Genomic DNA, 215,528 nt, shown 5'->3' on the forward strand with positions numbered 1-215,528 from the left:
GCTCGACGGGTAGCCGACGGCGGCCGCGGACGGATCCAAGAGGAGGCTACAGCTCGACGCCGCTGGGGATCAGGCTGTGCTGCCGGAGGAGGCTCCCCTCGTCGTCGTAGACGAGGAGGGTGCGTTTCTCGTACGCGGCGACTTCCTCGCCGTCGCGGCTGACGACGACCCGGTAACAGCCCTCGGCGTCGTCGGGGCCGTCGTGGCGCCGCGCCGCGTCGACGAGGTCCCGGACCGACTCGGCGTCGGCGTTGACCTCGACGACGAACTCCCCGGTCATCCGGTTCGCGAGGCTGAAGACGCCGGTGGCGTCGTCGTCGGCCGTCTGGAAGCGGAAGGCGACATCGACCCGCTCGCGGTCGAGCGGGTCGCCCGACGCGTCCGTGAGGCGCTCCTCGAGGAGGTCCGTCGGCCCGTCGTATCGCAGTACGGCCGTCGGCAGGCGGTCGCCGTCCCGGTCGACGTGGCTGAGTTCCAGCGTGACGTAATCGCGCCTCATTCGACACCTCCCACTAGGGAACGGGCGTGCATGAACGTAACGCCGGTCCGGTCGTCGCTCCGCCCCGTTGTCCCGGCTGTCACTCCATCCCGTCGTCCCAGCCGTCGCTCCGCCTCGCCGTGCCGGCCGTCGCTTCGCCTCGCCGTCCCGGTCCTCCCGACCGCGCTGCGCACCGGCCCGCCGGCACCGCTCCGACGGAGAGCCGGTAGCTTTTACACGTCCGGGGACCGCGGGTTTCTCAGATCATGTGGGTCCGCTCGGAGTACGCCGGCGAACTGGCAGTCCTCGCGACGTGGCTGACCGCCCTCTTGCCGTGGTCGGTGTCGGTGCTGCGGGAGTCGCCGTCGTGGCTCGACGGCACCTTCACCGTCGTCAACATCCGCTTTCTCTTCTTCCAGTTTCACTACGTGTTCGGGGTCGCGCTGGGCCGGCAGTCGCTGGACGGGCTCGTCCAGCCGGTCTGGGAGATCCCCGGGTTCGTCCCGCTGAACCAGGTGCCCGAGGGGCGGCTCTGGTTCGCGACCGCCGGCTTCTTCGGACTCGTGCTCCTGACGAGTCTCGTCTACTACGCGCGCGACGAGTGGCTCGAAGCCGCGGCCGAGCGGGCCGAGGAGCGGATCGGCGCCGCCGCCCCCGACGGACTCACCGATGCGCTCCCCGCGGCCGTCGCGGGCCGGTTGACGCTCGATCCCGTCCGCGTGTTCGGCGCCTGCTTCGCGGTCCTCGCGGTCGCCTTCTCGGTCGCCACGGCGATGTTCTTCCGGCACCAGCCGACCGTCCCCGTCGGCGCGGTCTTCATGTGGGTCTTCGCCGTCGTGCTCCTGCGGGTCGAACGCGCCTGACCGCCGGTCCGCCCGACCGTCGGTCCGCCCGACTGACGCACCCGGCCAGCCGGCGAATCCGGCCGACCACCGACGGGTCGAACCCGCGACGCCGGCCCTGTTCGCGGCCCGCCGCGAAACCGCCGGAACTAGCCGGCACGAGAGCGCTATACCGACATTTGGGAACAGTTGTCACGCTCAGGAGATCGAAAACTTTAAGAGTGTTTCGGACTTACGTAGTGTTAGGAAGCGCGGCATCGGATTCTTATGGCTTTCGCCACCGGTGAGCCGCTCCGGAGACCCACCATGAGCGACACGACAATTCGAACCGGCGCCGAGGAACAGACGAGCGAACGGCTGCGAGAGACGGAGGAGTCGGCGAGCGAGCGCGAACAGGAACACGAGTGTCCCGAGTGCGGTGGTCGGCTCGATGCCGACACCGAGCACGGCGAGACCGTGTGTTCGGAGTGCGGCCTGGTCGTCGAGGAAGACGAGATCGACCACGGCCCCGAGTGGCGGGCGTTCAACCCCTCCGAGAAGGACGAGAAGTCCCGGGTCGGCGCGCCGACGACGAACATGATGCACGACAAGGGCCTCTCGACGAACATCGGCTGGCAGAACAAGGACGCCTACGGCAACTCGCTGTCGTCGAACCAGCGACAGAAGATGCAGCGCCTGCGCACCTGGAACGAGCGATTCCGGACGCGCGACTCCAAGGAGCGCAACCTCAAGCAGGCGCTGGGCGAGATCGACCGCATGGCGAGCGCGCTCGGCCTCCCGAAGACCGTCCGCGAGACGGCCAGCGTCATCTACCGCCGCGCGCTGGAGGAGAACCTCCTGCCCGGCCGCTCCATCGAGGGCGTCGCCACGTCGGCGCTGTACGCCGCTGCCCGGCAGGCCAACACGCCGCGCAGCCTCGACGAGATGACCGCCGTCTCGCGAGTGGACAAGATGGAACTCACCCGGACGTACCGCTACGTCGTCCGCGAGCTGAACCTGGAGATCAGGCCGGCGGACCCCGAGAGCTACCTCCCGCGGTTCGTCTCGGACCTGGGCCTCTCGGACGACACCGAGCGCCGGTCGCGCGAGCTCATCGAGAGCGCGCGCGAGGAGGGCCTCCTCAGCGGGAAGAGCCCGGTCGGTCTCGCGGCCGCCGCGGTCTACGCCGCCGCACTGTTGACCAACGAGAAGGTCACCCAGTCGGAGGTCAGCGAGGTCGCCAACATCTCCGAGGTCACCATCCGGAATCGCTACAAGGAGCTGCTGGAGTCCGTCGACGCGCCGGCCTGAACCGACTCGTCGCCGGTCGACCCGGTCGCCGCTCCGACGCCGCGGTCGGGCCGGCGAGCCCGACCGCCCCTGTCGCTCACGGCACACGCCGCAGTAGCCTTTTTGTGCGATCCCTGTGTGTGGATCTCACGCATGGACGAAGCGTACGTCCGACTGCTCTGTCCCGAGTGTACCAAAGACTGGGCGTCGACGCCGACTGACCTGCCCGAACACACCGACCTCTTTCACTGCCCCAACTGCCACGCGAGCCGGCGGCTCGCGGAGTTCACGCGGACCGACCGCGACCTGGGGACGCTGAAACGGCTCGGCTAGCCGCTCGTCGCCGACCGCGCGCCGCAGGCCTCACAGCGCAGCAGTAGCACGCCGCCCTCGCGCTCGAAGTGGGTGTCCGGGAGGCCACACTCCGGGCAGAGGACGAACTCGTCGGCGTACTCGTCGACGGCGTTGCTGACCCGGCGCTCGCTGAACTCGCCGGTCAGCCGCGCGCGGCCGCTCTCGTCGATGTGGCCGCTGGTCCCCAGTTCGTTCTGGAGGAACTGCATGACGTGGTCGTCTTCGCGGCCGAGGCGGTCGCAGGTGTCCTGGAAGTTCTCGTAGACGGTGACGTTCCCCTCCTGGCGGACGTTCGGGTCCGGCACCTCGAACCGGTCGGAGCTCCCCTCGATCTCCGGGGTCTCCTCCATCGCCCGGTCGAGCATATCGTCGTAGTCCATACCCGTGAGAAGCCCGTCCCCGCCTAAAAGTCTTTCAACCCGTGACACCGCCGCCGGGTCGCCCCGCCGACACCCGTGGTAGACTCCCCCGTCTCCCCTCGCCCCACCCCGGCCGTCCGGACCATCGAAACCGATATCGAGAGGCTTTTGTACACGGTTTTTAAGCAGGTGTGTGTTAACGCGACTCAGGATACTACTATTACCCTCCAGTGGTTAGGACCGGGTGACTATGAAAAAGCAGGAGCTCATTCACCTTCACGGCCTGCTTGCTCAGGTGGAGAATCACTACGAGATGGAGACAGGGGACGAGGTGGAACACGACGAGTACACCGACCTCGGCGTACGGCCGACCTCGATCCACAAATCGAAGACCGACCACAAAAACGCCGTTTTCGCCCTGGCGAAGGGCATCACTTCCGAGATGGAGACGGAGACGCGCGAGCGCGTCCCGGCCTCCGCCGACTGAACGAACCGTCCCGTTCTGTCGTACCAGTATCCTGCCAGCGACTGCTCTCTCCCGGGACTGCCTCCCGGTCCCCCGCGTTCGTACGGACGGTAAGGGGCATCGTCGCAGCCGCGGCTTCCCGGCGTCGGCCTCGCCCGTCGAAAATCGTGAACTGCAGACCGTCCTCGCGGGATGACCCGGCCGAGCGCTACGACTCGTCGATGAGCTCCTCGAACTCGGGGAGCACGTCGTCGCCCGCCTCCCCCGCCGACCCCTCGTCGGTCGCCTCGGCGTCCGACGAGCCGCCGTCGCCGCGCCCGTCGGCGGAGTCCTCCTCTGACGACGCGGCAGACTCGTCGTCCCCGCCGTCCTCGTCGTCTCCGTCGTCGCCCTCGTCGACCTGTTCGATCTCGAGGACTTCGAGCGGGATGTTCTCGAGGCGCTGGCCGATCTCCTTGCGGGCGATCCGCGCGGCGTGTTCCTCCCGCTCGACGTTGAAGACGGTGATCTCCAGTTCGAGCGCGACGAGGCTCTCGTCGGCGGCGATGAACGCCGGTTCGAGCTCCTCGCCGCAGTGGGGACAGGAGCGCTCGCCCATGTTGATCTCGACGTAGTTGAGGTCCGGGTTGAGCATCTCGCCGGTCTTCGAGATGGCGATCCGGACCGCCTCGTCGGCCGTCTCGACGTCGTAGACGGGGACGGCGGCCTCGACGACAACTCTGCAGTTCATGTGCCCGCCTTCGCCTCGCAGTGACATGAAGGTTCGCCTCGATAGCACGACACACACCCGGCCGGTCGGCGGCGGCTACCGGCGGGCCGAGTCCCCTCCGTCGGGACGCTCTCGAAAGGTCGAAGGTGACCCGACGCCTGGCCCGGGTATGACAGTCGAACGCGGCGCCCTCGCCCTCTCGGAGTTCCCCGGCCCCTTCGACCTGCAGTCGACCGTCGAGAGCGGCCAGTCGTACCTCTGGGACCGCGCCGACGGCCGGATGTACGACGAGAGCGGCGCCTACGGCGGCGACGCCTGGTACGAGACCGTCGTCCGCGTCGACGGCGGTCCCGCGACCGGAACGAGCGGTCCCTCGTCGGACCGCTGGTCGGACGGCGAACCCGCTGTCGTCCGCGTCCGCCAGGTCGACGACCGTCTGGAGTGGGAGTCGTCGGTCGACGCCGCCCCGGTACTCCGGGAGCGACTGCGCCTCGACGACGATCTCCCGGCGATCCGGGCGGCGACGCCCGACGACGACGTGATCGAGTCGGCCTTCGACGCCTACTGGGGGATGCGCCTCGTCGACGACCCCGCCTTTCCGTGCCTCGTGTCGTTCATCTGCTCGGCCCAGATGCGCGTCGGCCGCATCCACGGCATGCAGCGGGAGCTCGAACGCGCGTTCGGCTCGACCGTCGAGTTCGACGGCCGGACCTACCACGCGTTCCCGACGCCCGAGCAACTCGCGGCGGCCACCGAGGCCGAACTCCGCGATCTCGGCCTGGGCTACCGGGCGCCGTACGTCCGCGACACCGCGCGGATGGTCGCCGACAGCGGGGCCCACCCGGAGGAGGCTGTCGGGCTGGACTACGAGGACGCCCGCGAGTCGCTCACCCGCTTCGTCGGCGTCGGCGACAAGGTGGCCGACTGCGTCGCCCTGTTCGCGCTCGACTACCTGGAGGCCGTCCCGCTTGACACCTGGATCCGGACGACCATCGAGGAGTACTACCCCGACTGCGACCGCGGCAACTACGCCGACACCTCCCGCGCCATCCGCGCGGCCTTCGGCGGCGAGTACGCCGGCTACGCCCAGACGTACGTCTTCCACTACCTGCGGTAGCGTAGAAACAGCCGCGCGACCGTACCTGGTCTACCGCTCGTCGACGGGCGTCCACGAGCGGTCGTGATCGCCGACGTAGGCGGAGAGGGGGCGGATGAGGCGGTTGTCGTCGAGCTGTTCGAGCGCGTGGGCGGTCCAGCCGCCGACCCGCGAGACGGCGAAGCAGGTCGTGAACAGCTCCTTGGGGACGCCGACGCCGTCGAGCAGGGCGGCGGTGTAGAACTCGACGTTCGTCTCCAGGTCCCGACCCGGCTTGTGCTCGGCGAGCAGGTCGACGGCGGTGTCCTCGAACTCCTTGATCGTCTCGAAGAACTCGGAGTCGCCGGCCTCCTCGTAGAACTCCGCGGCGGCGGCCTCCAGCACTGCGGCCCGCGGGTCGCGGACGCGGTAGACCCGGTGGCCGAAGCCCATCAGCCGCTCGCCCGCCTCCAGTGTCTCCCGGACGTACCCCTCGGGGTCGCCCGACTCGTGGATGTCTTCGAGCATGTCGAGGACCGGACCCGGTGCCCCGCCGTGGAGCGGGCCCTTGAGGGTGCCGACCGCCGCGGTCGCCGCCGAGACCACGTCGGACTCCGTCGAGACGACCGTGCGGGCGGTGAACGTCGATGCGTTCAACCCGTGGTCGACGACCGTGTTGAGGTACGTCTCCAGCCCGCGGACCGCGGCCTCGTCGGGTTCCTCCCCGTTCAGCATGTAGAGGTAGTTCGCCGCGTGGCGCAGGTCCTCGCGGGGTTCGACGGGGTCGGCGCCCTCTCGGTAGCGCCAGTAGGCCGCGACGATGGTCGGGAAGACGGCGACGACCCGCCGGGCGTCGGCCTCGGGGTCCTCCTCGCCGGTTCCGAGGTTCGCCGCCGCGGCGCCCATCCGGAGGGCGTCCATCGCCGGTTTCCCCTCCTCGGCGGCCCGTTGCAGGACCGCCTTCACTTCGTCGCCGATCCCGCGACGGGCCGCCAGGTCGGCCCGGAAGGCGTCGAGTTCGTCGGCGGTCGGCAATCGGTCCTCGAACAGCAGGAAGACGCTCTCCTCGTAGGTGGCGTTGCGCGCGAGTTCGTCGACGGGGAACCCGCCGATGGTGAGCACGCCCGCCTCGCCGTCGATGTCGCTCAGTCGCGTCTCCGCGACCCTGATGCCCTCCAGCCCGCGGTTCAGCTCCTCGTCACTCATGCTCACGCATCGGAGGGTGACCACCAAAGTACTGTTGGAACTCGCCGGAGTTTTCCGCGATTTCCCTCGAACTTCCGGCATCGACCCGGCGAATCGATCCGCTATCGTCCAGCTGTCGACGGCTGTATCGACAGGTGTACAAACCGACTGTGCGAGCGGCGGCGCCGGTCGTCGAACTCCCCGCCGGGTATGGCCGGGTCGAGCCAAGACCCGAGACGGTTTTTTCAGCGCGGGCGTGCAACCGTCGCGTATGACCGACCGCACGCGAGCGCACGTGTACGTCACGGGACGGGTACAGGGCGTCTTCTACCGCGCGACGACTCGCGACGAGGCCCGCGAGCGCGGCGTCGACGGCTGGGTGAAGAACCTCGACGACGGCCGGGTCGAGGCGGTCTTCGAGGGGCCCGAGCCGGCGGTCGAGGCGATGGTCGAGTGGTGCCACGAGGGGAGCGACCGGGCGCGCGTCGAGGACGTGGAGGCGGAGTACGGCGAGCCGGAGGGACTCGACGGGTTCGAGATCCGGCGGTGACCGGCGTCCGGCCGCCGTCCGGTGAAACAGCCGGAACCGACGGCCGGTTGCCCCCACCCTTTTCCGGGGGGCGGGCGAACGCCCGTCCATGATTACGGGCACGGAGATGGCCGTGGTCGACGAGAACGCCGCGGCCATGGGGGTGCCGCGCAAGCAGTTGATGGAGTCCAGCGGCCACGCCGTCGCGCGCGCGGTCCGCGAGGCCGCCGACCCGGGCGCGAGCGTCCGCGTCGTCGCCGGCCGGGGGAACAACGGCGGCGACGCCTTCGTCGCGGTCCGCTTTCTCGACGACTACGAGGTGACGACGAGCCTGCTCGGTCGGCCGGAGACGATCGCGACCGACATCGCCCGCGAGAACTGGGCGGCCCTCGCGGCCGGCGAGTACGACACCGAGACCGTCCGCGACTCCGCCGGCTTCGACCTGGGCGACCCGGACGTGGTCGTCGACGCGATGCTCGGGACCGGCATCGCGGGCGACCTGCGCGAACCCGAGGCCACCGCCGCGGCGGCGATCAACGACAGCGACGCGACCGTGGTCGCGGTGGACGTGCCCTCCGGCTTGAACGCCGAGACGGGCGACCTCGCGGACACCGCGGTCGAGGCCGACCGCGTGGTCACGTTCCACGACACCAAGCCCGGGCTCGCCGACCTGGACGCCGACGTGACCGTCGCGGACATCGGCATCCCCGCGGCCGCCGAGCGGTTCGTCGAGCGAGGCGACCTCATGCGACTGGACGACCGCGACCCGTCGAGTCACAAGGGACAGAACGGCGAGGTGCTCGTCGTCGGCGGCGGACCCTACGCCGGCGCGCCCGCCCTGTCAGCGAAGGCGGCGCTCCGCGCCGGGGCGGACCTGGTCCGCGTGGCCTGTCCGATGGTCGTCGGGCGCGAACTCCAGGGGTTCGGGGAGGACCTGATCGTCCGGCCCTACCAGGGCAAACAGCTCGAACCCAAGCAGGTCGGCTTCCTCCTCCAGATGGCTCGCCACCACGACACCGTGGTCATCGGCCCCGGCCTCGGCGACGAGGAGGAGACGCTCGAAGCGGTCGAGGGGATCCTCTCGGGGTACTCCGGGACCGCGGTCGTCGACGCCGACGCGCTCTCGCGGGTCCCACAGGTCGACACCGACGCGGACCTGATCTGCACGCCCCACCAGGGCGAGTTCGCCGAGATGGGCGGGCGCGTCACCGACGACTGGGAGGAGCGCGAGCGCATCGTGGAGCACTTCGCCGCGGACCTCGGGCAGACGGTCCTCGTCAAAGGGAAGTACGACGTGATCTCCGACGGCGAGACCACGCGGGTCAACCGCACCGGCAACGCCGGCATGACCGTCGGCGGCACGGGCGACGTGCTCGCCGGGATCACCGGCGCGCTCGCGGCGACGCAGGAGCCGGTTCACGCCGCCGCGATGGCCGCCTACGCCAACGGCGCGGCGGGCGATCGGGTCTACGAGCGCCGCAACAACGGCCTCACCGCGACTGACCTGCACGACGAGATCCCCCGCGTTCTCTGGACCGACCGGGGTGGCGAGGCGTGAGCGGCGACGACGGAACCGGCGGGGACGCCGACGAGACCGACCCGGAACCGACGGCCGCCCTCACCCACACCGACGAGTCGGGCGAGGCCCAGATGGTCGACGTGGGCGACAAGCGCGACACCGCCCGGCGGGCCGTCGCCCGCGGGGTCATCCGACTGCGTCCCGAAACCGTCGACGCCGTCCGCGAGAACGCGGTCGACAAAGGTGACGTGCTCGCCACGGCGCGGATCGGCGCGATCCAGGCGGTCAAGCACACCTGGGAGACGATCCCGATGTGCCACCAGATCCCGGTCACGAACGTCGACGCCGACTTCTCCCTCGGCGACGACGCGATCGAGCTCACCGTCGCGGTCGAGACGACCGGCAAGACCGGCTGCGAGATGGAGGCGCTCGAAGGGACGACGACGGGACTCAACGTCGTCTGGGACATGGTGAAGTCGGCCGAGAAGGACGCCGACGGCGAGTACCCCGAGACCGGGATCGAGTCCGTCGAAGTCGTCGAGAAGACCAAGCGGCCGCTGGAGTGACCGCCGCCCCACCTGCGAAGGGATCGGGGCCGGCGAACGTTCAAGTACCGGAACGCGACCAGAGCCGTCCATGCGCTGAGATTCGCCGCGCGGCGGCCCGCGGTCGCGCGACGCGACCGCCGCGCGGACTCATCGACGCGTCGCCTGTTCGCCACACGACCCCCTCGCGTTCGCCGGGGTCGGCCGATTTTTGGTGGTCGTAGCCGTGGGTTCGCGCATGCGAGCAGCGATCTACCACGGCGAGCGCGACGTGCGCGTCGAGGACGTGGACCGGCCGGAGATCGAGCACCCCGGCGACGCGCTGGTCCGCGTGACCCACACGGCCATCTGCGGGTCGGACCTGTGGCCCTACCGGGGACAGAGCGACCGGGACACGCCCTCGCGGATCGGCCACGAGCCCATGGGGATCGTCGAGGAGGTCGGCGACGACGTGCGGAGCGTCCAGCCCGGGGACCGCGTGTTCGCGCCGTTCGTCGTCAGTTGCGGCGAGTGCGAGTTCTGCCGGCGGGGACTGCACACCTCCTGCGTGAACGGCGACGGCTGGGGCGGCGACAACGGCGGCGCTCAAGGCGAGTACGTCCGCGCGCCCCACGCCGACGGGACCCTGGTCCGGATCCCCGACCGCTACGCCGACGACGAGGACGCGCTGCAGGCCGCCCTGCCGCTGACCGACGTGATGGGCACCGGCCACCACGCCGCGGTCAGCGCCGGCGTCGAAGCCGGTGACACCTGCGTCGTCGTCGGTGACGGCGCCGTCGGCCTCTGCGGCGTCCTCGCTGCTCGCCGGCTGGGCGCCTCGCGGATCGTCGCCGTCGGCCACCACGCCGACCGCCTCGACCTCGCCGAGGAGTTCGGCGCGACCGACACCGTCCTCGGCGGCGAGGGCGGCGTCGACGACGAGGCCGAGCGCGTCCGGGAGTTGACCCACGGCGGCGCCGAGCACGTCCTGGAATGCGTCGGCGCGGCCGGCGCGATGGAGACGGCCGTCGGCGCCGCTCGCCCGGGCGGCACAGTCGGGTACGTCGGCGTCCCCCACGGCATGGGCGACGGGCTCGACCTGTTCCCCTTCTTCGGCGACAACGTGACCCTCTCGGGCGGCGTCGCGCCGGTCCGCGCCTACGCCGACGAGCTGCTCGCGGACGTGCTCGGCGGCACGCTCGACCCGTCGCCCATCTTCACGAAGACCGTGTCGCTGGCGGACATCGCCGAGGGGTACCGCGCGATGGACGAGCGCGAGGCCATCAAGGTGCTGGTCGAGCCCTGACCCGCCGAGCGAGCGCGACTTCCGAGGCGGGGGACGGCTCCGGACTGAAAGAGCACGCGGGATACTAGGGCGTAGTGACATTACGGGCCGGTTCGTACTGCCCGTATGGACAGCGTGAGTCGGCCGCCGACACCCGACGGGGCACCGCTGCTGGGTCACGGGCTGGCGTTCGCCCGCGATCCGTGGACCGCGATGCGCGAGTGGGCCGAGGAGGGCGACGTGGTCTATCTCCGGTTCCCGGGGCGGTCACAGCACATGGTGACCGCCCCCGAGTTGATCCAGCGAGTGCTGGTGGAGCGCGACGACGAGTTCACCGTCAGCCGCGTGCAGCAGCGGACGTTCGAGGGCGTCGAGGAGAACGGCGTGGCCGCCACGACGGGCGACCGCTGGAAGCGCCTCCGGCGGGCGCTCCAGCCGGCGTTCGCCCGGGACGGCGTCCGGAGCTACGGCGATCGGATGGCCGAGCGCACGGCCGACCACGTCGACCGCTGGGACGACGGCGACCGGATCGACCTCCTGGCGGAGATGCGCTCGCTGACGCTCCGGGTGCTCTGTGACACGCTGCTCGGCGTCGACGTGGCGGGCGACGAGCACGTCGTCCACGACGCCGCGGACGCGCTCGTCGCGAAGACCGACTTCCGGCGGGTCGGCCAGCTGTTCCCCGACTGGGTGCCGACGCCGACCGACCGCCGCTTCGACCGGGCCGTCGGCGAGATGGACGACTTCGTCGCGAGTGTCCTCGCCGACGCCTCGCCGGGCGAGGAGTCCGTCGCGGGCGTCCTCCTCGCCGCCCGCGAGCGCGGAGACGTCTCCACCGCCGAGGTCGAGGACAACCTGGCCGGCCTCCTGCTCGCCGGTCACGACTCGACCGCCGTGACGCTCACCTACGCCTGGTACGAACTGAGCCGTCACCCCGAGGCGCGCCGGCGCCTCGTCGAGGAGGTCGAGTCCGTCCTCGACGGCGACCTCCCCGGTACCGAGGAGTTCGACGCGCTCTCCCGGACGCACGACGCGGTCAGGGAGACGCTCCGGCTGTATCCGCCCGCGTTCGCGGTGAACCGGCAGGCGACCGAGCCCACGACCCTCGGCGGGTACGACCTGCCCGCCGGCGCGCAACTGATGCTGCCCCAGTGGGTCGTCCACCGCGACGGACGGTTCTGGGACGACCCCGACGCGTTCGACCCGACACGCTGGGGGCGCGACGACGACCGACCCGAGTACGCGTACTTCCCGTTCAGCGGCGGCCCCCGCCACTGCATCGGGATGCGCTTCGCGCGCCTCGAACTGGTGGTGGCGCTCGCGACGATGGCCGATCGCGTCGACCTCGACGTGTCGGTCGACGGGGACCTGACGTTCACCCCGTCGCTCTCGCTCCGTCCCGACAACGACGTGTACGCGACGGTCCGGCGGGACTGAGAACTGGGAGGCCCGGCCGCGAGGTGGAAACATCCGCGACACCGCCGGTAGACCGACAAGCCTCCCGACCCTCGGTCGAAATATGCCGAGAGTCAGCGACACCTATCTGGAGAACCGATGGCGCGTCCAGCCCAACCACGCGAACAACTACGGCACCGTCCACGGCGGCAACGTCATGAAGTGGATGGACGAGCTCGGCGCGATGTCGGCGATGCGGTTCGCCGGCGAACCCTGCGTCACCGCCTCGATCGACCGGATGGACTTCCACCGCCCGATCCCGACCGGGGAGGTCGTCGTCATCGAGTCGTTCGTCTTCGACGAGGGCCGCTCCAGCGTCAACGTTCACCTCCGCGCGACGCGCGAGAACCCCCGGACCGGCGAGCAGGAGATGACCACCGAGTCGCAGTTCGTCTTCGTCGCCATCGACGCGGACGGCTCGCCCGTCCCCGTCCCGGACCTGACCGTCGAGGGCGAGCGCTGCCGCGAACTGCGCGAACGGGCCCTCGACTGGCGGGAGGAACATTCGGGGAACGGGCAAAACGGGGAGTGACCGGCGCCCGAGGGGGGCCTGGCTGCGCCCGGGTCGGTAGGCGGGCTCCCGGCAGTCTCATACGGATTGTTGCAAGACATTCCGGGATCGACCGCACGACTGCGTGCGGTCGACCCGGGAAACGCTTGCAGTAATCCGTATCAGGCCGACGCCTCGACGAGGTCGCCCGCCTTCGAGCGCGAGCGCTCGACGACCGCGGGGCGGGCCTCGAACTCGATGACGACCTGGTCGCCGTAGTCGACCGAGTCGACCTGAGCGTTGTCGTGGATCCACGAGACGAGCGACATCGTGTCGTCGGTCATCGGCAGGACGAGCCGCTCGCGCTCGTACTCCGGCAGTTCGGCGTGGATCCGCTCCCGGAGGCCGTCGACGCCCTCACCCGTCCGCGCCGACACCGCGACCGGGTTCGGCGCCAGCGCCGACAGCGCCTCCCGCTTGCGCTGGACCTCCTCCGTGTCGACTTTGTCGACCTTGTTCAGCACCGTCACGATGGGTGCCTCGTTGCGCTCGGCGAGGGTGTCGTGACACGTGACGAGCTTCTCGCGGATCTCCTCGGTCGACTCGCTCACGTCGACGACCAGCAGGACCAGATCCGCCCGGTAGACCGAGTCCAGCGTCGACTTGAACGACTCGACCAGCCAGTGGGGGAGGTCCGAGATGAACCCGACGGTGTCGGTCACGAGCACGTCGCGCTGGTCCATGTCGGCCCGCCGGGTCGTCGTCCCGAGCGTCGTGAACAGGCGGTCCTCGGACTCTGCGGTCGTGTCCAGGTCGGGGTGCAGGTCCTCGTTCTCGTCGACCTCGACGTCCTCGGCGAGGCGCCGCAGTAGCGTCGATTTCCCCGCGTTCGTGTAGCCGGCCAGCGCCACCAGGTCGAACCCCGACTCCCGGCGCTGGGCGCGGCGGTGTTCTTCGGTCTCCTCGATCTGCTCCAGTTCGTCGCGGATGCGGGAGATCTGGGCCTTGATGTCCTGCTCGCGGCTCTCGTCGTACTCGCCCAGCCCCATGAACCCCGGCCGCTCGTCGCGGCGGGCGAGGCTGGCCTTCGCCTCGGCGCGGGGCAGTTCGTAGCGCAGCTCCGCGAGTTCGACCTGGAGTTGCGCCTTGCGCGTCTGGGCGCGCTGGCCGAAGATCTCGAGGATGAGCCGGAAGCGGTCGACGAGCTTGACGCCCTCGGGGAGTTCGTTGCCGATGTTGTACGTCTGATAGGGGCCGAGCTGGTTGTCGAAGACGACGGCCGTCGCATCCGTCTCGACGACCCGGCGCGCCAGCGTGGCGACCTTCCCCTCGCCGATGTGGGTGGCGGGGTCCTCCTTCCTGGTCTGGGTCACCTCGCCGACCACGTCGTAGCCGGCCGCGCGCGCGAGGTCGCGGATCTCCGTCGTGTCGGCCCGTCCGCTGTCGACGCGCTTGGCGACGACAGCCCGCCGTTCGGATCCTGTCTCCGTCACTCGCGCGTGGCTACGGCGCCCGCGTATTTAAACTCTGGTCGGAGGCGGCCGGCAACCCCGGCAGTCGGTCGCGTCAGTCGCTCAGGCGGCGGTCCGTCCGGTCGATGGGGCGGCGACGAACTGTGGTAGGCCGGGGTTACTCGCGCCGGCCGGCGGGCACAAGAGCCTTATTCCGCGCCCGTCACCGGGACGGATATGGTAGACATCGGCTTACAGCAGATCGGGCTGGAGCTGGGTTCGGGCGCGGTGATCGGGGGGCTCATCGGGTTCACGGCGAAGAAGGTCGCGAAGATCATCGCCGTCCTCGTCGGCCTCGAACTGGCGCTGTTCAAGTTCCTCGAATCGCAGGGCATCCTGATCGTGGACTGGGACCGCCTCTCGGCGGGACTCATCAACGCGAGCAGCGCCGCCACCGACGCCGCGACGGGGAACCAGCCGCCGGGGATCCTCGTGAGTCTCCTGTCGGTCATCCCGGTCAGCGCCGGCTTCGCCGGCGGATTCCTCGTCGGTTTCAAGAAGGGATAACGGCCGCGCCGCTCTTTCTCGGTCTCCGGTCGGGCGAAAGAAGTGTCGGACCGCGCGGGTTAGGGAGTCGGCGTGGTACCGCCACCGTCTCCGCCGAAGCCGCCGTCACCGCCGTTGCCGTCGCTCCCCTGTGGCACGTCCTCGTCCTTGTCGCCGGAGACGAGGAACTCCAGGAGGTTGCCGGTGAACCGCTCGTTGTCGAGGTCGTACAGCTCGGAGGACTTGAGGAACGAGGTGTCGGCGACCAGCACGAAGTTACCGTTCTGGGCCGCGACGGGGTACTGCCCGGCCTGTCGCCGTTCGAGCGTCCGCGTGCCGGAGAGGGCGCGCATCCGGATCTGGGCGCCGTCGCCGGTCCGGACGACGTAGCCCGCCGAGTCGAACGTGACGTTCGAGACGCCCTCGGTCAGCGCGCTCGACCCGTCGGGGCTGGCGACGATGCTCTCGTAGTTGTTGTCGTTGCCGCCGTCCTCGATGTTGTAGAGGCCCTCGGTGCCCATCCGGAGCCCGAACGCCTGGGTCAGCTCCTGCGCGCCGAACCTGACCTCGGAGATCTGGGCGCTCAGCCCGCCACCGACGGACAGCTGGGGCGGCTCCGCGAGCACGGCGATCCGGCCGCCGCCGTCGGCGTAGGCCTCCAGCCCCGCGATCTCGCCGTCGGAGAACGAGGCGGTCGGCTGGATGATCAGCACGGCGTCGTACGCCCGCAGCGTCGCGTTGTAGCTGGTCTCGCCGAACCCGCCGTCGTCACCCGGTACGTCCGGCGTGAAGTCGACCTCGTGGCCCGCCTGCGCGAGCGCCTCGACCAGCGGCGCCAGGTCCGACTGGGAGTAGCGGTTGCTGTGGCCGCTGTCGACGAGGATCCGCTTGCTCTCGCCGGAGTCGTCGAGGGAGATCTCGCCGTCCTCGGGCGCGCTCGTCGCGAGGACGTTCCCGGGCTGGAACTGCCCGGGCGACTGTCCCTCGATCTCCTCGCCGTCGGCCGGTCCCGCACCGCCGGACCCGCCGAGGATGCCGACCAGCGCCGTGCCCGCGAGGATGACCGCGATCACCACGACGAAGACGCCGAGCGGCTTGAGAATCTCACTCGCTCTCATCGTTCACCTCCCGGGCGTCCTCGGTGACCGGGACGCCCCAGACCGCGTAGAACTCGTAGGGCTCCTGGAACTCCGTGTCGTCGCCGCCGCTGTCCACGTAGACGACGTTCCCGTCGACGCTCTCGACGTCCTTCGCGAGCACGATGCCACCGCCGGAGGGACTGACGGGTTCGTTGTAGTCGATCTCGTACTGGTCGCCGTCGATGCCGTCGGCCTTCGTCGCAGCGAACTCGATGGCCGAGCCGAGGTCGCCCGTCTCGTCGGCGAACCCGTTCCGGACCGCGGTCGGTCCGATGTACGCCTCGCCGTGGGCGACGCCGCTACGGTCCATCGTGAGGTTCTCGCCGCGGTGTTTCATGATCGTGTCGACGAAGGCGTTGTGCAGCGTCTCCATCTGCTCGCGGAGCTGGTCTTTCTCCGTCGTGGCCTTGTCGGGCCCGGTCCGGAGATAGGTCTTGCTCTGTGCCTCGGCCTGTTCGACCGTGCTCAGCGGCGCGCTGACGATGACGCCGATCGAGCCGACGGTCGAACTCGGCTTGACGAAGATCCGGTCCGCCGGCGCGATCCCGAAGTAGCCCCCCGAGGCGGCCGTGCCCTCGACGTAGGCGACGACCGGCATCTGCGCGGCGGTCCGGTTGACCGCCAGGTAGAACTCCTCGCTGGACGCGACGGCGCCGCCGGGGCTGTCGATCCGCAACACGACAGCCTCGACGGACTCGTTGGTTCTCGCTTGCCGGAGATCCTCCTTGATGTCGTTCACCGGACCGGCGTCTGTCCCGGCCCGCAGCGTGATGACCGACACGGTCGGCTCCCCCGAATCGCCCGAGGACTGGGTGGCACCCCAGACTATCGGCGCGAGGACGGTGCCAATCAGGACGGCGACGACCACGACTATCACGTACAACACCGTGGTCGTCCTGGTCGAATCGGTGCTATCCACCATACACATCGGGGAACGGCCGACCCCCTCATGAAGGTTTGTCAATCTAAAACTCCGTTTGACGTATCCGACGCTCGCGTCGTCCCGCGAGTCACTCCCGGCTTCGGCCCCGCCCGCCGCCGGCGACCCGCGACCGCCACACCCGACCCGGCTCAGAAGACCGACTTGAGGTCTTCGAGCCGCGAGACCAGGTCGTCGATGCCGTCGTTCATCTCGGCGACGCGGTCGCCGAGTCCGTCGGCCGGGACGGCGCCGTTGGGCGTCGGCTCGATCAGCCCGTCGTCCTCCAGCATCCGCAGCGAGTAGCGCACCTTGTGTTCGGGCACGTCCGTCTCCTCGGCCAGCCGGACGATCCCGATCGGCCCCGACTCGATCACCGCCTCCAGGATCCGCAGGTCCCGTTCCTCCTTCTCGACCTGTTTCGTCAGTCGTTCCACCATGAAAGCCACCCGGGTCTTTCCCCCCGTCGGTAATAAATGTCGCAGGTACCGAACCCGGCCGCAAGGGGACCTACTCGTCGCCGACCGGCGTCCGCCGCAGCTCGTCGATCTGGTCGCGCAGCCGGCCGAGTTCGCTCTCCAGCTCCTCCTGGCGGTCGATGAGCGCGCCGAGTTCCTCGGTGTTGACCGAGTAGTCGTGGTCCAGCGCGCTGTCCAGCGAGTCGGTCGTCGCCTGGACGAGATACGAGGCGAACTGCAGCACCTCCTCGGGCGAGCCCTGTCCGTCGAACAGGTCGACCGCCCCCGACCTGGGCGTGTAGCTCACCACGGGGACCTCCGCCTCCGAGTGGTAGGTCGTCGTCGCCTCCAGTTCCGTCACCGGGTTGCGTCGCTCGCGGGTCTGTTCGGTGCGGACCACGCCGAACGGCTCCGCGAGGGCGGGGTAGGTGTCGCCCAGATCCCGGAGCACGTCGGCGGCCTCGACGCCCAGCTGGGACTCCACGTCGCCGTAGAACTGCTTCGAGCCCGACAGCGACAGCGCCACCGCGTAGAAGACGTGCTGGTTGTTCTCCGCCAGGTCGCGGATCCGCTCGCGGACGACCTCGTGGTTGCCCTCCAGCGTCTCCCGCTCCAGGTCGTCGAGCAAGGCGCGGGTTCCCTCCTCGCGTTCGAGGAACTCCTCGACGAGTACCCGCGGCATCGCCTGACTGTCGATCTCGTCCATATCCCCCCATTCACAGCCAGCCATATCGCTCTGACGGACCCGCTCACCGCCCACCGTCGCCGGGTCCCCCCGTTACCAGCCCTCGACGGCCCGCCGCAAGAGGACGTGCGCCGCGACGAAGACCGCCGACGCCAGGAACACCCCGCTCGCCACCCCCGACAGGATCGGCTGAGGGACACCCACCACGTCGCGGAGGACCCAGGCGACCGCGACGAACGTCGCGATCAGTGCGACCCCGACCAGCGTCCCGCCGTCCCGGAACCGCTCGCCCACGCGCGCCGCGACCGACGACTGTGCGACCGGCCCGAGGACCACCGCGGTTGCGACGAACCCACCGGCCACCCACGGCCAGTCGGGCCGCGCCAGCGTCGTCAGGTTGCTCAGAAACAGTACCGCTCCGAGGATTCCCACGAGCACGTCCGTCCACGTCGGCGTCCGGTCGGGCAGCCAGCGGCCGGGGACCGTGTCGGACTCCATACCTCGACGGAGACGGGCCCGCCACATAGTTCGTTCGGCCGACAGGAATCGGGGCCGCGACCGGCCGGTTCTCACCGATGACCCGTGAAACCTCCGAGCCGGCGCGCGCTGGAGCGCGCTTTCATGCGCGCGACGGAACCGCGCGAGGTCTTCTCGAACTCCTGAGAGAAGGCTCGTCAGAGCTTGCCTCTGACGGTGGATGAGGAGCGCAGGAGCTTACGACGAGCACCGCAATCGGCTGGGGAGGCTTGTGGCCGTCTGCGGTGCTGTGCGGGGCGGTGCGGTCGCGGTGCCGTCCTGGCGGACTGAAAGGGCGAGGCACGCTCGCGTTCATGCAGTCGTCTGAGCGACCCCTATCCGCGCGGGCGGTGCGGAGAGCGCGGATATGTCGCTTGGTTCGAGAGAGCGAAGCTCTCTCGTCATCCTGAAAATCTCCGATTTTCAGAGACAGCGACCGCGAGCGCGTCGAGGGCTTTCATCGCTCGCTGTCGAGTGCGGTCGAGTTGACTGCGAGCGAGCGCGCAGAGGGCTTTCATTGCCTGCTGTCTCTGTCGGCCGAGTACGATCGAGTTGCAAAACGAACGCGACGATACCCTCCGGCTCTCTTCGACAGTGCGACCGCTGGCAAGTCGGCATCAACAGAAGACGCCCGAGGCGGGATTTGAACCGAAATCAGACGTGCTCGCTCGCTGTGCTCGTTGCGCGCGACTGACAGGGTTCAAATCCCGGACGGCGACACTGAATCCAGAACGCGGCGCGATGAAACGCGCCGCTTGCCAGTTGGATTCAGAGAAGCGCCCGAGGCGGGATTTGAACCCGCGTCACGACCGTGACAGGGTCGTATGATGGGCCACTACACCACCCGGGCTACACTCACACCTGCGGGGAACACACGGAAAAGGCTTTCCAGTTAGGACGGCGCCCTCGCCCGATCCCGGCGCCTCGGCCGTGCCAATACCTCCCGTACCCCAACACCTATCAGGGACTTCCGCGTATCACCGGGCACGAACCGACAACGTCGCGGTCCCACGGCGGTCGCTCGCGGCCCGAGTAGCCGCGCTCGGCCGACTTGGTAAGCGTTTTATAGCTCGCGGTTATAGGCGCCTGTAGTATCTCGTGACAGCAACTTCTCTCAGACAGGCCAACACATGGTAGACGTAAGCCAACACGAACTCGTTCCCGACCACACGGTCCTCGACGGCGAGGAGATCGAGGACGTGCTCGAGGAGTACAACGTGAAGAAAACCGACCTGCCGAAGATCAAGCGCACCGACCCCGCGCTGCGGGACCTGGAGGCCGACGTCGAGGCCGGCGACGTGGTCCAGGTGACGCGGGACTCGCGAACCACCGACCGGGCAGTCGTATACCGACTCGTGGTGGAATAACATGGACATTCAGGACAGACGCGAAATCTCGCGCGAGTATTTCTCGAGGGAACGGCTCGCAGAACACCACTTCCGCTCGTTCAACGCGTTCCTCAACCGGGGGATGCAGGAGGTCGTCGACGAGAAGGCGACCATCGAGACGGACATCGGCGACAAGGAGGGCGAGGAGCCCGTCTACGTCGAACTCGGGGACGTTCGGGTGGTCACGCCCCGCGTCCGGGAGGCCGACGGCTCCGAGGAGCTGCTCTATCCCCAGGAGGCCCGACTCCGCAATATCACCTACGCCGCGCCCGTCTTCATGGAGATGGCGATCATCAAGGGCGGCGAGGAGGAGGAAGAGCGGGTCGTCGACCAGACCGAGACCAAGATCGGCCGGATGCCGGTCATGGTCGGCTCGGACAAGTGTAACATCGCCGGGTTCACCGAGGAGGAACTCATCGACATCGGCGAGGACCCCGCCGACCCCGGCGGCTACTTCATCGTCAACGGCTCCGAGCGCGTGCTGATGACCAGCGAGGACCTCGCGCCGAACAAGATCCTCGCCGAGACCGACACCAAGTACGGCGACACCATCGAAGTCGCCAAGACGTTCTCCCAGCGGCGGGGCTACCGCGCGCTGGTGCTCGTCGAGCGCACTCGCGACGGACTGCTCGAAGTCTCCTTCCCGTCGGTCTCGGGGAGCATCAACTTCGTGACGCTCGTCCGAGCGCTCGGCCTGGAGAGCGACGAGGAGATCGTCCACCGCGTCTCCGAGGACCCGGAGATCGTGAAGTTCATGCTGGAGAACCTGGAGGCCGCCGAGGTCCAGACGACCGAGGGGGCCATCGAGGAACTCGGCAAGCGCGTCGCCTCCGGCCAGGGCAAGAACTACCAGCTCAAGCGGGCCAACTACGTCATCGACCGCTATCTCCTCCCGCACCTCCACGAGGACGGCGTCGAGGAGGAGGACGTGCGCATCAACAAGGCGTACTACCTCTGCCGGATGGCCGAGGCGTGTTTCGAACTCGCCCTGGACCGCCGCGAGGCCGACGACAAGGACCACTACGCCAACAAGCGCCTGAAGGTCAGCGGCGACCTGATGAAGGACCTGTTCCGGACGGCACTGAACAAGCTGGCCCGCGACGTGAAATACCAGCTCGAACGCGCGAACATGCGCAACCGTCAGCTGTCCGTCTCGACCGTCGTTCGGTCGGACGTGCTGACCGAGCGGCTCGAACACCCCATCGCGACGGGCAACTGGGTCGGCGGCCGCTCGGGCGTGAGCCAGCTGGTCGACCGGACCGACTACATGGGCGTTCTCTCCCACCTGCGGCGGCTGCGCTCGCCGCTCAGCCGATCGCAGCCCCATTTCGAGGCGCGGGACCTGCACGCGACCCAGTGGGGTCGCATCTGTCCCTCGGAGACGCCCGAGGGGCCGAACTGCGGCCTGGTGAAGAACTTCGCGCAGGCGATGGAGCTGTCACAGAACGTCGAGGACGAACAGGGACTGAAACAGGAACTGGCGGCGATGGGCGTCTCGGGCATCCCGGGCATCGAGTCCATCGACCAGCAGCCAGCGGACGACTAACATGAGCCAGCAAACACGAGAAGCCAAAGTCTACGTCAACGGGAGCCTGGTCGGGACACACCCCGACCCGCATCAGCTCGCAGACCAGATCCGACAGGCCCGCCGCAGGGGCGACGTGAGCGAGATGGTCAACGTCTCGGTCAAGGACCGCACGCGCGAGGTCATCGTCAACGCCGACGCCGGCCGCGCGCGCCGGCCCCTGCTCGTCGTCGAGGACGGCGAACCGCTCGTCTCCGACGAGGAGATCGAGGCCGTCACGGACGGCGACATGGAGTTCGAGGAGCTCGTCGAGCGGGGCTACATCGAGTTCATCGACGCCGAGGAGGAGGAGGACATCTACGTCGCCGTCGACGAGGACGACCTCACCGAGGACCACACGCACCTCGAGGTCGACCCGCAGCTGATGTTCGGAATCGGCGCGGGGATGATCCCCTACCCCGAGCACAACGCCAGCCCGCGCATCACGATGGGGTCGGGGATGATCAAGCAGTCGCTGGGCCTGCCGAGCGCCAACTACCGGATCCGTCCGGACACGCGCCAGCACCTCCTGCACTACCCCCAGCTGTCGCTGGTCAAGACCCAGACCACCGAGCAGATCGGCTACGACGACCGCCCGGCCGCCCAGAACTTCGTCGTCGCCGTGATGAGCTACGAGGGGTTCAACATCGAGGACGCCCTCGTCATGAACGAGGGGTCCGTCGAGCGGGCGCTCGCTCGCTCCCACTTCTTCCGCACCTACGAGGGCGAGGAACGCCGCTATCCCGGCGGCCAGGAGGACCACTTCGAGATCCCCGACGAGGAGGTGCGGGGCGCCCGCGGCGAGGAGGCCTACACCCACCTCGACGAAGACGGCCTCGTCAACCCCGAGACCCACGTCGGCGAGAACGACGTGCTGCTCGGGAAGACGAGCCCGCCGCGGTTCCTTGAGGAACCGGACGACATGGGCGGACTCTCCCCCCAGAAGCGACGCGAAACGTCCGTGACGATGCGCTCCGGCGAGTCCGGGGTCGTCGACACCGTGACGCTGATGGAGGGCGAGGACGGCTCCAAGCTCTCGAAGGTCTCCGTGCGCGACGAGCGCATCCCGGAACTGGGCGACAAGTTCGCCTCCCGCCACGGGCAGAAGGGCGTCGTCGGCCACATCGCGCCCCAGGAGGACATGCCCTTCACCGAGCAGGGCGTCGTGCCGGACCTCATCCTCAACCCCCACGCGCTGCCCTCGCGGATGACCGTCGGACACATCCTCGAGATGATCGGCGGCAAGGTCGGCTCGCTGGAAGGGCGGCGCGTCGACGGGACCGCCTTCACCGGCGAGGACGAGGACGAACTCCGCGGGTCGCTGGAGGAGCGCGGCTTCAAGTCCAGCGGCAAGGAGATCATGTACTCGGGCATCACCGGCGAGAAGATCGAGGCGGAGATCTTCGTCGGGACCATCTTCTACCAGAAGCTCTACCACATGGTCTCGAACAAGATCCACGCCCGCTCGCGCGGTCCGGTGCAGGTGCTGACCCGCCAGCCGACCGAGGGGCGCGCCCGCGAGGGGGGCCTGCGCGTCGGCGAGATGGAACGGGACGTGCTCATCGGCCACGGGGCCGCCATGGCACTGAAAGAGCGCCTGCTCGACGAGTCCGACCGCGAGTTCATCAACGTCTGCGGCGAGTGCGGGATGACGGCGGTCGAGAACGTCGAGCAACGGCGCGTCTACTGCCCCAACTGCGACGAGGAGACGGAGATCCACGAGGTCGAGATGAGCTACGCGTTCAAGCTCCTGCTCGACGAGATGAAGGCGCTCGGTATCGCGCCGCGTATCGAACTGGAGGACGCAGTCTAATATGTCCGCGCAAGGAACACCCCAGGAGATCGGTCAGATCAGCTTCGGGCTGATGGACCCCGAGGAGTACCGAGAGATGTCGGCCACGAAGGTCATCACGGCCGACACCTACGACGACGACGGCTTCCCCATCGACATGGGCCTGATGGACCCCCGCCTGGGCGTCATCGACCCCGGGCTGGAGTGCAAGACCTGCGGCAAACACTCCGGGTCCTGCAACGGCCACTTCGGCCACATCGAGCTGGCGGCGCCGGTCATCCACGTCGGCTTCGCGAAGCTCATCCGTCGCCTGCTGCGGGGCACCTGCCGCGAGTGCTCGCGGCTGACGCCCGTCGACGGCCGCCGCGTCGCCGACGCCGAGGAGAAGGCGGAGGAGCGCAAGCGGGAGTACCGCGAGAAGCTCGAACGCACGTCCGAGCTCAACGAGGACCTGTCTGACGTGCTCAAGTCGGCCATCCGCGAGTGTCGCAAGGTCGACTACTGTCCGTACTGCGGCGCCAAGCAGTTCGACATCAAACACGAGAAGCCGACGACCTACTACGAGATCATCGAGGTGCCCCACGGCGAACTCTCCAAGCGCCTGGAGCGGGCGATGGACCCGCCGGAGGGCGAGGCCGTCCGGCCCTCCGACATCGCCGAGGAGCTCGACGACGGCGACTTCGACGCCGAGCGGATCCGCGAGCTGCTCTCGGGCACCTACCGCCCGGACCGCAACGACATCGAGCGGCTGAAGAACCTCGGCCGCGCGCTGGGTCGGCTCAACGACCTCGACGAACTCGACGAGGACGTGTCCTCGTCGGCGGAGTACCTCGTCGAAGAGGACATGGACAAGCTGATGCCCTCGGACATCCGCGACTGGTTCGAGGAGATCCCCGACGAGGACATCGAGGCGCTCGGCATCAACCCCGAGCGCTCGCGGCCGGAGTGGATGATCCTCACCGTCCTCCCGGTCCCGCCCGTGACGGCGCGACCGTCCATCACGCTGGACAACGGCCAGCGCTCCGAGGACGACCTGACCCACAAGCTGGTGGACATCATCCGCATCAACCAGCGGTTCATGGAGAACCGCGAGGCGGGCGCCCCCCAGCTCATCATCGAGGACCTCTGGGAGCTGTTGCAGTACCACGTCACCACGTTCATGGACAACGAGATATCGGGGACGCCGCCGGCGCGACACCGCTCCGGCCGCCCGCTGAAGACGCTCTCCCAGCGCCTGAAGGGCAAGGAGGGCCGCTTCCGCGGGAGCCTCTCGGGGAAGCGCGTCAACTTCTCCGCGCGGACCGTGATCTCGCCGGACCCGACGCTGTCGCTGAACGAAGTCGGCGTCCCGGACCGCGTGGCGACGGAGATGACCCAGACGATGAACGTCAACGAGCGCAACCTCGACGAAGCTCGTCGGTACGTCGCGAACGGGCCCGAGGAACACCCGGGCGCCAACTACGTCCGCCGCCACGACGGTCGCCGGCTCAAGGTGACCGAGAAGAACTGCGAGGAGCTCGCCGAGAAGGTCGAGCCCGGCTGGGAGGTCTCGCGGCACCTCATCGACGGCGACGTCGTGATCTTCAACCGGCAGCCGTCGCTGCACCGGATGTCCATCATGGCCCACGAGGTCGTGGTGATGCCGTACAAGACGTTCCGGCTGAACACGACGGTCTGCCCGCCGTACAACGCCGACTTCGACGGCGACGAGATGAACATGCACGCGCTGCAGAACGAGGAGGCCCGCGCGGAGGCCCGGGTCCTCATGCGCGTCCAGGAGCAGATGCTCAGCCCGAAGATGGGCGAGAACATCATCGGCGCCATCCAGGACCACATCACCGGGACCTACCTGCTGACCCACACGAATCCGGAGTTCAACGAGACCCAGGCGCTGGATCTCCTGCGTGCGACCCGCATCGACGAACTGCCCGAGTCCGACGGCGTCGACGACGCCGGCGAGGCCTACTGGACGGGCCGGACGCTGTTCTCGGAGCTACTGCCGGACGACCTTGACCTTGAGTTCACCTCCTCGGCGGGCGACACCGTCGTCGTCGAGGACGGGCAGATGGTCGACGGTACCATCGACGAGGACGCGGTCGGCGCCTTCGGCGGCGAGGTCGTCGACACCATCGCGAAGGTCTACTCGAAGACCCGCGCGCGGATCTTCATCAACGAGGTCTCCGCGCTCGCGATGCGGTCGATCATGCACTTCGGGTTCTCGATCAGCATCGACGACGAGTCCATCCCGGAGGCGGCCGAGGCGCAGATCGACGAGGCCATCTCGGACGCCTACGACCGCGTCGAGAAGCTCATCGATACCTACGAGGCGGGCGAGCTGGAGTCGCTGCCGGGTCGGTCGGTCGACGAGACCCTGGAGATGAAGATCATGTCCACGCTCTCGAAGGCCCGCGACACCGCCGGCGACATCGCCGAGGACCACTTCGACGAGAGCAACCCGGCGGTCGTGATGGCCGACTCCGGGGCGCGCGGCTCGATGCTGAACCTCACGCAGATGGCCGGCTGCGTCGGCCAGCAGGCGGTCCGCGGCGAGCGGATCAACCGCGGCTACGAGGACCGCACGCTCAGCCACTACAAGCCCGACGACCTCTCCGCGGAGGCCCACGGCTTCGTCGAACACTCCTACCGGAGCGGCCTCGAACCGCGGGAGTTCTTCTTCCACGCGATGGGCGGCCGCGAGGGGCTGGTCGACACGGCGGTCCGCACCTCCAAGTCCGGCTACCTCCAGCGCCGGCTGATCAACGCGCTGTCCGAGCTGGAGACCCAGTACGACGGCACCGTCCGGGACACCAGCGACACCATCGTCCAGTTCGAGTTCGGCGAGGACGGCACCTCCCCCGTGGAGGTCTCCTCGAACCAGGACGGCGACATCGTCGACGTCGACGAGATCGCCGACCGGGTCGTCGAGGCGGAGTTCGACTCCGAGACCGAGAAAGAGCAGTTCCTCGGGCGCGAGCCCGAGCCGACGAACCTCTCGGAGCACGCCGACGACTGGTGGATGGAAGCGGCCGGGGGTGACTGACCATGGAGGTCACCGAGGACGTGCGGGCCCTGGTCGAGGACACCGAGCTCCCGCGCCGGCTGAAAGACGAGGTGTACGACACCATCGAACAGCGCGGCGAGCTGACGCTCGAACAGGTCGACGACATCGCGACGGCCGTCGAGAGCAAGTACGTCGACACCCGCGTCGACCCGCTCGACCCCGTCGGCACCGTCAGCGCCCAGTCCATCGGGGAGCCCGGCACCCAGATGACGATGAACACCTTCCACTACGCGGGGGTCGCGGAGATCGACGTGACCCAGGGGCTGCCCCGGCTCATCGAGCTGGTCGACGCCCGGAAGGAGCCGGACACGCCGATGATGACTATCCACCTCGAGGACGAGTACGCCGCCGAGCGCGAGCGCGCCCACGAGGTGGTCTGGGCCATCGAGTCGACGAAGATCCTCCAGCTGGGGGACGTGTCGACGAACGTCGCCGACATGCTCGTGCAGGTCGACCTCAACGAGGACACCCTGGAGGAGCGGTGGCCGACCGCCGACAACCTCGAGTCGGTCGTCTCGGACATCGCCTCGACCATCGAGTCGAAGCTCGGCGTCGAGGTCCAGACCCCGGCGCCGACCGTCGTCCAGTTCGGCCCCGACGAGCCCAGCTACCGCGACCTGCTCCAGCTGGTCGAGGAGCTCCGGGACATCGTCTTCAAGGGGATCGAGGAGATCTCCCGGGTCGTCATCCGCAAGGAGGAGACCGACGAGGGCGAGGAGTTCGTCCTCTACACCGAGGGGTCGGCCCTGGGCGACGTGCTCGGGCTCGACGGCGTCGACGCCTCGCGGACGACGTGTAACAACATCCACGAGATCCACCGCCAGCTCGGCATCGAGGCCGCGCGCGAGGCCATCATCAACGAGACGATGGACACGCTCGCCGAGCAGGGCCTCGACGAGGTGAACATCCGGCACCTGATGCTCGTCGCGGACATCATGACCAACCGCGGGAGCATCGAGTCGATCGGTCGCCACGGCATCTCCGGCAACAAGGAGTCCGTGCTCGCCCGCGCGGCGTTCGAGGTGACGGTCAACCACCTGCTCGACGCCGCCATCCACGGCGAGGTCGACGACCTCAACGGCGTCACCGAGAACGTCATCGTCGGCAAGCCGATCAAGCTGGGCACCGGCGACGTGGACCTACGGATGGCGCCCGGCCGCGGCGACGGCGCCGAAGAGGCCGACTGAATGGCGGGGCGAGACGGATGACGGTCACCCTCTCGGACGAGGCGATGCAGTTCATCGCACTGTTCGAGGACGAGACCGGCGCGACCGCCCGGGACTGCGTCGTCGACGAGGAGTACGACCGGCTGGTCTTCCTCGTCGCCGCCGGCGAGATGGGCGAGGCCATCGGCCCGGGCGGCCAGCACGTCCAGTCGGTCGAACAGCAGCTCGACCGGGAGATCAAGCTCGTCGAGGACGCGCCCACGGCCGAGGACTTCGTCGCCAGCGCCCTCTCGCCCGCGGCGGTGTACAACGTCACGATCAGCGAGAACGACGACCGGGTCGCCTACGCCGAGGTGGCCGACGAGGACCGCGGCGCCGCCATCGGCAAGGGCGGCCGCAACATCGACGCCGCCCGCGAACTCGCCGCCCGCCACCACGACATCGACGAGATCGAGCTGACGTAGGGCGGCGCGTCCCGGCTTTCGACCTCGCCGGCCCTTTTCCGACTTCTTCAGCCAGTCTCCCGACGGCAGCGCCGTCACCCGCCTCGCAGGGTCGCGTCCGGCCGGACGGCATCGGCCGGTCGGCGGCTCTCGGCGTTCGCCCCGTCGTCGGTGGCGTTGCCGACCCGGAGGGTCCAGACTGCGAAGTATTCGAGCTGGCCGTCGGCCCGGAGGTCCCGTCTACCGAGCTGGTCGCCGATGACGCGGCGCTGATCGACGTTGGTCCGCCACTGCGAGATCAGCAACCAGACCTGTTCGCCCCGCGCGCGCCGCTCCGCAATGACTTCCCCGAGCGTGTCCGCCTCGCTCGCCTGAACGGCGGTGGCCGACTCCTCGCCGGCGACGTGGACGGCGGGATAGAACCGCTCGGGCACGTCGCCGCCGACGACGACGATGTGCGGGTCGTCGCCGTGTCGCTCGACGCCCTCGACGGCCCCCTCCCACTGTGGGTTCTGGGGCGACCCGTGGAGCACGGTGACCGGGACGACCATCGCCAGCAGGAGCAGTCCGGCGACGGCGAAGCGCCCGGCGCCGATGTTGGTCCATCGAAGCTCGGAGATCCCGCGGGCGACGAGGAGGAACAGTCCGATCGACGCCGCGGCGGTGTACTTCGCCCGGTAGATCGGTTCGACCGTCAGCGAGACGGCGAACGGCACGACGACCGGCACGACGAGGACGAAAAGCAGGAACGTCGCCCGCCGCGACGGGAGCAGTCGGTCGAGCCGTCCCGCGGGGTCCTCGGGGTCGGCGTCGCTGACCAGCGCCCAGCCGGCGAGCGCGACCGAGGCGGCGATGAACCCCATCGACCACGAGTCCCACAGCCAGCCGTACCCGAAGTAGCGGGCGATAGTGTCGACGAGCAGGCCCGGCTCGGGGACGGGATCCAGGTCGGCGAGGCGCTGTCGAACGGCGGATAGCCGAGCAGTCGCATCCCGAGGACCGCCAGGAACGGGCCGAGCAGCAGGGCCGTCACGGCCTGGAGGCCGACCCAGCGCCGGAGCAGGTCGACCGCCGCCGACCATTCTATCCGGAGGACGTGGACCAGCAGGTAGCAGTTCTGGGCGAGGACCAGGAACAGCCCGAAGACGTGCGTGTAGCCGAGCAGCACCGTCGTCGCGACGTAGCCGGCGAGCGTCCGGCGCGAGCGGTCGCCGTCGAACACGACCCGGACGTACCAGTACAGCGAGGCGACCGACAGCGCGGTGTACAGCGAGTACATCCGCGTGTCCTGCGAGAAGTAGAGGTGCATCCCCGACAGCGCCAGCATCGCGGCCCCAATGGTAGCGGTCTCGCGGTCGTAGAGGCGCCGTCCGAGCGCGAACAGCAGGGCGACGGCCGCGACGCCGAAGACGAGCGACATCGAGCGGGTCGCGACCTTGCTCGCGCCGAAGACCGCGGTCCACCCGCGAAGCAGGAGGTAGTACAGCGGGGGGTGGGGGTCCTCCAGCGGCAGTTCCGTCAGGATCTCCAGGGTCGACCGCTCGGTCGCGTAGGTGATCGAGTACACTTCGTCCATCCAGAGGCTCTCGGACGTCAGCGCGCGGACGCGGACCACCAGCGCGACGACGAGGACCGCGCCCACGAGCCCGACCGACTCCAGGTCGTCGACCCGCTCGGCCACCCCGTCCGGGAGCGCCGACCGTACCGGATCCGTCACACCCATGACGCCACCATCCTGTCGGAGGGTAATAAATTGTCGTTGAAACATCTTCCAACCTGGCGACGTGGAACCGTCGGAAACCGGGGCGGCCGGGCCACGTGGGAGCGTCACAGGCCACGCGCCGAAAGAGGATGCTTAAGTACCTCCGTCGGGTATCCACGGCCACTATGGCGAACGGCAAATACGCCGCCCGCAAGCTGAAGAAGGACCGCCAGCAGCGACGGTGGTCCGACTCCGACTACGCACGTCGGAAGGAAGGGCCCGGCGAGGACCCCTTCGAGGGCGCGCCGCAGGCGCGAGGCATCGTACTGGAGAAGATCGGTCGCGAGGCCAAACAGCCCAACTCGGCGATCCGGAAGTGCGTCCGGGTCCAGCTGATCAAGAACGGCAAGGCCGTGACGGCGTTCCTGCCGGGCGACGGCGCCATCTCCTTCATCGACGAGCACGACGAGGTCACCATCGCCGGCATCGGGGGCGCCCAGGGGCGCTCGAAGGGCGACCTGCCCGGCGTCAACTACAAGGTCGAGAAGGTCAACGGCGTCTCGCTGATCGAACTCGTGCGCGGTAACGCGGAGAAGCCGGTCCGATAACATGTCTGCAGACGACGCACCCGAGCCGGACGCCCCGGCCGGGACCGACGACGAGGACGCGCCCGCCAAGCTGTTCGGCGAGTGGGAGGTCACCGACATCGAGTACTCCGACCCCTCGACCGAGCGCTACATCACGGTCACGCCCATCGCCCACACGATGGGTCGCCACGCCGGCAAGCAGTTCCAGAAGTCCGAGATCAGCATCGTCGAGCGGCTGATCAACCGGCTCATGCAGACCGAGGAGAACACCGGCGACAAGCAGAAGGTCATGCGCATCACGCGCGACGCCTTCGACATCATCCACGAGCGCACCGACGAGAACCCCGTCCAGGTGCTCGTCTCCGCCGTGGAGAACGCCGCGCCCCGCGAGGAGACCGTCCGCCTGAAGTACGGTGGCATCTCGGTCCCGAAGGCCGTCGACGTGGCACCCCAGCGCCGCGTCGACCAGGCCCTGAAGTTCATCGCCGAGGGCGTCTACAGCGACTCGTTCAAGACGCCGACCGACGCCGAGGAGGCGCTGGCCAACCAGCTCACCTCCGCAGCCAACGACGACGTCTCCGCCTACGCCGTCAACCAGAAGGAAGAGAAGGAACGCGTCGCCGCCGCCGCCCGGTAATCTCTCTCTCTCCGCTTCTCCGTCTTCTCCGGGGCGACAGCCGTGGCTCGGCCGGTCCGGGCGCGGCCGTCGCCGGTCGCCGCACGCCACGCGGCGTCCAACCCATGACGACCGAGTCCACACTGCGCGAGGCGCTCGCATCGGAGTCCGACCACTACACCGTCCGCCGCCGGGTCCGCGTCGGCGAACGCAACACCGTCTTCGAAGCGACGGTCGACGGGAGGCGGGCGGCCTGCAAGCTGACCGACTGCCAGCCCGCGACGCTGGCTCACGAGGGCGCGGTCCAGCGGGCGATCGCCGAGCGGACCGACCGCCGGGTTCCCGCGGTGCTCGCCGACGGAGACGGGTATCTCCTGCTGGAGTGGGTCGACGGGGAGACCTGTGCCGACCGCGACCCGGGCGAACGCCGCCGGGACCGACTCCGCTCGGTCGGTCGGTGGCTGGCCCGCCTGCACGGCGCGACCGAGGGGTGGTTCGACGGCCACGGGACGCTGGAACGGAGTGGGCGGCCGCTCGCCGTCGCGGAGCCGGCCGCGTGGGCGACGCGACTGGGCGAGTTCGTCGAGCGGTGGGCCGGGGAGTTGGCCGGAACGGCCTCGGCCGACACCGGGACCGCGGTCGCTTCGGCGGTCGACGCTCACCGGGAGTCGCTCGCGAACTGTCGGCCGGTCCTCGTCCACGGCGAGGCCAGCGGCGACCACGTCCTCTTCGACGGCGGCGAGGTCGCGACGCTGCTCGACTGGGAGCTCGCCCAGGCCGCGCCCGGCGGCTTCGACCTCGTCTGGGCAGAGCGCGACCTCCTCGGGCGGTCAGTGTCGGCCGGCCGTCACGGGTCGCTCCGTCGCGCGCTCTACGACGGATACGCGAGCGAGCGGCACCTTGGCCCCGGGTTCCCCGTCCGGCGCGAGCTGTACCGGGCCGCCTTCGCGATGCGGGAGCTGACGCTGGTCCACGATCCCGAGATGCCCGCCCAGAGCGGTCGGGAGGACTACGGGGCGGCTCTGCGTGGGTTCGTGTCGGGTCGGCTCGCCGCCGCCGACTCGCTTTCGGGCAGGGTGGCCTGACCGGGCGCGTTCGCGTCCGCAAACTCCAAGCGGCCGACGGTCACACCGTCGGTCGTGGTCCCCCTCCAGTCCGGCGGCTCCGCGGAACTGCTGACCGTCCTGCTGTTCGCGACCGCGGTGTCGGTTCCGGTGGCGCTTCTCGTCGGCGTCTTCCTGAAGCGCGCGCTTCGTCGGAGTCGGGGGAATCGACGAACTGCGGGAGCGCGTCGAGGAGTTGGAGTCCGAACGGGAGTGAGTCCGATCGCTACCACGCTCGTCGATGAGAGATGAACCGACCCGACCGCACTCGACGGTGAGCGCTGAAAGCTCTCGGCCCGCTCGCTACGAGTTGGTGCGACGGCAGGGAACAACAACCGATGAAAGCCCTCGGCGCGCTCGCGGTCGCTGAGCGACATACCCTCGCTACGCTCGGGTAGGGGTCGCTCAGACGACCACGTGAACGCGAGCGCGTCTCGCCCTTTCAGTCCACCAGGGACCGCGACCGCTCCGACAGCACCGCACCCGCCCCGCACAGCAACCGCAGACAGCCTCGAACCTCCCCAGCCTCTTGCGCTTCTCGCAAGCTGCGATGCTCATCCCTCGCGCAGTTCCGTCGCGCGCATGAAAGCGCGCTCCAGCGCGCGCCGACCGCAGTGGACCCCGGTCTATCGCCCTCAGAAACCCATCTCGTTGCGGAGAAAGAGCCCGGCGGACTTCAGGTAGGAGGGGCGGGTGATCCGGTCGCGCTCGTCGTCGGAGAGGTCGAAGTCGAAGACCTCGATGTTCTGACGGAGATGTTCGCGGGAGGTGGTCTTGGGGATGGCGGCGACGTGCTCGAAGCCGGTGGCCCAGCGGAGCGCGACCTGGACGGGCGTCTTGTCGTAGCGCTCGCCGATCTCGGCGAGGACGGGGTCGTCGAGGAGGCCGCCGTGGGCGAGCGGGCTGTAGGCCGTCAGCATCGTGTCGGCCTTCGCGCAGTACTCCCGGAGCGCGCCGTGGGTGTAGAAGGGGTGAAAGCGGACCTGGTCGGCGAGGATGGGGATGGTCGACTTCTCGCGGGCGCGGCGCAGGCGCCAGCGCCGGAAGTTGCTGACGCCGGCGTGGCGGATCAGACCGTCGTCGCGCAGTTCGGCCATGCCGCGGGCGGTGTCGCGGAAGGAGACGAGCGGGTTCGGCCAGTGGAGCAGGAGGAGGTCGACGTAGTCGGTGCCGAGGCGGTCGAGACTCCCCTTCGTGCTCTCGACCACGTCCGACCGGCGGGCGTTGCCCGGCGTGACTTTCGTCGTGATCCACACGTCGTCGCGGTCCACGTCGGCGTCGGCCAGGGCGCGACCGACCTGCTCCTCGTTGTCGTACATCTGGGCGGTGTCGACGTGCCGGTACCCCAGTTCGAGCGCGGCCGAGACGGTCTCGTAACACTCCTCGCCGGTGAGCTGCCACGTCCCGAGGCCGACGGCGGGGACCTCGGCGCCCTGCACGGTGACGTGTTCCATGGGCCGACCGCGGCCGGACGGGAGGTAAATCCCCCGCTCGCGGCGGCCGGAACCGGTTCCGGTTCGGTCCCGGGCCGGGACCGAACGGGTCCGAAGTATCGTAAACCAGTGTCTATTTACCGGTTGACGGGACACGGAGAGGTATGGCACAGGAGTACGAGTCCGTCGAACTGGTGGACGACGACACGGTGCGGAACCTGGCGGGGGCGGCGGTGCTGGCGGCGCTGACGGCGGCGCTCGCCCAGCTGTCGATCCCGATCCCGAGCGTCGGGGTGCCGTTCTCGCTGCAGCCCTTTGGACCCTTCTTCGCGGGGCTGTTGCTCGGGCCGCTGTGGGGCGGGTTCGCGATGGCGCTGTACCTGGTCGCGGGCGCGGCCGGCGCGCCGGTGTTCTCCAACGGCGCGGCGGGCATCGGCTACTTCGGCGGCCGGACCGGCGGATTCCTCGTCGGCTTCGCGCTGTCGGCGGTCGTCGTCGGCGCGGTCGCCCACCGCGGGATCGAGCCGCGGCCCGTCTCCGAGCTGTCGGTGCCGGTCGAACTCGCCGCAGTGTTCGCCGGGCTGGTCGTCGTCTACGCGGTCGGCCTCCCGTGGATGGCCGAGGTACTGGGCGTCTCGATCGGCGCAGCGGCCGGGATCATGGCGCCGTTCGCCGTGCCGGACGTGGTGAAGGTGTTCGTCGCCGTCGCCGTCGTCGAGGGCGGCCACCTCGCCCTCCGGGAATGATCGAGACCGAGGGGCTGGTCCACCGCTACGGCGAGGTCGCGGCCGTCGACGGCGTCTCGCTGTCGGTCGACGACGGCGAGGCCGTCGCGGTCGTCGGCGCCAACGGCAGCGGGAAGACCACGCTGGTCAGACACTTCGACGCGCTGCTGGAGCCCGACGAGGGGACCGTCCGCGTCGACGGCCGGGACGTGACCGAGGAGCCCGTCTACGCCCGGACGCGCGTGGGGATGGTGTTCCAGAACCCCCGCGACCAGTTCGTCGCGGGGACCGTCGGCGCCGACGTGGCGTTCGGCCCGGAGAACCTCGGGCTCGACCGGGCGGAGATCGACCGCCGGGTCGAGGAAGGGCTCGACGCGGTCGACATGAGTGGCCGCGGCGACGAGCGGATCGACCGCCTCTCCGGGGGCGAACAGGCGAGAGTCGCCATCGCGGGCGCGCTGGCGATGGAGCCCGACCACCTCGTGCTGGACGAGCCGCTGGTCGGGCTCGACCGGGCGGCCCGCGAGTCGGTGCTGACCCGCCTCGACGCGCTGTCGGCCGACGGGACCGGGCTCGTGGTTGTCACCCACGACCTGCGCGACGTGGTCGGGCTGGTCGGCCGCGTGGTCGGGATGGCCGACGGGCGGGTCGTGCTGGACGAACCGACGCCGGCGGCGCTGGACCGGCTGGACGAGGTCGGGGTTCGCGACCCGCGATGCTGACCTACGAGCCGGGCGACTCGCTCGCCCACGGGCTCGACCCGCGGGCGAAGCTCGCCGTCCAGTTCGGCCTCGCGGTCGCGGTGTTCGGCGACCCGACCGTGCGTGGGTTCGCGGTCGGCGGCGCGGTCGCCCTCGGCGCGCTCGCAGCCGGGCGGCTCTCCCCGTTGCGGGTAGTTCGGGCCTACTGGCCGGTCTTCCTGTTCCTCTCGGTCGGGCCGCTCGTCGGCGGCGCGGCCCTGGGCGAGCCGTGGTTCCGTGTCGGACCGGCCGTCGAGTCGCTGCGGTCGGTCGCCCGGGTCGTCCCGGTGGTGTTCGCCAGCGCCGTCTACGTGCGGACGACGCCCGTCCGGGAGACGCGGGCGGCCATCCAGCTGACGGTCCCGGGGAGGGTCGGCCGGCTGTTCGGCGTCGGCGTCGGGCTGGTCTTCCGCTTTTTCCCGGTGGTCCTGCGCGACGTGCGGGCGACCCGACGGGCGGTCCACGCGCGGGCGGGCGAGCGCCGGCCGCTCCGCGACCGCGTCGAGCGGATCCTGACCCGGAGCCTCCAGCGGTCCGTTCTGCGTGCCGACCGGCTGACGCTCGCCCTGCGGGCGCGCTGTTTCGCCTGGAACCCGACGCTCCCGGTGCTGGCGCTCCGGCGCCGGGACTACCTCGCGGCCGCCGTCGGCGTCGCGCTGGCGGCCTGGCCGCTGGTCGCCCGCGTTCCCGGAAGATTCATTCCGGTCGGGTAATAGGACTCGGACATGCACCCCGACTCGACCGAGCGGACGGCGACGGCCCCTCCGCGCTCGCGGCGCCGCTTTCTCGCCCTGACCGCAGCCGGCGTCGCCGGCCTGGCGGGCTGTTCGACCGAGATCGCGACGCCGACCGACGGCGGAAGCGGCGGCGATGGCAGCGACGGCGGTGGCGGCGACGACGGCGATAGCGGTGCGGACGGCAGCGACGGGTCCGACGGCGACGCGGGCGACGGCTCGACCGGCGACACGGCCACGCCGGAGTCGGTCGTCGGCCGCCCGATCGAGGAGTGGTCGGGCTACGACCCCGAGTGGGAGGCGCCGACGAGTTCGCCGCTGGATGCGACCCTCGGTACTGAGATCCTCGTCGAGAACCTGGAAGTCCCGTGGGACATCGCGTTCGCGCCCGACGGGGATATGTTCGTCACCGAACGCGTCGGTCGCGTCCTGCGGTTCGACGGCGAAGACGTGCGCACCGTCGCGGAGCCGGCCGGGGCCATCGACGCCGGCTCCATCGAACCGGGGTCGGACAAGCGACCCTGGTGGGTCAAGGGCGGCGAAGGGGGGACCCTCGGTATCGCCGTCCACCCGACGTTTCCGAACCCCTCGCACATCTTCGTCTACTACACGTACACGAACGACGAGGGGACGAAGTACAACAAGGTGGCCGCCTTCGACGTCGAGTCGGAGACCCCGGGCGAGCCGGTCAGGACGGTCGTCGACGAGATCCCCGCGAACAACTACCACAACGGCGGGCGGATCACCTTCGGCCCGCGCAACTACCTCTGGATCACCTGCGGCGACGGCGGCCAGCCCGATGCCGCCCAGGACCCCGGCAGCCTCGCCGGGAAGATCCTCCGCGTGACTCCCTCGGGCGACCCCGCGCCGGACAACCCCGACCTGGGCGACGACGCCGACCCCAGGGTGTTCACGTACGGCCATCGCAACCCCCAGGGGATCGTCTGGTTGCCCGACGGCACGCCGGTCGCCTCCGAGCACGGCCCCTCGGGCCGCGACGAGATCAACCGGCTGGTCGCGGGCGACAACTACAGCTGGCCCGAGGTGTACGAGCCCGACAACTACCCCGGCAGCGGCTTCCACCCGCCGCTGTTCAACACCCGCGCCACGAGCTTCGCACCCACGGGCTCGCTGTTCTACACCGGCGAGAAGGTGCCAGCCCTGCGGAACCGGATGGTCACCGGCGGGCTCATCAGCCAGCAGCTGATCGTCACGACGCTGACCCCCGAGGGCGGCGAACTCCCCCCGGCCGAGAACGCCTACGACCAGGTGACTGGCGACTGGGCGGACCAGGCCTACACCGCGACGGTCCACACGACGATGAAGAACGAACTCGGCCGGATCCGCCACGTCGAGCAGTCGCCCGACGGCGATGTCTACGTCATCACGTCCAACCGCGACGGCCGCGCGAAGGGGGAGTTCCCCCGCGAGCGCGACGACGTGCTCGTCCGGCTGACCCAGGAGTAGATATCACGGTCGAGTCGTCCCGGCCTCCGGTCAGTCCGCGGCCCGCTCGCCGCCGGTCGCGTAGGCGCGGGTCACGTCGACCAGCGCCTTCCGGTACTCGCTGTCGTCGGGGTCGCGGGCGAGCGTCCGGAACTGGCGGGTGAACGACGCCACGTCGATCTCCGGGGCGTCCTGGGCCGCCGCGTGCGCCAGGTCGTAGATCCGGTGGTCGTCGTCGACCAGGTCGTGCCGTTCGACCAGCCCGAGCGCGAACGCGGCGTTGACCGCGGTGATGTCCGGATCGGCCGCGGGAGTAAGCCGGTCCCAGGCGGGGGGATCCCGTGGTCGGTCGGCGACGGCGGCGGCGAGGCTGGATTCGAGGAAGGCCACGAGCTTGTCGGCCGGCGCGACCTCCAGCCACACGTCGTCGGCGTAGATGTCCTTCATGTGGTTGGCGATCTGGTAGCAGTGGGTGAGCTTCCGGCGCTCGACCGACCGGCCGGCCAGCGCGAGGAAGATGACTTCCTCCATCGACTGCGTGTGAGAGGGGTGGTCGCGCTCGTAGTGGTGCATATGCGCGAACTCGTGGAGCGCGAGTTCCCGCGCCATCGCCGACGTGGCCGCCTGCCGGGAGATGACGAACAGGTGGCTCTCCTCGTCGTGGCTCACGCGCGTCCGCTCGTCGGGGTCCTCGCGTATCTCGACGGTGACAGGCCGCTCCAGCGTCCGTTCGGTCTCGAACAGGTCGCGCGCCCCGAGAATCGGACCCTCCGGGCCGGGGCCGCGCACTCGCACGTCCATACGCTCTCTCCCAGGGTTTCCCCGAGTATTACTCTTGCGGGCGTTTGGCACGGTCCGGCCTCCGCCGCTGCGGGCGGAGAACTCGGGGGGCCGTGGGGAACTCGGGGATCCGAACGGTGTCCGCGTGTCGGCGGTTGCCGCACGCGAATGGAAACAGCACCCTTTTGACGCCCCCATTGATAGAGTGCCGTATAATGGGCCGACGTAAAAAGATCGTACAGGAATGTGAGACACTGATGGACAAGCCGGAGAACATCCGGAACATCGCCATCGCTGCTCACGTCGACCACGGCAAGACCACGCTGACAGACAACCTGCTCGCCGGCGCGGGCATGATCTCCGACGACACCGCGGGCGAGCAGCTCGCGATGGACACCGAGGAGGACGAGCAGGAGCGCGGGATCACCATCGACGCCGCGAACGTCTCGATGACCCACGAGTACGAGGGCACCAACCACCTCATCAACCTCATCGACACGCCGGGCCACGTCGACTTCGGCGGCGACGTGACCCGCGCGATGCGCGCCGTCGACGGCGCCTTGGTGGTCGTCGACGCTGTCGAGGGCGCGATGCCCCAGACCGAGACCGTCCTGCGCCAGGCGCTACGCGAGGGCGTCAAGCCGACCCTGTTCATCAACAAGGTCGACCGCCTGATCTCCGAGCTCCAGGAGGGGCCCGAGGAGATGCAGGAGCGTCTCCTGGCCGTGATCCGCGACGTGAACGAGCTCATCCGCGGGATGACCGAGGAGATGGACGACATCGACGAGGACTGGACCGTCTCCGTCGAGGAGGGCACCGTCGGCTTCGGGTCCGCCCTGTACAAGTGGGGCGTCTCGATGCCCTCGATGCAGCGGACGGGTATGGACTTCGGCGAGATCATCGACCTCGAACGGGCCGACAAGCGACAGGAGCTCCACGACCGGACGCCCCTGTCGGACGTCGTCCTCGACATGGTCTGTGAGCACTTCCCGAACCCCATCGACGCCCAGCCCCGTCGTATCCCGCGCATCTGGCGCGGCGACGCCGACTCCGAGGTCGCCGAGTCGATGCAGCTGGTCGACGAGGACGGCGAGGTCGTCATGATGGTCACCGACATCGGGATCGACCCCCACGCCGGCGAGATCGCCGCCGGCCGCGTCTTCTCGGGCACCCTCGAGAAGGGCCAGGAGCTGTACGTCTCCGGGACCGCCGGGCAGAACCGCGTCCAGTCGGTCGGCATCTACATGGGCGGCGAGCGCGAGGAGGTCGAGCGCGTCCCCGCCGGGAACATCGCCGCCGTCACCGGCCTCCGCGACGCCATCGCCGGCTCCACGGTCTCGAGCGTCGAGATGACCCCCTTCGAGTCCATCGAACACATCTCGGAGCCGGTCATCACCAAGTCCGTCGAGGCCCAGAACATGGACGACCTCCCGAAGCTGATCGAGACGCTCCAGCAGCAGGCCAAGGAGGACCCGACCATCCAGATCGAGATCAACGAGGACACCGGCGAGCACCTCATCTCCGGGCAGGGTGAGCTCCATCTCGAGGTCATCGGCCAGCGCATCGAGCGCAACCAGGGCATCCCGATCAACACCGGCGAACCCATCGTCGTCTTCCGCGAGGCGCCCCAGGGCGACTCCCGCGAGGTCGAGGGGATCTCCCCGAACCGTCACAACCGCTTCTACATCACCGTGACGCCGCTCGACGACGACATCGTCGAGGCCATCCAGCTCGGCGAGGCCTCCATGGACATGCCCGAACTGGAGCGCCGCGAGGCGCTCCAGGAGGCCGGCATGGACAAGGACACCTCCCAGAACGTCGAGCACATCCACAACACCAACGTCATCATCGACGACACGAAGGGGATCCAGCACCTCAACGAGACGATGGAGCTGGTCCTCGAAGGGATGGAGGAGGCGCTCAACGACGGGCCGCTGGCCGCCGAGCCGGTCCAGGGCTCGCTCATCCGCCTCCACGACGCGCGGCTCCACGAGGACGCCATCCACCGCGGCCCGGCCCAGGTCATCCCGGCCACCCGCCAGGCCATCCACAACGCCCTCATCGACGCCGAGGTGCGCCTGCTGGAGCCGATCCAGGAGGTCCGCATCGACGTACCCAACGACCACATGGGCGCCGCTTCCGGCGAGATCCAGGGCCGTCGCGGCCGCGTCGACGACATGTACCAGGAGGGCGACCTCATGGTCGTCGAGGGCGTCGCGCCCGTCGAGGAGATGATCGGCTTCTCCAGCGACATCCGCTCGGCCACCGAGGGACGGGCCTCCTGGAACACCGAGAACGCCGGCTTCCAGGTCATGGCCGACAACCTCCAGCGCGAGAAGATCATGGAGATCCGCGAGCGCAAGGGCATGAAGCAGGAACTGCCCGAGACGGTCGATTACATCTAACGGCCGTCTAGTCCTCTCGCCCGTTCTCGACTTTTCGCGCCGCTCCGTCGCCAGTCCCGTCGTACTCTACGACTCGTGGCAGAAACGGACCGTCGGAGAACGGGTTATTCCGCTGTCTCCCGCGCCTTCGAGGCGGCGGCACCGCATCGTTTACCCCACCAGGTCGCGGTAGATCGCCCGGTAGTCGTCGGTCCCGTCGACGCGCTCGTCGAAGCGCACGTCGCCGTCGGCGAGGACGGTCAGCCGGTCGAGCGACGGGCCGAAGGCGTCGAGGTGGTGCGTCGAGACGACAACCGTCCGGCCGTCGCCGCAGTAGTCGGCGACGAACCCGACCACCCGGTCGCGGGCGGCGTCGTCGAGCTCGTCCAGCGGCTCGTCGAGCAGGACGAAGGTCGGCCGGCGGACGAACGCCAGCGCCACGTCGAGCAGGCGCTGGTAGCCGCCCGAGAGGTCGCCGGCGACGCGGTCGCGCACGTCGTCGAGACCAAGGTCCGCGCGGACGGTCGCAAGCCAGTCGTCGCCGGCCTCGCCCATGGCGGCGAACACCCGCAGGTTCTCGTCGACGGTCAGGTCGGGGTAGACGCTCGGCGTCTGGAAGCCGCAGCCGATCCGGCCCTCCGGACGGGTGATCGTCCCCGCGGTCGGCCGGTCGAGACCGAGCACGAGCGCTAGCAGCGTCGACTTGCCCGAGCCGTTCGGGCCGACCAGCGCGTGCAGGTCGCCGGCCTCGATCCGCAGGTCGACGCCGGCGAGCGCGGTGACGCCGTCGTAGCGCCTGACCACGCCGCCGAGCCGGATCTCGTCCGAGCGGTCGCGCTGGGACTCCCCACCCGCTGTGCCGTCACCCATCGCGACCCCTCCGCTCGTAGAGGACGACGGCGCCCGCGAGCCAGCAGAGAGCGACGAGGGCCACGCCGCCCAGCAGGAGCAGGCGGTCGGTGAACAGGCGAGGGGACAGCCCCTTCAGCGCGACCGCGCGGACGACGACCGTCGCGTGGTAGACGGGGCTCCAGCCCGCGATAGCCCGGCGGACGGCCGAGAAGAACCCGGTCGGGTAGACCGGGTTCGAGAAGGCGACGACCGCCCCCAGCAGCGCGACGTTGACGAACCGGCCGGCGACGGAGAAACGGGTGAGAAAGGAGACGCCGAGGCTCACCGCGACGAGTGCGGTACCGACCAGTCCGAGGACGCCGAGCGCTGCCGGGTCGAGGAGGGTCACCCGATAGCCCAGCGCGGCGCCGGCCAGTCCCATGCTGGCGACGGCGGCAGCGCCGAGCGCGGCGAACAGCGCGGCCTTGGCGGCGAGCAGTGCCCACAGCGACGACTCCACGCGCACGCGGTCGAACACGCGCCGCTCGCGGGCGAGGTGGTAGGGGACGTAGGTGAACGCGTAGACCGCCAGCAGATAGACCAGACCGGTCGCGAAGAGGAACTCCGGGAGCGTCCGCTCGGCGCCGACGACCCGCCGCTCGACGGTGACCGTCGACGGGAACACGCCCGCCCGCTCGCGGAGCGTCCCCGTCACCGCCCGCGAGGGCTCGACGTAGGTCACCATCCCGCCGTCGACGGCCAGCGAGAGCGTGACGTTCGCGCCCGACTCGTAGAGGCCGTGGCCGACGGTGAGGACGCCGTAGACACGCTCCCGGTGGAGCGCGGTCGTCGCGGCGGCCGGCGAGTCGAACTGTCGCGGGGCCGAGACCGTCCGCGCGAGCCCGGCGACGGCCTGCAGTTCGTCCTCCGTCACGGTGTCGTCGGCGGGCGCGACGGCCACCGGCACGTCCTGGGGGACCGTCCGGTCGAACCCCGCGGTGGCGACGCCGAACAGGGCCGGCGCCAGCAGGAAGACGACGGCGACGGCCCGCCAGTTGCGGCGGAGCCAGAACAGTTCCTTCTCGAGGAGCGGTGCGACCATTCGGGAAAAGCGAGACGGGGGGCCGTCTTAAACGCTCTGTGCTGCGGCCGCGGCCGCGGTCGTCCCCGACGCGACGCCGGTCGCCGCGCCGCTCTGACCGCCGGTCAGGATGTCCGCGTACCAGCGGATGAGCGTCTCGGCGGTCTCGATGTCCGTCTGCCGCGAGACGGTGACCGTCGTGTCGTCACGGGTCACCTCGGTCGCGCGGAGCTCGGATTCGAGCGTCTCGTTCTGGATGGCGCCCGCCTGGATGGAGATGAACCCCTGCGCGAGGTCCTTCACGTCCCGGGCGGTGTCCGTCGAGTTCGTCATGATGCGCGACTCGGTACCCAGGGTCTCGCCGTCGTCGGCGATGTAGTAGGTCCCCGAGGTGATGTGGAGGTCGTTGTACGCCTCGGCGTACGCGGTGACGTTCAGGCCGGTCGACTGGCCCATCGTCTGGTTGATCCGCGTGACGTTGACGTTCTGGGAGGTCTGGGCGTACCGGAGGTAGCCGTCGCGGGTGCTGTCGAACGCGCGGCGCAGGTCGCCGTCGACGGGGTCGGCGTCGCCGACCTCGACCTGGACCGTGTCGTTGACCGCCTGCTCGGTCCCGAAGGCGTACTCGCCGTCACCGAGGACGGCGACCCACTGGTCGGGCTCGGGCGGGCCGAAGGTCGTGACGTTCTCCTCCTCGCGCGGCTCGGGCTTGTAGACGGTCACGCCGTCGACCGTCGTGTTCCGGTAGGATCGGTTGGTGTTCTCCTCGACCGCGTCGACCACGTCGGACTTCGCCCAGTCGGCCTCGACGATGGCGCCCTGGTAGGGCGGCGACGTGAAGTTCTCCTGGCGCTGGCTGAACGTGATGACCTGCTCGGCCGCGCGCGGGTCGAGGCCGGTCTCGTTCTCGACCTCGTCGAACGCGCCCGTCAGGTTCGCCGGGACCATCTCGACCGGCGACGGGGCGGTCTCCATCCCGTCCATCGTCTCGTTGTCGGCGGGCGTCGACTGGTTCGTCGAGCCGACGGTGGCGTTGTAGCCGGTCGCGTAGAGGCGCTCGGCCGTGTCGGACTCGATGACGCTCGCGTCGAAGACGGCGACGCTGTCGACGCCGTCGGGGACCGACTCCAGCAGGGCGGAGTCCCGGGAGTCCGTGACGCCGTCGAGCGCGCCCATCTGTGCCGCGGCGACGCCGCCGACCGCGAGGAACGCGACGACGACGACCGCCTTGGCCGCTGTACTGCTCAGTGTGCCTGTCGGTATGGAGGGCATTCCGTCCGGCACTACACGGACGTGTCAGTAATAAGTATCGGTCGTCCACGGGCGCCGACACGTCGGGCCCCGCGGCGGCTGGTGGCGACCCGGAGGGCGACGACCACCGAGGGGGACGGACGACCGGAATGGCCGGATTGATATAGCCGCCCCCTGTGACGTTCCCCTAATGAGCGCACGCGAGCGCACCGGGGAGGTGATCGGGCGATGAGCGACTCGACCGACGAGGTGCGAGCCTACACAGTTCGGCTCGAACTCGTCGACGAGCCGGGCGAGCTCCTGCGGGCGCTGGGCCCGATCGCCGACAACGGCGGGAACCTCCTCTCTATCTTCCACGAGCGGGGGAACCTGACGCCGCGCGGGCACATCCCCGTCGAGGTCGACCTGGAGGCGACGCCCGAGCGGTTCGACGAGATCGTCGACGCGCTCCGCGACGCCGGAATCAACGTCATCCAGGCCGGCGCGCAACACTACAGCGAGTCGCTGACCATCGTCCTCTCGGGCCACATCGTCGACAGCGACCTCTCTCACACCCTCTCGCGCATCCGCGAGACGACCGAGGCGACGGTGACCGACCTCTCGCTGTCGGCACCCGAGGGGACCGAGGACGTGTCGAGCGCGCGCCTGCGGCTGGCCACCGAGGAGGGGGAGACGGAGTCGACCCTGGCGGCACTGCGCGAGATCGCCGCGGAGAAGGACCTGCGGCTGGTCGAGCCGCTCACGGCGGGTGATGCGGCGTGAGACTCGCCGTGCTGGGCGCCGGCGCCGTCGGCGCCTCGGTCGCGGAGCTGGCCGCCGACTACGGCCACACCGTCACCGCGCTGGCCGACTCCTCGTCGGCCGCCGTCGACCCCGAGGGGATCGACGTGGCGACCGCGCTGGAGTCCAAGCGGACCGACGGCGTCGTCGGGAGCGCCGACCCCGAGGACGCGCTCGACGGCGCGTACGACGTTCTCGTCGAGGCGACGCCGACGACGCTGGGCGACGCCCAGCCGGGCTTCGGCCACGTCCGGACGGCCCTGGAGCGGGACCGACACGTCGTCCTCGCCAACAAGGGCCCGGTCGCCGAGCGCTACGGGGAGGTGCGCGAACTCGAACGCGACAGCGAGGGACAGGTACTCTTCGAGGCGACTGTCGGCGGCGCGATGCCCGTGCTGTCGACCATCGACGACTTCGACCCCGACCACATCACGGCCGCCCGCGGCGTCCTCAACGGGACGGCGAACTTCATCCTCACGCGGATGGCCGCCGAGGGGCTGGACTACGAGCACGTCCTCGCGGAGGCCCAGGACCTCGGCGTGGCGGAGGCCGACCCGGCCTTCGACGTGGAGGGGACCGACGCCGCGCTGAAGTGCGTCATCGTCGCGAACGTCCTCGCGGGGAACGGCCGCGAGTACACCCTCGACGACGCCGAGGTGCAGGGCATCGAGGACATCCCCGGGAGCGCGCTCGACCTGGCGACCGAGGACGGCCGCACCGTCCGACTCATCGGTGAGGTCACCGCCCAGGGCGAGGTGCGCGTCGGCCCGCGGCTCGTTCCCGAGAACGGCACCCTCGCCGTGACGGGCACCGAGAACATCGTCCAGCTGGAGACCGAGCACGCCGGCCGGCTCAACATCTCCGGACGCGGTGCCGGCGGGCCCGAGACCGCGACCGCGGTGCTGGCCGACGTGGGACGACTGGACCGCGACTGACCGCCCCCGGTGACCCGTTCTCCGCGCTCTTGCCGACCGTCAACCGCCACTGGCTCGGTCCCGACCGCCGACCGGCGCCTGTTCGTCGTGATCCCCGGGGCGAGGGCGCGAGCCGCGGTCCGTGAGAGCGGTTGGCAAATCGCAAGACGGCGAGCGGATCGCGTGGAGTCGCTATCGAAATGGTTTTAACACTAACCGCCAAAGGATTCCCACATAGCGCCTCTGCGCGTGAGATACAATGAGTGAGGACAAACCGCACCAGAACCTGGCCATCATCGGCCACGTAGACCACGGGAAGAGCACACTGGTCGGGCGACTGCTGTACGAGACAGGCAGCGTCCCCGAGCACGTCATCGAACAGCACAAGGAGGAAGCCGAGGAGAAGGGCAAGGGCGGCTTCGAGTTCGCCTACGTCATGGACAACCTCGCCGAGGAGCGCGAGCGCGGGGTCACCATCGACATCGCCCACCAGGAGTTCGACACCGACGAGTACTTCTTCACCATCGTCGACTGTCCGGGCCACCGCGACTTCGTGAAGAACATGATCACGGGCGCGTCCCAGGCGGACAACGCCGTGCTCGTGGTCGCCGCGGACGACGGCGTCCAGCCCCAGACCCAGGAGCACGTCTTCCTGGCCCGCACGCTGGGCATCGGCGAGATGATCGTCGCCGTCAACAAGATGGACCTGGCCGACTACGAGGAGGGCCGCTACCACGAGGTCGTCGAGGAGGTCGAGGACCTGCTCAACCAGGTCCGCTTCGACACCGAGGACGCGAAGTTCATCCCGGTCTCGGCCTTCGAGGGCGACAACGTCGCCGAGCGCTCGGAGAACATGGACTGGTACGACGACGAGATCCTCCTGGAGGCGCTCAACGAGCTGCCGGAGCCGGAGCCGCCGACGGACGCGCCGCTCCGACTCCCCATCCAGGACGTCTACACCATCTCCGGCATCGGGACCGTCCCGGTCGGACGCGTCGAGACGGGCATGCTCAACACGGGCGACAACGTGAGCTTCCAGCCCTCCGACGTGGGCGGCGAGGTCAAGACCATCGAGATGCACCACGAGGAGGTCCCGCAGGCCGGCCCCGGCGACAACGTCGGGTTCAACGTCCGCGGCATCGGCCAGGACGACATCCGCCGCGGTGACGTCTGTGGCCCCGCTGACGACCCGCCGTCGGTCGCCGAGACCTTCCAGGCCCGCATCGTCGTGATGCAGCACCCGTCGGTCATCACCGCCGGCTACACCCCGGTCTTCCACGCTCACACGGCCCAGGTCGCGTGTACCATCGAGTCCATCGACCAGAAGATCGACCCCGCGACCGGCGAGGCCGAGGAGGAGAACCCGGACTTCATCCAGAACGGCGACGCCGCCGTCGTCACCATCCGCCCGCAGAAGCCGCTCAGCATCGAGTCGGCCAACGAGATCCCCGAGCTGGGGAGCTTCGCCATCCGCGACATGGGTCAGACCATCGCGGCCGGGCAGGTCATGCAGGTCAACGAGCGCGAGTAACTCATGCAGCAAGCACGCGTCAGGCTGGCCGGCACCAGCCCCGAAGACCTCGACTCGATCTGCGGCGAGGTCCGCGACATCGCCAACAAGACCGGCGTCGAGCTGTCGGGGCCGATCCCGCTGCCGACCAAGACGCTCGAGGTGCCCACCCGCAAGTCCCCCGACGGCGAGGGGACGGCGACGTGGGAGCACTGGGAGATGCGCGTCCACAAGCGGCTCATCGACATCGACGCCGACGAACGCGCGCTGCGCCAGCTGATGCGGATCCAGGTCCCGAACGACGTCTCCATCGAGATCGTCCTCGAGGACTAGAGGGGTCGGCGGCTCCCGCCGCCGCTGTCACCGGGCGCCCCGCGGCGCCGCCGTGTGACCGATTCCCGAAGCCGCTCTCACGCGCAGGACTTATCCCCTCTGCGCTGCGAGCGAACAACGCGGGCTCGTAGATCAGTGGCAGATCGCTTCCTTCGCAAGGAAGAGGCCCGGGGTTCAAATCCCCGCGAGTCCACTACCATCTTTTTGCGGACGGGGTTTCCTCGCGAGCCGGAGGCTCACCGGACGGTCCCGTCGCGGGACAGCGGAGTGACCCCGGAACTCCGATCCAGATTGCCGGTTCGCTTCCGAGTACGTCCCACCCGCTTGTCACACCCGTCGTTCGGCCCACGCGGCAACTTCCCTCGGCTGCCGACTGCGGGACCGCCGATCCCCCGAAAGACCAGTATCATTATATAAATTTTCGGCCCGTTCCCGAATCGCCGGACCGGAGTGCACTCCGCCACCGTCCACCCGATTGTATAAGAACAATTATACACATGGGTCCGAACTCGCAGTCGACGACGAGCGGGGAGGGGTAGCCCTGATCTCCAGCCGAAACCCCCGATCGCTTCCACTGCAGATCCGACCGCTATCGCCCGATTTCGGACGGGTCGGAACTACTTTCACTGCGGTCCACCTACGTTTAAGAGGGACTCGCCGTATGACACGGAACGCGCGACTACACACCCGAAGAGGCACGTAGCGACGCGACCACTCGGGTTTCGAACACGTGAAGCGAGCGACGAATACCCGCAAACCAAAGGGTTATTTGGGACCCAGACAAACAGAATTTCCGTCACAGATGATAGGTATGAGGCCACAGCGGACACGCTCTCGATCCGGCGCCGGTTTCGGTCGCGGGAGGGGTACGACACATGAGTAGCGGGGATCTCGGGGTCGACGACGTCGACCTGCCGATCAAGCGCACCGAGGGGGAGACGCTCGAGGAGCGGCTCACGGGCAACGCGTACCACAACATTCTGCCCGCGCGCTACCTCCGCAAGGACGCCGACGGGGAACCGATCGAGGAGCAGGAGGACCTGTTCGAGCGGGTCGCGAAGAACATCGCGCTCGCGGAGGCCGTCTACGAGGCCGAGAAACGGGACGTGGAGGTCACGGTCACGCCCGACCAGCTCAAGCCCGACCACCCGCGCCGCGACGAGCTGGCCGAGGAGGTCTTCGGCAAGGGGACGACGGCCGACGACGACGCCGAGACGACCCTCGACCAGTACAACGTCAACAAGTTCGCCTACGAGACGGTCGTCCCGGAGCTGCCCGACGAGGTACGGGACCACGTCGAGGCGACGGCCGACGAGTTCCAGACCCTGATGGAGGATCTCTCCTTCATGCCGAACTCGCCGACGCTGATGAACGCCGGCGACGAACTCCAGCAGCTGTCGGCCTGTTTCGTCGACTCGCCGGCGGACGACATCGACGACATCCACCAGACCGCCAAGGAGGCCGCGCAGGTCTTCCAGTCCGGCGGCGGCATGGGCTACGCCTTCTGGCGGCTGCGCCCGTACGGGGACGCGGTCGGCTCCACGGGGGGTATCGCGTCGGGGCCGATCACCTTCATGCGGACGTTCGACCAGATGTGCGAGACCATCGCGCAGGGCGGCGCCCGCCGGGGCGCACAGATGGGCGTCATGCGCGTCTCGCACCCGGACGTGATCCAGTTCATCCACGCCAAGAACAAGGACGTCTCGCTGGCGCACACGCTCCGGCTGAATGACCCGGACGACTTCACGCACAACTCCTTCGCCGACGCCCTGGAGGAGGCCCGGGAGCTCATCGACGAGGACGGCAAGGTGCCGAAACACCTCCGCAACGCCGTCGAGGGCCACCTCTCGAACTTCAACATCTCCGTCGGGATCACCGACGGCTTCATGGACGCGGTGAAGGCGGACGAGGAGTTCACGTTCACCAACCCGCGGACCGAGGAACCCCACGTCGCCACCGAGGAGACCAAGGAGCTCTACGAGATGTTCGACCTCGGCGAGCACGTCGAGGTCGGCGAGGTGCTGTCGGTCCCGGCCCGGAAGGTCTGGGACCGCATCGTCGACGGCGCCCACGAGAACGGCGAACCGGGCGTCATCTACCTCGAACGCGTCAACAAGGAACACTCCTTCGACGTGGAGGAACACCCCGACCACCGCATCCTCGCGACGAACCCCTGCGGCGAGCAGCCCCTCGAGGAGTACGAGGCCTGTAACCTCGGGCACATCAACCTCTCGACGCTCGCGGCTCAGGACGCGCCGGACTGGCGCGTCTGGTCGGCGGAGCACGCCGACGAGTACGACTCGCTGGAGGAGACCGTCGACGCGTTCCTGCAGGAGGCCATCGACTTCGAGGCGTTCGACCACCGCATCGAGATGGGGACCCGCTTCCTCGAGAACGTGGTCACGATGTCGGACTTCCCGGTCCCGAAGATCGAGGAGACCGTCCGGGAGATGCGCAAGATCGGCCTCGGCATCATGGGCCTGGCGCAGCTGTACATCCAGCTGGGCATGAAGTACGGCGACGACGCGTCCAACGAGGTCGCCCGCCAGCTGATGCGCCACATCAACCACGGCTCGAAGTGGGCCAGTCACGAACTCGCCCAGGAGCGGGGCACCTTCGAGGAGTGGGACAACTCGAAGTTCGCCGACCCCACCGAGTACCGCGAGTGGTTCGAGAAGCAGACCGGCCTCGACGCCGACGAGTGGGACGACGGGTTCGCGCTGCGCAACCACAACACGACGACCATCGCCCCCACCGGGACCACCTCGATGATCGGAAACACCACCGGCGGGTGCGAGCCCATCCCGAACGTCGCCTACTACAAGAACGTCTCCGACGACGTCCAGGGCGACGAGATGCTCGTCGAGTTCGACGACTACTTCCTCCGCGTCCTGAAGGCCAACGACATCGATGTCGACGCCGTCAAGAAGGAGGCCGAGCGTCAGATGGCGAACAACGAATACGGCGGCATCGAGGGACTCGCGACCGTCCCCAACGAGATCGGCGAACTGTTCGTCGTCACCTCGGACCTGAGCGGAAAGGACCACGCGGGCGTCCAGGTCGCTTGCCAGGAGGGCGTCGACTCCGCCATCTCGAAGACGGTGAACGCGCCCTACGACGCGACGCTGGAGGACACCAAGGACGTCTTCGAGTACATCTACGACCACGGCGGCAAGGGCGTCACCTACTACCGCGACGGCACCCGCTCGAAGCAGGTCATCACTACGCGCGCGAAGAACACCGACTTCTCCGACGAGGGCGACGTCTCGGTCGAGGAGATCCTCAGCCGGATCGAGGAGACGCTGGACGGGCTCGACGACTTCTTCGAACACGAGGCGGTCCGGGCCGAGATCGAAGAACACGTCTCCGAGATGGTCACGACCGAGCCAGCCGAACCGGTCACGCCGGAGACCGACGACGGCGTCTACGCTCAGAAGCGCTCGCGGCCGGACGTGCTCCACGGCGTCACCCAGCGCATCGACACCGGCTACGGGAAGCTCTACGTCAACATCAACGAGGACCCCGAGGCCGAGCGGCCGTTCGAGCTGTTCGCCAACATCGGCAACTCCGGTGGGTTCACCGCCTCCTTCACCGAGGCGCTGGCCAAGACCATCTCGACGGCGCTGCGCGCGGGCGTCGACCCCCGCGAGATCGCCGACGAGCTGCAGGGCATCCGCAGTCCGAAGGTCGCCTGGGACAAGGGCGAGCAGATCCAGTCCATCCCGGACGCCATCGGCACGGCCCTGCGGCGCTACCTCGACGACGAGATCGACAAGGGTTACCCCCAGCAACAGACGCTGGAGGAGACTGCCGAGGAACGCGACGCGCGTCGCGCCGCCGAGAGCGCGGGCGAAGACGACAGCAACCCCAACCAGGACGTGGGGACCGTCGAACCCGAGACTGACGGCGGTGCGTCCGTCTCGATGGACGCTAGACCCGGCAGCGACGCCGGCGAACCCGGTCCCGAGGCGGACCAGGTCGAGGGCGACCAGCAGCAACTGATCGACGCGGGCGAGAGTCCGGAGTGTCCGGAGTGTTCGTCGCTGTCGCTGTACTACTCCGAGGGCTGCAAGACCTGCGAGTCCTGCGGCTGGTCGGAGTGTTGAGTCGGTAGATAGACCCAACGGACGGGGCCGGTCCGGACACGCCGTCCGCCGGCCGGCGTCCGTTCCCGTGACGCTCCCGATCTGCGCGCTTTTACTCGCCGTCCACGCCGTCGAGTCGCCGGTGTGGGCGACGCTCGGGTTCACCCCCGTCAGACCGCTGTTCGTCGCGGCCGCCCACAAACCGCACGACGGGCGAGTGGACTGGCGAGACGGCGTGGCCGTGGACCGCATCGGGGCTGCGGTGCTCGCGCGTCGGCCGGTGCTGGGCCTTCCGGTCGCAGTTCCGGACGCGGATCGCTACGGCCACCTCCGGGGCGCGTTCGGCGTGGCCGCCGAGCCGCTCGGGTGGACCGCGGAGTGGGCGGCCGCGCCGCCCGGGCGCCGTCGCGGCCGAAGTATTGATCTGATCGGGGACCGAACGGGACTGACGTGAGCGATAGACGCTGCCCGCGCTGCGAGGAACGACTCTACGAGCGCCACTGCAAGTACGTCTGTCCGAACCACGGGCCGATCTACGACTGTTCGGACCCGTTTGTCTGATACGGATTATCGCAAGCGTTTACCGGGTCGACCGCACGGAGTCGTGCGGTCGATCCCGGAATGTCTTGCAACAATCCGTATGAGAGGGGCTATCGCGGACTGTGTCCGGGCAGCGGCGACCGCCTTGGGGCGTCCCGGTACATCGCGACGACGATCCCTACTCCGATTCCTCGACGACGACGACGCCCGCGCTCCCGTGGACGGGACAGCGGACGAGGTACGCGCCCGGCGACTCGAAGGCGTGTTCGAACGTGTGAGCCGTCCCCGCGAGGCGGTCGCTCTCGACGACGCCGTCGTCGCCGACGACCTGGTGGGGCTGTTCGTCGTCCCAGAACCAGACGACGTTCCCGCCGGCGGCGACGCGGACGGCGACGGGGTCGAAGTGCGGGTCGTCGCCGCCGACGCGGATCAGCGGGTTCCGTTCCCGCTCGAACTGCAGGATCTCGAGGGTGGCGTCCTCGGGTTCGGTAACGGTCTCTTCGGCCCCGTCGGCGAGTCGGACCGTTTCGAGCGTGACCTTCGCTGTGCCGTGCTTGCCGGCCGAAGACGAGCTGGTCTCGGAGACGAAATAGCGGTCGCCGTCGATGTGGGCGACCGCGCCCTCCTCGACGTCGCCGAACTCGCTCTCGATCGCGTCCATAGTCGGGGATCGGCCGGTCGAAATAAATACGTACTGTTGCGGAAACCCTTTTCCAGCGGTGGCGTCGACTGGGGGTATGGAGCCGGTAGTCTGTTCGTGGAGCGGGGGCAAGGAGAGCGCGCTCGCGCTGGACGAGATCCGGAACGGGGCGACGCTCGAAGTCGCGGAGTTGATGACGACGGTCGGCGCGTGGCACGACCGGTTGAGCATCCACGGGGTCCGACTGGCGCTGATCGAACGCCAGGCCGACGCCATCGGCGTCCCCCTCGACGTCGTCCGGATCCCCAAGGGGTGTGACGGCCGGGCGTACACCGAACTGATGACGGACACCTTCGCCCGGTACGACGACCGGGGGATCGAGCGGCTGATCCTCGGGGACGTCTTCCTCGACGACGAGGACGACTACCGGGGGGAGGCCCTCGACCGGACCGGCGTCTCGACGTACTGCCCGTTACACGACAGGGAGACGGACGCTCTGATCGAGCAGTTCCTCGACTCGGAGTACGAGGCAGTGACCGTCGCCGTCGACGGCGACCTCGGGCGTGAGTTCGTCGGCCGCCGCCTCGACGAATCGTTCGTGGCCGACCTCCCCGCGGCCGCCGACCCGGCCGGCGAGGACGGCGAATACCACACTTTCGTCTACGACGGCCCGACGTTCGACGAGCCGGTCGCCTTCGAGACCGGGCAGATCACCGAGCGCGAGGTCGGCGACGGGACGATCACCTACTGCGACCTGGTCCCGACCGAGGACGGGGCGCCCGGAGTCTGACCGGCCACCGGAACCGGCCGCTCAGGACCGCCAGTCGACGAACCGGGAGAGGTAGTCGTAGGCGGCGCCGCTCCTCCCGTCGGGCAGCTCCACGTACTCGACGCGACCGTCGCCGTCGACGAGGGTCTCGTACAGCTCTCGGGACTGTTCGGCCGGGACGCGGCCGTTCCCGGGCGTACAGAGGACTGCCAGGGGCACGTCCACGTCCGTCCAGCCGGGACGCGGGCTCCGTTCGCGCCGTACCGCTCTGGTATCGTTGTCGCCCAGCAGATCGCTGACACGGTGTTCGATCCGGTCGCTAACCTCGGCAGCCTCGTCATCGTCGTCGATCTCGGTATCCTCGCCATCGTCGTCGATCTCGGTATCCTCGCCATCGTCGTCGATCTCGGTATCCTCGCCATCGTCGTCGAACATCAGGTCGGATATCCCGTCCCACGCGACGCCGCCGGCGTACCGGTCGGGGTAGTTCCGCAGTTGCACGAACACGCTGTACCCGCCGTAGAACCGCCCGAAGACGACGACCTGATCGGCGTCGACGCCCTCGCGGTCGGCCAGCCACTCGGCGGCGGCCGCGATGTCGACCTGGTCGTCCCGACCGAAGCCGCCGTGCAGATCCGGCTGATCGGCACCCAGGTAACCGCTGGACCCCCGCTGGTTGACCCTGAAAACCGTCAGGCCCTGTCCGGCCAGGTACTGCGTTCCGGTGTCGAACTCCAGCCTAGTCCGATGGTCGGGGCTGTCGTCGATCCAGAGGACAGGGGGGGTCTCCGACTCGGCGCCGTCGGCTTCGCCGTCCGGATCGTAGAGGAGACCGCCGACGCGCGGCAGGTCCGTATCCCCCTCGACGTACGTCGGTTCGTCCCCGTCGGTCGACACCGCGAACGACTCGTGAGTCGGTTCGACGAGGCCGTCCGTGTCGGTCTCGCCGCGATCGAACAGCCGCGTGTACTCGCCGCTCGCGTGGTCGTACTCGTAGAGCCTGGTCTTCGTCGTGGGCGTGCGACGCTCGACGAGATATCGGTCCGCACCGAGGCTGGCACCGTACCCCTCCCCGGCGAAGTCGGCGACCCCACCGCCGCCGCCGACGGCCACGACCGACGGGTCGGCGTCGATGTCGTCGTAGACGACCGGTACCAACCCTGCGCCGTGGGTGACCCGCTCGCCCAGCACGCGGTCGGGGCCGTCGAACTGGAGGGCCCGCTCCTCGTGGTCGTCGCTCCCGATCCACGTCCGCTCCCCTGGGAGCGGTCCGTCACCGTTACGCCATCCGTCGGGCAGGTCGACGATCCCGACCCCTTCGCTGTCGACCACGGAGTCCGAGATCAACAGTCGATCGGTCCCGTCGACGGCGATCCAGTCCCGGACGCCGGCCGCGTCCTTGGCCGTCTCCAGTTCGCGTCGGCTTCCCGGTGCAGCGGTGGCGGTCAGGTAGACACTCGACTCCTCCTTCGGATGCGAGTCGGGCGGCGAGAGCGTGTACGCCACGAACTCGCCGTCGGGCGACGCCTTGGCACCCAGGAGCGGTCTCTCGGTCGAAACTAACCGCGTCGTCTCCCCCGTCGCTCCCTCGTACCAGTAGAGTTCGCTGCCGTCGTCGCTCTCGCAGGCGAACAACAGCCCTTCCCCGTTCACGTGCGTTATCCGACAGGACCCTCGCTGGACAACGACAGGACGGAGCGAATCGCCGTCGACGGCGTAGATATCGTCGGCGCGTTCGTCCGCCCGACTGTAGTGGACGAACAGTTCGCCCTCGCTCCAGGCGCCCCCCTCGACGCCGGTCGGGCCCCACGCGGGGAAGCGGGCCCGGTCGATATCGCGGTCCGTCTCGAACGGCGAGCGCGGCCCGACGTCGGGGTTGGCGCGGTTGCCGTCCCGTATCAGCGACAGGGTACGCAACCGAGTGTCGTCGGCGTGAGAGTGAAAGGCGACCGTGACTTCGCCGCTCTCGGGCTCGTGGGACGCGACGGAGTTGTTCGTGGCCGGGAGCGACCGGAGTTCCCGGAGGGACAGCCCGTGAGTCATGTCGGTGATAGTGACATATTCGATCCCAGATTATAAGCCTTCGTGAAGCGGTGGGGCCCCGGGTTCTCGGGCCGCGTCACTGCCTGGGGGCGTTCTCGCGGACGAAGTCGACCGTCTCTTCCAGGGGGGTCCCGGGCGTGAATATCTCCTCGACACCGAGGTCCCGCAGGTGGTCGTGGTCCGAGACGATCCCCCCCACGATGATGAGCGTGTCGTCGAAGGCGTCGTACTCCTTCAGGTGGTCGATGATCTTCGGGACGTGGGTGTGCTCGGCCCCGGAGTGGATGGAGATACCGACGACGTTCACGTCCTCCTGGACCGCCATCTGTGCGATCTCCTCCGGCGTCCGGTGGAGGCCCGAATAGATAACCTCGAAGCCGGCGTCCCGAAACGTTCGCGCCACGACATTCGCCCCCCGGTCGTGCCCGTCGAGGCCGACTTTTGCGACCAGCACACGAATGGGTGGGCTCTTTTGTTCGGGTACCATAGTGACCGAGTTAGAACGGAGATAGTCGCGGCCGCCGTTTATGCTCTTCGCCGGTCGTCGAAGTACTAAAATAGCTCTGTCTCTGCCAGTGTACCTGTGAGGGACCGAAGAACCGATATCATGGTTGCAGCGATCGCGAATTCGTGATCCCCACCGCGTCTCTCGAACGGGAGAGCGGCTTCCCCGGTCCAGAGGGGGCGCAGACCGCGGCGGGCCACCGGCAGGAACTGGTCGACGCCGACGAGCGTCCGGAGTGTCCCGACCGCGGCTCGCTGTCGCTGTACTACGCCGAGCGCCGTGAGACCCGCGAGTCCTGCGGCCGGTCGGAGTGGTGAGGGATGGACGAAGCCCCCGCGTTGTCGCGGGGCCGCCGCTGGCTGCGGACCGTTCCGACGACGCTCGCTCTCTGTGGTCTCTTCGTCTTCGTCTTCGCAGCCGAGTGGTACGTCTGGGAGCGGTTCGGATACGCGGCGTTCGTCGCGCTGTTCGTCGCGACGCCCGAGCCCTCGGTCGGGTGGCTGCTCGCGCCGCTGGCGCACCTGCCGACGGACCCGCGCCACCTCGTTTCGAGCGTCGTGCAACTGCTCCTGTTCGGCGGCGTCGTCGAGCGCCGCCTGGGGCGCCGGCGCTTCCTGGCGCTCGCCGCGGTGTCGGGGCTGGTGACGACGGGCGCGCAGGTCGCCTGGTACGTCGCGCTCGGTGCGTCGGGTCGCGTGGCGGGGACGCTCGGCGCCAGCGGGGTCGTCCTCGCGATGACGGCGCTGGTCGTCGTCGACAGCGTCCGCTACCGGGTCGCGATCGGCGACTGGCACGGCGAGTTCACCCCGCTGTGGGTCTTCTTCGGCGCCGTCATCGCCGGCCAGGCCGTCTTCGGCCTGCTGGCGCTCGCGGCCGGGAGCGCGCAGGTCGGCGTCGTCGGGCACCTGACCGGCGTGGTGATCGGCCTCGGCGTCGGCCTCGCTCGGCCGACTAGCGCCGTCCTGCTGTCGGGCGACTAGTCGGCCTGACGCCGGGGACGACCGGAGAACAGGACTCAAGCGCGCCTCATCCGATCGTCGGGTATGAGCGGCGGCGGCCGACCCCGTCCGGTCTGCGAGCGGCCGACGACCCACCGTCACTGCACGTACGTCCGCCCTGAACACGGCGTCGTCTACGACTGCGCGGACACCCTCTACTGAACGTCGACACCGAGGTCGTAGCGCTCGCGGACCAGCCGGTAGGTCGGGCCGGCGAGCAGGAGTCCGGAGACGGCCGTCGCGGCGGCGACCAGGGCGATCCCCTGGTCGAGCCCCTCGACCGAGAGCGTGCGCATCGACGCGCCGGCGACGACGGCGCCGACGATCCACGGCGTCTCGCCGACGAGCGTCCCGACCAGATACGTCCGCGGGGAGATCCCCGAGAGGCCGGCCGCCGAGGAGATCACGTCGGAGGGGATCGGCGCGAGCCGCGCGGCCACGAGCCCGCGGAAGCCGCCGGTCGCCGCGACCACGCGGTCGCCGACCCCGGCCGTCCGCCCGAGGATCCCCTCGTCGGTCCGGAACCGACGGGCGACCAGAAACGGCGTCGCCGTGGAGACGGCGAGCCCCGCAGCGGCGACGGGGATCCCGACCGCCACGCCGTAGACGTACCCGACCGTCAGCGAGAGCAGGCTGACCGGCCACAGGACCAGCGGCCGGGCGACGTAGAGGACGGCGAGCACGGCGAGAAACCGCCAGGGGTCCCCAGAGAGCGCGACGAGCGACTCCAGCACCGCGGCCGGCGAGAAGACCACGGCGCCGGCCGCGAGCGCGACGGCGAGGGCCGCGAACCCCCCCAGTTGCCGGCGCGTCGCTCGACTGACTGCCATCGTTCGCCGTCCAGCCCCCGCCGGCACAAGTCTTGTGGTCGACGCCACACTCCGGGCGCTCGCGGCCGGACCCGGAAACGCTTAGGTCCCCTGGAACCCCACCGGAGGGCGTGGACGACCGCGTCGAACTGGGCGTCGAACTGCTCGCCAACCTCGAACACGCGGAGCTGTCGCTGGCCGAGGCCGTCGACCGCATCGAGACGGTCACCAGCGACCCGGCCGTCACCCGGGAGATCCTCGAGACCGCCGAGCGCCGGGGCGTCATCGACCGCGAGGGCGACACCGTCGTCCCGACGACCGGCGACTACGTCAGCTTCGAGGGCGGCGACGTGGTCAGCAGGGAGGGGGAGTTCACCTGCCAGCGCTGCGGCGCCGGCATCACCACGGGCTATTTCATCGAGTTCGACGCCGGCGAGCACGGTCCGTTCGGCTCCTCGTGCATCAGGAAAGTGACCGGGCGCGAGGACTGACCGGCCGGGGGTCCGGGACCGCGCGCCACCCGGAGTGTTGCCGGCCTACTCGGAGTTCTGCTGGACCAGTTGCTTGAGCGCGCGGTGCTGGCGCTTGAGCAGTTCGTTCTGTCGGTCGACCGCCTCGGTCAGCTCGTCAAGCCGCTCGGCCATCGCCTCGAACTCCTCGCGCGTGACCGGCGCGGGCTCCGCCCCGTCGGTGTCACCCGCCGTCTCGGACGACGCCGACGACCTCGATGTCGACGTGTCGGCCGGGTCCGCGCCGGCGTCCCCGGCCGCGGCGGGGTCGGCGGAACCGTTCTCGGGCTGGGCCGATCCGGCCGCAGAGGGCGAGGTGTCCGCCGGTTCCGTCGCGTCGGCTTCCCGGGAGTTCGCCCGCTGGGGGGCCGTTTTCGGGGAATTCGGCTGCTGGGCGTCCGCTCCGGAAGCGTCGGCCGTGTCCGCTTCCCCGGCGTCGCTTCCGGTCCGTCGTTCGTCGACTGCGTCACCGCCCGAGTCGGCGGGCTCGGCTGACGCCGACGGGGACTCCGGTTCCGAGCCAGCCGACTCGGCGCCGGTCTCCGGCCGGTCGGGGGAGTCGCCCCCGGACCGCTCGCGGTTCGCGCCCGACGCGTTCCCCGCGTTCACGTTCGAATCCCGGTCGTTCCCCGCGTTCGAAGCCCGGTCGTTCCTCGCGTCCGAGGCCTGGTCGGCGTTCGAGCGTGCGGGCTCCGAGGCGCCCCCGGTCGCCGCCTCCGACCCGCGGGTCGCGGGCTCGGCGGCCGATCCGGTACTGGCGTCGGCCGACCGGTCCGCGGCCGGTTCGGCCGATCCTCCGCCCGGTTGTCGGTCAGTGTCCCGCGGTTGTCTGTCGGTCGCCTGCGCGTCGCCCTCCGCGAGGCGCTCGTCGGCGTCGACGGACTCGGCGAGGTCGGCCTCGTCGCTGACCAGCGGGTCGAAGTCGTCGCCGAACGAGAAGCCGTCCCCGCTCTCGTCGGCCGCGGCGTCGACGCCGCCGGCGTCCGCGTCTTCCCCGCCGACGACGCGGTTGAGTTCCTCGACGTTCGTCACGTCGTAGTAGTTGAACAGCGCCCCTTCGAGCGTCTGCCGGACGACGGGCGCCTTGTCGTTGGGCACCTTGATCCGCTGGGGACGGCCGTCGACCGAGAGGGCGATGCTGGTCGCGACGCTGGCGCGCTCGAACTCCAGGCCCGTCACGTCGTCGTAGGCGTAGACCTCGTAGTCCTCCGACCAGACCTGGCTGCCGATGTGTTTGATCAGCCGCCCCTCGGCGATGATGAGCGTGAGTTCGCTGAAGCGGTAGACGCCGGCCAGCGACTCGCGGGCCTCGATGACGCCGTCGAGCTTGAGGACGCCCTCGAGGAACAGTTCGAGCACCTTCTCGCCGCGGTTGGCCGGGACCGTGAACGACTCGGTGCCGTCGATGTACTGCATGGTGAACTTCGTCTTGCGGCGCCCCTCCGAGACCGCGAGCTGTTCGATATCGTGGGAGTACTCCTCGACCGCTTCGTCGCTGAGCAGGCCTTCGCCGCGGTAGACGAGCGTTCGCGTCGGTGTGAGACAGACCGCGTCCTCGTCGCCGAGCGAGACGCCGGCCTGGATCTCCTCGCCGTCGAGCGCCCCCTCGACGAGGTCCGGGATGTCCATGGCAGAGGTGTACCCGTCCGGGTGTATAAATCCGGGGGTGGGAACCCGCCTGCCCGCCTGCGCGCGGACCCTACCGTCGGCGGACCGATCACCGAAACGACGGGACGGCGGGCCGAACGCGGGGGATCGCCGGCGGAGATGAGAAGGTTAAAGGCCGCCACCACAGTATCGACGAGTGCGCCCGGGTGGCTTAGCTGGACATAGCGCCGCACTCATAGGGTTTCCTTGCGCGGCAGCCGGCATGCCCCCACGAGGCCCGTCAGCCTCGGACCTGGGACATGCGGAGATCGAGGGTTCGGAGCCCTCCCCGGGCATTCCTTCCGTCGACCCGTCCGGCGAGCGACTGCGCTATCGCTCGGTGTGGGAGCGGCCGCCGCTCGCCCGCCGAGACGCGTCGTACAGGGCCGGTACCCCGAGCGGGAGCGCGAGCACCCCGAAGAGGGCCTCCGCGGTGACCGCCCGGTGAGCGTCGCGGAACGCGGCTATCGTGGCGACGACGCCGAGACCGGCCACGGCGTAGGCGAGGTTGCTCCAGAGCGGGTCGTACGTCGAACAGTATAGCCAGCAGACGAACGTGTACGACGGCGCGTTCCAGGTCGCGGGATCGGGCTTGGGCCAGAAGAACCGGCAGTACGTCGTGAGCGCGAGCATCGCCACGGTCGGTAGGCCGAGCAGCCACGTCGCGGGGCTCAGCCGCCACCGGTCGCCCAGCGCGTCATACGCGCGGAGGAACACCGACGGGAGGCAGGCGATCCACAGCCAGATCCCGACCGTGTAGCTGACCGGCCAGTGCTCGATACGGGGCTGGGCGAGGGGAAGCCGGTACGCTTCGGGGAGCGAGAACCACGGGAACGACGGGTCGGGAACGGGGTTCGTGACGAGTGCGAGGAGACAGAGGGCCGTCCCGACGGCGAGGCCGTACGGGCCGTAGGTCGCGAATCGGTCGAGCGGACGTGGAAGCGCGTCGGCGGGACCGGGCCGAGCCGTCCGAGATGCCGCGTTGCTCGTCATCGGTCGGATTCGAGCCGGTCGCGGCGCTGCTCGTACTCCTCGTCGCTCAGGTCGCCGCGGGCGTACGCGAGGCGGAGCTCTTCGAGCGCCCGGTCAGTCCCGTCGCCGTCGCGCCCGACGACCGCACGGTAGACGAGATAGGCGCCGACGACGAGCGCGGCGAGGAACAGCAGTTGCGTCGCCAGACCGACGAGAAACAGCCAGCCCGGTCCCGTTCCGGGCGCTCCCCACATCCCGTGGTCGGTCATCATCGGTCCGTACCCCATCATCCCGAACCCCATCCCGAGGGCGGGAAGCGCGACGAGGGCGACGAGCGCGGCGAGTGCGATCCAGACGACGCGTCGGTCGGTGGTTTCGGTGGCCATGGTATCACCGGTCCGCGCTGGCGGACTCTGTGCTAGCCTACGACGGCACCCTTCAATGCGATTGTCGTTGGGAAAGGAAGACAGACGGGGGCTCGACTTTTCGTATCGAAAGCGGGATCCGCTCCCACGATTTGGACCCTCGTCCTGGACCGCCGTCCCGGATCCCGAGACAAGGGTGTGGGTCGTCGCCGTCCCGATCCGAAGCGCCCGGTGGAGGGAGCGACACGGTTCGACGCGACCGCGCACGACGGGTATCGATACCTCGGGGAGTTTCGGATTGAAATTCTACCCCGTCAGAAATTTCATTCTGGAAGTGGAAATCCGGTTCAATCATTGTTCCGTTGGTACACGTGTGATGACCACCGAGCGAACCGGCGGCGCGCGCGCCGCCACCGACGAGGGATCGACCGCGCCGGTCGTTCGCGCGACCGACGTCGAGAAGACGTACGACTCGCGGTTGCCGTTCATCCGGTCGGTCGAGGTGCTCGACGGTGCGACGCTCCGGGTCGAACGCGGCCAGATCGTCGGGATCATGGGCGAGAACGGAAGCGGCAAGTCGACACTCATGGGCATCCTCGCCGGGGTCCTCGACCACGACGCTGGCGAGATCGAACGGGCGGGCTCAGTCGGCTGGTGTCCACAGGAACCGCGGCTGTACGACCGCCTGACCGTCGATGAGACCTTCGAACTGTTCGGGACGGCCTACGGGATGACCGACGACGAGATCGCCGAGGCGCGGGCGTGGCTGACGGACGTGCTCGACTTCGAGCGGTTCCGCGACCGCCAGATCCGCCACCTCAGCGGGGGGAATCGCCAGAAGGTTAACCTCTCGGTCGCGCTGATGCACGAGCCCGACCTGCTGCTGTTGGACGAGCCGTACACGGGCTTCGACTGGGAGACGTTCCTCGCGTTCTGGGATCTGGCCGAGGAGTTGCGGGCCCGTGGCGTCGGCGTCGCCATCATCTCCCACATCATCAACGAGCGCGACCGCTTCGACGTGGTGTACGAACTCCACGACGGCCACCTCCACAGACAGGAGATCGGCGACGACGAGGGCCTGGACCCGGAGCCGACGGACGACGACGTCGCCTGCGAGCGGACCGCCTCGTTCGTCGACGATGCCGGGGCCGAAGGCGGCCAGCGAGCGACTGCCGGGCAGGGGGAAGGCGAATGAGCGGTGTCAACCGGACCGTCGCGGGGATCCGGGCGAGCGCCCGCTCGTTCGTCAGGGAACCGTTCACCGTCGCCCTGCTGGTCGTCCTGCCGGCGCTGTCGGTCCAGATCTACGGCGTCGGCATGGGGCAGTTCCCCGACGTGGGGATCTTCGCGGTGAGCGGGTCGGTCGCGACGGTCGGCCGGGTCACCGGCGCCGTGTTCGCGACCGCCGCGCTCGCGGGCGTCCTCGGCCTCTTCCAGATGATCAGCGCCCGCCACGCCGACCGCCGGCTCGCGATCTGTGGCTTCCGCGGCGTGGAACTCGTCGCTGCGCGGTTCGCGACCGTCGCCGTCGCCAGCGCCGTCGTCGGCGTCGTCTCCACGCTCGCGCTCGCGGCCCGCGTCGACGACCCGATCGGTGCCCCGGTCGCCGCGTTCGCCGGGCTCGCACTGGCCGGTGGCGTCTACGGCCTGCTCGGTATCGTCGTCGGCAGCGTACTCCCCAGGGAACTGGAGGGGTCGCTCCTGCTCGTCGTTCTGGCGGACGTGGACAACGTCTTCGCGAGCGGCCTGTTCGCCATCGAGGACAGTATCACGCAGTTCGCCCCGCTCGCGCACCCCCACGCCATCGTCACGCGGGCCGTCGTCGACGGATCGCTCGCGACCGACCATCTCCTCCCGGCCCTGGCCTACCTCACACTGTTCGCGGTCCCGAGCGTCGTCGCCTACACCTACCAGGTCGAGTCCGGGGGTGATACCCGATGAACCGCCGCGTCGCGACCGCCGTGACGATGGGCGTCCGGGAATTCCGCCGGACGCCCGTCCTGCTGGCGCTGCTCGCGTTCCTCCCGGCGTACATCATCGGCGCGTTCGTCCTGCTGGTCTCGGACGTCGACGTCCCGGCGACGATCGATGGGGCGACGGTCGCGGTTCCCATGACCGACTTCGCCGCGGCGTTCATGACACCCGTGACCGTCGCCATCCTCTCGGGAATCGTGGGGCTGTTCCTCGTCCAGATGTCGCAGGCGGCCGACGACAGGCTTCGACTCGCCGGCTACGGTGCGGCTGACCTCGTCGTCTCGCGGGTCGGCACGCTCGGGCTCGGGACCGGTGTCGTCACGGGGACGTCCGTGTTCGTCGCCGTGCTCGCGTTCACTCCCGAATCTCCCGTCCCGTTCGTCGCCGCGACGCTACTCGTCGGCCTCTCCTACGGCATCCTCGGCGTCGTCGTCGGCATCGTCCTCGGCCGGCTCGGCGGCGTCTACGTGATGCTGTTCGCCCCGATGGTCGACGTGCTCCTGTTCCAGAACCCGCTGGCGACCGACCCGCCCGCCTGGACGGCCCTGCTCCCGAGCCACTACGCGACGGACGCGCTCTTCGACGCGGCGTTCACCGGGAGCGCGGACGCGTGGGACTTCGCGGGCGCCGGGCTGTACGTGCTCGCGCTCCTCGCCGTCGGCGTCCTCGTCTTCTACCGAGCGACGGACGTCGAGTGACCGGCGGTCGGCCCGACGAACCGCCGACCCGACCGGGATTTCGGGACCGAACCCGGCACCCGTGTCGAGAGTTCGGATCCGAATCGGAAATCCGCTTAAACGATCGGACCGTAGTGAGACACGTATGTCCACGACACTCACCGTCGAAGGGATGACCTGCGAACACTGCGAGCAGTCGGTCGAGGAGGCGCTCGAATCGGTCGACGGCGTCGAGGTGATCAGTGTCGACCGCGACGCGGAACGGGCGACAGTCGAGGGCGACGCCGACCCGGACGCGCTCGTCGCCGCCGTCGAAGACGCCGGCTACGAAGCGTCGGCCTGATACTGATTACTGCGACTATTTTCACGGGGAGCGTCGAACGACCCCGGTCCAGCACTCTCATCGATACGGCTCGTCACGGCGGTAACCGATCGCAGTGTTCACCACGAGACGTGACGAGCGGGACCACCGGGTCGAGTCGACGTGACGCCGGCCACGGGACCGTTCCCGGTGCGCGGGAACCGCCGCGAGGTCAATTACCGTGGGCCGCCAATTCCGGTCGATGGCACCGACCACGCGACGCGAACTGCTCGGGGGCATCGCGACCGGGGCCGCCCTCGCCGCGGCGGGCTGTCTGTCGGGCGACGGAGACGAGGCGTCGTTCTCGGGGACGCTGTCGGTCGCGGACGCCCGCCAGTACAGCGCCCCCGGCTGCAGTTGCTGTTCCGATACGTCTCGTACCTCCGCGAGTACCTCGACGCGCCCCTCCCGGAGCGCGCGACCGAGGACGTCACGACGGTCAGGCGCCGCCACGGCGTCCCGCCGGAACTGGCGAGCTGTCACACCGTCGTGCTCGAGGGCACGGTCGTCGAAGGTCACGTCCCCGCGGCGGCGGTCGCGGAGCTGCTCCGCGACGAGTCGGACCTGGACGGGATCGCACTCCCGGGGATGCCCGCCGGCTCGCCCGGTATGGGCGGGACGAAGCGGGGACCGTTCACCGTCTACGCCGTCGGCGACGGACGGACCGGCGAGGTCTTCGGGGAGTGGTAGCCCCGGCGAGGGCTGCGGTCACCCGCCGGCCTGCGGGCGCGCGTCGGCCGACGCCGGGACTCCCGACAGGCCCGGCACCGACAGGTCGGTCCGGCGGAGCAACTGGGCGTTGATCGCGACGATGACGGTGCTGAGCGACATCAACAGCGCACCGATCGCGGGCGACAGGAGAACCCCGACCGGTGCGAGGACGCCCGCGGCCAGCGGGATGGCAAAGACGTTGTAGCCGGCGGCCCAGACGATGTTCTCCTGCATCTTCCGGTAGCTGGCCTTACTCAGTTTCACCAGTCTGACCACGTCCATCGGGTTGTTCTGGACGAGGATCACGTCCGCCGACTGGACGGCCACGTCGGTCCCGCTACCGATGGCGATGCCCACGTCGGCCCGCGCGAGCGCGGGCGCGTCGTTGACCCCGTCGCCGACCATCGCGACGAGTTTCCCTTGGTCCTGGAGTTCCTGCACTTTCTCGTCCTTGTCCTCGGGCAGCACCTCGGCGAAGACCGTGTCGATGCCCAGTTCGTCGGCGACGGACTCGGCCACCTCCTCGGAGTCGCCGGTCAGCATCGCGACCTCGATGTCGAGGTCGTGGAGCGCGTCGACGACGGCGTAGCTCTCCTCGCGGATCACGTCGGCCATCGCGAACGCCGCGACCGGGTTCCCCTCCCGGACGAGGAAGACCACCGTCCGGCCGTTCTCGCCGGCCTGGTCGGCGAAGGCGGCGAGTTCCCCGGGCACGTCGCTGTCGAGATGCGCCAGCAGGTTCGGACCGCCGACGTAGACCTCCCGACCGTCGACGACCGCGCGGACGCCTCGCCCCTTCATCGCCTCGAAGTCGTCGGCGTCGGGAGCGTCGATACCTCGTTCGTCGGCCGCCTCCCTGATGGCGCGGGCGATCATGTGTTCGGAGTCACCCTCGACGGCGGCGGCGAGTTCGAGCGCTTCGTCCTCGTCCACGCCGTCGACGGTGGCCGTCCCGACGACGCCGTGTTCCCCCTCGGTGAGCGTCCCGGTCTTGTCGAAGACGACCGTGTCGAGGCTCCGGGCCTGTTCCATGGCGATCCGGTCGCGGACGAGCATCCCGTTGCGGGCGGCGAGCGACGTGTTGATCGCGACCACGAGCGGGATCGCGAGGCCGAGCGCGTGCGGGCAGGCGATGACCAGGACCGTGACGACCCGTTCGACGACCGCCGCGTCGAAGGCCGTCGCCGCCGTCCAGGCGATCCCAGTGACGAGCGCTGCGCCGAGCGCGACGTAGAACAGCCAGCCTGCGGCGCGGTCGGCGAGCACCTGCGTCTTCGATCGGCTCCCCTGGGCCTCCTCGACGAGGCGCATGATCCCCGCCAGCGTCGTCTCCTCGCCCGTCGCGTCGATGCGCACGCGGAGGCTCCCGTCGCCGTTGACCGTGCCGCCGATCACCTCGTCGCCGGGTTCCTTCGCGACCGGTTTCGACTCGCCGGTGATCATCGCCTCGTTCACGTCGGAGTCGCCCGCCTCGACGACGCCGTCGGCGGGGACGCTCGCACCCGGCCGCACGAGGACGAGGTCGCCCTCGACGAGGTCGCTCGCCGGGACCTCCTCGGTCTCGCCGCCCTCGGTGATCCGTTCGGCAGTGTCGGGCATGAGCTTCGCCAGTTCGTCGAGGGCGCTGGAGGCCCGCCGCACCGACCGCATCTCGATCCAGTGGCCCAGTAGCATGATGTCGATCAGCGTGACGAGTTCCCAGAAGAAGGCCGACTGGGTGGGGAAGACGACGCTCGCGAGGCTGTAGACGAACGCCACCGAGATCGCCATCGAGATGAGCGTCATCATCCCCGGCGAGCGGTCGCGCAGTTCCGGCGCGGCCATCCGCAGGAACGGGAGACCGCCGACCGCGAAGACGACCACCGCGAACACGGGGTTGATCCACTCGCTCCCCGGGAACGTCGGTACCGAGAACCCCAGATTCGCCTGGAGGAACGGGCTGTAGAGCAACACGGGGACCGAGAGCACCAGCGAGACGAAAAAACGCCGCCGGAACATCGTCTCGTGGCCCGCGTGCATCCCTCCGTGGCCGTCGCCGTGGTCGGTGTGACCTTCTCCGTGACCGGTGTGTTCGTTCCCGCGGTCACCCTGGTCCGCCCCGTGAGTGCCGTGTCCGGACCGACTCTCGCCGATCCCGGCCTCGTCTTCGAGAACGTCCTGTTCGACGCGGTCGCCGCGGTCCCCGTCGCCGTCGTGTGAGTGGTCGTCCATCGTCGGTCCCGTCGTCTGTCGTACGTCTGCCACGGAGATGGGTCTTTGCACGAGCGGTCGGCGACGAGCCGGCCGAGACGGCGGATGCGGTCGGTTCCCCCGCCGCAAATGGAGGCAGAGCGCCTATTCCGCCGTGAGGCGTACCGTCGGGCGGATGCGTGACAGCGACCCTTCGACGGCCGGGAGCGACCGCGGCGAGTTCGCGAACTGGTTCCTGCTGGAGGGGAACCGGCTCTCCGTCGCCGCCTGCGTCGTCGCCACCGCGGCTGCCGCGCTCGCCGTCGTCGTCATCGCCTTCGGGCCCGCCACGCTGCGACGGGGGAGCCCGGTATACTTCCTCTTCAGTTCGCTGCTGACCGGCGACCTCACGCTCGTGACGGTCGTGCTCTCGATCAACCAGCTGGTGCTCTCCCGGGAGCTCGGGTCGCCGGGGTCGCTGCGGTCCACTCTGGACGAGACGGTCGAGTTCCGACGCGACGCCGCCGACGCGACGGGGACGCCCGCGGCCCCCTCGGAGCCGTCGGCGTTTCTCCGCTCGCTCCACGAGTCGCTCGCGGCGCGGAGCCGCGACCTCCGGACGGCGGCGGGCGACGCGGCCGAGGCCGACCTGCGTCGACGCCTCCGATCGCTCGCTGACTCGATGGTCGACGACGCCCGGACCGTCAACCGGACGCTCGACGAGCGGGGCGAGGAGGTGTTCGCCGTGGTCGCGGCGACGCTCTCGACCAACCACGCGGCGCAGCTCCGCGAGATCGCCGCCGTCCGCGCCGCGAACGACGACTTCCCCGACCGGGTCGGACCCGCGCTCGACGACACCGAGCGGTTGCTCCGACAGATCGACGTCGGTCGCAAGTACTTCAAGACGGTGTACGTCCAGAAGGAGCTTGCGTACCTCTCGCGGCTGCTCCTCTACGTCGGTGTCCCGGCGGTCCTCGCGTGTGGGGGCGCGCTCGTGCTCTACAACGCGTCGCGAACGGCGACCGTCCCGGTCGAGGTCGTGGGCGGCGTCGCGGCGGCCGGCTTCCTGCTGGGGGTCGCGCCGCTGGCAATCCTCTTCGCGTTCGTCCTGCGACTGGCCTGGGTCGCCCAGCGGACGGCCGCGATCGCGCCGTTCCGCACCGGATCCGAGTACGGCCCCTGATCGGGGGTCGGTGCGGGCTTGCGCGGTCGCGCGTCGACGAGAGACCCGAATCCGACGCCCTCAGGCGTCGCCGGGGAACTCCTGGAAGAGCGTCTCGAAGTCCTCGGTCTCGCCCAGGTCCGAGACCGTCCGGTCGGCCTCCTCGCGGAGGTCCTCGACCTCCGATTCGAGCCGCTGGTACTCCTCGCTGTCCTGGAGTTCGACGAAGTCCTTCTCGGCTTCGAGGGCGGCCTTCTTCGAGGCGAGCGAGAAGAACTCCCGCATCCGCTCGTCGTAGCTCTCGCGGTCGAGCATCCGCTCGGCCGCGCCGTGGAGGTCGTCCAGCATCACCGGCTTGGTCAGGTAGTCGTCGAACGGCATCTCGACGATGTCGAAGTCCGGGTCGACTGCCGTCACCATCACGACCCGACAGTCGAGTTGCCGCTCGCGCAGCGCTTCGAGCACCTCGTCGCCGTTCATCTCCGGCATCTGCCGGTCGAGGAAGACGATGTCGACCGCGTCGTCCGCCTCTTCGAGCGCCTCCCGCGGGCCGTACGCTGTCCGGACCTCGTACTCCTCCGACAGCCAGGTCGAGTAGAGGTCCGCGATGTCGCGCTCGTCGTCGACGACGAGTACGATTTCCTCCCCGGAGTTGCTCTTGGACGGTGTCATCGTGGAGTCACGCGGTTCGCGTTCGGACTATCGAGTATCGTGCAAACCACCGTATAAATCCACCCCATTGATTATCACGTGTGAGAACTTGACGGCGAGGGAGGCGGTGTCCGCCGGGCGTCGGGATGGCCGCGGTGGGGCGCGGTATCGACGGCGTTATGGTGCGAGTGTCCAGAGATCCGTCGATGGACCGAACGTCCGACGACCCCCGACGGATCCGGACGCTGGCGGTGTCCGCCGAGGACGTGGTCGCCGCCTTGGAGGCCCGGATCCAGCGGGACCGGCCGGTGGTGTTGCGGGCGACACCGCCGTTCAGCGGCCGGATGCGCGCTCGCCTCCACGTCGCCGCGGGCGAGTACGACGGGACGCCCCGGCCGCTCCACGTCGACCCGGCGGCGCTACTCGACGACGCGGCCCCCTCGTACCCTCGGCCGGCCGAGACCGAGGACGCCCTCCGCGCGGATCCCGACGCGGAGTACACCGTCGAGCGCCACCACGACCGCCACGAGACCGCCGTGGCGACCTGGCGCGAGACGGTCGTCGACCACGTCCGCGACACCGCGACCGTCGAAACGCCCCGGGGCCCCCACGAGGTCGACGTGACGGTCCTCGGCTGAACCGCCTCTCCGGAGCCGTACGTTCGCCAACGGATGGCACTGGACACGTCAACCGACCGACGAGACGGGCGGAGCGGTCTCGATAAAACGTCTCGCGGCTTCTCGTTCGTCGATGAAACGACACCGGGACGCGTAAAACGACCACTACGCGCGCCGCGAGCGCGTGAAACGTTGTGAAATCACCGGAAGGCTCGGACGGTTATAAGGTAATACCGCGATATCGTGGAAGTACGAGGTGCCCCGTATGTCAAGTCGCACGTCCGGTCTGACGCCCTCGATCGACACGGCCGACATCGCCGTCCCGGATGTCGGCAGGAGCGTCGTCGCACCGATCACGGCCACCGCCTTCTGGGCGGCCGTCGCACTCCCGTTCCTCCACCTGCCGCTGTTGCTGGCGACCGGGCTGTCCGCCGAGCCCTACACCGACGCGTTCCTCGCCCTGCTGGCGCTGAACGTCGTCGCGCTGCTCGTCGGCCACCCCCACTACCGGGACTGACCGGCGAGCGGTCGCCCGGTCCCCTCCAGCCGGACGGCCGCCCCGCCGGTCGGCCACTCCTCGGAACCGCCGACCGCGACCCATCACCGGCGTTCCTCGCGGCCGGACAGCGCCGTTCGCAGCCGTGGGATCTCCCGTCTGAGCGCCTGCCGCTTGATCAGGGCGAACCCGAGGAAGATACAGCAAAAGCCCGCCGCGGTCCAGGCGTCGACGACCTCCTCCAGGAACAGGAAGCCGGTGACCGCAGCGAACAGCGGCGCGACGTAGGAGACGAGGTTGATCTCGACCGGACCGAGCCGCTCCAGCAGGTCGAAGTAGACGAGGAAGCCGACCGCGCTCGACCCGACCGAGAGGTACGCCAGCGACCACAGCGCGGTCGGCGACCACGTGATCGCCGCGAACGACTCCCCCAGGCCGAGACTGACGAGGTGCATCAGGCCGGCGCCGCCGAGCATCGACCACGCCTCCATCGTCTCGATCTCGACGCCGGCGTCGACGTAGGTGGTGAGGACGCTCCCCAGCGCGAAGGATAGCGCCGCGGCGAACACGAGCAGTTGCGGCAGCGTCTCGCTGCTCAGCAGCGTCGCCGGATCCGGCTGGGCGACGGCTGCGACGCCGACCAACCCGAGCACGATACCGGCGACGCCGACGGCCGACAGCCGCTCGTCGGGGAGCAGGCCGCGGGCGAACACCGTCGTCAGCACGGGCGAGAGGCTGACGATGACCGCGGCGGCGGCGCTGGTCGTCCCCTGCTCGCCGACGAACAGGAAGGCGTGGTAGGCGGCGATCAGCAGCGCCGCGCCGACGGCGACGGTCGCCCACTCGTCGCGCCCCCGCGGGTACGGACTGTCGGCCCGCAGCGCCGCGTAGCCGAGCATCACGACGCCGGCCACGTCGTAGCGCAGCGCCGCGAACAGGACCGGCGGGAACGCCGACAGTCCGGCCTTGATCGCTGCGAACGCCGAGCCCCACAGCGCCGACAGCGCCAGGAACAGCCCCAGGTTCCGGTACGTGGACACGGTCCGAGGTTCGGACGGCCGACCCTGAACCTTTCGGGTCCGGTCCGTCCCGGTCTCTCGACGGCGGACCGGCCGAAACCGGACGACCGGGGTGGGACCGGCTCCCGAATCCCCCGTACGTTTAAATTACCGTACCACCAAGGGGTCGTATGGCCGCATACGGCCGGCCGACGCTTCGGGACCTGTTCGACGAGGCACCGACGCCCCACATCGCGCACCCGCCGCGGACACACCACCGGGACTTCTATCTCGCCACCGACGGCTCCTACCGGGCCGCCGGCGGCACCGCGCCGGGCGACGACGCCCGCGAGTTCACCGGCGGGCTCGGCGTCGTCATCGAGACCCGCGACGGCGAGCGCGTCGCGCGGCTGTCGGTGCCGAACCGCGCCCCCGACAACAACGTCGCCGAGTACCGGGCGCTACACCTCGGGCTCGACGTGCTCGCCGCCCGCTCGCCGGCGGACGCGAGCGTCGGCGTGCTCATCGACCACGACACGCTCGCCGAGAACGTCAACGCGACGGTCCTGACCGAACGGGACCCGGAGCTGGAGCCGACCCACTCGGTGACCCATCCGCCCGCCATCGGCCTCCACTGGCGCGGCATCAACTCGCGCCTGCGCGACTTCGCGGAGATCCGCGCCGCCCGCATCGACAGCGGGTACAACCCCGCCCACCCGCTCGCCAACGCCCCCGACGAGTACGCCCACGTCAACGGCGAACCCGACCGCTGTCTGCTCCCCGACGACCCCGCCACGGCCGGCGACGACCGCTACCCGCCGCCCTCGCGCGCCGACCGCGGCAGCGCGAGCGACTAGTCGCGGTCGTCCCCGTCGTCGTACAGCTTTCCGACCGACCGCTCCCAGCTGTGCCGAGCCAGTCCGCCCCCGCCCGCGAACCGGCCGAGGTACTGCTCGCGGGGGATCGGTCCCCACCAGTCGCCGTCCGCTGCGCGGAGGTGCCGGACCCACTTCACCGTCAGGGCCGCCCAGAGGACCGCGAAGACGACCGACCAGACCGCGCCGTTCGGGCGCGGGACGGTGACGCCGAGCGCGACGAGTCCCTTCCAGAGCGCGAACGCTCCGACGAACAGCACCGCGAACGCGAACGAACCGGACAGCAGATACTGGTACGCCAGCGTCGGCCACCCCGAGATATCGACCGTCTTCTCCATCGTCCCGATCGACTCGGAGACGGCACGTATGCCTTGTGTCGCGCGGGGCTGTTCGGCGGGAACCGCCCGTCACTCCGGGCGCTGAGCGATCAGCGACAGCAGCTTTTCGGCGTCCCTGATCTTCTTGCGCCGCAACTGCTCGCCGTAATCCGGCTCGTCCAGACCCTCCAGCGCGTTGATCGCGCGGTCGAGACCCCTGATCTCGTCGACGAGCGCCTCGCCCTCCTCGCGGGTGATGTCCCCGTCGGCGATCCGTTGTTTGCGCGACAGCCGCTCGCGCTGGAGTCGCCGCTTGGTCTCCTCGATGCGCTCCCGTTCGGACTCGGGAACGCCCTCCAGACGCTTGCACTCGAAGACGAACTCCCGGAGCGGCAGTTCCTCCCCCTCGACGGTGACCGTCTCGGGGATCCGTTCGCCGATGGTCCCGGACTGGCGCCGCGTCGCGTCGAGTAGCCGCTGGCGCTCGCGGTCGTTCACCGACCGCCACCTCCCGGCTGTTCCGACCGTTCGCGGACCGTCCCGTCGAGCCGACACTCGATGGATAGTTCGCCCGTCACGGGCGGATCTACCGGTGGACGGGACGTAAGCGATCGGAGCAGCGCGTTGCTCCAATTCCTCTGACAGGAGAGTAGCGTTTAGTCGCCGGAGTCCGAACGCCGCCCATGGGCGCGGAGTCGAGCCCGACGGAGACGTTCGAGTTGGTGAGCAACGACACGCGGCTGGCCATCCTCCGGGCGCTCGCCGAGGCGTTCCGCGAATCGCCGATCGAGCCGTTCGTCGCGTACAGTGACCTCCGCGATCGGGTCGGCGTCCGCGACAAGGGGAACTTCAACTACCACCTCGACCGCCTCGAAGACCTCGTGACCGAGGGGTCGGAGGGGTACGCCGTCACCAGCGTCGGCCTGGCGGTCGTCTCCGCCGTCGCCTCCGGGCGCCTCGACCCCGGATGGACCTGGGGGCCCCGGGAAGTCCCGGGTGCGTGTTCCTTCTGCGGCGACGCGCTCGTGCTGCGCTACGAGAACGGCCATCTCCTGCTCACCTGCGGCGTCGACGACCACGCCCTGCTGTTCCCGGTTTCGCCGAGCCTCCTCGACGGCCACGAGGGCGACGCGCTAGTCGAACGCGTCGCCGTCGCGCTCTCCCAGCAGGCCGAACGGATCCGCCGCGGCATCTGCCCCGAGTGCGAGGGCGACCTGACGCCCGGGGTCGTCCCCGAGCCCAAGCCCGAACAGGACGGCCACTTCTTCCACGGCGACTGCCGGCGCTGCGGCTTCCAGCACGGGTTCCCCGTCGGGGCGGCCGCCCTCTCCCAGCCCGCGGTTCTCGCCGCCTTCGACGCCCGGGACGTGGACCTCCGGGCGACGCCTTTCTGGACGCTGGCGTGGTGTCGCGTCGGCGCGGAGACGGTCGTCGGCGAGGATCCGCTCCGGGTCCGCGTGGACGCGCGACTGCCGGACGAGACGCTCGCAGTCACGCTGGACGGCGACGCGGCCGTCGTTTCGACGGAACGGCGGGACGGCCGAAAATAGAGACGGAATCGGCGCCCCGGCGCCGAAGACGGACGCTTACTCCTCTTCCTGTTGCTGGGCGTCGACGACGGCGGCTGCGCCCAGGTTGACGATGTCTTTCACTTCGTCGCCGCGCTGGAGGACGTGGACGGGCTTGTCCATGCCGACCAGCATCGGGCCGATGGCGTCGGCGCCGCCCAGCCGCTGGAGGAGCTTGTAGCCGATGTTGCCGGCTTCGAGGTTCGGGAACACGAGGACGTTCGCCGGGTCCTCCAGGTCGGCGAAGTCGTAGGTGCCGTTGAGGATGTCCTCGACGACGGCGGTGTCGGCCTGCATCTCCCCGTCGACCGGGAAGTCGACCTCGGGGTCGTCGTGGAGGTCGCCCACGGCGTCGCGGAGCTTCGCGGTGCCCTCGTTCTCGACGCTGCCGAAGTTCGAGTACGACAGCAGGGCGGCACGGGGCTCGACGTTGAAGTCGCGCGCGAGGTTGGCGGTGTGTTTGGTGACCTCCGAGAGGACGTTCGAGTCGGGGTCGAGGTTGACCGTCGTGTCCGCGCAGAAGACGACCTGGTTCTTGAACGCGAGCATGTAGACGCCGGCCGCGTAGTCGGCGTCGGGCGCCGTGCCGATGACCTCCAGCGGCGGGCGCAGTGCCGAGGGGTAGTGGTGCGTGAGCCCGGTCAGCATCGCGTCGGCGTCGTCCCGCTCGACCATCACGCTGGCGAGGTAGTTGGTGTCGTTCTCGACGAGCTCGGCGGCCTCGCTGCGGGTGATGCCCTTGCGGCGGCGCAGCTCGTAGAGCCGCTCGGCGTACTCCTCGTAGTCGCCGTTCTCGGGGTCGACGACCTCCGGTTCGAACTCCAGACCGAGGTCGGCCCGAGTACTTTCGATCTCCTCGCGTTCGCCGATGAGGACGGGCTCGGCGATGCCCTGCTCCTGGAGCTGGAAGGCGGCGCGGATCATCTTCTCGTTTGCGCCCTCCGCGAGTGCGAGTCGCTTGGGGTCGCTCTGTGCCTTGTTCAGCACCACGCGCATCATCTCGCGGGACTTGCCCAGCCGCGCTTCGAGCGTTTCGACGTACTCGTCGACGTCGAGTTCGGCCCTGGCAGCACCGGAGTCCATCGCTGCCTGCGCGACTGCGGGCGCGACCTCGAAGAGGACGCGCGGGTCGACGGGCTTGGGGATGATGTACTCCGGGCCGAACTGCAGCGGCTGGTCGCCGTAGGCCTTGACGACCTCGTCGGGCACGTCCTTGCGGGCGAGCTCGGCCAGGGCCTCAGCCGCGGCTCGCTTCATCTCCTCGTTGATGTCCGTGGCGCGAACGTCCAGCGCCCCGCGGAAGATGAAGGGGAACCCGAGCACGTTGTTGACCTGGTTCGGGTAGTCCGAGCGGCCCGTCCCCATGATGACCGTGTCCTCGCGGGCGTTCTTGGCGTCCTCGTAGGTGATCTCCGGGTCGGGGTTGGCCATCGCGAAGATGATCGGGTTCTCGTTCATCGACCGGACCATCTCCTGGTCGACGATGCCGCCGATCGACAGGCCGACGAACACGTCGGCGTCGTCCATCGCGTCCGCCAGGTCGCCCTCGGGCACGTCGCGGGCGAACTCCCGCTTGTACTCGTTGACGTCGCCGGCCTCGGCGCGCTCCTCGGTGATGATCCCCGAGGAGTCACACAGCAGGATGTTCTCCTTCTTCGCGCCCAGCGAGACGTAGAAGCGGGCGGTCGCGATGGCGCTGGCGCCGGCTCCGGAGAAGACGATCCGCATGTCTTCGAGGCTCTTCCCGGATATCTCGGCGGCGTTGAGCAGGGCAGCCCCGGAGATGATAGCGGTGCCGTGCTGGTCGTCGTGGAAGACGGGGATGTCCATCCGCTCACGGAGCTCCTTCTCCATCCGGAAACACTCCGGTGCGCTGATGTCCTCCAGGTTGATCCCGCCGAAGGTCGGCTCCATCGCGGCGACGGCGTCGATGAAGGCCTGGGTGTCCGTCTCGTCGAGCTCCACGTCGAAGACGTCGATGTCGGCGAAGCGCTTGAACAGGACGCCCTTGCCCTCCATCACGGGCTTTGAGGCCTGCGCGCCGATGTCGCCCAGCCCGAGGACGGCCGAGCCGTTCGAGATGACCCCGACCATGTTCCCCTTCGCCGTGTACTCGTAGGCGTCGGCCGGGTTCTCGTCGATCTCCAGGCAGGGCGCCGCCACGCCGGGCGAGTACGCCAGCTGCAGATCCCGCTGGGTGTTGGTCGGTTTCGTCGTCGCGATCTCCAGTTTGCCGGGCGGTTCCGTCCGGTGATACTCCAGTGCGTCCTCGTCGAGTCCCATACGTGATCCGCGGACGGCCCGGGCAAAAACTTTCGCGTTTGGCCAAATGACGGGAAGTTGTTCGCTGTTCGTCGAACTCCCGAAGCCGAGGATTTCACCGTCGAGAGGCCGCGAAGCTGGATCCGGATGCAGAGAACCGTTCGGTGACCGGGAACGCGACGGGGACTCCGTTCACCCGCGGCCGACTGCACGGGTTCGGCTCCCGGCCCGGCTCCGACCGAGTTCGCCCGGAACGGCGGTCGATCGCCGGGCGAGGCCGCGACGAAATGAGGGGAGTGAAGTCCGTGCGGGACGAACCGGCGCGCATGACCCGTCGCTTCCGCACCCTCGCGGGCGTCACGACGGCGCTGACGTTCGTCCTCATCCTGCTCGGTCTGCACACCGGCTCGACCGGCGGCGGCCTCTCCTGCGGGACCCGGTGGCCGCTGTGCAACGGCTGGATGGGACTGTTCCCGGCCAACTGGGCGAGCTTCTTCGAGTGGTTCCACCGCTTCGTCGCGATGGTCGTCGGCTTCCTGCTGCTGGGCTGGCTCTACGGCGCCTGGCGCTGGCAGGACGACCGCCGCGTCCGCTACGCCGTCACCGCCGCGATCGCCGTCCTCCCCGTCCAGATCCTCCTCGGCGGCGTCACCACGACCGCCGGCGGGCTGTTCCCCCGCGGGTTCAACCCCGCGATCATGACCGCCCACTTCACCACTGCGACGGTCATCTTCGCGCTCCTCGTCTACGCGACCGCCCGGATCTACGGCGCCCCCGGCGTCCAGTGGGTCCGCACGCTGGCCGGCCTCGCCGGCGGGCTCGTCGCCTTCCACGCGGTCTTCGAGTTCGTCCCCGTCTTCGGCCACCAGCCGACCAACCAGGTCGCCTACTACGCCGCCTCGTTCGCCCTGCTCGCCGCGTTCGTCGTCCTGCTCGTCTGGAGCGAGTCCGCCGTCGACCCCGCGAACCTCCTGCGGTTCCGCGCGGTCGCCGCTGCCGGGGCCGCCGTCCTCTACGTCGACATGGTGCTGAGTCGCCACCTCTGGGGCGTCCCCGACACCGTCGGAACCGCGACGACGTTCCTCCTCGCTGCCCTCGTCGTCGGTCTCGCCGTCGTCACGGACCGCACCGTCGCCGACTCCGGCGGCTTCGGCACCCAGCGCGTCGACTGACGACGGTACCGCTCCGCCGACCTCACGCCCAACAGACATTTGTCGTCGGCCGACCGACGCTCACTCGATGGTCCCCGACGTCGTCGACTACGCGCTGGTCGTCGCGTACCTCCTCCTGCTCGGACTGCTCGCGGTCCGGTACCGGCGGGGTGAGATAGCGGGCCGGCGGCTGACGCTCTCCACCGGAATGTGTCTCACGTGGCTCGCCTACGGGCTGATCCAGGTCTCCGGCGCCGCCCCGGTCGTCAACGGAACGGCCCTGCAGTACGGTCTCGGCGCGCTCGCGCTCCTCTGTCTCGTCGCCGGGGTCTACCTCTCGTACCGCGGCTGGCGCAGCGGGGACGGCGCGGACGCGGCCGCGGCGAGCGGGTGACCGGCCGGCCGCAACACACTTGCCGCCGGCGGGTCATCCGTTCGATATGTCGCTCCGCGCGATCGTCGTCCTGAACGTCGCGTTTCTCCTGGCCGCTCCGCCGCTGTTCGTCGCTCTCCGGCGTCGCCGCGGCGGGATGCCCGCGTGGAAACGGCCGTTCGCCGCGGGGATCTACCTGACCGTCCTCGCCGCCACGGTCGTCGAAGTGACCGACGCGACTCCGGTCGCGTCGTCCCCGCGACTCGCGCTCGCGCTCGACGCCCTGGCCGCCCTCGCGGCGGTGGTCGGGATCGCCCTCGTCGGCCGTTCCTGGCGGGTGCGGCGCCGGTCGGGCGACCCCGCGCCGGCCGAGTAGCCCTACATGAAGTCGGTGAGCCCCGACTGGGAGTCGTCGTCCGTATCGCCCTCGTCCGCGGCGTCGCCGCCCTCGTCGGCCGGCTCGCTCCCGTCGGCCCCGTCCAGCGCCGCCTGCGCGGGGTCGACGGCGGGCTCGTCGGCGCCGTCGCTCCCGTCGCCGTCGCCCTCGTCGCTCTCGCCGGTGCGGGCGTCGTCGAAGGCGCCGCCGGCGTTCTCGACCGCCGTCTCCTCGCGCAGCCGCTCGGCGTCCTCGACGATCGACTGGACCTTGTTGGTGCCCTCGCCGCTACCGGTGATAAAGGAGACGTGCTCGGCGTCCAGCTCGTACTTCGCGGCCATCGCGACGGTCAGCTCGCGGTTCTTGCAGTGGTGGGTCATCACCGAGAGGTGGGGCAGGATCTCCCGGCGGGCGGTCGACATACTGACGCCCCCGGCCTCGGCGATCCGCCGGGCGACGTAGTCGCGCTTGTTCCGGGTCCCCCGCGAGCGCCCGAGCTTCGACCAGTAACTCGGCGGGCCGTAGCGGGTCCACCCGCCCTTGGGCTCGCGGCGGGCGGCCGCCACGCCGGCGGTCATGTTGTCGGTCGCGTAGCGCCAGAACGTGTAGTTCTGCGTCGCGCGCACCCGGCCGAGCCAGCGGTCGGCGTTCGAGAGAAAGTCGTAGGCGACCGCCAGCTCCTCGCCCTCGTAGTCTTTGGGCATATTGTCCTCGATCCAGTTGATCAGGTCGTCCGGCGTCTCGTCCACGTCGTACGACGCTTTCAGCGCCTCCTCGGCACCCGCCTCCTTGATCACGGTGTCGAGGTAGTCGAACACGCCCTCCGTCTTGTCGCGTTCGCCGGTGACCACGTCGTCGGCGCCGATGCGGTCCCGCCCCTCGGCCATCGCCTGGAGGTCCTTGATCGCGCCCCGCAGGTCGCCGCTGTTCATCTCCGCGATCTGGTCGAGCGCTTCGTCGTCGTACTCGACGCCCTCCTTGCGACACAGATCCCGGAGGACGGGGACGATGGAGCGCTTGGACACGTCCCGGAACTCGATCTCCCGGCAGGCGTTGCGGAGGCCCGACGACATCTCGTAGAAGTCGTTGGCGATGAGGATCATCGGCTGGCTGGCCTCCTTGACCAGCGAGGTGATCGCCGCCGACCCGCCCCGGTCGACGTTGCCGTGGAGGTTGTCGGCCTCGTCTAAGATGACGACGCGGCGGCCGGCCTCGCCGGCGGTGAGCGTCCCCGACTTCGCGGCCTCGCCGGCGACCCGCTCGATCACGTCCTTCGTCCGCGAGTCCGAGGCGTTGAGTTCGATGGTCGCCCACCCCTTGTCGCTGGCGAGGGCGTGGGCCGCGGAGGTCTTGCCGATCCCCGGCGACCCGTGGAGCACGACCGCCTCGCGGTGGTCCTCCCAGGTGTCGGCCCACTCCTGCAGGGCGTCGCGGGCCTTGTCGTTGCCGCGGATCTCGTCGAGCGACGAGGGCCGGTACTTCTCCGTCCAGTCCATTGGAAGAAGACAGGCGTGTGAGGGGGTTAGTGGTTTCGAAGCTACCGCCACCGGTCCAGCCAGACGAGTTCGCCGCGTATCTCCTCGGGCGGATAGTGAGCGAAGACGCGTTCGAGCGTTCGCACGGCGCCTTCCGGGTCGTCCCGGAGATAGTTCGAGTCGGTGTAGACCACGAGTCCCGCGTGGTCGACCGCGTCGGTCAGTTCGCCCGAGAAGTCTTTCTTGTCGTGAGTGATCAGGACGTGACCGTTGTCGCCACAGTACCGGAGTAGCCGTCCGTCGTCGGTCGCTTCACCGAAGACATCGTTCGCTTCGACGACCTCGTGACCGTTCGACCGGAGCGTCGTGATAAACACGCTCGGGACGTGTTCGTCCGTCAGGACGGACATCGTCACTTCGCAGGTTCGGGCGGGGAGAGCGACCGCTCACGGAGCGTCGCGGCGGCCGATTCCTGTGCAGCCCGCACCTCGCGCATCTCCTCCGGGTGTTCGTGGTAGTACGCCAGCGCCGAATACACCTCACCGAGCGAGATATCGAGCTGGTCCGCCACGTCGACGGGCGGATGGTCCCCCTCCACGACCAGCTCGTAGACGTGCAGGACGCTGACCCGAGTGCCCTCGATTCGAGGGTCACCGCCGAGGACGCCTTCGGTTCGAACGATATCGGCCATCGGTACTGTCTACTCCCTGTTCAGGTATAAACTTCCGGCCGCGGATTGGCGTCTCTCGCGGTCGGCCTATCTACCGACCCCGTCCAGCCCTTCCTTGCGTGCTCGATCCCGGAGTTCGCCGGCCGGCTCGTCGACGTCCGCGAACTCCTCCTTGAGGGCGTCGAGCGGGTCGTCGGCAACCGGGACGAGTTTGATGCCGTCGTGTAGTTCGACGACCCAGTAGCGGTCGCCGTACCGCTCCCGGGTCTCCTCCGGCAGCGTCAACCTGCCCGTGTCGTCCAGCGTCGCCTCGGGCATATCCATACGTTGGCTGGGATCGTTGAATAATCTTCTCACGGGCCTGATTTCGACCCACTGGAGACGCAGTTCCCACCGGGGCGCTGGCCATCAGAGCGACCCGCCACGCGTCCGCCGGCGCGCCGGTTTTCCGGCCGTGGACCCAACGGGCGACATGGTCACGTTCGGCGGCGCGCGCGAGTTCGGAACCCGCGTGTATCGGGACTTCTCGGAGAAGAACGTGACGTTCATGGCCGCCGGGCTGGCGTACAACGCCTTCGTCTCGCTGGCGCCGCTGTTGCTCCTTTTGTTCGTCGTGCTCTCGGTCATCGGCGGCGGGCTGGAGGAGCGGGTCGTCGAAGCCTCGGAAGCCTGGCTCCCCGGTCCCATCGCCGATATCGTCGCGCAGTTGTTCGCGGGAGACGCCGCCACGGGCGGCGCGTCGGTCGTCGGCCTCGTCGTCCTCGTGTGGGGGGCGCTGAAGATCTTCCGCGGGCTCGACACCGCGTTCTCGGAGATCTACGAGACCGAGTCGGACAACGGCTTCACGGACAAGCTGCGCGACGGCGTCGCCGTTCTGGTCGCGCTCGTGGTGGCCGTCCTCGCGACCGTCGGCGTCAGCGCCGCGTTCGCCGCCTTCTCGGACACCGTCCCCTTCCTCGGACTGGCGACGCCGCTGGTGCTGGTCGCCGGACTGGTCCTCGCCTTTTTCCCGATGTACTACGTCTTCCCCGACACGGACCTCGGCTGGGAGGACGTGTTGCCGGGGACTGTGTTCGCCGCCGTCGGCTGGGCGGCCTTCCAGAGCCTCTTCCAGGTGTACCTCGCCTTCAGCGACCCCGGGTCGAGCAGCTTCTTCGGCGGCGTCATCGTCGTCGTCACCTACCTCTACTTCACCGCGCTGGTACTCCTGCTCGGCGCGGTGATAAACGCCGTGCGGGGCGGCCACGCATCGGGCCGGCCCGGCGGGGTCGGCCGGGGCGCGGGCGGCTTCGAGCGGAAGCGCCGGGAATCGCTAGACCGCGCGGAACTCGACGCGTACCTCCGCGGGCTGGACGAACAGCTCACCGCCCGGTACGAGGCCGCCGGGGCCGACCCCGACCGGGAGCGCCGACCGAAACCGAGCGGCGAAGTCGACCTCGTGGAGTACGCGGCGGGCGACGGCGACCAGCGCCGGTGGACGGTCGAACTGAGCTGGCCCGCGCCGAGCACCGGAGCCGACGGCGACCCGCCCGGAGGCGACCGGACCAGCGACGCCGACCCCCGCGGTCGCCCGGACCGGGCGGACGACTGAGCTCGGTCGGCGCGGCGACACTCAGCAGTCGTCGTCAACGGCGATCCGGCCGCGGAGTTCGTGTTCCGACGCCGGGCTGATCGTGATACCGGCCTCGTCGAACCGTCGTCTGACCCGGCGGGCGAACGCGGACCTGGCTTCGAACACCTCGGGCTGGCGGGCGTCTTCGAGCCAGAAGTGGGCGCGCAGGCGGACCACTCCGTCGCCGAGTTCGTCGACGAACGCGACCGGTTCCGGCCGGTCGGCGACGCCGTCGAGGCCGCGCGCGGCGGATTCGAGGATCGCGGTCGCCCGCTCGGGGTCGTCGCCGTAGTCGACGCCGACCCGCTCGACGACGCGGTAGCGGTCGCGGCCGAACGGGCGGGTGATCGCCCCGCTCGTCAGAACGGTGTTGGGGACGGTCACGAGCGCGCCGTCCGGGCTCTCGACGCGGGTAACCCGGAGCGTGATCCCCTCGACGGTGCCTTCGCCGCCCTCCCACTCGATGTAGTTGCCGACGCTGAACTCGGGGTCGAACACGAGGACGAGCCCGCTGACCAGCGAGCCGACGACGGTCTGGGCGGCGACGCCGACCGCGAGCGTCGCCGCCGCCACGACCAGCGCCGACCCCGTGAGGACGTTCGTGAGTCCGGCCATCCCGGCGCCGACGACGGCCGCGAGCACGAGGACGAACACGCGAACGTAGCGGGTGATGGCGTCCTGCATCGTGGGGTTGCCCCGGTTGCGACGCCGGACGGCGCGGCTGACCGCGGGCTCGACGAGGAACCACCCGACGACGACGACGACGGCCGCCCCGAGGAGGAACCACGCGGCGCGGACGACCGCCGGCGCGAGTTCGACGAGCTCCTCCGGGCCCACCCCGGGCGTCGGTGTCGGCGTTCCGGGCGTCGGCGTCTCGGCCTGTCGAGAAACGGGCGCGGCGGGCGCGACCATGACGGGCGGTCGGCCGCCACGTCCAAAGGTAGCCGCCGCGTACCGCGGTTCGCCGCCCGGGCCCCGCCGTGTGAGCGGCGCGCGGTCCGCCCGCGCCCCGCTCGGTCGGGCGCCGACCGCTCCAGAAAGCACTTTCCGCGGGCCCCGGACGATAGGGGTGTATGGTAGACACGGATGCGAAGCGAGCGGCCGGTCGCGGGCTGGCAGGGGGCCTCGCCGCCTGGACACTCGGGTACCTCGTCGTGTACCTGCTGCACGGGAGTTCGATCCAGAACTCCGTCGGGTCCGACCTGCTGGAGGTGTTCACCGGCGAGCCGGTCACCTGGAAGCTCGTCGGGTGGCTGTTCTACAACGCCCACAACGTCGCCGTGCAGGTGTCGCTGCTCGGCCAGCGGTCGGTGAACCTGGTCGCCGGCGCCGAGGAGGCGGCGCTGACCGTCCTGTTCCTGGTACCGCCGGTCCTGCTGGCCCTCGCCGGCGCGGTGGCCGCCTGGAACACCGCCGCGGAGCCGACGACGGCCGCGCGCAACGGGGCCGCCGTCGCGCTGGGCTACCTCCCGCTGTCGGCCGCCGGCGCCGTCCTGTTCGCGATCGGGAGCGGCGACGGCCCGTCGGCCGGTCCCGCGCTCGTGACCGCAGTCCTGCTCGCGGGCGCGGTGTACCCCCTCGTCTTCGGCGCGGTCGGCGGCCTCGCCGGCGGGCACTTCTCGGCCGAGTAAGCCGGTGTCGCCCCTGAACGGGGCGGCGACAGCGGCGGACTGCACGCTCCCGACGGTTCGATACGCTTTTGTCGACAGTCGTCGATGATGGGTCAAATGGGCCAGGGACAGCGTCGCGAACTGGCGGAGAAGATCGCGGGCGAGATCGCGCTGAGCGACGACCCCGGCGGCACCCTCCGGAAGTGGCGCACCGACTTCGAGGTCGCCCAGACGGAGCTGGCCGACGAACTCGGCGTCTCCCCGTCGGTCGTCTCCGACTACGAGAGCGGGCGCCGCGAGAGCCCGGGGATCGGCGTCGTCAAGCGGACCGTCGAGGCGCTGTTGGCCATCGACGAGCGCCGCGGCGGCAGCCACATCCGCCAGCACGCCCGCGTCCTCTCGGCGGGGTTCGACGCCGACATCGTCCACGACCTCCGGGAGTACGCCGCCGCCGTCCCCATCGGCGAGTTCTACGACGCCATCGGCGCCACCGAGATCGTCTCCGGCGCCCAGGAGACCGTCGCCGGCCACACCGTCATCGACAGCATCCAGGCCATCTCTCGCCTGTCCTCCGAGGAGTTCTACCGCCTCTACGGCCAGTCGACCAACCGCGCGCTGGTCTTCACCAACGTCACCAGCGGCGAGGGCGCCATGGTCGCCCTGCGCGTGTTGAACCCGACGCCCAACGCCGTCGTCCTCCAGGGCCTGGACGACGAGAGCGTCTGGGAACACGCCGGCGACCTCGCCCGCATGGACGGCTACTCGCTGGCCGCCTGTCCGACCGACCTCGACGAGATGCTCGCCCGCGTGCGCGAACTGCCGTAGCGTAGCGCGGGCGTTCGGACAGGTACACGGGAGTTCGGACCGACTGACGTGGCAGACGATCACACGCCGGAGGAACGCTGAAGGGACTCGCCGGCGTCCCGGCGGGCATGAGCGGACCGGCGTTCATGGCGGCCGAGCGGGTGACCTTCCACCCGGTCGAGGAGAGCGACCTGGAGTTCTTCCGCGACCTGATCAACCACCCCGAGGTGCGCGAGGGGTTGGCGGCGACCGAACCGGTCAACATGACCGACGAACGCGAGTGGTTCGAGTCGCTCGGCGAGGACGGGGTCCAGTTCTGCCTCCGCGCCGACGGCGAGCGCGTCGGTACGGTCAGTTTCCGGCAGTTCAGCGAGGAGTGGGGGACGACCGAACTCGCCTACTTCTTCCACCCCGACCACTGGGGAAACGGCTACGCGACCGAGGCCGTTCGACGGATGACGACCTACGGCTTCGAGGAGCGCCGCCTCGGGAAGGTCTGGGCGCGCGTCCTCGCGTTCAACGACGCCTCGACCCGCGTGCTGGAGAAGGCGGGGTTCGAGCACGAGGCGACGCTCCGGGGCCAGGCGTTCGCCCGCGGCGAGCGCGTCGACGTCGAGCGGTACGGCGCCCTCGCCGACGAGTGGGCCGACGGCGACGGGGCCGCCCCCGAGGGATGACGGCCCCTGCCTTCCTCCGCGGCGACGGCGTGACCCTCTACCCCACCGAGGACGAGGACGCCGAGTTCTGCGCCGACCTGGTCAACGACCCGCGCGTCCGCCGCAGCCTCTCGATCGCCCGCCCGAAGCGGGCCGACGCGGAACGCGAGTTCCGCGTCGACAGCGACGACGACGTGGTCCCGTTCGTCGTTCGCGTCGCGGACGACGCCGACGGCTCCGGCGACGAGGACAGCCACGGCGACGAACTCCGCTACGGCCTGCTCGAATCGGAGCGGTGAGCGGCCGACGACTCAGCGCCGCTCGACCGCCGGGTCGTAGCCGCCCGAGTCCGTCTCGGTCACGTTACCGGTCGCCGTCGCCGTCTCGGTCCCGCCGGTCGACCGGACGGCCGTCCCGTCGGGCCGCAGCACCCACCACACGTCGTTCGCCCCCTGGCCGTTCGCGTCCCCGGGTCCCTCGTCGCTGGCGAAGTAGTACAGCGGCCACCCGTTCGCGGCGACCTGCAGGGAGCCGTCCTCGCGCTCGAAGGTCGTCAGCTCCGCCGACACGTTCGGCCCCGCCGTCGCCGTGGACTCGTCCGCGACGGTCAGCGGCGGCCACGCCTCGGCGCACCCGCCGTCGCACGTGCTCGCTCGCTCCCCCCGGGTGTCCGAGTCGAAGTTGTACAGGGTCATCCCCTCGCTGTCGACCAGTATCTCGCCGAGGTCGGGGTGGGAGCCGATCCGAACGAGCGGAGAGTCGCCGTCCGCTTCCGTCCCCTGCCCGGGCGGTTCGGTCGGCGCGTCCGTCGGTGTCGCCGCGGTCGTCCCCCGGGCGCCACCTGCACCGCCGTCGCCCCCCTCCTCGCCGCCGGGCGAGTCCGTCGCGTCGCTCTCCCCGGTACAGCCGGCGATGGCGGCGGTCGATACCGTTGCGGCCAGCACCTCCCGTCTCGTGTGTCGCATGGTCCGACCGACACGGGTAGCACAGTTGATGTTTTTCCGGACTCGGTCCGGAATCTCTCCGGGGTACAACCGAGCTAGCTCCGGAGTCGCCGGCCGCCTACAGGCCCAGTTCCCGCCCGAGGACGAGCCGCTGGATCTCGCTGGTCCCCTCGCCGATCTCCATGAGCTTCGCGTCGCGGAAGAAGCGCTGGGGCGCGAAGTCCGTGGTGTAGCCGTAGCCGCCGAGCACCTGCACGGCGTCCTCGGCGACCTCGCGAGCGATCTCCGAGGCGTCGAGCTTCGCCATCGACGAGAGGCGCGTCACGTCCTCGCCCTCGTCGTAGGCCACGGCCGCCTTGTGGGTCAACAGCCGCGCCCGCTCGATCTTGCGGTCCATCGCGACGAGCATGTCCCGGACGGCGTCGAACTCGCCGATGGGCTGGCCGAACTGCTCGCGCTCCTTGGCGTACGACAGCGCCGCCTCGAAGGCCCCCTGCGCGAGCCCCACGGAGAGGGCGGCGATGGAGATGCGGCCGCCGTCCAGCGTCTTCTTCGTCTGGTCCCACCCCTCGCCGGGCGCGCCGAGCAGGCGGTCCTCGGGCACGCGGAGGTCCGAAAGCTGGAGTTCGCAGGTCGGGGAGGCGTTCAGCCCCATCTTGTCCCACACCGTCGTCACCTCGAAGCCGTCGTCGTCCGGGTCGACGACGAACGTCGAGATGCCGTCGTAGCCCGCGCCCGGCTCCGTCACGGCCTTGACGAGCACTGACCCCGCGACGTTGGCGTTCGTGATGAACTGCTTCGTCCCGTTCAGCACCCACTCGTCGCCGTCCCGCTCGGCGGTCGTCTCCATGTCCGAGGCGTCGGACCCAGAGCCCGGTTCGGTCAGCGCCCACGCGCCCAGCTGCTCGCCGGTCGCGAGCGGTTCGAGCCACCGCTCCTTCTGTGCCTCCGTTCCGAACAGCTCGATGGGTTTGCTCCCCAGCGAGACGTGGGCGGCGTAGGAGAGCCCGATCGACCCGGACACCCGCCCCAGTTCCTCCGTGACGAGCGCGTACATCAGCTGGTCGCCGCCGAGCCCGCCGTACTCCTCCGAGACGGGGACGCCCATCACGTCCAGTTTCGCCAGTTCGTCGAACACCTCCGCCGGGAAGCGGTGGTCGTCCTCGATCTCCTGGGCGATAGGCTCGATCTCCTCGTCGCAAAAGTCCCGCACCGTGTCGCGGATCATCCGGTGCTCCTCGGAGGGAGTGAAGTCCATACGCAAATATTGCCGGCGGCGAGAATAAAGGCTGTGTCGGGAGCGGGGTTCGCGTGGATCAGCAGTGGCCAGTGTCGTTCTCGCGGACGATCCGCACCGCGCCCGTCTCGCGGTCGAACGCGAACTCGTTGATCGAGCAGTTCTCCTGCGACTGCTCCAGGATCGCTTCGACGATATCGAGGCCTTTCACGTGTCCGAGAAGCAGGCGAATGGGGCCGCCGTGAGTCACGATAAGGACGGTCTCGCCCGGTTCACTCTCGGTCAGCGTCGTCTCCCACCGCTCGATGACGCGTTCGCGAACGTCCGCGAGACTCTCGCCGCTCTCCGGGCGCCTGTTCGCCGCTTCCGGGCCGACCGCTCCGAGGTCGTACTCGGGGAACCGCTCGGACATCTCGTCGACCGAGAGGCCCTGGTGGACGCCGAGGTCACGCTCACGCCACGCCGACTCGAACGCGACGGGCGCGTCGACGTGTTCGAGCAGGATCTCGGCCGTCTCCTCCGCCCGACACAGGTCCGACGACAGGACCCGATCGATCTCGTATCCCTCCGCGAGTACCGCGCCGAGCCGGTCGGCCTGCTCCCGACCGAGGTCGGTGAGCGGGGCGGGCGCCCAGCCTTGCAGTCGTTGCTGTCGGTTCCACGTGGTCTCACCGTGTCGGACCGCGACGATAGCCGTCATCCCTCTCGACGGGCCGACCGATGACGTGAGGGTTCTAATCCGTTCCCCTGTTCTCTCGAGTTGCGACGGGGATCGGTTCTCGGCGTCGGTCGTCGAGCACACCCGCGAACCGACCGCCGCGCGACTCGGGGACCGAACCACTAAACCCGTGGGACGCGACTCCGCGAACGGATGGCGTTCCGGCGATTTCTCCGGGGGACGGTTCCCTGGCCGACGCTCGAAGGGGCGGTCCGGGAGGTGATGGACCGCTACGACCTGGAGACGGCCAGGGTCGTCTTCCTCGACGCGGACAACTGGCTGTCGACGCCCTGCGTCGTCAACGACGACCTGTTCGTCAAGGTCGTCACCGAGCAGAACTCGCTGGTCCACGCCCTGCTGACCGCCGGGCGCAACCTCGGGGCCTTCTCCTCGGGGACCGAGGGCTTCTTCGAGCGGTTCGACGCGCCCATCGAGATGGCCGAACACGAACTGGAGGCCAACGAGCGGATGCGCGAGATCGGGGTCAACGCCCCCGAGCCCAAGGAGGCCTTCGAGTACGACGACGTGGCCGTGATGGTCCTCGAATACCTCCCCGACTTCCGGTCGCTCGACGAGTTGCCGCCCGACGAGGTCCGGGGCCACGCCGTCGAGCTGTTCGAGGCCCTGGAGCGGATGCACGACAACAACCTCGCCCACGGCGACCTCCAGCGGGAGAACGTCCTCGTCTCCGGCGGCGAGCTGTACTTCATCGACGCGACGAAGGTCCGCGACGACGCCATCGAGGACGCCCGCGCCTACGACACCGCCTGCGCGCTGGGCGCGCTCGAACCGCTGGTCGGCGCCCGCGACGCCGTCGCCGCCGCGCTGGAGGTCCACGACCCAGACGCGCTGATGGCCGCCCGCGAGTTCCTCGACTTCGTCAACATCCGCCCCGAACACGACTTCGACGGCGCCGCCGTCAAGGGCGAGATCGAGAAACACGCGGCCTGATCGGCCGTAAAACACCCTCTGCTTGCGAGCGCCGTATCGCTCGTTTTCGACCGGGCGACCGAACCCGGTCGCATGGAGATCCACACCGCCGTCGAGATCGACGCGCCGCCGGAAACCGCCTGGGCGGTCCTCACGGACTTCTCGGCGTACCCCGAGTGGAACCCGCGGACTCGTATCACCGGGCTCCCAGCAGAGGGCGAGCAACTCGTCGTCGAGCCCGGACCCGACGCCGAGGGGATGCCGACGTTCAGACCGCGCGTCCTCCGGGCGGACCCACCGCGGGAGCTACGGTGGCTGGGTCGCCTCTACGTCCGAGGGCTATTCGACGGCGAGCACGTCTTCGCGATCGAGGACCTGGGCGACGGGCGCTCCCGGTTCACGCAGTCGGAGACGTTCGGCGGCGTCCTCGTTCGCCCGCTGCTCCGGCTGTACGGCGACGACACCGAGGCGGGCTTCGAGGCCGTCAACGCCGCGCTCAAGGCGCGCGCCGAGGATATCGAACACGACAGCGACGCGACCGAACACGGTACTGACGCCGGAGGGGACGAGCGGCGCGCCGGAGGCGACGGTCATGCTCCCGACGCCGACATCTCGCCCCGCGGATGAGCGACGGCGCTACGGATCCGACTCCCGGGCGCTCGCGGTCAGGTAGATCCCGCCGAGGACGACCGCGCCGCCGGCCACCGTCCACCGGCCCGGCACCTCCGCGAGCAGGAGGAGCGCGAGCACCGTGCTCCCGACGGGTTCGCCCAGTAGCGAGACGCTCACAACCGACGACTCGACGTGTTCGAGTGCCCAGTTGATCACCGTGTGGCCGAAGATCCCCGGTCCCACGGCCATCGCGAGAAAGAGGAGCCACTCGCGGGCGAGATATCCGCGGAGCGGGTCGCCCTGCGCGACGACGATGCCCCCGAGGACCGCCGCGCAGACCGCGTAGACGACGGTGACGTACGGGACGAGCGCGACCCGCGCGCGCAGTGACCGCCCCGCCAGCACGTAGACGGCCATCATCACCGCGCCCGCGAGGGCGAGGGCGTTGCCCGCCAGCGGGTGCGGGCCGACCGCGGTCCCCGCGAGGAACTCGCCGACGGACATGACCGCCGCGCCGGCGACGGCCAGCACGATCCCCCCGATCTTCGGGAGCGTCAGCCGCTCGTCGAGGACGGCGGCGGCGCCGACGGCCACGAACAGCGGCTGGGCCTGCACGAGCGTCACCGAGGCGGCCACGCTCGTCCACTCGACCGACTGGAACCACGCCGCGAAGTGGACCGCCAGCGCCACGCCCGTCGCCCCCGCCGCCAGCGCGTCGCCCCGGCCCAGCGACCGGAGCGTCTCCCCGTGCCGCGAGGCGGCCAGCGGCGCGACCAGCCCGACCGTGAACAGCACCCGGTAGAACGCCGCCACCGTCGGCGGGGCCGAACTCCAGCGGATGAGAATCGCGCTGGTCGACACCGCGAGGATGGCGACGACCAGCGCCGCCGCCGGCGACACGCGCGCCGCCAGCCGCCGCGACAGCGTCTCGCCGGCCATTGGCGACTCTTTCGGCAGCGGCCCCTTTCGTCTTGCGGTGGGCGACACCCGGTACCGAACGCTATCGGATCCGGACGGCGGCGCGGCCGTCGACGGCGACGAGTTCGAGGACGAGCCGCGTCTCTTCCCCCACTCGGAGCCGTTCGGCCGGATGGGGTCGGATACTGATACCGTCGACGACCACCGCGTGCTCGGTCCCCCCGGCGACCCGCCAGGCGAACCGCGTCCCGTCCGGGTGATCGCTCGCGCCGTCACCGGGTCCGTCCGTCGACTCGCTCGTTCGTGACGGCCGGCCGACGGCGAACCGTTCGAGCGGCGCGCTGGCGAACCCCTCGGTCGGGAACGCCACCGCGACCGACCGACGCGCGGGACCGGCGTCCGGCGGGAGCGCGCCGTTGGCGGCCGCGAGCGCACGCGCCTCCGCGACGATGCGCTCGACCGCGTCGCGGACGGCGGCGTCACCCCGCTGGACGCCGGCGTACTCGACCGCGGGCACGGCGACGCCGGCCACGGCGACCAGCAGCGCGACGGTGAAGGCGACCCTGACCACGGGCTACAGCGCGTCGCGCACGCGCTCGATGAACTGCTCGGTCTGACTGCCCTCGTCGGAGCCCGTCCCCGGCGACTCGTCGCTCGGTGAGCGGTCGTCCCCGACGGCGGCCGCCCCGTCGCGCCGCCGGCGCTGGCCGCCGGTGGCCCGCTCGTCGGGGTGCCCGCGGCGTCGGTCGCCGCCGCGCGGTCTGTCGCGGTCGCGCCGTTCTTCGGGGTCGTGCTGTCGGTCGTGGTCGCTTTTCCCCTCGGGGTCAGACTGTCGCGCGTCGTCGTAGCCGGGGCCGCTCGACCCCTCCGCGGCGCCGATTCGGTCCGTGCCGTCGGTCCCTTCCACCCACCCGGACCGCCCCGCGTCTCCGGACCGGTCGCGCTGCCGGTCGTGCCGGCGACCGTCGCTCTCGACGGCCGCCTCGACGGTCTCGGCCTTCGCGAGCGCGGCGCTGGCGCGGCGTTCGACCTCGCGGTTGACGGCGCGGACGTTGCCCGCGTAGCCGCGGACGGCTTCCAGGCCGGCTTCGAGTTCGTCCAGCCTCGATTCGACGGCGTCGAGGCGGTCTTCGAGCGACTGGAGGTCGTCGGCGACGCCGCCGGCCTCGCGGAGGTCGGTCAGGTCGGTGTCGCCGTCGGTCAGCGCGCGTTCGACGGCGTCGACTCGCGCGTCGAGGTCTCGCTCGGACATGAACGGGGGTGGTCCCGCCACCGCACTTGAACCCTCGGGCGTACCCAACGTTGAATAACCACTACTCCGAGGGTAGGGATATGAAAGTCGTCCTGATTGGTGTCGGTCAGGCCGGGGGCAAGGTGACCCAGCGGCTGGCCGAGTACGACTACGACATGGGGTTCGGCGCCGTCCAGGGGGCGATGGCGGTCAACACCGCCGAGGCGGACCTGCAGAATCTCGACATCGATACGATGCTCATCGGCCGGGACCGCGTGAAAGGTCACGGGGTCGGCGGCGACAACGAACTCGGCGCGGAGATCATGCAAGACGAGGCGACGGAGGTGATGGACGGCCTCGACGCGAAGCTCTCCACCGACGCGGAGGCCGTCGTCATCGTCGCCGGACTCGGCGGCGGCACCGGCTCCGGCGGCGCGCCCGCCCTCGCCAGTGAGCTCAAGCGTATCCACGACATCCCCGTCTACGTCGTCGGCATCCTCCCCGGGCGCGACGAGGGCGCCATCTACCAGGCCAACGCCGGCCGCTCGCTCAAGACGGTCGCCCGCGAGGCCGATTCGCTGCTGCTCATCGACAACGACGCCTGGCGCAGCGCCGGCGAGAGCCTCGAAGAGGGCTTCGAGGAGATCAACGACAACATCGCCCAGCGGCTCGGCCTGCTGTTCGCCTCCGGCGAGATCGAGGCCGTCGACGAGGTCGCCGAGAGCGTCGTCGACTCCTCGGAGATCATCAACACGCTCCGTCCCGGCGGGATGGCCGTCCTCGGGTACGCCAGCGCCGCCGCCAGCGAGGACGCCGGCGAGAACGTCAACGCGATCACTTCGACGACGCGCAACGCCTTGCTGACCGGCACCAGCGTCCCCAACGTCGTCGAGGCGGAGACGGGCCTGCTCGTCGTCGCCGGCCAGCCCGAGCGCATCTCCCGGAAAGGCGTCGAGCGCGCCCGCTCGTGGATCGAGGAGGAGACCGGCAGCATGCAGGTCCGCGGCGGCGACTTCCCGCTCGACTCCGAACGCATCGCCGCCCTGGTCCTGCTGGGCGGCGTCGAGCGCTCCAGCCGCATCGACGAGTTCATGGAGCGCGCCAGGGAGGCCCACGAGGCCAAAGACGACGACCGCGGCGAGGCCAAGGAAGCGTTCGTCAACGAGGAGCTCGACGACCTCTTCTGAGCCACCGTCTCCCGGCGGTCGGCGCTCGCTCCCCCGCCCGGAAGCGAAAGCTCTAATCGCCGGGCCGGGGAACTCCCGGGTATGGCTGACGACGACTCCGAGGAGGAGGAGACGCTCGCGGTCGAGCTCGGGGAGGGCGAACCGGTCGAGGGCGCGCCGCTGGCGCGCGTCGCCTCGCGGCTGAACTGGGGCGCCGCCCACAGCGACATCGTCGAGCGCGAGGGCGACGCCACCGTCCGCACTCCCGACGGTCCCCGCGACCTGGCCGACGTGATGGACGAAGTCGACACGCCCTACTTCGAGACTCGGCAGGAGTTCATCGAGGCTGTCCGCGAGGTCGTCGGCACCGGTCCGATCCCGACCGCAGACGAGTGACCCGCTGACGCCGAGAGCCGAGTGCCTACCGGGCCGCACTCGACCATAGCCGGCGCATAATTACGTTGCAGTGAGGCGTTCTCCTCCCGGACGATGGTCCAGACCGTACTCGTCGCGGGAGTGGTCGCCTCGGTGTTCGTCGGGTTCAACATCGGCGGGTCTTCGACGGGGATCGCGTGGGGGCCGGCGGTGGGCGCCCGGATCCTCCGGAAGGTCACGGCGGCCGCGCTGATGACCGTGTTCGTCTTTCTCGGCGGCTGGACGGTAGGGCGGAACGTCATGGACACGCTCAGTGGTGGGATCATCACGACAGAGATCCCGCTCGGAGCGGGGGTCGCCGTCCTGTTTTTCATCGGGTTCGGGATCCTCGTCGCAAACGTGTTCGGGGTTCCGGTACCGACCTCGATGACGACGGTCGGTGCGATCACGGGACTCGGTCTCGCGACCGGGACGGCGAACTTCCAGACGATCGGGTGGATCGTCTCCTGGTGGATCGTGACGCCGGTCGTCGGGTTCTGGATCGGGGTGACCGTCGGCCGGTACGTCTACCCGGAACTCAACCGGCGCGTCCGGATCGAGGTCTCGGAGGGTCCCACGCTCGCGCTCGACCGGGGTGGTGCGGTCCCCCGACCCGCGCTCGGTCCGAACACGACGACGGGCGAACTCGCCGGCACCGTCGTCGTGCTCGTCATCGGCTGCTACATGGCGTTTTCCGCGGGCGCGAGCAACGTTCCCAACGCCGTCGCGCCGCTGGTCAGCAGCCGCGCGCTCGAACCGGACATCGCGATCGGGATCGCGACCGTCGCCATCGGGCTGGGCGGGTTCACGATCGCCCGCCGGACGATGGAGTCGGTCGGATCCGAACTCTCCGACATCCCGCTGCTCGCGGCGCTCGTCGTCATGATCACCGCCTCGACGGTCACGACCGCGCTGTCCTACATCGGCATCCCGATCAGTCTCGTCATGGCGTCGGTGATGACCATCGTCGGCCTCGGCTGGGGGCGGGCGACTCGTCCCATCGCCGCGCGCGACGCGCTCCGCGGGGAACTCGACGCCGAGATCGAACCGGCCGCGCTGACGGCCGAACCGGAGACGCCGGTGACGGAGATCGGCGAGGCCGAACCCCCCGAGGTGCTCGACGCGGGCGACCTGTTCAATCCCCGTGCCATCGCCAAGTACGTCTCGATGTGGATAATCGGGCCGACGATGTCGACGCTGCTGGCCTACGTCTTCTTCACGCTCGTCCCGGTCGCCTGAGCGAGCCGATCCGCGGCCCCGGCGACCGTTCGCTCCGGGACCGATCGGCCGAGCGACACCTCCCGTTTTTACCCGCGCTACTCGTAGGACGGGTATGGTTTCGCGCGTCCTCGTCCCGATGGACGGCTCGGAGATGAGCGAGCGAGCGCTCGAATACGCCGCCGAGGTGTACCCGGAGGCCGAGTTCACGGTCCTGCACGTCGTCGGCGAGCCCTCGCCGCTGTGGGGGAAGGCCGCCGGGGTCGCGATCGCCGACGACATCGACGCGGCCGCGCGCGAACACGCCGGGCCGATCTTCGAGCGCGCCGAGGCGATCGTCGACGACGCCGAGGGCGACATCGCGCTCTCCACGGAGGTCGCGCTCGGCCACCCCGTCCGCGCGATCATCAACCGCGCCGAAGACTACGACACGGTGGTCATCGGCAGCCACGGCGGTACCATCGCCGAGCGGCTGTTCGTCGGCAACGTCGCCGAGAAGGTGTTCCGCCGGTCGCCGGTCCCGGTGGTCGTCGTTCGGTGAACCGCGGGCGCTGGGGGAGCGGTCCCGCGCTCGACCGGCGCGACCGCTCTCCGACTCAGGCGCGCCCGTCGTCGGGCTTCGACCCATCGCTCCCGTCGCTGGCCTCGCCGGTCCGGGATTCGCCGTCGATGCGCTCGTCCAGCGACTCGACCCGCGTCTGAACCTCGTCGAGTTGGTCGCTCATCGTCCGTTCGACGGCCTCGACGGTCTCCTCCATCGACTCCTCGACCGTCTGTTCGACGGTGTCCTCGACCGTCGCTTCGACCCGCGCCTCGACGGTGTCTTCCATCGTCGCTTCGACGGTTTCCTCCATCGTCGACTCGATCTGCTCCTCGACCGCCTCCTCGACGGTGCGGGTCATCCAGTCGGGGTCGAACCGGACCATCTTCCAGACGACGTGGACGACGTACGCCGCGAAGACGCCGACGCCGAACGCGACTCCGACGCTGGTGTTCACGGTCGCGATCAGCACGATGGAGAGTGCGATCAGGCCGCCGTACGCGAGATCGACCAGCGCGTCGGCGCGGACGGGGCTCACCACGGTCTCCGGTCACCCCCGCGTTCGCTCCGTTCGGGTCCGGTCGGCTGACTCCCTCTACGGTCGGACCTCCCCTCGAAGCACATCGTTGTGACTGTTCATAGGAGAGCCGGACGGATTAGTCCGATCCACGGTCGACTGTGACCACCACAGCACTGAAGACCACGAGCGGCGATTCCCCGACGAATGGGCGACTCGGCGATTGGGGTCGTCGGCGGCGGCATCGTCGGGGCGAGCGTCGCGTACCATCTCTCCGAGCGGACGGACGATCCGGTCATCGTCTACGAACGGGGTGATCTCGTGTCGGCGACCACGTTCAGAGCGACGGCGATGATCGGCGTCGCCGGTCCCGATCCGTACCACCGGATGAAGGAGTACGGCTTCCGTCTCTACAACGACTTCTTCGCCGACCCCGAGGCCGAACCCCGGTACCGCCAGTCGGGCCGGCTACGGGTCTCGACGACCGAGCGCGGCGCCCGGGAACTCGAAACGCTCGCGTCCGTAGCGTCCGACCGGTCGGGAACGGAACCACCGAGGTCCGCGAGCGCGGCGAAGTACGCGAACAGCCCCGTCGACTACGTGCCGGGCGGGAAACTCCGAGACCGGTTCGTGCTCCCGCCGCTGCGGACGGAACTCGTCGAGGGCGCACTCTACCGACCGCAGTACGGCTACGTACAGGACGACAGCCGGACGCTGGGGCCGCGCGAACTTGCGATGGAGTTCGTCGAACGCGCCCGCGCGAACGGGGCCGACTTCGAGACGAACACCGCGGTGACGGACATCGCCGTCGAAGGCGATGCGGTCCGCCGGATTGAACTCGACGGTGGTGAGACGGTCCCGGTCGGATCGGTCGTCTGCGCCGCCGGGCCGTGGAACGCCGAGGTCGCGGCCCTCGCCGGACTCGACCTGCCCGTCGAACACGTCCCCTCGCCGGTGTTTGCGCTGAAACTGGCCGACCCGCTGCCGTACTCGTTGCCGATGATCAAGTCGCACGACTCCTCGGTGGGGATCCACCCCAAGCGCGACGACACGGTGCTCGTGACGTATACTCCGGGCGAAGACGAACGGGAGGGTCGTCTCGACCCGTCGGCGGTCGGCGACACAGCGCCCGACGAGTACCGTACGACGGCGATCCGGTGGGCGGAGAGGCTGCTGCCCGTTCTCGAAGACGCCGAACTCGTCGACGAGTGGGTCGGCGTGGGAACGAACACGCCGGACGGGAAGCCCATCGCGGGCTGGACCGGCGTCGACGGCCTCGTGCTGGCCGCGACGCGGGCGGGTATCCAGTACGCACCGGCGGTCGGCGATATCGTCGCGCGGCAACTCGTCGACGGCGACCCGACCGAGTACTACGACGCCGTCTCCGTCTCCCGGTTCGACGGGTACGAGGACGGGCGAACGACCGACAGTGCGGAGTGACCGCACTGAGCCGATCAGTCCAGCAACTGGTCGGCGATGGTGTTGCGCAGCACTTCGCTGGTACCCTCGTAGATCTCCGATAACTTCGCGTCGCGGTAGTACCGCTCGACGGCGAAGTCCCTCGTGTAGCCGTAGCCGCCGTGGATCTGGATGGCCTCGTTGCACACCTCCCGGGCCATCTCCGAGGCGTACAGCTTCGCCTGGGCGGCCTCCTTGACGTAGCGCTCGCCGCGCATCTTCCTGTCGGCGGCGGCGTGCATGAGATAGCGAGCCGCCCGGATCTTCGTGTCCATGTCGGCCAGCTTGTGCTGGATGGCCTGGAACTCGCTGATCGGCTGGTCGAACTGCTCGCGGTCCCGGGCGTACGCCAGCGCGTCGTCGAGCGCCGCCTGCGCGAGCCCGATGGAGCGGGCGGCGATGGTTATCCGCCCGCCGTTGAGCGTCTTGAGCGCCTGGACGAACCCCTCCCCCTCCTCGCCGAGTCGCCGGTCGGCGGGGACCTCCATCTCGTCGAAGCGTAACTCCGCCGTCGGACAGCCCCTGTCGCCGAGCTTGTGTTCGGTCCCTTCGACGTGGAACCCGTCGTCCTCGTCGGGGCGGACGACGAACGACGAGATGCCCTTGCCGCCGGCCTCGGGGTCGGTCTTGGCGAAGACGACCACCGTGTCGGCCACCGAGCCGTTGGAGATCCACAGCTTCCCGCCGTCGATGACGTAGCTGTCGGGTTCGCCGGTACCCTCGGCGTCGCCGCCGACGGGCTCCGCCGTGGTCTCCATCGCGGGCACGTCGCTCCCGGCGCCGGGTTCCGAGAGCGCGAACGCGCCGATCTCGTCGCCCTCGGCCATCGGGACGAGGTACTGCTCGCGCTGGGGTTCCGTCCCGAACTCGTAGACCATGTTGCAGGCCAGCGAGACGTGCGCGGCGACGATGGTGCCCAGGCCGCCCGACCCTCGGGAGATCTCGACCAGCGCCTCGGGGTAGGCGTGGTAGTCGAGACCGGCGCCGCCGTACTCCTCGGGGATCGGCATCCCCATCAGCCCCAGCTCCGCCATCTGGTCGACCAGATCGGCCGGGAACTCGTCGGTCTCGTCGATCTCGGCGGCCCGCGGGACGACCTCCTCGTCGACGAACTCCGCGACCATGTCGCGGATCTGGCGCTGCTCCTGCGTGAGGGCGAAGTCCATGTGACTACCTACCGCGGCTCGGCCCTTGATTGTTCGCCAGCGAGTGCGGGACGGTGGCGTTCAGTTCGATGTGCGAGTTGAGCAGTTGTTTCTGCTGATCAAGTTGTGAATGAAATAGTGACGACCGCGACCGCACTCGACGGTGAGCGATGAAAGCCCTCGGCCCGCTCGCGGTCGCTGAGCGACATATCCGCGCTCTCGGCACCGCCCGCGCGGATAGGGTCGCTCAGGCGACTACATGAACGCGAGCGCGCCTCGCCCTTTCAGTCCACCAGGACCGCAACCGCACCGCGACCGCACGGCACCGGGGACAGCCACGAGTCTCCCCAGCCGATTCGCTCTCTCGCTGCGCTCGCTCATCCCTCGCGCGGCTACGGTCGCACGCATGAACGCGCGCTCCAGCGCGCGCCAACGCACCGCAACCACTCACTGCAAGAGCTACCGCCTGTACTGAGCACCCACCGAGGAAGCGAGACGGGTCAGCGGTCCGGACCTTTATATCGGAGAGCGGGACCAGCCACTCGCGTGTCCGAGGTGACCAAGCTCGCGGTGGTCTGTCTGCTGGTCGCGGGAGCGGTCGGTCCGGCGGTCGGGGCGGCCGTCGATCCCGCGGACCCGTCGAGCGCGACAGACGCGCTTCGGCCGACAGAGCCGCGGATCGCGGCGGTCTACCCGAACCCCGTCGCCGACGGCGACCGGGGCGAGTTCGTCGTGCTCGACGTGCCGAACGGGACCGACCTCGGCGACTACCGCCTCTCCGACGGCGACGGCGAACTCGTCCTGCCGAACCGGACGGTCGGCGATCGGGTCGCGGTCACGACCGTGCCGGCACCCGTCCGGAACCTCACTCGAATCGCGGTCGTCGCGGCCAACGGAAGCGTCGCACTGGCCAACGGGGGCGAGCGGCTCCGGCTCCGGCGCGGGAACTCGACCGTCGCACGCGCCCGGTACCGCGAGGCCCCCGAGGGGGAGATCGGACGCTTCGACGACCGCGGTGCGGTCGCGTGGCGACCCCTCGGCCGGACAAACCGCTCGGTCGTCACCGCGACGGGCGGCGAGGTGCGAGCGTTCACGCTCCCCGACGCGCCCGGCGTCCCGCTCGACGTGATCCGCGGGGCCGACAGTCGCATCCTGCTCGCGGGCTACACGTTCACCTCCGAGCGCATCGCACAGGAACTCGAACGGGCGGCCCGGCGCGGCGTCGACGTACGCGTCCTCCTCGACGCCGAGCCCGTCGACGGGATCACCCGACGCCAGGCGCGACTGCTCGACTCGCTCGTCGACGCCGGCGCCACGGTGCGACTCCTCGGCGGCCCCCACGGCCGTTACGCGTTCCACCACCCGAAGTACGCCGTCGCGGACGACCGCGCGGTCGTACTGACCGAGAACTGGAAGCCCGCGGGGACCGGCGGCCACGCCAGCCGCGGCTGGGGCGCGGTCGTCTCACAGCCCCGGATCGTCGACGGACTCGCGAAAACCTTCCGCGCTGACGCCGAGTGGCGCGGCGCCCGCCCGTGGTCGCAGGTCCGGCGCGGCCGTTCCTTCGAGCGGGCGAGCGTCGCGAACGGCTCCTTCCCGAGCCACCGCTCGCCCGAGACGGTCCCGGTGAACCGCACCCGGTTGCTGGTCGCGCCGGACAACGCGGGCCGGGCGGTCACCGCCGCGCTCGACGGCGCCGACGAGTCCATCGACGTGATCCAGATGAGCGTCGACGGGCGGGACCAGCGCTTTCTCCGCGCGACGGTCCGTGCCGCCCGCCGCGGCGTCGACGTGCGGCTCCTGCTGAGCGGCGCGTGGTACGTCGAGGAGGAGAACCGCCGGCTGGTCGAACACCTCCGCGGGGTGGCCGAGCGGGAGGATCTGCCACTGACCGCGAAACTCGCAGAACCCGGGGGAGACTTCGAGAAGATCCACGCGAAGGGCGCGGTGATCGACGGCGACCAGGTGCTCGTGGGCAGTCTCAACTGGAACGGCGAGTCGATCCGGAGCAACCGGGAGGTCGTCCTCTCGCTCGAAGGCGAAGCGGTCGGCGGATACTACGAGGCGGCCTTCGAGGCTGACTGGAATGGCGAAGAGAGCGGGCCCTCGCTCCCGGTCGGGATCGCCGCGGGCATCGGCGGTTGCGCACTGCTCGCGGTACTCGTCGCACGCCGGATCGAGTTCGGCGAGAGCGCGGGTGTCGGTGGCTGACCCTGTCGAAGGGGAGAACTCAGTCCTCGGCGAACGCCGCCGAACTCCCGAGTTCTTCGTCGATCTCGGCGTCGGCCATCTTCTCGACCAGCGCGTCGATGACGGTCTCGCGCATCCCGCGGACGAACTTGATCGAGCCGACGACGAGGTGGCCGCCGCCGCTGACGCCGCCGCCGTCGACCTCCGCCTTCAGTTCCTCGACCATCGTCGGGATGTCCAGACGGACGCCGTCGGAACGGAGGACGGCGAAGTCCGGGCCGTAGCCGATGGTGATGACGGGGTCGCCGGTCTCGGCGACCTTCGAGTCGTGGATCTTCCCCGTCGTCTTCCCGGGAGCGGGGTAGGTGAACCGATGGGCGTGGTTCTCCACGTCGATGCGGTAGAGGTGGGCGTCGTTGTCGAGGCGCTCGTGGTCGACGTGGGGCATCGCGGCGTCGAGCTGGCGTTCCACGTCCCGCTCGGCGCGGGTCGCGAGGAACGAGACGAGCTCGCGGTGGCGCTCCTCGTCGTCGCAGTCGACGTTGAGCGCGTCCGTGATGAGCTGGCCGCCGTCGTCGTACTTCAGCCAGAAGGTGGCGTAGTCCAGCGCCTCGCCCACGTCGCGGAGTTCGGCCTCGTCGTACCCCTCCTCGCGGGCGAGTTCGAGGTAGTCGTCCATCGCCTCGGCCTCCGAGCGGTCCGAGAGGCCCGCGACCGCGGGGACGTGCCGGAGATCGTCCGTAATCGACGGGTCGATCATCCGCGCGAGTTCGACACACATCATCCCGGTGGTGATGCGGTAGTCCTCGTCGTGGAGGTAGGGGTTGACGTGCTCGTCGAGCAGGTCGCCGACCGCGTCGGGGTCGGGGTGGTGGTGGTCGACGACGACGATGGGCACGTCGTAGTGGGCGAGGTTGCGGTAGGCCGGGGTGTCCTCCTCGGTCGAGCCGTTGTCGAGCATCAGCAGGAGCGGGAGCCGCTGGCCGTGGCGTTTGCGGTCCTCCAGGGCGAAGTTCAGGTCGCGGGTCACGTCCTCCATCTCGTAGTACGGCGCCTTGCTCGGCAGGCGCTTGAGGAGGTGCTGGGCGGCGTCGGGATCCTCGTAGGTGTCCGCGATGAACCGCTCCAGGGCGACCTGCATCGGGACGCTGGCGCAGATGCCGTCGCCGTCGGCGTGGTGGCGCATCCGGATCGGACGGCCCTCCAGAATCTCCCGGCGGAGCCGCCGGGCGACGGCGCGCAGGTCCTCGCGGAGTTTCCCGAAGGCCTCCCACTCGACGAGCGGCTCGGGGTCGTGGGGCTCGGCCAGCTCGTCGAGGTCGGCGTCCTGCTCGGTGCGGACGCTCTCGGCGTCGTCGCCGTCGAGCACCTGCAGGTCGTCGATCTCGACCTGGACGGCCCCCTCGCGGGTCTCGACGTAGCCGTCGACGCGGACCACGTCGTCGAGTTGCACGTCCTCGTAGGCGCGGACGCCGGCCTCCTCGAAGGCCGTGCAGGGGGCGATCCCGGTCGCGTCGCGGACCTGGAAGACGGTCGGGCCGCCGGTCTGTTTGATCTGGACGACCACGCCCTCCAGCGTGACCGACTCGCCGACGACATCACCCAGGTCGGCGACGGCGTGGCTGTCGCGGGCGACCTCCTCGACGTCGTAGTCGGGCAGGTCGACCTCGTTGAAGGCGATGTCGCCGTTGTCCCGCACTTCTTCGAGCTCGACGACGAGCTCGTCGCCGACCTCGTAGGTGCCCAGCAGGTTCGAGCTGTGGACGAGGCCGGACACGTCGTCCGAGAGGTCGACGAAGACGCCGTACTCGACGACGCCGTTGACTTCGGCGAGGTACAGTTCGCCCTCGGAGACGTACTCGAAGTCGCAGTTCGCTGCGAGGTCGTAGACGGTCGTCCCACCGTCGGGGACGGCGACGCCGGAACCCCCGGCGTCAGGTACAGGAACCATTTGCAGTCGAGTCGTCCCCGACGCTAGTTTAACCTTCGGAAACCGTCTCGACCGGGTTGTCGCCCGTCTCCGAATTCCGGGCGGTTTCGGGTCGCGCTGGGGCGGTCCGGACCGACCCCGAAAAATAAGACACCCGGGACCGCTAGGTGCGGCCGTGCTGGACCGCGACATCCCGGACCATATCGTGCTGATCCTGATGGGGATACTTGTGATCCTCGCGCCGGCGGTGATCCTCGGGCTGACGCTCGAGTTCCTCGTGCTCACCGGCGACCTGGTCCTCGGTCGCGTGACGCTCGTCGAACTGCTCGAACTGTACCTCATCGACCTCGTCGCGGTCTCAGTGGTCGCGTACCTCGTCTACCGGCTCGGCCAGCGGCTCGTCCACCACGGGAGCGCGGTCACCGACCCGGCGAGGGACGAGGACGCCGACGGCGACGACGGCGAGGACAGCCGGGAGCGCTGAACGGTGCGGGCGGTCAGTCGTCGTGCTCCCGCGGGACGTACGAGCGGCCGCCGCGGCGCCCGAAGACCCACTCCCTCGGCGTCAGCTTCCGGTCCGCACCGTCCTTTCGGGCCACGTCCAGCCGCTCCTCGGTGGTCTGGAAGTAGTTGACGACGGTCACGAGCAGGACGCCGCCGACGGTGTTGCCGAGCAACACCGGGAAGACGAACCCGCCCAGCGCGGGGACGAGCGCGACCCCGCCGGCGAACGCGAGGTACATCGTCTCCGTGAACGAGACGACGACGTGGAAGAGGTTCCCGAAGGGGACCGCGAGGAAGGAGAGGTAGACCACGACCAGCCGGGCGGTCGCGTCGTTGACGGCGTAGACGAGCCAGACCACGCCGGCGACGATGAGCCCGGCGAACGCGGCCTTGAAAAAGAGCGTCCAGAAGGGGGTCTCGATGCCCTTGCGCGAGAGGTACGCGGCGGCCTCGGCGGCTTCCGGCGAGAGGACGCCCGTGCGTGCGAGCACGAGCGCGCCGAGCCCGCCGCCGACGAAGTTCCCGACGACGACGACGCTCCAGATCCAGAGCAGCCGGGGGAGACTCGCCAGCCGTTCGAGCACGAGCACGACCGGCGGGAGCGTGTTCTCGGTGTAGAGCTGGTAGCCGCCGACGATGATGAACACGAACCCGAGCGGGTACAGCAAGGCGCTGGTCACCGGGTCGCCGTCGGTCGCGGCCGTCATCGACGCGTACAGCAGGAACGTGACGGTGATCGCGAACCCGGCCGCGAGGGCGCTGAAGAACAGCTCTCGGGTCCCGGTGGTTGCCTCCTCGTCGGCGGCGGCGACGATACGCTGGAACACCTCGTGGGTCTCGAACTGGTCGCGGACGACGCCCCCGACGGCCGGCGCCCCCCGGCGGGACCGCTCGACCGCCTCGCGGACTGACTCGTCGTCCGGCGTCTCGTCGGTCATCGGCCCCACGTAGCGGGTCGCGCGTGAAAACACCCCGTGGTCGGCGCCGGCCCCGACCGGCGCGCGTCCCCCGGTCGCGGTCGCCTTCGCGGCTCGCAGGTCGCTTCGCTCCCCGCTCGCTCGGTCCGGGGCGCTCACTTCGTTCGCCGTTCGCTTTCGGAACCTCCCTCCGCTCGCGCCGCGCGCCGCGTCCGGAACGCTTGTTACGCGGGCTACCCGACGGGGAGACATGGGACTGTTCCGCTCGGGCGAGGTGGTCGGCATCGCCGAGGCCGCCCTGGAGTTCGCCCTGGAGGCCTCGGAGGACGCCCACCCCGACGAGTACATGGGGTTTCTGCGCGGCGAGGACGCCCGGAAGTTCGATCTGGACTACGAGGGCACCGTCCTGACGGACGTGCTCGTCATCCCGGGAACGGAGTCCAACCCCGTCAGCGCCACCGTCGACTCCAGCATGATCCCCAACAGCTCCCGGGCGGCGGGGTCGATCCACTCCCACCCCAACGGCGTGCTCCGCCCCAGCGACGCCGACCTCCAGACGTTCGGCAAGGGGAAGGTCCACATCATCGTCGGCGCGCCCTACCGGAAGTCCGACTGGCAGGCGTTCGACCGCGAGGGCGAGCCCGTCGACCTGCCGGTGCTGGAGGTCGACCTGCCCGAAGACGAGTTCTTCGACTTCTCCCAGGAGGACATCGACGCCGAGCTCATGGAGGAGTCCGACTACGGGACCGAGGGAACGGACTTCCGCTCGGAGCCCGGCGACGAGTGGGGCGAGCGATGACCGAGGGGCGAGACGGGACCGGACCGGGCAGTCGGCGACCGCCCGTCGACGAGGCCGTCGTCGTCGCCCAGGGGACCTTCGACATCCTCCACCCCGGCCACCTCCACTACCTCCGGGACGCGAAGGCGATGGGCGACCGGCTGGTCGTCATCGTCGCCCGCTCGACGAACGTGACCCACAAGGAACCGCCGGTGGTCCACGGCCCGCAGCGCCGGGAGATGGTCGCCGGCCTCGACCCCGTCGACGAGGCGCGGCTCGGCCACCCCGAGGACATCTTCGCGCCCATCGAGGAGCTCGACCCGGCCGTGATCGCCCTGGGCTACGACCAGCACCACGACGAGGAGGGCGTCCGCGCCGCGCTGGCCGAGCGCGGCATCGACTGCGAGGTCCGCCGCGCCAGCGCCTACGAACCGGGCTACGAGGGGCTACTCTCCTCGGGCCGGATCGTCGACCGGATCCTCGACGAACGGGGATAGCGCTCGGTCCACGGTGTCGGACTTTCGCGGGCGCTCCCGCGTCGCGCCCCGGTCGCCGGCCGGGTGTCGGCAGTTCGTGTAATCATCCGAAAATTTAATTCACAGCGGCGCGCCTCGGGCGGGTATGAAACGGGTCACGGTGGAGGACGTGCCGTCGCGGGCGTATCGGGGACTGGAGCTGTTCCTGCTGATCCCGCCGGTGTTGATGGCGCTGTTCGCGCTGGGGACCGTCCTGCTTTTCGTGATCGGGTTCGGCGGCGGGTCCACGGCGGGGTCGGCGGGTACGGCGGCGACCGGATCCGTGGGCGGGGTGGCGAGCCCCGGGGCGGCGATGGCTGGGGGAGTCGTCATCGCCTGGGTGCTCGCACTCGTGTTCGGGCTCGCGTCGGCGGTCGCGATCCCCCTCTTCCTCTACTTCGACGCCGGGCGGGTCGCGGTACAGGACCTCGAGTGGGAGCCGAGTCAGGGGCTGTACGCGGTCGCCGGGTTCTTCCTCAGCGGACTGGTCGTCTGGCACTACCTCTACAAGCGCCACCAGTACGTCGTCGACTGGGTCGGCACCCAGGCGTGGTGGTACCTCGCGCTCATGGGGGTCGGCGTCGGCATCCTCGGCGTCGCCGGGAGCGCCATCCAGCCGGGACTCGCGCTCGTCGGTCTGCTCGGCCTCCCGCTTTTCACCACCGGTATCTACAAGGACGCGACCTACGTCCGCCTCAACAGCGACTGGCGCCCGAACCCCGTGAACCACTTCCTCGGCGCCTTCTTCACCGGGGTGATCGCTGTCCTCGGCGTCTTCTACTTCGGCTACTACGCGTACAAGCGACACGAACACGTCGGGATCCTCTGAGCGCCCCCGTTCGGGAACGCCGTCCTCCGGCGCACCGGGTCCACGACGGCCGAGGGGTCGGCACGTCCGGGCGGAAAACGAAACCGGGCCGAATCGGACGGCTACAGCAGGTCGTGCTCGGCGAGCCGTTCGACGCCCTCGCGGAGTCGCTTCTCGTCGTTGGCGTAGGCCAGGCGGACCCAGCCGGGGGTACCGAACGCGCTGCCCGGCACGGTCGCAACGTGGGCCGTCTCGATGGCCTCCTCCGCCCAGGCGACGTCCTGCGCCCGGTCGTCGTCGCCGTCGATGCGGGTGTCGGCGACGGGGAGCATCAGGTAGAACGCACCGTCGGGCGCCGGGACCTCCTTGCCGTGCTCGGCGAAGAGATCGACGAGCATGTCCCGGCGGTCCTCGAAGGCCGAGCGCATCTCCTCGACGGCCTCGTCGGTGTTCTCCAGGGCCTCGACGCCGGCGTGCTGGACGAAGTTGACCGCGCAGGTCACCGAGTGGCCGTGGATCTTGCCGGACTGGCCGACCAGCTCCTCGGGGGCGGCGTAGTAGCCCAGCCGCCAGCCCGTCATCGCGTAGGCCTTCGAGAAGCCGTTGAGCGTGATGGTCCGGTCTTCCATTCCGTCCAGCGTGCCGATGCTGGTGGCCTCGACGCCGTCGTAGGTGATCTCCTTGTAGATCTCGTCGGAGATCACCGTCACGTCGTGCTCGACGGCGATGTCGCGGACTCCTTCGAGGGCCTCGTCGGAGTAGACGGCCCCGTGGGGGTTGCCCGGGGAGTTGACGACGAGGATCTCCGTGTCGTCGGAGACGGCCTCAGCGAGGTCGTCGATCGCGGGTTCGAGCTGGAAGTCGTACTGTGCGGTGTCGACGCGGGTGAGCGAGCCGTCCGAGAGCTTGACCATCGCCTCGTAGGAGACCCACGCGGGGTCGACCAGCGCGACCTCGTCGCCGTCGTCGATGAGCGTCTGGAAGACCTCGAACAGGCCCTGCTTGCCGCCCGGCGTGACGACGACGTTCTCGGTGCCGTACTGGGAGAGGCCGTCGCCGTGGAGCTTCTCGACGATGGCGTCTTTGAGCTCGGGGATGCCGTTCGAGGGGGTGTAGCCGGTGTGGCCGGCGTCCATCGCCGCCTTGCCGGCCTGCTTGACGTTCTCGGGGGTGTCGAAGTCGACGATGTCGCCGACCGAGAGGTCGACGACGTCGACGCCCTCGGCCTCCAGCTCGGAGGCCTTGTTGCTGATCGCGACGGTCGCGCTCGGTTCGATCCGTTCGACGCGTGCTGCGAAGTCCATGGTTGTGTATGTAGTCGTCCGCGGTGTGGTCACGGGAGCTGTTCGACGAGGTCGACGGCGCTGTCGACGACGGTCGCGCCGTAGTCGGTCCGCGCCTTCGCCTCGGCCGTGCTCATCCCGGGGCCGGTGACGCCGAACGCGACCGGGGTGTCCCGGTCGAGGCTCACGTCCGTGAGCCCCTGCGCGGCGGCGTCGGCGATGACCTCGTCGTGGTCGGTGTCGCCCTCGACGATGGCGCCGATGACGGCCACGGCGTCGATGTCGTCGCGGCGGGCCAGCCGGTCGGCGGCCAGCGGCGTGTCGTAGGAGCCGGGCACCTCGACGGTCGCGGCGACCTCCGCGTCGCGCTCGGCGGCGGCCTCGCGGGCCGCCGCCTCCATCGCGTCGACGACCGACCCCTCCTTGTCGAACTGGGCGACCACCAGACCGAGCTGTACCATATCCGGGGCGAAGCGAGCGCGCATAAAAGAACTACCGAACCCGCACCGTCGCGACCGCAGTTCGCCCCCGTCGACGGCCGCCCGCCGGAGAGGGACACGCTTATTCCCGCCGGTGGGCAACCCCGGCGCAATGACACTCACCTCGCCCGGACCGACGCTCGGCGTCGTCGGCGGCGGCCAGCTCGGCCGGATGCTCGCCGAGGCCGCGGCGCCGCTCGGCGTCGAGGTCGTCGTCAGCGACCCGACCCCCGACGCCCCGGCCGCGCCGGTCGCCCGCGACCAGGTCGTCGGCGACTTCGACGACCTCGAGGCCGTCCGCGAGCTCGCCGAGCGGTCCGACTTCCTCACCTTCGAGATCGAACTCACCGACCCCGACCTGCTGGAGCGGGTGAGCGAGGAGACCGACACGCCGGTCCACCCCGACCCCGAGACGCTGCGGATCATCGAGGACAAGCTCGTCCAGAAGCGCCGGCTGGCCGAGGCGGGCGTCCCGGTCCCCGAGTTCCGCGAGGTGAACTCCGCCGACGAACTGCGCGACGCGCTCGACGACCTGGGGTATCCCGCGATGCTCAAGGCCCGGAAGGGCGGCTACGACGGCCGCGGGAACGTCCCCGTCGACTCCCCCGACGACGTGGAGGCGGCGTTCGACGAGATCGTCGACGCCGCCCAGGACGGCAGTCAGGCGGACCCGTCGGGCGTCGCGATGGTCGAGGAGATGGTCGACTTCGAGCGCGAACTGGCCGTGATGGGCTGTCTCGGGAGCGAACAGTGGGGCGACGGCGGGGCGCCCGAACGCGACACCTTCCCGGTCACCGAGACGATCCACCGCGAGGAGATCCTGCGGGAGACTCGCTCGCCGCCGGAGGCCGACGAGGCCGTCCGCGAGCGCGCACGCGAGGTCGCTCTCGACGTGCTCGACGTGATGGAGGGCCGGGGCGTCTACGGGATCGAGTTGTTCCAGGGACCGGACGACGGGATCCTGCTCAACGAGATCGCCCCGCGGCCGCACAACTCCGGCCACTGGACCATCGAGGGGTGTCACACCTCGCAGTTCGAACAGCACGTCCGGGCCGTGACCGGCCGCCCGCTGGGCGACACCGGCCGGCGCGCGCCCGCGGTGTCCGCGAACGTTCTGGGCGATGTCGAGGAGCGTCAGGTCGCCACGCTCTCCGGCGAGGACGCCGTCTTCGAGCGGCCGCGCGCGCACCTCCACTGGTACGGCAAGCGGGAGGTCTACCGCCTCCGGAAGATGGGCCACGTGACGCTCGTCGGCGAGGGCGACGAGCGGACGGACCGGCTGCTGGCCGACGCCCGCGAGCTACGGGACGGGCTGACGTTCCGGGAGTGAGGAGGACCTGACGGTTTGGGAGCGAGGAGAGCCGACGGTGCTGAACGAGGCGACGGCGGGGCCGTCACGGGGAGGACGGTCCGGTTCCGCCGTCGTCGGTCTCCCCCTCGGCCCGGGGGAGTGCTATCTCGATCGTCGTCCCGTCGGGGCCGCGCTCGACGATATCGACCTCGCCGCGGGATCGCCTGACGATCCAGCGGACCAGCCACAGCCCCATCCCGCTGGCGTGGAACACCGGCGAGATCTCGCGGTGCTCGGTGATGATGTTGGCCTCGTGGTCGGGCAGCCCCGGCCCGTCGTCGCTCACCGTCACGGTCACCGCGTCGCCGTCCGCGTCGACCGCCACCCGGACCGTCGACGCGCCCGGATCTCGGTCGCCCCCGTGCTGGACCGCGTTCTCGACCAGCTCCTCGACGGCCTGCCCGATGGCGGGGATGGCCCTGGCGGTCGCGTCGCCGTCGCCGTCGTACGAGACGGTCGCTCGACCCTCGCGCGCGTCGAACTCCTCGACGATGCCCGCGACGACCGCGTCCACGTCGACCGCGCCGTGGTGGTGTTCGTGCAGCAGGACCTCCGTCGCGTCGTGGGCCTTCTCCGTGAGTTGCATCAGGTCCCGGGCGGCCGACCGGATGCGCTCCGCCGCGGCGGCGTCGCCGCCCGCCTCGGCGGACTCCCCCCGCTCCAGAAACTCGGCGGTGCCGTCGACGACAGTCATCTTGTTGCGCATGTTGTGTCGCAGGACGCGCCCGAACACGCGGACCTGCTCCTCGCGCTCGCGGCGCTCGCTCACGTCCCGGCCGACCCCGACGACCAGATTCTCCCCGTCGGGGTCGTCGAACAGCGCGGCGACGAACTCGTAGGGGATCGGCCCGCCGCTCTTGGGCTGGACCTCCGTGACCCGGCGAGCCGACCCCTCCTCGAACACCTCGGCGACGAACGTCGCCAGCCGCTCGGTCGCGTCGCCCCCGAACAGCTCCGTGACGCCACAGCCCGCCAGTTCCTCGCCCTCGTAGCCGGTGACCGTCTCGACGGTCCGGTTCCAGTCGACGAGGTTCCCGTCGCGGTCGAGCGCGTAGAACAGGTCGTCCAGCGAGTCCAGCATCGCGTGCATGTACCCCCGCTGGCGGGCGAGTTCCCGCTCGCGCCGCTTGCGGGTGGTGACGTCGCGCGCGACGTAGACGACGTGGTCGTACTCCTCGCCGCGGACCGGCGCGATCCGGCCCTCGAACCACCGCTCGCCGTCGCCCACGTCGAGCGTGTACTCGAAGGTCCGGACCTCGCCGGTCTCCAGCGCCGCCTCCAGGTTCGTCACGACCCGGTCGGCCGTCTCGTCGTCGAACACCTCGTCGACCCGCTCGCCCAGCAGCGACCCGGGGTCGTCGTAGAGCAACTCCCGGGACGCCGGGCTCGATAGCACCTGCACGTACGTCCCGTCCGCGTCGAGGATGAACCCCACGTCCGGGAACGCCGTGACCAGCGCGTCGAGCTCGGCATCCGGCGGGAGAGACCCGCCGTCCCCCAGTGGTGGCACCATTCCCCGAATATCGACCGCTCGGACGGAAGAAAGAGATGCCCGAACACTATGGTATCCCGGTCGTCGGCGCGCTCGCGAGCGGCCGGCGGTCGCTGTCCCCGGTCGGGAACGCGGTGTCGCTCCGGATCGCACACGCTTACGGCCCCGCGCCGCGGACACTCGCCCATGACCGCCGACTCCGTCCAGTCGATCATCGACCAGTTGCACGAACAGGCCGGGATGGACCTGCCGAACGAGGCGACCCCCGACGTGGGCATCGTCATGGGGTCGGACTCGGACCTGCCGACGATGGCCGGCGGGCAGGGCAAACGTCCGGGCGCGACGGCCGCCCTGGCCGACGAACTCGGCTTCGCGGAGCAGACCGACTACGAGGACGCCCCCGAGAGCCGGTTCACCTTCGAGACGTTCGTCGTCTCGGCCCACCGCACGCCCGACCTGATGTACGCCTACGCCGAGACGGCCGAGGCCCGCGGGATCGACGTGATCATCGCCGGCGCGGGCGGCAAGTCCGCCGACCTGCCGAACATGACCGCCTCAATCGCCTACCCGCTGCCGGTCATCGGCGTCCCCGTCCAGGAGAAGTCCGTCGACTCCGTCATCGGGATGCCCCAGGGCGCGCCGATCACCGCCGTCGACGCCGGCAAGTCGTTCAACGCCGCGCTCACGGCGGCCCAGATCCTCTCCCGGCAGTACCCCGAGATCCGCGAGCGACTCGTCGAGTACCACGAGGGGCTCCAGACGGAGGTCGGCGAGGTCTCCCGGGACCTGCACGAACTCGGCACGCCGGGGTTCAAAGACCAGTACTGGGGCGAGGAGTGATACGGACTGCTGTAACTGTGTCCCGCGACGACCGCCCGACAGCGGCCGGTCGATGCGGTACTGACGTACAGCAGTCTGTATGAGGTCGCTTCCCCGGCGCGATACTCAGCCTCGTTCCGGGAGCGTCGGCGGCGACTCCACGCCGGCCGCTGTGAGGATGTCGGCCACGAACGGCATCGGGTCCTCCAGGGAGAGGTAGTCGAAGTTGGGGTGGCTGGCGAACGACGCCAGCATCTCCGGGACGGTCCGCGACAGCGACGGCGGGCTCTCGTACTCGCCGTCGGAGCGCACGACGCTGTGCAGGTAACTCACCTCGCCGCGCACGAGGTGGCATCCGACGCCGGTCGCGTGGGCCGGGTCGCGGCGGATCGGGCGGCCCGCCGCCAGCCGGTAGTAGCGGTAGGGGAAGTCGACGCCCGCGTGCAGGGGGAGCGCCAGCGACCCCCAGAAGCGCGGATTGACCTCCATCAGCTTGAACCGGCCGTCGCGCGGGTCGAACTTGAACTCGACCATGGCCGGTCCGTGCCAGTCGAGCGACGACAGCAGTTCCGTCCCGCGTCGCGCGAGCGCCGGGATGTCGACGGACTTGCGGTAGACGCTCGCCCCGCCGGTGTAGGAGTAGCTGCGGACCCGCCGGTGCTGGAACGTGGTGATCGGGTCGCCGTCCTCGCAGAGGGCGAAAAAGCCGTGTTCCGCGCGCCCGGGCACGTACTCCTGTGCGATCGGGACGTGGCCCATCTCGTCGACGATCGCCTGTCTGTCCGGCGCCGTTCCGGGCTCGACGACCCGCATCCCCGGCACCGTCAACTCGTTTTCCTCCTCGCGGATCGAGTACCGGGACTTGACGACGACCGGGCGGTCCCAGTCGTCCCACTCGTCGAGCAGTCCCGTCTCCGGGGTCGGGATCCCGGCCTCGGCCGCGTCCTCGCGGAGCCTGAGCCAGTCCTGGACTCCCCTGACCCGTTCGAACGCGGGCCAGGCCGTCCCGACGCGGTCGTCGAACGCCGCCCGATGCTTCGAGAGCACGTAGATGTCGGCCTCCTGGAGCGGGACGACCGTCGCGACGTCGTCCCGCTCGGCCACCGAGAGCAGCGCGTCCCGGTATCCCCGGAGGTCGTCGAACGGCGACGGAGCGTCACGCGATTCGTCGCAGTATTCCGAACGGACCGCCTGTTCGCCGCCCCCGGCCGAGACGGCGACCGTCCCGACGCCGCGGCGACCGAGAGAGCGGATGCTCGTGATACTGCTCCCCGACGCGACGGCCGGGACGACGACGGCGTCTCCGGCTTCGCCCCGCGAGTCACTCATCGTGTTCTTTCTACGTGATCGATGGGTTTGGTAATTTCACGGTTATCGGGGCGCGGAACGGGAAGAACAGACGAAACCCGGTCCCGTCCCGGACCCGCCTGCTTCGCCTACACGCACCCCGAGATCACGGTCACTTCGTCGTCCTGACCGAACGGGCCGCCCAGCGCGTCGAGCCGCTCGCGCAGTTCGGCCTCGAAGTCCGCCTTCTCGTCGCCGAAGGTCGCGGGCGAGCAGCAGGACAGCGAGAAGACGTAGCCGACCACCTCGTCGACGCTCCACTCCCGGGTCCGCTCGAACGTCGCCACTTCGACGTCCGCGAACCCGCGGTCGGCGAGCATCTCGTCGTAGGGGTTCTCGTACGGTTCGGTGCGGGGGCCGGTCCGCTCGGGCAGGTCGTCGAGGTACTCGTCCGCGAGGCCGTAGACCTCGTCCTGCCACGCGCGCTCGCCGCTCGTGAGCCACTCGGTGTCGTCGAAGATCGCGACGCCCCCGCCCGGGCGGGTCAGCTCGCGGATCCCGTCGAGCGTCGGCCCGCGGTCCATCCAGTGGAACGCCCGGCCCACCGTCGTCACGTCGAACGTCTCCAGGTCGTCACCGAGCGCTCCCCGGAGGTCGGCGTCCGAACCCTGGACCCACTCGACGTTCTCGACGCCGGCCTGCCGGGACTGCTCGCGCGCGCCGTCGAGCATCGCCTCGCTGGGGTCCATCCCGACGACGCGGCCGACGCGAGCGGCGAGCGGGACGGCGATCTGTCCGGCGCCACAGCCCAGGTCGAGCGCGCGCGAGGACTCGTCGAGGGCGAAGCGGTCGACGAGGTGGTCGATCGGCCGGTCGCCGTATCGAGGTCGGTACCGGGCGTAGTACGGTTCGGCGCTCCGGAAGGGGTCTGCCCCTGGGGGCATGGGTCGGAACCGTGAGAACCGACCGGGGACGCAAGAAGCTGTCGGCCGGCGGGGTCGGTAGGTCGGCCGTACCGCCGGCCGAACGTGTTTCGGGGAGTCGCGGCTCGAAACCGCCCGAGGACAACAATCAACCCTTATATGGCACCACCCCAAACCGTCGAACGATAGAGAGTCATGAGTAACCCATGGATAGCCATCGGGGCGCTCGCCGTCGTCGCGCTCGCCATCCCCATCAGTATGATGGTGGCGTCGGCGCTGCTGCGGCCGAGCGTGCCGGAACAGGGGAAACGCGCCGTCTACGAGAGCGGCGAGGTCCCGACGGGCGACACGCGCATCAAGTTCAACATCCAGTACTACATGGTCGCGCTGTTGTTCGTCGTCTTCGACATCGAGACCGTCCTCATCTTCCCGTGGACGGTCATCTACCGCGACGCGGTCGCCAACGTCGGACTCGCCGAGGCGCTGGTCCCGATGCTCGTCTTCGTCGGAATCCTCGTCATCGGGCTCGGCTGGGCGTGGCGCAACGGTGCGGTCAGATGGATCCGCAGCCCGCGCGCGCAAGCACAGCGGGTCGAACAGTAATCATGAGCAGCGACCACACACCAACGGCCGACGGCACAGACATCCAATCGACCCAGGACGCGCGGCTGGGCGAGGGCGCGGACGACCGGTTCAACTCGACGCTCCGCGAGGCGTTCGGCTCCACGCCGTTCATCCTCACGAAGTTCGACAAGTTCATGAACTGGGTCCGGGGCTCGTCGATGTTCATGCTGCAGTTCGGGATCGCCTGCTGCAGCATCGAGATGATGCACACCTACGCGGTCAAACACGACCTCGACCGCTTCGGCGCCGGCGTCCCCCGCGCCTCGCCCCGCCAGGCCGACGTGATCATCGTCCCGGGGACCATCGTCTCGAAGTTCGCCCCGCGGATGAAGCGCGTCTACGACCAGATGCCCGAGCCCAAGTTCGTCGTCTCGATGGGCTCGTGTACCATCTCCGGCGGCCCGTTCCAGGAGGGCTACAACGTCATCAAGGGCGCCGAGGAGGTCATCCCGGTCGACATCCACGTCCCGGGTTGCCCCCCGCGTCCGGAGGCGCTCGTCTACGGCGTCGCCAAGCTCCAGGAGCGCATCGCCAACGGCGAGTCCGCCCCCGTGACGGTCAAGCCCTACGAGCTGGAGCAGTTCGGCGACCTCGAACAGGACGAGCTCGTCGACAAGCTCGCCGCCGAGATCGACGAGGAGGACCTCGTGATGCGGTACAACTGGAGTGACTCGCCATGAGCCTGGAGGAACCGGAGAGCGACGTGCTCGCGACGGAGGAGCAGGTCGGCGTCTCCGAGGGCGAACTCGACTACGACGAACTCGCCGCGCTGCTGGGCGACACCGTCGTCGACCGCGAACAGCACGTCAACGCCGAGGGGTTCGTCGTCCGGCCCGACGAGGTACAGGACGCCCTGTTCACTCTGCGCGACGAGGCCGGCTTCGACCACTGTTCCTGCGTCACCGCACAGGAGTACGACGACCGCTACGAGTCGATCTACCACCTCAAGAAGTACGACGACCCCACCCAGGAGGTGTCGGTCGTCGTCCCGACGCCGAGAGACGAGCCGGTCAGCGAGAGCGCCGAGCCGGTCTACCGCACCGCCGACTGGCACGAGCGGGAGGCCTACGACCTCGTCGGCATCGAGTACGAGGGCCACCCGGACCTGCGCCGGATCCTCCTGCCGGAGACCTGGCAGGGCCACCCGCTCTCGCAGGACTTCAGCGGCGAGGAACCGCAGATCGTCACGCTTCGGGAACACGCCAATCCGCTGCAGGAGGACCACCGCGGGGAGGACGACACGGACACGATGTTCGTCAACATCGGTCCCCACCACCCCGCGACCCACGGCGTGCTCCACATCGAGACGGTGCTCGACGGCGAGCAGATCGCCGATCTGGACCCGGACATCGGCTACCTCCACCGCTGCGAGGAGCAGCTCTGCCAGCAGGGCACCTACCGCCACCAGATCATGCCCTACCCCGACCGCTGGGACTACATCTCGGCGGGCATCCTCAACGAGTGGGCGTACGCCCGCGCGGCCGAGGACCTGGCGGACATCGAGGTGCCCGAGTACGCGCAGGTCGTCCGGACGATGTCCGCGGAGCTGTGCCGGATCGCGAGCCACATGCTCGCGCTGGGCACGTTCGCGCTGGACATCTACGGCGACTTCACGGCGCTGTTCATGTACGCCATCCGCGACCGGGAGACGGTCCAGAACATCCTCGAGGACCTGACCGGCCAGCGGCTGATGTTCAACTACCTGCGGCTGGGCGGCGTGGCGTGGGACCTGCCCGAGCCCCGCGAGGAGTTCTTCGAGAAGATCCGCGACTTCATCGACGAGCTCCCCGAGCGGCTCACGGAGTACCACGACATGATGACCTCCAACGAGATCCTCCAGATGCGGACGGTCGACACGGGGGTCCTGCCGCCGGAGGAGGCCAAGTCCTACGGTGCAACGGGGCCGGTCGCCCGCGGGTCGGGCATCGACTACGACCTGCGCCGCGACGACCCGTACGGCTACTACCCCGAACTCGACTGGGACGTGGTCACCGAGGACGGCTGCGACAACTTCGCGCGCCTGCTCGTCCGGATGCGCGAAGTCGAGCAGTCCGCGCGCATCATCGAGCAGTGCGTCGACCTGCTGGAGGACTGGCCCGAAGACGAGCGGGAGATCCAGTCGAACGTCCCCCGCACGCTACGGCCGGACCCCGACACGGAGATCTACCGGGCCGTCGAGGCCGCAAAGGGCGAACTCGGCATCTACATCCGTAGCGACGGCACCGACAAGCCGGCGCGGTTCAAGATCCGGAGCCCGTGTTTCTCGAACCTCCAGACCCTGCCGGTCATGTCCGAGGGCGAGTTCATCCCGGACATGATCGCCTCGCTCGGTAGCCTGGACATCGTCCTCGGGGAGGTGGACCGCTGATGGTCGCGCCGGCGCTCCAGTCGGGGACGCCGTTCCCCGAGATGATCGCCGACCTGCTCGGGCTCGACGTCAGCGAGACCTGGGTCATCGTGGTGACGAGCATCGTCGCCGGCGGCATCATCGCGACGGTGCTGCTGACGATGACCGCCGTGCTCGGCATCTGGGGCAAGCGGAAGATCACCGCGGCGTTCACCGACCGCATCGCGGTCAACCGCCACGGGCCCTACGGCCTGCTGATCATCCCGGCCGACGCCGTGCGCCTGCTGTCGAAGGAGCTCATCGTCCCCGAGGGCGTCGACCGCCCGGCCTGGGACCTGGCGCCGCTGGTCATCGCCAGTTCCGCGTTGCTGGGCTTCGCGGTCATCCCGTTCGGCAACAACCTGCAGCTGGCCGACCCCGAGACGGGGCTGGCCTACGTGTTCGCGGTCGCGTCGATCGCGTCGCTGGGCCTCCTGATGGCCGGCTACGCGTCGAACAACAAGTTCTCGTTCCTCGGCGGGCTGCGCGCGGTCGCGCAGAACCTCGCCTACGAGATCCCGCTGGTGCTGACCGGCGCGTCGGTCGTCATCTTCGCCGGGTCGCTGCAGATGTCGACCATCGTCGAGATGCAGCGTCAGACGCTGGTCACCCTCGGCGGCGTCCCGATCCCGTCGTGGTACGCCTTCGTCAACCCGTTCGCCTTCGTCCTGTTCCTCGTCGCGAACCTGGCGGAGGTCGGGCGCAACCCGTTCGACATCCCGGAGGCGCCGACCGAGATCGTCGCCGGCTACCAGACGGAGTACTCCTCGGTGTACTTCGTGCTCATCTACCTCGGGGAGTTCATCCACATCTTCCTCGGCGGCGCGATCATCGCGACGATCTTCCTCGGCGGCGCCTCGGGGCCGGTGCTCCCGGGCGTCGTCTGGTTCTTCGCGAAGATGATCGCCGTCTACCTGTTCACGCAGTGGGCCCGGTCGGCGATCCCGCGACTGCGCATCGACCAGCTCATCCAGATCGGCTGGAAGGGCATGCTCGTCCTCTCCTTTGCCAATCTGGTCCTGACCGCCGTCATCGTCGGGGTGGTCAACGCATGAGTGCGACCCCGGCTCCGACTCCGACACACGCGACACGCGGAGGTGACCCCCAATGATAGGACTCCTCAAGTCGATGGCAACGACGATGAAACACGCGCTCGACGGCGAGACGTTCACCGTCGAGTACCCCGAGACCGCGCCGGAAGTGAGCCCGCGGTTCCGCGGCGTCCACAAGTTCAGCCAGGAGCGCTGTATCTGGTGTCGCCAGTGCGAGAACGTCTGCCCGAACGACACCATCCAGATCGTCACCGACGACCAGCGCAACGGCGAGCAGTACAACCTCCACATCGGCCAGTGCATCTACTGCCGACTCTGCGAGGAGGTCTGCCCCGTCGACGCCATCCTGCTGACCCAGAACTTCGAGTGGACCGCCGACACCAAAGACGAGTTTGTCCTCGACAAAGAACAGCTCAAGAACGTCCCCTGGTACAAGGATATCGACCCGCTGGAGTCCCGCGAACCGGACCGCGGCGGGTGGATCGGCGAGGGCGAAGGCGAAGTCGACTATCAGTAACGCGACTCGGATTTTTCGACGCTTCGGTTCGTGCGGGCCGACCGACGGCAGTTCAGTGGACGGCCAGCGACCCGCTCCGGTGGACGGTGACGGTGACGCCCGCGTGGACGAACGACACCGTCTCCCCGTTCTCGCCGCGGAGGGTCGCGAGGAGGCGCGCCGGGTCGATGGCGTCGACGACGCCGTCGACCGCCGCGTCGCGCAGGGTCGTCGCCCGGGAGACGAGGTCGGCCACGGCCCGTTCGACGCTGACCGGCGTCTGCCAGCCGTCCCCGGATTCGGGGAGCAAGTACACCGAGGCGAGGGGGTCGTCGACGACCGCGGCGTCGAGGTCGCTCGCGACGGTGTACTCGACCGTGACGGGTTCCGGGACGGCCCCCGTTTCGGCGCCGCCTCCGGGGTCCGTTCCTCGCTCGGCGTCCGCGGGGCGGTCGACAGCGCCGTCGAATTCGTCGTCGGGCGGGGCCGAGTCGACGGCGACGGTCCCCCCGTCGGAGACCGCACCGTCGACGCGCCCGCCGGCGGGGGAGTCGGTCGCGGCCGGTTCCCCGGGCGCGCCGTCGAGGTGGGGGCGTTCGGCGGGTTCCGGGCCGCCGAGCGCGGGCGGTAGGACGAGTTCGCCCTCGAACTCCCTGGCGGCCGAGCGCAGTCGCGACTCGGCGGCGTCGCCCAGTACGTCCACGTATCGCCGGGCGAGGGTGTCGACGACCGCCAGCTGGTCGTCCTCGATCTCGGTGACGGTCCCGTCGTCGTCGACGGTGATGCCGCCGGTCGAGCGGGCGATCTCGACCGCCGAGGCGCCGAGCATCGACCGCTGGGTCTCGATGAGCCGCCCGGCGAGGTGTTCGTAACTCATGTCAGGTGGTGGTCGCGCCCGCCGCGGTCCCCCCGAGTACCGCGGTCCCGCCGTAGCAGTCGTCTCGTGTGCGTCATCTACCGGAGGGTCGCGCGCGCCCGCCTTAATCGCCGCCGATGGTTCACGGATCTCAGTTCCGATAATTCGGATCGTTCCTCGGATCGCTCCCCCGAGCGGGTCGATTGGGCGATCTGACGGATCGATGCCCATCAGTTCCACGACTGCGGCCGACCGACGAACGCTCGCTCGAACCGGCGTTCCTCCGCGCGATTGTCGATTATCGGAGTTGATATCATCGGGACAGCCCGTGATCGAGCCCGGTGGATCGGTTCCCGGAGGCGAACGAACGAGCCGAGTCGGCGGCGACCGCGGGGACGGACGAATCAGTTCAGGACGGCGGAGCGGGTCGGGTGTGCAGATGTGGCACCGATCCAAATAGCGATATGTCCCCGGACCGAACGTCCGGTAGATGAGCGCGGATTCACTCGACCTCTACGAGAGCCAGCGGCGGGCGCTGACGGTGCTGGTCAACGAGTACCAGCAGCGCGGTTCGCCGGTCAGCTCCGGCGTCCTCGCCGATCGGATGGACCGGTCGCCGGGGACGATCAGGAACAAGATGCCCCAGCTGGAGTCGCTCGGGCTGGTCGAGGGCGTCGCGGGGCCGACCGGCGGGTACGAACCGACAGAGAAGGCCTTCCGGGTGCTGGACCGTGACCCCGACGCCGAGCGCGAGTCGGTGACGGTCGCGCACGACTTCGAGCGCGTCGACGCCACCGTCGAGTCCGTCTCCTTCGCGAACGTGAACCACCCGTCGGACTGCCGGGCGTGGGTCGAGTTCCAGACCGCCATGCCGTCGCTTTCGGTCGGCGACCCCGTCGCCATCGGACCGACCGCCCAGGGTGATCTCGTCGTGGCCGGCGAGGTCCACTCGGTGAACGACACCGGAAACCGGATCTCGATCGCCGTCAGCGGGATGGAGGCGCCAGTTACCGACGGATAATCTCGTAGCGGGTTCCGGCGGGTGACCCCGACGGCCACTCCGGGCGGCCGGTCTATCTGGGTAGATCATGAACTTTTATTACCGATGGGGGCCTCCGGAGAGATATGTCACGGACGGCGCTCGCAGTAGCGGTACACTGATTCTCTCCCCCGACGGCGTCGTCCAGTTCGCAGACCGCACCCGACAACACACCGCAGATGAGCACACACGCGACCCCGGAGACCCGAGACGCACCGACAGCCGAGACCACGACCGGCGATACCGAGTTCGAAGCCGACGCCAGCGATTCGAGCGACGACGAGCCGGCGCCGATGGACCCGTTCGACGCCCACGACGCGGCGGCGACGTTCGGCGCGTCGACCCGCCGGCTCCCGAACACGGTCGACGCGGAGAACAAGTATCTGGGCCGGTGACGACGCCCGTTCGCGCCAAAGGGGGCGATTGTTCGGTCCGTTTTGTGAGGGTATCAGTGATTTCTGTCGATCGTGCCGTGAACTGAAGTCGTACGAGAGTGACCGCACTCGACAGCAAGCGATGAAAGTCCTCGGCGCGCTCGCTAGCTGGAGTCAGCACCGCAGGGGACAGCAAGCGATGAAAGCCCTCGCCGCGCTCGCGGTCGCTGAGCGGGATATCCGCGCTCTCCGCACCGCCCGCGCGGATAGTGGCCCGCTCAGGCGACTACATAAACGCGAGCGCGCCTCGCCCTTTCAGTCCACCAGGGACCGCGACCGCACGGCACCGCTACTGCCCGCACAGCACCGCAGACGACCACGAACCTCCCCAGCCGATTCGCTCTCTCGCTGCGCTCTCTCGCTCATCCACCGTCAGAGGCAAGCTCTGACGAGCCTTCTCTCACGAGTTCGGGAAGACCTCGCGCGGCTACGGTCGCGCGCATGAACGCGCGCTCCAGCGCGCGCCGACAGCACCGCAACCGCTCACCGCAACAGCTACCGCCTGCACTGAGCGTCCGCCGACGGAGCGGGGCGTGAGCGTCTCTCCGACCGCGATGGGACCCACCGGCGAAGCCGGTGGCGGAGTAACGTCTTTCAGGGTACGAACCCTACGGTCGAGTATGCAGCCCAGACCCGATTGGTCCCTCCGGGTTCGGATGCTGGCAGCGATGGCCGGGATGGCCGTGCTGTACGCCGCGTTCGTCGGCGTCGCCGCGTGGTGGGCGACCGACGCCCTCGGGAGCGCCGGCCTCCTCCTCGTCGTCGGCGTCGCGGGCGTGCTCGTCTCCCTCCAGTACAAGTATGCGCCCGACGCCGCGCTGAAGGCGCTCGACGCCGACCGAGTCACGGAGGCCGAGTACCCCGACCTTCACGCGCGCGTGAGCCGCCTCGCCAGCCAGGCCGGCGTGCCCGAGCCCGACGTGGCCGTCTCGCCGCAGTCCCAGCCCAACGCCTTCGCGACCGCGAAGGGACGCGACGACGCGGTCGTCGCGGTCACCGAGGGACTGCTCGACACGCTGCAGGGCGAGGAACTCGACGCGGTGCTGGCCCACGAGATCGCCCACGTGAAACACCGCGACGCGCTGGTCATGTCGGTCGTCACGTTCCTCGTGACCGTCGCGGCGATGGTCGTGCGGAACTTCTGGTGGTTCGGCGACGGCGGGGGCGACGCCGGCGGCGGCGACGGCGGGATGCCCTGGCTCTGGGCGTTCGTCGCCGTCTCGGCGGTCGCGTGGCTCGGGGGCTACCTCGTCTCGCGGGCCATCTCCCGCCACCGCGAGTACGCCGCCGACCGCGGCGCCGCCGTCATCACCGGCAAGCCCGCGGCGATGGCTGCCGCCATCGAGACCATCTCGGCTGAGATGGCCGCGACGCCCGAGCGGGACCTGCGCGACCACGCCGAGCTGAACGCCCTGTTCATCGTCCCCGCGGAGGCGAAATCGCGGCTCGTGAAGGCCATGGAGACCCATCCCGACCCCGAGAAGCGCGTCGAGCGGCTCTCGGAGCTGGCCGGCGAGTTCGAGGACTGAGGGGAGCGGTCCCGCGAGCGAGCGGCGGGACGCTCCGAGCTACCGAATGGAAACGCCTTTGGCCCGGAGAGTCGCATTTCGGGGTATGAGCAACGGGGACGACGAAGCGGCCGACGACGCCGAGGCCGCCGACGAGCAAGCCGACGCGGACGAGGCCGAGGAGACGGCGCTGTCGGCCGACACGCTCGACCAGCGCCTCGACGACGCCGAGGAGGCCCTCGGGGCCGCCGAGACCGAGGCCGACCTCGACGAGGTCGAGGAGCAGCTGAACGAGATCGAGGCCGACCTGGAGGCGGCCGACCTGCCCGAGCCCGACGAGGACGACGAGGACGCCGAGGACCCGGCGGCCGAACTCGAAGACCGCATCGCGGACCTGCGCGACCAGCTGGAGGACCAGCGCGGGCCCTACGCCGACGACGTGGTCGCCGTCCTCGAGGAGGCCCAGTCGACGATCACCGACACCCGCTGGACCGAAGACGGCCGGCCCGACGTGGTCACCGCGGTCCAGTCGTATCTCGGCACCACGGCCGAGCAGCTCGACACCGACCTCTCGGCCGAGAGCGACGACCCGGCGGACCTGGGCGACGCCGTCGACCAGGCCGCCCAGGTCGTCGAGGGCAGCGCGCTCGACCCCGACGAGGACGCCGAGACCATCGCCGCCCTCCTGGACGGGGCCGAGACCCTGCAGGACGACCTGGAGGCCGCCGAGGAGTGGGACGATCTGACGGTCCGGGAACAGCTGGACGCCGAGGGGTTCTACGACGTGCTCGAGTCGGAGAACCGCAAGGACTTCCCCGCCGAGTGGAACGCGGTGAAGGTCTACGAGGAGCTCGGCGAGGTCGAACCCATCGTCAAAGCGCTGGAGACGTTCGACTCCGACTTCATGGAGGAGAACGTCCTCGACACGCTCTGGCGGATGGGGCCCGAGGAGGCCTACGACGCCGTCCACCAGCGCGCCCAGAAGCGCAACAAGCGACCCGTCGAGATCCTCGGGAAGATCGGTAACGAGGACGCTACCGAGACGCTCCACGACTTCATCGACGGCGACGGCGACGCCGCCCTCCAGAAGGTCACGCTCCGCGCGCTCGGCGAGATCGGGAGCGAGGAGTCGGTCGAGCCGGTCGCCCAGCGCCTCGACGCCGACAACTACGAGGTGCGATCGGCGGCGGCCCGCTCGCTCGGCCTGCTCGGCGACACCCGCGCCATCGAACCGCTCGCGGACGTGCTGGAGAACGACGAGGCCAACGAGGTCCGGGCCAGCGCCGCCTGGGCGCTCAACCAGATCGGCACCGAACGGGCACTCGACGTGGTCGCCGAGTACACCGACGACCGCGCCTACCTCGTCCAGTCCGAGGCCGAGAAGGCCGTCTGAGTCCCGTTTTCGTTCCGGCTTCCCGTGCTGTTGTCTGTGAGCGACGATGTTCAGTTCGTGTTGCTAACTGAGCGAGTCGAAACGGCTCTTCGGCTATGGGATCGATTGGGACTGTGTGGCGCAGTGTCGGCTCCTTCTCGGTTGATCTGGAACCGAGTCACGGCGGAAACAGACGAGTACTGCCGTGTTGCGGAGTACCACGAGCACCTGTAGAGAGCCCCTGACGACTCAGTGAGACGACTATAATCGACAGTATGAATACACGTCCCACAATTAACTGGCATGAATGGATAGCGGTCCGACCCGTCGGCAGATTCTCCAGGCGACTGGCGGGACAATACTCTGTGAGGGGATGCTCGTCTCCTCTGCACACAGGGGAAGGGCTCGACAGGACGCCGAGGAGTGGCGTCAGTTTGGATACGACGACGCAAACACGGGCAATGCACCGAACAATACCGGCCCTGTCGCAGATATCGACCAACAGTGGGAATTCCAAACCGGCGATCGGGTATGGTCGCCGCCGGTGGTGGCCGACGGGACCGTCTACGTCGGGAGTGACGACGGCAACGTGTACGCGCTGGACGCGACCGATGGGGCCCAACAGTGGCAATTCCAAACCGACCCTTCGGTAAGGTCGCCGCCGGCGATAGCGGACGGAACCGTCTACGTCGGGAGTCACGACGACAACGTGTACGCGCTGGATACGGCCGATGGCACCGAACAGTGGCAGTTCCAAACCGGCGCTGACGTGCGTTCGTCGCCGGCGGTGGCCGACGGGACCGTCTACGTCGGGAGCAAAGACTACAAAGTGTACGCGCTGGATACGACCGAAGGCACCGAACAGTGGCGCTACGAAACCGGCGGTAAGGTGGAGTCGTCGCCCGCGATAGCGGACGGGACCGTCTACGTCGGGAGTAACGACGACAACGTGTACGCGCTGGATGCGGCCGATGGCACCGAACAGTGGCAATTCCAAACCGGCGCTGACGTGCGTTCGTCGCCGGCGGTGGCCGACGGGACCGTCTACGTCGGGAGTTGGGACAGCAGCGTGTACGCGCTGGATGCGGCCGATGGCACCGAACAGTGGCAATTCCAAACCGGCGCTGACGTGGATTCGTCGCCGGCAGTTGCCGACGGGACCGTCTACGTCGGGAGTCGCGACAGCAACGTGTACGCGCTGGATGCGACCAATGGCACCGAACAGTGGCGCTACGAAACCGGCGGTATGGTGTATTCGTCGCCGGCGGTGGTCGACGGGACCGTCTACGTCGGGAGTTGGGACAACAACGTGTACGCGCTGGATGCGACCGATGGCACCGAACAGTGGCAATTCCAAACCGGCAGTTGGGTGGCGTCATCGCCGGCGATAGCGGACGGAACCGTCTACGTCGGGAGTAGCGACGACAACGTGTACGCGCTAGCCGGTCGAACTTCTACATCGACACCGACCGAAACTGCGACGACGGCGGCCCTGCAAGCGGAACAACGGAACGGAAATGACGGCCTCGGACTCCTCCCAATCGCGGCCGGGCTCGGACTGCTCGCGCTCGGCGGCAGTGGTGCGCTCTGGTGGGCCATCGGCGACTCCGACGGAACGGACACGACCACGACCGACAGTGACACGCCCGACAGCGGCGTGGTCACCAACGGTGCAGCCGAAAGTGTTGGTTCAACAGGTAGCTCGCCACCTAACGCTGACCGGGCCGACTCGTCCGCCGCAGGAACGAAGATGGCCAGCCGCGACAAATCGGATCTGTCACCGACGCCATCGAATCGGTGCATCCCCGAATCCATTCCCCGAGCGCCGGATCTGGATGTCAATTTCGACGCCCTCGCAAACGAGGAACCGCTCGGCGGCGGCGGCAACGCTGACGTGACGAAAGCGAGGCTTCCAACTCTCGACGGCGACGTGACTCTCGCGATCAAGAAACCGCGGATGAGCGGCACGCTCCACAGCGAGCAAGTCGAGCGTCTCCTCAACGAGGCCGAGACTTGGGACAAACTCGACGATCACGACCATGTCGTCGGCGTCGTCGACTACGGCTCCGAACCCCTCCCCTGGATCGCCATGGAGTACATGGACGCCGGTCATCTCGGCGAGCGAGCGGGCGAAATGGACGTCGATCAGGCGCTGTGGACCGCCATCGCCATCACGAAAGGTGTACGTCACGCCCACCGGCGCGGGATCGCCCATCTCGACCTGAATCCCCATAACATCCTGTTTCGGAGTATCGAGGGCGCGTGGGACGCGCCGAAGGTCGCCGACTGGGGCCTCTCGAAACACCTGCTGGATCACTCGAAAAGCATCGACGGGATGACGGTCGAATACGCCGCGCCCGAACAGTTCGACGATAGCCTCGGCGCGAGCGACGATATCACCGACGTCTACCAGCTTGGCGCGGTGTTCTACGAACTGTTCACCGGCCGCCCGCCGTTCGAGGGTCAACCATTCGAGGTCATCAAACAAGTGGAAGTCGAACAACCCACGCCCCCGAGCGAGGTTGCGGACGTACCGCAGGCTCTCGACGAGATTCTTCTCACAGCGCTCGCAAAGGAGAAAGCCAACCGGCACGATAACGTCGCGTACCTTCGAGACGTACTCCAAGATATCTTCGACGGAGCATGAGTCGTCGTCGTCGCGGACAGGGATGCGTTTCGCAACTGGCCCGTGTCTGATATATCACTCCCCTGCACTGAACGGTACCTCGGCCCATCGTAAGTCGATCACTTCCCGATCCGGGTAGAATCCTCGTCGTCGGTATCCTGCGGCTTTTCGTCCTCGTCGGGCCACCCGACCGCCTCCCGGACGAGGTCGGCCGCGTTCTCGACGGCGCCGACGCTGGAGAGGTAGCCGGCGCCGACGGTGGTCTTCAGCGCCTTCGCTGACCGCCCTCGGAGGACCGTCGGGCCGACCTGCGCGACGGCGCCGTCGCCGACGCTGACGAGCCAGCCCAGCGAGTCGAAGCGGTAGCCGTCGAGGCGGGGCTCGAAGCCGCCCTCGCCGGAGCGTTCGTGGTCGACGAGTCGGGCGACGTTGTCGGCGGCGACGCGGGCCTCGCGGACGGCCGCCTGGGCACTGGCGGGGACGGCTTCCCCGTCGGTGTCGACGACCCGGCCGGCGTCGCCGACGACGAAGGTGCCGTCGCGGTAGCGCAGGTCGCCGCGGACGACCGGGCGCTCGCCGCGGAGAGCGTCCGGGCCGCGGATCCCGCCCGTCCAGACGAACCCGTCGTAGCGCTCGGTCGACCCGTCCGCGAACGCGATGGCCTCGTCGTCGGCGCTCTCGACGGCGTGGTTCGTCTCCACGCGCACGTCGCGGGCCTCCAGTTCCTCGCGGACCGCGCGCTGGAAGTTCCCGGGGAAGTTCGGCGCGACGGTGTCCTCCTGTTCGAGTAGCACGACCTCGATGGCGTCGCGAGCACCCTCGTCGCGGGCGAGCGCGGCGAGTTCGCCGGCGACCTGCACGCCCGACAGGCCCGCCCCGCCGACGACGACGCGGGCGGGATCCGCGGTCGTCCCGGCGTCGACTGCGTCGAGGAAGTCGGCGCGGACGGCTTCGGCGTCGGAAAGGCGCTTGAGCGGCGTGGCGTGGGCCTCGACGCCGGGCAGGTCGTAGTAGTTGGTCTCGGCGCCGAGACAGACCGCGCCCACGTCGTAGGCGAGTTCGGTGCGCTCGCCGGAGCCGTCACCGCCGTCGAGCGTGGCGACGCCCGCCGCCGTGTCGATGTCGGTGACGGTCGCCTCGCGGACGGTCGCGCGGTCGAGGACCGCGTCGAGGTCGACGACGATCTCCTCGGCCAGCTCGGGGCGGCGGACGACGCGGTGGAGTTCGTGCTGGACGAGGTGGCTGGCGTCCTCGTCGACGACGACGAGGTCGGCCGCCTCGGGGAGCGACGATTCGAGTTCGCGGGCGAGGTTCAGGCCGGCGTATCCGGCGCCGAAGACGGCGACGCGCATGACGGGACTGCGGGCCGAATCGAGAAAAGCCCACTGACGGGCGGGTCGGAGACTGTCCGCTGGCGGCGGCCCCCGACGCGGCTGATCGAGGGGGTACGAGCCCCGGTCGGTCCCGTCCGCCGGGAACCGTGGCCGGTTTCAAATACTCGCCGGGCGAACCCTCGAACATGTACGAGACGATCCTGGTGCCGACCGACGGCAGCGCGCACGCCGAGCGGGCTGCCCGCCACGCCGTCTCGCTGGCGGCGGCGTTCGACGCGACCGTGACGGTGCTCGGCGTCGCGGACCTGAACCGGGCGGCCGGACCGTTCAACGCCGGCGGCGTCTCCGGTGAGTTCCGCGAGCGCGCCGAGCGCGAGGCCGAGTCGGCCGTCGAGGACGCGGCGGCGCTGGCCGGCGACCGCGTGCCGGTGGAGACGGCCGTCGTCTCCGGCGACCCCGCGAAGGCCATCGTCGACTACGCCGACGAGGGCGAGTTCGACGCGGTCGCGATGGGGACCCACGGCCGGCGCGGGCTCTCGCGGCTCGTCTTCGGGAGCGTCGCGCGGTACGTCCTCCGCCACGCGGCCCGGCCGGTCCTGACCGCCCGCGAGACCGACGCCGACCCGGTCACCGACTACGACGACGTGCTGGTCCCGACCGACGGCAGCGGCGCGGCCGAGGCGGCGATCGACCACGGGCTCGCCGTCGCCGGCGCCTTCGACGCCACCGTCCACGCGGTCCACGTCGTCGACCTGGGATCGATGGCGACCAGAACGGGCGTCGAGCCGCCGACCAGGCAACTGGAGCGGTTCACCGAGGCCGGGGAGGCAGCCGTCGAGACCGTCGCTGACCGCGCCCGCGCGGAGGGGCTCGACGCGGTGACGGCCGTCGAGGAGGGGTTCCCCGCGGCTGACCTGCTCGACTACGTCGACGAGGCGGGGATCGACCTCGTGACGATGGGCACCCACGGCCGGACCGGGATCGACCGCGTGCTCCTCGGGAGCACGACCGAGCGGATCGTCTCCCGGTCGCCCGCGCCGGTGCTGGCCGTCCGTCCCGACGCTCCCGAGAGCGGGGAGTGACCGGTCGGTGTCGCCCCCGCGGTGACGGCCGGGTGCCCCGCTCGGCCGGTTCCGCCACCCGACAACTTACCCGTCTGGGTCCCGCAGGTCGGATCGATGCCGGACGAGGAGCGCCCGCGGTCGGAGCCGAACGGACGCGGCGACCGGCCCGCCGTCGGCTGCGACGCCTGCCAGTCGGTGATCGACGACGACAGCGACCGGACCGTCTCCTTCCTGTTGCTCGACCACCTCACGATCCCGGTCCGGAGCTGCGAGACCCACCTCGACCGTTTCTCGACGATCTGCGGCCTGACGACCGAGGACGCCGCCCGCGTGCTCGACCACTACCCGGCCGGCGGCGTCGCCTGCCCCGCCTGCCGGAACGCCCGCTACGACACGACCCACCCGATGGTCGCCGTCGACGACGGGATGGTCGTCGTCACCGCCTGCCCGGACCACCAGTCGCAGATCCTCCAGCGGTTCGACACCGGCCTCGAGACCCGCGAGCAACTGACCGCCAGCCTCGGCGGCGACGCGGTCTGAGCCGCGGTGTGGTAGCGATGGAACGACTCCCGCCGAGCCGCTGCTCCCGCCGACCGACCTGTCTTTGAAACGGCCGGCGATCCAACCGGGCGTATGTACGAGTCGATCCTCGCGCCCACCGACGGGAGTCCGACGGCCGACCGGGCCGCCGACCACGCGCTCGCGCTGGCTGACGCCTTCGACGCGTCCGTGGAGGTACTCGGCGTCGTCGACCTGGACGAGGCCGCGGGGCCGTTCGATGCCGGCGGTATCGACGAGGAGTACCGCGACCGGCTGGAGACCGAAGCGCAGCGGTCGGTCGATTCCGCGGCAGAGCGAGCCGGCGAACAGACGGTGGAGACGGCCGTCGTCGAAGGTGAGCCCGCCGAGACCATCCTCGACCGGGCCGCGGACCACGACCTCGTGGCGATGGGGACTCACGGCCGGTCGGCCGTCGACCGCGTGCTCACCGGGAGCACGAGCGCGCAGGTCGTCCGCGAGTCGCCGGTCCCGGTCGTCACGGTCAGGGAGAACGGGGGCGGGTCCGCGACCGACGACGCGGCGGCGGCCGGCAGCGAACCGGCTCTCGATTACGACGACGTGCTGGTGCCGACGGACGGCAGCGAGGCGGCCGAGGCGGCCGTCGACCACGGGCTCGCCGTCGCCGACGCCTTCGACGCGACCGTCCACGCGGTCCACGTCGTCGACGTAGGCGCGGTCGCGGGCGGCGCGGGCGTCACGGCCGGGGCCGGCGGAGCAGGGGCGGCGGGCCCCGTCGGCGGCGACCTGCTGGAACCGATGATCGAGAACGGCGAGGAGGCGACGGAGCGCGTCGCCCAGCGCGCCCGCGAGGCGGGAGTCGACGCCGTCACCGAGGTCGGCGAGGGGTCGCCCGGGTCGATGCTGGTCGACTACGCCGACGACGCTGGGATCGACTTCGTCGCGATGGGAACCCACGGCCACTCCGGCCTCGACCGCGTGCTGCTGGGGAGCACGACCGAGCGGCTGATCCGCAACGTCTCCGTCCCCGTGCTGTCCGTGCGGCCCGAAGGCGACGGGGAGTGAAGCCGCTCAGAACAGCGACTCGCTCTCGTCGAGGATCTCGGCGGGACCGCCGACCTCCCAGACGCGGGTGTCGACGCCGCAGCCGGCGACGGCCTCCTCGACGCGACCGACGTGTTCGGCCGTAGTGTTGACGTAGACGCTCGCGCCGGTGTCGACCGAGAAGTAGACGGGCAGGCCCTCCTCGGCGCGTAGCTCGCGGACGGTGTTGAAGATCTCGATGGTGCGGGGCTGCCAGTAGACCCACCCCGAGGGGCCGGTCATCGTCGTCGCTGCGAGCGACAGCGAGTCGTGCTCCGCGCGCTCGAAGGCGTCGTCGAAGTCGCCGTCGCGGAGTTCGCCGCGCATCTTCGCGATCTGCCCGTGGATGTGGGCCATCCGGCCCTCGAACATGTGGCTCTCGGCGGCCTCGGCGTGGGCGGAGTCGGTCTCCTTGTAGCTCGGGACCATCCCGGCGACGACGCGGACCTCCTCTTCCAGTTCGTCGGCCACGTCGATGCGCTCCGAGCGGCAGTCCTCGTCGTCGGCGCCCGTCCGGAGGTGCGAGTAGGCGCCCGTGACCGCGCGGGCGGCCGAGGCCGAGCCACGGCGGGCGATCGCGGAGACCTCCGGTCGAGTCAGGTCCAGCCCCGCGGCCTCCGAGAGCGCCGTCGCGGCCGCCGCGAACCCGGAGGCCGAGGAGCCGAAGCCGATGTTCGTCGGGAAGGAGTTCTCCGAGACGAAGCGGACGCGGTGGTCGATACCGGCCCGGTCGCGGACCTCGTCGACGACGGTGCGGATGCGGTCGGCGCCTTTCCCCTCGACGGGGTCGCCGTCGACGACGTACTCGTCGGCGTCGAGCGCGGGGTCGAACTCGGCGGTCGTCTTCGTGTGGCTCGGCGCGGTGCAGAGGCTGATGGAGTCGTGGTACGGGTGTCGCAACTGTTCGTCGCGCATCCCGTGGTACTTGACCAGCCCCTGGATCGGGTGGGCCTTCGCGGTCGCCTTCATACCCGGGAATCCGCGGGTCCGTACTTTGCAGTTGCGTCTCGCTGGCGGGTCGCTCGGCGCCCGCCGCCGCTACACCTGCCGCACGACGACGCCAGCCCGCCGCGCTGTCGACCGCTCAGCTACGCCTCGCGCCACTTGATCGAGCAGCCGCGGCTCGGCTTGAACTCGTCGTCGATCGACTCCCCGGCCAGCACGCGGTCGATGAGTTGCTTCATCTCCCGCTCGGTCGGCTCGTCGTCGGGGTTCAGGGCGTCGTCCAGCCGGCCGTGGTACGCCAGGCGGAACTCGCCGTCCTCCCGGGCGAACAGGAACGGGTCCGGCGTGCAGGTGGCGCCGTACGCGGCTGCGACTTCCTGGCTCTCGTCGCGCAGGTAGGCGTCGTACTGCACCTTCCCGCTCTCGACGTACTCGACCATCTTCTCGAAGGAGTCCCCGGGGTACTCCTCGGCGTCGTTGGGGTTGATCCCGACGACGGCCGCGTCGTCGTACTCCTCGGCCAGGGCGTTCAGCTCGTCGAACTTCGCCTGGGCGTACGGGCAGTGGTTGCAGGTGAACACCACCAGCAGGGCGTCGCTGTCGGCGAAGTCGTCGAGCGCGTGGGTCTCGCCGTCGACGCCGGGCAGTTCGAAGTCCGGTGCGGCGTCGCCGCGGTCTAACGCGTCCTCCTCCGAGTCGAGTGCGACCATGACGGGTGGCGATAGGGGCCCGCGGTGAAAATCGCTTTGGGTGGGGGAAACCGGCGGCTTTGGCCGTGGGAGGATGTCAGCCGTCGGGAGGAGGACGCCGATCGACATCGTCTTCCGGCACACGATATCATTGCTGCGTCCAGAAGCGTCGCTGTCGAGTTTCGATCTCGGTGAGGACCATCGAGAGCACGTCGCGCCACTCCCGTGGGTGCGACGTATCCTCGCCGGGCGTGGGTGCATCCGGCCCGGGATGAACGTGGTCACGCGTGTTGTGGTCGGACGGGTGGCGATCCCATCGGTGGTCGAACGAGCCTGTCTCGTGTTCCTCGTGGTAATGCAGCGAGAAGTCCCCGTTCTCGAACCACGCGATCTCCAGGCGGGCCTGCTGTACGTGATTCGGATAGAAACCTGCGTCGTACCTGCAGACCAGTCGGTCCGACGCGAACTCGGAGCGGTCTTCGACCCGGTCGAACCGCTCATCACCGCCGAATCGCTCGGCGATGACGTCTAGCCGGTCGAAATCGACCGGCGCACCACCGACGTCGTCTCGGGGACGGGTACGGTCCCCCTCGTCCGTCATACGGCGGTCCGTTCGTCAGCTTCGCCGTCGGAGCCTGCCTGCAACGCGCGTTCGAGGAGCGAAATCCGCCGGCGCGTCGTCTTCCAGGCGGACACGTCTTCCCACACGTCCTCCACGGAGCGTCCAGTCTCGGATGCGCGGGCAGCGATCGCGACTGCATCCGGGGATTCGGCGTCGAGTTCTTCGGCGAACTCGTCGTCACGGTCCGCCTCCGTCTGCAGGAGGGCGAGCAGGTCGTCCGCGGTGTACTTCTCTCGGAGGCGCTGAACGCGCCGCCAGTTCAGGTACTCCTGATTGCGTTCGTACGTCGCAGGGGAGTCGGAGACTCGGGTAACGATACCCATCCGTTCGAACCACTCCAGGTACTCCCGGGCGGCGTCTACCCCGTGGTCGGCCCGGTCCGCGACGTCACTCGCTGTTGCTGGAGCGTGGAGGCCCAGGACGGCGTCGAAGAAATCATCGCGCGTCCGGTCACCGCGAACAACCTCTTCGGGCGGAGTTAATTCTTCGAAGTCCGGCGGGTCCTGACGCTCGTCAGCGTCCGCGGTTGCTTCGGGTCGCGGTTCCTTCATACCCTAAATCCGTCGTCGGACGGAATAAATCTTTGTAACAGGGATATATCCCGGGTTCGAAGGGTCGCTCTGACGGGAGAAGCGGGAGAGCCACCGCCCGCTCGATACGTTGCGCAGTCGCCGTGTTGTCTCGCACTGTACTGACCGGGAAACTCCGGGCCGTCAGCGCCCACCGAACCCCCCGTGGCCGTCGCCGGCACCACGCTTACGGACGCGCCGGCCGACTCGGATCCATGGTCGACGACCACCGCGGAAACGCAGTCAGAGAGCGGGTCGAGGCGGGCGAGGTCGCGCTGGGCGTCCTCGACAACACGTATAGCCCGACGCTCGTCGAGTTCTACGGCGAACTCGGTATGGACTTCGTCTGGCTCGACTTCGAACACGGCGGCCCCAGCCCGTGGGACGCGACCGTGATGGAGGACCTGTTGCGAGCGGCCGAGGGAACCGGGACGGAAGTCCTCGCGCGCGTGCCGACGACCGAACCGGCGCTCGTCCGGAAAGTGCTGGACGCGGGGGTCCGCAACGTCTTCCTCTCGCGGGTCAGCGGCGTCGAGGAGGTCGAGCGCGCCGCGCGGGCGACCCGGTTCGAGTACGACGGCGAGCCGGGCGACCGCGGGATGGCCAACCCCCGGGCGCGGCGCTGGGGGCTGGCCGACGACTACGTCGCCACCGAGGACGAGGAGGTCTTCTTCGGCGTGACCGTCGAGAACCGCGAGGCCGTCGACGCGATCGACGACATCGTCGCCGTGCCGGCGCTGGACTTCGTCTTCGCCGGCCCGCTCGACCTGTCCGTCTCGCTGGGCCGTCCCGGCGAACTCGACCACCCGGAGGTCGAGGAGGGGATCGAGCGGATCCGCTCGACGGCGGTCGAGTCGGACGTGGCGCTGGGCGGGCTCGGGTTCGGGATGGACGACGTGAACGAGAAGGCGGACGAGGGCTACCAGATCCTCCACGTCGGGAGCACGACCGGGGCCGTGAAGTCGGCGGTCGACGGGTGGCTCGGCGGGTTCGAGGGGGAGCGCAGCGACTGACGGCGGTCGGCCGGGACCGTTCGGTGGGTTCAGGATACCCGGTCAGTCCGCGCGGTAGGCGTCGTCGAACGCGCGGGCCGCCGCGAGCAGGTCGCTGTCGGCGGCGACGCGGTACTGCGGTTCGGTCTCCTCGTCGTCGGCGTCGACGGCGCGGACGAGCAGGCCCAGGTCGACGAACTCGTCGACCAGGCCGTTCAGGTACAGCGTCTTCAGGGCGACGCCCGACCGCTCGGCGAGGTCCGAGCGGGTGTAGGCCCGCTCGTCGTTGAGGCCGACGAGCGTCCCGAGGAGCTCCGCGGCGCCGTCGCTGTCCGCGACGAACGCCCAGCCGCCGTCAGGCGGCCCGCCCGACCCGTCCGACGGGTCCGTGTCGAGCATGGCGCCGTCTATGGGGGAGGCCCGCATAAAACCGCCCGTCTCGGCGGCGGGTCGTCCGTGGGGCGCCGTCCGGTCGCAGGCAGCGGCCGGTGTGCGAGCGGTTGCCGCGATGGAGAAACCCTTTTGGTCGCAGTGGGCCGGAGGGTAGGTATGAGCGACCGCGAGGAGATACTGGCGTTGCTCCGCGAGAACGCGCGCTACTCGACGGACGACCTGGCCCGACAGACCGACCTCACCGCCGAGGAGGTCGAGGCCGTCGTCGACGACCTCGAGAGCGAGGGCGTCATCAAGGGCTACCAGGCCGTCGTCGACTGGGACAAGGTCGAGCCCGAGCGGGTGCGCGCGGCCGTCGAGTTGAACGTCACGCTCGACCGCGAGACGGGCTACGACGACATCGCCGAGCGCCTCGCGAAGTTCCCCGAGGTGCAGGGGCTGCGGCTGGTGAGCGGCGACTTCGACTTCGCCATGGAGGTCGAGGGCGACTCGATGAGCGAGGTGTCGCGGTTCATCAGCGAGAAGGTCGCGCCCGTCCCGGAGATCACCCAGACGGTGACCCACTACATCATGGAGAGCTACAAGGAGCGGGGCGTCGAGTTCGGGGACGGCCGCGACGACGACCGGCTGTCCGTCTCGCCATGACGTTCGAGCCGACCGACACGGTCGAGTCGGTCCCGCCGTCGGGCATCCGCAAGTTCTTCGAACTCGCCGAGGAGTACGACGACATCATCTCGCTGGGCGTGGGCGAGCCCGACTTCGCGCCGCCGTGGGCCGCCCGCGACGCCGCCATCGCGTCGCTGGAGCGGGGGCAGACCTCCTACACGGCCAACCGCGGAATGGCCGAGTTGCGCGAGCGGATCGCGGCCGACGCCGAACGCCGGTACGGCCTCGACTACGACCCCGACGACGAGGTCCTCGTCACCGCCGGCGCCAGCGAGGCCGTCGACCTGGCCTTCCGGGCGTTCCTCGACGAGGGCGACTCGGTGGCCATCGCCCAGCCCTGTTACGTCTCCTACGTCCCGAGCGCCCGCTTCGCCGGCGCGGACGTGGTCGACGTGCCCACGCGCGCAGCGGACGAGTTCAAACTCACCCGCAAGGTGCTGGAGGCGTCGGGCGCGGCCGAGGCCGACGCGCTGGTCATGTGCTACCCGAACAACCCGACGGGCGCGACGATGACCCGCGAGGAGCTGGAGCCGGTCGCCGCGTTCGCTCGCGAGCACGACCTGCTCGTCTTCTCCGACGAGATCTACTCGGAGCTCACCTACGAGCACGACCACGCATCGATCGCCACGCTCCCGGGGATGCGCGAGCGGACGGTCGTGTTCAACGGCTTCTCGAAGGCCTACGCGATGACGGGGCTACGGCTGGGCTACGCGCTCGCGCCGCCCGGGGCGACCGAGGCGATGAACCGCATCCACCAGTACACGATGCTGTCGGCGCCGACGACCGCCCAGTACGCGGCCGTCGAGGCGCTGGACTCGTGTGACGACGAGGTCCGCGAGATGCGCGCCCAGTACGACCGCCGGCGGAACTTCGTCCTCTCGCGGTTCGAGGAGATGGGGATCGACTGTTTCCCCGCCTCCGGCGCCTTCTACGCGTTCCCCGAGTGCCCCTGGGACGACGCCGACGCCTTCGCCGAGGCGCTGCTGGAGGAGGAGCGCGTCGCCGTGGTCCCCGGGAACGTCTTCGGCGCCGGCGGCGAGGGTCACCTCCGCGTCTCCTACGCGACGAGCCTCGGTGACCTCAAGGAGGCGCTGGCCCGGATCGAATCGTTCGTCGGATAGCATTTATAAATTACACGTGCTCGTATAATAACCGTAGAACCTCCCTACCGCCGGCGATCGGCGGTCGACGGTGATTATCGGTTACTACCGTTTGGGCGTAAAGCTTTTTCCGTCTTACTAGCAGTTAGCCTGTAATGGCAATTGATGGCACGGGGGGCAACGAGTCCGACCAGGTCGCGTCGGGGAGCGAGCAGTTCTCAGGGGGCGGCGCGACCGTCGGCGAGTACACGTGGAACGACCTGCGCCGGGACGTGCACTCGGGCGGGCGTTTCGACCGCAGCGAGTACCTCGGGTTCGACCCGCTCGACGTCGAGGACCGGCTGCAGGCGGCTGCGGGCGCGGCGAAGACGCTCGAACGGGCGTGGGGCGACCGCATCGAGGCCGAGCGTTCCGTCGTCGTCAAGGACCGCTACACCTGGGAGCACTTCAAACAGGAGTACTACTACGACGAGGACGGCGAGATCCCCCGGAACAGCGACGGCGAGAAGGTCCCGTTCGAGCCCGAGGAGTACCTCGGGTTCGACCCCGACGAGACCGAGGACCGCCTGAGCGAGGGCGGGTCGGCCGCGGCGGCGCTCTCGTCGATCGTCGACGAGCGCACCGTCGACGTCGAGCCCGAACTCGACGAGGACGACTTCTTCTCGACCGCGGACGGGCACACGACGGTCGTCAACCGCTACGACCTGGAGAAGGCGGTGCCCTTAGAGAAGAAGGCCCACTTCGTCGAGGTCGAGCGCTACTGGGTGAACAAGCCCTACGCCTGCGTGGTCATCTTCCACTCGCGCAAGGAAAACGAGAAGAAGTACTACGCCATCGAGCCCTACGAGAACGACATCGAGTCCCGGCTGGCCGACTTCCTCTCGGGCAAGCTCAAGTCGGCCATCAAGTACTCCGACGACGACGTGGTCGTCGAGGGGTCGGACGCCGACCGCGCCGGCGTCATCCAGCGCGAGACGGAGCGACTGCTCGAACGCTACGACCTGTACACGCCCGGCCAGCAGGGCGATCTCGGGATGGTCGACCAGCTCAAGGGGGCGCTGGGCATGGAGATCGAGGTCGACACCCAGGGGGGCGGGCTCGACGGCATCGAGGCCCGACCGGAGCCGGCGGTCGTCGGCGACGACCCGGAGACGCTCAACGAGTACCAGGTCGAGAAGCTCCTCTACCGGCTCAAACGCGACTTCATCGGCTACGCGCGCATCGACCCGGTCAAACACGACATCAACGTCGAGGACATCTCCTGCGACGGGTACAACTCCCGGGTGTTCGTCTACCACACCGAGTACGAGAACATCATCACGAACGTCGAGCACGGCAAGGAGTCGCTCGACGAGTTCGTCGTCAAGCTCGCCCAGCGCTCCGGGAAAGGCATCTCGAAGCGCCAGCCGCAGGTCGACGCCACCCTCCCCGACGGCTCCCGCGCCCAGTTGACCCTCGGGGAGGAGGTCTCCGACCACGGGACCAACTACACCATCCGCCAGTTCAAGGACGTGCCCTTCACGCCCGTCGACCTCATCAACTGGAACACCTTCTCGCTCGACGAGATGGCGTTCCTCTGGTTGTGCATCGAGAACAACAAGTCGATGATCTTCGCCGGGGGCACCGCTTCGGGGAAGACCACCTCGCTGAACGCCATCTCCCTCTTTATCCCCAGCAACGCGAAGATCGTCTCCATCGAGGACACCCGCGAGGTCGAACTGCCCCAGCGCAACTGGGTCGCCTCCGTCACCCGCCCCTCCTTCGGCGAGGACGACAAGGGCGACGTGGACGAGTTCGACCTGCTGGAGGCCGCGCTGCGACAGCGCCCCGACTACATCGTGATGGGCGAGGTCCGTGGCGAGGAAGGCCGCGACCTGTTCCAGGTCATGTCGACCGGCCACACCGCCTACTCCACCTTCCACGCCGACACGGTCGGGGAGGTCATCAAGCGGTTCACGACCGACCCGATCAACGTCTCGAAGACGCTGTTCACGGCGCTGGACCTGGTCTCCATCCAGACCCAGACCCGCGTCGACGGCAACAAGGTCCGGCGGAACAAGAACCTCACCGAGATCAACGAGTACTCCGCCGAGCACGACGAGATCAACGTCCGCGACGTCTACGAGTGGCAGGCCGAGACCGACGAGTTCCTCCAGATGGGCAACTCCAACACGCTGGAGGAGCTGAAGTTCGACCGCGGCTGGAAACAGGAGCGGCTCGACGAGGAGCTGTTCATGCGGAAGGTGGTGCTCGCCTACCTCATCGAGCAGGGGCTGAACACCTACACGGAGGTCGCGGCGGCGGTCCAGGCGTTCATCAACGACCCGGACACGATCATGGCGCTCATCGCCGAGGACAAGCTGGAGCGGTCGCTGGAGGACCTGCGGGAGATGGAGTCGGTCAAGATCAACATCGACCCCGAGAAGGAGAAGATGGTCCCGCGGCCGGACCCGCCGGCGGAGATGCTGGAGGAGGCCGACGACATCCTCGAGAACGCCGGACCGCTGTTCCAGCGGTTCCGCGAGAAGGAGACCTCCGACATCGTCAGCGCCCTGACCGGGTCGGGCCTCGACGAGGAGGAGACCGACATCACGCCGGTCGAGGACGAGGACGACGAGGACATCGACTTCAGCGAGTTCGTCCCCGCGGCCGGTGCGGAGGCTGACGAGGCATGAGTCTCGGGCGGTCCTCGCGCCAGCTCGGCGGGTCCAGCACGGTCGGGGACACGTTCTACCCGCTCTACCGGGCGCTGTTCGACGAGGAGGGCGACTTCGTCTCGGGCATGGAGGACAAACTCGCCGAGGCCCGGATGGACGACAACGTCGAGATGTACATCTCGCGGGCCCTCGCGGTCGGCACCGTCGCCGGGCTGACCCTCTGGCTGCTCGGAATGTTGCTGGGGTTCCTGATCGTCCAGATGCTCGGGCTCGGTGAGAACCCGCTGCTCGGGCTGCGCATCCCCGACGCCATCGAACCCATCGTGCTGGCGCTGAAGGTCCCCGCGCTCGTGTTCCTCTCGGGGCTCGTGTTCGGCGCCGTCGGCTTCGGCGTCGGCTTCGGGTCGCTGCTGTCGATCCCCTACTTCCGGTCGAACGCGCGCAAACGCGAGATCAACGTCCTCCTCTCGGACTCGGTCGCGTTCATGTACGCCCTGTCGGTGGGCGGGCTGAACCAGCTCGAGATCCTGCAGGCGATGGCCCAGGCCGACGACACCTACGGCGAGGTGGCCAAGGAGTTCCAGTCGATCGTCCTCGAGACGGAGTACTTCGACACCGACTACCGGACGGCGATCCGCAACCAGTCCATCGAGACGCCCAGCGAGGAGCTGAGCCAGTTCCTCACGGACATGCTGTCGATCGTCGACTCCGGGGGCGACATGACCTCGTTCCTGGAGGACCAGAAGGACAAGCACATGCGGACGGCCAAACAGGAGCAGAAGAAGATGCTGGACACCCTGGAGCTGTTCGGCGAGATGTACATGACCCTCTCGCTGTTCCCGCTGCTTCTCATCATCATCCTCGTCATCATGTCGATGATGTCCTCCGGGTCGAAGATGGACATGATGGTCGGCACCGTCTACGGGCTCATCCCGCTGACCGGGGTCGGGTTCCTCGTGCTCACTTCCACCGTGACCCAGGACTCCATCGGCGACGGCTACCTCCGGCCGGACCGGGGCGACGAGCGGACCTACTCCGAGGCCGACGCCGGCTTCCTCAACCTCGGGCTCGTCGAGAACTACACCGGCACCTACGGCGTCTTCGACCGCATCAAGGGCCGCGAGGGGACCTACCGCGCGACCCAGATCCTCAGGCGGCCCCACATCTTCTTCCGCGACAACCCGCTGTACGTCCTCGGCGTGACGATCCCGATCACGATCGCCTTCTTCGCGGTCGTCGTCATCTTCCACATGGCGCCGATGACCATCTCGGAACTGGTGGTCCCCCAGGGCGGGGACGTGCCCGAGGGGCTCTCGGACCCGTCCAAACGGTGGACCTACCCGGTCATCACGGGGACGTTCATGTGGGTGTACGTCCCGATCTACCTGAACCTCCTGCCGCTGGCGGTCTTCTACGAGTGGAACCTCCGGACGCGCCGTAGCGTCATCGGCAACCTCTCGGAGAACCTCCGCAAGCTCGCCTCGGCCAACGACACCGGGATGACCCTGCTGGAGTCGATCCGGGTCGTCGCCGACACCTCCTCCGGGCGGATGGCCGACGAACTGGAGACGATGCACGCGAAGGTCAACTACGGGACCAGCCTCAAGAGCGCGCTCCGGGAGTTCAACAACAGCTACCACATCCCGCGGCTCGCCCGGACGGTCAAGCTCATCAGCGAGGCCCAGGAGGCCTCCAGCCAGATCCAGGACGTGCTCTCGACGGCCGCCCAGGCCTCGGAGAATCAGGACGACATCGACCTCGAGCGGAAGTCCCGGACCCGGATGCAGATGGTCATCATCATCATGACCTACCTCACGCTGCTGGGCGTGATGGCCCTGCTGAAGGTCCGGTTCCTGACGGTCATGGCGGACCTCGCGACGCAGACGGGAGGCGGCGGCGGGTCCGGCAGTCCGGTCGGCGGCGGCAGCTTCAGCGGCGTCAACACGCAGATGCTCTCGGTCCTCTTTTTCCACGCGGTCGTCCTCCAGGCGCTTCTGTCGTCGTTCATCGCCGGCTACATCCGCGACGTGAACCTGCTCTCGGGCGTCAAGTTCGCCGTCATCCTCCCGACGATCGCGCTGGTCGTCTGGTACGTCGTCACGCTGATGTCCTGACGACCGGTCGCGGTCGTCCGTTTTCGGTTCCGCCCGCCCCTGCAGCGGCCGGCCCAACGCTCAGGTACGCGAGCGGGCAACTGCCCCCATGGAAGCACCCAGCGAACTCCAGTCCGCGGCGGCCGACGACGAGGACATCGCCATCACCCGCCGCGACCGCGGCGGCGAGACCGTCGTCGTGGTCGACTTCGGCGAGGGGGTCGACGCACAGCTCGACGTCCTCGGCGACACCGCCATCGTCGTCGCCGGCGAGCGCCAGTTCGAGTTCGAGATTCCCGAGGACGTGAGCGACCTGTCGGTCAACGACGGGATGCTCACGATCCGGTCGTAAGGGTCGCTCGCCGGACGCGGCTCGGCCGCTCACCATTCGGTGCCCCCGCCTGTCAGCCGCCCGCGGCAGTCGCGGTGGGCGACCCGTCGAGTTCGTCCGTCGGTGTCGGCGCGGCGGTACCGTCCGGTGTCGCCGTGACGGTACCGTTCGGAGTTGCGGTTCCGTCCAGCCTCACCGTGCCGTTCGGCGTCGCATCCGGATCGGCCGGCGCCGGCGTCGACCGCAGCGGGACCTCGCCGAGCCAGTCGGGCGGGGTCGGGTTCGACTCGCCCAGCCGGCTGTAGTCGAACCGCATCGCGACTCGCGTGCGGTCGCCGTCGACGATCCGGACGTACTCGGCGGCCAGCGACCGGACGAACCCCTCGGGCGTGACGTAGGCGGTGGCGCTGAACCCGGTGATCGTCGCCCCGGCGGGGCCCACGGAGGCCGGCGGGTCGCCGGCCGCGTACAGCCGGTAGTACGTGCGGCCCCGTCGCTCGACCGTCGACACCGAGACCCGCCGCTCGTCGAGCAGTTGCCGGACCGACGCGGTCGCGAAGTGGTAGTCCTCCGCCCGGCCCGGCAGCGAGAGGAATTCGTACCTGGGTTGCCTGGCCTCGATCACCCGCAGGTACCCGCCCGTCGCGTTGACGTACAGCGAGACGTTCCGCCCCGCTTCGCCCCGGACCTGCGAGAGGGTGAACGCCTCCCGGTCCACGACGAGCCGCCGGACGAGCCGGTCCCCGTCGGCCACGCCGGTGTCGTACCTGACGCGCCAGGTGTACGTCCGGTTGTCCAGGTGGGCGGCGTGGGCCCGGGTGAGCGCGTCGGCGTCGACCGTCCCGTTAGCCAGCACGCCCGGCGGGCGGTCGTCGGGCAGCGTCCGGGTCGGCGTCGGGTCGTCGGTGACGGGGACGGGCGTCACGGTGTCGGTCGGCCCCGTTCGCGGATCGTCGCTCCCGAACGGGACGGCGCTACACCCGGCTAGCAGGACGACCATTGCGACGACTGCGGCCCCCCGTCGCATCACTCCCGCTTGGGCCCTCGGGCACAATACGCCTTCGGCGTCGAAATGCGAGCCCTCGTGACGGTCCGCCCTCTGGTACCGCCGAGCCATGGCCGACGACGCCGACCTGCGGGTGTACAGACGCGGACCGGACCGCTACATGCTGTGGTCGACGCGTGTCTCGGACGTACTGCTCGACGACGTGACCCGCGGGGAACTCGTCGAGTGGTACCTGCACAAGCGGCCGGACGGCGCGCGCGACGAGATCGGGGCGCTCGTCGACGCCGCGGACGACCGGGCCGCTTCCGACGGCACCGACAGCTACGAGGAGTCGCCCGACTGGCTGTCCGGGAACTGATCCGTCACCAACCGCCAGCGAGCCGGAGGCTCGCGAGGAACTCTCCGCCGGAAAAAGTGGAATGGACTCGCCGGGGTTCGGCCCGTTCGGGTGGTGCTGCTCTCCGTGTTCGAACTCCGGTTCGGTCGCTCTCTCTGTCGCTGGGTCGGTGGGGTCATGCGTCCTCCAAGAAGTCGCGCCGGAGTTCCCGGCGCTCGTCTTCGCTCCGTCGGTCGTAGTGCTGATCGAGCACGTCGCGGCTGACGTTGCTCCGGTCGCTGACGATCTCCTCGGGCGTCCCCTGGCGGAGCATCCGGGTGAGCGCTCCGCGGCGGATCCCGTGGGGTGACCGGCTCGACGGACACTGACTCGCGCCCTCGCGGGTCATGTACTCGCAGGTCTTCGGGTCCTTGTCGTGGGGACACTCGCCGACCATGCACGGTCGGGTCCACTTGTAGACCGTCAGCCGGATCGCTGTCTCCGAGAGACGGCCGTGTTCCGAGGACACCAGCGGCTCGCGGCCGTGGGAGTCCTCCGAGCGGATCCGCGTGTGGTCGATGTAGTCCTCGATCATCTCGGCGTAGCCCTCGCCGACGGCGATCGAGCGCTCCGCCGACTTCTTGTTCTTGAGCGGTGTGCCCGTCTCCGGCCGGTGGCGCACCGTCAGCGCCGGGGCGTCGCGGTCGAAGTCCCGCACGTCGAGCGCCCGGAGCGTCCCCAGGCGGATGCCCGTGTGCCACAGCACGGCCATGATGACGTGCTCCCGGCTCGCGTACTCGAACCGTTCGAGGTGCTTCATGATCTCGCTGGCCCGGCCGTGGTCGAGCTTCACGTCCCGGCTCTCGTCCTCGCGGTCCACCTCGGGGAGCACGACCTTCTCGCGCATCCCGGACTCGACGGCGTCGATGGACGCGCAGAACTCGAGGAACACTCGGAGCGTGGCGAGGTTCCCGCGGAGCGTCGTCGGCGAGATCCCGTCGGCGCGCCAGGTCCGATACCGGTGCAGGTCCCGGCCGGTGAGGTTGTTCAGGTTCGTGATCCCGCGTTCCTGGCAGAACTCGACGAACGTATCCAGCCGGTACCGGTGGTTCTGAAGGGACTTCTCGCTCAGATCCGGCTCGCGGTGGCGCTCGTACATCTCGACGGCGTCGGCCGGCGCGAGCGGTTCGAGGTCGTCGCTCATGCCTCGCTCTCCCCGAGTCGGCTCTGATCCTCGGCGAGCATCCGTTCCTCCTCGGGCTGGATGTTCCGCCACTGAAGCGACCACTCCTCCATCCGATCGCGGAGGTCCGTCACGCGGTCGTTCAGCGTCTCCACGTCCGGCGCGGAAACGGTCGCCTTCATCGTCTCCTTGTTGCCCGAGTCGCCGCCGCGAGTCATCTTCACGGTGAGCTCGATATCGTCATCGGACATCGGACTCACCTCCCGACGTTGGGTTCTCGTCGATCTGAAGCTCGACGGTGATCTCCATGTCGACCGGGAAGTCGGGTTCGTCGGCCGGATCGGGGTACGCGGTGTTCAGTGCCGAGTTGTAGGCCTGAACCAGTTCTTGATGGATCTCGGTCGGATCAGACACGTGAAACTCCGTCTCGCCGGCTGCCGTGACTTCCATCGTCACCACTCCCCTCGCTCGACGCCGAGCTTCCGGCACGCTCGGTCGATGTGGTTGCTGACGGTACCCCAGGACCGATCGGTCTTGCGGGCGTACTCGCGGCCTTCGTGGTCGCCGTCGACGACGGCGTCCCAGATCTCGCGCTGGGTCTCCGACAGCACCGACAGGTCCAACTCCGGCCGCTCGAAGTCGTGGAGTTCCTGCTGAGCGGCGGTCATGCCATCACCGTCCGTTCGGCGTCGTCAGGGTCCTCGGGGTCCTCGGTCCACTCCGCGGCGCGCTCGCGCCACTCGGGCTCGGCCACGCGGAACGCCTGGCTGAGATCGTCGTCGGGGCGCTCCACCTCGATCTGCTTGATCTGCCGAACCCGGTGGGGCGGGAGGTAGGCGTACCGCCCGTTCCACTCGGTGATGCGGATCCAGCCGGAGTCCTTGAACAGCACGTCCGCGACGAACACCGCGCCCTGGCCCTCCACGTCGACGACGGCGGGCGTCGCGCGGTCGTGAAGGCGCTCGGGGTCGACGGCCTCAGGCATCGCTCTCACCGTCCAGCAGGTCGAGCACGTCGTTCAGCGCCTCGGCGTAGCCGGCGGCGCGGGTCTCGTCGAGAAGGTTCGTCGCCTCGTCGATGTCGTTGAGCGCGTCGCGACGCATCCGGTCGATCCGCGCTCGGGTGTCGGGGTCGGTCATGTGGGCGACAGCAGGCTTTTCGGTACGCGGTGCGTCTCCGCCAGTGCGGGCCGTATGGCCCGCGATATCGGTTCCGTACATGGTCTACGGGCGGAACCACTTTTCCGGGCCGGCGGTGCAACGCCGGCCCGGTGAACCCGCACGTGAGTGGCGAGTATGTGGTTCCTACTGTCGTCCATTGCACCCTTGGTACAAAAATGTACCGAGCGTCTAAAGCATTACAGGCGGTGCATAATTTCTCCGAAAACTGATAATAAGTAATGGGGTTGCATGGATGTAATCAATGAGAAGATCCGGCCCCTGGATGACGCTGTGGGATGATCGAATATTGGAACTACTTCGCGAGTGGGACTCGGGTACACCGTCTGAACTGGCGGAAACTGAGTTCGTGAGCGTTTCGCGCCAGCAGGTCTCTCGACGCCTCCAAAAGCTGGCCGAGCACGCTTTGGTCCAACCGCTCGGAAACGGCGTATACGTCATCACCGAGCGCGGCGAAAAGTATCTCGACGGCGAACTCTCCACCTTCGAGGACGAGCCCGACGAGCAGCTCACCCGCGGCGGCTCCCCCGCTGACACCTCCACCTCCTCCACGGAGAACGGGGTGTAGCCTTGAGTGCGTAGGTCAGCGCGCTGGATGACACGGGAGGACGAACGAATCTTAGAGATGCTGCGCAGTGACGGGTGGGCCACGCCGTCGATGCTGTCGCGCGAGGCGTTTCAGGCCGTCTCGGAGGGTCACGTACGCGAACGCCTCGAATTTTTGCGCTACGCCGGCCTGGTTCACAGCGTCCACGGGTCGATGTTCGAGATCACCAGCGAGGGGCTGATGTACCTCCGCGGCGATCTCGACGCCAGCCACCTCCCGACGCCGACGGTCGACCGGTGCCTCGGGCAGTAGGTTTTTGCTCCTACAGTGACAGGCGCTAGCCGTTCAAAATGGACCGTAGGCACTTTCTAACAGCGGGCGCGGTTCTCGTCTCCGGCTGTTCGGGGCTCACGGGCGACGATTCGAACGATGTTCAGGACTCCGACGGGGACGGCGTCATCGACTCGGAGGACTACGCACCGAACGACCCGGACGTGCAGGAAAAGTCGGATCTCCAGGGCGGTGGCTCGACGCCGACGGCGACGCCGTCGCCGAGCCCGACACCGACCGAGGAACAGGATGTTGGGGACGCGCTCGACGATGTTGAGTTCCCGACCGACTCGCCGACGCCGGAAGACGACTCCGAGCCCGTGATCGAGACGGTCGACGTAGACGATCTGACCGACTTCCCGGAGCACTTCAGCCACAGCGACACGCACACGGTCCCGGGGCCGGGCTACTACCAGATCCCGGTAGAGTTCGATTCGGAGTTCTCGATGAACTGGACCGTCACGAACCAGAAATCCGGGGATTACGACTTCGACGTGTTCCTCATGGCCGAGGACGAATACCAGGACTACCTCGATTACATCGACGACGAGGACTCCCACCGGCCGCAGTACTACACGGACGGGACCGTTCAGGGGATCGAAGCCTCTGCGAGTCGGTCGCTGACGCTCTCGGCCGGGAAGTACCGACTCGTCGTCGACAACACCGACTATGGGGACGCTGGCGACTGGGGGGAGGAAGAGGACCGACGGGTGAAGATCGAGATCTCGGCCGAGACGACGTAGCCGCTCACTCCTCGCCGACCGAGTAGTGGTGGCTGTACTCGACGGGCAGCTCGGGCTGGCCGAGTTCCTCCGCGATCTCCTCGGGCGTCACCGAGCCCTGTTCGGTGGCGCGCTGCATGAGGCTCTCGACGGCGCCCTCGGGGACGGCGGGCGTACCGCCGGCCATCCGCAGGTAGTAGTCTGCGGCGGCGTCGAGCGCGCCTGAACGGGTACTCTCGCCCGTGGCGTCTTCGAGGTTGCTGAACTTCCGCTCGCGCGCTTCGGTCAGTCGGATGCGGGTTGACTCCGCCATGGATGTGAACACAGTTCCGAGATCCTAGAGTTTTGCGCTCACTCGAAGGGGTGATTTGCCCGGGATAGGCCCGGTTTTCTCTCACCTCCGCGAGAGGTTCCGGGTCGATTCGGCCGGCGCTCGGCGAGAATTGAACACGGGGGTCTCGGCGATGTGTTCAGAATCGGTCTTTCGAAAACGTCGAGCCACGACCCCGAGGGTCTGCGTCGAGACGGGTGTGACCGGGGTTTGTTTCGAGAGGGGAGAGGGTGAACTGACTGCTAAGGCCTCCCTCTCAGATACTGGAAGCCAATTGGACGAAGGAACCATCTTTTGCCGTGAGATAGGTCCCCGTGCCGCTCCCGCCGTCGCTGTCTTCGAAGCGAACGATCGTCCCCGGCGGGTAGTCACCCTGGGGAGTCTCCGCGGCGGCCGACTCGTATGCACCTCCGTTGATAACCAGCGCCCCGGTGTCGTCGTAGTTGGTCGTAACGGAGACCATCACGTTTTGGGCGGCCTCGACAGCCGCCTCACCAGTTGCCCGCTCACGGATCCCCTGGTCCATCGCCGTGATTGCGTTGCCGACGAGCGCTACCTCGTCGACGGAATAGTTAGCATCCCGAACGACCACCCCACGACTGCCGTCCGACAGGGTATTGTGGCCGACAGAGACCCCGGTGACATCTTCCAACTCACCCCAAACGACGACTCCCGAGTATGCGCCGTCGACGGAGTTACCGACGACCGCAACCGAAGGGCGGTTGACCGAAATCCCACGGTAGAATGGCCCCATCACGGTGTTGCCGCTGATGGCGATGTTTTCGCCCGCGTTCGGTCCGGGGACCGCCAGAATCCCGTCGTCGTCGGTCCCGGGGTCCGTTTCGAGCCGGACACAGTTTCCGGTTATCGTGGCGCGCTGAGCGCCCGCGGTCGCCGCGATCCCCGCGCGGTTGTTGTCTGTCCGCTGTGCAGGATCGATAACCGTGTTTGCGACGATAGAGACCGAGTCGTCGGCCCGGATACCCTCCTGCCCTGTCTGCCAGGTCACGCACCCGGAGACCGTCCCGCCCCGCGCAGCTTCCGCACCGATCCCTGTTTGAGTCCCGGAGTCAGAGGTCTCTGGGGTCGATCCGGGGATGTGGTGGACATAGCTGTCAGAGATCCGGAGGTCGGCCATCTCGCCGTCAACTCCGACCCCCTCGATGTTGATGCCGAGCGCACTCAGGTCGTGGACATGGCACCCCGACACCCGACAGCCGCGGGTCACGTCGCCCGCTGTGTCGCTTGCCCGGAACCAGATCCCGTTTCGGCTCCAGTTGTACACATGGCAGTTCACAGCCTCCGCGTAGTCGACTCCACGGGTGTAAATCGCGCCGCTGTAGCCGTTGCTGTCGATATCTGACGGCGATCCCTCGATTTCAAGCCCTTCCCAGCGGATGTGTTCGCCCCCGTCCGTCTGGGTAAAAGCGTATTCGTCGGTCGCCGCGATGATCTTCGCCGTCCCGGGGACCGCCGAGATCGTCGTGTGACTCGTCGGGTGGACGGGGCCGCCGATCTCCCCGAGGTCGTAAGTCCCTGGAGCCACCTCCACGGTCGACACGTCCGGGTCTTCCGCGAAGGACTGGAGTTGCAAGACGGTGCGAGCGGTCCGCTCGGCGCCATCGCCACCAAATCCGTCGGCCACGTTAGGCCACCTCCACGATGACGTGGGTGGTATCGTTCGCGTCGTCGGCGGTGATGTTCGGCGTACTCACGTCATCGACGGCGAGAGAGACGCCTTCCCCGGCAGCGAGCGGGTACCCGTCGACGTAGACAGTCGACGTGTTGGACGGATCGGCCTTGAACGCGGCAGCGAACCCGTCGGGGACGGACTGCGCGGTCATCGACCCGTCGCCGCTCACCGAGTCGGTATGGACGCTCGACTGGTTCGGCGTCGCGGTCGGGAGCACGTTCGTGTCATCGACGGGGTTGCCGTCGAGCAGGAAACTGACCCGACCGAGATCTCGATCAGTGTCGTCGGACACGTCCACGCCGGGCGTACCGACGAGATCGGCCTTCACCGACGCGCGGCCGGTCGACTCCTGAGCGTAGCCGCCGACTACCCGCACGTCCGCGGCTTCGCCGTCGACCTTGCACCGGGCGAACAGCGAGACTCCGGAGTCGATCCGCATGATGACGGTCTCGTTGGCCCGACCGGTGACGCCCTTCTCCGGCTCGTTCGGGCGGGCACCGTTCGGGCTCTTGTAGAGCCACACGTCGTTACCGTCGATCTCGACGGTGTGGGTACTCTCGCTGTGGTTCTCGGACAGCACTTGCGTCCACTCGTCGTCTACCTGCTGGGTCATCAGTCTCCCCTCCCGTGGGCGCGCTCCGGCGGGAGCGCTTCATGTGTCGCTAACTCCGACGCGAACCGGAGTTGGTGGGCGAACTGCGCGACGTTCACCGTGGCGATGACGGCGAGTAGCGCCAGCACTGCGTTGATTCCGAGGCTCATATCTGTCCGCTCACCTCGCTGAAGTCCTCGTCCCCGAGCCAGATCGCGGCGAGGACACCGAGAGCGACCACCTCGGAGACGGGACCGGGCTCGACGAACAGCCCGGGGATCGCGGCGACGATGACCGCGACCGAGACGATGATCTTCCCCATGAGTCCGTCGGCCATCAGTTGTCACCTCCGAGGTTCAGCGGGTCGGGGCCGGTCCACACCGGACCCTCCATCACGGCGTTGCCGGGGTTCACCGGCGCGATCAGGTCTCCGCGCCCCTCCTCGCCAGGGGCGAGGTCGAGCGGGTCCGGCCCCTGGTAGACCGCGCCCTCGGTCACCGCGTTGACCGGGTTGATCGGCGGGTCGACGTTGGTGATCGCGTCGGGGGCGGGGCTCACGTCGATGACAGTCCCGATGACCCCGCCGCCACCGCCGCCACCGCTGCCGCCCCCGCCGCCGGAGCTGTCGGAGCCACCGCCTCCGCCGCTGCCGTTGCTCCCACCGGACCCGCCGAGGAACAGGAACCCGACGACGGCCGCGACGGCGGCGAGCAAGACGGTTCGGTCCACCATGTCAGTCCGTCACCTCCGACGCGCCGAAGCCGAGCGCGAGCGCGGCCGCCCCAGCAGCGGCGAGACCGAGCGGTGAGGTGAGCGTGTCGACGATCCCGCCGCCACCGCCGCCCGAGCCGCCGGACCCGCCGCCGGCACCGACGCCAGCGCCACCGAGCAGCATGGGCATGGGGCCAGTCTGCTGACCGGCCGACGGGTCGGTGGCGCGCCGGAGGACGGTGATCACGTCGCCGGCATCGCCGCCGCCGTTACCTCCGCCGGGGCTGCCGCCACCGCCACCGCCGCCGGAACCGCCACCGCCACCTCCGCCGGAACCGCCGCCGCCGCCACCGCCGCCACCGCCGCCACCGCCACCGCCTCCGCCGTCGTCGGAACCGCCACTGCCGAGCGACTGAAGGCGCGAGGTCATGCCGGAGACGGACTCGATCGTGCCGGACTCGTCGGTCTGGCCGGTGACGCCACCCTCTGGGGTGGCGATGTTGACGGTCCCTCGCTTTCCGCCGGAACCGCCGCCACCACCTCCGCCGGAGCCACCGCCGCCCCCGCCGGAGTCGGGAAGGCTCTCCGAGTCCGACGAGACGACGGTGTCTCCGGTGCTCGGGTTGACCACCGCGTCGAGAGACGATCCGACCCGACCGAGCGTCGGGTTCGAGTAGTTCGTCGACATACTCGACGGGCTGGAGATCGCGGCGAGCGTCCCGCTTGCGGCCCGTTCGGGACCGCTGTCGCCGCCCTCCATGTCGTTCGGCGAGTTGTTGCTGTTGTCGTTCGCGTCGGTCTGCTGGTCGTTGTTGTCGGAGGTGGTGCTCCCGATGTTGGGTCCGGTGAGCCCGGTCCCGGGACCGATCCGGGGCACTACCGGTCACCCCCGTGAGCGATGCGACTGCGCGTCTGCGTGAGCGAAAGAATGGGCATCTTGAATCCCTCAGACGTTGACGGTGCCGTAGTTGAGCTTGACGCTGGAATCGCCGGGCGAGACGGTGTCGCCGTCGCTCGACGAGTCCGCGACGATCCGGAGTTCGAGGTGGCGGTCCTCGCTGGCCGCCGGCTGCATCTCCGACATGACGATCCGCTCGGAGCGGGCGTCGCTCTCGGCGGCACGGAGATCTTCGAGGCTCTGGAAGTAGCGCTTGGCGAGCACGTCTTCCTGGGTGCTGTCTGTGATAGCCAGCACGAGCTGTCCCGAGATCGCCGCCGGGGTCGAGTTCTGGAAGTCGGCGTAGACGAACGAGGTTTCGCCGGCCTCGCGGTTGCTGAAGCCGTAGCCCCAGTGATACGCCTTGTCGGCGGGCACCTTGTCCTCGTAGACGGTGATCTCGTTTTGCGCCTGGAGGGTCGCGTCGAGTAGGTCCCCCTCGCTGACGCGCTTCTTGCTGGATCGAGACCCGTACTGCGTTTCGGGAACGAGTTTCCGGGCCATGTTTAGAGGATGTTCGGGCTGTTCTGCTGCTGGTTCTGTGCGCCAGACCCAACGCCGAGGGTCTGCGAAACGATCGTCGCCACGGAACCGCCGAGGTCCCGGGCGAGGACGAACGCGCCGAACCCGAGGACGAGCATGACGAACGTCATGACGAAGCCCTGCGGGTCCGACGTGTCCATCGACAGGTCGGTGAACGGAACTGGAATGCTTGCCATTCTGGTCTTCAACTCCGCTCATCCCTTGGGAGACAAAGGATAAAGCCGTCTGACTCAAGATATCCATGGTGTCGTGCCGCTCTTGACAGTAATCGGCGGGTTGACCCTCGTCACGGTAACGTTCCTGTGGATCGCGACGAAACTGATACTTTCAGACGCTGAACCGCAGTGGATCGGCGAACTCGGAACAGTCTACAAGCTGTTCGTGTTCGTCGTCGCCGCGAAAGTGTTCTGGCCCGGGCTGGCCCACTCGGCCAGCACGGTCGTCGGAACCATGGCCGGGGTGGTCGGATGACCGACGGCCCGACGTGTTCGCTGTGCGGATACGCACCGCCCGCAGACGCGGACAACCCCGTAAACAGCGTCATCGCCCATATCTCAAGCAGTAAGGGCGAACATGAGGGTATCGGCTATCAGCAGGCCCGATCCATGGTCGACGGCGAGCCGGACGAGCCGGTCGACGACCCTGCTGGTATCACAGACGACTCGACGGACGCGGATGCCGGAGACGACGGCGACACGGGCGGAGACGGCGGGCTCGGGCTATCCGGAAATGACCCCTTCCAGGGTGCGCCCGATACCGACGACTCCGCCGATCCGGATCCCGGGTCTATGGATGACGGATCCATGGACGCCGACGACAGCCCCAGCCCCGATAGTGACGGGTCGATCTCGGCCGGAATCGGCGTGATCGGCGCGCTCGCCGCGGTTGCCGTGGCTGTCCTCTCGCTCCGCCAGCAGAACAGACAGACAGACGATCAGCAGAACGACGGACCCGATCTCGTATGAGCGCATCCGAATCCGAAACGGTAGCACCGAGCGACGCGGTCAGTGACGACGAACTCGCGGCCGACGACGCGGCCGCAGACGCCGCGGACGGCGGCGACAGTGGCGTATCCCTCAAAGATATGCTGCTGTCGACCGAGCCCGACGAGAGCCCCGACGACCACCCCGACAAGTCCGATACGGCGAGTCACGCTCTCATCGGCGTCAAGAAGATGCTTCGCGGGGCCGGGGCGAACATCAAAGCGGGGACGCCCGCGGTCGTCAACTTCGCCCTCGCCGGCATCGGGCTCGCGTCGAGCCGGGCGGAAGCGGCGGAGAGCGAGGACGAACAGCCCGACGAGTCGGAGCCCTCGGGAGGGGCGACGGTATGACGTGCGACAACTGCGGCGCGGACGTGACCGAGATCGCGGACGGGTACGTCTGCGGGGAGTGTCGGACCGTCGTCGTCGACGACGTGGGCGGCTGGAACGTCTTCGCACGGAGGCTGTTCGAATGAACTACTGCACGAAATACCAAGTCGAGTACAGCAACAGCGACGGGGTGTGCCCGCTCTGTCAGCGAGAGGTGCCGGAGTACGGGAGGGACAGATGACTCACTGGGCGAACGACCCCAAACACCTGTTCATCGTGGGGGCCACGCAGACGGGCAAGACGACGACGGCGAAGGAGATATTCGCGGAGTCGGAGAGGGTCGGAATCTGGGTGAACGACCGCGGAAAACACCGCGTCGAGGGAGTGCAGACGCACGCGGCCGGCTCGTACCGCTCGCTCCGTGGGGTAAAGAAAGGGTTCGCTCGCGACGAGTCGCGGATCGAGTTCCTGCCGAGCGACCGCGCCGACGGCCTCGCGGAGTTGTCCGACTGGCTGTGGTCCGTCTCGGACCGGACCGACCGGAAGCTTCCGGTGACCGTCTATCTCGACGAGATGCACAAGGTCGCCCCGCAGTCCTCGAAGGACTACGGAAACCTCCCCGGCCGCGACGACGTGCGGGACATCACGAAAGAGGGCGAGAAGCGGAACATCAAGTTCGTCGGGATCTCGCAGGACCCGGTGAGCTTCGACAAGCAGAGCCTCCGACAGCGGAACTACCTGCTGTGCTACGAACTCGCCCGGGAACAGTCGGACTACCTCGCGGACTACGGCGCGTCGGTCGACGAGATCAACGCCCAGCCCGACTACGCGGGCGTGCTCTACGACCGCCAGGGCGAGGTGGTCGCGGAGGGCGTACAAGCGAAGGCGAAGTACGCATGATGGAGAGCTTCACGGCGGATCCGATGAACGTGAAAGACTTCGCCCTCGGGTTCTTCATCGCTCTGAGTCTCCGCAGAAAGCGTCTCTCCGCAGTGATCGAACGGTTCGTTCCGGCTGGAAAGTCTGAAAGCTAACCAGCCGGCCCTTCTACCGCCGCCGCAGGTCCGAGAGATGCGTCTGTCGCAGGTCCGTGAGCGCGTCGACAGCGCGGGCGTCGACACGGCTCAGGTGGTCGGTGTCGGTCATCGTTCAGTACTCCCCCGACGGACGCCAGCGGGACTTACCGCACCGCTCGCAGGCCCAGCACGGTTCAACACGTCTCGCGTGCCGGTCGTACCGGCGTGCCTTGGCCCATTGGTGACCGCGGAACCAGCAGACCGGACGCCGGAGTAGGCCGAACGATTTCGTCTCAAACGGGCCGTCTCTTTCGTCGGTCATCGCTCAGTTCCCGTGCCTACGTATCGCTGGTTGCACGGTCCTCCATCGGGAACTAAAGTCGTCTGACGGGTGGTTTCGACGCGGTCTTTCAACCAACCCATCTGCTCACCGATGCCACCCAGGTCGTTCTGCTGGAGTGGGAAGACGACGTTCGCCGGAACTCCCGCGTGGAACGTCTCGCGCTCTCGGAGCGGGTCGATGTACTTTTTCCCAGCGAGTACCACGATTTCGTCGACTTCCACGCCGTCGGCCTGTTCCCAGGCGATCCAGTCGATCAGGTCCATCCCGACTTCGTAAGCCAGCTCGTCGAGCGCGTCGTCGTCGAGGTCGTCGATGCTGGTCTCGTAGGGCCGTAGCTTCTGGTCGGGCCAGACGAGACCGTGCTCGGCCGAGAGGACAGCCCACTGGTCACCCAGCGTCTCCGCGTACTCGCGTTTCTTCTCGAAGTACGTGGAGGTGTAGAGGTCCTTAGCCGGCCACTTCTTGCCGTGGTCGCGGTCCCGCTTCGCGGCACCACAGCCGACGAGCACGAACTTAGTCATCGGCTGTAGCACCTCCGAACTCCGCGAGATTCCGCTGGTCTGTCCGCTTCTGAAAGTCGTCGTTGTAGTCCGTCAGCCGGTGGGTCGCCTGAACCAACATGGCGAACTCGAAGGCCCCGCCGACGGCGTTCTGGTACTGACCGTCGACGTGCCGGCACGGCTTCGCTCGCCAGTGCTTATCGAGGATCTGGTCGTTCTGAACCGCCTGCGACGGGCTGGAGTTGTCGACCGAGTCCAACAGCGACGGCCCCTCGCGGAGTGTCTCGACCAGCTCGTCGTCGAGGCCCCAACCGAGCCCGTGCGCGGTCGGCCCGTCGCCGACCTCGGTGCGGAACGCGAGGAGGCCGTCGATGCGCTCCTCCGGGCTGGCGTTCGCGAGCCCGCCGAGCATGTATCGGTGGGACAGGTGCGACTCCTCGATGATCGGGTAGACCTCGGCGACGTGCTCGTCGTACGGCGGTTGCAGCGGGACGTAGGCCCGCGGGTGCTCCTCCCGGTCGTGGAGGTCGGCAAACTCGCGGATGCTCTCAGTGGTTGCCTCCTGGTCGTGGAGGTAGTCCTTCGCGACGACCGCGGTCGCGTGCCGCTCGACCGCGTGGGCGAGCACATCCTCGTTCGTGAGGTCCTCGCCGATCGCGGAGTCCATGATCCGATCCTGCGACCGCCAGAACGACGCGGGGTAGCACTCCGCGGCGTTCTGAAGCCGGTACGGCCACGGGTGCTTGAGTGACGACGCGGCGTAGATATCGAGCGGGCAGGCGTCGAGAAGTACCTCCAGCCGTCGGAAGTACCCGAGCCCGAGTCCCGCGTCGAAGGTCTCCAACTCGTCGGTACTCGCTCGGAACTCGTCGGGGTCGTTCGCGACCCGTCCGTGACGGTCGACCGATCGGTCAGTGCCGCCCGTCATCGGTGCGTCACCACCTCTGCCTCGGCGTCAGGGACATCCTGACCGCGGCTGGCGTGATCCTCGCAGACCCACACAGGACGCACCTTGGTCGCGATGAAGACGCCGTGTTCGTTCACGCGAGAGTCGACGCGTTTCCAGACCGCTTTGACGGCGGTCTCGCCGCATTTCCCACGTCCGTAGGACTCCGTCCACTCGCACTTTTTCTTCGGCTTCTGGTCCGCGATCTCCGCATCGTCTGCCGACTCAACTCGCTCAGTATCGTCCGCCATCTAAGCGTCACCTCCGAGCGTCCGGGCGTCGTCGTGTCTCTGGACCACGACGCCGGCGTGGCCGGCGCAGTTGTCGTTCCACGTGTCCAGATTCTCGAAGTAGACGACGGTTTCGGCGTCCTTCTCGCAGCCGTGATACTCACACTCTCCTTCGGGCTCGGGCGCGTCGATCTCGATGCTGACGTTGACCTGCATCGGGTAGTCGGCGCCGTTGACCGCGGCGTCGAGGAGCTGCGTCAGGTCCTCGGCGACCAGCATGAACCCAGACGGCTGGTTCAGCCGGAACGAACGCTCAACACCGTTCACAGACTTACCGCCCTCGGTCATGAGTTCCTCCGGATCTCGCGGACCTTTATCCAGCCGTCACCCTGGTAGCCGGGTGGACCGTGGTTCGTCTTGATGTATCCGCGCTCTTGGAGCGGGTACAGGATCTCCGACCGGACGCCGGTTTGGTCGTATCCGAGTTTCTGCGACAGCCGATTCTCCGCAACGCCGAGGCGGACGGTCGCCTTCCCGCGCCGGTTCGTGTAGGAGACAAGCCACCGGTACGCCTTCGCGAGTTCGTCGTCATCGGGAACGTCGAGATCGTCGCCCTGGTCGATCCGCGCTTCCATCATCTGGCGGAGCGCTTCGGACCGTGAGACGCTGATAGCCTCGTCGAAGTCTTCAACGAGGCTCTCGTCGGCTCGGAACTTGACCTGCTTCCGCCGCCGGCTCTCGTCGTCGTTCTGCATCCGCGCCATCAGACCCACCTCCGACTGGTACACATCTCGGGGCGGGTGGTACCAGGGGGTAGCACCTCCGCCGTGTTGCGATTCTGGTCGCGACTCGGAGTGTGGGTACCACGCCCCCCGGGGATGCTGGAAGGTGGCTTCGTGCGCGGGTGGGCGGGCGCGGGGCTCACCGCTCGACACCTCCGACCTTGTCCCGGGCTCGGCGGAGTAGGTTCCCGACCGTGCCGGGCGCGCGGTCGGTGTGGTCGGCGTACTCGCGGACGCCGACGCCCGCGATCTCGCACACCAGGTAGGCGTCCATCTCCGCGCCGGTCATCTCGGTGAACTCGTCGGGATCGGCGTCGAGGTCGAGCCACGCGGGCGGGTGGCGGTACTCGCGCCCGGTATCGACGTGCTCGACGACGAGTCGGCCGCGACACCAGCGCCACCAGAGGCGCGCGACGTGGGCGCACCACTCTCGGTACTGGTAGCCCCGGCAGTCGCAGTCAGCGACGAGCGTGCGGCCCGTGAGCGCCCACGTGACGCGGTGGGGCTCGTCGCCCTCGGAGAGCCACACCATGCGCTCGGCTGCGTTCACGGCTCCGCCTCGGCCCGTCTCGCGCTGTGCTCGCTGCCAACTCGTCGACAGCGTCCACTTCGGCGGGAACGTTAGCCCGGTTCCGGGGTCGATCCGATCGGGGAAGTCGACGGGCCCGCCGCTCTCGGCCCGGCTCACGGCCGACACCTCCCGTCGTCGAGCGCGTTACACTGCTGGTGGTCGTGGTCGATCCACCCGCCGCAGTAGTTGCAGACTGGCCGCCAGTCCCTCGCGCGATCGCCGGACGGCGGCGACCCGCGTTCGGGATCCGAACGCCCTCGCTTTCGAGAGGGAACGGCCGACTGACTGGAAGTGTCGATATCGGCCGCGTCAGAAACTGTCTCCGGGTCGAGTCGGATACCGCCACGGCGGCGGTCTGTGAGTGGACTCGCCGGGATTTGAACCCGGGGCCTTCCCCGTGCCAGGGGGATGATCTACCACTGATCTACGAGCCCGCACGCAAATTACGGTTACCGGGACTGTTTCATAAACCCATCGAAGCACCGGAGCCTCGCCAGCGACTACCACGCGTTATGTAATATTTCCGATCGTGGTGGTATCAATTTCTGAAACGAGGGGCCAACGGATATAACCGGGAATCCCATTCCACACGACAGGCACGGTCCGGTTCGGGCGTCGTTCGGGGGACGAAAGCGACGCCGGGACCGCCGTCGGAGACACACGATGTCAGCAAACGGGGACACCACCGGGTCCGCCGTCCGGGACGGGGGACCACGACGAGTCAGGGGTAGCGAGCGGCGCGGCCGGCGCGGGCAGACGACGCTGGACTTCGCGATCGGGATGAGCATCTTCCTGCTGGCGCTGACGTTCGCGCTGGCGTTCGTGCCGGGGATGTTGGACCCGTTCTCGGACGGCGGCCAGTCGGAGACGCCGGCGACCAACCGCGTCGCGGACGACCTCACCCAGCGGTCGCTGGGCAACGCGACCGCGCCGTACGTGCTCGACGGCGAGTGCACCCGGGCGTTCTTCGACGAGGGGTACTCGCGGTGCGGGTTCGACGGCGACCCCATCCAGCAGCGGGTCGGCGTCCTCGACCGGACGCCGGTGAACGTGACGATCAGCGGCGACCTGGGGTCGAGCGAGGACGCGATCCTCTGCTGGGACGACAGCGCCTCGGAGCTCGTCGAGTGCTCGGGCGCGGGCGGCGAGACCGTTCTCGCCGACGGGTCGAATCCCGCGGGCAGCGGCGGGAAGACGGTCAGCGCCCAGCGGGTCGCGCTGCTCGACGGATACGACGTCACGGTGCGGGTGGTGATGTGGTGACCGTCCGTCGACCGCCGGACGGCGGACGACCGGCCAGGCCGCCGTGCGACCGGGGACGGAGCGACCCGGGGCGAAGCGACCGGGGACAGGCCCACACGCTGGAGGGCGTGGTCTCGGCGTTGATCGTGCTGTCGGCGGTCGTGTTCGCCCTGGAGATGACGGCGGTGACGCCGCTGTCAGCGAGCACGTCGAGCCAGCACATCGAGAACCAGCAGGGGGCGACGGCTCGGGGGGTGCTCGCCTCGGCCGCCGAGACGGGCGCGCTCGAACGCGCGGTGCTCTCGTGGAACGATGAGAGCGAGCAGTTCCACCACGCGCCGGACGCGGGCCACTTCACGACCGGGGCGCCGCCCAACCGCTTCGGGGAGATGCTCGAACGGTCGTTCGACCGCCAGGGTATCGCCTACAACGTCTACCTGCGTTACCAGGGCGCGGACGGACGGATCCGGACCCGGGAGTACGTCGACCAGGGCGCGCCGAGCGACCACGCGGTCCGGGCGACGTGGGCGCTGTCGCTGATGGCCGACGACGAGATCCGCGACGGGAACGGCGACCCGACGGGGACGACGGTCAGCGACGAGTCGACGTACTTCGCGCCGCGGCAGTCGAGCGCCGGGGTCTACAACGTGATCAACGTGGAGGTGGTCGTGTGGCGGATCTGAGGCCGCGTGCCGACCGCTGGGACCGCCGGGACCGCCGCGGACAGATGATCCTGGTCGGGGCGTTCGCGCTGGCCGTCGCGTTCGTCGCGCTGGCGCTGGTGATGAACGCCGCCATCTACACGGAGAACCTGGCGACGCGCAGCGAGTCCGCCGAGACCGCGAACGCCCACGCGTTCCACCGGGCGACGGCGACGATGGCGGCCGACTCGTTCCGCTACGCCCACGACGCACACAGCGGCGACCGCGACGCCCTCAACCGGAGCGTCCGGGACTCCGTCGAGGTGTACTACAACGCGACGCGGCGCCAGCAGGCGGCCCACGGGCAGATCACCAACGTCAGCGTCGCCCGGACGAACCCGGGCGTCAACGTCACGGACACCGACGGTACGTTCGGGTCCGACAGCGGCCTCGACGACTGGGACGTGGCGACGGACGTGCGGCAGTTTCACACGTTTCGCCTCGACGTGAAGGGGTGGCCCGACCCCGACAGCGACGACCTCCAGGTCGTCGCCGGCGATAGCGAAACCTGGTTCATGAACGTCTCGCACGACGGGTCGTCGTACACGGTCGGCGTCAACGATTCGGGGACGTACTCGGTGTGTGACTCGACGATAACCGGCGACTTCACCGTCGACTTCGCGGCGGGCACCGTCGACGGGGACGACTGTGACGCGCTCGACCTGGAGGGGGTGTCCGGTCCGTACGACCTCCGGTTCGAGAACGGGTCGGTCGCGAGCGGCGACTACACGATGGTCGTCGACGGGACCGCCGGCTCCGAGGTGACCGACGCCCAGAAGACCGAGATACTCTACTCGATGGAGGTCGACCTCGTCTACTGGTCGCCGGACCTCCGCTACCGGTCGACGGTTCGGGTCGGGCCGGGTGAGAGACGTGGGTAGCCCTCCGCCGCGGCCCCGCCGGCGCCCGGGGAGTGGTGACGACGGTCTGCACGACGGCAGCCCGGACGACGGCGGCCTCCCGAGCGCGAACCGCGGCCAGTCGACGGCGCTCGAGTACACGCTCGCGCTGGCGGTCGCGTCGCTGGTCATCACCGGACTGCTGGTGACGGCGGGGGACTTCGTGACCCAGCAGCGCTCGGAGGTCGTCCGGACGGAACTCGGCGTCGTCGGCCAGCAACTCGCCGGCGACGTCGTCGCCGCGGACAGGCTCGCGCGGGCCGGCGCGAGCACGGAGACCGTCGCGGTCAACGCGTCGCTCCCGGGGACTGTCGCCGGCGCGGGCTACAATATCGAGGTGGCCGACACCGGGTCGGGCCAGTGGTTGAACCTCTCGACGGCCGACCCGTCGGTCAGCGTGTCGGTCCGGTTCGAGACCGACACGGCGGTGGCGACCGGCTCGGTCTCCGGCGGCGACGTCAGCGTGGTCTACGACGAGGGCGAGCCCGGCGACCCCGACGAGCCCGACGACCCGCACCTGGAGGTGCGCGGATGAGCGGACCCGTCGACGGCGAGCGCGGCGTGAGCGACATCGTCGGGTTCGTGATGGTCTTCGGGATGATCGCGACCGTCGTCGCGATCGTCTCGCTGTCCGGGCTCGCCGGACTCGAAGCCGCCCGCGACGCCCAGCAGACCGACAACGCCGTGCGCGCGATGGAGGTCCTCTCGGACAACATGGGCGACATCGCCGAGCGCGGGGCGCCCAGCCGCGCCACCGAGATCAGCCTCGAGGACGCGTCGCTCTCGCTCGGAGAGGAGACGGTCGTCACCGTCCGCGACCCGGACCGGGGCCCGGGGGACCCGTCGTTCCTAGAGAACCGGACCCACAAGATCCATCCGATCGTCTACGACGACGGCGACACGGAGCTCGTCTACGTGATGGGCGCCATCTTCCGCGACGACCCGCGGGGCGGTACGGTCGTCCAGTCGTGGTCGCCGGTGTTCGACGAGGAGCGGACCATGATCCCGGTCGTCACGACCGTCTCGGCGACCGACACCCGCCAGCAGCTCCAGAGCTCGACGGTCCTGGTCCGGGCGCGGGCCAACGAACGGCTGGTCCCGGTGGCCGACGACGAGGGCACCTACGACGACGTGTGGATCAACGTCACCTCCGACAGGAGCGACCTCTGGTTGAAGATGCTCGGCCGGGACCCGGCCCTGACCTGTTCCCCGTCTGGGACCGACACGGTCACCTGCCACCTCGACGACCCGCCCGAACAGCTCTACGTCACCGAAGTCCGGATCGCGGTCGAGCTGAAGCCCTGACGCGGCCGCGGGCGACCGAGCCGTCCGGTCACTTGCCGGTGACGTTGACGGGGTTCTCGGTCACGTGGAGGTAGGTGACCGGTGTCACGTCGCCGGTCAGTTCGAGGTCGGTGTTCGCGACGCTGGGGTCGTAGTCGAAGTCGTTGGGGTTGCCGTTGACCGTGACACTCTCGCAGACGGCGCCGCCGACGATGTTCGGCTCGACCGCCCCGCCGCCGTTCATGTTGCAGTCCGAACCGGGCGCGTACAGCAGGCCGACGAACCTGAAGTTCCCGTTGCCGTTGACCGCGCCGTTCGAGTGCATGACCACCGAGAGGTCGCTCGCCTGCCCGCCGTTGTTGTGGAAGTCGTTCGATCCCATGGTGAAGGACTTGCCGACGAGGACCGTCGTGTTGTGGTCGCTGTCGATCGTGATCTCGCTCGGGCTGAAGTTCTCGTCGACGACGATCGTGACGTCGTCGCCGGGGTTGTCGATCTCGATCGACTCGGAGAGATACGAATCCGTGAAGTAGGTGTCCCCGCTCGTGATCGTGATGGGGTCGCCGGAGGGGAGGTCCTCGCAGGCGTCGGCGTCGCTCTCGCACTCGTCGATGCGGTCCTCGATGCGGTCGTCGACGAGCGGGTAGTTGACGCCGGTCGCCGACCGGTCCGGCGGGTCGTCGTCTTCGCCGTTCATCCGGATCCCGCCGGGCTGGGTCGTCGCGAGGACCTGGTCGTAGCCCTCGTCGAACGGGACGACCAGTTTCGCGCGGGCGGTCCCCCTGGCGTGGTCGTAGCTGACGTTGCCCTCGGTCCGCTGGGCGAAAAAGCGCCCCCACGCCTCGTAGTACTCGCTGTGGACGGTGACGTTCACGTGGCCCGACTCCAGCGGGTTGGTGAAGTGGGGGTCGGCGGTCGCGTTCGGGTAGCGGACCCGGGTCGGCCCGGCCTTGCTGACCGTCGCGCCCGACCCGAGGGTCGGCGTGCCGCTCACGGTGATGATCGGCAGCGTCAGGGTGGCCCCCCGGAAGTGAAACTCCGGCGGCGAGAGCATGGTCGCCCCCGCCTCGGTCCCCTTCCAGACCCCGCCGCCCTGATAGGCGATCGTCCGGTCGCCGTTCTCGTAGCGGACGGCGCCCAGCGTCACGTTGGTGAGCGTCTTCCGCTCGTCGGCGGTCCGGTTGTAGATGGTGACGTTCATCCAGCCCACCGAGTCGTCGACCCCGTAGGCGGCGCCGGGGACGGTCGACAGATCGACGCCCTGGCGGCTCGTCCCGCCGAGCGCGACCATCGCGCTCCGCGAGTCGAACTGCGTCAGGGTCTTCTCCGCGCGGCCCGTGTCAAGCTGCCCGCGCGTGTCGTCCAGCGCCGTCGCACCGACCGTCAGAACAACAGCGGTCCCCCCGACGACGATGGCGAACAGCAACACGACCCCCAGTACGCTGCTCACTCCCCGCCTGTCGTGACTCGTCGGCATCTGTCCACCGTTCCGCTCCGTCCTCAATAAGCGCGCGGACCCTGATATCAAATCTGAGAATGGAGTGGTAATATCAATTATATTTCCGCCCGTTCGAGGTCCGACGGCGTCTCGGGGCGCGGATGCGGACATCGATGGATCCCGCGGCGGGTCGGTCCGTGACGGTCGGGACGGCCGCCGCGGACGATAGAAACCGTTTAGTGTCGCAAGCGGGACTCTCCGGTGGGAACGCACGACCGCAAATCTGACTCGCTGTGTACTTGCACAGCTCGGGATTGCGGCCGTGTTCGCGCCGATCGACCGTTTCGCCTCCGCGAAACGCGCGGCGCACACACGCATCGCGCGGTCTCGCAGACCGCCGACCAGCGGTCAGTCGCGTTCCAACCAGACACATGGCACGAATGCACACCCGCCGTCGCGGCTCGTCCAGCTCGGACAAGCCGGCGGCAGACGAACCCCCGGAGTGGAGTGACGTGGACGAGGACGCCATCGAGGAGCGCGTCGTCGAACTCGCCGAGCAGGGCCACGACCCGAGCCAGATCGGCCTGAAGCTGCGCGACGAGGGCGTCAACGGGACGCCCGTCCCGGACGTCTCCCTCGCCACCGGCAAGAAGATCACCGAGATCCTCGAGGAGCACGACGCCGAGCCGGAGCTGCCGGAGGACCTGCGCAACCTGTTCGAACGGGCCGTCCGCCTGCACGAGCACATGGACGACAACCCCGGCGACCACCAGAACAAGCGCGCGCTCCAGAACACCGAGTCGAAGATCCGCCGCCTGGTCGACTACTACCGCGGCGACGAGCTCGACGAGGAGTTCACCTACAGCTACGACGAGGTCGCCGAACTCCTCGAATAGATGTCAGCCACCGCCCGCTCCGAGGACGCCCCCGCCGCCGGCGAACTCGCCGGACGGCTCCGCGAGGCCGGCTTCGTCCGGCTGGTCGGCGCCGCGACCGGCGACGCCTTGGCCGCCAGCGGCGTCCTCGCGCGGGCGCTGGCCGACCGCGACCGACCGTTCCAGGTCTCGGTCGCGGACCTCCCTGCCGACGCCGAGCGCGCCACCGACGCCGACCTGACCGTCGCCGTCGGACGCGCCGACCCGGTCGCCGACTGCTCGATCGCCGCCGGCGCGGAGCCGGCCAGCGAGACGGCCTTCGCGGTCGCGCGCGAACTCGACGCGGAGCCGGACGTGGCACTCGCGCTCGCGGGTTGCGTCGCCGACGGACGCGCCGTCGGCGGGGCTGTCGCCGAGGCCGCCGAGGCTGCGGGGATCGAACGCCGACCGGGCGTGGCCGTCCCGACGACCGACCTGGTCGACGGACTCGCCCACTCGACGCTCGTCCGCGCGCCGTTCTCGAGTGACCCCGAGGCGGTCGCCGCGGCGCTCGACGCCGCGGGAGTCGCCGTCGACGACGCCGAGGCGGACGAACCACGGGTCGACGCGGCGACTCTCGACGAGGCGGCCCGCCGGCGGGTCGCCTCGCTGGTCGCGCTGCGGACCGTCGGCGACGATTCGGTCCCGCCGCGGGGCGGGCACGCCGTCGAGCGGGCGCTGCGCCCCTTCGACGGGGGCCCGTTCGCGACGGTCGGCGGCTACGCCGACGTGCTCGACGCCGTCGCCCGGGAACGACCCGGCACCGGCGTCGCGCTCGCGCTCGGTCACGACGTGGAGGAGGCCGCGCTCGACGCGTGGCGCGCCCACGCCCGTCGCGCGCACGCCGCCGTCGGCGACGCGACGACCGGCCGCTACGACGGGCTGTTCGTCGCGCGCGCGGAGACGGCCGACGCACCGGTCGCCACGCTCGCACGGCTCGTCCACGCCTACCGCTCGCCCGAGCCCGTGACGCTCGCCGTCACGGAGGGCGCGGCGGCGCTCGTCGCCGACGACCGGGACCTCGGACCGATCCTCTCGACGGCCGCCGAGGGCGTCGACGGCCGTGCGGCGGCGACCGGAACGACCGGCCGCGCCCGCTTCGACGTGGAGACCGGCGCGTTCATCACCGCGGTCAGGGAGGCGCTATGAGACGGGCGACGATCACGACGGCTCACGGCGACGACGACGCCGCCGAGCGGGTCGCCGCTGCCGTCGCCCCCGACAACACCGCCGAGATGGCGACGCGGGTCGAGGGCGAGGCGGTCGTGACGACGGTCGCCCGCGATGGCACGCGCGGCCTGCGGTCGACGGTCGACGACTACGTCGTCAACTGCCGGGTCGCGGACCGACTCGGCGCGGAGGGCGGACCGGACCACGGGACGGGCGGCGAATCGGACCACGAGACGGACAGCACAGCGCGGACAGACGACACCGACACAGACACCAACACATGAGCGAACGATCAGTTTCACGACGCAAGCAGGAGAAGCGATGGTACACCCTTATCGCTCCCGAGCAGTTCGACCGGGAGGAGCTGGGCGAGACCGTCGCGGACGAACCGGACAAGGTGCTCGGCCGCACCATCGAGACGACGCTGGGCGAGCTGCGCGGCGAGGCCAGCGAGAACAACACCAAGCTGACCTTCAAGGTCAACGAGGTCGCCTCGGACTCGGCGTACACCGAGTTCATCAAACACGAGCTGACGCGGGACTACCTGCGCTCGCTCGTGCGCCGCGGCTCCTCGAAGATCGAGGCGTACATCACCGTCCTCACCGAGGACGACTACCGCGTCCAGATCCAGCCCGTCGCGCTCACTACCAAGAGCGCCGACGAGAGCCAGGAGAAGGCGATCCGCCGTCAGATGATCGATCTCGTCGAGGAGAGCGCCCGGGAGCGCACCTACGCCGAACTCGTCGACAGCGTCGTCGAGGGACGGCTCTCCTCGGCCATCTACAACGAGGCGAAGACGATCTACCCGCTGCGCCGCGTGGAGATCCAGAAGCTGACTCTCGAGGCCCGCCCCGAGGAAGTCGCCGCCGAGGAGGAGACCTCCGTCGACGTCGAGGAGGACGAGGTCGCGGTCGACGAATCCACCGACTGACGGCGTACGCGTTCCGATTTTCGATTTCTTTCGGCCCGCCGACCCGACGCCCGCGAGCTACGCGTCCGTCGACGTGCTCGTCTCGGACCCCGGGGCGGTCGCGTCCTCGCTGACGAGGACCGTCCCGACCATGCCGCTGGCCTCGTGGGGGATACAGAAGTAGCTGTGCGTGCCGACGGTCTCGAAGGTGCGCTCGTAGGTCTCGCCCTCGTAGAGCGCCCCCTCGTTGCCGCCGAGCCACCCCTCCTCGGCGGCGGCCTGGGAGTCGAACTCGCCGGTCGCCCAGAACTCGGCGTCGTCCGGGATCCCGTCCTCGTATGCGGTGACGGTGTGGGCGTGGGAACTCGTGTTCTTCCAGCGGACGGTGGTGCCCGGCGGCACCTCGACCTGCGCCGGGGTGAACTTCCGGGTGGTCATCCCCACGTCGTAGTCCCCGGAGTCCGCGCTTCCCTGTCCGCAGCCGGCCAGCGTGGTCGCGACGGCGACGCCGCCCAGGCTCCCGAGGAACGCCCGTCTGTCCATGTTCCGGTCTCGGTTCTCCGCCCAAATAGAGGGCTCGGTATCGAACCGTCCCGGCGTTCGCGAGCTACGCGAGGGCTCGCTGGAGGGTGTTCAGTTCGTGGTGCAAATTGAATATCTGCGAGCGGAGCGAGACATAGACGTGACGGACAGATTCCCGGTTTCTGTCAATAGGGTGCCCAATTTGTCAGTAACACTCTAAGAGTACACCGTTTTCGCGCGGATCGGGTTCGGGCGCGGTACGAATAGCCTCGTACCGTTCCGCAGTCCGCCAGACCGCTTCGGGAGTCAGGAGGTATCTGACGGCGTAGGGCGCGCCGTCGAAGTGGCCAGGCGTCCCGTCACCAGTGTGGTCGACTCGCCCGGATACTAAGGCGAAATCTGACTTGACGATCACTGCGGTGTCGGTGAGTTGAGTCACTTCCGGCTCGATCTCCAGAACGAGCTCGTGAATCTTCTCGCCGTATCCCTTCCACTCCTGCCACTGATACGCCTTCTCATAGTCCGCGACGTACTCGGCTAGTGCGGCCTCGTCATCAAGTGATTCCGGTGGCTCCGGGACGGATGGGATGTCATCTCGTTCGGCGTCGTCAACAAGTGGTTCGTCGGGACAGTTCCGTGGCGTAGAGATCGGTTCAGTCGTGTGTGTAGCGGTCTGTGTCAGTGACTGTCTTACTGGCGGCGACGATTGTCTCGTTCCCTTGACTGTAGTCGCGGGAGTAGGCGACTCAGATGAGTCAGACGAGCATCCGCTAATGGAGAAAGAGATTGCCGCTCCGAGCGCCGAGAGAAAACCGCGTCGTGATAGCTCCATATCAAGACTGATCTTGCGTTCAGTAAATACTTTGTCTGTACTAAGCATCCGCCGAGCGAAGCGAGGCGGTTCCTCGCGGCGAGCGAGTGAAACGAGCGAGCCGCGCTTTTTCACCCATGTTTTTGGCCGGGGGGTTCCCGCAGTGAGGCCGAAGGCCGAACGAGGAAACCCCCTGGCGAAAAAGATGGTTCTTAGTCGTCGCCGTGGACCTGGTCGCGGATCTCCTCGGGGACGCTCGGGTCACGCAGCGTCGTGGTGTCGCCGAGTTCGTCGCCGTTGGAGATGTTCTCCAGCAAGCGGCGCATGATCTTGCCCGAGCGGGTCTTCGGCAGGTCGTCGACGAAGACCACGCGAGCGGGGCGGGCGAACTTCCCGATCTCGTCCTCGACCGCCTCGACGATGCGGTCGCGGACCGCCTCGTCGCTGGCGGAGACGCCCTCGCGGACGACGACGTACACGTCGGGCACCTCGCCCTTCTCGTCGTGGTCGCGGGCGGCGACGGCGGCCTCGGCCACGTCCTCGACCTCGGAGACGGCGGATTCGAGCTCCATGGTCCCGAGGCGGTGCCCGGCGACGTTCATCACGTCGTCGAGGCGGCCGAGCACGCGGAAGTAGCCGTCCTCCTCGTGGACGGCGCCGTCGCCGGCCTTGTACACCCAGTCCTCGGGGTCGGAGCTGTCGGTGTCCGAGAAGTCCTGCCAGTACTCCTCGATGAACCGCTCGTCGTTGCCGTAGACGGTCTGTAACATCCCGGGCCAGGGCTTCTCGATGACGAGGTTGCCCGCCTTGCCGCTGGCGGGCTCCATCGGCTCGCCGCTGTCGTCGTAGAGGGCGGGCTGGATGCCCGGGGCCGGCAGGCCGGCCGAGCCGGGCTTCATGTCCTTCAGCGCGGGGAGGTTCGTGATGAGGTGGCCGCCGGTCTCGGTCTGCCACCACGTGTCGACGATGACGGCGTCCTCGTCGCCGATGTGCTTGTAGTACCACAGCCACGCCTCGGGCTGGATGGGCTCGCCGACCGTGGTCATGTGGCGGAAGTCGAAGTCGTAGTCCTCGACGTACTCCGAGCCCCACTTCATGAACATCCGCACGGCCGTCGGCGAGGTGTGGAAGATGTCTACGTCGTAGCGCTCGGCGATCTCCCAGATGCGACCCTTGTGGGGGTGGTCCGGCGTGTCCTCGTACATCACCGAGGTCGTCCCGAGCGAGAGGGGGCCGTAGACGATGTAGGAGTGGCCGGTGATCCACCCGATGTCGGCCGCGCACCAGTAGGTGTCCTCGGGCTCGATGTCGAGCACGTACTTGCTGGTGGCGGTGACGTAGGAGAGGTAGCCGCCGGTGCGGTGCTGGCAGCCCTTCGGCTGGCCCGTGGTCCCGGAGGTGTACATGAGGAACAGGGGGTCCTCGGCGTCGCGGGAGACGGGGTCGACGCGGGCGCGCTCGTTGTCGGCCAGCAGGTCGTCGGCCAGCACGTACGGGTCGTCGCTGCCGATCTCCACGTCCTCGTGGAGCTCGTCGTGGCGGGTCCAGAGGACGACCGTGTCGACGTCCGAGTCGGCCAGTTCCAGGGCCTCGTCGCACTTCTCCTTGTGGTTGAGGAACTCGCCGCGGCGGTAGTAGCCGTCGCAGGTGACGACCACGTCGGAGTCGGCGTCGTCGATGCGGTCGGCCAGCGCCTGCGCGGAGAAGCCCGCGAACACCTCCGAGTGGGGCGCGCCGATGCGGGCGCAGGCCAGCATCGTCACCGGCAGCGCGGGGAGCATCGGGAGGTGGCAGGTGACCACGTCGTCCTCCTCGACGCCCACGTCGCGCAGGGCGGCGGCGGTCTCGTTGACGCGGTTGTACAGGTCCTGGTAGGTGATCGTCTCGCGCTCTTCGGCGTCGGTGCCCTCCCAGATGAACGCCGCCTGGTTCTTGCGCTCGTCGAGGTGGCGGTCGATGCAGTTGTACGAGGCGTTGAGTTGCCCGCCCGTGAACCACTCGTAGAACGGCGGGTTCGAGTCGTCGAGCACCTCGTCCCAGTGTTCGTCCCAGTCGAGGAGTTCGGCGTACTCCTCGAAGGCCTCGGGGTAGTTCTCGTCGAAGCGGTCGTAGATCTCCGGGTCGCTGACGTTGGCCTGACCGACGAACTCCGTCGGCGGCCGGAAGTACTCCTGTTCGGTCAGCCGGGATTCGAGGGGGGAGCCGTCCTCGGACATGGCTATCGACCCCTCCCTGTGACCCGTCGCGACCGGTGGCAGTCACTCCGTGACATGGTTCGTCCCCGATATCACCCAGGAGACTCTTAAGCGAACCGTCTAACTATCTATGTTGACACCTGTCACGGTCGGCGACGACCGCCGGAGGGAGCCGCGGTATCCGCGGCCGGTACCGGACGACCGACCTGTCACTCGTCGTCGAAGAACGCGGTGAGCAGTTTCTGCTGGGCCTTCCGGAGGTGGTTGTGGAGCGTCGGCGAGGAGACGCCGATGGAGTCGGCCAGTTCCTCGGCGGTCGAGCCCCGCGGCCACTCGAAGTAGCCGGCGAGGTAGGCCGCCCGCAGGACCGACTGCTGCTTGTCGGTGAGGTCGTCCTCCAGCGAGCGGCGGAAGCCGTCGGTCGTCTGGACGGGCCGTTCGACCTCCTGTTTCGAGAACAGCGCCGACTCCGAGAAGGCCGACTGGAAGCCGTTGAAGACGGTCCGCACGTCGGTCTCGGTGGTGAACTCGGCGGTGACGCGCTGGGCGCCGTCCTCGACGGTGAACTCCGTGACGTGGCCCCCGAGTTCGGTGAGCGTCGTCGCGGGCTCCTCGCCGGCGACGACGAACTCGACGAGGTAGCGCTCGCCGTAGTCGCGGATCAGCCGCGCGTTCTCGATGCCGGCGGCGTCGTCGGCAAACTCGACGACGTCCTCGGGGGAGGCGCCGCGCATCGTCACGAAGTACAGCAGGCTCCCGCCCTCGCCGGGGACCAGGCCCTGGAGTTCGAACGCCGCGCCGAGGTCCCGGTTGGCCGCGACGAAGAACGCGCGGTCGCTCTCGACGCGGAACTCCAGCTCGGTGACGCTGTCGGCCAACAGCAGGTTCCGGCGCTTGATGTCGGTGATCGCCTGGCCGACCCCCCAGCCGAGGCTGGCCAGCAGGTCGCGTTCGGCGCTCCCGAAGGCCCCACTCCCGGTCGCGCCCAGCGCGAGCAGGCCGTGGGTCGTGTCACCGTACGTGATGGGGACGACGGCGACGGCGTCGACGTCCGGCCCGTCGCCGTCGGTCTCGAGCGGTCCGGGCGGCGCCCCGCGGTCGTTCGCGGCGAGGATCCGCACGTCGCCCGGCTGGCCGGCGGCGACGCCGTGGATGTCGATATCGTCGGTGGCGACCTCGGCCAGCGCCTCCGCGGTCGCCTCGTCGATCCCGGTCCAGGCCGTCGAGACGACGCCCCGGTCGCCGGTCGCCGAGCCGACCCACGCGAACCCGTAGCTGTCGGTCGCGGCCAGCCGCTCGCAGACCCCCGAGGCGACCTCCGTCCGCTTGGACGCCCCCGCGAGCACCTCGGCGACCGCCCCGAGCGCGCCGATCGCGTCCGCGACGCGCGCCGGGACCGCCGGCTCCGCCGCCCCGTCGCCGGTGGGCCCGCCCGAATCCGTGGCCGCGCCCTCCCCGCTCGGGGTCCCGTGTCCGTTCGCGGCCGCGTCGATGGTGCCGTCGACCGGCCGAGCCGCACCCGCGGCCCCGTCGCCGCCGCGCTCGACGAACGCGGCCACGTGACTGCCTCGCCGCCCAGCGGTGTCGTGCAGCGGCGCGGCGACCTGGACGACGCGGACGGGGTCGCCGTCGGGGCGGGCGAGCCGAACGGGTTCCGTCCCGCCCGCCTCGCTCGGGGGACTGGGATCGCCGTGATACAGCGCGGCCACGGGCTCGCCCGCGAACTCGGCGCCGGGCGCGTCCGTCAGCGCGGCGAGGCCGTCGTTGGCGAACGCCACGGTCCCGTCGCCGTCGGTGACGACCAGCGGGAGGTCGGCGCTCGCGAGCGCCCGCCCCAGGTCCCGGGGCGTCCACCCGGCGGCGGAGTCGCCGAGGCCGGCCCGTTCGAGCGCGTCGAGGACGGCCTCGATCCCCACGGGGTCGAGGTGGCGACACAGCGCCTCCAGCCCGTCCCAGGGACCGATCGCGAGGACGACCCGGGGATCCAGCCCCGCCTCGTGGACGAGGCGGCGGGCGTAGTACCCCCGCAGATCCGCCGAGGAGACCCGCCGGAGGCGGTCGTCGCCCGTCCGGTCGGCCGCGCGCTCGCCGACCTCCCCGACGACCATCTGGATCCGCCGCGGCGTCACGTCGACGACCCGCTCGTCGTCGCCGATCCCGCGCTCGTTGACGTACCGGTCGACGGCCGACCGCACGTCGACCGGGACGTAGGCGTCCCTGACGGCCTCGCCGCCGCCGTCGACGACCGTCAGGAGGTGGTGGGTCCCCGCGCGCGTCGGGACGGTCCGCAGATCCGCCGGCCGGACCCGTGCCACCTCCGCCGGCCGGAGACCGACCTCGCCGCAGAGCCGGACCACCACGGCCTCCCGGTAGGTGGCCGCCGCCCGTCGCAACCGCTCGTACGCGGCGCTCGTCAGCGGTTCCGCGCCGGCGTCGACCTCCTTGCTACGCTGTCCCATGATCGTCGTTTCGCGGAGACGGTCGCTTGCGAAATAAAGCTTCGCCAGAACGGCGCGGTTTCCCCGGTCACGCAGTCGAAAATCCGTTTCCGACCAGGTATTCACGGCTTAGCGCGCTTCGGAGAGTGCGAAATCCCCGAAACGGGAGAGGAGCGGATCACTCGCGGTCGAGCGCCGAGCGGATCTCGCCGACGATCTCGGGGTTGCGAAGCGCGCTGGTGTCGCCGAGCTCGTCGTCGTCGGCGATGTCCTTGAGCAGGCGCCGCATCAGCTTGCCCGAGCGGGTCTTCGGGAGTTCGGGCGTGAACACGAACGTCTCGGGGACGGCGAAGGCGCCGATCGAGCGCTCGACGCTGTCGGTGATGCGCTCGCGGAGGTCCCGCTCGGCCTCGTGGTGCTCGTCGGTGCTGACGAAGGCGTAGACGGAGCCCTCGCTCCCGTCGCGCACGTCGACGACGGCCGCCTCGGCGACGCCGGGGACGTCCGCGATCGCCCGTTCGAGCTCTGTCGTGCCGAGGCGGTGGTTACCGACGGTGACCGTGTCGTCGATCCGCCCGAGGACGGTGACGTAGCCGTCGTCGTCGATGCGGGCCACGTCCTCGGTGACGTAGCGCCACTCGTCGGCCCGCTCGTCGCCCGACAGGTCCAGCGGCATCCCCGGCCAGGGCCGCGTGACGGCGAGGCGCCCGCCCTCGGCGGCCGTCGTCTCCGCGCCGCCGGGGCCGACCACGGCCACGTCGATCCCGGGCAGCGGCGGCCCGGTCGACCCCGGCTTCATCCGGTCGACGCCGGGGAGCGTCGACAGCAGGATCGCGCCCGTCTCGGTCTGCCACCAGGTGTCGACGACGGGACAGTCCCCGCCGCCGACGTGTTCGTAGTACCACCACCAGGCGCTGGGGTTGAGCGGCTCGCCGACCGACCCGAGCAGGCGCAGGCTCGACAGGTCGTGCGAGTCGGGGTGCTCGGTGCCCCACTTCATGAACGCGCGGATGGCCGTCGGCGCCGTGTAGAACACGTCGACGGCGTTGCGCTCGATGAGTTCCCAGACGCGGTCCTTCTCCGGGTGGTCGGGCGTCCCCTCGTAGAGCATCGTGGTCGTCCCGAGGGCGAGCGGGCCGTACACGAGGTAGGTGTGGCCGGTGATCCACCCGATGTCGGCCGAACACCAGTAGGTGTCCTCGGGCTTCAGATCGAGGACGGCGTGGCTCGTCCACGCCGCGTGGGCGAGGTAGCCGCCCGTGGTGTGTCTGACCTCGCTGGGTTCGCCGGTAGTCCCCGAGGTGTAGATGACGAACAGGGGGTCGTTGGCGGCCCGCGCGACGGGGTCGACCTCGGCGCCGCGGTGGGCGGCGACCAGGTCGTCGTAGGCGCGGTCCTCGTCGCCGACCTGAACGCTCTCGTCGTCGAGCCGCTCGACGACCACCGTCTCGGTCACCTCGTGGGACACCGACAGCCGCGCGTTGTCGGCCTTGTTCTTCTGGTGGATGGCGTTGCCCCGCCGGTAGTAGCCGTCGCACGTGACCAGGTACTCCGAGTCGGCCCGCTCCATGCGGTCGGCCAGCGCCCCCGCGGAGAAGCCCGCGAACACGACGTTGTGCGGCGCGCCGATGCGGGCGCAGGCCAGCATCGCGATCGGCAACTCGGGGATCGCCGGCATGTAGAGGGTCACCACGTCCCCCTCGCCGATGCCCAGCGACCGGAGGCCGGCGGCGAACTCGTTGACCTCGTGGTACAGGTCGAGGTAGGTGTAGGTCCGCCGCTCGCCCCGCTTGCCGATCCACTTGATCGCCGCCTGGGTCTTGCGCTCGTCGAGGTGGCGGTCGACGCAGTTGACCGCGGCGTTCAGCTCCCCGCCGGGGAACCACCGCCGGCGGTCGCCGGTCGCCTCGTAGGTCGTCGCCGGCGGTTCCAGCCAGTCGAGCATCTCGCCCGCTCGCCCCCAGCAGTCGGGCCACTCGCCGTCGAACGCCGCCGCGTCCGCGGCCGAGACGTTGGCCTGCTCCGCGAACGCGGCCGGCGGGTCGACCCCTTCCCGGTCGCGCGGGTTGGTCTCGACGACCGAGTCGTCGTCCATCCCGTGGGACTGGCGCGGGCAACGACATAAATGATCCGCGCGAGACCGGGGGACGGACAGCGGTCGACCCCGAGTCGCAGAGCCGAACGCGTCCGCCACCCGGTCCAGCAGGCCGAAATCCGTTATCTCACGCGATAATTTGCCCCGTGAGTTTTTGTAGGGGTTCGTTGTTGGGTTCGGCACGATGACACGGCGCACACCGGAGTCGATACTCCGCCGGGTCCGCGAGCGGATCGGCGGCAGGAAAGGGTCGCGAGCCGAGGCGGGCGGGGATCCGCGGGCGGAGCCCGACGGCGACTCGGGCGTCGAACCGGACGGCGGGTCGGTGGTCGGGACCCGCGGGGGCGGTCCGTTCGGGGACCGCTACGACCCCGATCTCGACGCGCTCGAATCGGTGTACGGCGACGCCGATCTGACGGCCGCGGGCGACCGACACGTCCGCGATCCAGCCGGGTTCGACGCCGACGAGGTCGGTGCGCTCGTCGACGAGTACCGCGAGGCCGGCATCGACGCGGGGTCGTTCGCCGCCTCCCAGCGGGTCGTGACCGAGGCCCTGGTCGACGCCGTCTTCGACCGGCTCCGCGAGGACCTCGACGAGTCGAGCCACGGTGCCCTTGCCGAGGCCCGTACTGACCTGCAGGACGGGCTCGCGCGGACGACGGACGTGTTCGCGGCCGGCGCCGCGGCCTACGAGGAGCGGGCGGGGAGCGACTCCGGCGGCGCGGAGGGGGCCGCCGCCGCGGCCGAGACCGACGCCACAGACCCGGAAGCCGCCGGCGAGGGGGCGGGTGCCGGCGGGCTGGATTACCACGACGTGCTCCACCACATCGGGACGCCGCTGTTCGTCCTCGACGCGGAGGGGGAGATCCTGACGTGGAACGCACAGCTCGAACAGCTGACCGGCGTCTCCGAGGCCGAGGCACAGGCCATGGAGATGGCCAGCATGGCCTTCTACCCCGACGGCCGCCGCGGCAAGACCCTGGCCGACAAGGTGCTCGACGCGCCCGAGCGGACCCACGAGGAGTACGACGTGCCGAAGGTCGAGGAGGCCTCTTTCACCCTCTATCGGGACACGAGCGTCATGCAGGACCAGCACGGCGAGGAGGCCCACATCTCCTTCTCGGCGGCACCGATCTACGAGGACGGCGAGGTGATCGCCGTCGTCGAGATGGTCCAGGACCGCACCGCGGACGTGCTCCGCCACGAGCGGACCTCCGACCTGGTGACCGAGCTGGAGGAGACCATGCAGGCCATCCAGGCGGGCGACCTGGACGCCCGCGCCTCCTTCGACAACGCGGAGGGCCACGTCGACGCGTCGCTACTCCAAGTCGTCGACGAGCTCAACGAGATGGCGAGCACGCTCGCGGATCTGATCGAGCGGGTCGACGACAACGCCGGCGACCTCGCCGCGGCGACCGACGAGTCGGCCGACGCCGCCGACGAGATCGAGTCGGCGGTCACCGAACAGAACCGGATCCTCGCCGAGGCCGCCGAGGACATCCAGGACGTGAGCGCGACGATGGAGGAGATCGCGGCCACGTCGAACCAGGTGTCGGCCGCCGCCGGCCGCGCCAGGGAGGCCGTCGAGGACGGCGAGCGCGCCGGCGAGCGCGCCCAGGCCGTCACGGACGAGCTCACCGACACCAGCGACGAACTCGTCGACGACGTGACCGAGCTGGAGGAGCGCATGGACGAGGTCAGCGAGATCATCGAGATCATCGCGGACGTGGCCGAGCAGACGAACATGCTCGCGCTGAACGCCAACATCGAGGCGGCCCGCGCCGGCGAGTCCGGCGAGGGGTTCGCCGTCGTCGCCGACGAGGTGAAGACGCTCGCCTCCGAGACGAGCGAGCACGCCGACGAGATCGCCCGCACGGTCACGGAGATCCAGTCGCAGGCCACCGAGACCGTCGACAGCGTCCGGGCGTCCAGCGCCCAGATCGAGCAGGCCGAGCAGGGGATCGGGGAAGCGCTCGACGCGCTCGACGAGATCGCCGAGGCCGTCGACGAGACCGCCGACGGCATCGAGGAGGTCGCCGACGCCAACGACAGCCAGGCCGACGCCATCGAGGGCGTCACGACCACCATCGAGGAGGCCCGCGACCACGCCGAGGCCGCCGAGACGGCCGCCCGCCGCATCGTCGAGACGACCGACTCCCAGACCGAGTCGGTCCGGGACCTGGTCGACAGCGTCGACCAGCTCCACGGCGCCGACCGCCGCTGAGGCGGTCGCTCGACGGCGTTTTCTCGCCGAAAAGGTCCAGTCCGTGCGGAAACGGAGTCCGCTCAGTCCGCGCCGTACAGCTCCGCGGCGCGCTCGCCGAGCGGGCCGGGGCTCCGGCGGCCGGTCACGGCCTCAAGCAGGTCGCCGTCGGCGAAGAAGGCGACCGCGGGCGCCGCGTTGACCTCGTTCTCCCGGCAGAACTCGGGACAGCTCTCGCCGTCCAGGCCGGCGACTGCGACGCCGTCGGGCAGCGCCGCCAGCAGCTCGTCGATCTCGTCTTTCATCGCGTCACAGGGCTCGCAGCGGCGCTTCCAGGCGGTCACGACCGCCCGGTCGTGCTCGGCGACGAACGCCGGCCAGGAGCCGTCGTCGAGTTCCTCGAGCGCGTCGGGCACCGGCGACTTCGGGCCGACCTCGGCGACGATGGCGGCCATCTGGGTCAGCTCGCCGACGCCGTATCCGTCGAGGTGGGCCGACAGCGCGAGGTAGGTCGCGAACTCCTCGCGGCTGACCGCCAGTTCGTCGACGCGCTCGGCCGCCGCCTCGGCCGAGGGGAGGTCGAACGCGTCGGCGACCGACTCGTGGAACGCCGCGTCGTCCAGGTCGAGGTAGGTGTCGAGGTAGACGTGCCGGCGGTGCTCGAAGTCGTCGGTCGTCGCCACCGCGTCGGTCGCCTCGTCGTGGTCGAGGACGCCCTCCGCGACCAGCGTGTCGATGTGGGCGTCGACGGTCGCCTCGTCCATCGCCGGGGCGTCGACCCGGTCTCCTACCGCGTCGTCGGTCCGGTCTTCCACCGTGTCGTCGGTCTGGTCTTCCACTGCGTCGTCGGACGTTCCCGCCACGGTTAGACCCCCAGGTACCGCTCGCGCGTCTCGTCGTCTTCGCGCAGTTCCTCCGCCGTGCCCTCGAAGACGACGCCGCCCTGGTCGACGACGTAACAGCGGTCGGCGATCTTCATCGCGGCGACGGCGTTCTGCTCGACCAGCAGGACGGTCGTCCCGTCCTCGCGGATCCGCTCGATGGCGCCCTCGACGGTCTCGATGATCTGGGGGGCCAGCCCCTCGTAGGGCTCGTCGAGCATCAGCAGGTCGGTGCTCTGCTTCAGGGCCCGCGCGATGGCGAGCATCTGCTGTTCGCCGCCCGAGAGCGTGCCGGCCAGCTGGTTCTGCCGCTCGGCCAGCCGGGGGAAGTCGTCGAGGATCTGCTCGATGGTCATCCCCTCGTGCTCGAACTGCAGGTCCCGGCCGATCGTGTTCGAGCGGTTCTGGACCACGTCGGCGAGGTGGAGGTTCTCCTCGACGGTGAGGTTGCCGAACACCCGCCGCTCCTCGGGAACGTGCGAGATTCCGAGCACCGAGATGTCCTCCGTCTCCATGTCGGTGATGTCCCGGCCCTTGTACGTGATCGTCCCCTCGCGGACCTCCGGCGGACGCGCGCCGGCGATGCTGCGCAGCGTGGTCGTCTTGCCGGCGCCGTTGCGGCCCAGGAGGGCGCAGATCTCGCCCTCCTCGACGTGCATGGACACGTCCCGGAGGATGTGGCTCTGCCCGTAGTAGCTGTCGACGCCGTCGAGTTCGAGCAGGCTCACTGCTCGACACCCCCCAGGTACGCCTCCTGGACGGCGGGGTCGCCCTGCACCTCGTCGGGCGGCCCCTCCGCGATGATCGACCCGCGGTTCAGCACGGCGATGCGGTCGGAGATGCTGAAGACGATCTCCATGTCGTGTTCGACGAGCAGGATCGTCAGGTCCAGTTGCTCCTGGAGGTCCTTTATCAGCTCGACGGTCGCCTGGGTCTCCTCGGGGGACATCCCCGCCGTGGGCTCGTCCATCAGCAACAGCGACGGTTCGCTGGCGAGGGCGATCCCGATCTCCAGGCGGCGCTTGTCGCCGTACGGCAGGTCGGCGGCGCGGGTGTCCCGCTGGTCGCGCAGGCCGACCGCGTCCAGCATGCTCAGGGTCCGCTCCTCGACCTCGGGGTAGCTGTTGCGGTGGGTGAGGAAGTTGAAGCGGAAGGATCCGTGTTCGGCGCCGAGCGAGGCGATGTTGGCGTTCTCCTCGACGGTGAGCTCGGGGAAGATCGACGCGGTCTGGAAGGACTTGCCGATCCCGCGCTGGACGACCTCGTGGGGTTCGAGGTCGACGATGGACTCGCCCTCGAAGCGGATGTCGCCCTCGGTCTCCTCGAGCATCCGGGTGATGAGGTTGATGAGCGTCGACTTGCCCGCGCCGTTGGGGCCGATGAGCGAGAGCAGTTCCCCCTGTTCGATGGAGAGGTTCACGTCGTCGGTGGCGGTGAGGCCGCCGAACTCCTTGACGAGCCCGTCGGTCTCGAGGATGGTGCTCATCGCTCGTCACCCCCCAGCGCGTCGCCGACGCGCTCGCGGAGCCAGTCGACGCCGCCCCAGATGCCGTTGGGCAGGAGGACGACGACGAAGACGAACACGAGCCCGAGGATCATGTGCCAGAAGTGGCCGATCCCCGGCATCCCGCTGACGATGTTGGCGACGTACATGTACAGCCCCGCGCCGAGTATCGGGCCGAACAGCGAGCCGACGCCGCCCAGCACGGTCATGATGACGATCTCGCCGCTGACCGTCCAGTTCAGTGTGTTCTCGATCGGGACGAACTGGCGCTGGATGACGTAGAGGCTGCCGGCGACGCCCGCGAAGGCGCCGGAGATGACGAACGCCATCAGCTTGTAGCGCCAGACGTTGAGGCCGACGAACTCGGCGCGCTGCTCGTTCTCGCGGATCGCCCGCAGGACGATCCCGTAGGGGGAGTTGAGGACCCGGTTGGCGAGGACGACCGCGAGCACGGCCGCGGTCGCGACGAAGACGAACATCCACGTCCGGATGAACATATCGGGGACGAAGGCGACCTCCGCGCCCAGGGGCAGGAAGCCCAGCAGGGGGTCGACGGCGACCTCGTTGAACCCGTTCTCCCCGCCGGTCAGCCACCCGAGCGGCGACAGGAAGATGTAGTAGATCATCTGCCCGAACGCCAGCGTGAGGATGGCGAAGTAGATGCCGCCCCGGCGCAGGGAGATCCAGCCGATGACCCACGCGAGCAGGACCGCCGTGGTCGTGCCGACGAGGATCATCGCGATGGGGCTGCCGGTGACGTTGGCGCTGAAGATGCCCGCCGCGTAGGCGGCCACGCCCCAGAACATCGCGTGGCCGAACGACAGCAGGCCCGTGAAGCCCAGCAGGAGGTCGTAGCCGACCGCGAAGATGCCCCAGATGAGCGCCAGGGTGACCAGGCTCCGGTACCAGACGTACTGGGTCGGGATCCCGAGCATCTCGGGGAGGGCGACGAGCACGAACGGCGCGAGGAAGACCCCGAGGAAGGTGAGGACGGCGACGCTCACCTCGCGCTCGCGGAGGGCGAGCCAGCGGTCGTACAGCGACGGGGACTCGACCTCGGAGGAGTCGGCGGCCTCGGCCGACTTGACCTCGTCGCTCATACGCTCACCTCCTCGGAACCGAGCAGTCCCTGCGGCCGCGTCAGCAGGACGACGATCGCGAGCACGTAGATGCCCACCTGGGACCAGGGGCTGAAGTTGACGGTGAACCCGCCGAGCGAGAGGCTCCCGAGCGAGATGAGCGTCACCTGGACCATCCCGATGAGCGTCCCGCCGAGGACGGCCCCGCGGATCGAGCCGACGCCCCCGATGACGACGGTGAGGAACGCGGGGACGAGGATCGTCATCCCGATCTCGGGGTTGGTGTTCTGCAGCGGGCCGCCGACGACGCCGGCGATGCCGGCCAGCGCCGCGCCGATGCCGAACATCACGAGGTACGGGCGGGTGATGCGGATGCCGAGCAGGCGGACCATCTCGGGGTCGCGCGTCCCGGCCTTGACCACCAGCCCGAAGTCGGTGTACTCGACGATGGCGTAGACGGCGATCACCAGCGCGGCGGTGATCGCGATGACCCAGAGCCGCCAGACGTTGATCGTCACGTTCGACAGCGGGACGGCGATGGGCCCCGTCATCGGGAGGAGCCCGAACGCGGAGGTCGGGGCCTCGTAGCCGTAGGTCTGGGGGCCGATCAGCGCGTGGATGACCTCCTGGACGACGATGGCCAGCCCGAAGGTGACCAGGATCTGGTCGGTGTCGGGGCGGTCGTAGAACGGTCGGGCGACGAACCGCTCCATCGCGAGGCCGACCACGAACACGAACACGGGGACGATGGCCAGCGCGGCGAAGTAGCCCCACTCCAGCCCGATCGTGGGGTAACCCCACTCGGCGAGCTTCCCGTTCGATATCGATATCTCCTGGGTGATCAGCAGGCCGGCGTAGGCGCCGACGACGAACAGCGCCCCGTGGGCGAAGTTGACGAACTTGAGCGTCCCGAGGATGATCGACAGCCCGATCGCCAGCAGGACGTAGATGGCGCCCGTCTGCAGGCCGTTGACGAGCAGGACGATGAGTTCGCCGACGAGACTCACGAGGCCGTCACCTCGGTTGGTACTCGCCGACCGGGGTGCCGTCGGCGTTCGATCGGCGCCCGGCGGCGGTGCCGTTCGGTGGTCTGGATGTGATTGTCACTCATTCTGTGTTGCGGATCCGGGAATCACGTACATAACTGTAGGGCCTAGTCGCGCGGGGGCTCACTCGTCGCCGTAGTCGCCGAGTTCGCACTCCGCGGCGGGGCCCTCGTCGCAGCCGTAGCCCACGTCCTCGCGCGGGGTGATGTCGACGATCTCGAAGAACTGGCCGTCGCCCTGTTCGGACTCGGGGAGCCCGCGGACGACGGGGATGGCGCGCTGGGCCTGGTGGTCGCAGGCGCGCATCGTCTCCTCGCCCATGCCGATGTTGTCGTACTCGTAGCCCTCCAGCTCGCGGATGACCTCGGGCGGGTAGAACGTGCCGGCCCGCTCGACGGCCGCCGCGTACTGCAGCGTGCCGGAGTAGGCCAGCTGGGCAGGGCCGGAGGGGACCCGGCCGTCGTACTCCTCGCCGAAGAACTCGGTGAAGGAGTTCGACGGCTCGTTGTCGATCTGTGAGTCCCAGGCGACGGTGCCGAAGATCCCGTCGATAGCCCCGCTAGCGGCCTCGGCCATCGGGCGGTTGTACAGCGGCATGACGATCTCCATGTCCTCGTCGATCCCGGCGTCGACGGCGTCGGTCAGCGAGTTCGCCCCGTCCAGGCCGTAGTGGTCGAGGAACAGCACGTCGGCCTCGGAGCTCTGGGCCTCCGAGAGGTACGACGAGAAGTCGCTGGTGTCCAGCGGCGTCGCGACGCTGTCGACCTCGTTCCAGCCGGCTTCGGTCATGAACTGCCGCATCGACTCCTGGACGGTCTGTCCCCACGAGTAGTCGGCGTACAGCTGGTAGAAGTCCAGGTCCTCCCCGTACTCGTCGACGAGGACGGGCTTGAGCGCCTGGCCGGTCATGTACGCGTTGAACATCTCCCGGAAGCTGTAGCGGACGCAGTCGCCCCCCGTCGTGTCGTTCGAGTGGGTCAGACAGCAGGTGAACATCACCTTCTCGCGCTGGGCGAGGCCCTGCTGGGCGATGGCGACCGCCGAGGAGGAGCCGCCCGCGAACATGATGACGCCGTCGCGGTCGATCATCCGCGAGGCCGACTGCTCGGCCGTGGAGGCGTCCGTCGCGGTGTCGCCCTCGACGTAGTCGATCTCGTAGCCGAGGACGCCGTCGCCCGAGAGGTCGTCCCACTCGTCGACCCAGCCGCCGCCGTTGTTGAGGTGGTCGACGGCGAGCTCGTACGCGCGCAGTTCGTCCTCGCCCTCCGAGGAGTACGGCCCCGACTGGGGGACGTTGAACCCGAACGTCGCCGTGTCCCCGTCGATCGGGTAGTTCCCCAGCGAGGGGTAGTCGGTTCCGTCGCCGCCGCCACCACCGCCGCCGTCGCCACCGTCGCCGCCCTCTGTACAGCCTGCCAACCCGGCCAGGCCGACGGCGCCCGCCGCGCCCGCTCGTTTCATCAACCCACGCCGCGACACTCCACTGTCATCGTGTGACATGGCCTATCAGGGGACGACCTCCCTCATAATAGTTGTGCATAATTATAAAAAGTGACAGGCGAACGGCGTTCGGATCGCCCGTCGGAGGTCGGTTGTTGCCCACGTGAGAAACAACCCGTCTCGGCGGACAGCGGCCCACGATACCGTCGCCGGTGGGGCCGCGGCGGTCGCCGCCGGATCGGTTGCGGCCGTCGGCGGGCCAACCGTTCCGGGCCGACGCGGGCGGGGACGCGGGGAACCGACGATACGTTTATCACTCGCCCGCCGGAGGCTCCGGTCGGACGCGGTCCCCGCCGCTCACCCCTCCACTCATGACCGCCATCGAGATCTCGAACCTGACCAAGCGATTCGGCGACGTGACCGCCCTCGACGACCTGAGCTTCTCCGTGCCCGAGGGCGAGATATTCGGCTTCCTCGGGCCCAACGGGGCCGGGAAGTCGACGACGATCAACATCCTGCTCGGGTTCACCCGCCCCTCCGCCGGGTCGGCCCGGGTGTTCGGGTACGACGCCCGGACCGAGAGCAAGCGGATCCGCCAGCGCACCGGCGCCCTGCTGGAGGGCTACGGCGTCTACGAGCGGATCACGGCCCGCGAGCACGTCGAGCGCGCCATCCGGGCGAAGGGCGCCGACGACGACCCCGACGAGATCCTCGACCGGGTCGGCATCCCCGGCGCGGCCGACCGCAAGGCCGGCGGCTTCTCCAAGGGAATGCGCCAGCGCATGGCCATCGGCATGGCGCTGGTCGGCGACCCCGACCTGCTCGTGCTCGACGAACCGTCGACGGGGCTGGACCCCAACGGCACCCGCGAACTGCGCGACGTGATCCGCGAGGAGAACAGGCGGGGCGCGACCGTCTTCTTCTCCAGCCACCTCATCGACCAGGTCGAGGCCGTCTGCGACCGCGTCGGCATCCTCAAGGACGGCCGGATGGTCACCGAGGGCAGCGTCGCGGACCTGCGGGCGCAGCTGGACGCGGCGACGGTCACCGTCACCGTCGAGCGGTCGGCCCCCGAGTCGTTGCTCGGCGACCTCCGGGGGATCGACGGCGTCGAGTCGGTCGAGGCGACCGACAACCAGGTCCTCGTTTCGGCCCGGGGCGGCGACGCGAAACTGCGGGCGCTCAACCGGATCGAGCGGGCCGGCGTCGGCTTCGCCGACTTCACGACCGACGACCCGTCGCTGGAGGAGATATTCGAGGCGGCGACGCTCGGTCCCCGCGACGACCGCGAGGGCCGCGGGGAGCGCGACCCCGCCGCGGCGTCGCCGGGAGGCGAGCCATGACCTGGAAGACGGTCCTGCAGGACGACCTGCTGGGCGTGCGCCGCTCGCGGCTGGGCCAGGGCGTCGCCGCGACGATGTTCGCGTTCACCGCAGGTATTGCCATCCTGGTCGCGCTGGCGCACTTTTCCTCGCCGGGCGGCGACCCGCCGGCGTTCGACACTATCATGCTGCTCGTCGGGAGTCTCCTCTCGGTGATCCTCCCGTTCATCGCGATGCTCGGCAGCTACGGCGCGATCATCCAGGAGCGCGAGAGCGGGTCGGTCCGGTTCCTGCTCGGACTCCCCAACTCCCGGTTCGACGCCTACGCGGGGAAGTACCTCAGCCGGTCGCTGCTGCTCTCGGCGGCGACGGCGGTCGGCCTGCTGGTCGTCGCCGCCGTCGGCTTCGGGGTCCTCCGCGAGCCCGACGCCGTCGCCTTCCTCCTGTTCGGGGCCGCGACCGTCGCGTTCGGCCTGCTGTTCGTCGGCTTCGGCCTCGCCCTCTCGGCGACGCTGGACTCCGAGACCCAGGTGACGACCGGCATCATCAGCACCTACGTCCTCTTCCGCGGCATCTGGCCCGTCCTCCAGTGGGGCGGGCTCTGGTTCGCCCGCCCCGACGGCGAGCTGGGGCTCCGTCCGTACCCCGAGTGGTACTTCTACCTCGGCCGGCTCGACCCGTTGAACGCCTACGTGAAGCTGGTGAACGTGCTGTTCAACGACAACCAGTTCCACCCGCTGATCACCAACCCGCAGGGGCCGGAGGTCGACTACCTCGCCGTCTCGACGCCCTACGCCGTCGCCGCGCTGGTCGCCTGGACGGTCGTCGTCCCCGTCGTCGGCTACCTGCTCTTCCGGGACAAGGACGTGCTCTGACAGCGCCGGAACACACCCGTTCGCCGGCCCGGCTCAGGCGACGCTGACCGACTCGCGGTAGCTGCCGTGGTGGCGCTCGAAGAGGTCCATGATCTCGCCCATCGTCGCGTAGGCCTTCACGGCGTCGACGACGTACGGCATCACGTTCTCGTCGGCCTCGATCGCCTCGTCGAGCGCGGCCAGCGCGTCCTCGACCGCCGCGTCGTCGCGCTCGGCCTTCACGTCCGCCAGTCGCTCGCGCTGGGTCTCCTGGACCTCCTCGTCGATTCTCAGCGTCTCGGGTTCGGTGTCTTCCTCGACCGTGTAGGCGTTGACGCCGACGACGACCTCCTCGCCGTCCTCGACGCGCTCCTGGTACTCGTAGGCGGCGTCCTGGATCTCCCGCTGGAAGTAGCCCTCGTCGATGCCCCGCAGGACGCCCTCCCGCATCGACCCGTCGCCCATCTCCCGGATCGCCTCGATGTACTCCATCGCTTCCGCCTCGACCTCGTCGGTCAGCGCCTCGACGGCGAAGCTGCCGCCCAGCGGGTCGACGATGTCGGCGGCGCCGGACTCCTCGGCGATGATCTGCTGGGTACGCAGCGCGACCCGGACCGCGTCTTCGCTGGGCAGCGCCAGCGCCTCGTCGAAGCTGTTGGTGTGGAGGCTCTGGGTCCCGCCGAGGACGCCCGCCAGCGCCTGGATCGTGACGCGGACGACGTTGTTCAGCGGCTGCTGGGCGGTCAGCGACTGGCCGGCCGTCTGGGTGTGGAACTTCATCGCCCTGCTCTCGTCGCTCTCGGCGCCGTACCACTCGTCCATCAGCCGCGCCCAGATCCGCCGGCCCGCGCGGAACTTCGCCACCTCTTCGAAGATGGCGTTGTGGGAGTTGAAGAAGAAGGACAGTTGCGGCGCGAACTCGTCGACCGCCAGTCCGCGATCCCGGCAGGCCTCGACGTAGGCCAGCCCGTCGGCCAGCGTGAAGGCCAGTTCCTGGATCGCGGTCGAGCCGGCCTCGCGGATGTGATACCCCGAGATGGAGATGGGCTTGAACTTCGGCGTCTCCTCGACGGCGAACTCGACGGTGTCGACGACGATATCGAGCGAGGGCCGCGGCGGGACGACCCACTCCTTCTGGGCGATGAACTCCTTGAGCATGTCGTTCTGGAGGGTGCCCCGTATCTCCTCGCGGGGGACGCCCTGCTGGTCGGCGATGGCGACGTACATCGCGTAGATCACGGGCGCGCTCGGGTTGATGGTGAACGAGGTGGAGACTTCGCCCACGTCGATGCCGTCGAAGATGATCTCCATGTCCCGCAGCGTGTCGACGGCGACGCCCTCCCGGCCGACCTCGCCGTCGCTCATCGGGTCGTCGCTGTCAAGTCCCATCAGTGACGGCATGTCGAAGGCCGTCGAGAGGCCGGTCTGCCCCTCCTCGATGAGGTAGTGGAACCGCTCGTTGGTCTCGCTCGGCGTCCCGAAGCCGGCGAACTGCCGCATCGTCCACGTCCGCCCGCGGTACATCGTCGGGTAGACGCCGCGGGTGTAGGGGGGTTCACCCGGGAACCCCAGGTCCTCCTCGTAGTCGAGGTCGGCCACGTCCTCGGGCGTGTAGAGCCGGTCGACCTCGTGGTTGGAGACGGTGGCGAACCGCTCCGACCGTTCGCCGTAGCCGTCGAGGACGGGATCGAGCCGCTCGGACTCCCACTCCTCGCGGGCCTCGCGGATCGCGGCGAGGTCGTCGTCGTCGAACATGGGCGCAAATATTGCCGGAGCGCGCATAAGGGTTCGGGCGACGAGGGTGTTCAGTTCGTAGTGCGAACCCACTTTTTCCAGCGGAGAGTTCCTCGGCGCGCTTCGCGCGCCTGCGGGAATCCTCCGCTGGAAAAACGTGGGGAAAAATGCCGGACGACGCGCTCGCTTCGCTCGCTTGCGTCCGGTGAACCGCCTCGCTCCCGCCGGTCGCTCGGCGGATGCTTGCGTGATATCTACGTCCCCTGTACTGAGCATCCGCGCGAGCGAAGCGAGCGCGGTTCACCGACTGCGAGGCGAAGCCGACCAGTCGGCTTTTTCACCCATGTTTTTGGCCGGGGGCGGGTCGCGGGCCGTCGGCCCGTGACCGTATGTCGTGGCGGCGAAGCCGCCACGCAGTTCCCCCAGCGAGGCCGAAGGCCGAGCGAGGAAACCCCGTCCGGAAAAAGATGGTCAGTAGTGACCCATCAGCCCCTGTTGGCGGGCACGCGTCCCCATCCACTGGAAGGCGCCGTAGCCGACGGCGAAGTAGATGACGGCCGCGCCGACCAGCAGGCCGAGTTCCGCCGGGGGAAACTCCCAGAGACGGAGCCCCTCCTGCATCGACCGAGTGAGCAGGTAACTCCCCTGGGAGATGGGGAGCAGGCGGACCCAGACGGTGCCGAGGGTCGGCGCGGCGATGAGCCCGATGAGGGCGAACTGCATGATGTTGAAGATGTTCTCGACGCGCTTGTACAGCAGCGCGAGGCCGCCGAAGAGGAAGCCGAGGCCGACGGCGGGGGCGACCGCGAACACCGTCAGGACGACGACGGTGGCGACCGGCAGGTGTAGCGACTCGCCGGTGACAGCGATCATGAACGCCAGCGTCGCGCCGCCCCAGGCGAGCGTCTCGAGGAGGCCCACGAGGACGCCCGCGACCATCACCTTGCCGTAGCCGAACGGGGACATGTACAGCTGTTCGAGCGTCCCCCACTCGGACTCCTGGGTGACGCTGCGGGCGACGCCCGAGAACGCCCCCAGCGCCATGCTCCAGAGGAAGTACCCGACGATGATGCCGCCGAGGCTGTCGGTCAGCGCCTGCCCTGCCACCGCGCGGCCGCCGAAGAAGATCATCCCGAAGAAGATGAACGTCATCGCCAGCCCAGAAAGCGTGTTCAGCGGGTAGCGGTACATCAACAGTAGCCGCTTTTTCGCCTGCGCCCACAGGAGGGTCAGCAGGGTCCCGGTGCCGCGTTCGCGCTCGCCGTCCCCCGCCGAACGGTCCCCGGCCGCAGCCCCCTCCGAACCGGCCGTCCCGGTGCTCATCGACGGTCACCCCCGTCGACGTGGGCCGCCCGCTCCGGTGCGCCGGGGTGGCTGGCGGGGCCGGCGCCGTCGCCACCGGTCAGTTCGAGGAAGACCTCCTCCAGGTCGGGGTCGACCGACTCGACCTCGTAGACGGTCAAATCGGCGGCCCGCAACTCGTCCATGAGGTCGTAGAGCCGCTCGGGGTCGCCCAGCGATACCTCGAAGGCCGTCCGGTCGCCGAGTCGCTCGAACTCGTCGACGCCGTAGGTCTCCCGGAGTCGGTCGCGGGTGTCGTCGTCGACGATGTCGGGACGGGGCTCCGCAGTCGTCCCGTCCCGGGCGGGCGCGTCGCTTCCGGTCGCCGCGGTTCCGGTCCGACCCACGACGACGCGGTACGCGAACGTGCGGAACACGTCGATGAGATCCTCGACGGCGTCGTCGGCGACGACCTCGCCGTCCGCCATGATGACGACGCGGTCGCAGACCTCCTGGACCACGTCCATGTCGTGACTCGAGAGGACGATCGTCATGTCCTCCTGGTCGGCGAGCCGGCGGATCTCCCGTCGGAGGTCGACCGACGACTCCACGTCCAGTCCGAGCGTCGGCTCGTCGAGGAAGGCCACCTCGACGTTCCGTGCCAGCGCGCAGGCCAGCGAGACCTTCTGTTTCTGCCCCCGCGAGAGGTCGTTGACGGGCGTGTCGGCCTTCTCGGTCAGCGAGAGCTGTTCGAGCAGGGCGTCGTGGCGGTCGCGGACGGCGGCCGGCGACTCCCCGCCGATGGCGGCGAAGTACTCCAGGTTCTCCCGGACGGTGAGCCGCCAGTAGACGTTGCGCGCGCCCTCGAGCATCGCGCCGACGCGGGCGTAGGCCGGCCGCGGGTCGTCGTACACGTCGACGCCGGCCACGCGTACGTCGCCCTCGTCGGCCACCACCAGCCCCAGGATCGACTTGATGAGCGTCGTCTTCCCGGCGCCGTTCGGCCCGAGGACGCCCACCACGGTCCCCGGCTCCACGTCGAGACTCACATCGTCGACCGCGCGGACCTCCTCGTCGCCGTCGCCGAACGTCTTCGAGAGGCCGCGGACCGAGAGGGCGGGCTCCGCGTCGGTCGACGCCTCGTCGCGCTCAGGAGTCGGGTCGCCGTCGTCGGAGGCTCGTTCGGGTACCGTCGTCATCGTGGGAACGCGTAGTCGGTGTCAGCGTTTAACCATTTCCTGCACGGTCGTTCAGTTTGGGATCTGATACGACGTAACCGTTTTTCGACCGGCCGGGGAAGGGGAGATATGGCCGAGGGAAGCGGGTCTGGACGCGCGAACGGGCACGGGGGGACCGGCGGTGGCGAAGACGGGGCGAACGACGAGGGCGTCGATCCGACCGCGGTCTTCGAGTTGCTCGCCGACGAGACGCGACTGGCGATCGTCAGGGAACTCGCCGTCGAGCGCTACTCGAACTGGCAGTGGTCGGGGAAGACGTTCGCGGAGCTGCGCCGCGCGGTCGGCGTCGAGGACGCCGGCAACTTCAGCTACCACCTGGAGAAGCTGACGGGCCGGCTGGTCGCCAAGGACGGCGACGAGTATTACCTGCTCAACCACGGCCTCGAGATCGTCGGCGCCGTCGAGTCCGGGCGCTACAGCGACGCGGGCGAGACGGTCCGCGGGCCGACGACCTACGACTGTCCGTACCCGGACTGCGAACGCGCGCTCGAAGGCATCTACGAGGACCAGTACTTCCGGCTGCGCTGTCCCGACCACCATCGGTTCTCCGCGACGATCCTCCCGCCGGCCGTCGCCGCTGCCCACTCGCCCGACGAACTCGTCGAGATCATGACGATCGACACCCGACAGGAGGTGCAGTGGGCGCGCGCGGGCGTCTGTCCCAACTGCTCGGGGCCTATCGAGGCAGCGCTCCCCGCCCCGGACCCGGCGTTGCCCGCCCAGATCGAACCCGACTTCCCCGACGACGCGGTCCTCGCGGCGTTCGACTGCCGGCAGTGCGGGCTCTCCTTCGAGATACCGGCGGGTTCCTGCGTCGTCGACCACCCCGCCGTCGTCGCCTTCCACCACGACCACGGCGAGGACATCCGCTTCCGGCCGTACGTCGTGCTTCCCTTCTGCGGGATCGGTCGCGCCGACCTCGAATCGGAGGACCCGGTCCGCGTCAGGGTCGACGTGCGTCTCGACGGCGACGCGTTGCACCTGTGGCTCGACGGGGAGACGAACGTCGTGGAGTTCGAACGGGAGACGAACGTCGACGACGGGCCGGAGCGGGGGTGACGGTAGCGCGGCGGCGACGGGAGAGTGAGGTGACGCCCGTCCCCGGTCAGTCCTGCAGACGCTTGGTCTTCTGGACGAGCGGGTGGTGGGCGTAGTCGACGACCGCGATGTCGTCGATCGAGCCCAGGTCCTCCTTCTCGGCGGTCTTGGCCATCCCGAGGTCCACCCGTTCGGAGAGGACGATGACGTAGGCGTCCATCGCCTCGACGCCGAGGCGGGCGGCGGCCTTGACGCGGTGGTGGCCGTCCGCCAGCAACAGGTCGCCGTCGTTGTCGATGACGACGAGCGGCTCGGCCAGCCCGCGGTCGAGTTCGTACCGGCGCCCCTCCAGCTCGTCGGCGTAGACCTTCGCCTGGGTCGGCGTCAGTTCGGCGAGGGGCACCTCCCGGCGCTCCTGGGAGACGGCGACGCCGTGGATGTTCTCCAGCGTCCGCATCAGGTTGTCCACCTTCCCCGGCGTGGCCCGCTCGATCTGCGAGCGGATCACGTCGGTGTTGGAGATGATGCCCACGAGGTTGCCGGCGTCGTCGACGACCGGTAGCTTCTGGATGCCCGACCGCAGGATGACCCGGGCGGCGTCGTCGATGTCCATCTCGGGGTGGGCGACCAGCAGGTCGTCGCTCATCACCTTGAAGATGGGCTCGTGGTCGGGCTGTTGCAACAGGTCCCGGGCGCTGACGAACCCCTCGACGTGGCGGCCGTCGGTGACCGGGAAGCCGCTGTGTTCCATACTCTCGGCGATACGCGCGGCCACGTCTCCGACCGTGTCGTCCGGCGACACGGTCTCGACCTCGCGAGTCATGTAGTCTTTCACCGTCAGCGCGCCCTCCTCGACCATCGTCGGGGATCCGCGTCGCCGCCCCAAAAGCACACCGGCTCCGGCGGCGGCGACCGTCAGTGCTCGTCGCCGTCGACTGCGTCGTCGTCACCGTCGCCGCCGTCGGCCGCGTCGTCGCCGGCGTCGCCGACCCGTTCGGCGGTGATACGGTCGAGCGCCGGCCGTCCGCCCGGGCCGGTACCGTGGTAGTCGTCGGGGTAGACGCCCGTCAGGACGCGGTGGCTCCGCGACCGCATCGCGTCGAGGAAGCGGTCGTTGACGATCGCCCGCATGATCTCCGCCAGCGACTCGTCGTCGGCGTCGACGGCCTCCAGCATCCCCGGGGAGATCTGCGCGCCGGCCATGTCGGCGTGGCCGCCGGCACTGCCGATCTGCCCGAAGGCGTCCCGGAGCGTCTCGCCCAGGTCGAGGTCGGTCCCCCGGGCCCGCGCCGAGACGTAGATCGTCCCGTCCATCAGCCCGTAGACGAGCGTCGTCGTCACGTCCTCCAGGTCGAGCAGGCGGTCGGCCGCCTGCGCGAGCGCGTCGCGGTCCGTGAGTTCCCCGACGCCCGACAGCAGCACCGACCCGTGGCGCTCGCGGTCGCGGATCGCCCGCGCGATGGTGTCCAGCGTGTCCGCGCTCATGCTCGGCGACTCGATGCGGTCGAGCGTCCCCGCGTCGGCGTGGGGGACCAGGTACGCCGTCGCCTCGAAGTCCGCGACGCTCACCTCCCGGGTGTACTCGTCGGTGTCGATCCGGATGCCGAACAGCAGTCCGGTCGCCACCTCCCGGCTCGGCGTGATGTCGAGTTTTCGCAGGTAGTCGACCAGCAGCGTGCTCGTCGCGCCCACCTCGCTGCGCAGGTCGACGAACCGCGCCTCGACGGGGTAGCGCGGCGGGTGGTGGTCGATGACGATATCGACCGGCGTGTTCTCGGGGAGCCCGTCGTTGACGCCCGGCCGCGAGTGGTCGACCAGCGCCACGCCGCCGTACTCGCCCAGGTCCGCTCCCGGTTCGAGCTCGCGGAGGTCGAACTCCAGCAGGTTGACGAACGCCCTGTTCTCCTGGTGGGTGATCTCCCCGAAGTAACAGATGTCGGCGTCGACGCCCGTCGCGTCGGCGATCCGCGCGAGCGCGACCGCGCTCGCGATGGCGTCCGGGTCCGGGTTGTCGTGGGCGACGATCGCCAGCCGCCCGTCGACGTCCCGCAGGGTCGCCGTCAGCTTCCGCGTCCGGATCCCGTCGTCGCCGACCCGGTCGTCCAGCCAGTCGGTCGTCACCGCCCCGGCGTCGACGACCTCGTCGGCCGTCTCCCCGAGCGCCCGCCGCTGGTCGTCGGTCGCCGCCGCGGGCGCGTACGCCAGCACGAACGCCTCGGGGTAGACCGCGGCGACCGCCTCCGCGGCCGCCACGTTCGTCGCCGCGTCCGGCGTCGCCACGGCGACCGTGTCCGGCCGCGGAGACTCCCGCAGCGCCGCCTCGTCGGTCGGGTCGCCCACCTCGGCGGCGACGCCCTCCTCCCGGAGCGTCCGGACCGCGTTCTCGTCGCTCGCGAGGACGGCCAGCCGGCCCCGCCGCTCGCGCAGCTCGGAGACGAGCGACCCCGCCAGCGATCCGGTGCCCAGCACCAGGCGGGCGGTCATGTTCACCCGTCGGGCGACTGCGCGTAAAAATCTATCACACTCGTTTCACCCGTCGCAAATGCCCCCGCACCGGCGGCGGACGGTCGCGTCGCCCTCACTTCAGCCGTTCCTGGAGGAAAGAGGGGTGAGCTGCCGTGACGCCGTCGATGTCCTTGATCGTCGACTCGATCACGTCGCCGACGGCGTCGCCGTCGGGCGCGCGCACCTCCGCCATCAGCATGTGGTCGCCGCTGGAGGTGTACAGCTTCTCGATCTCGGGGATCTCCTTCAGCTCGCGGACGGCCTCGACGTACCGGCCGCTGTCGACGTCCATCCCGACGAGGGCGATGGACTGGCCCGGCAGCTTCTTCGGGTCCACGTCGGCCGAGTAGCCCACGATGACCTCCTCGTCCTCCAGGCGCTGGATGTACTTGCGGACGGTGGGCTTGGACACGTCAACCCGGTCCGCGATCTCCGCGTAGGAGGCCTGGGCGTCCTCCTCCAGCACGGAGAGGATGCGTTCCTCCGTCGACTCGGCGCTCATACACCTTAATTTGCCGCGGCGCGAAAAATATCTTCCGAAACCACAAACGGACCGTCACCCTCCTCCGACGGCGGTCGCCCGGCCCTAGAAACGGGCTACCCGTCCGGTGGACCGGTACGGGTCGCTTACCGACGAACCGTCCCGCGTCGCCGCTCAGGTGTGTTTGTCGATGAGCTGTTCGGCGCAGCGTTCCCACTCGGCATCCTCGTCGTAGTAGCGTTCGGCCAGCGGTTCGTCGGGCATTTCGCCGGTGGCGCGTTTTTCCTCGCCGTAGGAGGGGCGGTCGTCCTTGTAGAAGCGGCCGGTGAGGACTTCGCCCTCGTAGAGTTTGGACTCGACCTCGTACATCATCTTGCCGGCCTCCTCCCGGTTCGTCACGTCGAAGTCGTAGTCGTCGGAGTCCTGGACGTCCGTGTAGGGGACGTACTGGCGGGCGTCCTTGTTCCAGGTGGGACACTGGGTGAGGAAGTCGATGTGGGCGAAGCCGTCGTGTTCGACGGCTTCGGCGATGATGTCGGCGGCCTGGTTGGGGTTGACTGCTGCCGTGCGGGCGACGTAGGACGCCCCCGAGGCCAGCGACAGCGACAGCGGGCGGACGGGCTGTTTGGCGCTGCCCGACGGCTGGGTCTTGGACTTGTGACCTTTCGGGCTGGTCGGGGAGGTCTGGCCCTTGGTGAGCCCGAAGATCTCGTTGTTGAAGACGATGTAGGTCATGTCGTGGTTCTCGCGGGCGGTGTGCATGAAGTGGTTGCCACCGATGCCGTAGCCGTCGCCGTCGCCGCCGGCGGCGACGACTTCGACGCCGGGATTCGCGAGTTTCGCGGCGCGGGCGACGGGCAGCGAGCGCCCGTGGATGGTGTGGAAGCCGTAGCTCTCGAAGTAGCTGTTCAGCTTGCCCGAACAGCCGATGCCCGTACACAACAGCACCTCGTCGGGGTTCTTGCCCAGGCGGGACATGGCCTTCTTGAGGGCGTTGTTGACCGCGAAGTCGCCACAGCCCGGACACCACGTGGGCTGGGGCTCGATCCCCGGGGTGAACTCGTCTTCGTCCGCTTCTCGCTGGTCGCCGATGGCACTGAATGCACTCATTGGTAATCACCTGCCGCTGGAACGTCCGTCGCGTCGGTCGCCGCCGGTTCCGCGTCGTTCCGAACACGGGGAGCGGACCGTCGAGGGCGAGACGTGTGCCCGGTCGCGCGCGGCCCGGCGGCGCGTCGGCTCTCGCCGCCGCACCCGCTCGCGATCCGGTCCGATAGTTCCCGATCAGTCATGGATAGGCCGGTCGACCCCGGTTCGGATACCGTGAACGGAAGGAGGGGTCCGCCCGACTAAAGCGTTTTCACTCCGTCACCGCCTAACGATCGTGAAGGTTCGGTACGCGTCGTCTCGCGACCGAAATCGTCCGGGAGTGATAACGTCAGGCACGGAGCGGTGCCCGTCCGGTCCGGTTCGGTGTCCGCTCGGATGTGAATTTCGTTCACTATACTTGCAGCGGCACGCGCTATCGGACCGGAACGGGCCGCCAGCGCTCTCAGTGTCGATTCTCGGGCGGCCAGGTTTTTGTGGGCGTCGTCCAACCGCAGGGTATGATCAGACGGGCTCTCGCGGTCGGGAGTATCGCGGCGACCGGACTGGCGCTAGTCGCCGGGGCGGTGTCGAACGCCGCCGGCGCGGGGACCGACGGTATCGTCCTCGCCCTCGTGGCGCTCGGTGCAGTGCTGGGCACCGCCATCGTCGCCGGCGCGGCGTACCTCTATCGCAGCGACGTGGCCACCGCGCACACGGCGCGGATCGCCGGCTGGAACCTCCTGGGGGTCGCACTACTGGGCGTGATCCTCGCGCTCGCCCGGGCAGCGCCCGGCGTGTCGATCCCGGCCTACGTCGTCGTCGACGTGCTCGGGGTGAGTTCGGTCGCGCACCTGCTCATCGGGTACAACGACGTGCGCCGCATCCGCGCGGAGGAACTCGCCCGCCAGCGCCGCACGCTCGCCGTCGTCAATCGCCTCACGCGGCACAACCTCCGCAACCGCACCCAGGTCCTCACCGGCCACGCCGCCGTGCTCGCCGAGGAACTGGACGACCCCGACCACCGGGCGGCCGCCGAGACCATCCGCGACACCGCCCGCGATCTCGCGGACATGGACGGGGAGCTGGAAACCATCCAGACCGCGCTCAACGACGACTCCCCCGACCAGTCGGTCGACCTCGCCGCTCTCGTCGAGGACGTGCTTGCCCCCTACCGCGAGTCCCACCCCGACGGCACGTTCGAGTCCGACGTGCCCGACGGGTTCACCGTCTACGGCGACGAGCAACTGCGGACCGCCGTCGAACACCTCGTCGAGAACGCGGTCGAACACGGCGGTTCCGGCCCGCCGTACGTCCGCGTCGCCGCCGAGACCGACGGCGACAGCGCCGAGATCCGGGTCTCGGACCGCGGCCCGGGCGTCCCGGACGACGAGGTCGCCGTCCTCGACGGCGACCGCGAGATCTCCCAGCTCGAACACGGGTCCGGGCTGGGCCTGTGGGTCGCGAAGACGGTCGCGGAACGCCACGGGGGCGACCTCGCCATCGAGAACGGCGACCGCGGTGCGACCGTCTCGCTCAGCGTGCGGGCCGTGTGACGGTTCGTTCGAGAGACGTGTCCGCAGGTTCGATATCGTCGAACGCCGTCACTTCGGCGCCTGGTTGTACACGAGGTTGCGCTGGATGTCGTTGGCCCCCTCGTAGATGACGGGGACGCGCACGTCGCGGTAGACGCGGGCGATCCGGCGGTCGTGTAGCACCGAGCGGCCGCCGTGGAGTTGCATGGCCTTCTGGGCGCAGTCGTTGGCCGTCTCGGTCGCCTTGAGCTTCGCCATCGCCGCCCAGAAGCCGGCGTCGTCGCTCTCAGCCACCTGGTCGGCAGCCCGCCAGGTCAGCGCGCGGGCAGCCTCGAACTCCGTCCGCATGTCCGCCAGCTTGTGCTGGACGGCCTGGAACTCGTCGACCGACCGGCCAAAGGCCTCCCGGTCGTGGACGAACTCCCAGGCCTCCTCGATGGCCGCCGCCGCCAGCCCGATGCCGTGGCCGCCGACGACGACGCGGCCGTGGTTGAAGAACTCCGCGAGCATGTAGAAGCCCGCGCCCTCGACGCCGATGCGGTACTCCTCCGGAACCCGGCAGCCCTCCAGCGTGAGGTGGGCCTGTTTCGACGCCCGGAAGGCCATCTTCTCCGGGATGTGCTCGGCGTGGTAGCCGTCGGTGTCGGTGGGGACGACGAACAGCGAGTAGTTGCCGTACCGATTGTCCTCGTCGTCGCCGGTCTTCGCGTAGACGGTCATCCAGTCGGCCTCGACGCCGTTGCCGATCCAGTACTTCTCGCCGTCGAGGACGTACTCGTCGCCCTCTTTCTCGGCGGTCGTGGTCATTCCCGCCAGGTCGCTCCCCGTCTCCGGTTCCGACACCGCGAGGCCGGTGATCTGCTCGTTCTCGGCGACGGGCCGGAGGAACTCCTCTTTCAGTTCGTCGTCGCCGTGTTCTTCGAGGATCTCCGCGCCGAAACTCGCCAGTTGCAGGGTCAAGGCGATGCCGGCGTCAGCCCGGTAGAACTCCTCGGCGATGGCCAGCACCTGCTCCAGGGAGAAGCCCTTCCCGCCGTACTCCTCGCCGATGTCCTGGGCGACGAGCCCGGCGTCCATCCCCGCCTCCAGCACCTCCCGCGGGTACTCGCCCGACTCGAAGTACGCCTCGGCGTTCGGCGCGATGTGTTCGGCCGCGAACTCGCGGGCCTGCTGTTTCACGTCGTGTGCTTCCTCGGGGACCGGCCGCTCGTCCAGCAGTTCCATACCCCCGCAAGGGCCGCCAGTGTCAAATAAACGCCGGCACGCTGACAAACCGACTCCGAGTTTATCGTTCACCGTCGCGTGGCGGGGCCCGTTCCCGGTCGCGGCCACGCCTGTTCGCGTCCGCGGCCACGCCGCCGCCGCGCGTCAGCGGCCGAGGAAGGCGACGACCCAGTCGAGGGCGTTCAGCGCGACCAGCAGGGCGCCCTCCGGTCGGGAGAGGACCCGGCGGGACCACAGGAGGAGCGTCGCGACGACGGAGACGCCGAGCAACCAGAGCGTCCCCGTGAACGCCGCCGGGCCGACCGAGAGCGGGGTGACGACTCCCGCCACCCCGAGCACCCCGAGCACGTTGAAGACGCAGCTACCGACGACGTTGCCGGCCGCCAGGTCCGCCTCCCCGCGGGAGGCGGCCGCGACGGACGTGACCAGCTCCGGCGTCGACGTGCCGAGCGCGACTACCGTCGCACCGATGGCCCACTCGGAGACGCCCAGGTCGGCCGCGGTACTCGCCGCGCCGGTCACCAGGAGGTGTGCGCCCACTATTACCACCGCGAGTCCACCGAGGAGCCGCGGGGCGTCCGACGGGCGGAACGGCCCCGTGTCGACTTCGTGGTCGAACCCCCCGCCGTCCGTTCGGAGGAGGACGAGCAGGTAGCCGCCGAGCCCGGCGACCAGTAGCGCCCCTTCGAGGCGGGAGACCGTCAGGTCCCACAGTATCGCGACCAGGGCCAGCACGGTCCCGACCATCAGGGCGCCGTCGCGGCGCACCAGGGCGGCGTCGACGGGCAGCCGCCGGACCAGCGCCGTCCCGCCGAGGACGACGCCGAGGTTGACGACGTTCGAGCCGACGACGTTGCCGACCGAGATGTCGGCCTCGCCGGTCAGCGCCGCGTCGACCGTGACGGCCAGTTCCGGCGCGGAGGTCCCGAACGAGACCACGGTGAGCCCGACGACGAGCCCGGAGACGCCGAGCCGACCGGCGAGCCGGCTCGCGCCGGCGACGAACTGGCCGGCGCCGACCCACAGTCCGGCCACGCCGACCGCTACCAGGGCGACGTCACGCAGGAGCGCCGAGACCATCCGCTCGCCGGTTCGGCGGGCACCGGGATAACGGCGGTGATCGGAGGGTGGCCGAAGAGTCCGGGGCGTCGGGCTCGCCCGGACGTGTCGCTAAACCTCGATCTGTTGCATGAGTTCGACAAGCTCCTCGAGTTCGGGGAAGGTGTAGACTTTCACGTCGACGTTGGAGTCGGGCGCCTGGACGTGCGAGTCGAACATCAGCGCCATGTCGGAGTCGCGGTCGCCGACGAGGTCGTCGACCATCCCCGACCCGGGGCCGAAGATAAAGGAGGGCGGGCCGATGTCGATGGTCGTGTCGAGGACGTTCGCCCAGCCGTCGATGAACCCGGAGGTCATGATGTTTCCGATCTCCTGGATGGCCGACCGCTCCATGTCGGTGAATCCCCGGGCGTTCGGGTCGGTCTCGCCCATGTCGCCGATCATCCCGCGGGCGAGCTCCTTCGCGCTCCCGGCTTCGAGGAGAAAGAGGATGTGTCCGTGGGGCGGCTCGACCATCTCGATGCTGATGCCGATCTGCTCGGCGTGGCCGACGTGGGTCTTGATGTCCGGGATGTCGATGAAGTTGATCTTGGTGATCTCCATCTCCGTCTCCATCCCCGTCATCTGACTGAGGTGGTCCGCGACCGTGTTCCCGCCCTCCTTGGCCATCCTGTTGAACAACCCGAGCTTCCGGATATCTATCTTCAGACTCATCGGTGACCCTGCGAGGTGCCGAGGCGTTTCGACCCGACCCACATAAGCGGTCCCCCCCGATTTTCGTCAGCGAGACTCGGCGGCCGTCGGACAGCGGCGGTCGGTCCGGCGAACGGGACGGGCGCTACCGCTCCCGGTGGCTGACTGACACGCCCTCGCCGAGCGGCAACAGCGCCGTCTCGAAGGCGTCGTCCGCCGCGACGGCGTCGAGGTAGTCGGCGATCCCCTCGGTCATGCCGTCCATCCCGGACCGATCCGCGCCGCCCGCGGCGCCGCCGTCCTCGAAGTAGGCCCGCAGGTCGCCGGCGTCGATGGAGCCGCCGGCGACGACGTTGTCCGCCACCACGACCCCGCCCGGTGCGACCTTGTCGCGGACCGCCTCGAACGCCTCGGCGTACCGCTCCTTCTGACAGTCGACCAGCACCACGTCGAACGGCCCCTCGTAGTCGTCGATCGTCTCGATGGCGTCGCCGAGTTCGAACGCCGCCCGGTCCGCGAGGCCGCCCCGACTCATGTACTCCCGGGCCTGGTCGAGTTCGTCCTCGTCGATCTCCGTGAGGACCACCTCGCCGTCGGCGGGGAGTTCGCGGGCGAACCAGTACGCCGAGTAGCCGAAGCCCGACCCGAACTCGAAGACCCGCTCGGCGTCGGTCAGGCGGGCGAGCATCGCCAGCCACCCGCCCACGGCCGGTCCGACGTAGGGAAAGCCCTCCTCGCGGGCCTGCGCGCCCATCTCCGCGATAATCTCGTCGGGTTCGGGACCCAGCGCGGTCGCGTACGATTCGAGGAACTCGGATATCTCGTAGTCGGCCATGGTCGGGGTTCGACGGCCGCCCGGATAAACGGCCCCGCTTCGGCGGGGTGTTCCGGGATCGATCGCTCGCCCCGGAAGGCACGCCGTCGGTATCCGACCCCGACCGTCGAGAGTTTCATGCCCGTCCGACCGTAACCTCGGATATGTCAGGGACCCCGCCTGGGCCCAAGGGCGAGCCGCTGTTCGGGAGCAGCCGGCGCTACGCCCGGGACCCCTTCTCGTTCATCTCGGCGCTCGAAGCGACCTACGACGACGTGGTCAGCTTCGACATGGGACCGATGGAGACGTACATGGTCACCGACCCGACCGACGTCGAGCGGGTCCTCGTCTCCGAGGCCGGCGCCTACCGCAAGCCGGACTTCCAGAACGACGCGCTGGGCGACCTGCTCGGCGACGGCCTGCTCCTGAGCGAGGGCGACACCTGGGAGCGCCAGCGCGACCTCGCGAATCCCGCCTTCCGGATGTCGCGGCTGATGGGGATGGCCGACCGGGTGGCCGGCCACGCCGAGTCGATGGTCGACTCGTGGGAACCGGGGCAGACCATCGACGCCGAGTCGGAGATGGCCCGCGTGACGCTGCACGTCATCCTCGATCTCATGATGGGCGTCGAGCTCTCCGAGGACCGGGTCGACACCGTCCAGGCGCAACTCGACCCGCTCGGGCGGCGCTTCGAACCCGACCCGCTCAGGTTCGCGATGCCCGACTGGGTGCCGATGCCCGGCGACGAGGAGTTCGAGTCCGCGGTCGCCCAGCTCGACGCGGTGCTCGACGACATCGTCGCGGCGCGCCGGGGTCGGTCGGTCCGCGGCGTCTCGACGGTCGTCGACGCGCCCGCCGAGGGGACGGACCCGCCGATGGACTTCCTGTCGATACTGTTGCGCGCCCGCGACCGCGGCGAGCAGTCCGCGGCGCAACTGCGCGACGAGATGATGACGATGCTACTGGCCGGCCACGACACCACCGCGCTGACGCTGACCTACACGTGGTTCCTGCTCTCGGAACACCCCGAGGCCGAGCGCCGGGTCCAGCGGGAGGTCGACGAGGTGGTCGGGGCGGACCGTCCCACGATGGACCACGTCCGGGAGTTCGAGTACCTCGAGTGGGTGATCAACGAAGCGATGCGGCTGTACCCGCCCGTCTTCACGATCTTCCGGGAGCCCACCGAGCCCGTGGAAATCGGCGGGTATCGCGTGCCCGCGGAGTCGACGCTGATGCTCCCCCAGTGGGGCGTCCACCGCTCGGCCCGCTACTGGGACGACCCCGAGCAGTTCGACCCCGAGCGGTTCAGCCCCGAGCGCCGCGCCGACCGCCCGCGCTTCGCCTTCTTCCCGTTCGGCGGCGGCCCGCGCCACTGCATCGGCAAGCACCTCTCCCTGCTGGAGGCGAAGCTCATCGTCGCCACCGTCGTCTCCGGGTACGAACTCGACTTCCGGGGGGACACGCCGCTGGAACTGATGCCCTCGCTGACGATGCACCCCCGACAGACCATGGAGATGGAACTCGTCGAGCGGTGACCCGTTCCCTCCGCTCGCCGAAACTTTACAGTTCGACGAATACGTTGTATTCGGTATGAGTACCTCCATCCGTATCTCCGACGAGACGAAACAGAAGCTCGAAGCGATCAAACGCGAGGGGGAGTCGTTCGACGACCTGCTCGACCGCCTGGCGCGGTCGGACCGCGACGTACGGGAGATGGCCGGCTTCGGGCCCGAGGGCATCGACGAGCACATGGAGTCGAAGCGGACCGAACTGAACGACGCCTTCGAGAACCGGGAGAGCCCCGGGGAGCCCCGCGACCGGACCGACGACCGATGATCTGCTTCGACAACAGCGTCCTCCGAAAGTTCGCGGACCCGGATCCTCACCCGCGGGTGGTCGAATACCTGGAAGGCCATTCTTCGGACGTGTGGATCGTTCCGGCCATCATCGCCTACGAGTTCTACAGTGTCGAAAACAGTCGCCCCGGAGTCCAGCGTCTCCGGTCGGTGCTTCGCGAAACCGTCGACGAGATTCGACCGTTCACGGACGACGTAGCGGCCGAAGCCGCCGTGCTGGAGGGGCGCCTCCGGGAGCAAAACCGGTCGCTCGCGACGGCGGACCTGCTCAGTGCGGCGACGGCCCGCGAGGCAGGGGCGACGTTCACGACGGCCGACAGCGGTGATTTCGACACTCCACCGCTTCACGACCTCCTCGAACTCGATATCATCGACGTGTCCTGATCTCAATCCCTGTCGACCGCTGCCCGCCCCTCCTCGACCCACCACTCCGGGTCCGTGTACGCGTCGGGCCAGCTCGTCAACAGCCGGTCGTCCGCCGCCGCGAGTTCCTCGGGCGTCCAGAACCGGGCGTCGGCCACCTCGTCGTCGGCCGCCGGCGTTCCGGACACGTCGGCGTAGTCGACCGCGTAGCAGAGACACGTCTTCTGCACCTCGCCGAACTTCGCGAACGTCCGCGCGTCGAACAGCGCCAGGTCGTCGGGGTCGACGGTCAGCGTCGTCTCCTCTTCGAGTTCCCGCGCGCCCGCCACGTCGGGGTCCTCGCCGGCCTCGACCATCCCCCCGGGCGTGCCCCACAGGTCCCGGTCCGGCGCGTCGACCTTCACGAGGAGCACGGAGTCAGCGTCCAGCACCGCCAGTCGCGCCGTCGGGATGGGGTTGAAGAACTCGAGGTTGCCGCACTCGCCGCAGCGCTGGACGCTCGGCGGGTCGACAGGTTCCAGCCGTCCGCCGCAGCGCGGACAGTAGTCGGGCGGCCTGTTCGGCATACGGACGCGGTCGTACCGGACCGAAATAACAGTATCCGACGGGATCGAAGACGGCGGTGTCCGGAACGGTCGTTCGCTCGCGGGAGAAATTATTTCACGGACCCGTCCATTGCCGCCGTCGGTAGCTGTCGGCATGACCGAAGCGCGGGACCGGAACGGACGACTCGACGACATCGACCGCGTCCTCGTGACCAACGACGACGGCATCGGTAGCGCGGGCCTCGAAGCCCTGGTCGAGCGACTGGCGGAGAGCGCGGACGTGACGGTCGTCGCGCCCGACGAGAACGTGAGCGGCATCGGTCGGACCCGGTCGCGGGAGGTGACCTACGAGCGGACCGACCGGGGGTACGCCCTCGACGGAACGCCGGCCGACTGCGTCGCGTTCGGCGCGCGGGCGCTCGACGAACCGTTCGACGCCGTCGTCTCGGGGTGCAACCACGGCCCGAACGCGGGGGCGTACGTCCTCGGGCGGTCCGGGACCGTCGGCGCGGCCGTCGAGGCCGCGTGGCTCGGTCTCCCGGCGGTCGCCGTCTCGGCGTATCACCCGGAGACGGTGTTCGCCCGCCCGGCCGACGAGTTCTCGTACTCCACCGCCGCGGCGGCCGCCGAACACGTCCTCCCCGCGCTCGTCGAGTCGCGGGGCGACCCCGACGGCGCGGACCTGGTGACCGTGAACGCGCCGGTCGACCGGAACCCGCCGATGCGGGTAACCGAACCGGGCGGGACCTACGACACCTCGGCCACGCACGACGGGGACGCGGTCCGCTTCGAACCCGAATTCCGGCCGCGGGGCATCGTCCCGGAGTCGGCGGACGGCCGCCCGGACGACCCCGCGTCGATCCCCGATGCGACCGAGCAGGCCGCGTTGCGCGACACCGTCATCGGCGTGTCGCCGCTTACCGTTCCCGTTGCGCCGGTGGACTGTCCAGTGATCGCCGGCGCCGTCGAAGCGTACAACCAGCGGCGGTCGGGGTCGCCCGCCGAACCGGGCACCTGACGGCCACCTAGACCGGCTGTTGGAGGTCGTTCCGGGTTCAGGTGGACGATAGTCGCTACGGGCCCGGGTGGACGGCGGCCGTCACCGGTTGCGACTCACCGGGAACTTCACGCGGTCGGGGTGTTCGTTGAACTCGGCGAGGATCCGCTCGTAGAGTTCGTTCTTCGTCCGCTGGCCCCGCCGCGGGTGGACGATGTACCGCAGGCGCAGTTTCACCCAGGACGCTTCCTGGCTGACGTTGACGGTCGGCTCCGCCTGGACCTCCATCTCCACCGGCGTCTCGGCCAGCCGCTCGCGGTAGCGCTCGATGTCGCGTTCCATCTCCTCGCCGACGACCTCCTCGGCGACCGCGACCATCCGCTCGCGGGCGAAGGCCAGGTCCGTCTCGTAGGCTACCTCGACTGCCACCTCGTTCCAGACGAACGGGAACGACTCCCCCGTGAAGTTCGTGACGTGCGAGGAGAGCACCACGGAGTTGGGCACGGTGATCGTCCGCCCCGACGGCTGGTTGGAGGCGACCAGTTCCCCGTCGACCTCCCACAGCGTCGTCACGAGGAAGTCCACCGCCACCACGTCGCCCTTCGACCCCTCGATGGCGACCCGGTCGCCGACCTGGTACGGGCGGTTGACCATGATGTACACCCAGCCGATGAGCGAGAACAGCGGCTGTTGCAGCGCGAAGGTGACGGCGAAGCCGACGACGCCCAGCGAGAACAGGACGCCGACCCACTGCTCGGTGACGACGCCGGCGAGCCCGACGGTCCCGACGAGCCCGAACGCGAGCCGGAGGACGTTCCGCAGGTCGTGACGGCGCCGCTTGCTGGGCGCCCGGTCGGCGAGCCAGCCGCCGACCAGCCGGTAGGCGCCGTAGGTCGCGAGGACGACCGCGACGGCCAGCAGTCCGGTGACCGCCAGCCGCTCCGCGATGGCGCCCCGCGGGCCGTCGAATTCGACCGTCGCGGCCACGACCCGGCTCGCGACCGTTGCGACCGCCGCGGCGACCACCGAGAGGTACCCGACCCGTCGCATCTGCCAGTCCGCTCGCGGCCGCGCCACAAAGTTCCCGGGGGTGACCCTCCCGGCCGGCACCCACCGGGCCACAGCAGTTCGAAGCCGCCCGGGTATCGCCCCGCTGGGTCGGCCGTCGGAACCTGTTCGGTGGGTGTTTTATTCCGCCGGCGTTCGTACGACGGGACGATGGTCTCGGAAGGCGATTCCGCACCCACGTTCACGGCGACGCTCGGCACCAGCGACCACGAGGACTTCGACCTGGCCGACCACCTCGGCGACGGCCCGGTCGTCCTCGCCTTCTTCCCCGGCGCGTTCACACCGCCCTGCACGAACGAGATGGTCGCCTTCCAGGAGCGACTCGACGAGTTCGAGTCGGCGGGCGCGACGCTGCTCGGGATCAGCGCCGACTCGCCGTTCTCCCAGGGCGCGTTCCGCGACGAGCACGGCATCGAGTTCGACCTCGTCAGCGACATGGACGGCGACACCATCCGCGAGTACGGCCTGGAGATGGACATCCCCGACCTGGGCCTGCACGGCAACGCCAACCGGGCCGTCTTCGTCCTCGACGACGAGGGCACCGTCGTCTACGACTGGGTCGCCGACGACCCCACCAACGAGCCCGACTACGACGCCGTCCTCGACGCCGTCGAATCGGCGTAGAACTGCCGTCTTCCTTTCCCGCCTCCGTTTTCGCTCCCGTCGTGACCGTCGTTCGCAGCCGCAGGTGGGTCAGCGGCCGACGACGGACGCGCTCTCGGGTCGGAGCGGCGAAAAAGTCGAAACGCGGAGAATCAGCGCCCGGTCAGCCGAAGAGGACGCTGGCGGCGTCGAAGGCGCTCGGCGAGAGGAGTCCGAACGCGGGCAGCAGGGCGAAGGTGACGACGGCGGCGATGACGACGGCGGCGTACAGCGAACTCGGGTAGCCGCCCAGGTCGAACTCGCCGTCGGGCTCCTCGATCCACATCGCCTTGACGACCCGGCTGTAGTAGTACAGCGACAGGGCGCTGTTGACGATGAGCGAGGCGGCCAGCAGCCAGGCGCCGCCGTTGACCGTCCCCAGCAGGAGGTAGAGCTTCGAGATGAAGCCGCCGCCGACCGGCAGGCCGGCGAGGCTGAACAGGAAGACGGTCATCGCGGCGCAGGCCAGCGGCGCCTGCTTCGAGAGGCCGTTGAAGTCCTGGAAGGTGCGGCCGATCCCCCAGTACTCGGTCAGCGCGAGGAACAGGAACGCGCCGGTGTTCATGAACCCGTAGACGAGCAGGTGCATCATGCTCGCGCCGAGGACCAGCCCGTTGTCGACGCCCGGCGCCAGCGCGGCCAGTCCGATGAGGACGTAGCCGGCGTGGCCGACCGACGAGTAGGCGAGCATCCGCTTGACCTTCTCCTGGGTGGCGGCCGCGAAGTTCCCGACGGTCATCGTGACGACCGCGAGGACGGCGACGGCGGTGACCCAGTCGACCATCGGGTCGCCGCCCGCCAGCCCGCCGACCTCGGGGAACGCGGTGAGGAACACGCGGAAGGCGACGACGAACCCGGCGGCCTTCGAGGCCGACGAGAGGAACGCCGAGACGGGCGCGGGCGCGCCCTCGTAGGCCTCGGGCGCCCAGAAGTGGAACGGGACGCTCGCGGTCTTGTAGGCGAACCCGAGCAGCATCATGATGACGCCGACGCCGAGGATCCCGGCGGGGATCTCCGAGCCGGCGGCCAGCGCCTCCGCGACGGCCTCCAGCTGGAGGCTGCCGGTCGCGGCGTAGACGAGGCTGATCCCGTAGGCGAGCACCGACGACGACAGCGCGCCGACGAGGAAGTACTTCAGGCCGCCCTCGACGGAGCCGCGGTTGGTCTTCAGGAACGCGACCAGGGCGAACGACGGCAGGCTGGCGAGTTCGAGGCTGACGAACACCGTCGCGAGGCTGTTGGCCGAGGCCATCAGCGCCATCCCCGTCGCGGCCATGATGACCAGCCCGTAGTACTCGGCCTGGTACTCCTCGCCTTCGAGGTAGTCGTAGCTTGCCAGCGTCACCAGCGCGGTCACGCTCGCGACGATGACCACGAAGAACAGGCTCATCCCGTCGACGACCAGCGCGCCGCCGTACAGGTCGATCGCACCCGTTCCGCGGGGTTGGCCGACGCCGAGCACGAGGAAGTAGCCGGCGACGAGGAACGCCGCCAGCGAACCGACCGTCGAGACCGCCGCGAGGACGGCGTTGGAACTCGTCCCCGGCTGGGGCTCGATGCTGTCGACGATGAACAGCAGCATGGCGGTCACGCCGAAGAGGATGGCCGGCGTCAGGGCGACCCAGTCGGCCACCCGGAAGCCCGCGATGTCGACTACCACGGCGCGACACCTCCGTTGGCCAGCGCGGCGGCAGCGTCACCGACCGCCCCGTACGGGACGACCGCCGCTCCCGGCGGGAGCAGCGGGGTGACGGCGTTCTGGATGTCCTGGTACACCAGGCCCGGGTCCACGCCGAGCGCGATGACCAGCGCCAGCAGCACGACCAGCGGCGCCACGTCGTGGACGGGCGCACGCGACACGTCGTAGTCGGTCGCCAGCGAGTACTCCCCGAACAGCGTCCGCTGCATCGCCCACAGCAGGTAGCCGGCGACGATGACGATGCCGAACATCCCGGCGGCGGTCACCAGCGGCGCCGCGGGGATGTACGGCGAGGCGAACGCGCCCTGGAAGATGAGGTACTCGGCGGCGAAGCCGGCCATCAGCGGCAGGCCCATGTAGCCGAAGGCGGCGGCGACGAAGATCCCGACGGTCCAGGGCATCCGGTCGGCGATGCCGGAGATGTCGCCCACCATCCGCGTGTGGGTCTCGTTGTAGATGACGCCGACCGTCATGAACATCAGCCCCGAGATGAGGCCGTGGGCGACCATCTGGAAGGTCGCGCCGCCGAAGCCGTGCGGCGTGAACGCGACCAGCCCGAGGATGACGTAGCCCATCGAGGAGATAGAGGAGTAGGCGACGATGCGTTTGAGGTCCTGCTGTGCCAGCGCGAGCATCGCGCCGTAGATGATGCTGAGGACGCCGAACGCGACGATGACGCCGGCGTTGGCCTGCGCCACGTCCTGGAGCATCGTGAAGTTGAACCGCAGCAGCGCGTAGGTCCCCATCTTCAGGAGGACGCCCGCCAGCATGACGGAGACGGGCGTCGGCGCCTCGACGTGGGCGTCGGGCAGCCACGTGTGGACGGGGAAGACGGGCACCTTCACCGCGAAGCCGGCGAACATCAGCGCGAAGGCGATCACCCGGAGGGTGTCGGGCGCGATGCCCGCGACGCTCCCGAGGGCGCCCTCCTGGCCGAGCGCCTGCGCGATGGCGGGCAGATCGAACGTCGAGATGGAGTCGCCCAGGCCGAACACGAGCGCCATGAACCCGACGAACATGACCAGCGTCGCCACGTTCGTGTAGACGAAGAACTTGATGGCGGCGTACTTCCGGCGCGGGCCGCCCCAGACGCCGATGAGGAAGTACATCGGGACGAGCACGGCCTCCCAGAAGACCAGCCACAGCAGGAAGTCCAGCGCGGTGAACACGCCGATGAGACTGGCCTCCATCAGCAGCATGAGGCCGTAGAACTGCGACTGCCGTTCGTCGATTGGCGTCCACGAGCTGACCAGCGCCAGCGTCGTCAGCACGGTCGCCAGCACGAGCAGCGGTAGGCTGATGCCGTCGAGGCCGACGTGCCAGGCGAGGTCGTAGCGGCCGAGGCTGACCCAGCCCAGCGTCGACTCGAAGGCGATGTCGCCGTCGCTCATCAGGGCGTTGCCGACGCCGTCGAACGCCGCGTACATCCACAGCGAGATGCCGACGGGCACGAGGCTCACCGCGGCGGCGAGCTTGCCCGCCCACTCGTCGGGCGCGAGGAAGACCAGCAGTGCGCCCAGCAGCGTGACGCCCAGCAGGGCCTCGACGGGTCCGGCGATGGGCATCAGGCACCACCTCCCAGCACGACGAAGATGACCAGCAGCAGCGCCAGCGACAGCGTCATCAGCGCCGCGTAGTTCGAGACGACGCCCGACTGGATGCGGCGGAACCGCGAGCCGGTGAACAGGCTCACGCTACTGACGCCGTTGACGACGCCGTCGACGACGCCCTGGTCGAACTTGTCCGCGGCCCGCGCGATCGGGACCGTCACGCCCTGTGCCAGCCACACCTGGTACTCGTCCTGGTAGTAGTTGTGCATGAGCAGCGTCTTCGCACCTCCCAGCTTGTCCGTGTGCTCCGTGGGTTCGTCGACACCGTAGAGGCTGCGCGCGACGAGCACGCCCGCGACCGCCAGCCCCAGCGAGAGCGCCGCGGAGACGAGCAGCGTCCCCTGCTCGCCGCCGACCGGGTAGCTCGAGCTGATGCCCGCCACGCCTTCCATCAGTTCCTCGTAGGTGACCAGATCGGTCGAGAGCGCTGCCGGCCAGCCGCCCTCGTCCGGCCCGTGGACCCACTTGTGGAGGAAGTCGATCTCCGCCCCGGTCAGCACGGCGACCGGCTTCATGTTGATGAGGCCGACCGTCGCGGCGCCGATGCCGAGCACGGCCAGCGGCGCCTTGACGTTCCAGCGCACCGGCTCGGGGTCGCGAGCCGTGTCGGTGCGGGCCTCGCCGTGGAAGGTCAGGTAGACCATCCGGAACGTGTAGAAGCCCGTGAAGAACACGGCGAGCAACCCCATCGCGTACGCGAGGAGATACATCGGTCCGAGCATCCCCTCGCTCCCGAACCCGTGGATGAGCGCCTCGTATAGCACCTCGTCTTTCGACCAGAAGCCCGCGAAGGGCACGATGCCCGCGAGCGCCAGCGAACCCGAGAGGAACGTCCAGTAGGTGACGGGCATCTTGTCCTTCAGCCCGCCCATGTCCCACATGTTCTCGTTGTGGTGCATGGCGATGATGACCGACCCGGCGCCGAGGAACAGCAGGGCCTTGAACACGGCGTGGGTGGTCAGGTGGAAGACGGCGGCGACGTAGCCGCCCGAGCCCAGCGCGAGCATCATGTAGCCGTACTGGCTGATGGTCGAGTACGCGAGCACCTGCTTGAGCTCCTGCTTGACGACGCCCATCGTCGCCGCGAACAGGGCCGTGAACCCGCCGACCAGCGCGATGATCGCGAGCGCCGTCGGCGAGAGCAGGTAGAAGCCGTACATCCGGGCGACGAGGTAGACGCCGGCCGCGACCATCGTCGCCGCGTGGATGAGCGCCGAGACCGGCGTCGGACCCTCCATCGCGTCGGGCAGCCAGGTGTGCAGCGGGAACTGCGCGGACTTGCCGATGACGCCGCCGAGCACGAGCAGCCCGAGGACGGTGAACCACGTCTGGGCGCCGTAGCCGGCGGTGTAGATCCCCTCGGCGCCGTCGGTCAGCGCCTGCTCGGCGAGGCGGGGGAAGCTCTCGGCGGCCACCGAGCCGCCTTCGGTGATCGGCGCGAACAGGCCGGTGCCGAACGTGGCGAAGACGCCGACCACGCCGATGAGGAAGAAGTAGTCACCGAAGCGGGTGACCAGGAACGCCTTCTTCGCGGCCGACGGTGGGCCGTCCTCGCGGAACCAGAAGCCGATCAGGAGATACGAACAGAGCCCGACCAGCTCGAAGAACATGAACGCCATCAGGATGTTGTTCGAGAAGACGAAGGCGAGCATGCTCGCCGTGAACAGGCCGAGTCCGGCGTAGTACCGCGGGAGGCCGGTCTCGCCCTCGTCGTTCATGTATCCCAGCGAGAAGACGTGGACGAGCAGGGCGATCAGCGAGACGATGACGAGCATCAGCGCCGCCAGCGGGTCGACCAGGATACCGAACCGCAGCGTGAGCGCGCCGTCACCGAGGCCCGCCACCCACGTGTAGAGGTTCTCGTTGTAGTAGGTCGCCGTGCCGGTGACCCCGGCGACGGTCAGCGCGGTCCAGACCGAGAGGACCAGCGAGCCGGCGGTCGCGATGATGCCGGCCTCGGCGCCGCGCTTCGGCATGTACTGCCCGGCGAACAGGGAGACGACGAACGCCAGGAACGGGAGCGCTGCGATCGCGGGAACGAAGTCGAATGCACCTGCCATCTTACCACCTCATCGTAGCCGCTTTCGTCACGTCCACGTCGTCGAAGTTGCGATACAGCACGAGGATGATGCCGATGCCGACCGCCACCTCGGCGGCCGCCAGCGCCATCACGAACAGCGAGAACACCTGCCCCGTGAGGTTCCCGTGGTGAAACGAGAACGCGACGAGGTTGATGTTCGCCGCGTTGAGCATCAGCTCGACGGACATCAGGAATATCAGGGCGTTTCGCCGCGTGAGGATGCCGTAGACCCCGATGCAGAACACCGCCGCCGACAGCAGGAGGTAGTACTGGGTCGCGATCGCCATCAGTCCTCACCTCCCTCGGGGTCGCTCGCGTCGTCGGGCTGCTCGTCGCCGCCCGCGCGGCCGGCGAGCCGCCGCCCGCCGTCGGTCAGTGCGGTGACGACGCTCTCGTCGTCCTCGCGGCGCGCGAGCGTGACCGCGCCGTCCAGCGCCGCGTCGAGCACCAGCGCGATGATGATGAACGCGACCAGGAAGCTCTCGGCCGGAATGGCGGCCTGGTCGACCATGTTGAACATCGCGTAGCCGATGCTCGCGACGATGCTACCGTCGGGGAAGCCCGCTGGGTCGCCGAGTTCGCTCGTCAGGAACACGTAGGCCATGACGGCGAACAGCGCCACGGCGGCGAGGCCGTTGACGTAGTTGACGTCGGTCGCCAGCCGCGGACGGGAGGTCATGTTGCCACCTCGTCGGGCTGGGAGTCTCTCTCGGTGAGCATGATGGCGAACGTGATGAGGATGAGCACCCCACCGACGTACACCAGTATCTGCATCGCGGCGATGAACTCGGCGCGGAGCATGACGTAGTACACTGCCACCGACAGCAGCGAGACGCCGAGCATCAGCGCCGAGTGCCAGACGTCGCGCACCAGCACGACGCCCAGGCTGCTCCCCAGTGTGACTATGGCGAACAGCGCAAACGCGATTGACTCGAGCAATGCCATCGTTGTCCCGAATCTCCTACCGCACGCCCTTTGAAGATTTCTGTATCGTCCCGCGCGTGGCCGCTCACGCGCCCGAAACCGTTACGGATTCGACGCGAACCCCCAGTCGACCCCCCGGTCGACGCCTGACGTGTTCGGCTCGCGGCGCTCTCGGCCTCCTGGGCCGGCCAGTCCGGGCGCCGCGGCGCTCGCGCGCGCCAGGCGGGAAGTCCGACGCTACTCGGTCCCGCTATTCGATCCGGCTCTCGTCGTACCGCGAGACGTACCGGACCGCCAGCAGGAGCACGCCCAGGCCGGTACCGACGGTCACGACGCCGAACGTCGCCATCCCGAGCGGCGTCGCCGGCAGGTCGACGAGGAAGAACAGGGTCGGGTCCAGCCCCTCGGGGTTGACGTAGCCCAGCAGCGCGCCCATCGTGCCCGCGACGCCCAGCACGGCCAGGTACACCGCGAGGACGACGCGCGAGCCCGCGACCCGCCCGCCGAGCGCCAGTCGGTCGGTGTTGGCTGTCACGACCGGCCGTTGGGACCGCGGGTGGTTAGCCTTTTCACATCGCGGCCGCTAGCTCGGGTATGAGCGACTTCGACGACGACTCCCGGTTCTCGGAGAAGGAACTCCTCCTGTTCGTCCTCACCGCCATCGCGCTGCTGATGGGCGTCTCCACGTTCGTCCTCGTCCTGGGCGGGTGAGCCGGCTCGTCGACCGCCGCGTGAACCGCTGATCGTGTCGAACGCCGACGATCAGCGACAGCTTCGGCGTCCGTCGGCGCGGCTGCTCGCGAATCGAACGTGTAGCGAAGCGCGGAACGCGCTCGAAGCGGACGGCAAATCGAGCGTCCGCCCGGGGAAAACGAGTCGAAGTCGCGGGCGTCAGTCGTCAGTTTCGCTCGCGTCGGCGTCGGCCTCTTCGACGGGTTCGCCGCCGTCGGTGACGGCCTCCTCCTCCTCGCCGCCGTCGGCCAGCGCGGTCGTGACGCGGCGCTCGTGCCACTGGAACTCGCGGCCGTGCTGGTCGGTCTCCTTGAGGTCCCACGGGTCGGGGTCCTCGAGCTTCGGGCCCTCGAGCCAGGACTGGACGAGGTTCCAGACGAAGATGATCTGACCGAGCAGCAGGATGATGGCGCCGACGGAGGCCGCCTGGTGCATCAGGGTCACCATGTCCAGCGGCGCGATGGCGCTGTTGAAGTCGTAGGTGGCGTACCGGCGGGGCATCCCCAGGTAGCCGAGGAACAGCATCGCGAAAAAGGTGATGTTGGTCCCGATCATCGACAACCAGAAGTGGGCCTTGCCGAGGGTGCGCTGGTACATCCGCCCGGTGAAGATGGGGAACCAGTAGTAGATGCCGGCGAAGCCGGCGAAGGCGATGGCGCCCATCACGATGTAGTGGAAGTGCCCGACGACGTAGTAGGTGTCGTGGAGGATCTGGTCGACGGGGACGGAGGCGAGGAACACGCCCGTCACGCCGCCGATGATGAAGTTCGAGACGAAGCCGATGCAGAACAGCATCGGCGTCGTCAGCCGGATGCGACCGTTCCACATCGTCGTGATCCAGTTGAACGTCTTGACCGCCGAGGGTATCGCGATGGCCAGCGAGACGGCCATGAACGAGGCCCGCAGGCGCGGGTCGATACCCGTCGTGAACATGTGGTGGGCCCAGACGCCGAAGGAGAGGACGCCGATGGCCAGCGTGGAGTAGACGACGAACTTGAAGCCGAACAGCTTGCGGCCGGAGAACTTCGGCAGCACGTAGCTGACGATCCCCATCGGCGGGAGCACGAGGATGTACACCTCGGGGTGGCCGAAGAACCAGAACAGGTGCTGCCAGAGGATGGGGCCGCCGCCCTCGCCGACCGCGTAGAACGTCGTCGCGAGGTTGCGGTCGAGCAGGAGCATGACGATGGCCGACCCCAGCAGCGGGAACGCGAAGAGGATGAGCGCCGACTGGGTGAGGATGGTCCACGAGAAGATGTCGAGGTTCGCCCAGTTGACGTCGTCGTCGCGCTCGGTGAAGATGGTCGCGATGAAGTTGATCGCGCCCATCGTCGCCGAGACACCCGTCAGGTGCAGCCCGAGCAGCATGAGGTCGACACCGGGGTTGGCCTGCTCGACCGACAGCGGCGTATACATCGTCCAGGCCGTCTGAGCGCCGGTCATCCCGGGCAGGAAGAAGCCGCCCCAGACCAGCAGGGCGCCGGGCGGGAGCAACCAGAAGGCGATGGCGTTGATGCGGGGGAACGCCATGTCGTCGGCGCCGATGAGCAGGGGCACGAAGTAGTTCGCGAACGCCGCGATGATGGGCGTCCCGAACAGGAACAGCATCGTGATCCCGTGGCTCGTCAGGATGGCGTTGTAGAAGCCGTTCTCGAAGACGGCGCCGGTCGGCGCGATGAGCTGCATCCGGATGCCGAACGCCATCAGGCCGCCGACGGCGAACGCGATGACGGCGTATGTCCCGTAGAGGATGCCGATGTCCTTGTGGTCGACGGTGGTCAGCCAGCGGGTGATACCGGCCGGCTTCTCGCGGTGGACAGCGGCTCCGGCGTCGCCGTAGCCGCCGCCACCACCGCCTACTAGCGGCGTGTACGACCGCCAGTCCTCGACTCGTGAGAGAAACGCCGCGACGCCGACGAGGAAGACCCCCATCAGCACCGTCAGCGTGAGCTGCGCTGAAACCATGTCCGAACCTCGGGACTGGTGCCATATGAATGGTTAGGAAACCCTTCCGCCGAATCCGTTCGCGTGCGTCGGTTTGGCATGGAAAACCGTGACGTTCAGCTGGCCGGGGGACGCGGCGTTCACGGCGTGAGTGCGCCGTTCGGGACCGAGCCCCGCCGAGGAGCCAGCGACGGAAGCTGAGTGAGTAGCGGCGGGTGAGAACTGGAACGAAGAGTGGCGGCGAGAATGCGGATCCCGCGTCCGCGACGCGGGACCGGAGGGGAGTCGCTACTCGTGGTCGGCTTCCATCTCGTTTTCGGCCTTGGAGACGGCCTTGCCGGCGTAGTAGGTCAGGATCACGAGCAGCAGCGCCGTCACGCCGACGATGGCGAACTGCAGCCCGGAGACGAGCGGGTCGACGCCCCACGGCGGGAACAGCGCGAACGCACCGATGAAGAAGACCAGGATGCCGAGCGGGATGATGTTGACCGTCAGATCCAGGAGCGTTTCGCGGTCGAAGACCTTCTCTGACATACCCCGGGCTTGGGTCAGCCGGGTAAATATAGTGTCGGTTCGCGCCGGCGAGCGACCGCGGCGACGGCGAATCCGTTCGGCCCGGCGGGCGGCGGGGGGTCGGATCCGTCAGGCGGCCGGTCGGGTCTTCGGCCGTGTCCGGCCGGTCGCCCGCTCAGATACCCTGCTGGGTACGCCCGACGGCCTGGCTGACGGCGCCCGCGGCGACGAGCATGACGCCGGCGACGGCGACGGCGAGCCCCCGGCCGACGACGCCGTTGGGGTCGGCGACCGTCTCGAGGAGGCTCACCGACGAGCCGGGGACCTGCGTCGCGACGAGGGCGCCGCCCAGGACGGCGAACCCGGCGCCCAGCAGTGCGAGCGTCCGCCAGGGACGGCGGGCGTAGCCCGACTCGCCGAGGATGCCCGCGACGCTCCCCCCGAGCAGGAGCACCCCGCCGACGGCGATCGGGAACAGGCCGAGGAAGACGCCGACCTCCGTCAGGGCGAAGCCGACCGCCACGAGGAGCGGCCACGGACTGGCCGTCCGATACTGGTCCGACAGTCCCGGTTGCTCTTCCATACCCCGCCGTTGGAACCGGTCCGTCATAGGTACACCGAACTCCCGCGCGCGACGACCCGAATATGGTCGGCTCGGTCCCGGGGATAGTCGTGTCTCGAACGCGGCCGGGTCGACCTGGTCCGGCGGCGGCCGACCCATCCGGCGTCGTCGCTTCGCGCCCGCCACGGCGGGCCGTCGGCGGCGGTCGCGCGTCGGACGTGGGCGCAAAGTATTTGGTTCGCATGGGGCTTGTCCAACACAATGACCACGCGCGCTGTGGAGCAGTTCGACGAGTGGGAGTCGTCGCCGTTCCGCGACGGCCACCGCGGCCTGCACGACCTGGCCGACTCCGACTTCTCCGGGATCGTGGAGGCCGGCCGGGCCAGGCTCTGTATGCTCAACGGGACGGTCGTCGGTATCCTCGACGGTGACATCGACGACTTCGAGGGGGCGTCGGGGACCGCCTACGAGGCGCCCTCGCCCGCGCTCCCCCTGCTCGCGCTCATGCAGGAACGCAACGACGAGGTCCGCGCGAAGTACTACTCCGAGGACACGCCGCTCTCGGAGGTCGACGACACGCTCTCGGAGGGGGGATTCACCGGGTTCATCGAGCTGTCGGAGAACGTGCTCAGCGGGGACTACTACGTCGTCTACCACCGCGGCCGCTCGATGGCCGTCGCCTGGGTCGGCAACAGCGGCCAACTGCTCACCGACGACGAGGCCTTCGAGCGGGCCGACGACGAGGTCGGCATCTTCCAGGTCCGCCCCGCGGAGATCGAACCCGTCGAGATCCCCGAGGTCGACGACGCTCCCGACGCGGCGGGCGGGACCGACGACGCCGACGGGACGGCGGCCGCGGCGGGGGGGACCGCTGCGGGGAGCGCCGCTGCGGCCGACGACGCGGGCGCCGAACCCGAGCCGGCCGCCGGGACCGAGGACAGCGCGACCGACGATGCGACGGCGGAGAGCGAACCGGCCGACGGAGGGTCGACCGCGGACGCGACTACCGAGGCCGACCCGGTCGACGCGGACCCGGCCGCGGACACGGAACCCGCCGAGGGGACCTCCGTCTCGGACGAGGGGACAGCGGACGCCGCGGGGGCGGTCGGCGACGGCGACGCGGACACGCAGGCCGACGAGCCCGGCGGTGCTGCGACGGACTCCGGGGGGGCCGCCGGTGGGACGACCGCTGACACCCCGGCGCGCGATCCGTCGACCGAGTCCGCCGAGCGGTCGGCGACGGACCGCCGCGAGGCGACCGAAGGACGCGACCGGACGGGCGGGTCCGACGGGCGCGCGGCCGACCGCGGCGACGTCGGCGCCGCGTCCGACCGCGATGCCGACCGCCGGGACCGAGACGGTGGCGAGGGACGCGGCGAGCGCACCGACCGACCGCGGGATCGCACCGGCGACGGGGACGACCGGGTATCGGAGCGCGGCTCCCCGTCGCGGACTGCCGACGCGCGGACGGACCGCGAGTCCGGCGGGAGTTCCGGCCGCGCGGACTCGCCCGACCGTCGGCACGACGACGCCACGGAACCGCGGACGGGCGACGCGCGGTCGAGCGATCCGGGACGGGAGGGGGGGCGCGACCGGTCCGGCGGGACCGACCCGTCGAGGCGGGCCCCCGACTCGGGCGCCCGCGCGGACGAGTCCCAGGGGACCGGCGGCGGGATCGACTCGGGAGGGTCGGCCGAGGCCGCCACCAGCCCGGACCAGCTGGAGACCCACTCCATCCCGTCGCTCGACCCCTCGCGGACGACCAGCCGGGAGTCCGACGACGGGGGCGCCGCGGCGGCGCCGGCAGCCGACGACGCGGCGGTCGCCGGTTCGACGGAGCCCACTGCCGAGCCGTCGACGGAGGACCGCGCGGAGGAGCCCGCCTCGCCCCCCCGCCAGGCCGGCGACCGGAGCGGCGGTCGCCCCGAGCCGCGGAACCGGGGGACTGCGACGGGCACTTCGGAGTCGCGGTCGGAGTCCCGGCCGGGCGAGCCGCGAGTCGAGAACGGGTCGACGACGGACTCGCGGGCGAGCGAGCCCGACACGGGTCGGGCCGACGAGCGGGTGGCCGAGCTCGAAGACGAACTCGCCGACCGCGAACGGGAGATCGAGCAGCTGGAGGCGGATCTCGCGGCCGCCGAGGACGAACGCGAGGAACTGCGGTCGCAGCTAGAGGAGGTGCGCGCCGAACGGGACGACCTGCAGTCGCGCATCGACCGCGTCGAGTCGGAGCGCGAGGAGCTGGAGCGCGAACGGGACGAGCTGGAGTCGGAGGTCGGGGAGCTGGAGTCGGAGGTCGAGCGGCTGGAGGGTCAGATCGCCGAGATCGAGGAGGAGTTCGGCGCGGCGGTCGACGCCGAACAGCGGCTGAGCCCGGGGGAGGCGCTCGACGGGACGAACCTCTTCGTCCGCTACGGGTCGAAGGGGAAACCGACGCTGGAGACGGCCCACGCCGGCGAGGCGAGCCGCCAGGAGGTCGGCGAGAACCTCGGGCTGGAGTACCACACCCAGTTCGACAGCGAGGCGGCCTCGGTCGGCGGCCGCCCGTTCGACGAGTTCCTCCGGGACACCATGCAGTTCCGCTTCGTCACTTGGGTGATCGAGGACCTGCTCTACGAGATCCGCGACACCGGCAAGGTGTCGGCGCTGCAGGAGCTCTACGACGCGATCCCGAAGATCGACCGCGCCGAGCTCAACGGGTCGGTCAGCACCGAATACACCGAGGACGG

General features: G+C 69.3%; 231 protein-coding genes, 4 tRNA genes and 1 pseudogene (2 of these 236 running past the window's edge). 121 read left to right on the forward strand and 115 right to left on the reverse strand.

The features are described from left to right. Positions 1-13, forward strand: partial view of an SIR2 family NAD-dependent protein deacylase gene (locus ACMGFI_RS11415; protein WP_436909736.1) — the 3' portion only. 818 nt of this gene lie to the left of the window's left edge; only the last 13 of its 831 coding nucleotides appear in the window; the start codon falls outside the window, past its left edge; the stop codon is at positions 11-13. 33 nt (positions 14-46) lie between these two features. On the opposite strand, the gene ACMGFI_RS11420 is transcribed toward ACMGFI_RS11415, so the two are convergent. Continuing rightward, the gene (locus ACMGFI_RS11420) at positions 47-499 is read right to left on the reverse strand and encodes a DUF5793 family protein (protein ID WP_436909737.1); all 453 of its coding nucleotides are present in this window, start codon (positions 497-499) and stop codon (positions 47-49) included. 245 nt (positions 500-744) lie between these two features. Here ACMGFI_RS11420 and ACMGFI_RS11425 point away from each other — a divergent pair, with 245 nt between their 5' ends. The 3 genes from ACMGFI_RS11425 to ACMGFI_RS11435 all read left to right on the forward strand — a co-directional run bounded on the left by ACMGFI_RS11425 (position 745) and on the right by ACMGFI_RS11435 (position 2,922). Next, on the forward strand, positions 745-1,341 hold the full coding sequence (locus ACMGFI_RS11425; protein WP_436909738.1) for a DUF7549 family protein: 597 nt from the start codon (positions 745-747) through the stop codon (positions 1,339-1,341). Between the two features lie 285 nt (positions 1,342-1,626). Beyond that, a complete protein-coding gene (locus tag ACMGFI_RS11430) occupies positions 1,627-2,610 on the forward strand; it encodes a transcription initiation factor IIB (RefSeq protein WP_436909740.1) in 984 nt (327 codons plus the stop codon). A 132-nt stretch (positions 2,611-2,742) separates the two neighbouring features. After that, positions 2,743-2,922 (forward strand): DUF7836 family putative zinc-binding protein, encoded by a 180-nt coding sequence (locus tag ACMGFI_RS11435; protein WP_436909741.1) that lies wholly within the window; start codon positions 2,743-2,745, stop codon positions 2,920-2,922. On the opposite strand, the gene ACMGFI_RS11440 is transcribed toward ACMGFI_RS11435, so the two are convergent. Continuing rightward, on the reverse strand, positions 2,919-3,323 hold the full coding sequence (locus ACMGFI_RS11440; protein ID WP_436909742.1) for a translation initiation factor IF-2 subunit beta: 405 nt from the start codon (positions 3,321-3,323) through the stop codon (positions 2,919-2,921). The two genes, ACMGFI_RS11435 and ACMGFI_RS11440, sit on opposite strands and share 4 nt — an antisense overlap. 229 nt (positions 3,324-3,552) lie before the next feature. Here ACMGFI_RS11440 and ACMGFI_RS11445 point away from each other — a divergent pair, with 229 nt between their 5' ends. Continuing rightward, positions 3,553-3,789 (forward strand): UPF0058 family protein, encoded by a 237-nt coding sequence (locus ACMGFI_RS11445; RefSeq protein WP_436909744.1) that lies wholly within the window; start codon positions 3,553-3,555, stop codon positions 3,787-3,789. A gap of 187 nt (positions 3,790-3,976) precedes the next feature. On the opposite strand, the gene ACMGFI_RS11450 is transcribed toward ACMGFI_RS11445, so the two are convergent. Then, entirely contained in the window at positions 3,977-4,498 is a 522-nt protein-coding gene (locus ACMGFI_RS11450) for a DUF555 domain-containing protein (RefSeq protein WP_436909745.1), read from the reverse strand. 148 nt (positions 4,499-4,646) lie between these two features. Here ACMGFI_RS11450 and ACMGFI_RS11455 point away from each other — a divergent pair, with 148 nt between their 5' ends. After that, positions 4,647-5,594 carry a DNA-3-methyladenine glycosylase family protein gene (locus ACMGFI_RS11455; RefSeq protein ID WP_436909747.1) on the forward strand — a complete coding sequence of 316 codons (948 nt, stop codon included), beginning with the start codon at positions 4,647-4,649 and terminating at the stop codon, positions 5,592-5,594. Between the two features lie 30 nt (positions 5,595-5,624). Here ACMGFI_RS11455 and ACMGFI_RS11460 read toward each other — a convergent pair whose 3' ends face one another. Next, positions 5,625-6,758 carry a citrate synthase gene (locus ACMGFI_RS11460; protein ID WP_436909748.1) on the reverse strand — a complete coding sequence of 378 codons (1,134 nt, stop codon included), beginning with the start codon at positions 6,756-6,758 and terminating at the stop codon, positions 5,625-5,627. A gap of 250 nt (positions 6,759-7,008) precedes the next feature. Between ACMGFI_RS11460 and ACMGFI_RS11465 the strand changes: the two genes are divergently transcribed. The 6 genes from ACMGFI_RS11465 (at position 7,009) to ACMGFI_RS11490 (ending at position 12,581) form a co-directional block, all read left to right on the forward strand. After that, positions 7,009-7,287, forward strand: coding sequence for an acylphosphatase (locus ACMGFI_RS11465; protein WP_436909750.1), 279 nt, complete (start codon positions 7,009-7,011; stop codon positions 7,285-7,287). Between the two features lie 88 nt (positions 7,288-7,375). Further along, the gene (locus ACMGFI_RS11470; RefSeq protein WP_436909751.1) at positions 7,376-8,824 is read left to right on the forward strand and encodes an NAD(P)H-hydrate dehydratase; all 1,449 of its coding nucleotides are present in this window, start codon (positions 7,376-7,378) and stop codon (positions 8,822-8,824) included. Next, positions 8,821-9,351 (forward strand): cyclic pyranopterin monophosphate synthase MoaC, encoded by a 531-nt coding sequence (gene moaC, locus ACMGFI_RS11475; RefSeq protein ID WP_436909752.1) that lies wholly within the window; start codon positions 8,821-8,823, stop codon positions 9,349-9,351. The genes ACMGFI_RS11470 and moaC overlap by 4 nt, the downstream gene beginning before the upstream one ends. A 217-nt stretch (positions 9,352-9,568) precedes the next feature. Continuing rightward, the gene (locus tag ACMGFI_RS11480; protein ID WP_436909753.1) at positions 9,569-10,615 is read left to right on the forward strand and encodes a zinc-dependent alcohol dehydrogenase family protein; all 1,047 of its coding nucleotides are present in this window, start codon (positions 9,569-9,571) and stop codon (positions 10,613-10,615) included. A gap of 105 nt (positions 10,616-10,720) precedes the next feature. After that, positions 10,721-12,031, forward strand: a complete 1,311-nt coding sequence (locus ACMGFI_RS11485; RefSeq protein ID WP_436909754.1) for a cytochrome P450 — start codon at positions 10,721-10,723, stop codon at positions 12,029-12,031. Positions 12,032-12,113: 82 nt separating this feature from the next. After that, the gene (locus ACMGFI_RS11490) at positions 12,114-12,581 is read left to right on the forward strand and encodes an acyl-CoA thioesterase (RefSeq protein WP_436909756.1); all 468 of its coding nucleotides are present in this window, start codon (positions 12,114-12,116) and stop codon (positions 12,579-12,581) included. A gap of 140 nt (positions 12,582-12,721) precedes the next feature. On the opposite strand, the gene hflX is transcribed toward ACMGFI_RS11490, so the two are convergent. Further along, positions 12,722-14,032, reverse strand: a complete 1,311-nt coding sequence (gene hflX, locus ACMGFI_RS11495) for a GTPase HflX (protein WP_436909757.1) — start codon at positions 14,030-14,032, stop codon at positions 12,722-12,724. A 195-nt stretch (positions 14,033-14,227) separates the two neighbouring features. On the opposite strand from hflX, the gene ACMGFI_RS11500 reads away from it, so the two are divergent. Next, positions 14,228-14,557, forward strand: a complete 330-nt coding sequence (locus ACMGFI_RS11500; RefSeq protein WP_436909759.1) for an FUN14 domain-containing protein — start codon at positions 14,228-14,230, stop codon at positions 14,555-14,557. 59 nt (positions 14,558-14,616) lie between these two features. On the opposite strand, the gene ACMGFI_RS11505 is transcribed toward ACMGFI_RS11500, so the two are convergent. From ACMGFI_RS11505 to ACMGFI_RS11530, 6 genes are all read right to left on the reverse strand, one after another. After that, positions 14,617-15,654 (reverse strand): DUF4350 domain-containing protein, encoded by a 1,038-nt coding sequence (locus ACMGFI_RS11505; RefSeq protein WP_436909760.1) that lies wholly within the window; start codon positions 15,652-15,654, stop codon positions 14,617-14,619. Then, complete coding sequence (locus ACMGFI_RS11510) at positions 15,641-16,597, reverse strand: S49 family peptidase (protein ID WP_436909761.1); 957 nt, start codon at positions 16,595-16,597, stop codon at positions 15,641-15,643. Before ACMGFI_RS11510 ends, ACMGFI_RS11505 begins: the two co-directional genes overlap by 14 nt. A gap of 149 nt (positions 16,598-16,746) precedes the next feature. Further along, positions 16,747-17,034 (reverse strand): winged helix-turn-helix transcriptional regulator, encoded by a 288-nt coding sequence (locus ACMGFI_RS11515; RefSeq protein WP_436909762.1) that lies wholly within the window; start codon positions 17,032-17,034, stop codon positions 16,747-16,749. 70 nt (positions 17,035-17,104) lie between these two features. Continuing rightward, on the reverse strand, positions 17,105-17,758 hold the full coding sequence (locus ACMGFI_RS11520; RefSeq protein ID WP_436909763.1) for a hypothetical protein: 654 nt from the start codon (positions 17,756-17,758) through the stop codon (positions 17,105-17,107). A 72-nt stretch (positions 17,759-17,830) separates the two neighbouring features. Then, entirely contained in the window at positions 17,831-18,235 is a 405-nt protein-coding gene (locus tag ACMGFI_RS11525) for a hypothetical protein (protein ID WP_436909764.1), read from the reverse strand. A 795-nt stretch (positions 18,236-19,030) separates the two neighbouring features. Next, positions 19,031-19,103, reverse strand: a tRNA-Asp gene (locus ACMGFI_RS11530). A 280-nt stretch (positions 19,104-19,383) separates the two neighbouring features. Between ACMGFI_RS11530 and ACMGFI_RS11535 the strand changes: the two genes are divergently transcribed. From ACMGFI_RS11535 to ACMGFI_RS11560, 6 genes are read left to right on the forward strand one after another with little or no spacing between them, the layout of a single operon-like run. Next, positions 19,384-19,620, forward strand: a complete 237-nt coding sequence (locus tag ACMGFI_RS11535; RefSeq protein ID WP_436909765.1) for a DNA-directed RNA polymerase subunit H — start codon at positions 19,384-19,386, stop codon at positions 19,618-19,620. A gap of 1 nt (position 19,621) precedes the next feature. Next, positions 19,622-21,187 (forward strand): DNA-directed RNA polymerase subunit B'', encoded by a 1,566-nt coding sequence (locus ACMGFI_RS11540; RefSeq protein WP_436909767.1) that lies wholly within the window; start codon positions 19,622-19,624, stop codon positions 21,185-21,187. A 1-nt stretch (position 21,188) separates the two neighbouring features. Beyond that, positions 21,189-23,018 carry a DNA-directed RNA polymerase subunit B gene (gene rpoB, locus ACMGFI_RS11545; protein ID WP_436909768.1) on the forward strand — a complete coding sequence of 610 codons (1,830 nt, stop codon included), beginning with the start codon at positions 21,189-21,191 and terminating at the stop codon, positions 23,016-23,018. 1 nt (position 23,019) lies between these two features. After that, positions 23,020-26,037 (forward strand): DNA-directed RNA polymerase subunit A', encoded by a 3,018-nt coding sequence (locus ACMGFI_RS11550; RefSeq protein ID WP_436909769.1) that lies wholly within the window; start codon positions 23,020-23,022, stop codon positions 26,035-26,037. A gap of 2 nt (positions 26,038-26,039) precedes the next feature. Beyond that, on the forward strand, positions 26,040-27,245 hold the full coding sequence (gene rpoA2, locus ACMGFI_RS11555; protein ID WP_436909770.1) for a DNA-directed RNA polymerase subunit A'': 1,206 nt from the start codon (positions 26,040-26,042) through the stop codon (positions 27,243-27,245). 17 nt (positions 27,246-27,262) lie between these two features. Beyond that, positions 27,263-27,688, forward strand: coding sequence for a NusA-like transcription termination signal-binding factor (locus ACMGFI_RS11560; RefSeq protein WP_436909772.1), 426 nt, complete (start codon positions 27,263-27,265; stop codon positions 27,686-27,688). Positions 27,689-28,361: 673 nt separating this feature from the next. On the opposite strand, the gene ACMGFI_RS11565 is transcribed toward ACMGFI_RS11560, so the two are convergent. Continuing rightward, complete coding sequence (locus tag ACMGFI_RS11565; protein ID WP_436909773.1) at positions 28,362-29,390, reverse strand: glycosyltransferase family 39 protein; 1,029 nt, start codon at positions 29,388-29,390, stop codon at positions 28,362-28,364. A 164-nt stretch (positions 29,391-29,554) separates the two neighbouring features. Here ACMGFI_RS11565 and ACMGFI_RS11570 point away from each other — a divergent pair, with 164 nt between their 5' ends. The 3 genes from ACMGFI_RS11570 (at position 29,555) to ACMGFI_RS11580 (ending at position 31,657) form a co-directional block, all read left to right on the forward strand. Next, positions 29,555-29,977, forward strand: a complete 423-nt coding sequence (locus ACMGFI_RS11570; RefSeq protein ID WP_436909775.1) for a 30S ribosomal protein S12 — start codon at positions 29,555-29,557, stop codon at positions 29,975-29,977. Position 29,978: 1 nt separating this feature from the next. Further along, positions 29,979-30,593: a 30S ribosomal protein S7 gene (locus tag ACMGFI_RS11575; RefSeq protein WP_436909776.1), complete on the forward strand. Its 615-nt coding sequence runs from the start codon at positions 29,979-29,981 to the stop codon at positions 30,591-30,593. 104 nt (positions 30,594-30,697) lie between these two features. After that, positions 30,698-31,657: a phosphotransferase family protein gene (locus tag ACMGFI_RS11580; RefSeq protein ID WP_436909777.1), complete on the forward strand. Its 960-nt coding sequence runs from the start codon at positions 30,698-30,700 to the stop codon at positions 31,655-31,657. A gap of 653 nt (positions 31,658-32,310) precedes the next feature. Here ACMGFI_RS11580 and ACMGFI_RS11585 read toward each other — a convergent pair. Then, positions 32,311-33,129, reverse strand: coding sequence for an aldo/keto reductase (locus ACMGFI_RS11585; RefSeq protein ID WP_436909778.1), 819 nt, complete (start codon positions 33,127-33,129; stop codon positions 32,311-32,313). 143 nt (positions 33,130-33,272) lie between these two features. On the opposite strand from ACMGFI_RS11585, the gene ACMGFI_RS11590 reads away from it, so the two are divergent. From ACMGFI_RS11590 to ACMGFI_RS11605, 4 genes are read left to right on the forward strand one after another with little or no spacing between them, the layout of a single operon-like run. Next, positions 33,273-33,854: a biotin transporter BioY gene (locus ACMGFI_RS11590; protein ID WP_436909779.1), complete on the forward strand. Its 582-nt coding sequence runs from the start codon at positions 33,273-33,275 to the stop codon at positions 33,852-33,854. After that, positions 33,851-34,555 (forward strand): energy-coupling factor ABC transporter ATP-binding protein, encoded by a 705-nt coding sequence (locus tag ACMGFI_RS11595; protein ID WP_436909780.1) that lies wholly within the window; start codon positions 33,851-33,853, stop codon positions 34,553-34,555. The genes ACMGFI_RS11590 and ACMGFI_RS11595 overlap by 4 nt, the downstream gene beginning before the upstream one ends. Then, positions 34,549-35,286 carry an energy-coupling factor transporter transmembrane component T family protein gene (locus ACMGFI_RS11600; protein WP_436909782.1) on the forward strand — a complete coding sequence of 246 codons (738 nt, stop codon included), beginning with the start codon at positions 34,549-34,551 and terminating at the stop codon, positions 35,284-35,286. Before ACMGFI_RS11595 ends, ACMGFI_RS11600 begins: the two co-directional genes overlap by 7 nt. 12 nt (positions 35,287-35,298) lie before the next feature. Further along, positions 35,299-36,774 carry a PQQ-dependent sugar dehydrogenase gene (locus ACMGFI_RS11605; RefSeq protein WP_436909783.1) on the forward strand — a complete coding sequence of 492 codons (1,476 nt, stop codon included), beginning with the start codon at positions 35,299-35,301 and terminating at the stop codon, positions 36,772-36,774. A gap of 30 nt (positions 36,775-36,804) precedes the next feature. Here the strand turns inward: ACMGFI_RS11605 and ACMGFI_RS11610 are convergent, their stop codons facing one another. After that, the gene (locus ACMGFI_RS11610; protein ID WP_436909785.1) at positions 36,805-37,554 is read right to left on the reverse strand and encodes a DUF5781 family protein; all 750 of its coding nucleotides are present in this window, start codon (positions 37,552-37,554) and stop codon (positions 36,805-36,807) included. Positions 37,555-37,748: 194 nt separating this feature from the next. Between ACMGFI_RS11610 and ACMGFI_RS11615 the strand changes: the two genes are divergently transcribed. After that, positions 37,749-39,938, forward strand: a complete 2,190-nt coding sequence (locus tag ACMGFI_RS11615) for an elongation factor EF-2 (protein WP_436909786.1) — start codon at positions 37,749-37,751, stop codon at positions 39,936-39,938. A 150-nt stretch (positions 39,939-40,088) separates the two neighbouring features. Here ACMGFI_RS11615 and ACMGFI_RS11620 read toward each other — a convergent pair whose 3' ends face one another. The 3 genes from ACMGFI_RS11620 to ACMGFI_RS11630 are packed head-to-tail and all read right to left on the reverse strand — an operon-like array spanning position 40,089 to position 43,101. Next, positions 40,089-40,787, reverse strand: a complete 699-nt coding sequence (locus tag ACMGFI_RS11620; protein WP_436909787.1) for an ATP-binding cassette domain-containing protein — start codon at positions 40,785-40,787, stop codon at positions 40,089-40,091. Next, positions 40,780-41,850 (reverse strand): ABC transporter permease, encoded by a 1,071-nt coding sequence (locus ACMGFI_RS11625; RefSeq protein WP_436909789.1) that lies wholly within the window; start codon positions 41,848-41,850, stop codon positions 40,780-40,782. Before ACMGFI_RS11625 ends, ACMGFI_RS11620 begins: the two co-directional genes overlap by 8 nt. A gap of 27 nt (positions 41,851-41,877) precedes the next feature. Then, positions 41,878-43,101: a hypothetical protein gene (locus ACMGFI_RS11630; protein ID WP_436909790.1), complete on the reverse strand. Its 1,224-nt coding sequence runs from the start codon at positions 43,099-43,101 to the stop codon at positions 41,878-41,880. 207 nt (positions 43,102-43,308) lie between these two features. Here ACMGFI_RS11630 and ACMGFI_RS11635 point away from each other — a divergent pair, with 207 nt between their 5' ends. The 8 genes from ACMGFI_RS11635 (at position 43,309) to ACMGFI_RS11670 (ending at position 51,263) form a co-directional block, all read left to right on the forward strand. Then, entirely contained in the window at positions 43,309-43,842 is a 534-nt protein-coding gene (locus tag ACMGFI_RS11635; protein ID WP_436909791.1) for an amino acid-binding protein, read from the forward strand. Next, a complete protein-coding gene (locus ACMGFI_RS11640) occupies positions 43,839-44,795 on the forward strand; it encodes a homoserine dehydrogenase (protein ID WP_436909793.1) in 957 nt (318 codons plus the stop codon). The genes ACMGFI_RS11635 and ACMGFI_RS11640 overlap by 4 nt, the downstream gene beginning before the upstream one ends. Positions 44,796-45,033: 238 nt before the next feature. Then, complete coding sequence (gene tuf / locus ACMGFI_RS11645; RefSeq protein WP_436909795.1) at positions 45,034-46,305, forward strand: translation elongation factor EF-1 subunit alpha; 1,272 nt, start codon at positions 45,034-45,036, stop codon at positions 46,303-46,305. A gap of 3 nt (positions 46,306-46,308) precedes the next feature. Further along, positions 46,309-46,617, forward strand: coding sequence for a 30S ribosomal protein S10 (rpsJ, locus tag ACMGFI_RS11650; RefSeq protein ID WP_135364173.1), 309 nt, complete (start codon positions 46,309-46,311; stop codon positions 46,615-46,617). Positions 46,618-46,738: 121 nt separating this feature from the next. Next, positions 46,739-46,810 (forward strand) — tRNA-Ala (locus tag ACMGFI_RS11655). Positions 46,811-47,492: 682 nt separating this feature from the next. Then, the gene (locus tag ACMGFI_RS11660; RefSeq protein ID WP_436909796.1) at positions 47,493-50,723 is read left to right on the forward strand and encodes an adenosylcobalamin-dependent ribonucleoside-diphosphate reductase; all 3,231 of its coding nucleotides are present in this window, start codon (positions 47,493-47,495) and stop codon (positions 50,721-50,723) included. Positions 50,724-50,790: 67 nt separating this feature from the next. Beyond that, positions 50,791-51,156, forward strand: a complete 366-nt coding sequence (locus ACMGFI_RS11665) for a hypothetical protein (protein ID WP_436909797.1) — start codon at positions 50,791-50,793, stop codon at positions 51,154-51,156. Beyond that, positions 51,153-51,263 carry an HVO_2523 family zinc finger protein gene (locus tag ACMGFI_RS11670; RefSeq protein WP_436909798.1) on the forward strand — a complete coding sequence of 37 codons (111 nt, stop codon included), beginning with the start codon at positions 51,153-51,155 and terminating at the stop codon, positions 51,261-51,263. Before ACMGFI_RS11665 ends, ACMGFI_RS11670 begins: the two co-directional genes overlap by 4 nt. A gap of 157 nt (positions 51,264-51,420) precedes the next feature. Here the strand turns inward: ACMGFI_RS11670 and ACMGFI_RS11675 are convergent, their stop codons facing one another. Continuing rightward, complete coding sequence (locus ACMGFI_RS11675) at positions 51,421-51,903, reverse strand: plastocyanin/azurin family copper-binding protein (RefSeq protein ID WP_436909799.1); 483 nt, start codon at positions 51,901-51,903, stop codon at positions 51,421-51,423. Between the two features lie 76 nt (positions 51,904-51,979). On the opposite strand from ACMGFI_RS11675, the gene ACMGFI_RS11680 reads away from it, so the two are divergent. After that, a complete protein-coding gene (locus tag ACMGFI_RS11680; RefSeq protein ID WP_436909800.1) occupies positions 51,980-52,672 on the forward strand; it encodes a Dph6-related ATP pyrophosphatase in 693 nt (230 codons plus the stop codon). Between the two features lie 21 nt (positions 52,673-52,693). Here ACMGFI_RS11680 and ACMGFI_RS11685 read toward each other — a convergent pair whose 3' ends face one another. Both ACMGFI_RS11685 and ACMGFI_RS11690 read right to left on the reverse strand, forming a co-directional pair. Beyond that, positions 52,694-54,694 (reverse strand): alpha/beta hydrolase family protein, encoded by a 2,001-nt coding sequence (locus tag ACMGFI_RS11685; RefSeq protein WP_436909801.1) that lies wholly within the window; start codon positions 54,692-54,694, stop codon positions 52,694-52,696. Between the two features lie 76 nt (positions 54,695-54,770). Then, positions 54,771-55,181 carry a cobalamin B12-binding domain-containing protein gene (locus ACMGFI_RS11690; protein ID WP_436909803.1) on the reverse strand — a complete coding sequence of 137 codons (411 nt, stop codon included), beginning with the start codon at positions 55,179-55,181 and terminating at the stop codon, positions 54,771-54,773. A gap of 143 nt (positions 55,182-55,324) precedes the next feature. On the opposite strand from ACMGFI_RS11690, the gene ACMGFI_RS11695 reads away from it, so the two are divergent. The 3 genes from ACMGFI_RS11695 to ACMGFI_RS11705 all read left to right on the forward strand — a co-directional run bounded on the left by ACMGFI_RS11695 (position 55,325) and on the right by ACMGFI_RS11705 (position 56,359). Continuing rightward, entirely contained in the window at positions 55,325-55,516 is a 192-nt protein-coding gene (locus ACMGFI_RS11695) for a hypothetical protein (protein ID WP_436909804.1), read from the forward strand. Between the two features lie 3 nt (positions 55,517-55,519). Continuing rightward, positions 55,520-56,179 (forward strand): rhomboid family intramembrane serine protease, encoded by a 660-nt coding sequence (locus ACMGFI_RS11700; protein WP_436909806.1) that lies wholly within the window; start codon positions 55,520-55,522, stop codon positions 56,177-56,179. Between the two features lie 63 nt (positions 56,180-56,242). Continuing rightward, entirely contained in the window at positions 56,243-56,359 is a 117-nt protein-coding gene (locus ACMGFI_RS11705) for an HVO_2523 family zinc finger protein (protein WP_436909807.1), read from the forward strand. Here the strand turns inward: ACMGFI_RS11705 and ACMGFI_RS11710 are convergent. Further along, positions 56,353-57,027 (reverse strand): TVP38/TMEM64 family protein, encoded by a 675-nt coding sequence (locus tag ACMGFI_RS11710; RefSeq protein ID WP_436909809.1) that lies wholly within the window; start codon positions 57,025-57,027, stop codon positions 56,353-56,355. The genes ACMGFI_RS11705 and ACMGFI_RS11710 overlap by 7 nt on opposite strands. A 110-nt stretch (positions 57,028-57,137) precedes the next feature. Between ACMGFI_RS11710 and ACMGFI_RS11715 the strand changes: the two genes are divergently transcribed. After that, entirely contained in the window at positions 57,138-57,497 is a 360-nt protein-coding gene (locus tag ACMGFI_RS11715) for a DUF5830 family protein (RefSeq protein WP_436909811.1), read from the forward strand. 45 nt (positions 57,498-57,542) lie between these two features. Here the strand turns inward: ACMGFI_RS11715 and ACMGFI_RS11720 are convergent, their stop codons facing one another. After that, positions 57,543-59,144 (reverse strand): DUF7115 domain-containing protein, encoded by a 1,602-nt coding sequence (locus ACMGFI_RS11720; RefSeq protein WP_436909812.1) that lies wholly within the window; start codon positions 59,142-59,144, stop codon positions 57,543-57,545. Between the two features lie 179 nt (positions 59,145-59,323). Here ACMGFI_RS11720 and ACMGFI_RS11725 point away from each other — a divergent pair. Further along, a tRNA-Met gene (locus ACMGFI_RS11725) sits at positions 59,324-59,458 on the forward strand. A gap of 34 nt (positions 59,459-59,492) precedes the next feature. Here ACMGFI_RS11725 and ACMGFI_RS11730 read toward each other — a convergent pair. Next, complete coding sequence (locus ACMGFI_RS11730) at positions 59,493-60,155, reverse strand: hypothetical protein (protein ID WP_436909814.1); 663 nt, start codon at positions 60,153-60,155, stop codon at positions 59,493-59,495. Then, positions 60,152-60,520: an SHOCT domain-containing protein gene (locus ACMGFI_RS11735; RefSeq protein WP_436909816.1), complete on the reverse strand. Its 369-nt coding sequence runs from the start codon at positions 60,518-60,520 to the stop codon at positions 60,152-60,154. The genes ACMGFI_RS11730 and ACMGFI_RS11735 overlap by 4 nt, the downstream gene beginning before the upstream one ends. A gap of 355 nt (positions 60,521-60,875) precedes the next feature. Here ACMGFI_RS11735 and ACMGFI_RS11740 point away from each other — a divergent pair, with 355 nt between their 5' ends. From ACMGFI_RS11740 to ACMGFI_RS11760, 5 genes are all read left to right on the forward strand, one after another. Further along, a complete protein-coding gene (locus ACMGFI_RS11740) occupies positions 60,876-61,694 on the forward strand; it encodes an ABC transporter ATP-binding protein (RefSeq protein ID WP_436909818.1) in 819 nt (272 codons plus the stop codon). After that, on the forward strand, positions 61,691-62,440 hold the full coding sequence (locus ACMGFI_RS11745) for a hypothetical protein (protein ID WP_436909820.1): 750 nt from the start codon (positions 61,691-61,693) through the stop codon (positions 62,438-62,440). The genes ACMGFI_RS11740 and ACMGFI_RS11745 overlap by 4 nt, the downstream gene beginning before the upstream one ends. Further along, complete coding sequence (locus tag ACMGFI_RS11750; RefSeq protein ID WP_436909822.1) at positions 62,437-63,171, forward strand: hypothetical protein; 735 nt, start codon at positions 62,437-62,439, stop codon at positions 63,169-63,171. The genes ACMGFI_RS11745 and ACMGFI_RS11750 overlap by 4 nt, the downstream gene beginning before the upstream one ends. A gap of 124 nt (positions 63,172-63,295) precedes the next feature. Beyond that, entirely contained in the window at positions 63,296-63,493 is a 198-nt protein-coding gene (locus ACMGFI_RS11755; protein ID WP_436909824.1) for a CopZ family metallochaperone, read from the forward strand. Between the two features lie 375 nt (positions 63,494-63,868). Continuing rightward, on the forward strand, positions 63,869-64,201 hold the full coding sequence (locus ACMGFI_RS11760) for a DUF411 domain-containing protein (RefSeq protein WP_436909825.1): 333 nt from the start codon (positions 63,869-63,871) through the stop codon (positions 64,199-64,201). An 18-nt stretch (positions 64,202-64,219) separates the two neighbouring features. On the opposite strand, the gene ACMGFI_RS11765 is transcribed toward ACMGFI_RS11760, so the two are convergent. Continuing rightward, positions 64,220-66,433, reverse strand: a complete 2,214-nt coding sequence (locus ACMGFI_RS11765) for a copper-translocating P-type ATPase (protein WP_436909827.1) — start codon at positions 66,431-66,433, stop codon at positions 64,220-64,222. A 154-nt stretch (positions 66,434-66,587) separates the two neighbouring features. On the opposite strand from ACMGFI_RS11765, the gene ACMGFI_RS11770 reads away from it, so the two are divergent. After that, on the forward strand, positions 66,588-67,574 hold the full coding sequence (locus tag ACMGFI_RS11770) for a DUF7972 family membrane protein (protein WP_436909828.1): 987 nt from the start codon (positions 66,588-66,590) through the stop codon (positions 67,572-67,574). 60 nt (positions 67,575-67,634) lie between these two features. Here ACMGFI_RS11770 and ACMGFI_RS11775 read toward each other — a convergent pair whose 3' ends face one another. Further along, the gene (locus tag ACMGFI_RS11775; protein WP_436909829.1) at positions 67,635-68,225 is read right to left on the reverse strand and encodes a HalX domain-containing protein; all 591 of its coding nucleotides are present in this window, start codon (positions 68,223-68,225) and stop codon (positions 67,635-67,637) included. 185 nt (positions 68,226-68,410) lie between these two features. Here ACMGFI_RS11775 and ACMGFI_RS11780 point away from each other — a divergent pair, with 185 nt between their 5' ends. Then, the gene (locus tag ACMGFI_RS11780) at positions 68,411-68,842 is read left to right on the forward strand and encodes a DUF8009 family protein (RefSeq protein ID WP_436909830.1); all 432 of its coding nucleotides are present in this window, start codon (positions 68,411-68,413) and stop codon (positions 68,840-68,842) included. 244 nt (positions 68,843-69,086) lie between these two features. Next, positions 69,087-69,338 (forward strand): DUF8028 family protein, encoded by a 252-nt coding sequence (locus tag ACMGFI_RS11785; RefSeq protein ID WP_436909831.1) that lies wholly within the window; start codon positions 69,087-69,089, stop codon positions 69,336-69,338. A gap of 83 nt (positions 69,339-69,421) precedes the next feature. On the opposite strand, the gene ACMGFI_RS11790 is transcribed toward ACMGFI_RS11785, so the two are convergent. Further along, positions 69,422-70,357 (reverse strand): DMT family transporter, encoded by a 936-nt coding sequence (locus ACMGFI_RS11790; RefSeq protein ID WP_436909832.1) that lies wholly within the window; start codon positions 70,355-70,357, stop codon positions 69,422-69,424. Positions 70,358-70,506: 149 nt separating this feature from the next. On the opposite strand from ACMGFI_RS11790, the gene ACMGFI_RS11795 reads away from it, so the two are divergent. Further along, positions 70,507-71,172, forward strand: coding sequence for a ribonuclease H family protein (locus ACMGFI_RS11795; protein ID WP_436909833.1), 666 nt, complete (start codon positions 70,507-70,509; stop codon positions 71,170-71,172). On the opposite strand, the gene ACMGFI_RS11800 is transcribed toward ACMGFI_RS11795, so the two are convergent. Together ACMGFI_RS11800 and ACMGFI_RS11805 are read right to left on the reverse strand one after the other, a co-directional pair. Continuing rightward, on the reverse strand, positions 71,169-71,528 hold the full coding sequence (locus ACMGFI_RS11800; protein ID WP_436909834.1) for a hypothetical protein: 360 nt from the start codon (positions 71,526-71,528) through the stop codon (positions 71,169-71,171). The two genes, ACMGFI_RS11795 and ACMGFI_RS11800, sit on opposite strands and share 4 nt — an antisense overlap. A gap of 69 nt (positions 71,529-71,597) precedes the next feature. Next, positions 71,598-72,005 (reverse strand): DUF5788 family protein, encoded by a 408-nt coding sequence (locus ACMGFI_RS11805; RefSeq protein WP_436909835.1) that lies wholly within the window; start codon positions 72,003-72,005, stop codon positions 71,598-71,600. Positions 72,006-72,190: 185 nt separating this feature from the next. Between ACMGFI_RS11805 and ACMGFI_RS11810 the strand changes: the two genes are divergently transcribed. Further along, positions 72,191-73,057 carry a DUF7351 domain-containing protein gene (locus ACMGFI_RS11810; protein WP_436909836.1) on the forward strand — a complete coding sequence of 289 codons (867 nt, stop codon included), beginning with the start codon at positions 72,191-72,193 and terminating at the stop codon, positions 73,055-73,057. 36 nt (positions 73,058-73,093) lie between these two features. Here the strand turns inward: ACMGFI_RS11810 and ACMGFI_RS11815 are convergent, their stop codons facing one another. Continuing rightward, positions 73,094-75,358, reverse strand: a complete 2,265-nt coding sequence (locus ACMGFI_RS11815) for an NADP-dependent malic enzyme (protein ID WP_436909837.1) — start codon at positions 75,356-75,358, stop codon at positions 73,094-73,096. A 305-nt stretch (positions 75,359-75,663) separates the two neighbouring features. On the opposite strand from ACMGFI_RS11815, the gene ACMGFI_RS11820 reads away from it, so the two are divergent. From ACMGFI_RS11820 to ACMGFI_RS11830, 3 genes are all read left to right on the forward strand, one after another. Continuing rightward, positions 75,664-76,509, forward strand: a complete 846-nt coding sequence (locus tag ACMGFI_RS11820) for a COX15/CtaA family protein (RefSeq protein ID WP_436909838.1) — start codon at positions 75,664-75,666, stop codon at positions 76,507-76,509. A 67-nt stretch (positions 76,510-76,576) separates the two neighbouring features. Beyond that, on the forward strand, positions 76,577-76,882 hold the full coding sequence (locus ACMGFI_RS11825) for a hypothetical protein (protein WP_436909839.1): 306 nt from the start codon (positions 76,577-76,579) through the stop codon (positions 76,880-76,882). A 46-nt stretch (positions 76,883-76,928) separates the two neighbouring features. Next, positions 76,929-77,237 carry a hypothetical protein gene (locus ACMGFI_RS11830; RefSeq protein ID WP_436909840.1) on the forward strand — a complete coding sequence of 103 codons (309 nt, stop codon included), beginning with the start codon at positions 76,929-76,931 and terminating at the stop codon, positions 77,235-77,237. Between the two features lie 2 nt (positions 77,238-77,239). Here the strand turns inward: ACMGFI_RS11830 and ACMGFI_RS11835 are convergent, their stop codons facing one another. From ACMGFI_RS11835 to ACMGFI_RS11850, 4 genes are all read right to left on the reverse strand, one after another. Next, positions 77,240-78,733, reverse strand: coding sequence for a replication factor C large subunit (locus tag ACMGFI_RS11835; protein ID WP_436909841.1), 1,494 nt, complete (start codon positions 78,731-78,733; stop codon positions 77,240-77,242). 41 nt (positions 78,734-78,774) lie between these two features. Beyond that, a complete protein-coding gene (locus tag ACMGFI_RS11840) occupies positions 78,775-79,122 on the reverse strand; it encodes a DUF5615 family PIN-like protein (protein WP_436909842.1) in 348 nt (115 codons plus the stop codon). Between the two features lie 2 nt (positions 79,123-79,124). Further along, the gene (locus ACMGFI_RS11845) at positions 79,125-79,403 is read right to left on the reverse strand and encodes a DUF433 domain-containing protein (protein WP_436909844.1); all 279 of its coding nucleotides are present in this window, start codon (positions 79,401-79,403) and stop codon (positions 79,125-79,127) included. Positions 79,404-79,469: 66 nt separating this feature from the next. Further along, complete coding sequence (locus tag ACMGFI_RS11850) at positions 79,470-79,700, reverse strand: AbrB/MazE/SpoVT family DNA-binding domain-containing protein (protein WP_436909845.1); 231 nt, start codon at positions 79,698-79,700, stop codon at positions 79,470-79,472. 154 nt (positions 79,701-79,854) lie between these two features. On the opposite strand from ACMGFI_RS11850, the gene ACMGFI_RS11855 reads away from it, so the two are divergent. After that, entirely contained in the window at positions 79,855-80,973 is a 1,119-nt protein-coding gene (locus tag ACMGFI_RS11855) for a YihY/virulence factor BrkB family protein (RefSeq protein ID WP_436909847.1), read from the forward strand. A gap of 21 nt (positions 80,974-80,994) precedes the next feature. On the opposite strand, the gene ACMGFI_RS11860 is transcribed toward ACMGFI_RS11855, so the two are convergent. Beyond that, positions 80,995-81,906 (reverse strand): mechanosensitive ion channel family protein, encoded by a 912-nt coding sequence (locus ACMGFI_RS11860; protein WP_436909848.1) that lies wholly within the window; start codon positions 81,904-81,906, stop codon positions 80,995-80,997. 161 nt (positions 81,907-82,067) lie between these two features. Here ACMGFI_RS11860 and ACMGFI_RS11865 point away from each other — a divergent pair, with 161 nt between their 5' ends. From ACMGFI_RS11865 to ACMGFI_RS11880, 4 genes are all read left to right on the forward strand, one after another. Then, on the forward strand, positions 82,068-82,625 hold the full coding sequence (locus ACMGFI_RS11865; protein ID WP_436909849.1) for a DUF7978 family protein: 558 nt from the start codon (positions 82,068-82,070) through the stop codon (positions 82,623-82,625). Between the two features lie 96 nt (positions 82,626-82,721). Further along, positions 82,722-83,429 carry a helix-turn-helix domain-containing protein gene (locus ACMGFI_RS11870; RefSeq protein WP_436909850.1) on the forward strand — a complete coding sequence of 236 codons (708 nt, stop codon included), beginning with the start codon at positions 82,722-82,724 and terminating at the stop codon, positions 83,427-83,429. A 107-nt stretch (positions 83,430-83,536) separates the two neighbouring features. Beyond that, on the forward strand, positions 83,537-84,085 hold the full coding sequence (locus ACMGFI_RS11875; RefSeq protein WP_436909851.1) for a GNAT family N-acetyltransferase: 549 nt from the start codon (positions 83,537-83,539) through the stop codon (positions 84,083-84,085). Then, entirely contained in the window at positions 84,082-84,363 is a 282-nt protein-coding gene (locus ACMGFI_RS11880) for a GNAT family N-acetyltransferase (protein ID WP_436909852.1), read from the forward strand. The genes ACMGFI_RS11875 and ACMGFI_RS11880 overlap by 4 nt, the downstream gene beginning before the upstream one ends. 12 nt (positions 84,364-84,375) lie before the next feature. Here the strand turns inward: ACMGFI_RS11880 and ACMGFI_RS11885 are convergent, their stop codons facing one another. The 3 genes from ACMGFI_RS11885 to ACMGFI_RS11895 all read right to left on the reverse strand — a co-directional run bounded on the left by ACMGFI_RS11885 (position 84,376) and on the right by ACMGFI_RS11895 (position 86,945). After that, on the reverse strand, positions 84,376-85,029 hold the full coding sequence (locus tag ACMGFI_RS11885) for a COG4315 family predicted lipoprotein (protein ID WP_436909853.1): 654 nt from the start codon (positions 85,027-85,029) through the stop codon (positions 84,376-84,378). 97 nt (positions 85,030-85,126) lie between these two features. After that, on the reverse strand, positions 85,127-86,266 hold the full coding sequence (locus ACMGFI_RS11890; protein WP_436909855.1) for an acyl-CoA dehydrogenase family protein: 1,140 nt from the start codon (positions 86,264-86,266) through the stop codon (positions 85,127-85,129). Between the two features lie 58 nt (positions 86,267-86,324). Next, positions 86,325-86,945, reverse strand: coding sequence for a histidine phosphatase family protein (locus tag ACMGFI_RS11895; protein ID WP_436909857.1), 621 nt, complete (start codon positions 86,943-86,945; stop codon positions 86,325-86,327). Positions 86,946-87,116: 171 nt separating this feature from the next. Between ACMGFI_RS11895 and ACMGFI_RS11900 the strand changes: the two genes are divergently transcribed. Both ACMGFI_RS11900 and ACMGFI_RS11905 read left to right on the forward strand, forming a co-directional pair. Further along, on the forward strand, positions 87,117-87,914 hold the full coding sequence (locus tag ACMGFI_RS11900; RefSeq protein ID WP_436909858.1) for an RIO1 family regulatory kinase/ATPase domain-containing protein: 798 nt from the start codon (positions 87,117-87,119) through the stop codon (positions 87,912-87,914). Between the two features lie 72 nt (positions 87,915-87,986). Then, complete coding sequence (locus ACMGFI_RS11905; RefSeq protein ID WP_436909859.1) at positions 87,987-88,520, forward strand: SRPBCC family protein; 534 nt, start codon at positions 87,987-87,989, stop codon at positions 88,518-88,520. A 9-nt stretch (positions 88,521-88,529) separates the two neighbouring features. Here ACMGFI_RS11905 and ACMGFI_RS11910 read toward each other — a convergent pair whose 3' ends face one another. The 3 genes from ACMGFI_RS11910 to ACMGFI_RS11920 all read right to left on the reverse strand — a co-directional run bounded on the left by ACMGFI_RS11910 (position 88,530) and on the right by ACMGFI_RS11920 (position 90,675). Further along, positions 88,530-89,444, reverse strand: a complete 915-nt coding sequence (locus ACMGFI_RS11910; protein WP_436909860.1) for a DMT family transporter — start codon at positions 89,442-89,444, stop codon at positions 88,530-88,532. Between the two features lie 61 nt (positions 89,445-89,505). Beyond that, positions 89,506-89,994, reverse strand: coding sequence for a DUF7311 family protein (locus ACMGFI_RS11915; RefSeq protein WP_436909861.1), 489 nt, complete (start codon positions 89,992-89,994; stop codon positions 89,506-89,508). Positions 89,995-89,997: 3 nt separating this feature from the next. Further along, positions 89,998-90,675: a DUF7310 family coiled-coil domain-containing protein gene (locus tag ACMGFI_RS11920; protein ID WP_436909862.1), complete on the reverse strand. Its 678-nt coding sequence runs from the start codon at positions 90,673-90,675 to the stop codon at positions 89,998-90,000. Positions 90,676-90,755: 80 nt separating this feature from the next. Here ACMGFI_RS11920 and ACMGFI_RS11925 point away from each other — a divergent pair, with 80 nt between their 5' ends. The 4 genes from ACMGFI_RS11925 (at position 90,756) to ACMGFI_RS11940 (ending at position 93,993) form a co-directional block, all read left to right on the forward strand. After that, on the forward strand, positions 90,756-91,841 hold the full coding sequence (locus ACMGFI_RS11925; RefSeq protein WP_436909863.1) for a tubulin/FtsZ family protein: 1,086 nt from the start codon (positions 90,756-90,758) through the stop codon (positions 91,839-91,841). Positions 91,842-91,922: 81 nt separating this feature from the next. Further along, entirely contained in the window at positions 91,923-92,216 is a 294-nt protein-coding gene (locus ACMGFI_RS11930) for a DUF5789 family protein (RefSeq protein WP_436909864.1), read from the forward strand. A 93-nt stretch (positions 92,217-92,309) separates the two neighbouring features. Continuing rightward, on the forward strand, positions 92,310-93,473 hold the full coding sequence (locus ACMGFI_RS11935) for an inorganic phosphate transporter (RefSeq protein ID WP_436909865.1): 1,164 nt from the start codon (positions 92,310-92,312) through the stop codon (positions 93,471-93,473). A 94-nt stretch (positions 93,474-93,567) separates the two neighbouring features. Further along, on the forward strand, positions 93,568-93,993 hold the full coding sequence (locus tag ACMGFI_RS11940) for a universal stress protein (RefSeq protein WP_436909866.1): 426 nt from the start codon (positions 93,568-93,570) through the stop codon (positions 93,991-93,993). A gap of 55 nt (positions 93,994-94,048) precedes the next feature. Here the strand turns inward: ACMGFI_RS11940 and ACMGFI_RS11945 are convergent, their stop codons facing one another. Further along, on the reverse strand, positions 94,049-94,531 hold the full coding sequence (locus ACMGFI_RS11945; protein WP_436909867.1) for a hypothetical protein: 483 nt from the start codon (positions 94,529-94,531) through the stop codon (positions 94,049-94,051). A gap of 186 nt (positions 94,532-94,717) precedes the next feature. On the opposite strand from ACMGFI_RS11945, the gene ACMGFI_RS11950 reads away from it, so the two are divergent. Beyond that, positions 94,718-95,950 (forward strand): NAD(P)/FAD-dependent oxidoreductase, encoded by a 1,233-nt coding sequence (locus ACMGFI_RS11950; RefSeq protein WP_436909869.1) that lies wholly within the window; start codon positions 94,718-94,720, stop codon positions 95,948-95,950. Positions 95,951-95,964: 14 nt separating this feature from the next. Here the strand turns inward: ACMGFI_RS11950 and ACMGFI_RS11955 are convergent, their stop codons facing one another. After that, positions 95,965-97,134 (reverse strand): acyl-CoA dehydrogenase family protein, encoded by a 1,170-nt coding sequence (locus ACMGFI_RS11955; RefSeq protein WP_436909870.1) that lies wholly within the window; start codon positions 97,132-97,134, stop codon positions 95,965-95,967. A 534-nt stretch (positions 97,135-97,668) separates the two neighbouring features. On the opposite strand from ACMGFI_RS11955, the gene ACMGFI_RS11960 reads away from it, so the two are divergent. After that, positions 97,669-99,324, forward strand: a complete 1,656-nt coding sequence (locus tag ACMGFI_RS11960; RefSeq protein ID WP_436910236.1) for a phospholipase D-like domain-containing protein — start codon at positions 97,669-97,671, stop codon at positions 99,322-99,324. A gap of 19 nt (positions 99,325-99,343) precedes the next feature. Here ACMGFI_RS11960 and han read toward each other — a convergent pair whose 3' ends face one another. Then, a complete protein-coding gene (han, locus tag ACMGFI_RS11965; protein ID WP_436909871.1) occupies positions 99,344-101,254 on the reverse strand; it encodes a Hef-associated nuclease in 1,911 nt (636 codons plus the stop codon). Between the two features lie 154 nt (positions 101,255-101,408). Between han and ACMGFI_RS11970 the strand changes: the two genes are divergently transcribed. Beyond that, positions 101,409-101,717 (forward strand): hypothetical protein, encoded by a 309-nt coding sequence (locus tag ACMGFI_RS11970; protein ID WP_436909872.1) that lies wholly within the window; start codon positions 101,409-101,411, stop codon positions 101,715-101,717. A gap of 31 nt (positions 101,718-101,748) precedes the next feature. On the opposite strand, the pseudogene ACMGFI_RS11975 reads toward ACMGFI_RS11970, so the two are convergent. After that, a pseudogene (locus ACMGFI_RS11975) lies at positions 101,749-102,675 on the reverse strand (formate/nitrite transporter family protein); the annotation flags it as partial. Between the two features lie 229 nt (positions 102,676-102,904). On the opposite strand from ACMGFI_RS11975, the gene ACMGFI_RS11980 reads away from it, so the two are divergent. The 3 genes from ACMGFI_RS11980 (at position 102,905) to ACMGFI_RS11990 (ending at position 104,776) form a co-directional block, all read left to right on the forward strand. Beyond that, positions 102,905-103,453, forward strand: coding sequence for a JAB/MPN domain protein-containing protein (locus ACMGFI_RS11980; RefSeq protein ID WP_436909873.1), 549 nt, complete (start codon positions 102,905-102,907; stop codon positions 103,451-103,453). Then, positions 103,450-103,929, forward strand: a complete 480-nt coding sequence (locus ACMGFI_RS11985) for an FAD synthase family protein (RefSeq protein WP_436909874.1) — start codon at positions 103,450-103,452, stop codon at positions 103,927-103,929. Before ACMGFI_RS11980 ends, ACMGFI_RS11985 begins: the two co-directional genes overlap by 4 nt. A 124-nt stretch (positions 103,930-104,053) precedes the next feature. Beyond that, on the forward strand, positions 104,054-104,776 hold the full coding sequence (locus ACMGFI_RS11990; RefSeq protein ID WP_436909875.1) for a hypothetical protein: 723 nt from the start codon (positions 104,054-104,056) through the stop codon (positions 104,774-104,776). A 101-nt stretch (positions 104,777-104,877) separates the two neighbouring features. On the opposite strand, the gene ACMGFI_RS11995 is transcribed toward ACMGFI_RS11990, so the two are convergent. Then, a complete protein-coding gene (locus ACMGFI_RS11995; protein WP_436909877.1) occupies positions 104,878-106,059 on the reverse strand; it encodes a pyridoxal phosphate-dependent aminotransferase in 1,182 nt (393 codons plus the stop codon). A 29-nt stretch (positions 106,060-106,088) separates the two neighbouring features. Next, positions 106,089-106,499, reverse strand: a complete 411-nt coding sequence (gene ribH, locus ACMGFI_RS12000) for a 6,7-dimethyl-8-ribityllumazine synthase (RefSeq protein WP_436909878.1) — start codon at positions 106,497-106,499, stop codon at positions 106,089-106,091. Between the two features lie 130 nt (positions 106,500-106,629). Here ribH and ACMGFI_RS12005 point away from each other — a divergent pair, with 130 nt between their 5' ends. Continuing rightward, entirely contained in the window at positions 106,630-107,847 is a 1,218-nt protein-coding gene (locus ACMGFI_RS12005) for a 5-(carboxyamino)imidazole ribonucleotide synthase (protein ID WP_436909880.1), read from the forward strand. A gap of 64 nt (positions 107,848-107,911) precedes the next feature. On the opposite strand, the gene ACMGFI_RS12010 is transcribed toward ACMGFI_RS12005, so the two are convergent. Beyond that, positions 107,912-109,381: a PAS domain-containing protein gene (locus ACMGFI_RS12010; RefSeq protein WP_436909881.1), complete on the reverse strand. Its 1,470-nt coding sequence runs from the start codon at positions 109,379-109,381 to the stop codon at positions 107,912-107,914. A gap of 165 nt (positions 109,382-109,546) precedes the next feature. Here ACMGFI_RS12010 and purE point away from each other — a divergent pair, with 165 nt between their 5' ends. Next, a complete protein-coding gene (gene purE, locus ACMGFI_RS12015; RefSeq protein ID WP_436909882.1) occupies positions 109,547-110,200 on the forward strand; it encodes a 5-(carboxyamino)imidazole ribonucleotide mutase in 654 nt (217 codons plus the stop codon). A gap of 105 nt (positions 110,201-110,305) precedes the next feature. Here the strand turns inward: purE and ACMGFI_RS12020 are convergent, their stop codons facing one another. Both ACMGFI_RS12020 and ACMGFI_RS12025 read right to left on the reverse strand, forming a co-directional pair. Next, positions 110,306-111,508 (reverse strand): carboxylate--amine ligase, encoded by a 1,203-nt coding sequence (locus ACMGFI_RS12020; protein WP_436909884.1) that lies wholly within the window; start codon positions 111,506-111,508, stop codon positions 110,306-110,308. 107 nt (positions 111,509-111,615) lie between these two features. Beyond that, positions 111,616-112,410 carry a class I SAM-dependent methyltransferase gene (locus tag ACMGFI_RS12025; RefSeq protein WP_436909885.1) on the reverse strand — a complete coding sequence of 265 codons (795 nt, stop codon included), beginning with the start codon at positions 112,408-112,410 and terminating at the stop codon, positions 111,616-111,618. A gap of 174 nt (positions 112,411-112,584) precedes the next feature. Here ACMGFI_RS12025 and ACMGFI_RS12030 point away from each other — a divergent pair, with 174 nt between their 5' ends. From ACMGFI_RS12030 to ACMGFI_RS12050, 5 genes are read left to right on the forward strand one after another with little or no spacing between them, the layout of a single operon-like run. Then, positions 112,585-112,992 carry an NADH-quinone oxidoreductase subunit A gene (locus tag ACMGFI_RS12030; RefSeq protein WP_436909886.1) on the forward strand — a complete coding sequence of 136 codons (408 nt, stop codon included), beginning with the start codon at positions 112,585-112,587 and terminating at the stop codon, positions 112,990-112,992. Positions 112,993-112,994: 2 nt separating this feature from the next. Then, positions 112,995-113,693 carry an NADH-quinone oxidoreductase subunit B gene (locus tag ACMGFI_RS12035; RefSeq protein WP_436909887.1) on the forward strand — a complete coding sequence of 233 codons (699 nt, stop codon included), beginning with the start codon at positions 112,995-112,997 and terminating at the stop codon, positions 113,691-113,693. Continuing rightward, positions 113,690-115,381: an NADH-quinone oxidoreductase subunit D gene (locus tag ACMGFI_RS12040; RefSeq protein ID WP_436909889.1), complete on the forward strand. Its 1,692-nt coding sequence runs from the start codon at positions 113,690-113,692 to the stop codon at positions 115,379-115,381. The genes ACMGFI_RS12035 and ACMGFI_RS12040 overlap by 4 nt, the downstream gene beginning before the upstream one ends. Continuing rightward, the gene (locus ACMGFI_RS12045; protein ID WP_436909890.1) at positions 115,381-116,454 is read left to right on the forward strand and encodes a complex I subunit 1/NuoH family protein; all 1,074 of its coding nucleotides are present in this window, start codon (positions 115,381-115,383) and stop codon (positions 116,452-116,454) included. Before ACMGFI_RS12040 ends, ACMGFI_RS12045 begins: the two co-directional genes overlap by 1 nt. A 52-nt stretch (positions 116,455-116,506) precedes the next feature. Further along, positions 116,507-116,968: a NuoI/complex I 23 kDa subunit family protein gene (locus ACMGFI_RS12050; protein WP_436909891.1), complete on the forward strand. Its 462-nt coding sequence runs from the start codon at positions 116,507-116,509 to the stop codon at positions 116,966-116,968. A gap of 52 nt (positions 116,969-117,020) precedes the next feature. Here ACMGFI_RS12050 and ACMGFI_RS12055 read toward each other — a convergent pair whose 3' ends face one another. Next, positions 117,021-117,824: a hypothetical protein gene (locus ACMGFI_RS12055; protein WP_436909892.1), complete on the reverse strand. Its 804-nt coding sequence runs from the start codon at positions 117,822-117,824 to the stop codon at positions 117,021-117,023. A 469-nt stretch (positions 117,825-118,293) separates the two neighbouring features. Between ACMGFI_RS12055 and ACMGFI_RS12060 the strand changes: the two genes are divergently transcribed. The 5 genes from ACMGFI_RS12060 to ACMGFI_RS12080 all read left to right on the forward strand — a co-directional run bounded on the left by ACMGFI_RS12060 (position 118,294) and on the right by ACMGFI_RS12080 (position 124,803). Next, positions 118,294-118,824: a TrmB family transcriptional regulator gene (locus ACMGFI_RS12060; protein ID WP_436909893.1), complete on the forward strand. Its 531-nt coding sequence runs from the start codon at positions 118,294-118,296 to the stop codon at positions 118,822-118,824. A 197-nt stretch (positions 118,825-119,021) separates the two neighbouring features. Continuing rightward, positions 119,022-119,237, forward strand: coding sequence for a hypothetical protein (locus ACMGFI_RS12065; RefSeq protein ID WP_436909894.1), 216 nt, complete (start codon positions 119,022-119,024; stop codon positions 119,235-119,237). A gap of 659 nt (positions 119,238-119,896) precedes the next feature. Beyond that, positions 119,897-120,805, forward strand: coding sequence for a M48 family metalloprotease (locus tag ACMGFI_RS12070; RefSeq protein ID WP_436909896.1), 909 nt, complete (start codon positions 119,897-119,899; stop codon positions 120,803-120,805). Between the two features lie 85 nt (positions 120,806-120,890). Continuing rightward, entirely contained in the window at positions 120,891-122,177 is a 1,287-nt protein-coding gene (locus ACMGFI_RS12075) for a HEAT repeat domain-containing protein (protein WP_436909897.1), read from the forward strand. Positions 122,178-122,463: 286 nt separating this feature from the next. Continuing rightward, the gene (locus tag ACMGFI_RS12080; protein ID WP_436909898.1) at positions 122,464-124,803 is read left to right on the forward strand and encodes an outer membrane protein assembly factor BamB family protein; all 2,340 of its coding nucleotides are present in this window, start codon (positions 122,464-122,466) and stop codon (positions 124,801-124,803) included. Between the two features lie 98 nt (positions 124,804-124,901). On the opposite strand, the gene ACMGFI_RS12085 is transcribed toward ACMGFI_RS12080, so the two are convergent. Further along, positions 124,902-126,134: an NAD(P)/FAD-dependent oxidoreductase gene (locus ACMGFI_RS12085; RefSeq protein ID WP_436909900.1), complete on the reverse strand. Its 1,233-nt coding sequence runs from the start codon at positions 126,132-126,134 to the stop codon at positions 124,902-124,904. A 167-nt stretch (positions 126,135-126,301) separates the two neighbouring features. On the opposite strand from ACMGFI_RS12085, the gene ACMGFI_RS12090 reads away from it, so the two are divergent. The 3 genes from ACMGFI_RS12090 (at position 126,302) to ACMGFI_RS12100 (ending at position 128,764) form a co-directional block, all read left to right on the forward strand. Then, a complete protein-coding gene (locus ACMGFI_RS12090; protein WP_436909902.1) occupies positions 126,302-127,198 on the forward strand; it encodes a universal stress protein in 897 nt (298 codons plus the stop codon). Between the two features lie 96 nt (positions 127,199-127,294). After that, positions 127,295-127,720: a hypothetical protein gene (locus ACMGFI_RS12095; protein WP_436909904.1), complete on the forward strand. Its 426-nt coding sequence runs from the start codon at positions 127,295-127,297 to the stop codon at positions 127,718-127,720. A 93-nt stretch (positions 127,721-127,813) separates the two neighbouring features. Beyond that, a complete protein-coding gene (locus ACMGFI_RS12100; RefSeq protein WP_436909906.1) occupies positions 127,814-128,764 on the forward strand; it encodes a universal stress protein in 951 nt (316 codons plus the stop codon). Between the two features lie 6 nt (positions 128,765-128,770). On the opposite strand, the gene mvaD is transcribed toward ACMGFI_RS12100, so the two are convergent. From mvaD to ACMGFI_RS12120, 4 genes are all read right to left on the reverse strand, one after another. Next, positions 128,771-129,751, reverse strand: coding sequence for a phosphomevalonate decarboxylase MvaD (gene mvaD, locus ACMGFI_RS12105; protein WP_436909907.1), 981 nt, complete (start codon positions 129,749-129,751; stop codon positions 128,771-128,773). Between the two features lie 119 nt (positions 129,752-129,870). Further along, a complete protein-coding gene (locus ACMGFI_RS12110; RefSeq protein WP_436909909.1) occupies positions 129,871-130,437 on the reverse strand; it encodes a thioredoxin family protein in 567 nt (188 codons plus the stop codon). Between the two features lie 127 nt (positions 130,438-130,564). Further along, complete coding sequence (locus ACMGFI_RS12115) at positions 130,565-131,017, reverse strand: toxin-antitoxin system TumE family protein (RefSeq protein WP_436909911.1); 453 nt, start codon at positions 131,015-131,017, stop codon at positions 130,565-130,567. Continuing rightward, on the reverse strand, positions 131,014-131,589 hold the full coding sequence (locus tag ACMGFI_RS12120) for a DUF7342 family protein (RefSeq protein WP_436909912.1): 576 nt from the start codon (positions 131,587-131,589) through the stop codon (positions 131,014-131,016). Before ACMGFI_RS12120 ends, ACMGFI_RS12115 begins: the two co-directional genes overlap by 4 nt. A 233-nt stretch (positions 131,590-131,822) precedes the next feature. Here ACMGFI_RS12120 and ACMGFI_RS12125 point away from each other — a divergent pair, with 233 nt between their 5' ends. After that, positions 131,823-132,620, forward strand: coding sequence for an HpcH/HpaI aldolase family protein (locus ACMGFI_RS12125; protein ID WP_436909913.1), 798 nt, complete (start codon positions 131,823-131,825; stop codon positions 132,618-132,620). 42 nt (positions 132,621-132,662) lie between these two features. On the opposite strand, the gene ACMGFI_RS12130 is transcribed toward ACMGFI_RS12125, so the two are convergent. Further along, the gene (locus ACMGFI_RS12130) at positions 132,663-132,998 is read right to left on the reverse strand and encodes a hypothetical protein (protein ID WP_436909914.1); all 336 of its coding nucleotides are present in this window, start codon (positions 132,996-132,998) and stop codon (positions 132,663-132,665) included. A 150-nt stretch (positions 132,999-133,148) separates the two neighbouring features. On the opposite strand from ACMGFI_RS12130, the gene ACMGFI_RS12135 reads away from it, so the two are divergent. The 5 genes from ACMGFI_RS12135 (at position 133,149) to ACMGFI_RS12155 (ending at position 139,860) form a co-directional block, all read left to right on the forward strand. Further along, entirely contained in the window at positions 133,149-133,637 is a 489-nt protein-coding gene (locus ACMGFI_RS12135; RefSeq protein ID WP_436909915.1) for an Lrp/AsnC family transcriptional regulator, read from the forward strand. Then, positions 133,634-134,779: a pyridoxal phosphate-dependent aminotransferase gene (locus ACMGFI_RS12140; RefSeq protein ID WP_436909916.1), complete on the forward strand. Its 1,146-nt coding sequence runs from the start codon at positions 133,634-133,636 to the stop codon at positions 134,777-134,779. Before ACMGFI_RS12135 ends, ACMGFI_RS12140 begins: the two co-directional genes overlap by 4 nt. A gap of 134 nt (positions 134,780-134,913) precedes the next feature. Then, positions 134,914-137,433: a type II/IV secretion system ATPase subunit gene (locus tag ACMGFI_RS12145; protein ID WP_436909917.1), complete on the forward strand. Its 2,520-nt coding sequence runs from the start codon at positions 134,914-134,916 to the stop codon at positions 137,431-137,433. Continuing rightward, a complete protein-coding gene (locus tag ACMGFI_RS12150; protein WP_436909918.1) occupies positions 137,430-139,529 on the forward strand; it encodes a type II secretion system F family protein in 2,100 nt (699 codons plus the stop codon). Before ACMGFI_RS12145 ends, ACMGFI_RS12150 begins: the two co-directional genes overlap by 4 nt. A gap of 88 nt (positions 139,530-139,617) precedes the next feature. Then, on the forward strand, positions 139,618-139,860 hold the full coding sequence (locus ACMGFI_RS12155; RefSeq protein WP_436909920.1) for a DUF7127 family protein: 243 nt from the start codon (positions 139,618-139,620) through the stop codon (positions 139,858-139,860). A gap of 52 nt (positions 139,861-139,912) precedes the next feature. On the opposite strand, the gene ACMGFI_RS12160 is transcribed toward ACMGFI_RS12155, so the two are convergent. Beyond that, on the reverse strand, positions 139,913-140,839 hold the full coding sequence (locus ACMGFI_RS12160; RefSeq protein WP_436909922.1) for a hypothetical protein: 927 nt from the start codon (positions 140,837-140,839) through the stop codon (positions 139,913-139,915). 115 nt (positions 140,840-140,954) lie between these two features. Here ACMGFI_RS12160 and ACMGFI_RS12165 point away from each other — a divergent pair, with 115 nt between their 5' ends. After that, positions 140,955-141,203 (forward strand): hypothetical protein, encoded by a 249-nt coding sequence (locus ACMGFI_RS12165; RefSeq protein ID WP_436909923.1) that lies wholly within the window; start codon positions 140,955-140,957, stop codon positions 141,201-141,203. Positions 141,204-141,357: 154 nt separating this feature from the next. On the opposite strand, the gene ACMGFI_RS12170 is transcribed toward ACMGFI_RS12165, so the two are convergent. Genes ACMGFI_RS12170 through ACMGFI_RS12195 form a run of 6 tightly spaced genes read right to left on the reverse strand, consistent with a single transcriptional unit; the run spans position 141,358 to position 143,483 of the window. Then, entirely contained in the window at positions 141,358-142,365 is a 1,008-nt protein-coding gene (locus ACMGFI_RS12170) for a tyrosine-type recombinase/integrase (protein ID WP_436909925.1), read from the reverse strand. Beyond that, complete coding sequence (locus tag ACMGFI_RS12175; RefSeq protein ID WP_436909927.1) at positions 142,362-142,595, reverse strand: DUF7389 domain-containing protein; 234 nt, start codon at positions 142,593-142,595, stop codon at positions 142,362-142,364. Before ACMGFI_RS12175 ends, ACMGFI_RS12170 begins: the two co-directional genes overlap by 4 nt. After that, on the reverse strand, positions 142,585-142,800 hold the full coding sequence (locus tag ACMGFI_RS12180) for a hypothetical protein (RefSeq protein WP_436909928.1): 216 nt from the start codon (positions 142,798-142,800) through the stop codon (positions 142,585-142,587). The genes ACMGFI_RS12175 and ACMGFI_RS12180 overlap by 11 nt, the downstream gene beginning before the upstream one ends. Continuing rightward, positions 142,797-143,012 (reverse strand): sigma-70 family RNA polymerase sigma factor, encoded by a 216-nt coding sequence (locus ACMGFI_RS12185; RefSeq protein ID WP_436909930.1) that lies wholly within the window; start codon positions 143,010-143,012, stop codon positions 142,797-142,799. The genes ACMGFI_RS12180 and ACMGFI_RS12185 overlap by 4 nt, the downstream gene beginning before the upstream one ends. Further along, entirely contained in the window at positions 143,009-143,329 is a 321-nt protein-coding gene (locus ACMGFI_RS12190; protein WP_436909931.1) for a hypothetical protein, read from the reverse strand. Before ACMGFI_RS12190 ends, ACMGFI_RS12185 begins: the two co-directional genes overlap by 4 nt. Beyond that, entirely contained in the window at positions 143,322-143,483 is a 162-nt protein-coding gene (locus ACMGFI_RS12195) for a hypothetical protein (protein WP_436909932.1), read from the reverse strand. Before ACMGFI_RS12195 ends, ACMGFI_RS12190 begins: the two co-directional genes overlap by 8 nt. 283 nt (positions 143,484-143,766) lie before the next feature. Here ACMGFI_RS12195 and ACMGFI_RS12200 point away from each other — a divergent pair, with 283 nt between their 5' ends. Genes ACMGFI_RS12200 through ACMGFI_RS12210 form a run of 3 tightly spaced genes read left to right on the forward strand, consistent with a single transcriptional unit; the run spans position 143,767 to position 145,142 of the window. Further along, a complete protein-coding gene (locus ACMGFI_RS12200; protein WP_495849319.1) occupies positions 143,767-144,090 on the forward strand; it encodes a winged helix-turn-helix domain-containing protein in 324 nt (107 codons plus the stop codon). 27 nt (positions 144,091-144,117) lie between these two features. Continuing rightward, on the forward strand, positions 144,118-144,381 hold the full coding sequence (locus ACMGFI_RS12205) for a hypothetical protein (RefSeq protein WP_436909934.1): 264 nt from the start codon (positions 144,118-144,120) through the stop codon (positions 144,379-144,381). A 38-nt stretch (positions 144,382-144,419) separates the two neighbouring features. Next, complete coding sequence (locus ACMGFI_RS12210) at positions 144,420-145,142, forward strand: hypothetical protein (RefSeq protein ID WP_436909936.1); 723 nt, start codon at positions 144,420-144,422, stop codon at positions 145,140-145,142. A gap of 4 nt (positions 145,143-145,146) precedes the next feature. On the opposite strand, the gene ACMGFI_RS12215 is transcribed toward ACMGFI_RS12210, so the two are convergent. The 9 genes from ACMGFI_RS12215 to ACMGFI_RS12255 form a co-directional block, all read right to left on the reverse strand. After that, positions 145,147-145,434: a hypothetical protein gene (locus ACMGFI_RS12215; protein ID WP_436909937.1), complete on the reverse strand. Its 288-nt coding sequence runs from the start codon at positions 145,432-145,434 to the stop codon at positions 145,147-145,149. A gap of 274 nt (positions 145,435-145,708) precedes the next feature. Further along, positions 145,709-147,097, reverse strand: coding sequence for a right-handed parallel beta-helix repeat-containing protein (locus ACMGFI_RS12220; RefSeq protein WP_436909938.1), 1,389 nt, complete (start codon positions 147,095-147,097; stop codon positions 145,709-145,711). A 1-nt stretch (position 147,098) separates the two neighbouring features. Further along, positions 147,099-147,758: a hypothetical protein gene (locus tag ACMGFI_RS12225; RefSeq protein ID WP_436909939.1), complete on the reverse strand. Its 660-nt coding sequence runs from the start codon at positions 147,756-147,758 to the stop codon at positions 147,099-147,101. Continuing rightward, on the reverse strand, positions 147,758-147,907 hold the full coding sequence (locus tag ACMGFI_RS12230) for a hypothetical protein (RefSeq protein WP_436909941.1): 150 nt from the start codon (positions 147,905-147,907) through the stop codon (positions 147,758-147,760). The genes ACMGFI_RS12225 and ACMGFI_RS12230 overlap by 1 nt, the downstream gene beginning before the upstream one ends. Further along, a complete protein-coding gene (locus ACMGFI_RS12235) occupies positions 147,904-148,074 on the reverse strand; it encodes a hypothetical protein (RefSeq protein WP_436909942.1) in 171 nt (56 codons plus the stop codon). The genes ACMGFI_RS12230 and ACMGFI_RS12235 overlap by 4 nt, the downstream gene beginning before the upstream one ends. Continuing rightward, the gene (locus tag ACMGFI_RS12240; protein ID WP_436909943.1) at positions 148,074-148,469 is read right to left on the reverse strand and encodes a hypothetical protein; all 396 of its coding nucleotides are present in this window, start codon (positions 148,467-148,469) and stop codon (positions 148,074-148,076) included. The genes ACMGFI_RS12235 and ACMGFI_RS12240 overlap by 1 nt, the downstream gene beginning before the upstream one ends. 1 nt (position 148,470) lies before the next feature. Then, a complete protein-coding gene (locus ACMGFI_RS12245) occupies positions 148,471-149,325 on the reverse strand; it encodes a hypothetical protein (RefSeq protein WP_436909945.1) in 855 nt (284 codons plus the stop codon). Positions 149,326-149,394: 69 nt separating this feature from the next. Further along, the gene (locus ACMGFI_RS12250; RefSeq protein WP_436909946.1) at positions 149,395-149,889 is read right to left on the reverse strand and encodes a hypothetical protein; all 495 of its coding nucleotides are present in this window, start codon (positions 149,887-149,889) and stop codon (positions 149,395-149,397) included. 2 nt (positions 149,890-149,891) lie between these two features. Continuing rightward, a complete protein-coding gene (locus ACMGFI_RS12255; protein ID WP_436909948.1) occupies positions 149,892-150,104 on the reverse strand; it encodes a hypothetical protein in 213 nt (70 codons plus the stop codon). A gap of 100 nt (positions 150,105-150,204) precedes the next feature. On the opposite strand from ACMGFI_RS12255, the gene ACMGFI_RS12260 reads away from it, so the two are divergent. The 5 genes from ACMGFI_RS12260 (at position 150,205) to ACMGFI_RS12280 (ending at position 152,140) form a co-directional block, all read left to right on the forward strand. Continuing rightward, positions 150,205-150,399: a hypothetical protein gene (locus ACMGFI_RS12260; RefSeq protein ID WP_436909950.1), complete on the forward strand. Its 195-nt coding sequence runs from the start codon at positions 150,205-150,207 to the stop codon at positions 150,397-150,399. Then, positions 150,396-150,893, forward strand: a complete 498-nt coding sequence (locus tag ACMGFI_RS12265) for a hypothetical protein (RefSeq protein WP_436909952.1) — start codon at positions 150,396-150,398, stop codon at positions 150,891-150,893. The genes ACMGFI_RS12260 and ACMGFI_RS12265 overlap by 4 nt, the downstream gene beginning before the upstream one ends. Beyond that, a complete protein-coding gene (locus tag ACMGFI_RS12270) occupies positions 150,890-151,261 on the forward strand; it encodes a hypothetical protein (protein WP_436909953.1) in 372 nt (123 codons plus the stop codon). Before ACMGFI_RS12265 ends, ACMGFI_RS12270 begins: the two co-directional genes overlap by 4 nt. After that, complete coding sequence (locus ACMGFI_RS12275; RefSeq protein WP_436909954.1) at positions 151,258-151,386, forward strand: hypothetical protein; 129 nt, start codon at positions 151,258-151,260, stop codon at positions 151,384-151,386. The genes ACMGFI_RS12270 and ACMGFI_RS12275 overlap by 4 nt, the downstream gene beginning before the upstream one ends. Positions 151,387-151,477: 91 nt before the next feature. Next, positions 151,478-152,140, forward strand: coding sequence for an ATP-binding protein (locus ACMGFI_RS12280; RefSeq protein WP_436909955.1), 663 nt, complete (start codon positions 151,478-151,480; stop codon positions 152,138-152,140). A gap of 434 nt (positions 152,141-152,574) precedes the next feature. Here the strand turns inward: ACMGFI_RS12280 and ACMGFI_RS12285 are convergent, their stop codons facing one another. The 7 genes from ACMGFI_RS12285 to ACMGFI_RS12315 form a co-directional block, all read right to left on the reverse strand. Next, on the reverse strand, positions 152,575-153,120 hold the full coding sequence (locus tag ACMGFI_RS12285; RefSeq protein ID WP_436909957.1) for a DUF6884 domain-containing protein: 546 nt from the start codon (positions 153,118-153,120) through the stop codon (positions 152,575-152,577). Further along, positions 153,113-154,027, reverse strand: coding sequence for a hypothetical protein (locus ACMGFI_RS12290; RefSeq protein ID WP_436909958.1), 915 nt, complete (start codon positions 154,025-154,027; stop codon positions 153,113-153,115). Before ACMGFI_RS12290 ends, ACMGFI_RS12285 begins: the two co-directional genes overlap by 8 nt. After that, positions 154,024-154,296, reverse strand: a complete 273-nt coding sequence (locus ACMGFI_RS12295) for a hypothetical protein (RefSeq protein ID WP_436909959.1) — start codon at positions 154,294-154,296, stop codon at positions 154,024-154,026. Before ACMGFI_RS12295 ends, ACMGFI_RS12290 begins: the two co-directional genes overlap by 4 nt. Then, positions 154,297-154,623 (reverse strand): hypothetical protein, encoded by a 327-nt coding sequence (locus ACMGFI_RS12300; RefSeq protein ID WP_436909960.1) that lies wholly within the window; start codon positions 154,621-154,623, stop codon positions 154,297-154,299. Next, entirely contained in the window at positions 154,620-155,039 is a 420-nt protein-coding gene (locus tag ACMGFI_RS12305; protein ID WP_436909962.1) for a ribbon-helix-helix domain-containing protein, read from the reverse strand. The genes ACMGFI_RS12300 and ACMGFI_RS12305 overlap by 4 nt, the downstream gene beginning before the upstream one ends. Positions 155,040-155,196: 157 nt before the next feature. After that, on the reverse strand, positions 155,197-155,745 hold the full coding sequence (locus ACMGFI_RS12310) for an SWIM zinc finger family protein (protein ID WP_436909963.1): 549 nt from the start codon (positions 155,743-155,745) through the stop codon (positions 155,197-155,199). A 245-nt stretch (positions 155,746-155,990) separates the two neighbouring features. Beyond that, a tRNA-Ala gene (locus tag ACMGFI_RS12315) sits at positions 155,991-156,062 on the reverse strand. Between the two features lie 229 nt (positions 156,063-156,291). Here ACMGFI_RS12315 and ACMGFI_RS12320 point away from each other — a divergent pair. The 5 genes from ACMGFI_RS12320 (at position 156,292) to ACMGFI_RS12340 (ending at position 159,775) form a co-directional block, all read left to right on the forward strand. Continuing rightward, entirely contained in the window at positions 156,292-156,891 is a 600-nt protein-coding gene (locus ACMGFI_RS12320) for a DUF7287 family protein (RefSeq protein WP_436909964.1), read from the forward strand. A gap of 98 nt (positions 156,892-156,989) precedes the next feature. Next, positions 156,990-157,553 (forward strand): DUF7288 family protein, encoded by a 564-nt coding sequence (locus ACMGFI_RS12325; protein WP_436910237.1) that lies wholly within the window; start codon positions 156,990-156,992, stop codon positions 157,551-157,553. Then, positions 157,541-158,452 carry a DUF7261 family protein gene (locus ACMGFI_RS12330; RefSeq protein ID WP_436909965.1) on the forward strand — a complete coding sequence of 304 codons (912 nt, stop codon included), beginning with the start codon at positions 157,541-157,543 and terminating at the stop codon, positions 158,450-158,452. Before ACMGFI_RS12325 ends, ACMGFI_RS12330 begins: the two co-directional genes overlap by 13 nt. Continuing rightward, positions 158,445-159,005, forward strand: coding sequence for a DUF7266 family protein (locus tag ACMGFI_RS12335; RefSeq protein ID WP_436909966.1), 561 nt, complete (start codon positions 158,445-158,447; stop codon positions 159,003-159,005). The genes ACMGFI_RS12330 and ACMGFI_RS12335 overlap by 8 nt, the downstream gene beginning before the upstream one ends. Then, positions 159,002-159,775: a DUF7289 family protein gene (locus ACMGFI_RS12340; RefSeq protein ID WP_436909967.1), complete on the forward strand. Its 774-nt coding sequence runs from the start codon at positions 159,002-159,004 to the stop codon at positions 159,773-159,775. Before ACMGFI_RS12335 ends, ACMGFI_RS12340 begins: the two co-directional genes overlap by 4 nt. Positions 159,776-159,803: 28 nt before the next feature. On the opposite strand, the gene ACMGFI_RS12345 is transcribed toward ACMGFI_RS12340, so the two are convergent. Continuing rightward, entirely contained in the window at positions 159,804-161,231 is a 1,428-nt protein-coding gene (locus ACMGFI_RS12345; protein ID WP_436909969.1) for a DUF7289 family protein, read from the reverse strand. Positions 161,232-161,623: 392 nt separating this feature from the next. Between ACMGFI_RS12345 and ACMGFI_RS12350 the strand changes: the two genes are divergently transcribed. The 4 genes from ACMGFI_RS12350 to ACMGFI_RS12365 are packed head-to-tail and all read left to right on the forward strand — an operon-like array spanning position 161,624 to position 164,207. Continuing rightward, positions 161,624-162,088, forward strand: a complete 465-nt coding sequence (locus ACMGFI_RS12350) for a 30S ribosomal protein S15 (protein ID WP_436909970.1) — start codon at positions 161,624-161,626, stop codon at positions 162,086-162,088. Next, positions 162,089-163,255, forward strand: coding sequence for a hypothetical protein (locus tag ACMGFI_RS12355; RefSeq protein WP_436909971.1), 1,167 nt, complete (start codon positions 162,089-162,091; stop codon positions 163,253-163,255). Next, positions 163,252-163,560: a KEOPS complex subunit Pcc1 gene (locus ACMGFI_RS12360; RefSeq protein ID WP_436909972.1), complete on the forward strand. Its 309-nt coding sequence runs from the start codon at positions 163,252-163,254 to the stop codon at positions 163,558-163,560. Before ACMGFI_RS12355 ends, ACMGFI_RS12360 begins: the two co-directional genes overlap by 4 nt. Beyond that, positions 163,557-164,207, forward strand: coding sequence for a 30S ribosomal protein S3ae (locus tag ACMGFI_RS12365; RefSeq protein WP_436909973.1), 651 nt, complete (start codon positions 163,557-163,559; stop codon positions 164,205-164,207). The genes ACMGFI_RS12360 and ACMGFI_RS12365 overlap by 4 nt, the downstream gene beginning before the upstream one ends. Positions 164,208-164,264: 57 nt before the next feature. On the opposite strand, the gene ACMGFI_RS12370 is transcribed toward ACMGFI_RS12365, so the two are convergent. The 5 genes from ACMGFI_RS12370 to ACMGFI_RS12390 all read right to left on the reverse strand — a co-directional run bounded on the left by ACMGFI_RS12370 (position 164,265) and on the right by ACMGFI_RS12390 (position 172,247). Beyond that, positions 164,265-164,729: a plastocyanin/azurin family copper-binding protein gene (locus tag ACMGFI_RS12370; RefSeq protein ID WP_436909974.1), complete on the reverse strand. Its 465-nt coding sequence runs from the start codon at positions 164,727-164,729 to the stop codon at positions 164,265-164,267. Between the two features lie 184 nt (positions 164,730-164,913). Further along, on the reverse strand, positions 164,914-165,540 hold the full coding sequence (locus ACMGFI_RS12375; RefSeq protein WP_436909975.1) for a hypothetical protein: 627 nt from the start codon (positions 165,538-165,540) through the stop codon (positions 164,914-164,916). Positions 165,541-165,731: 191 nt separating this feature from the next. Continuing rightward, the gene (gene acs / locus ACMGFI_RS12380; RefSeq protein ID WP_436909977.1) at positions 165,732-167,735 is read right to left on the reverse strand and encodes an acetate--CoA ligase; all 2,004 of its coding nucleotides are present in this window, start codon (positions 167,733-167,735) and stop codon (positions 165,732-165,734) included. A 188-nt stretch (positions 167,736-167,923) separates the two neighbouring features. Beyond that, the gene (locus tag ACMGFI_RS12385) at positions 167,924-170,173 is read right to left on the reverse strand and encodes a bacterio-opsin activator domain-containing protein (protein WP_436909978.1); all 2,250 of its coding nucleotides are present in this window, start codon (positions 170,171-170,173) and stop codon (positions 167,924-167,926) included. Between the two features lie 157 nt (positions 170,174-170,330). Continuing rightward, positions 170,331-172,247, reverse strand: coding sequence for an acetate--CoA ligase (locus ACMGFI_RS12390; protein WP_436909980.1), 1,917 nt, complete (start codon positions 172,245-172,247; stop codon positions 170,331-170,333). 184 nt (positions 172,248-172,431) lie between these two features. Here ACMGFI_RS12390 and ACMGFI_RS12395 point away from each other — a divergent pair, with 184 nt between their 5' ends. After that, positions 172,432-174,471, forward strand: a complete 2,040-nt coding sequence (locus ACMGFI_RS12395; RefSeq protein ID WP_436909981.1) for a methyl-accepting chemotaxis protein — start codon at positions 172,432-172,434, stop codon at positions 174,469-174,471. Positions 174,472-174,533: 62 nt separating this feature from the next. Here ACMGFI_RS12395 and ACMGFI_RS12400 read toward each other — a convergent pair whose 3' ends face one another. The 6 genes from ACMGFI_RS12400 to ACMGFI_RS12425 form a co-directional block, all read right to left on the reverse strand. Further along, positions 174,534-175,289, reverse strand: a complete 756-nt coding sequence (locus ACMGFI_RS12400) for a thioredoxin family protein (protein ID WP_436909983.1) — start codon at positions 175,287-175,289, stop codon at positions 174,534-174,536. Between the two features lie 26 nt (positions 175,290-175,315). After that, positions 175,316-176,059 carry an ABC transporter ATP-binding protein gene (locus tag ACMGFI_RS12405; RefSeq protein ID WP_436909985.1) on the reverse strand — a complete coding sequence of 248 codons (744 nt, stop codon included), beginning with the start codon at positions 176,057-176,059 and terminating at the stop codon, positions 175,316-175,318. Further along, complete coding sequence (locus ACMGFI_RS12410; protein WP_436909986.1) at positions 176,056-176,817, reverse strand: ABC transporter ATP-binding protein; 762 nt, start codon at positions 176,815-176,817, stop codon at positions 176,056-176,058. Before ACMGFI_RS12410 ends, ACMGFI_RS12405 begins: the two co-directional genes overlap by 4 nt. Beyond that, complete coding sequence (locus ACMGFI_RS12415; RefSeq protein WP_436909987.1) at positions 176,814-177,935, reverse strand: branched-chain amino acid ABC transporter permease; 1,122 nt, start codon at positions 177,933-177,935, stop codon at positions 176,814-176,816. Before ACMGFI_RS12415 ends, ACMGFI_RS12410 begins: the two co-directional genes overlap by 4 nt. Then, positions 177,932-178,921 (reverse strand): branched-chain amino acid ABC transporter permease, encoded by a 990-nt coding sequence (locus ACMGFI_RS12420; RefSeq protein ID WP_436909989.1) that lies wholly within the window; start codon positions 178,919-178,921, stop codon positions 177,932-177,934. The genes ACMGFI_RS12415 and ACMGFI_RS12420 overlap by 4 nt, the downstream gene beginning before the upstream one ends. A 162-nt stretch (positions 178,922-179,083) precedes the next feature. Next, positions 179,084-180,421: a substrate-binding protein gene (locus ACMGFI_RS12425; RefSeq protein WP_436910238.1), complete on the reverse strand. Its 1,338-nt coding sequence runs from the start codon at positions 180,419-180,421 to the stop codon at positions 179,084-179,086. A gap of 350 nt (positions 180,422-180,771) precedes the next feature. Here ACMGFI_RS12425 and ACMGFI_RS12430 point away from each other — a divergent pair, with 350 nt between their 5' ends. Both ACMGFI_RS12430 and ACMGFI_RS12435 read left to right on the forward strand, forming a co-directional pair. Beyond that, positions 180,772-181,743 (forward strand): ABC transporter ATP-binding protein, encoded by a 972-nt coding sequence (locus tag ACMGFI_RS12430; protein ID WP_436909990.1) that lies wholly within the window; start codon positions 180,772-180,774, stop codon positions 181,741-181,743. Next, complete coding sequence (locus ACMGFI_RS12435; RefSeq protein WP_436909991.1) at positions 181,740-182,597, forward strand: ABC transporter permease; 858 nt, start codon at positions 181,740-181,742, stop codon at positions 182,595-182,597. The genes ACMGFI_RS12430 and ACMGFI_RS12435 overlap by 4 nt, the downstream gene beginning before the upstream one ends. 33 nt (positions 182,598-182,630) lie before the next feature. Here ACMGFI_RS12435 and ACMGFI_RS12440 read toward each other — a convergent pair whose 3' ends face one another. From ACMGFI_RS12440 to ACMGFI_RS12450, 3 genes are all read right to left on the reverse strand, one after another. Beyond that, positions 182,631-184,331, reverse strand: a complete 1,701-nt coding sequence (locus ACMGFI_RS12440) for an acyl-CoA mutase large subunit family protein (RefSeq protein ID WP_436909992.1) — start codon at positions 184,329-184,331, stop codon at positions 182,631-182,633. A gap of 450 nt (positions 184,332-184,781) precedes the next feature. Continuing rightward, entirely contained in the window at positions 184,782-185,633 is an 852-nt protein-coding gene (locus ACMGFI_RS12445; protein WP_436909994.1) for an ABC transporter permease, read from the reverse strand. Continuing rightward, positions 185,630-186,790: an ABC transporter ATP-binding protein gene (locus tag ACMGFI_RS12450; protein ID WP_436909995.1), complete on the reverse strand. Its 1,161-nt coding sequence runs from the start codon at positions 186,788-186,790 to the stop codon at positions 185,630-185,632. The genes ACMGFI_RS12445 and ACMGFI_RS12450 overlap by 4 nt, the downstream gene beginning before the upstream one ends. Before the next feature lie 108 nt (positions 186,791-186,898). On the opposite strand from ACMGFI_RS12450, the gene ACMGFI_RS12455 reads away from it, so the two are divergent. Next, complete coding sequence (locus ACMGFI_RS12455; protein WP_436909997.1) at positions 186,899-187,888, forward strand: winged helix-turn-helix domain-containing protein; 990 nt, start codon at positions 186,899-186,901, stop codon at positions 187,886-187,888. A gap of 46 nt (positions 187,889-187,934) precedes the next feature. On the opposite strand, the gene ACMGFI_RS12460 is transcribed toward ACMGFI_RS12455, so the two are convergent. The 4 genes from ACMGFI_RS12460 to ACMGFI_RS12475 form a co-directional block, all read right to left on the reverse strand. Then, positions 187,935-188,726, reverse strand: coding sequence for a CBS domain-containing protein (locus tag ACMGFI_RS12460; RefSeq protein WP_436909999.1), 792 nt, complete (start codon positions 188,724-188,726; stop codon positions 187,935-187,937). 56 nt (positions 188,727-188,782) lie between these two features. Beyond that, entirely contained in the window at positions 188,783-190,351 is a 1,569-nt protein-coding gene (locus ACMGFI_RS12465) for a DHH family phosphoesterase (RefSeq protein ID WP_436910001.1), read from the reverse strand. 94 nt (positions 190,352-190,445) lie between these two features. Further along, the gene (gene lrpA1 / locus ACMGFI_RS12470) at positions 190,446-190,874 is read right to left on the reverse strand and encodes an HTH-type transcriptional regulator LrpA1 (RefSeq protein ID WP_436910003.1); all 429 of its coding nucleotides are present in this window, start codon (positions 190,872-190,874) and stop codon (positions 190,446-190,448) included. A gap of 153 nt (positions 190,875-191,027) precedes the next feature. Further along, positions 191,028-191,963 (reverse strand): thiamine pyrophosphate-dependent enzyme, encoded by a 936-nt coding sequence (locus ACMGFI_RS12475; RefSeq protein ID WP_436910005.1) that lies wholly within the window; start codon positions 191,961-191,963, stop codon positions 191,028-191,030. A 497-nt stretch (positions 191,964-192,460) separates the two neighbouring features. Between ACMGFI_RS12475 and ACMGFI_RS12480 the strand changes: the two genes are divergently transcribed. After that, entirely contained in the window at positions 192,461-193,495 is a 1,035-nt protein-coding gene (locus tag ACMGFI_RS12480; RefSeq protein WP_436910007.1) for an ATP-binding protein, read from the forward strand. Positions 193,496-193,543: 48 nt separating this feature from the next. Here ACMGFI_RS12480 and ACMGFI_RS12485 read toward each other — a convergent pair whose 3' ends face one another. The 4 genes from ACMGFI_RS12485 to ACMGFI_RS12500 all read right to left on the reverse strand — a co-directional run bounded on the left by ACMGFI_RS12485 (position 193,544) and on the right by ACMGFI_RS12500 (position 197,285). Next, positions 193,544-194,698: an acyl-CoA dehydrogenase family protein gene (locus ACMGFI_RS12485; RefSeq protein ID WP_436910009.1), complete on the reverse strand. Its 1,155-nt coding sequence runs from the start codon at positions 194,696-194,698 to the stop codon at positions 193,544-193,546. Positions 194,699-194,842: 144 nt separating this feature from the next. Next, positions 194,843-195,778: a calcium/sodium antiporter gene (locus tag ACMGFI_RS12490; protein ID WP_436910011.1), complete on the reverse strand. Its 936-nt coding sequence runs from the start codon at positions 195,776-195,778 to the stop codon at positions 194,843-194,845. A 90-nt stretch (positions 195,779-195,868) separates the two neighbouring features. Then, complete coding sequence (locus tag ACMGFI_RS12495; RefSeq protein ID WP_436910013.1) at positions 195,869-196,471, reverse strand: chemotaxis protein CheC; 603 nt, start codon at positions 196,469-196,471, stop codon at positions 195,869-195,871. A gap of 124 nt (positions 196,472-196,595) precedes the next feature. Next, positions 196,596-197,285 (reverse strand): O-methyltransferase, encoded by a 690-nt coding sequence (locus ACMGFI_RS12500; protein ID WP_436910015.1) that lies wholly within the window; start codon positions 197,283-197,285, stop codon positions 196,596-196,598. A gap of 143 nt (positions 197,286-197,428) precedes the next feature. On the opposite strand from ACMGFI_RS12500, the gene ACMGFI_RS12505 reads away from it, so the two are divergent. From ACMGFI_RS12505 to ACMGFI_RS12515, 3 genes are read left to right on the forward strand one after another with little or no spacing between them, the layout of a single operon-like run. Continuing rightward, a complete protein-coding gene (locus ACMGFI_RS12505; protein WP_436910016.1) occupies positions 197,429-198,799 on the forward strand; it encodes a cytochrome P450 in 1,371 nt (456 codons plus the stop codon). A 55-nt stretch (positions 198,800-198,854) separates the two neighbouring features. Continuing rightward, positions 198,855-199,100, forward strand: a complete 246-nt coding sequence (locus tag ACMGFI_RS12510; RefSeq protein ID WP_436910018.1) for a DUF7557 family protein — start codon at positions 198,855-198,857, stop codon at positions 199,098-199,100. Next, positions 199,097-199,504, forward strand: a complete 408-nt coding sequence (locus tag ACMGFI_RS12515) for a type II toxin-antitoxin system VapC family toxin (RefSeq protein WP_436910020.1) — start codon at positions 199,097-199,099, stop codon at positions 199,502-199,504. The genes ACMGFI_RS12510 and ACMGFI_RS12515 overlap by 4 nt, the downstream gene beginning before the upstream one ends. A 2-nt stretch (positions 199,505-199,506) precedes the next feature. Here ACMGFI_RS12515 and ACMGFI_RS12520 read toward each other — a convergent pair whose 3' ends face one another. Further along, a complete protein-coding gene (locus ACMGFI_RS12520) occupies positions 199,507-200,049 on the reverse strand; it encodes an NUDIX domain-containing protein (protein WP_436910021.1) in 543 nt (180 codons plus the stop codon). Between the two features lie 133 nt (positions 200,050-200,182). Between ACMGFI_RS12520 and surE the strand changes: the two genes are divergently transcribed. After that, entirely contained in the window at positions 200,183-201,046 is an 864-nt protein-coding gene (surE, locus tag ACMGFI_RS12525; protein WP_436910023.1) for a 5'/3'-nucleotidase SurE, read from the forward strand. Between the two features lie 81 nt (positions 201,047-201,127). On the opposite strand, the gene ACMGFI_RS12530 is transcribed toward surE, so the two are convergent. After that, positions 201,128-202,075 (reverse strand): mechanosensitive ion channel family protein, encoded by a 948-nt coding sequence (locus ACMGFI_RS12530; RefSeq protein WP_436910024.1) that lies wholly within the window; start codon positions 202,073-202,075, stop codon positions 201,128-201,130. Between the two features lie 168 nt (positions 202,076-202,243). On the opposite strand from ACMGFI_RS12530, the gene ACMGFI_RS12535 reads away from it, so the two are divergent. After that, entirely contained in the window at positions 202,244-202,717 is a 474-nt protein-coding gene (locus ACMGFI_RS12535; RefSeq protein WP_436910025.1) for a redoxin domain-containing protein, read from the forward strand. Between the two features lie 142 nt (positions 202,718-202,859). Here ACMGFI_RS12535 and ACMGFI_RS12540 read toward each other — a convergent pair whose 3' ends face one another. The 10 genes from ACMGFI_RS12540 to ACMGFI_RS12585 all read right to left on the reverse strand — a co-directional run bounded on the left by ACMGFI_RS12540 (position 202,860) and on the right by ACMGFI_RS12585 (position 212,820). Next, on the reverse strand, positions 202,860-204,395 hold the full coding sequence (locus ACMGFI_RS12540) for an NADH-quinone oxidoreductase subunit N (RefSeq protein WP_436910026.1): 1,536 nt from the start codon (positions 204,393-204,395) through the stop codon (positions 202,860-202,862). After that, positions 204,389-205,999, reverse strand: a complete 1,611-nt coding sequence (locus ACMGFI_RS12545) for a complex I subunit 4 family protein (RefSeq protein WP_436910028.1) — start codon at positions 205,997-205,999, stop codon at positions 204,389-204,391. Before ACMGFI_RS12545 ends, ACMGFI_RS12540 begins: the two co-directional genes overlap by 7 nt. Continuing rightward, the gene (gene nuoL, locus ACMGFI_RS12550) at positions 205,999-208,104 is read right to left on the reverse strand and encodes an NADH-quinone oxidoreductase subunit L (protein WP_436910029.1); all 2,106 of its coding nucleotides are present in this window, start codon (positions 208,102-208,104) and stop codon (positions 205,999-206,001) included. Before nuoL ends, ACMGFI_RS12545 begins: the two co-directional genes overlap by 1 nt. A gap of 1 nt (position 208,105) precedes the next feature. Further along, the gene (nuoK, locus tag ACMGFI_RS12555) at positions 208,106-208,411 is read right to left on the reverse strand and encodes an NADH-quinone oxidoreductase subunit NuoK (protein WP_436910030.1); all 306 of its coding nucleotides are present in this window, start codon (positions 208,409-208,411) and stop codon (positions 208,106-208,108) included. Then, positions 208,411-208,803 (reverse strand): hypothetical protein, encoded by a 393-nt coding sequence (locus ACMGFI_RS12560; protein ID WP_436910032.1) that lies wholly within the window; start codon positions 208,801-208,803, stop codon positions 208,411-208,413. Before ACMGFI_RS12560 ends, nuoK begins: the two co-directional genes overlap by 1 nt. Further along, positions 208,800-209,069 (reverse strand): NADH-quinone oxidoreductase subunit J, encoded by a 270-nt coding sequence (locus ACMGFI_RS12565; protein WP_436910034.1) that lies wholly within the window; start codon positions 209,067-209,069, stop codon positions 208,800-208,802. The genes ACMGFI_RS12560 and ACMGFI_RS12565 overlap by 4 nt, the downstream gene beginning before the upstream one ends. 229 nt (positions 209,070-209,298) lie before the next feature. Beyond that, positions 209,299-209,583: a DUF7520 family protein gene (locus tag ACMGFI_RS12570; RefSeq protein ID WP_436910036.1), complete on the reverse strand. Its 285-nt coding sequence runs from the start codon at positions 209,581-209,583 to the stop codon at positions 209,299-209,301. 356 nt (positions 209,584-209,939) lie between these two features. Next, positions 209,940-211,745 (reverse strand): cytochrome c oxidase subunit I, encoded by a 1,806-nt coding sequence (gene ctaD / locus ACMGFI_RS12575; RefSeq protein WP_436910038.1) that lies wholly within the window; start codon positions 211,743-211,745, stop codon positions 209,940-209,942. Between the two features lie 267 nt (positions 211,746-212,012). Then, positions 212,013-212,258, reverse strand: coding sequence for a DUF6684 family protein (locus ACMGFI_RS12580; protein WP_436910040.1), 246 nt, complete (start codon positions 212,256-212,258; stop codon positions 212,013-212,015). A gap of 154 nt (positions 212,259-212,412) precedes the next feature. Beyond that, complete coding sequence (locus ACMGFI_RS12585; RefSeq protein WP_436910042.1) at positions 212,413-212,820, reverse strand: DUF7541 family protein; 408 nt, start codon at positions 212,818-212,820, stop codon at positions 212,413-212,415. A 240-nt stretch (positions 212,821-213,060) separates the two neighbouring features. Here ACMGFI_RS12585 and ACMGFI_RS12590 point away from each other — a divergent pair, with 240 nt between their 5' ends. Next, positions 213,061-215,528: the 5' portion of a DUF7527 domain-containing protein gene (locus tag ACMGFI_RS12590; protein WP_436910044.1), read on the forward strand. The gene runs 361 nt beyond the window's last position; only the first 2,468 of its 2,829 coding nucleotides appear in the window; its start codon is at positions 213,061-213,063; its stop codon lies beyond the right edge, outside the window.

The sequence above is a fragment of the Halosimplex marinum genome (assembly GCF_051414075.1).
GTDB classification, from domain to species: domain Archaea; phylum Halobacteriota; class Halobacteria; order Halobacteriales; family Haloarculaceae; genus Halosimplex; species Halosimplex marinum.

Excerpts from the sequence above, each read along its gene's own strand:
- ACMGFI_RS12070 (WP_436909896.1), top strand. The coding sequence starts at position 119,897 with ATGCAGCCCAGACCCGATTGGTCCCTCCGGGTTCGGATGCTGGCAGCG.
- ACMGFI_RS12395 (WP_436909981.1), top strand. The coding sequence starts at position 172,432 with ATGACACGGCGCACACCGGAGTCGATACTCCGCCGGGTCCGCGAGCGG.
- ACMGFI_RS11550 (WP_436909769.1), top strand. The coding sequence starts at position 23,020 with ATGTCCGCGCAAGGAACACCCCAGGAGATCGGTCAGATCAGCTTCGGG.
- ACMGFI_RS12155 (WP_436909920.1), top strand. The coding sequence starts at position 139,618 with ATGGAAGCACCCAGCGAACTCCAGTCCGCGGCGGCCGACGACGAGGAC.
- ACMGFI_RS11895 (WP_436909857.1), bottom strand. The coding sequence starts at position 86,945 with ATGACGGCTATCGTCGCGGTCCGACACGGTGAGACCACGTGGAACCGA.
- ACMGFI_RS11485 (WP_436909754.1), top strand. The coding sequence starts at position 10,721 with ATGGACAGCGTGAGTCGGCCGCCGACACCCGACGGGGCACCGCTGCTG.
- ACMGFI_RS12500 (WP_436910015.1), bottom strand. The coding sequence starts at position 197,285 with ATGGCCGACTACGAGATATCCGAGTTCCTCGAATCGTACGCGACCGCG.
- ACMGFI_RS11845 (WP_436909844.1), bottom strand. The coding sequence starts at position 79,403 with ATGGCCGATATCGTTCGAACCGAAGGCGTCCTCGGCGGTGACCCTCGA.
- ACMGFI_RS11820 (WP_436909838.1), top strand. The coding sequence starts at position 75,664 with ATGACCCGTCGCTTCCGCACCCTCGCGGGCGTCACGACGGCGCTGACG.
- ACMGFI_RS12455 (WP_436909997.1), top strand. The coding sequence starts at position 186,899 with ATGGCCGAGGGAAGCGGGTCTGGACGCGCGAACGGGCACGGGGGGACC.
- ACMGFI_RS11565 (WP_436909773.1), bottom strand. The coding sequence starts at position 29,390 with ATGGGTGTGACGGATCCGGTACGGTCGGCGCTCCCGGACGGGGTGGCC.
- ACMGFI_RS11765 (WP_436909827.1), bottom strand. The coding sequence starts at position 66,433 with ATGGACGACCACTCACACGACGGCGACGGGGACCGCGGCGACCGCGTC.
- ACMGFI_RS11585 (WP_436909778.1), bottom strand. The coding sequence starts at position 33,129 with ATGGAACACGTCACCGTGCAGGGCGCCGAGGTCCCCGCCGTCGGCCTC.
- ACMGFI_RS11850 (WP_436909845.1), bottom strand. The coding sequence starts at position 79,700 with ATGCCCGAGGCGACGCTGGACGACACGGGCAGGTTGACGCTGCCGGAG.
- ACMGFI_RS11705 (WP_436909807.1), top strand. The coding sequence starts at position 56,243 with ATGAGCGGCGGCGGCCGACCCCGTCCGGTCTGCGAGCGGCCGACGACC.
- ACMGFI_RS12240 (WP_436909943.1), bottom strand. The coding sequence starts at position 148,469 with ATGGTGGACCGAACCGTCTTGCTCGCCGCCGTCGCGGCCGTCGTCGGG.
- nuoK (WP_436910030.1), bottom strand. The coding sequence starts at position 208,411 with ATGGCGATCGCGACCCAGTACTACCTCCTGCTGTCGGCGGCGGTGTTC.
- ACMGFI_RS12150 (WP_436909918.1), top strand. The coding sequence starts at position 137,430 with ATGAGTCTCGGGCGGTCCTCGCGCCAGCTCGGCGGGTCCAGCACGGTC.
- ACMGFI_RS11625 (WP_436909789.1), bottom strand. The coding sequence starts at position 41,850 with ATGGTCGCACCGCTCCTCGAGAAGGAACTGTTCTGGCTCCGCCGCAAC.
- ACMGFI_RS12460 (WP_436909999.1), bottom strand. The coding sequence starts at position 188,726 with ATGGTCGAGGAGGGCGCGCTGACGGTGAAAGACTACATGACTCGCGAG.
- ACMGFI_RS12140 (WP_436909916.1), top strand. The coding sequence starts at position 133,634 with ATGACGTTCGAGCCGACCGACACGGTCGAGTCGGTCCCGCCGTCGGGC.
- ACMGFI_RS11440 (WP_436909742.1), bottom strand. The coding sequence starts at position 3,323 with ATGGACTACGACGATATGCTCGACCGGGCGATGGAGGAGACCCCGGAG.
- ACMGFI_RS12165 (WP_436909923.1), top strand. The coding sequence starts at position 140,955 with ATGGCCGACGACGCCGACCTGCGGGTGTACAGACGCGGACCGGACCGC.
- ACMGFI_RS11430 (WP_436909740.1), top strand. The coding sequence starts at position 1,627 with ATGAGCGACACGACAATTCGAACCGGCGCCGAGGAACAGACGAGCGAA.
- ACMGFI_RS12115 (WP_436909911.1), bottom strand. The coding sequence starts at position 131,017 with ATGACGGACGAGGGGGACCGTACCCGTCCCCGAGACGACGTCGGTGGT.
- ACMGFI_RS11505 (WP_436909760.1), bottom strand. The coding sequence starts at position 15,654 with ATGAGAGCGAGTGAGATTCTCAAGCCGCTCGGCGTCTTCGTCGTGGTG.
- ACMGFI_RS12485 (WP_436910009.1), bottom strand. The coding sequence starts at position 194,698 with ATGGAACTGCTGGACGAGCGGCCGGTCCCCGAGGAAGCACACGACGTG.
- ACMGFI_RS11685 (WP_436909801.1), bottom strand. The coding sequence starts at position 54,694 with ATGACTCACGGGCTGTCCCTCCGGGAACTCCGGTCGCTCCCGGCCACG.
- ACMGFI_RS11515 (WP_436909762.1), bottom strand. The coding sequence starts at position 17,034 with ATGGTGGAACGACTGACGAAACAGGTCGAGAAGGAGGAACGGGACCTG.
- acs (WP_436909977.1), bottom strand. The coding sequence starts at position 167,735 with ATGTCCGAGGACGGCTCCCCCCTCGAATCCCGGCTGACCGAACAGGAG.
- ACMGFI_RS12045 (WP_436909890.1), top strand. The coding sequence starts at position 115,381 with ATGGTCGCGCCGGCGCTCCAGTCGGGGACGCCGTTCCCCGAGATGATC.
- ACMGFI_RS11785 (WP_436909831.1), top strand. The coding sequence starts at position 69,087 with ATGTCAAGTCGCACGTCCGGTCTGACGCCCTCGATCGACACGGCCGAC.
- ACMGFI_RS11690 (WP_436909803.1), bottom strand. The coding sequence starts at position 55,181 with ATGGTACCCGAACAAAAGAGCCCACCCATTCGTGTGCTGGTCGCAAAA.
- ACMGFI_RS12010 (WP_436909881.1), bottom strand. The coding sequence starts at position 109,381 with ATGGTGCCACCACTGGGGGACGGCGGGTCTCTCCCGCCGGATGCCGAG.
- ACMGFI_RS11700 (WP_436909806.1), top strand. The coding sequence starts at position 55,520 with ATGGACGAAGCCCCCGCGTTGTCGCGGGGCCGCCGCTGGCTGCGGACC.
- ACMGFI_RS12495 (WP_436910013.1), bottom strand. The coding sequence starts at position 196,471 with ATGAGTCTGAAGATAGATATCCGGAAGCTCGGGTTGTTCAACAGGATG.
- rpoA2 (WP_436909770.1), top strand. The coding sequence starts at position 26,040 with ATGGAGGTCACCGAGGACGTGCGGGCCCTGGTCGAGGACACCGAGCTC.
- ACMGFI_RS12340 (WP_436909967.1), top strand. The coding sequence starts at position 159,002 with ATGAGCGGACCCGTCGACGGCGAGCGCGGCGTGAGCGACATCGTCGGG.
- ACMGFI_RS11480 (WP_436909753.1), top strand. The coding sequence starts at position 9,569 with ATGCGAGCAGCGATCTACCACGGCGAGCGCGACGTGCGCGTCGAGGAC.
- ACMGFI_RS11755 (WP_436909824.1), top strand. The coding sequence starts at position 63,296 with ATGTCCACGACACTCACCGTCGAAGGGATGACCTGCGAACACTGCGAG.
- ACMGFI_RS12305 (WP_436909962.1), bottom strand. The coding sequence starts at position 155,039 with ATGGCGCGGATGCAGAACGACGACGAGAGCCGGCGGCGGAAGCAGGTC.
- ACMGFI_RS12280 (WP_436909955.1), top strand. The coding sequence starts at position 151,478 with ATGACTCACTGGGCGAACGACCCCAAACACCTGTTCATCGTGGGGGCC.
- ACMGFI_RS12410 (WP_436909986.1), bottom strand. The coding sequence starts at position 176,817 with ATGAGCACCATCCTCGAGACCGACGGGCTCGTCAAGGAGTTCGGCGGC.
- ACMGFI_RS11735 (WP_436909816.1), bottom strand. The coding sequence starts at position 60,520 with ATGGCCACCGAAACCACCGACCGACGCGTCGTCTGGATCGCACTCGCC.
- ACMGFI_RS12030 (WP_436909886.1), top strand. The coding sequence starts at position 112,585 with ATGAGTAACCCATGGATAGCCATCGGGGCGCTCGCCGTCGTCGCGCTC.
- ACMGFI_RS11455 (WP_436909747.1), top strand. The coding sequence starts at position 4,647 with ATGACAGTCGAACGCGGCGCCCTCGCCCTCTCGGAGTTCCCCGGCCCC.
- ACMGFI_RS11910 (WP_436909860.1), bottom strand. The coding sequence starts at position 89,444 with ATGGCCGGCGAGACGCTGTCGCGGCGGCTGGCGGCGCGCGTGTCGCCG.
- tuf (WP_436909795.1), top strand. The coding sequence starts at position 45,034 with ATGAGTGAGGACAAACCGCACCAGAACCTGGCCATCATCGGCCACGTA.
- ACMGFI_RS12160 (WP_436909922.1), bottom strand. The coding sequence starts at position 140,839 with ATGGTCGTCCTGCTAGCCGGGTGTAGCGCCGTCCCGTTCGGGAGCGAC.
- ACMGFI_RS11525 (WP_436909764.1), bottom strand. The coding sequence starts at position 18,235 with ATGGAGTCCGACACGGTCCCCGGCCGCTGGCTGCCCGACCGGACGCCG.
- ACMGFI_RS11935 (WP_436909865.1), top strand. The coding sequence starts at position 92,310 with ATGGTCCAGACCGTACTCGTCGCGGGAGTGGTCGCCTCGGTGTTCGTC.
- ACMGFI_RS11595 (WP_436909780.1), top strand. The coding sequence starts at position 33,851 with ATGATCGAGACCGAGGGGCTGGTCCACCGCTACGGCGAGGTCGCGGCC.
- ACMGFI_RS12170 (WP_436909925.1), bottom strand. The coding sequence starts at position 142,365 with ATGAGCGACGACCTCGAACCGCTCGCGCCGGCCGACGCCGTCGAGATG.
- ACMGFI_RS12100 (WP_436909906.1), top strand. The coding sequence starts at position 127,814 with ATGTACGAGTCGATCCTCGCGCCCACCGACGGGAGTCCGACGGCCGAC.
- ACMGFI_RS12545 (WP_436910028.1), bottom strand. The coding sequence starts at position 205,999 with ATGCCCATCGCCGGACCCGTCGAGGCCCTGCTGGGCGTCACGCTGCTG.
- ACMGFI_RS12435 (WP_436909991.1), top strand. The coding sequence starts at position 181,740 with ATGACCTGGAAGACGGTCCTGCAGGACGACCTGCTGGGCGTGCGCCGC.
- ACMGFI_RS11635 (WP_436909791.1), top strand. The coding sequence starts at position 43,309 with ATGAGCGACTCGACCGACGAGGTGCGAGCCTACACAGTTCGGCTCGAA.
- ACMGFI_RS11420 (WP_436909737.1), bottom strand. The coding sequence starts at position 499 with ATGAGGCGCGATTACGTCACGCTGGAACTCAGCCACGTCGACCGGGAC.
- ACMGFI_RS12145 (WP_436909917.1), top strand. The coding sequence starts at position 134,914 with ATGGCAATTGATGGCACGGGGGGCAACGAGTCCGACCAGGTCGCGTCG.
- ACMGFI_RS12415 (WP_436909987.1), bottom strand. The coding sequence starts at position 177,935 with ATGAGCGACGAGGTCAAGTCGGCCGAGGCCGCCGACTCCTCCGAGGTC.
- ACMGFI_RS11770 (WP_436909828.1), top strand. The coding sequence starts at position 66,588 with ATGCGTGACAGCGACCCTTCGACGGCCGGGAGCGACCGCGGCGAGTTC.
- ACMGFI_RS11905 (WP_436909859.1), top strand. The coding sequence starts at position 87,987 with ATGGAGATCCACACCGCCGTCGAGATCGACGCGCCGCCGGAAACCGCC.
- ACMGFI_RS12510 (WP_436910018.1), top strand. The coding sequence starts at position 198,855 with ATGAGTACCTCCATCCGTATCTCCGACGAGACGAAACAGAAGCTCGAA.
- ACMGFI_RS11940 (WP_436909866.1), top strand. The coding sequence starts at position 93,568 with ATGGTTTCGCGCGTCCTCGTCCCGATGGACGGCTCGGAGATGAGCGAG.
- ACMGFI_RS12520 (WP_436910021.1), bottom strand. The coding sequence starts at position 200,049 with ATGCCGAACAGGCCGCCCGACTACTGTCCGCGCTGCGGCGGACGGCTG.
- ACMGFI_RS12490 (WP_436910011.1), bottom strand. The coding sequence starts at position 195,778 with ATGGTCTCGGCGCTCCTGCGTGACGTCGCCCTGGTAGCGGTCGGCGTG.
- ACMGFI_RS12290 (WP_436909958.1), bottom strand. The coding sequence starts at position 154,027 with ATGACGGGCGGCACTGACCGATCGGTCGACCGTCACGGACGGGTCGCG.
- ACMGFI_RS12060 (WP_436909893.1), top strand. The coding sequence starts at position 118,294 with ATGAGCGCGGATTCACTCGACCTCTACGAGAGCCAGCGGCGGGCGCTG.
- ACMGFI_RS11750 (WP_436909822.1), top strand. The coding sequence starts at position 62,437 with ATGAACCGCCGCGTCGCGACCGCCGTGACGATGGGCGTCCGGGAATTC.
- ACMGFI_RS12255 (WP_436909948.1), bottom strand. The coding sequence starts at position 150,104 with ATGGCAAGCATTCCAGTTCCGTTCACCGACCTGTCGATGGACACGTCG.
- ribH (WP_436909878.1), bottom strand. The coding sequence starts at position 106,499 with ATGGTACAGCTCGGTCTGGTGGTCGCCCAGTTCGACAAGGAGGGGTCG.
- ACMGFI_RS11815 (WP_436909837.1), bottom strand. The coding sequence starts at position 75,358 with ATGGGACTCGACGAGGACGCACTGGAGTATCACCGGACGGAACCGCCC.
- ACMGFI_RS11825 (WP_436909839.1), top strand. The coding sequence starts at position 76,577 with ATGGTCCCCGACGTCGTCGACTACGCGCTGGTCGTCGCGTACCTCCTC.
- ACMGFI_RS11865 (WP_436909849.1), top strand. The coding sequence starts at position 82,068 with ATGGTAGACACGGATGCGAAGCGAGCGGCCGGTCGCGGGCTGGCAGGG.
- ACMGFI_RS12360 (WP_436909972.1), top strand. The coding sequence starts at position 163,252 with ATGAGACGGGCGACGATCACGACGGCTCACGGCGACGACGACGCCGCC.
- ACMGFI_RS12530 (WP_436910024.1), bottom strand. The coding sequence starts at position 202,075 with ATGCGACGGGTCGGGTACCTCTCGGTGGTCGCCGCGGCGGTCGCAACG.
- ACMGFI_RS12135 (WP_436909915.1), top strand. The coding sequence starts at position 133,149 with ATGAGCGACCGCGAGGAGATACTGGCGTTGCTCCGCGAGAACGCGCGC.
- ACMGFI_RS12065 (WP_436909894.1), top strand. The coding sequence starts at position 119,022 with ATGAGCACACACGCGACCCCGGAGACCCGAGACGCACCGACAGCCGAG.
- ACMGFI_RS11800 (WP_436909834.1), bottom strand. The coding sequence starts at position 71,528 with ATGGAGAAGACGGTCGATATCTCGGGGTGGCCGACGCTGGCGTACCAG.
- ACMGFI_RS12425 (WP_436910238.1), bottom strand. The coding sequence starts at position 180,421 with ATGAAACGAGCGGGCGCGGCGGGCGCCGTCGGCCTGGCCGGGTTGGCA.
- ACMGFI_RS11570 (WP_436909775.1), top strand. The coding sequence starts at position 29,555 with ATGGCGAACGGCAAATACGCCGCCCGCAAGCTGAAGAAGGACCGCCAG.
- nuoL (WP_436910029.1), bottom strand. The coding sequence starts at position 208,104 with ATGGCAGGTGCATTCGACTTCGTTCCCGCGATCGCAGCGCTCCCGTTC.
- ACMGFI_RS12445 (WP_436909994.1), bottom strand. The coding sequence starts at position 185,633 with ATGAGCACCGGGACGGCCGGTTCGGAGGGGGCTGCGGCCGGGGACCGT.
- ACMGFI_RS11995 (WP_436909877.1), bottom strand. The coding sequence starts at position 106,059 with ATGGACTTCGCAGCACGCGTCGAACGGATCGAACCGAGCGCGACCGTC.
- ACMGFI_RS12250 (WP_436909946.1), bottom strand. The coding sequence starts at position 149,889 with ATGGCCCGGAAACTCGTTCCCGAAACGCAGTACGGGTCTCGATCCAGC.
- ACMGFI_RS12090 (WP_436909902.1), top strand. The coding sequence starts at position 126,302 with ATGTACGAGACGATCCTGGTGCCGACCGACGGCAGCGCGCACGCCGAG.
- ACMGFI_RS12055 (WP_436909892.1), bottom strand. The coding sequence starts at position 117,824 with ATGAGTTACGAACACCTCGCCGGGCGGCTCATCGAGACCCAGCGGTCG.
- ACMGFI_RS12210 (WP_436909936.1), top strand. The coding sequence starts at position 144,420 with ATGGACCGTAGGCACTTTCTAACAGCGGGCGCGGTTCTCGTCTCCGGC.
- ACMGFI_RS11460 (WP_436909748.1), bottom strand. The coding sequence starts at position 6,758 with ATGAGTGACGAGGAGCTGAACCGCGGGCTGGAGGGCATCAGGGTCGCG.
- ACMGFI_RS12465 (WP_436910001.1), bottom strand. The coding sequence starts at position 190,351 with ATGACCGCCCGCCTGGTGCTGGGCACCGGATCGCTGGCGGGGTCGCTC.
- ACMGFI_RS12120 (WP_436909912.1), bottom strand. The coding sequence starts at position 131,589 with ATGAAGGAACCGCGACCCGAAGCAACCGCGGACGCTGACGAGCGTCAG.
- ACMGFI_RS11990 (WP_436909875.1), top strand. The coding sequence starts at position 104,054 with ATGAAACGGGTCACGGTGGAGGACGTGCCGTCGCGGGCGTATCGGGGA.
- ACMGFI_RS12130 (WP_436909914.1), bottom strand. The coding sequence starts at position 132,998 with ATGCTCGACACGGACCCGTCGGACGGGTCGGGCGGGCCGCCTGACGGC.
- ACMGFI_RS12270 (WP_436909953.1), top strand. The coding sequence starts at position 150,890 with ATGAGCGCATCCGAATCCGAAACGGTAGCACCGAGCGACGCGGTCAGT.
- ACMGFI_RS11860 (WP_436909848.1), bottom strand. The coding sequence starts at position 81,906 with ATGGTCGCGCCCGCCGCGCCCGTTTCTCGACAGGCCGAGACGCCGACG.
- ACMGFI_RS11775 (WP_436909829.1), bottom strand. The coding sequence starts at position 68,225 with ATGACACCGTCCAAGAGCAACTCCGGGGAGGAAATCGTACTCGTCGTC.
- ACMGFI_RS12275 (WP_436909954.1), top strand. The coding sequence starts at position 151,258 with ATGACGTGCGACAACTGCGGCGCGGACGTGACCGAGATCGCGGACGGG.
- mvaD (WP_436909907.1), bottom strand. The coding sequence starts at position 129,751 with ATGAAGGCGACCGCGAAGGCCCACCCGATCCAGGGGCTGGTCAAGTAC.
- ACMGFI_RS11520 (WP_436909763.1), bottom strand. The coding sequence starts at position 17,758 with ATGGACGAGATCGACAGTCAGGCGATGCCGCGGGTACTCGTCGAGGAG.
- ACMGFI_RS11840 (WP_436909842.1), bottom strand. The coding sequence starts at position 79,122 with ATGTCCGTCCTGACGGACGAACACGTCCCGAGCGTGTTTATCACGACG.
- ACMGFI_RS12440 (WP_436909992.1), bottom strand. The coding sequence starts at position 184,331 with ATGTTCGACGACGACGACCTCGCCGCGATCCGCGAGGCCCGCGAGGAG.
- ACMGFI_RS12205 (WP_436909934.1), top strand. The coding sequence starts at position 144,118 with ATGACACGGGAGGACGAACGAATCTTAGAGATGCTGCGCAGTGACGGG.
- ACMGFI_RS11680 (WP_436909800.1), top strand. The coding sequence starts at position 51,980 with ATGGAGCCGGTAGTCTGTTCGTGGAGCGGGGGCAAGGAGAGCGCGCTC.
- ACMGFI_RS11925 (WP_436909863.1), top strand. The coding sequence starts at position 90,756 with ATGAAAGTCGTCCTGATTGGTGTCGGTCAGGCCGGGGGCAAGGTGACC.
- ACMGFI_RS11620 (WP_436909787.1), bottom strand. The coding sequence starts at position 40,787 with ATGGGTGACGGCACAGCGGGTGGGGAGTCCCAGCGCGACCGCTCGGAC.
- ACMGFI_RS12265 (WP_436909952.1), top strand. The coding sequence starts at position 150,396 with ATGACCGACGGCCCGACGTGTTCGCTGTGCGGATACGCACCGCCCGCA.
- ACMGFI_RS12195 (WP_436909932.1), bottom strand. The coding sequence starts at position 143,483 with ATGACCGACCCCGACACCCGAGCGCGGATCGACCGGATGCGTCGCGAC.
- ACMGFI_RS11605 (WP_436909783.1), top strand. The coding sequence starts at position 35,299 with ATGCACCCCGACTCGACCGAGCGGACGGCGACGGCCCCTCCGCGCTCG.
- ACMGFI_RS11835 (WP_436909841.1), bottom strand. The coding sequence starts at position 78,733 with ATGGACTGGACGGAGAAGTACCGGCCCTCGTCGCTCGACGAGATCCGC.
- ACMGFI_RS12385 (WP_436909978.1), bottom strand. The coding sequence starts at position 170,173 with ATGGGACAGCGTAGCAAGGAGGTCGACGCCGGCGCGGAACCGCTGACG.
- ACMGFI_RS12320 (WP_436909964.1), top strand. The coding sequence starts at position 156,292 with ATGTCAGCAAACGGGGACACCACCGGGTCCGCCGTCCGGGACGGGGGA.
- ACMGFI_RS12475 (WP_436910005.1), bottom strand. The coding sequence starts at position 191,963 with ATGAGTGCATTCAGTGCCATCGGCGACCAGCGAGAAGCGGACGAAGAC.
- ACMGFI_RS11810 (WP_436909836.1), top strand. The coding sequence starts at position 72,191 with ATGGGCGCGGAGTCGAGCCCGACGGAGACGTTCGAGTTGGTGAGCAAC.
- ACMGFI_RS12085 (WP_436909900.1), bottom strand. The coding sequence starts at position 126,134 with ATGCGCGTCGCCGTCTTCGGCGCCGGATACGCCGGCCTGAACCTCGCC.
- ACMGFI_RS12365 (WP_436909973.1), top strand. The coding sequence starts at position 163,557 with ATGAGCGAACGATCAGTTTCACGACGCAAGCAGGAGAAGCGATGGTAC.
- rpsJ (WP_135364173.1), top strand. The coding sequence starts at position 46,309 with ATGCAGCAAGCACGCGTCAGGCTGGCCGGCACCAGCCCCGAAGACCTC.
- ACMGFI_RS11675 (WP_436909799.1), bottom strand. The coding sequence starts at position 51,903 with ATGGACGCGATCGAGAGCGAGTTCGGCGACGTCGAGGAGGGCGCGGTC.
- ACMGFI_RS11795 (WP_436909833.1), top strand. The coding sequence starts at position 70,507 with ATGGCCGCATACGGCCGGCCGACGCTTCGGGACCTGTTCGACGAGGCA.
- ACMGFI_RS12535 (WP_436910025.1), top strand. The coding sequence starts at position 202,244 with ATGGTCTCGGAAGGCGATTCCGCACCCACGTTCACGGCGACGCTCGGC.
- ACMGFI_RS11900 (WP_436909858.1), top strand. The coding sequence starts at position 87,117 with ATGGCGTTCCGGCGATTTCTCCGGGGGACGGTTCCCTGGCCGACGCTC.
- ACMGFI_RS12025 (WP_436909885.1), bottom strand. The coding sequence starts at position 112,410 with ATGCCCCCAGGGGCAGACCCCTTCCGGAGCGCCGAACCGTACTACGCC.
- ACMGFI_RS12515 (WP_436910020.1), top strand. The coding sequence starts at position 199,097 with ATGATCTGCTTCGACAACAGCGTCCTCCGAAAGTTCGCGGACCCGGAT.
- ACMGFI_RS11435 (WP_436909741.1), top strand. The coding sequence starts at position 2,743 with ATGGACGAAGCGTACGTCCGACTGCTCTGTCCCGAGTGTACCAAAGAC.
- ACMGFI_RS11875 (WP_436909851.1), top strand. The coding sequence starts at position 83,537 with ATGAGCGGACCGGCGTTCATGGCGGCCGAGCGGGTGACCTTCCACCCG.
- ACMGFI_RS12285 (WP_436909957.1), bottom strand. The coding sequence starts at position 153,120 with ATGACTAAGTTCGTGCTCGTCGGCTGTGGTGCCGCGAAGCGGGACCGC.
- ACMGFI_RS11535 (WP_436909765.1), top strand. The coding sequence starts at position 19,384 with ATGGTAGACGTAAGCCAACACGAACTCGTTCCCGACCACACGGTCCTC.
- ACMGFI_RS11465 (WP_436909750.1), top strand. The coding sequence starts at position 7,009 with ATGACCGACCGCACGCGAGCGCACGTGTACGTCACGGGACGGGTACAG.
- ACMGFI_RS11920 (WP_436909862.1), bottom strand. The coding sequence starts at position 90,675 with ATGTCCGAGCGAGACCTCGACGCGCGAGTCGACGCCGTCGAACGCGCG.
- ACMGFI_RS11600 (WP_436909782.1), top strand. The coding sequence starts at position 34,549 with ATGCTGACCTACGAGCCGGGCGACTCGCTCGCCCACGGGCTCGACCCG.
- ACMGFI_RS12050 (WP_436909891.1), top strand. The coding sequence starts at position 116,507 with ATGATAGGACTCCTCAAGTCGATGGCAACGACGATGAAACACGCGCTC.
- ACMGFI_RS11880 (WP_436909852.1), top strand. The coding sequence starts at position 84,082 with ATGACGGCCCCTGCCTTCCTCCGCGGCGACGGCGTGACCCTCTACCCC.
- ACMGFI_RS11985 (WP_436909874.1), top strand. The coding sequence starts at position 103,450 with ATGACCGAGGGGCGAGACGGGACCGGACCGGGCAGTCGGCGACCGCCC.
- ACMGFI_RS11890 (WP_436909855.1), bottom strand. The coding sequence starts at position 86,266 with ATGGACTTCACTCCCTCCGAGGAGCACCGGATGATCCGCGACACGGTG.
- ACMGFI_RS12355 (WP_436909971.1), top strand. The coding sequence starts at position 162,089 with ATGTCAGCCACCGCCCGCTCCGAGGACGCCCCCGCCGCCGGCGAACTC.
- ACMGFI_RS11830 (WP_436909840.1), top strand. The coding sequence starts at position 76,929 with ATGTCGCTCCGCGCGATCGTCGTCCTGAACGTCGCGTTTCTCCTGGCC.
- purE (WP_436909882.1), top strand. The coding sequence starts at position 109,547 with ATGACCGCCGACTCCGTCCAGTCGATCATCGACCAGTTGCACGAACAG.
- ACMGFI_RS12200 (WP_495849319.1), top strand. The coding sequence starts at position 143,767 with ATGAGAAGATCCGGCCCCTGGATGACGCTGTGGGATGATCGAATATTG.
- ACMGFI_RS12565 (WP_436910034.1), bottom strand. The coding sequence starts at position 209,069 with ATGGCATTGCTCGAGTCAATCGCGTTTGCGCTGTTCGCCATAGTCACA.
- ACMGFI_RS12040 (WP_436909889.1), top strand. The coding sequence starts at position 113,690 with ATGAGCCTGGAGGAACCGGAGAGCGACGTGCTCGCGACGGAGGAGCAG.
- ACMGFI_RS12230 (WP_436909941.1), bottom strand. The coding sequence starts at position 147,907 with ATGAGCCTCGGAATCAACGCAGTGCTGGCGCTACTCGCCGTCATCGCC.
- ACMGFI_RS12375 (WP_436909975.1), bottom strand. The coding sequence starts at position 165,540 with ATGGAGCTATCACGACGCGGTTTTCTCTCGGCGCTCGGAGCGGCAATC.
- ACMGFI_RS11855 (WP_436909847.1), top strand. The coding sequence starts at position 79,855 with ATGGTCACGTTCGGCGGCGCGCGCGAGTTCGGAACCCGCGTGTATCGG.
- ACMGFI_RS11630 (WP_436909790.1), bottom strand. The coding sequence starts at position 43,101 with ATGCCCTCCATACCGACAGGCACACTGAGCAGTACAGCGGCCAAGGCG.
- ACMGFI_RS11560 (WP_436909772.1), top strand. The coding sequence starts at position 27,263 with ATGACGGTCACCCTCTCGGACGAGGCGATGCAGTTCATCGCACTGTTC.
- ACMGFI_RS12450 (WP_436909995.1), bottom strand. The coding sequence starts at position 186,790 with ATGACGACGGTACCCGAACGAGCCTCCGACGACGGCGACCCGACTCCT.
- ACMGFI_RS12480 (WP_436910007.1), top strand. The coding sequence starts at position 192,461 with ATGATCAGACGGGCTCTCGCGGTCGGGAGTATCGCGGCGACCGGACTG.
- ACMGFI_RS12075 (WP_436909897.1), top strand. The coding sequence starts at position 120,891 with ATGAGCAACGGGGACGACGAAGCGGCCGACGACGCCGAGGCCGCCGAC.
- ACMGFI_RS12505 (WP_436910016.1), top strand. The coding sequence starts at position 197,429 with ATGTCAGGGACCCCGCCTGGGCCCAAGGGCGAGCCGCTGTTCGGGAGC.
- ACMGFI_RS11950 (WP_436909869.1), top strand. The coding sequence starts at position 94,718 with ATGGGCGACTCGGCGATTGGGGTCGTCGGCGGCGGCATCGTCGGGGCG.
- ACMGFI_RS11740 (WP_436909818.1), top strand. The coding sequence starts at position 60,876 with ATGACCACCGAGCGAACCGGCGGCGCGCGCGCCGCCACCGACGAGGGA.
- ACMGFI_RS11425 (WP_436909738.1), top strand. The coding sequence starts at position 745 with ATGTGGGTCCGCTCGGAGTACGCCGGCGAACTGGCAGTCCTCGCGACG.
- ACMGFI_RS11540 (WP_436909767.1), top strand. The coding sequence starts at position 19,622 with ATGGACATTCAGGACAGACGCGAAATCTCGCGCGAGTATTTCTCGAGG.
- ACMGFI_RS12190 (WP_436909931.1), bottom strand. The coding sequence starts at position 143,329 with ATGCCTGAGGCCGTCGACCCCGAGCGCCTTCACGACCGCGCGACGCCC.
- ACMGFI_RS12390 (WP_436909980.1), bottom strand. The coding sequence starts at position 172,247 with ATGGACGACGACTCGGTCGTCGAGACCAACCCGCGCGACCGGGAAGGG.
- ACMGFI_RS12005 (WP_436909880.1), top strand. The coding sequence starts at position 106,630 with ATGACACTCACCTCGCCCGGACCGACGCTCGGCGTCGTCGGCGGCGGC.
- ACMGFI_RS12370 (WP_436909974.1), bottom strand. The coding sequence starts at position 164,729 with ATGGACAGACGGGCGTTCCTCGGGAGCCTGGGCGGCGTCGCCGTCGCG.
- ACMGFI_RS11450 (WP_436909745.1), bottom strand. The coding sequence starts at position 4,498 with ATGAACTGCAGAGTTGTCGTCGAGGCCGCCGTCCCCGTCTACGACGTC.
- ACMGFI_RS11885 (WP_436909853.1), bottom strand. The coding sequence starts at position 85,029 with ATGCGACACACGAGACGGGAGGTGCTGGCCGCAACGGTATCGACCGCC.
- ACMGFI_RS12035 (WP_436909887.1), top strand. The coding sequence starts at position 112,995 with ATGAGCAGCGACCACACACCAACGGCCGACGGCACAGACATCCAATCG.
- ACMGFI_RS11575 (WP_436909776.1), top strand. The coding sequence starts at position 29,979 with ATGTCTGCAGACGACGCACCCGAGCCGGACGCCCCGGCCGGGACCGAC.
- ACMGFI_RS12560 (WP_436910032.1), bottom strand. The coding sequence starts at position 208,803 with ATGACCTCCCGTCCGCGGCTGGCGACCGACGTCAACTACGTCAACGGC.
- ACMGFI_RS11710 (WP_436909809.1), bottom strand. The coding sequence starts at position 57,027 with ATGGCAGTCAGTCGAGCGACGCGCCGGCAACTGGGGGGGTTCGCGGCC.
- ACMGFI_RS12225 (WP_436909939.1), bottom strand. The coding sequence starts at position 147,758 with ATGACCCAGCAGGTAGACGACGAGTGGACGCAAGTGCTGTCCGAGAAC.
- ACMGFI_RS12235 (WP_436909942.1), bottom strand. The coding sequence starts at position 148,074 with ATGGCCGACGGACTCATGGGGAAGATCATCGTCTCGGTCGCGGTCATC.
- ACMGFI_RS11870 (WP_436909850.1), top strand. The coding sequence starts at position 82,722 with ATGGGCCAGGGACAGCGTCGCGAACTGGCGGAGAAGATCGCGGGCGAG.
- surE (WP_436910023.1), top strand. The coding sequence starts at position 200,183 with ATGACCGAAGCGCGGGACCGGAACGGACGACTCGACGACATCGACCGC.
- ACMGFI_RS12125 (WP_436909913.1), top strand. The coding sequence starts at position 131,823 with ATGGTCGACGACCACCGCGGAAACGCAGTCAGAGAGCGGGTCGAGGCG.
- ACMGFI_RS11445 (WP_436909744.1), top strand. The coding sequence starts at position 3,553 with ATGAAAAAGCAGGAGCTCATTCACCTTCACGGCCTGCTTGCTCAGGTG.
- ACMGFI_RS11580 (WP_436909777.1), top strand. The coding sequence starts at position 30,698 with ATGACGACCGAGTCCACACTGCGCGAGGCGCTCGCATCGGAGTCCGAC.
- ACMGFI_RS12095 (WP_436909904.1), top strand. The coding sequence starts at position 127,295 with ATGCCGGACGAGGAGCGCCCGCGGTCGGAGCCGAACGGACGCGGCGAC.
- ACMGFI_RS12345 (WP_436909969.1), bottom strand. The coding sequence starts at position 161,231 with ATGCCGACGAGTCACGACAGGCGGGGAGTGAGCAGCGTACTGGGGGTC.
- han (WP_436909871.1), bottom strand. The coding sequence starts at position 101,254 with ATGGTTCCTGTACCTGACGCCGGGGGTTCCGGCGTCGCCGTCCCCGAC.
- ACMGFI_RS11660 (WP_436909796.1), top strand. The coding sequence starts at position 47,493 with ATGAGTAGCGGGGATCTCGGGGTCGACGACGTCGACCTGCCGATCAAG.
- ACMGFI_RS11955 (WP_436909870.1), bottom strand. The coding sequence starts at position 97,134 with ATGGACTTCGCCCTCACGCAGGAGCAGCGCCAGATCCGCGACATGGTC.
- ACMGFI_RS12585 (WP_436910042.1), bottom strand. The coding sequence starts at position 212,820 with ATGGAAGAGCAACCGGGACTGTCGGACCAGTATCGGACGGCCAGTCCG.
- ACMGFI_RS12580 (WP_436910040.1), bottom strand. The coding sequence starts at position 212,258 with ATGTCAGAGAAGGTCTTCGACCGCGAAACGCTCCTGGATCTGACGGTC.
- ACMGFI_RS12350 (WP_436909970.1), top strand. The coding sequence starts at position 161,624 with ATGGCACGAATGCACACCCGCCGTCGCGGCTCGTCCAGCTCGGACAAG.
- ACMGFI_RS12110 (WP_436909909.1), bottom strand. The coding sequence starts at position 130,437 with ATGGTCGCACTCGACTCGGAGGAGGACGCGTTAGACCGCGGCGACGCC.
- ACMGFI_RS12185 (WP_436909930.1), bottom strand. The coding sequence starts at position 143,012 with ATGACCGCCGCTCAGCAGGAACTCCACGACTTCGAGCGGCCGGAGTTG.
- ACMGFI_RS11590 (WP_436909779.1), top strand. The coding sequence starts at position 33,273 with ATGGCACAGGAGTACGAGTCCGTCGAACTGGTGGACGACGACACGGTG.
- ACMGFI_RS11610 (WP_436909785.1), bottom strand. The coding sequence starts at position 37,554 with ATGGACGTGCGAGTGCGCGGCCCCGGCCCGGAGGGTCCGATTCTCGGG.
- ACMGFI_RS12175 (WP_436909927.1), bottom strand. The coding sequence starts at position 142,595 with ATGTCCGATGACGATATCGAGCTCACCGTGAAGATGACTCGCGGCGGC.
- lrpA1 (WP_436910003.1), bottom strand. The coding sequence starts at position 190,874 with ATGAGCGCCGAGTCGACGGAGGAACGCATCCTCTCCGTGCTGGAGGAG.
- ACMGFI_RS12215 (WP_436909937.1), bottom strand. The coding sequence starts at position 145,434 with ATGGCGGAGTCAACCCGCATCCGACTGACCGAAGCGCGCGAGCGGAAG.
- ACMGFI_RS11930 (WP_436909864.1), top strand. The coding sequence starts at position 91,923 with ATGGCTGACGACGACTCCGAGGAGGAGGAGACGCTCGCGGTCGAGCTC.
- ACMGFI_RS11980 (WP_436909873.1), top strand. The coding sequence starts at position 102,905 with ATGGGACTGTTCCGCTCGGGCGAGGTGGTCGGCATCGCCGAGGCCGCC.
- ACMGFI_RS11490 (WP_436909756.1), top strand. The coding sequence starts at position 12,114 with ATGCCGAGAGTCAGCGACACCTATCTGGAGAACCGATGGCGCGTCCAG.
- rpoB (WP_436909768.1), top strand. The coding sequence starts at position 21,189 with ATGAGCCAGCAAACACGAGAAGCCAAAGTCTACGTCAACGGGAGCCTG.
- ctaD (WP_436910038.1), bottom strand. The coding sequence starts at position 211,745 with ATGGTTTCAGCGCAGCTCACGCTGACGGTGCTGATGGGGGTCTTCCTC.
- ACMGFI_RS12300 (WP_436909960.1), bottom strand. The coding sequence starts at position 154,623 with ATGACCGAGGGCGGTAAGTCTGTGAACGGTGTTGAGCGTTCGTTCCGG.
- ACMGFI_RS11470 (WP_436909751.1), top strand. The coding sequence starts at position 7,376 with ATGATTACGGGCACGGAGATGGCCGTGGTCGACGAGAACGCCGCGGCC.
- ACMGFI_RS11615 (WP_436909786.1), top strand. The coding sequence starts at position 37,749 with ATGGGCCGACGTAAAAAGATCGTACAGGAATGTGAGACACTGATGGAC.
- ACMGFI_RS11500 (WP_436909759.1), top strand. The coding sequence starts at position 14,228 with ATGGTAGACATCGGCTTACAGCAGATCGGGCTGGAGCTGGGTTCGGGC.
- ACMGFI_RS12430 (WP_436909990.1), top strand. The coding sequence starts at position 180,772 with ATGACCGCCATCGAGATCTCGAACCTGACCAAGCGATTCGGCGACGTG.
- ACMGFI_RS11745 (WP_436909820.1), top strand. The coding sequence starts at position 61,691 with ATGAGCGGTGTCAACCGGACCGTCGCGGGGATCCGGGCGAGCGCCCGC.
- ACMGFI_RS12295 (WP_436909959.1), bottom strand. The coding sequence starts at position 154,296 with ATGGCGGACGATACTGAGCGAGTTGAGTCGGCAGACGATGCGGAGATC.
- ACMGFI_RS11780 (WP_436909830.1), top strand. The coding sequence starts at position 68,411 with ATGGACCGAACGTCCGACGACCCCCGACGGATCCGGACGCTGGCGGTG.
- ACMGFI_RS11720 (WP_436909812.1), bottom strand. The coding sequence starts at position 59,144 with ATGGACATCCCGGACCTCGTCGAGGGGGCGCTCGACGGCGAGGAGATC.
- ACMGFI_RS11730 (WP_436909814.1), bottom strand. The coding sequence starts at position 60,155 with ATGACGAGCAACGCGGCATCTCGGACGGCTCGGCCCGGTCCCGCCGAC.
- ACMGFI_RS12080 (WP_436909898.1), top strand. The coding sequence starts at position 122,464 with ATGGATAGCGGTCCGACCCGTCGGCAGATTCTCCAGGCGACTGGCGGG.
- ACMGFI_RS12020 (WP_436909884.1), bottom strand. The coding sequence starts at position 111,508 with ATGAGTGACTCGCGGGGCGAAGCCGGAGACGCCGTCGTCGTCCCGGCC.
- ACMGFI_RS11510 (WP_436909761.1), bottom strand. The coding sequence starts at position 16,597 with ATGGTGGATAGCACCGATTCGACCAGGACGACCACGGTGTTGTACGTG.